Origin of the sequence: Mycobacterium sp. SA01 (assembly GCF_041287105.1) — a bacterium.
Lineage (GTDB): Bacteria > Actinomycetota > Actinomycetes > Mycobacteriales > Mycobacteriaceae > Mycobacterium.
The window spans coordinates 56,476-287,161 of the sequence record NZ_JBGGNO010000014.1 but is presented as its reverse complement, the minus strand read 5'-3'; the positions used below and the strand labels follow the sequence as shown (position 1 = coordinate 287,161).

Here is a 230,686-nt window from a genome sequence, read left to right as displayed (position 1 = left end):
AGCGCGCAGGGTGGCCCGTCGTCGGATCCGGTGGTCATCACCGACTATCGCGCCGAGTTCGTCGTCGATCGCGACGGCCGGCTGGACGCCACCGAGATCATCACCGGTGAGTTCCCCAGCGGACGGCACGGAATCTTCCGGTACTGGGACGTCGCCAACCTCAACAGCCCCAACGTCCGCCAGGAACCGCGGATCACCGAGATCCTTCTCGACGACCAGCCGGTGCCCTTCACGTTGCAGTGGGAGAGCGGAAAACGCTTCCGGGTGGCCAAGATCGGCGATCCGAACAGCTACCTCGACTACGGCACCCACGTCTACCGGATCCGCTACAGCATCGACGGCGTCCTCGACCCGGGCGACACCGGTGCGGACCGCAAGTTCGCGTCGTCGACCGGCGATCCCTCGGCGCAGTCGGCGTTCTTCTGGAACGTCGTCGCCCCGGCGTGGAACAACACCATCGACCACGCCGACATCTCGATCACCCTGCCCGGTGGGGTCAGCGGCGCCCAGTGCTCGGTCGGCTTTCGCCTCGGCCGCGCCTGCGACGACCTGACCGTCAGCGGCGATCGCGTGCACCTGTCGGCGAGCAATCTGGCTCCTCGCACACCGGTCACGGTGCGGGCCGGAGTCGAGGTACCCACCCCGCCCCGTGCCGAGCTGCCCTGGACCTTCGGCTGGGACCCGGTCCTCGGCCGGTCGCTGCCCGCCGCCCTGTGGCTGGTCGGCGCGTCAGTGGCGGCCGGCCTCGGCGCCTTCCTGTGGTGGCGCACGACGGTCGAGCCGCCACCCGGGTTTCCGCTGCAGTACGCGCCGCCGCCCGGCCTGGGACCGGCGCAATGCGAGTACATCCGCACCGAGAAGGTGCCGGCCAACGGTCTGACCGCGACACTGTTCTACCTCGCCGAACGCAAGCTGATCACGCTGCACCAGGTCAGCGGGAAGAAGTGGACCATCACCGGCAGCGCACCGTCGGCTGCGTGGGCCGACGTCGACCCGGTCAGCATCGCCGTCGGCGGGGCGCTCAAGGTGATCGGGCCGGACGCCCGCTTCGACGCCAACGGCACCGTGACCGCGGGCAAGAAGCTGTCCAGCGCCAAGGAGGACATGACCGCGGCGGTCAGGAAATGGGCGTTCGACGGCTTGATGGTCAAGCGCTCCAAGGAGCTCTGGCTGCGGTTCTTCAATTTCCTCGCCCTGGTGCTGGCCGGCTGCGCCTTCATCTGGTCCCCGGCCACCCTGTGGGGGTTGCCGTTCGCGCTGTTCTTCCTGTTCTCGGTCAGGTCCTGGACCGACGGCGTGGGCAGCAGGCGCACCGCCGCGGGGCGCGAACTGTGGTCGCAGGTCGGCGGTTTCCATCGGATGCTGGCCACCGACTCGGCCGAGTCGCGCTTCGACTTCGCCGCCCGCAAGGACCTCTACACCGCCTACATCCCGTTCGCCGTGGCCGGCGGGGTGGCCGCGCTGTGGGCACGCAAGTACCAGACCGCGACCGGACAAGTCGATCCGCAGCCCGACTGGTATCACTCGTCGTCGGGCACCGGTTGGCATACCGCGACCAGCGGGGGTGCTAGTTTCGACAGCTTCGAGTCGGCGTTGTCGTCGTCGATCGGCGCCTACACCGCCTCGCAGTCCTCGTCGTCGTCCAGCAGTGGCGGCGGTGGGGGCGGTGGCGGCGGAGGCGGCGGCGGTGGTGGCGGGGGAGGAGGCGGATCGTGGTGAGCTTCGTGCTGATCGTGGTGCTGGTGCTCGCGGTCCTGGTGCTGATCGGATTTGTGCTGGGCTACAACAAAGTTCGCGCCGCCGACGTCCGGGTCGACGAAGCGCTGGGCGGCATCGACGTTCAGCTCACCCGGCGGGCGTCGCTGATCCCCAGCCTGGTGCAGACCGTCCAGAGCTTCGCAGCGCACGAGAAGGCCATCCTGGACCACGTCGCCGACGCGCAGACCGCGCTGGCTGCTGCAACCACGGGGAAGTCTGTGGCGCAACGGAGTTCGGCCGAAAAGGAATTCGACAGCGCGGTCGGTCAGGTGCTGGCGCTGGGCCAGACCTACCCGCAACTGAATTCCTCGAACAACTTCCTCAACCTGCAGCAGAACCTCGCCGACACCGAGGACAAGCTGGCGTTCGCCCGGCAGTACTACAACGACGCGGTGGCGACGGTGAACCGGCTGATCACCACGATTCCGACGATGTTCGTGGCGCCGATGGCCGGGGTCTCGCAGCGCGAGTTCTACCAGGTGCCAAAGTAGAGGCATGCGAATCGTTTTCGCCGGCACACCAGAACCGGCCCTGCCGTCGCTGCAGCGGCTGATCGACTCACCGCGCCACGACGTGATCGCGGTGCTCACCCGTCCGGACGCGGCCGCCGGACGCCGCGGCAAACCCGCGCCGTCACCGGTTGCCCGCCTCGCGGGCGAGGCGGGGATCCCGGTGCTGCGCCCGGCGCGGCCGAACTCGCCGGAGTTCGTCGCCGAGCTGGCCGAGCTGGCTCCGGAGTGCTGCGCGGTGGTGGCCTACGGCGCGCTGCTGTCCGAGGCGTTGCTCGCCGTACCCCCGCACGGCTGGATCAACCTGCACTTCTCGCTGCTGCCCGCCTGGCGCGGCGCGGCGCCCGTGCAGGCCGCGATTGCGGCCGGCGACTCCGTCACCGGCGCAACGACTTTCCTGATCGAACCGAGTCTGGACTCCGGACCGGTCTACGGCGTGGTCACCGAGACCGTGCGACCTGCCGACACCTCCGGTGATCTGCTGGACCGGCTGGCCGTCTCCGGTGCCGGCCTGCTGGAGGCGACGCTGGACGGCATCGGCGACGGAACCCTGACGCCGGTGCCGCAACCCGCCGACGGGGTCAGCGTCGCGCCGAAGATCACCGTCGAGCAGGCGCGGATCTCCTGGGACCTGCCCGCTCACGTCGTCGACCGCCGGATCCGCGCGGTCACCCCCAATCCCGGTGCGTGGACGATGATCGGCAACCTGCGGGTCAAGGTCGGCCCGGTCAGCGTCGACGAGGCGGCGCCGGCGTTGGCGCCGGGGGAGATGACCGTGGATAGGTCCGGGGTCCGGGTGGGTACCGGGTCGCAGCCGGTACTCCTCGGTCAGGTGCAGCCACCCGGCAAGAAGCTCATGAACGCGGCGGATTGGGCCCGCGGTGCCCGGCTCGACGAGACGGTGCGGGCATCATGACGGAGCGACCGCAGCGGCCAGGACGCGGCAAACCGCAGGGCGGCAAGCGTTTTCAAAATGGCTCCGGCCAGAAGCGGGACCGCACCGGGGCACCGCCCGGACGGGATCGCACCCAGCAACGCCCGCCGCGCAGGCCGCGGCGCACCCCGCTGGACCCGGCCCGTCAGGCGGCCTTCGACGTGCTGCGCGCGGTATCGGAGCGGGACGCCTACGCGAACCTGGTGTTGCCGTCGATGCTGGCCGAGCGCGGCATCCACGGCCGCGACGCGGCATTCGCCACCGAACTCGCCTACGGCACCTGCCGCACCATGGGTCTGCTGGACGCCGTGATCGCGGCCGCCGCCGGCCGCCCCATCGAGCAGATCGACCCGGTGCTGCTGGACCTGCTGCGCCTGGGCAGCTATCAGCTGCTGCGCACCAACGTCGCCGAACATGCCGCGGTATCCACCACCGTCGAGCAGGCCGGCATCGAATTCGACAGTGTCCGAGCAGGTTTCGTCAACGGCGTATTGCGCACGATCTCCGGGCGCGACGAGGCCGGCTGGGTGGCCGAACTGGCCCCGGCCAAGGACACCGACCCGGTCGGCCACCTGGCGTTCGTCAACGCCCATCCACGCTGGATCGCCCAGTCGTTCGCCGATGCGCTCGGCGCCCACGCGGGCGAGCTGGACGCCGCCCTGGCCGCCGACAACGCCCGCCCCGGCGTGCACCTGGCCGCACGCCCCGGTGTGCTGACCGCCGACGAGCTGGCCACCGCGGTCGACGGGACGGTGGGCCGCTACTCGCCGTACGCGGTGTACCTCGGCAGCGGTGACCCGGGCCGGCTGGCCGCGGTGCGCGAGGACAAGGCGCTGGTGCAGGACGAGGGCAGCCAGCTGGTGGCCCGGGCGCTGACGCTGGCACCGCTGGTCGGCGGCGACGGTGGCCGCTGGCTGGACCTGTGCTCCGGCCCGGGCGGTAAGACCGCGCTGATCGCCGCGATCGCCGCACAGCAGGGTGGCACCGTCACCGCGATCGAGCCGGCCTCGCGCCGGGCCGAGCTGGTCGAGCAGAACACCCGTGGCCTGCCGGTCGAGGTGCTGCGCGTCGACGGCCGCGAGTCGTCGCTGCAGCCCGGCAGTTTCGACCGGGTACTCGTCGACGCGCCCTGCACCGGACTGGGGGCGTTGCGGCGCCGCCCGGAGGCCCGCTGGCGCCGCACCCCGGCCGACGTCCCGGTGCTGGCCAAGCTGCAGCGCGAACTGCTGGCCGCCGCGATCGCCCTGGTCCGCCCCGGCGGCGTGGTGCTCTACGCCACCTGTTCCCCGCACCTGGCCGAGACCGTCGGAGTGGTCTCCGATGCGCTGCGCCGCCATCCCGTCACCGCGCTGGACACCCGCCCGTTGTTCGCCCCGGCCGATCAACTCGGTGACGGCCCGCACGTGCAGCTGTGGCCGCACCGGCACGGCACCGACGCCATGTTCGCGGCCGCTCTGCAGAAGACTGTTTAATGGCTGCCATGCGACCCCTGATCGCCCCGTCGATCCTGTCCGCCGACTTCGCCCGCCTGGCCGAGGAGGCCGCCGCGGTCGAGGGCGCCGACTGGCTGCACGTCGACGTGATGGACGGCCACTTCGTCCCCAACCTCACGTTGGGCCTGCCGGTGGTGGAGAGCCTGCTCAAGGCAACCGACATCCCGATGGACTGCCATCTGATGATCGACGACCCCGACCGCTGGGCGCCCGGCTACGCCGAGGCAGGCGCGTACAACGTGACGTTCCACGCCGAGGCGACCGACAACCCGGTCGCGGTGGCCCGCGACATCCGCGCCGCGGGCGCCAAGGCCGGACTGTCGGTCAAGCCGGGCACCCCGCTGGAGCCGTACCTGGACATCCTGCGCGACTTCGACACGCTGCTGGTGATGTCGGTCGAGCCGGGCTTCGGCGGCCAGAGCTTCATCGCCGAGGTGCTGTCCAAGGTCGCGACCGCCCGCCGGCTGGTCGACTCGGGCGATCTGACGATCCTGGTGGAGATCGATGGCGGCATCAACGCGGACACCATCGAGCAGGCCGCCGAGGCCGGCGTCGACTGCTTCGTCGCCGGCTCGGCGGTCTACGGGGCCGGTGACCCGGCCGCGGCGGTCGAGGCGCTGCGCAGGCAGGCCGCCTCCGCGTCGCAGCATCTGCGCATATGACGGCACCCACGCCGGCGGAGGTCGACGCCGCGATGCGGCTGGGCATCGACCGGGCGCAGCGGGTCAAAGGCTCGACATACCCGAATCCGCCTGTGGGAGCGGTCATTCTGAGTGCGGAGGGCGAAGTCGTCGGCGTCGGTGGCACTGCGCCCACCGGCGGCCCGCATGCCGAGGTGATGGCACTGAGGGAGGCGGGGGAGCGGGCGGCCGGCGGTATCGCCGTCGTCACGCTAGAACCGTGCAACCACCATGGGCGCACCCCGCCGTGCGTCGATGCCCTGATCCAGGCCCGGGTGGCGTCCGTGGTGTACGCCGTCGCCGATCCCAATCCGGTGGCGTCCGGGGGTGCTGATCGCCTGCGCGCCGCCGGAATCGACGTTGTCGCCGGAGTGTGCGCCGAGGAGGTGGCCGCCGGTCCGCTGCGCGAGTGGCTGCACAAGCAGCGGGCCGGACGCCCGCACGTCACCTGGAAATTCGCCACCAGTGTCGACGGCCGCAGCGCGGCCGCGGACGGATCCTCGCAGTGGATAACCAGTGCGGCCGCCCGCGCCGACCTGCACATCCGCCGCGCCGCATGCGATGCGATCGTCGTCGGCACCGGCACGGTGGACATCGACGACCCGACGCTGACGGCCCGGTTGCCCGGCGGCGGGCTTGCCGAGCGACAGCCACTGCGTGTGGTGGTCGGCATGCGGGAGATCTCGCCGGAAGCCAATGTGCTCAATGAGGATTCGCACACGATGGTGATCCGCACCCACGATCCGCACGAGGTGATCCAGGCGTTGTCCGATCGCACCGATGTGCTGCTCGAGGGCGGGCCGACCCTGGCCGGCGCGTTCCTGCGGGCCGGTGTCATCGACCGAATCCTGGCGTACGTCGGGCCGATCCTGCTCGGCGGTCCGGTCACCGCCGTCGACGACGTCGGCGTGCCCAGCATTGCGCGGGCGTTGCGCTGGCGCTACGACGGCGTCGACCGGATCGGGCCGGACCTGCTGCTGAGCCTGGTGCCCGGCTAGCCGGCGAACGTTTCGACCAGTTGTCCGCAGAACGCGGGCAGATCGTCGGGCTTGCGGCTGGAGATCAGGGTGTTCGGGCCGCCGGTGCACACCACGACCTCCTGGTCGACCCACTCGGCCCCGGCGTTGCGCAGATCGGTCTGCACGCTGGGCCACGAGGTGATCTGACGGCCCTCGACCACATCGGCCTCGATCAGGGTCCACGGCCCGTGGCAGATCACGCCGACCGGCTTGCCCGCGTCGAAGAAGCCCTTGATGAAGTCGACCGCCGACGAGTTGGTGCGCAGCAGATCGGGGTTGGCCACCCCGCCGGGCAGCACCAGACCGTCGTAGTCGGACGCCGAGACGGCGTCGGCCGCCTTGTCTGCCTCGAAGGTGTCGGCCGGGGTGAGGTGGTTGAACGCCTGGACCTTGCCGACCTCGGTCGATACCAGCTCCGGGGTGCCGCCGGCCTTCTCGACGGCTTCCCACGGCTTGGTCAACTCGACCTGCTCGGTGCCCTCGGGGGCGACCAGGAATGCGATCTTCTTGCCAGAGAGTTCGTTGCTCATGACCAGTCGGGTACCCGCCGACCGCTTGGTCAATACACCGGGTTGGTCAACGGTGCGACCGACCAGTTGGACAACTCCGAGGGCCCAAGGATGCGGTGGCGGGTCTGGCCCGCGGTGTAGAACGTGAATTTCGTGGCGCGGTAGCACTGTTCGAAGCAGTCGAAGGCCTGCCCGTCGGCGTCGAAGCTGACCCCGCGCACTCGGACGATCGGGTCGCCCGCCGGGATGTCCAGGTGTTCGGCCTCCCAGCTGTTGGGGGTGTCGACTTCGAACGCCTGCTCGGTGTACTCATCGGTGAGCTGGTAGCGCTCCGCGATGAAGCGATACAGCGAGCCGCCCTCGGCCAGGAGATCGTGGTCGATCGCGGGGACTCTGTCCAACGGCAACACGGCGCGCTCGAGGATCTTGTCGGAGCTGCCGATGCTGCGTTTACGCCAGATCTCCCACACCGGTTGGCCGGGATCGACCCCCAACGCGGTGGCAATCGTCGTACTCGGAAGTCCGACACCGATGGAGATCAACGCGGTGCTGACCGCGGGGAGTCCGCGCTCGTTGTCGAGCAGGGTGTGTAGCAGTTCGCCGGGGCGCGTCGGGTCGCTCGCGATACGCGGCTCGGCGACGAATGTCCCCAGGCCCTGCCGCCGGGTGATCTTGCCGGCCCGCTCGAGTTCGTCGAGGGCGCGCCGCACGCTGATGCCGCTGACTCCGGCGATCTCGGCGAGCTCTGTTGTCGAGGGCAGGCGATCGCCGGGCTGGAGGCCGCGCTCGGCCATGATCCCGAGCACGAGGTCGTAGACGTGCTGGTACCGCAGCTTGCGGTCAGCGGGCGCCGCCGTGGTCTCGGCGCGCTTGGCCGTCGGCATCGTGGTGTTCTCCCTCCCCGCACCAACAGGTTAGTGCACTCAGTATGCAGATACCCGGTATTGCGGTGATCATGCTTGTGAACTGAGAGTTTTCCCGAATAACCTGAAAACTTTCCGAAACAAACACGCAATCGGCCGGCAATCAACGACACTCATACTACTCTGTATACAGAGTGTGGCTCAGAAGGGATTGCCATGGCATCAGCGATAGATCGTCGGACGTTTCTGCGGACCTCGGCGGTGGTTGCCGCCGCCGTGGGCGGAGCGGCGGCGCTCGCGTCCTGCGCACCGCAGACGGCGAGCAGCACCGTGTTGCGAGTCGGCTCCACCACCGATATCGACTCGTTGAATCCGTTCACCGCGGACTCCACCCAGTCCGACGACGTTCTGCAACTGGTCTACGACCGGTTGATGGGCTATGACGCGCAACTCAACATCGGGCCCTCGCTGGCCACCGACGTGCAGGTCACCGACGGCGGCAAGACCTTCACCTACAGCCTGCGGTCCGGGGTGAAGTGGCACGACGGCAAGGACTTCAGCGCCGACGACGTCGTCTTCACCTTCCTGATGGTGCGCGACAACGACTACGGCACCTATGGGGCCTACGTGAAGGACCTCACCGATGCGGTCAAAGTCGGCGACAACCAGGTTCGGCTGACGTACTCGCAGCCGCAGACGCTGCAGCCCGGCGTCATCATGCCCATCGCCCCAAAGCACCTGTGGGAGAGCGTCGCAAAGGACGATCTGCCCAAGTATGCCAACGACAAGCCGGTCGGAACCGGACCGTTCAGCTTCGTCTCCTGGGACAAGGGCAGTGTTGCCACCGTCACCCGAAACGATGCGTGGTGGGGTGCCAAACCGGCAGCCCAGAAAGTCACCTGGACCAAATTCGGCTCCGACGACGTGGTCACCCAGGCGCTGCGGAGCGGCGACATCGACATCGTCCCGGAGGTGCCGCCCACGATCTACACCGGTCTGCAGAACGCCTCCAACGTCAAAACGACTGCGATGGAATCGTTCTCGTTCCACATGATCGGCTTCAACTGTTCGACCGCCCCCGGCTCAAAGGGCAACCCCATTCTGCGTGATCCGGTGGTGCGCCAGGCGCTGTCCTGCGCGGTCGACCGCAGGCAGCTGGTCGAGCTGGCGCTGGCCGGCTATGGAGAACCCGGTACCGATCTGCTGCCACCGGCCTTCGGCGACTTCCACTTCGTGCCCGCACCCGACGCGGTGTTGGACAACAATCCGGCCAAGGCCAAGGAGCTGCTCGACAAGGCCGGCTACACCGACCGCAACGGCGATGGCATCCGCGAATCCAAAGACGGTGCGCCACTGGAGTTCCGCCTGCTGGTCATCGCCGACACCACGGTGGATATGAAGGCCGCCGACCTGTTTGTCACCGCGGCCAAAGCCGTCGGGGTGAACCTCAAGCTGTCCAGCACCGACGCCGACAGCATGGGCGCGACGGTCTACAACGCCGACACCCCGGACTGGGACGTGATGATCTGGGGGTGGGATTCCTCGTTCTACGACCCGTCGTACCTCCTGGGCATCGCCACCACCGACCAAATCGGCGGCAACAACGACACGTTCTGGACCGACCCCCGCTATGACGAGCTCTATCAACAGCAATCGACCACAGTCGACCGCGCTGCCCGGGTCGCGCTGGTCCAGGAGATGCAGGCCATTCACTACGCCGCCTGCCCCTACATCGTGATGTGGTATCAGAAGAAGCTCACCGGTACCCGGACCAATACCTGGACCGGTTGGCAGCCGATGAACGGCGGCATGATCCTGAACTTCCCACGGGTGAACTACCTCGACGTGAAGCCGGCCTGAGACTCGATGCTGAGGTACCTCGGGCAAAAGGTTTCTTACCTGGTGCTCACTCTGCTGGCGGTGGTGGCGACGAATTTCGTTCTCTTCCATCTGATGCCGGGCGATCCGGTGACACACATCGCGCGCGGCCAGCACCTGGACGCCGAAGCGATCGCCCGGCTGCGCACCTATTATGGGCTCGACGAGCCGATGGCGTCCCAGTTCGTCACGTATCTGCACAACCTGATCACGGGCGACCTCGGGTTCTCCTACACCTATCAGGCCGCTGTGGGACCGATCGTGGTGAAAGCCCTTGGCAACACGTTGATCCTGGTGACCATCTCCACCCTGCTGGTGATCATCCTCGGCGTGCTGATCGGGGTGTTCGCCGCATCCCGGCGCGGTACGCGTACCGACTCCGGCCTGGTGATCGGATCGCTGGTGTTCTGGAGCCTGCCGACGTTCTGGGTGGGCATGCTGCTGATCTTCGTCTTCGCCGTCTCGCTCGGGTGGTTCCCGATCGCGGGCATGTACACGGCCGACGCACTGTACCCGACGGTGTTCACCCGAATCGCCGATCTGGCACGGCATCTCGTGTTGCCCACGATCGCGATGGTGCTGGTCGACATCGCCCAATTCGTCCTGATCACCCGCAGTTCGCTGCTGGCGACCCTGTCCGAGGATTACATGACCACTGCGCGGGCCAAGGGCCTGACTCCGCGACGGGTGCTCTGGCGCCACGGGGTGCGCAATGCGCTGCTACCGGTGGTGACGGCCACCACGCTGTACGCCAGTGCCACCGTCGGCGGCACCATCCAGGTGGAGACGGTGTTCTCCTGGCCCGGCATGGGCCAGTTGATCTACCTGTCGGTGATCCGGCGCGACTATCCGGTGATGGAAGCCTGCTTCCTGATCTTCGCGGTGGTGGTCGTGCTGGCCAACTTCGCCAGCGACGTCGTCTACCGGATGCTCGACCCGCGGGTGCGGCTGACGTGACCGGCCCGCTGCTCGACCCCAGCCTGGAACCCGAAGAGCCTGCCGCGGCACACGTGCCCGGCGGCTGGCGCGGTGTGCTGCGTCAACTTCTGGCCGACCCGATGGGCCGCATCGGCCTGCTGACCGTCGCCGCCGTCATGCTCGTGGCGATCCTCGGCCCGCTGCTGGCGCCATACGACCGCACCGATGTCGCCGAGTCGCGCACCGGAATCCTGTTGCCGCCCAGCGGCGCCCACTGGCTGGGCACCGATGAACTGGGCCGGGACATCCTGCGTCAGGTGCTGGCAGGCACGTCGGTGTCATTGGAGATCGGCCTGATCGCCACCCTGATCACGGTGCTGATCGGGACTCTGGTCGGCGTGCTGGCCGGCTGGTTCACCGGCTTCGTCGACGCCGTGCTGATGCGGATCACCGACTTCTTCCTGGTGCTGCCCAACCTGCCGCTGATGATCGCACTCGGCGCGATCATCGGGCAGAGCCTGCCGATGATCGTGCTCGTGATCGCGGTCACCAGCTGGCCAAGCACCGCGCGCATCGTCCGCTCCCAGGCGCTCGCGCTGCGCGAACGTGAAGTGGTGGCCCGCGCCAAAACAGTCGGACTGTCCTCGGTGGGCATCCTGTGGCGGCTGATCCTGCCCGGGGTCATGGCACTCGTGATCGCCAACGCGGTCTTGGTGATCGCCGGGTCGATCCTCGCCGAAGCCACGCTGTCGTTCCTCGGACTCGGCGACCCCACCCGCACCTCATGGGGGCAGATCCTGCACAACGCCTTCGCCGCCGGGGCGGTGGGCAACGGCTTCTGGTGGTATTTCCTGCCGCCCGGCGTCGGCATCGTGGCGGTGGTGCTCGCCTTCTCACTGGTCGGCCAGAGCCTGGAGCGGATCCTCAACCCCCGGCTGGCGGTGGCCGAATGACACTGCTCAGCATTCGCAATCTCACCGTCACCTACGGTGCCCGGGTACGGGCGGTCGACGGGGTCGACCTGGACGTCTCAGCCGGTGAGGTGGTCGGGCTGGCCGGGGAATCCGGTTGCGGCAAAAGCACGTTGGCGCTCGCGGTGGCACGACTGCTGCCGCGCGGCGCCGTCGCGACCGCCGACGAGCTGAGCTTCGCGGGAACCGATCTGCGCACCGTCGCCGATGCCGAACTGCGGGCTATCCGGTGGCGGCGGTTGTCACTGGTGTTCCAGGGCGCGATGAACGGATTCAACCCGGTGATGACGGTCGGCGATCAGATCCGCGAGGCGATCCGGGCGCACGAACCCGCCGCCGATCGAAAAGCTCTGCGGCACAGAGTCGCAGAGCTGCTGACCCAGGTCGGGATCCCGGCGGGACGCGCCGCCGACTATCCGCATCAACTCTCCGGCGGGATGAAGCAGCGTGCGATGATCGCGATGGCACTGGCGTGTCGGCCCGATCTGGTGATCGCCGACGAACCCACGACGGCACTCGATGTCATGACCCAGGCGCAGATCCTCGAGTTGATCCGCGGCCTGGCCGACGAACTCGGGCTGGCGATGCTGATCATCTCCCACGACCTGACCGTGCTCGCCGAACTGTGCGACCGGGTCGCGGTCATGTACGCCGGGCGGATCGCCGAGCGTGGGCCGGCCGAGGAGATCTTGACCTCCGGGACCAGGCCCGCGCATCCCTACACTCGCCGATTGCTGGACTGCTATCCGCGGCTGGACTCCGGACAGGCGTCGATCAGCGGGATCCCGGGCAGCCCGCCCGATCTGGCACACCCGCCCGCGGGGTGCCGGTTCCACGACCGCTGCGCCGAGCGATTGGCCCGCTGCGCGACCGACGATCCGGCGTTGCGGCCGGTGCCCGGTGGCGTCGACCATGTCGCGGCATGCCACCTGGTGGGGGTGCCCGCATGACCAAGCCGGTGGTCGCCGAGGTACGCGACCTACACGTGCACTTCCCGGTGCGACACGGCCGTCGACGGTTGATCGCCCGGGCGGTCGACGGTGTCGATTTGTGTGTCCGCGAGGGCGAAATCGTGGCTCTGGTCGGTGAATCGGGTTGCGGCAAAACCACCGTCGCGCGCACGATCATGCGACTCGTCGAGGCCAGCTCGGGATCGGTGTCGGTAGGCGGGGTCGACATCACCCACGCCCGGGGTGCCGCGCTGCGCAGGCAGCGCCGTGATTTCCAGATGATCTTCCAGGACCCGTTCGAGAGCCTGCCCAGCGACGCCACCGCGATCGGCGTCGTCAGCGAGGGCCTCGCCATCCACCGCGGCGACCTGGATGCGGCGGGCCGGCGCCGGGTTGCTCTGGCGGCGCTGGAGATGTGCGGGTTGACCCCGGCGGCGGCGATCGCGCAGCGCCGCATCTTCCAACTCTCCGGCGGCCAGCGCCAGCGGGTGGCCATCGCGGCCGCGCTCGCGCTGGAACCCCGGCTGCTGGTGGCCGACGAACCGGTGTCGATGCTCGACGTGTCGCTGCGCGCCGGGGTCGTCAGGGTCTTGCTGGACATGCGCGAACGCCTCGGGGTGGCCATCCTGTTCATCACCCACGACCTCGCGTTGGCCGGCGTGTTCGCCGACCGGGTGGCGGTCCTGTACCTGGGCCGGGTGGTCGAGCAAGGCCCCGCCGCCGACGTGATCGGCACGCCCCGGCACCCCTACACCCGTGCGCTGGTCGACGTCATGCCGAAGGCCGGTGAGGGCAGACGGGCGGCTCGCACGCTGCTGAGCGGTGAGCCGCCCAACGCCACCGCCACCCCGCCGGGCTGCAGTTTCGCGCCGCGCTGTCCGCTCTACCGGCAGCTCGGCCAGCCCGAACGCTGCCGCACTGACCAGCCCACACTGGCCGCTGCAACATCGGAACATGTTGTGGCATGCCATTTTTCGGACCTCGAAGAATCACCAACACCGAAGGAGAACACGACATGACCGTCACTCGTGACGAAGCGATCGAGCTGCTCGAGGCGATGGTTCGAATCGACTCCGTGACGCCCTGGCTGATCCCGGGCGGCGCCGGAGAGGGTGAGGTCGCCCGGTTCATGCGCGACTGGCTGGCCGATCTGGGCCTGGACGTGACGCTGGAGGAGGTGGAACCCGGCCGGCCCAACGTGCTGGCCTGGCTGCGGGGCAGCGCACCCGGCCCGACGATCTGCCTGTCCGCGCACAGCGACACCGTCGGCTATGCGAACTGGGCCGACACCGCCCTGCAGCCGGTGATCGACGGCGACCGGATGATCGGGCTCGGGGTGGCCGACGACAAGGGCGGCTGCGCCGCCGCGATGCTGGCGGTGCGCGAATTGGTTCGCTCGGGAACGGAATTGGCCGGCAATGTGCTGGTCGCGCTGGTGATCGACGAGGAGGGCATCAGCATCGGCACCGAGCATCTGGTGGCCCACCATGCCGACGAGATCGACCTGGCCATCAACCTCGAGCCCGACGGTTCGCACACCATCTACGGCGAGCACCAGGGATTCGGCTGGATCGACATCGTGGTGCACGGTGAGCCGGCCCACGGATCGGCACCCGACAAGGGCGTCGACGCGATCGTGCACATGGCCGAGGTGGTGACCCGCCTGCACCAACTCGACGAGACCCGCTGGAAGCCGAACCCCGACCCCAAGAACGGCCGCACGGTGTTCCACACCGGGACGATCCGCGGCGGCACCGACTACGCCACCTACCCCAATCAGGCCGTGCTGGGCATCGAGATCGGCACCCAGCCGGGTGAGACGCTGGCCGACCGGGTCGCCGAGATCGAGGCGATCTTTGCAGAGGTCACGAAGTCCGAGCCGCGCTTCCGCGGTGAGGTGATCGTCCGACTGGACCGCGATCCCTTCACCGGTGAGGGTAACGAGGCGCTGCTGAGCGCACTGGGCGACGCGACGGAAGCCGTCAACGGGGTGCGCTCACCGGTGACCGGCCTCAACGCCTGGACCGACGCCGCCCTGTTCCAGAGCGCAGGCATCCCCACGGTTTTGTTCGGGCCGGAGGGCGGCAACTATCACGCCGCCCAGGAGTGGGTCTCCATCCCGGACACGATCGCCACCACCGAAATCCTCCACCGCACGCTGGTGACCCTGCTGGGCACCTCCGTCTCTGCTTCCCAGTGATGACAACGACTGCAACGAAAGAGAATCCGATGTCGTTCGCCGACGCGTACGCCGCCCGCACCGCCACCACCTCGACCATGTACGAACGGGCCAAGCGCACGATCCCCGGCGGGGCGGGCTCGACGGCCCGGCTGCCGCGCAACGGGTGGAAGCCCTATCCCATCTTCATGGCGCAGGGCAGTGGGTCGCGGCTGACGGATGTGGACGGAAACACCTACATCGACTATCTGCTGGGGCTGGGTCCGATGATCCTGGGACATCGCCATCCGGTGGTGACCAACGCGGTCACCGAGGCGGTGCGTGATCTGGGCACGTGCTTCGGGCTGCCCTACGAGCTGGAGATCGAGGCCGCCGAGAAGGTGGTGGCGGCCGTGCCCGGGATCGAGCAGGTGCGCTTCACCAACTCCGGATCCGAAGCGGTGGGCACGGCGGTCCGGCTGGCCCGGGCGACCACCGGCCGTCGCATCGTGGTCCGGTTCGAAGGGCACTACCACGGCTGGCAGGACACCGTGTACTGGTCCAACCACGTCGACCCGGAGCTGGCCGGGCCGGCCGACCATCCCCGGCCGGTCGCGATGGGCCCGGGGGTGCCCGCCGAACTGGAGGACACCTTGGTCGTGCTGACCTGGAACGATCCGGACAGTTTCGTCGACCTGATGAACCGGCGCGGCGACGAGATCGCCGCCGTGCTCACCGAACCCGCGGTGTTCAACACCGGGTGCATCCTGCCCGAACCCGGCTATCTGGAACTGCTGCGCAGTGAAACCCGCAAGCACGGTGCCCTGCTGATCTTCGACGAGGTGATCACCGGTTTCCGCTTCGCCCGCGGCGGTGCCCAGGAATGGTTCGGGGTCACCCCGGATCTCACGACGCTGGCCAAGGGACTCGGCGGCGGGTTCCCGGTGGCCGCGGTCGGCGGCTCCACGGAGGCCATGCGCCTGGTGGCCGAGGGCGTCTACTCCCATTCGGGCACCTACAACGCCAATGTCGTGCAGTGCGCGGCGGTGTCGGCCACGATGGATTTGCTGGCCGAACCGGGGCTCTACGAGCGGCAGCGGGCGCTCGGTCACCGGCTGGCCGCGGGTCTCGGCGAGCTCGCCGCCGAGCGCGGTCTGGACGCCTACTGTGAGGGTCTGGGCACGGTGTTCCAGTTGTGGTTCGCCGACGGCCCGATCCACAATTGGCGCGATGCGGTGGCGCGGGCCGACGAGCCCCTGTTCACCCGGTGGTACGAGGAGATGGTCATTCGCGGGGTGCTGTTCCATCCGCTGCAGTTCGAGAACCTGTTCGTGTCGCTGGTTCATGACGACCGCGACATCGACGAGACACTGCAGGCGGCCGCCGACGCGCTGACCGTCGTCGCCCGCACGCGGACGCCTGCTTCCCGGTCGTGACCGGACCGGTAGTCATCGGCGTCGACCTCGGCACGTCGGCGGTCAAGATCGTCGCGGTCGATCACCACGGCAGGCCCGTTGCGTCGGCCCGGGTCGATTATCCGACTAGACGGCCGGAAGCCGAAGCGGCCGAACAGGATCCACGCGACTGGTGGCAGGCGCTCGGTGCCGCCGGAGACATTGTCTCGGGCCGGGTGGCGCCACAGCGCTGGCATGCGATCGGTCTGACCGCGATGTTGCCCACGCTGGTCGAGCTCGACGGGGCACTCGAACCGGTGGGCGCGGCGATCACGTGGGAGGACGGCAGGGCCGAGCGGAATGCCGACGAGCTGCGTGCGCGGGTCGGTGACGCGGTGCTGTACCGGATCACCGGACAACGGGTCGACGGCCGGTACCTGGCGCCGATGCACGCCAGGCTCCAGGGGCTCGGCCGCGCGGGCACGACGGTAGCCGGCGCCAAAGATGTCCTGTTCCACCAGCTGACCGGGGCGTTGCTCACCGACCCCAGCACCGCCGCGGGTAGCGCCGCCTTTGACATCGAATCCGGTTGCTGGAGTGCCGAACTGGTTGAGTCGACGGGTCTGCCGCAGTTACCAGAGGTCGCTTCCGCAGCCACGGCGCTGCCGCTGACCGCGCGGTGGCGGCAGCGCTGGGGGGTGCCCGGGGAGCTGCCCGTGGTACTGGGTGCGGCCGACTCCGCGCTCGGTGCGCGGGGGGTGGGCGCGTTGGCTCACGGTGATGTCGGGGTGATCGCCGGCACCAGCGCGGTCGTCCTGGGTATCTCCGATCAGCCGACCAGAGATCCGGCCATGCGCTACCTGGTGACTCCGCTCGCCGGTACCGGCTGGGGGCTCGAAATGGATTTGTTGGCAATGGGTTCGGCGTTCGACGGTGTCGCGGCGCTGTTCGGCCTGGCCGGGCCGGCGGATCTGCTCGAGGCGGCGGCCACGGTGGCCCATGCCGACGCGCCGTTGTTCCTGCCGTACCTGTCACCGGGTGAGCAGGGCGCGCTGTGGGACCCGAGCCTGACGGGCAGTCTGCAGGGTCTGCGGCTGGGCATGGGTGTCGGGCACATCGGCCGGGCGTTGCTCACCGGGATCGTCGTCGAACTGCGCCGTTGTATCGACGTGCTGGCGGCGACAACGGGCCGTTCGGGCCCGGTCCGGCTCGGCGGCGGCAGCGCGGTCAGCCCGTTGATGTGGCAGGACATCGCGGATGCGACCGGACGCGAGGTGTGGGTGGATCCGACGGTGACCGACCACTCGGCGATCGGTGCGGCGCTGTTCGCCGCAGATGTGACCGGCCGTCCGATCATCCGGAACGACGCGCCGCAGATCATCGCCCCGCGACCTGAATGGCATGCCTGGTGGACCGATTGCGTTGCCCGCCATGACCGAGCCCGGGTGGCAGCGGGCGGGAGGATGAACTGATGCGGGTGACCGTGGTCGACGACGAGATGTTCGCCAGCACCGCCGCAACGGCGGTGCTGGAAGCTCTGCCGTCGAGTGCGCCCACACTCGGCGTGGCCACCGGCGAGACCCCGATGCGGGTCTACGCCGAGTTGGGCTGCCGCAGCCGCCGAGGGGACGTCGACCTCTCCGGTGCCCGGGTGATCGCGTTGGACGAGTATGTCGGCCTCGACGCCGATGATCCCCGCAGCTATGCGGCGTATGTGCGCACACGCATCGCCGATCCGCTGGGCATCGCGGCCGCCAATGTTCATGTGCCACAAGGTGACAGTGATGATCCCGGCACGGCAGCGAAGGAATTCGAGCGGCAGCTCACCGAGGTGGGTGGAGTCGACGTTCAGATCGCCGGGATCGGCTCCAATGGGCACCTGGCGTTCAACGAGCCCGGCTCGGCGCTCGACTCCACGACGCGGGTGGTGGAGCTGTCCGCGCAGACCCGGCGCGACAACGCCCGGTTCTTCGGTGGCCGGGTCGACGACGTCCCACGGCGGGCGATCACTCAGGGGCTGGCGACGATCAGCCGGGCCCGTTCGATCCTGCTGCTCGCCGCGGGCCGGGCGAAGGCGGACGCGTTGGCGGCGGCACTGCGCGGACCGGTCGTCTCCGATGTGCCGGCGTCAGTGTTGCAGCGGCACGGCGACGTGACAGTGATCGCGGATCGGGCGGCATGGAGCAGGATGACATAGATGAGTGATCCGGACGTGCTCGACCTGTTCCCACCCGGCTCCCGGATGGCCGACGGCGTGCTGACCGTCGGGGGCTGCCGCCTCGATGACCTGGCTGCCGAATTCGGCACCCCGGTCATGGTGGTCGCCGAGGATGCGGTGCGGCAGCGGGCCAGGGACTATCTCACGGCGTTTCGCAGCCGGTGGGCCCGAGCGGATGTGGCGTTCGCGTCGAAAGCATTCCCCTGCACCGCGATTCAGCGACTGGCCCGCGAGGAAGGGCTGCTGCTCGACGTCGCCGGTGGGGGAGAGATCGCCACCGCCTTGGCTGCCGGAGCCGACCCGGCGCGGATGCTGTTGCACGGCAACGCCAAGACCGACGAAGAAATCGGTATGGCCGTCAGCAATGGCGTCGGCCTGATCGTTGTCGACAACTTCGACGACATCGACCGGCTGGAACGCATCGTCGAGCCGGGCACCAGGCAGGCCTGCCTGGTGCGCGTCGTGCCCGGTATCGAAGCCGACACCCATTCCGCGGTGGCGACGGGGCATGCCGGCTCGAAATTCGGTCTGCTGCCGGCGGACGCGCGAGTGGCGATCGAGAGGATCCGCCGCAGCCGGGTGTTGCGCTGCGACGGGGTGCACACTCACGTCGGCTCGCAGCTGCTCGACGCCGAACAGCTCGCCGCCGCCGTGGCCCCGGTCGCCGAGCTGGGCAGCTTCGACGTGTACGACTTCGGGGGCGGGCTCGGGGTGCGCTACACCTACGCCGATCACCCGCCGACGGTGGACGCCTACGCCGACACCATGATCGAGAAGGCCCGCAGCCTGGTTCCCGCCGAGGCCCGCATGATCGTCGAGCCGGGCCGGTCGATGACCGCGTCGGCGGCCTGCACGGTCTACCGGGTGACCACCGTCAAACACGGGGTGGTCACCCACGTCGCGGTCGATGGCGGGATGGGCGACAACCTCGAGGTCTCGCTGTACGGACAACGGTTCGAGGCGACCCTCGTCGACCGGATCGGTGGGGGAACCGACGTCACCGTCGTCGGCAGGCACTGCGAATCCGGCGACCAGCTGATCGATGGTGTCCCGCTTGATAATCCGGTGGTCGGGGATCTGTTGGCCGTCCCGGTCACCGGGGCGTACTGCTACACGATGTCCAACCAGTACAACGGGGCGCGCCGCATCCCGGTGGTGTTCGCCGCGAACGGCGACGCCAGGCTCGTGGTACGCCGCGACACCTGGGCCGATCTGTTGGCCCGCGACGTGTGAGCTAAGCGGCCACCGTCTGCTCGGCCTCGGTCTCGTCGGCGTGCGCCTGCCTGCCCCCGATGAACAGGGCCAGAACGGCGCCGACCAGGCAGACGATCACGGTGACGAAGAAGATCGAGCCGTACTGCATCGCGAAGGCGGTGCGGTAGCGCTCGGCCTCGCCGGCGATCTTGGCGGCCAGGCTGTTGCCGCCCGGGCTCGGCAGTGTGGCCAGGATCTGGTTGAACCGGTACAGGCCCCACGCGGAGAGCGCCGCGACGCCGATCAGCATGCCGGTCATGCGGGCCACCACGACGAGTGAGGAAGCGATGCCGTGCTGAGCAGGCGGCACCACCCGCAGTGCGGCTGAGGTGAGCGGGCCGATCACCAGACCCAGCCCGAAGCCGGCCAGCGCCAGGTCGGTGTCGATCACCGGCAGGGACACGAACCCGAAATCGTGGCGGGCGCCGGCCACATTGGTGCCCCAGTGTGACACCAGCAGGTATGCGCCCGAGGAGATCAGCATTCCGACGACGGCGACGATCCGGTCGCCGATCCGGGTGGCGACCCAGCCGCCGATGAGCGCTCCGACCGGCAGCGCGATCAGGAAGTGCAGCAGCAGGAACGCGGCCTGCGTCTGGTCCTTGCCGAGCACACCCTGGCCGAACAGTTCGACGTTGACCAACGTCACCATCAACGCCGCTCCTGCGCACAGTGAGGTGCCCAACGAAGCCAGGAACGGCACGAACCGCACGCCCGCCGGTTCGATCAACCGGGTGCGGGCGAACCGCTCCCAGACGAAGAATGCGATGGCTGCGATGACAGCGCCGATCACGAGGATCAGGCCGTGCGGCGGGAGCAGCGTCTTGCCGTCGGGGTTCGGGTTGTACAGCCCGATCACGGCCAAGCCCAATGCGATCGCGAGCAGGATGCCGCCGATCAGATCGACCTTTTCGGGGTTCTCGCTGCGGTCATGGGAGGGCAGGCTGACGTGGATCGCCACCATCGCGACCACGGTGAGCGGCACGTTGATCCAGAACACGTCCTGCCACTTGCCCAGCAGCAACACCACACCGATGCCATAGAGCGGGCCGAGCACGCTGCCCAGCTCCTGGGCGGCGCCGATGCCGCCGAGCACCGCGGCGCGGCTGCGGGCAGCCCACAGGTCGGCCGCGAGTGCGAGCGTCACGGGCAGCAGGGCGCCTGCGGCGATGCCCTGGACGAGACGCCCGATCACCAGCATCGTCAGGTCGGTGGACAGCGCGGTCACCACCGAGCCGGCCGCGAACGTGACCAGCGACAGCTGCAGCATCAGCTTGCGCCCGAAGCGGTCGGACAGCCGGCCCAGCAGCGGCATCGCCGCGATGTAGCCCAGCATGTACCAGGTGATGATCGGGGTGACTTGCTGGAGCTTGTTCACCGGGATGCCGACCGTCGACATGATGTCGACCATGATCGTGACCACGACATACGTGTCGAGCGCCCCGAGCAGAACGGCGAGGCTACCCGCGCTGATCACGATCCGGCGGCTGCGGCCGGAGGTTCCAGCCCGGTGGGCGGCGGTGTCCAGAGACTCAGCCATCACCCGGCCCGTCAGACGGCGGGCTTGGTGACGGTGACCGGCTTGTCCCACTCCGACAGCGTGATCTGGATGCTGCTGCCGTTACCGGTGTCGGCCTTGGCCTGGACCAGCTGATGCGGATCGGCCTTCTGGATCCAGACGGTGGCGGGCAGTGGGCTGGTTGCCTTGAGCGGGATCAGCTTGTTCATGGCGTCGGCGCTGACCTTGCCGGTGATGCGGATGGTGTCCACACCGTTGATGGTCTCGCTGGCCTCCGATTTGGCGTCGGTGATGGAGGCGAGCCAGTTGGCCAGCCCGTTGTCCGGGTTGAGGACCACCGAGGGGTCGTAGATGTCCTTGGCCGGGCCCATGTCGAGCCAGTTGTTGGGGGTCAGCGCGGCGTAGAGGGTGCCGTCGAGCACGACCAGCTGGATGTCGACGTCCGAGCCGCCCATCGAGATGGTCGAGTTCCCGGACACCGCGGTGGCGGGCACGTTGGTCAGGTCGCCGGACAGCTTCTTGACGGGCAGACCCTCGATCTTGCCGCCGACGGTGATGTCGAGGTGGGCGCTCTTGAGGGCTTTGGTGACCTGGATGGACTGCTGCAGCAGCCCGGCGGCCTCCGGTAGCGGCTCGGAGGGCTTCGACGAGGACGAGCAGCCCGCGACGAACAGGGCTGCTGTTGCGAGGAGGGCGGCGAGGACGGCGAACATTCGGCGGCGCGTCTGCATAGGAGCATCGTAGAGGGTCGGGGTGACCAGACCTGCGGCGCCGGGCTGAACCCGGTCCGCGTTATGCGCTGTGAACTGCAGATTTAGTGGACCTAAGCGAGTGTCGTCACGGCCGGGCTAGATTGGGCGCGTGTTCACCGGAATCGTCGAGGAACTGGGTGAGATCGTCGGCAAGGATGAGCTGGCCGACTCGGCGCGGTTCGTGATCCGCGGCCCGGTCGTGACTGCGGATGCCCGGCACGGCGACTCGATCGCCGTGAACGGTGTCTGCCTGACAGTCGTCGAGGTGCTGCCCGGCGGGCAGTTCAGTGCCGACGTGATGGCCGAGACGCTCAACCGGTCCAGCCTGGCCGCCGTCGACGTCGGAAGTGCGGTGAACCTGGAACGCGCCGCTGCGGTCAACAGCCGGCTCGGCGGCCATATCGTCCAGGGCCACGTCGACGGGACCGGCCGCGTCGTCTCTCGCGCACCGTCCGAGCACTGGGAGATCGTGCGGATCGCGCTGCCGCCGGAGCTGTCGCGGTATGTGGTGGAAAAGGGCTCGATCACCGTCGACGGCATCTCCCTGACGGTGTCCGGCTTGGGTGACGACTGGTTCGAGGTATCCCTGATCCCCACCACGCTGGCGCTCACCACACTCGGTCGCGCGGCGGTCGACACGCCGGTGAACCTCGAAGTCGATGTCATCGCGAAATACGTGGAGCGTTTGCTCGCCGATCGCGAGCGCTGACACCGTGGTGTGACTAATCAATTGATCAGTACGGACATTTGCTGCGCAATTAGACACAACTGAGAAAAAACCACCCCTGATCTATCGAATTCGCTGATCAGCCCCTATTCAATCCCAGGGGCCAAATTGTCCTTGGCGAAAATGCCGGGCGATGTTAGGTTGCGGGAAGCGGGTATCGCTGCGTCTCTCCCAAGCAATGTGTGTGAGCCGCCTCACGCAAGTGTCGGCACGCCTGGATGGGTCGGAGGATCGGTGAGTTCTCACAAGCGCGTCGGTCGCCACCGAAAGCGGGCGGCCCGCCATCGCAAACAGGTCGCTCGCAATCGGCAGCGCGCGGCTCGCAATGGACTCCTCGCAGCAGCGGTGGGGGTCGGGCTGGCGGTCGCGACGGGTCAGGGAGTGGCATCGGCCGCCACCGATGGCGGCTCCCCGGATTCCGGATCCAAGGCCAGTTCAGCGAGCAATGCGGGACCTTCTTCGACATCGACGCGCGCCACCACAACCGCCCGATCTGCGCGCACGCGTCCCTCGGCCAAACAATCGTCAGCCACTCCCAAACCTTCGTCTGCCGCAACCGGCGCAACGACGACCACAACCCCGGCGACCACAACCCCGGCGACCACAGCCACGACGGCCACAGCCACGACGGTCACCCCCGCGACCGGCGACCAGTCGGCCGCAGATAGTTCGTCTATCCCGACCACCCCGACCGCGGCTGTGGTGAAAACCCCTGCGGCCGTCGAAACCGCTGCCGTCCCGGCGCGACTGGAGAAGTCCACGACGGCCGCCGTCAAACCGGCAGTCGCCGCCGCGTCACCGTCGGACGCTGTCACGTCTTTCATGGCTGTCCTGAGCAGGGCTGTCAATCGGCTCGCCGGCTGGCCTGGGTCGCCGCACAACTTCGTGACGGTGACCAACTATCTGACCGACCAGACCCTGGACGCCCTCGACAATCAACTCGACGCCTTGGTTGCCACCGCGGTCGCAGGCAGTCCGGCGCGGTGGGTTCCCGATCTGGGCAGCATCCTGGGCCTTTTCGTCAAGCCCGCGATCCCCAGCTATACGTTCTCGGACACGCTCAACGCGTGGGGCGACTTCCTCAATCGGATCGTGCCCCCGTTCAACATCTCGCCAGGGGCGGGCACCTTCGGCATCATCACGCAGTACAAGATCATGGGCGCAGCCGTGGTCGGCACAGCAACGGTCTTGACGGACATGCTCAACGGTGTCTACGACCCGGCCCAGTGGGAAATCGATGTCATCAAGTCGACCACCGGCGCCACCGTCACCAGGGCTGACCTCACGAACTCGACCAGTCTCGAAACCAAAATCGCTGCGGCGCAGGCCGCGGCCATCGCGACTTTCGGCCTCAGCGACGGCGGCGCGTACTACGACCCGACCCGGGCCTGGAACATCACGCTGCCCACGTGGACTGCGGCCCAGGTCAATCCGTTCACGGTCGTGGTCTACGTCGCGTTGGTCGCGATATACAAGCGGTTCCAGGAAATGGCGGTCCTGACACCGTTCACGACGAGCACGACCTACGACAGTTGGCTCTACACACTGAGTTTGGGCGGAGACAGCTCGCGCTCCGAATACGCGGCAGGCACGTTCCATGCGGTGGATCCCGACGGTAGATCGGTGGACTTCGGGACGTCGCTGCTCGGTACGTTCACCTCAGCAGGTGGCGGGCTGGTCACCATCAACACCAGCGACGGTGGATTCACCTACACGAACACGCTTCCCGGCAAGGCGTTCTTCCACCGCGCAACGTCGGACAACCCGGCCGACAGATACGACACCGTAAACATCCCGGTGACATCCGCGGACGGCGTCAAATACACGGTGAGCTTCAAGATCCAGATCATCGACGGATCGAACAGCCCGCCGACTTCGTCTCCGACAATGGGTGCCGCCGACGGCCTCGGCGTGGTGCGTGGCAGCGTCGGCGGTAGTGACTCTGACGGCGACACCCTGACGTACTCCCTGGTGGGCTCCTCGGTGAACGGGCTGAGCAACAATTCCGGCTACACCAAGAACGGCTCCGGGAACGGCGGCATCGTCACGCTGAACTCGACCACCGGCGCCTTCACCTATGTCTCGTCGGCGAATGCCGGTGCGACGCAGAGCTTCCAGGTGCAGATGACCGATGGCCACGGTGGCACCACCGTCTCGACGGTCACGGTGGCCAACACCACGACGATCACCCCGGGCAACCTCAATACCTCGACGCCGTACGTCGTGACGGGTTCGGTGCCTGTCCCGAGCGGTGATGCCGGCATCTTCACCAGCTACGCCCTTGGTGCCAGCCCGGCGAAGGGCACGGTGACGTCCTTCAATCCCGCCACCGGCGCCTTCACCTACACCTCCAGCGTGGGCCGTACCACGGCGAACAGCGATGTGGTCACCGTGATCGCCACCGACGCCAGCGGCCGTACCGTGACCCTGAGTATGGCTGTCAAGCCGACGGTGACCAACACGGCGCCGACGCCCGGTGCGACCACGGTCGGGACCTCTAACCTGCAGGACAACCGCATCCTCGGAATCGGCACACTGAGGCAAACCACCACTGGCACACTGCATGCCAGCGATGCCGAGGGCGACCCGCTCACCTACACCGCGGGCACGTATACGACCGTCAATGGCGGCACGGTGGTCATCAACGCCAACGGAACGTTCAGCTACAGCATCGACAAGGGGTATTCGTACTACCACGGTGCGGCCAAGGTCGGGGCCACCGGCAGCGCGGTCGGCGACAGCTTCACCGCGACGGTCAGCGACCCCTTCGGTGGTACCACGACATACACGGCGGTCGTGCCGATCTATGCGGCCAATTCCAACCCGGGAACCACCTCGGGCGGCACCCGGTGGGGCAATTACTGGACCGGGGTCGGCAACGCGAGCGATGGCGACAGTGACGACCTGACGTATGTCGTCACCTCCACGCAGGGCACCGCGACGTATGACTCGTTCTGGCTGACGCTGTCCACCAGCGGGGCCAGTAGTGGCACCGTCGTCACGATCACCGTCTATGACGGCTACTACGTGGTGACGGGTGGCGTCGTGACGGGCGTCCTGTCGAGTAACTCGAGGACGTACACGGTCGCCTGAGCGTCTTCTCGCGGACGTTCATCGCCCTGTGCACCGCCTAGTGCCAATACCAAATCAGCACTTGCGCGTGTGCAAATTTGCTGAAATTTCCCTGCTGTGCGAATGCTCAGCGCGACACGGCGACACAACCGGCGAAATTTCTGCCTAAAAGGCCAGCTAAGAGCTTTTCGTCCAAATTTGACTGAGACAACCTTTGGCAAAAACCTGTAAGCAATGTTACGTTGCGGACCAGTCAAAGTGGCGTACGTCTCCCACGCAGTGATGTGCGAGCACCGTCACGTAGGACACCCGTCGGGAGATTTCTTGAGTTCCAAGAAGCACGCGGCTCGCCACCGGAAGCTGGCGGGCCGTCATCGGAAGCGTGCCACCGGCAATGGCAAGCGTGCGGCCCGCAACGGAATTCTGGCCGCCGCGGTAGGCCTCGGCCTGGCGGTGAGCGTCGGAAACGGTATGGCCGCGGCGTCCACGGGCGGCGGCTCGGATTCCGGATCCGCATCGGCGAGCAACTCCGGCAGCAACTCCAGTCACTCCTCGAACTCGACCCGCGGACCCAAGAACGCCGGACCCGCGCGCACCCGCACGTCTGCCAAGCAGCCGACGTCGTCGGGCTCCAACGGCGGCTCCTCGGTGGCTATCCGGCCGTCGACGACCGGCCGGACCCCGTCCCCGGACAGTGCCGTCGAGGCGACCGTCACGACGACCGCGCAGCCCGAGTCGTCCACCACCACAGCATCGCCGCGCGACACAGTGACCACGCCGACGGCGCCCCCCACCGCCACCGTCGACTCCGCGACCGCCACCGTCGACCCCGCGACCGCGACCGGGACCGCCGCGCCGACCGAGGCGACCCCGCCGGCCGCGTCCTCAACGCCCGCACCCGTCACCGCGCGCAAGTCCACCACCGCCAGGGCCGCCGTCGCCCCGTCGGCGGCCGCCTATTCGATGACCGGCGACCTGACCGCCGTCCAGGACGGTGCGGGTCCGATCACCACGCCCGCGCACTATGACATCCAGACCACGCTCGACGCGTGGGCGGCGCAACTCGACGCGCTGATGGCGGCTCCGCTCACGCCCAGCAACGGCTGGCTCAAGTTCCCGGTCACGTTCTTGGACGCGTTCTTCAAGCCCTCGATCGTGGTCGACCGGCTGTCCTATGGGCTCAACGGCCTGGCCACTCTGATGGACCAATTCGTGCCGCCGTTCAAGATGGTCGACGGCGCACCATCCACCATCACGCAGGCATCGGTGACGGCTGCGGTCCTCGCGGGCGCCATCGTGCTGTTCAACACCTCGCAGACCGTCGACATCCCGCACTGGATCGACGAGGCGGTGAGCCTCGCCGGGGCGTTGCAGGATATCGCCGCGAACCCGGTCGTCAACGGGCTCATTGCGAACGACCTGGACGGTGTGGTCGCGGCGGCACGAGGGGCCTTCCTGTCGCCGAAGACCGTTCTCGACATGGACATCACGCTCGGTAAGGCTCCGAATCCGGTGTCGCTGGCGATGTATGTCGTCGTCGTCGCGATCTTCCGGCGCTTCGCGGACGTGGCGACTGATCACCAGCCCGTCGTGACCGACATGCAGCAGACCAGTCAGCATCTGCCGAACGCCAGCGGCACCACCGTCTCGGGATACGTGCAGTTCTACGACGCCGACGGTGACCCGATCACCTCATACGGTTTCACCGAGCCCAACGACAGTCGGTTCACCGTCACTGTGGTCGACGGAACCAACGGGCGGATGAACTGGACGGTGTGGGACTGGAATCCCTTGTCCAGCGACAAGTCTCCGAAGACCTTGACGTTCACGATGACCGTTCTCGCCCAGGGCGATGGTCAGATCAGCGTGTCCAAGCCGTACATGCCCAACGGCAATGAGACGCAGAAGACCGTCACTGTCACCGTCTACTACAACCAGGCCGTCGGATCGTTGACCAACACTGTCGGCAGCACCTCACCGATGGGCGTGGTTCGCGGCGTCGTCTCGGCGCCGCAGAATGCCGACAACCCGATGACGTACTCGCTCAACGGCGCGAGCGGGGGATCGGCGTACACCGCCAACGGCGGCATCATCAAGCTCAATTCGACCACCGGGGCCTACACCTACGTCCCGAACCGGTCGTCGGGTGCGACGTCGGACTCCTTCCAGATGACGAGCACCGACAGCTTCGGTTACAGCTACACGACGACCGTGACCGTGCCGGTGAGTTCGGCGTCGCCGGTGACGACCACGAACCCGACGACAGGTACGGTCACCGGCAGTCTGAACAATGGAGGCGACGCCGGGCTGCTGACCTACAGCATTGGCACCGCGCCAAATGCGTTGCGGGGCAACGTGGTGCTCAATGCCGACGGTACGTTCACCTACACCCGGACGGCGGCGGGTCACACCCAGCCGACGCAGGATTCGTTCACCATTCTCGGCACCGACAGCACCGGAAAGACGACGACCGTTGCAGTGGTCAACGTCAACCCGACGGTGACCAACAGCGCGCCGGTGGGTAACGGTGTGACAGTGGCCAGTTCGGCGCTGTCGCGCATCGTCGGTCCGTATGACCGGCAGGATACGTCCGGCACCCTGAAGGCGACCGATGCCGAGGGCGACGCGCTCACCTGGGCAGCCGGTACCTACAGCACCGCCCAGGGCGGGACCATCACGGTCAACGCCAACGGCACGTTCAGCTACACCAACCAGAAGTACGCGTGGTTCGGAGTGTCGGACAGCTACTGGCACGACCACGCTGTCACGGGTGACCCGGGCGATACGTTCACCATCAACGTCAGTGATGCCTTCGGCGGTACCACAGCGGTGACATATGGCATTCCGATCGAAAAGCAAAACGCCGCACCGACTTTGAGCGGTGGCGTAAGCAGTTCGAACACCAGCGGCCTTGGCGTCGTGCGGGGCACCATCTCGGGTGGCTCCGACGGCGACGGTGACGGTCTGACCTACAGCTTGGTCGGTGCGACAGGTGGTTCGGTCTACGGCTCCAACGGCGGCATCATCACGATGAGCGGCACCTCGTTCACGTACATCCCGAAGTCGGGGGTCACCACGGATTCGTTCCAGGTGCAGGTGAGCGACAACCACGGTGGTGTCACCACGGCGACGGTTACTCTCAACGGCCTGACGACCCCGTCGCCGCAGACGAACACCAACACGACTGCCGGTGTCACGACCGGTTCGCTGAACGTTCCGGCCGGCGATACCGGGCTGGGGCTGACCTACAGCCTGGGCAGCGGCCCGTCAAAGGGCAGCGTCACCGTCAACGCGAACGGCACGTACACCTACACCCGGACCGCGGGCCTGGGTCACAGCACTACAACCGACGATTCGTTCACCATCAAGGCCACCGATGCCACCGGCAAGTCGGTGATCATCGCCACGATCAACGTCGCCCCCTCGGTGAGCAACAATGCGCCCACGGCGACGGTCAACGGAAGCTCCGGGACGGTCACGGTGGCCGGTCCGGGATCCAAGACCAACCCCAACGCGGCCGGAGTCCAGACGATCACCGGCCTGACATTCGCCGCCAGCGACGCCGACTCCGACGCACTGCTGATCAACAACAAGTTCGATGGCACGGGCACGACCTTCGCCCTGGCCAGCGGCGGCACCATCACCACCGCCAACGGCGGCACTGTGACCGTCAACTCCAACGGCACCATGTCGTACTCGATCAGCCAGAGCGCGGCCTACTTCCACGCCGCGGCCAAGATGGGGGCTACCGCAGCGCAAAAGACGGACTGGTTCAACTTCACCGTCACCGACGGCTACGGCGGCACCAGCACCGTCACGGTGGTCGTCCCGATCTACGCCGAAAACAGGGACCCGGTTACGAGCGCGGTCAAGGTCGGCAATAGCTGGACGTCCATCAAAGCGACCGATCCCGATGGTGAAACGATCTCGACCACGAAACTCAGCGCCCCGCCCACTGACGCCAACCCCGGCTCGGGGTACATCATTTCCTCCGGGTATTCCTTCAGCAGCGGCAGCCTCAGCGCCGGTACCGCCACCATCACCAAGCTCAGCTCCTTCACCATCGTCGTCTACGACGGGTACTGGAGGACCTCCAACGGCGTGGTGACCAGCACGCCGGGCCAGAAGCAGGTCTGACAGGTCCGCGATCCGATCGGCTGGATCGGTCGCGGCGGTACGAGTGCTGCGCGGCGTCCTCGGCCTTGCGGTAGGCCCACCGCAGCAGCGCGTTGCAGAACGCCGCGTGATAGACCAGCTGATCGCCGCGGCGGCCGTCCTGTCGCCCATGTCACACCACGCCCTGGCCAGCACATATCGGGATCCGGAACCGCCCGCCCCGGAGTGAGCGGACCGCTGAACAGGACGGGCAATAATCACGCGCCACAGGTGGTTCATACTGTCTGGTAGCAGCAACATTGGACAGGGGTAGGCGGCAAGGATGACGAGGCTGGACACCGTCGAACGGGCGGTCGCCGATATCGCGGCCGGCAAGGCCGTCGTCGTCATCGATGACGAGGACCGCGAGAACGAGGGTGACCTGATCTTCGCCGCCGAGAAGGCGACGCCGGAGCTGGTCGCGTTCATGGTCCGCTACACCTCGGGCTACCTGTGTGTGCCGCTGTCCGGCGAGATCTGCGACAAGCTTGGGCTGCTGCCCATGTACGCGGTCAACCAGGACAAGCACGGCACCGCCTACACCGTCACCGTCGACGCCAAACATGGTGTGGGAACCGGTATTTCGGCCGCCGATCGGGCGACGACGATGCGGTTGCTTGCCGACCCGGGCAGTGTCTCGGAGGACTTCACCAAGCCTGGTCACGTGGTTCCGTTGCGCGCCAAGGATGGCGGCGTGCTGCGGCGTCCCGGTCACACCGAAGCCGCGGTCGACCTGGCCCGGTTGGCGGGTCTGCAGCCTGCCGGTGCGATCTGCGAGATCGTCAGCCAGAAGGACGACGGTTCGATGGCCCAGACCGACGAGTTGCGGGTGTTCGCCGACGAGCACGACCTGGCCCTGATCTCCATCGCCGATCTGATCGAGTGGCGGCGCAAGCACGAAAAGCACATCGAGCGCATCGCCGAGGCCCGGATCCCCACCCGCCATGGTGAGTTCCGCGCGGTCGGCTACTCCAGCATGTACGAAGAGGTGGAGCATGTCGCCCTGGTCAAGGGTGACATCAGCGGTCCGGAGAATGACGGCCACGACGTACTGGTGCGAGTCCACTCCGAGTGCCTGACCGGTGACGTGTTCGGTTCGCGGCGCTGTGACTGCGGCCCCCAGCTGGACGCCGCGCTGGCGATGGTCGCGCGCGAGGGTCGCGGCATCGTGCTCTACATGCGCGGCCACGAGGGCCGGGGCATCGGTCTGATGCACAAGCTGCAGGCCTACCAGCTGCAGGACGCCGGCGCCGACACCGTCGACGCCAACCTGGAGCTCGGCTTGCCCGCCGACGCCCGCGACTACGGGATCGGCGCGCAGATCTTGGTGGACCTCGGTGTGCGCTCGATGCGGCTGCTGACCAACAACCCGGCCAAGCGGGTCGGCTTGGACGGCTATGGGCTGCACATCATCGAGCGGGTGCCACTGCCGGTGCGGGCCAACGCCGAGAACATTCGCTACCTGATGACCAAGCGTGACCGGATGGGTCACGACCTGACCGGTCTCGACGACTACGACGAGGTCGTTCCCGGTGACTTGGGCGGAGCCCTGTGAGCGGAGGCGCCGGCGTCCCGGAGCTTCCGGAGATGGACGCCTCGGAGTTGTCACTGGCCATCGTGGCCAGCACCTGGCACTCGAAAATCTGCAACGCGCTGCTCGACGGTGCCCGCCGGGTGGCCGACGACTCCGGCGTGCCCAGCCCGACCGTCGTCCGCGTCCTGGGGGCCATCGAAATCCCGGTCGTAGCACAGGAACTCGCGCGCACCCATGACGCCGTCGTCGCGCTGGGCGTCGTGATCCGCGGGCAGACACCGCATTTCGATTATGTCTGCGATGCCGTCACCCAGGGCCTGACCCGGGTGTCGCTGGACGAGTCGACGCCGGTGGCCAACGGGGTGCTGACCGTCAACACCGAGGAGCAGGCGCTCGACCGCGCCGGTCTGCCCGATTCCGCCGAGGACAAGGGTGCGCAGGCCGCCGCCGCCGCGTTGTCGACCGCGTTGACGCTGCGTCACCTCCGCGGGGCATGACCGACACCACCAGCCGCTGGGATGTCGTGCTTCGGCCGCGCCTGACGCCGTATGTCGCGTATGCGGCCGCGTTCGTGGTCGCGACCTCCGGGATCGTCGTCGGTGTCCTGCTGAAGATCCGCTACACCGGGGCGATCCTGCAGACCGCCGATCAGGTGGCGATGGGCGTGCTGGGGCTGATCCTGGCGGCCGCGATCCTGCTGCTGGCCACGCCGCGACTGCGGATCGGGCCGGCCGGGCTCGGTGTTCGCAACATCCTGCTCGAGCGGGTGATCCCGTGGAGTGACGTGGTGGGGGTGTCGTTCCCGCAGGGCTCGCGGTGGGCCCGGGTCGATCTGGAGGACTACGAATACACCGCGGTGCTGGCCATCCAGGCGATAGACGGCGAACGCGCGGTGCACGCGATGGACACTCTCCGGACGCAGCTCGCCAAGTACCGGCCTGATCTCACGGGATCGTGAGTCTCATCACCACTTCGCCGGTGGCCCCGCAATTCGGCACCTCGGTGAACCCCAGGCTCTCGTAGACCGTTCGGGCGGCCGCGTTGTCGGGCGCCATCCGCAGAGTCGCGGTGCGTGCCCCGCGCCGTCGGGCCCAGTCCACCGCGGCCGCCACCAGCCTGCGGGCCAGCCCGTGCCCGCGTGCCGCGGGCTCGAGCCACAGGGAGTACACGTACGCCGCCTGAGCGCTCTCCTGATAGGCCGCCACCATGCCGACCGGCCTGCCATCCAGCATCGCCACGAACTGCGCATGGTCGCGCAGCCGCCGGCGCCAGTCGGGCGCGGTGAACCGGGCCTCGACGAGGTACTGCGTGTCGGTCGTCCCGAACGTTTCGGTGAGCGCGCGCAGCCTCAGCTCGGCGAACTGTTCCCAGTCCGACTCGGTGAGACGAGTGATGGGCGCTGCTGGCACGCCCACGACGGTAGTGCCTGTCGGCGCTCGGACTAACCTTGTGGACGTGCCCGACCCGTCGACGTACCGCCCGGCGCCCGGGTCCATTCCGGTGGAACCGGGTGTTTACCGATTCCGAGATCCGCATGGCCGGGTGATCTACGTCGGCAAGGCCAAAAGCCTGCGGCCTCGGCTGACGTCGTACTTCCAGGACATCTCCGCCCTGCATCCACGCACCCGCCAGATGGTGACCACCGCGGCCAAGGTCGAGTGGACGGTGGTCAACACCGAGGTCGAAGCTCTGCAGTTGGAATACAACTGGATCAAGGAGTTCGATCCGCGGTTCAACGTCCGGTACCGCGACGACAAGTCCTACCCGGTGCTGGCCGTCACCCTCAACGAGGAGTATCCGCGGCTGTCGGTCTACCGCGGTCCGCGCCGCAAGGGTGTGCGCTATTTCGGCCCGTATTCGCATGCCTGGGCCATCCGCGAAACGCTCGACCTGCTCACCCGGGTCTTTCCGGCCCGCACCTGTTCGGCTGGAGTGTTCAAGCGGCACAGCCAGATCGAGCGTCCGTGCCTACTGGGCTACATCGACAAATGCTCGGCGCCGTGCGTCGGAAGGGTCAGCGCTGAGGAACACCGCAAGATCGTTCTGGATTTCTGCGACTTCCTCTCCGGCAAGACCGACCGCTTCGCCCGCGAACTCGAACTGGAGATGAACGCGGCGTCCGCCGAATTGAACTTCGAGCGCGCCGCCCGGCTCCGCGATGACATCGCCGCGCTCAAGCGTGCGCTGGAGAAGCAGGCCGTGGTGCTCGGGGACGGTACCGACGCCGATGTGGTCGCGTTTGCCGACGACGATCTGGAAGCCGCCGTGCAGGTCTTCCACGTCCGGGGCGGGCGGGTGCGTGGCCAGCGCGGCTGGGTCGTCGAAAAACCTTCCGACCCCGGCGAATCAGCCGAAGGACGGCTGGTGGAGCAGTTCCTCACCCAGTTCTATGGCGCTGAAGCCGAATTGGGCGGCCCGCCCGGGGCCGAATTGGGTGGTGCCGCAGACGAATCCACCAATCCGGTGCCGCGCGAGGTGCTGGTGCCCTGCCTGCCGCCCAACGCCGATGAGCTGGCCGACTGGCTGTCCGGGTTGCGTGGGTCGCGGGTGGCGCTGCGGGTGCCGCGGCGCGGCGACAAGAAGGCGCTGGCCGAGACGGTGCACCGCAACGCCAAAGAGGCGCTGCAGCAGCACAAGCTCAAGCGGGCCGGCGATTTCACCGCGAGATCGGCTGCGCTGCAGAACATTCAGGAATCACTCGGACTGGCCGATGCGCCGCTGCGCATCGAGTGCGTCGACATCAGTCATGTGCAGGGCACCGATGTGGTGGCCTCCATGGTGGTGTTCGAGGACGGTCTGCCGCGCAAATCGGACTACCGGCACTTCGCCATCCGGGAGGCCGCGGGCGAGGGCCGCTCCGACGACGTCGCCTCGATCGCCGAGGTGACGCGACGCCGGTTCGCCCGCCATGTCCATGAGCAGCAGCAGCCCCTCGACGAGTTGGCGCCGGAGGGCAAGTCGCGCAAGTTCGCCTACCCGCCCAACCTCTACGTCGTCGACGGGGGCGCTCCCCAGGTCAACGCCGCCCAAGCGGTGCTCGACGACCTCGGCGTCACCGATGTCGCCGTGATCGGTCTGGCCAAGCGCCTCGAGGAGGTGTGGGTCCCCGCCGAAGCGGAACCGCTCATCCTCCCGCGGAACAGTGAAGGGCTCTACCTGCTGCAGCGGGTTCGCGACGAAGCCCACCGCTTCGCCATCGCGTATCACCGCAGTAAGCGCTCCAAGCGGATGACGGCGTCGGCGCTGGACTCGGTGCCGGGGCTCGGGGAGATCCGGCGCAAGGCGCTGGTGAGCCACTTCGGGTCGCTGGCCCGACTGCGTCAGGCCAGTGTCGAGGAGATCACCACGGTGCCGGGGATCGGCACCGCGACCGCCGCCGCGGTACTGGAAGCGCTAGGCGTGACGGTGGATTCGCCGGTATCGGCTGCAGCGGAAGATCCGGTCGGCAAAGATCAGTCTGCTGAACAGGCGACCCGATGACAGAGCACAGCACAGGCGAAGAGATGCACACCGGCCACACCGGCGAGGATTCAGGTATCGACGTGGTGTTGGTGACGGGGCTGTCCGGGGCAGGCCGGGGAACCGCGGCCAAGGTGCTCGAAGACCTGGGCTGGTACGTCGCCGACAATCTGCCGCCCGAACTCATCGCCAGGATGGTGGACTTCGGCCTGACCGCCGGCTCGCGGATCACCCAACTGGCGGTGGTGATGGACGTCCGGTCCCGCGGGTTCACCGGGGATCTGGACTGGGTACGCAACGAGCTGGTGACCCGCGGCATCCATCCGCGGGTGTTGTTCATGGAGGCTTCCGACGACATCCTGGTCCGCCGCTACGAAAGCAACCGGCGCAGTCATCCGCTGCAGGGCAATCAGACCCTGGCCGAAGGTATTGCCGCCGAGCGGGCCATGCTGGCCCCGGTGCGGGCGTCGGCGGATCTGGTCATCGACACCTCGACGCTGTCGGTGCACGGCCTGCGCGAGAGCATCGAACGGGCATTCGCGGGGCAGACCGTCGCGCAGATCAGCGTCACGGTCGAGTCGTTCGGGTTCAAGTACGGGCTGCCGATGGACTCCGACATGGTGATGGACGTCCGCTTCCTGCCGAACCCGCACTGGGTGGACGAATTGCGGGCGCACTCGGGCCAGCACCCGGCAGTCCGCGACTACGTCCTCGGCCAACCCGGTGCCGCGGAGTTCCTGCAGACCTACCATCAGCTGCTGAGGCTGGTCGTCGATGGCTACAGCCGGGAGGGGAAGCGCTACATGACCGTGGCCATCGGCTGCACCGGCGGTAAGCACCGCAGTGTGGCGATGGCCGAGGCGCTCGCCGGATTGCTGGGGAACCACGAGCACCTGACCGTTCGCGTTCTGCACCGCGATCTGGGTCGCGAATGACACGCATCGTCGCCCTCGGTGGTGGCCACGGTTTGTACGCGACCCTGTCCGCGGCACGCCGGCTCACGCCGCACGTCACCGCGGTGGTCACGGTCGCCGACGACGGGGGTTCCTCCGGGCGGCTGCGCAGCGAACTTGACATCATCCCGCCTGGCGATCTGCGAATGGCGTTGGCGGCGTTGGCATCTGACAGCCCGCATGGCCGGCTGTGGGCCACCATCATCCAGCACCGGTTCGGCGGCAGCGGCGCGCTGGCCGGGCATCCGATCGGCAACCTGATGCTGGCCGGCCTCAACGAGTTGCTGGCCGATCCGGTGGCCGCGCTCGACGAGTTGGGCCGGATCCTCGGCGTCAAGGGCAGGGTGCTGCCGATGTGCCCGATCGCGCTGCAGATCGAGGCCGACGTCGCCGGGCTGGAAGGCGATCCCCGGATGAGCCGGGTGATCCGCGGTCAGGTGGCCGTCGCGACAACACCGGGCAAGGTTCGTCGGGTGCGGCTGCTGCCGGGTGACCCGCCGGCCACCCGCCAGGCCGTCGACGCGATCATGCACGCCGATCTGGTGGTGCTCGGGCCGGGCTCCTGGTTCACCAGTGTGATCCCGCACGTGCTGGTGCCGGAGCTGGCCGCTGCGCTGAAGGAGACCACCGCCCGCCGCGCGCTGGTGCTGAACCTGGCCGCCGAGCCGGGGGAGACGGCCGGTTTCTCCGCCGAGCGGCATCTGCACGTCCTCGCGCAGCATGCGCCGGGCTTCTCGGTGCATGAGATCGTGGTCGACGCCACCCGCGTCCCATCTGACCGGGAGCGTGACCAACTGCGGCGTACCGCAAGCCTGCTGGAAGCTTCAGTTCAGTTTGCCGACGTGACCAGACCTGGTACACCTTTACATGACCCGGCCAAGCTGGCTGCAGCGCTTGACGGTGTGCGCACCCGAAATTCGGTGACCGCGCCGCCTTCCCCTCCACCTGCTGCATCCGTGCAGGCCGGCGGAGGGCGACAGGGGGACGGGGTGCAGGACCCGACTGGCAACGGACCGAGAGGTGACGACCTGTGGCGATGACTGCCGAGGTGAAGGACGAACTCAGCCGGCTGGCCGTCAATTCTGTGAGCGCACGCCGGGCCGAGGTGGCCTCGCTGTTGCGATTCGCCGGTGGCCTGCACATCGTGTCGGGCCGAGTCGTGGTCGAAGCCGAGGTGGACCTGGGCATCATCGCCCGGCGGCTGCGCAAGGACATCTACGACCTGTACGGCTATAACGCGGTGGTGCATGTGCTGTCGGCCAGCGGCATCCGCAAGAGCACCCGGTATCTGGTGCGGGTCGCCAAGGACGGTGAGGCGCTGGCCCGTCAGACGGGTCTGCTGGACATGCGCGGCCGGCCGGTGCGCGGACTGCCCGCTCAGGTGGTCGGCGGCAGTGTCGGCGACGCGGAGGCGGCATGGCGGGGTGCGTTCCTCGCGCACGGCTCGCTGACCGAGCCGGGGCGGTCCTCAGCGCTCGAAGTCAGTTGTCCCGGACCGGAAGCCGCGCTGGCGCTGGTGGGTGCCGCCCGGCGGCTCGGGGTCAGCGCGAAGGCACGGGAGGTGCGGGGCACCGACCGGGTGGTGGTGCGCGATGGCGAGGCCATCGGTGCACTGCTGACCCGGATGGGCGCCCAGGACACCCGGCTCACCTGGGAGGAGCGGCGGATGCGCCGGGAGGTGCGCGCCACCGCCAACCGGCTGGCCAACTTCGACGACGCGAACCTGCGCCGCTCGGCCCGGGCCGCGGTCGCCGCCGCGGCCCGGGTGGAGCGGGCGTTGGAGATCCTGGCCGACACGGTGCCCGACCATCTGGCCGCGGCGGGCAAGCTTCGGGTCGAACACCGGCAGGCGTCGCTGGAGGAACTGGGCCGCCTCGCCGACCCGCCGATGACCAAAGATGCTGTGGCCGGGCGTATTCGGCGGCTGTTGTCGATGGCGGATCGCAAAGCCAAGCAGGACGGCATCCCGGACACCGAGTCGGCCGTCACGCCCGACCTGCTGGAAGACGCCTAGATCGACTTGGCCACCCGGTCGGCGACAAAGGCCTTGAGTTCGTCGGACAGCGCGTCGGCGGCCCGCAGCCGGGGGAGCAGGCTGGGGTCTGTCATCCGCGCGCGGAACACCAGGGCGATCGTCACATCGTGATCGGGCTTGTCCTCGACGACGATCTCGTCTCCCGCGCGCACCGGGCCGGGGGAGATGACCCGTAGGTAGGCCCCGGGCTTGCCGGCGTCGGTGAACGTCTTGATCCAGCCGGCGATGTCGAGGAACGCCGCGAACGTGCGGCACGGGGTGCGGGGCGCCGAGACTTCGAGCAGCAGACCGCCGGTGCCCACCCGCCAGCGTTCGCCGATCAGCGCTCCTGTCACGTCGACGCCGGAGGTGGTGAGGTTCTCGCCGAACATCCCGTCGGTCAGCGGCCGTTCGAGGCGGGCGGCCCACTCGTCGAGGTCTTCGCGGGAGTAGACGTAGACGGCTTGGTCATCGCCCCCGTGCAGCTTCTGGTTGCCGATCGTGTCCCCGACCAGACCGCTGCCCAGACCGCCGCGCATCGGCCCCGGAGCGCGCACCATCACCGCGTCGGGCGTCGCCGCCTTGTCGATGCCGGTGCGTCTCGCCGGCTTGTCGGGATTCGCGCGGACGCGGGCCAGATTGACCGACAACACACTTGCCACCACCACAGGGTAATGGCGGTGCTTCGGCGGTGCTCGTCCAGTCCGATCGCACCCGAGGAAAGACTGCTCGCCAATGACGAGCCGGGCGATGCGAGCGTCGAAATGCTCTGTGCCGATGAGTTTTTCGCGATAGTGCCGGTCGATCGGGGCGGTGCTCCTGGGGCTGGGCGGCGTTCCTCGGCGGCGAGCACATATGGGCGCGCCGGACAGGGGGCTAGCGTTCATGCCATGGCCGAGGTGTTGCGAGTCGGGGCGGCCTTACCCGACCCACCGTTCAACGACGCCGGGCCAACAGGCTCCGGCCTCGACGTCGAGCTCATGGCCGCCATCGGCGAGCGGCTCGGCGCGTCGGTGGAGTTCGCGCGCTACCAGGGCCGCGACTTCAACGGCATCTTCGACGCACTGGACTCCGGCGAGTTCGACTGCGTCGCCTCCGGCACCACGATCACCGGATCCCGCGCGTTGAAGGCCGCGTTCTGCGATCCGTACCTGATCTCCGGCCAGGCGCTCGCCGTCGACGCCACCCGGCTGCCCGACGTCACATCGACAGACGATCTCGAGGGGCTGACCCTCGGCGTGCAGCAGGGCAACACCAGCCAGCCGATCGCCAACCGGCTGCTTGCCGACGGCAAGGTCGCGCGGGTGCGGGTGTACGACTACGGCAACATCCGGACCGCGCTGCGAGATCTGTCCAGCGGTCGCTGCGATGCGTTGATGAAACTCGACCCGGTGCTGACCCGGCTGGCCGCGGCGGCGCCGGGCGTGACCGTCGTTCAGCGCGGCATCACCACCGAGAAGATCGCGATCGCGGTACCGACCACCGATACCGCGTTGCTGGGCCGGATCAACGTCGCGCAGGCCGCTCTCGAGCAGGACGGGACGTTGCCGGCGATCCGGGAGCGGTGGACCGGCTCACCACGCGCCGACCAGAGCGGGCCCCGGATCTCCTGAGGTTCCAGGCGGTCGCGCATGCCGGTGAGCAGGCCACTAGGCTGGGCGGGTACTGAGAAGCTACTAGAGGAGACAACGTGACCATCCGGGTTGGCGTTAACGGCTTCGGCCGCATCGGACGCAACTTCTTCCGGGCTCTCGACGCGCAGAAGGCGCAGGGCAAGAACGCGGATATCGAGATCATCGCGGTCAACGATCTGACCGACAACGCGGCGCTCGCGCACCTGCTGAAATTCGACTCGATCCTTGGCCGGTTGCCGTACGACGTGAGCCTCGAGGGTGAGGACACCATCGTCGTCGGCGACACCAAGATCAAGGCGCTCGAGGTCAAGGCCGGCCCGGCTGAACTGCCGTGGGGCGACCTCGGCGTCGACATCGTCGTCGAATCCACCGGCATCTTCACCAAGCGCGACAAGGCGCAGGGTCACCTCGATGCCGGTGCCAAGAAGGTCATCATCTCCGCGCCGGCCACCGACGAGGACATCACGATCGTGCTGGGCGTCAACGACGACAAGTACGACGGTAGCCAGAACATCATCTCCAACGCGTCGTGCACCACGAACTGCCTCGGTCCGCTGGCCAAGGTCCTCAACGACGAGTTCGGCATCGTCAAGGGTCTGATGACGACGATCCACGCCTACACCCAGGATCAGAACCTGCAGGACGGCCCGCACAGCGATCTGCGCCGCGCCCGGGCGGCCGCGCTGAACATCGTGCCGACCTCGACCGGTGCCGCCAAGGCGATCGGCCTGGTGCTGCCGGAGCTCAAGGGCAAGCTGGACGGCTACGCGCTGCGGGTGCCGATCCCCACCGGGTCGGTGACCGACCTGACCGCCGAGCTGAGCAAGTCGGCGAGCGCTGCCGACATCAACGCCGCCATGAAGGCCGCCGCCGACGGCAAGCTCAAGGGCATCCTCAAGTACTACGACGCGCCGATCGTGTCCTCCGACATCGTCACCGACCCGCACAGCTCGATCTTCGACTCGGGTCTGACCAAGGTCATCGACAACCAGGCCAAGGTCGTGTCGTGGTACGACAACGAGTGGGGCTACTCGAACCGTCTGGTGGACCTGGTCGCGCTGGTCGGTAAGTCGCTGTAGCAGCAATGGCCGTCCAGACACTCGACGACCTGCTGGCCGAGGGTGTTTCGGGTCGGGGCGTTCTCGTACGCTCCGACCTGAACGTCCCGCTCGACGGTGGGAAGATCACTGATCCGGGCCGCATCATCGCGTCGGTCCCGACGCTGAAGGCGCTGGCCGACGCCGGGGCGAAGGTCATCGTGACCGCTCACCTCGGCCGCCCCAAAGGTGGTGTGGATCCGGCGTTCTCGCTGGCGCCGGTGGCCACTGCGCTGTCCGAGCGGCTGGGCAGGCACGTCCAGCTGGCCGGCGACGTGGTCGGCACTGACGCACTCGCCCGCGCCGAGGGGCTCACCGACGGCGACGTCCTGTTGCTGGAGAACATCCGGTTCGACCCGCGTGAGACCAGCAAGGACGACAGCGAACGGTTGGCGCTGGCCAAGGCGCTCGTCGAATTGGTCGGCGAGGACGGCGCTTTCGTCTCCGACGGATTCGGTGTGGTGCACCGCAAGCAGGCGTCGGTGTACGACGTGGCCACACTGCTGCCGCACTACGCGGGAACGCTGGTGGCCGCCGAGGTCAAGGTGCTCCAACAGCTGACCAGCTCCAGTGAGCGGCCGTATGCCGTGGTGCTCGGCGGGTCGAAGGTGTCGGACAAGCTCGCCGTCATCGAGAATCTGGCGACCAAGGCGGACAGCATCGTCATCGGCGGTGGTATGTGCTTCACCTTCCTTGCCGCGCAAGGTGTTTCGGTGGGTACCTCGCTTTTGCAGGAGGAGATGATCGAGACCTGCCGTCAGCTGCTGGAGACCTACGGCGATGTCATCCACCTGCCGGTGGACATCGTGGTCGCGGAGAAGTTCGCGGCCGACTCGCCGGCGGAAACCGTGTGGGCGGACAGCATCCCGGCCGACAAGATGGGCCTGGACATCGGCCCGGAGTCGGTGAAACGGTTCACCAAGCTGCTGTCCAACGCGCGCACCATCTTCTGGAACGGACCGATGGGTGTGTTCGAGTTCCCGGCGTTCGCCGCGGGGACCAAAGGGGTGGCCGAGGCGATCGTCGCCGCGACCGGCAAGGGCGCGTTCAGTGTCGTCGGTGGTGGCGATTCGGCGGCCGCGGTGCGCCAGCTGGGTCTGCCGGAGGACGGTTTCTCGCACATTTCGACCGGCGGCGGTGCATCGCTGGAATACCTTGAGGGCAAAACACTGCCCGGCATCGAAGTATTGAACTAGGAGTCCTGTGTCCCGTAAACCGCTGATCGCGGGCAACTGGAAGATGAACCTCAACCACTTCGAGGCCATCGCTCTGGTCCAGAAGATCGCGTTCTCGTTGCCCGACAAGTACTTCGACAAGGTCGACGTGACGGTGATCCCGCCGTTCACCGATCTGCGCAGTGTGCAGACCCTGGTCGATGGCGACAAGCTGCGGCTGACCTACGGCGCGCAGGACCTGTCGCAGCACGACTCGGGCGCCTACACCGGCGACATCAGCGGTGCGTTCCTGGCCAAGCTGGGGTGCACATTCGTGGTGGTCGGGCACTCCGAGCGGCGCACGTATCACCACGAGGACGACGCGGTGGTCGCCGAGAAGGCGGCTGCGGCGTTCCGGCATGGACTGACGCCGATCGTGTGCATCGGCGAGCAGCTCGAGATCCGCGAGGCCGGCGACCACGTCGAGTTCTGCGTGAACTCGTTGCGCGGGTCGCTGGCCGGGCTCACCAAGGAGCAGCTGACCGATGTGGTGATCGCCTACGAGCCGGTGTGGGCGATCGGCACCGGGCGGGTGGCCAGTGCGGCCGACGCGCAGGAGGTGTGCGCCGCGATCCGGGCCGAGCTCGGCAACATCGCGACGCGGGAGATCGCCGACGGTGTCCGGGTGCTCTACGGCGGCTCGGTGAACGCCAAGAACGTCGGGGAGATCGTCGCTCAGCAGGACGTCGACGGCGCGCTGGTCGGCGGGGCGTCGCTGGACGGGGAGCAGTTCGCCACTCTGTCGGCGATCGCCGCGGGTGGACCCCTGCCGTGACCCCTCCCGTGACCGATGCCGTGATGACGGCCCCGACCAGGTAGTCTGGTCGCCATGGTTTTGACTCTGCAGATCATCCTGGTCACCACCAGCGTTCTGGTGGTGCTCTTGGTGCTCCTGCACCGCGCCAAGGGTGGCGGCCTGTCGACGCTGTTCGGCGGCGGTGTGCAGTCCAGCCTGTCCGGGTCGACCGTGGTCGAGAAGAACCTCGACCGCCTCACGCTGTTCGTCACCGGTATCTGGGTGGTGTCCATCATCGGCATGGCCCTCCAGATCAAGTACAGCTAGTCCGTTTCAGGGCGTGAAGACGATCCGCTGACCGTTCTCGGGCTGCGGCCACGCCTGTTCGACCTCCGCCAGCGGGACCGCGCGCGGCTGCGTTCGCAGGGTGCCGTTGGAGATTTCGGCCGCCAATTCCGGCAGCTCCGCCACGATGTCGGCGACCGGCACCGACCCGATACCGCTGCCGACGATCTGCATCGGCATGGATCGCAGAGCCGCCGATGGGATGCCGGCGTCGGCGCCGGCCATCGAACCGATCTGAATCCATGTCAGCGGCTGTGCTGAGTCGTGGCGGCCGCGCGCCAGGCCGGCCATGATGTCGGCCGCGGGCGGTCCCCACAGGTAGTCGAGCACAATGTCGGCCGCGGTGATCCGGTCGATGCTCGTGGTGATCTCGTCGAGTGCGACCACGTCGTCGGCGCCGAGGTCGGGCAGCATTGCCAGCTGCCTGCGGTCTCGGCCGATGCCGATCACCGCCCCAGCGCCGAGATAGTTGGCGACCTGCACTGCCAGACGCCCCGCGGTTCCGGTCGCGCCCAGAATCACGACGGTCTGTCCTCGCTGCATCAGGGTGCGGCGGCGTAACGCCACCCACGACGACATGGCGGGGTTCATCGCCGCGGCTATCGCGACCGGATCGGCGTCGTCGGGGAGCACGACACTGCGGCGCACGTCGACGACGGTCTGTTGGGCCATCGCACCGAGGTCGGTGGACACGACGAAGTAGCGCAACGTGCCGTCGGAGGCGCGGCCGACACCGTCGATCCCGGGCACCAGGGGCAGGACGCCGGTGCTGGTGTAGTGCGTTCCGCTGGCGCGGGACCGCACCAGCGGATGCAGACCTGCCGCAAGGACGTCGACGACGATGTCGGTGTTCCCGGTCGCGATTGCCTGCGGAACTTCCTGATAGGCAGGCGGTTTCGTGAAGTCTGTGACGACTGCTGCGTACACGGCACCCTCCAAAATAGATGGTATTACGAACTAAAGTTTGATGGTAATACGAACTAATGCGGTACGCTAGTGCGATGCCGGGCGATATCTCAGAAGCGCTGCTGGAAGACCTGGTGCGCACCTCGTTCGCGGTGACCGCGGTGTTGAACCGGGTCGCCGCCGACAACGACCTGTCCCTGACGCAGCTGCGCGCGCTCGCCATCCTGCGCGACCGCGAACCCACCATGGCGCAGCTGGCCGAATACCTCGGCTTGGAGCGATCGTCGGTGAGCGGGTTGATGGACCGCGCGGTGCGCCGCGGTCTGGTCAAACGGGCCACCAGCCGCGAGGACGGCCGCTCGGTGCACGTCACCCTGACCGCCGCCGGGCAGCGGCTCGGCGCCGATCTCGCCGACACGGTCGCCGGCCTGCTGACACCGATGACCAGCCGGCTCAGCGCCGCCGAGCAGAAGCGACTGACCGCGCTGCTGTCGGGAATGCTCGACCCCGCGCCGCCCGTCACCCCGACTCCCCGTCGTCCTCGCGGAGCAACCGATCCGGGTGGTGCGCGTCGTTGACCCGTGGGGGACCGTTGCCGTCGCTCCACGCGATCCGGCCGTCCTCGGTGACAGTCGTCGTGTACGTGCCCTCGGTCGCCATCGCGTGGTCGCACGGGCAGCCGAAGTACAGGTTGTCGGCATCGGTCGGGCCGCCGGCGCTCCACTCCAGCGCATGATGCACTTCGGAGTGGTAGCCGGGCTCGAAACAGTCCGGCTTGGTGCACCCGCGGTCGCGGGCATGGCAGATGATCCGATGGTCGGCAGTCGCAAGCCGTTTCGCGCGGCCTAGGTACAGCGGGCGTGCCGAGTGATCCTCGAAGACCGCCAGGTAGTGCACCGCTTCGCCGGCCATCCGGATGACGTCGCGCATCGGGAGCCGGCCGGTTCCGCCGGTACGGGCCCAGCCCGCCGCCTGCTCCAGCTCGCCCAGCGTCGTCGTCACGATCACGGTCACCGGCAGTCCGCGATGCTGCCCCAACGCCCCCGATGACAGAGCCGCCTTGAGGCCGAGCGTGATTCCGTCGTGGCAGCGTTGTTCCGGGCTTCGGTTGTCGCGTCCCCCGGTGCCGTCGGGGAGATGGCGCCCCGGCCGGACTGCGGCCGTCACCGCTTCGATGTAGGCGCGGCTCTCTGGATCCACCCAGCCGGAAAGCCGGCTCATCCCGTCCGGACCCTGCTGGCCCAGCCGCAACCCGCGCCGTCGTGCCCGATCCTCGTCGGTGAACGTGCCCTCGGGATTCAGGCAGTTTGCGATCTCGAGACCGATCGCCGCGACGAACTTCGAATCCTGTTCGCGCGCCCGGCGAACCAGTGCGCGTTCCGCTGCCTCCCGGTTGGCCGGCGTGACGAACGACGGCAGCCGGTCGAGTGCAGTGCACACTGCCGCGATGTGGTCCTCGCCGACCTCCCCGGCCTCGACCGCGGCCGCCAACACCGGCAATTCCGGCGGTAGCGGCGGGCCGGTCAGAGATCGACGCGGCCGCAGTCGATTCGCCAGCGCGAACCGACGCTTGACCTCCCCGGCCGTCAGGCGTAACCGGCTGGCCAGGACGTCACGGACCTTCGCTCCGGCAGGCGATGACGAGCCGTCGACCGGTTCGGCGATCTCGCCGAACATCCGGTAGGACAGCCCGCGGTTCACTCGGGTCTGGTCCTCCAGGCGCTCGGCCGCCTCGATGCGAAACATGTTGCCGGCCAGATCAGTACAGATCGACCGGAGCCGGCTGTACGCGGCATCGACGGCATCGAGCTCGGCGCGAACCCGGTCATGCACCGCGTGGGCGGTCAGGGGTTCGGCGGACATGACACCACGGTATCGAACAATTGTTCGAGCACCGGGGACGAAACCGCAACCTGTGGACGAAGTCGGCTCTGTGGACAACGCCACGACCCCACGCCCTGCACGGCATAGCGGACACCGGAATACTTGGGGGATGGCTGAAGCTCCGGATGTGTCGCTGGAACCGATCGGCGCGGTACAGCGCACCCAGGTCGGGCGGGAGGCCACCGAGCCGATGCGGGAGGACATCCGGCTGCTGGGGGCGATCCTCGGTGACACCGTGCGCGAGCAGAACGGCGACGAGGTGTTCGACCTCGTCGAAAAAGCCCGCGTCGAATCGTTCCGGGTGCGCCGATCCGAGATCGACCGGTCCGAGCTGGCCCAGCTGTTCGACGGCATCGACGTCCACCAGGCCATCCCGGTGATCCGCGCGTTCAGCCACTTCGCCCTGCTGGCCAACGTCGCCGAGGACATCCACCGCGAACGGCGCCGCGCGATACACGTCGCCGCAGGCGAGCCGCCGCAGACCAGCACCCTCGCCGCCACCTACGACAAGCTCGATGCCGCGCAGCTGGACGCGGCAACGGTTCAGGAAGCGCTCACCGGGGCATTGGTGGCGCCGGTCATCACCGCCCACCCCACCGAGACCCGCAGGCGCACCGTCTTCGACACCCAGCACCGGATCACCCAGCTGATGCGGGTACGGCTGCACGGTCAGGACGAAACCGAGGACGGTCGGCCGGTCGAGACCGAACTGCGCAGGCAGATCCTGACGCTGTGGCAGACCGCACTGATCCGGTTGTCCCGCTTGAAGATCCAGGACGAGATCGAAGTCGGCCTGCGGTACTACCCGGCGGCGTTCTTCGAGGTGATCCCGAAGGTCAATGCCGAGGTTCGCGACGCGCTGCGAACGCGCTGGCCCGACGCCGACCTGCTGCCCGAGCCGATCCTGCGGCCGGGCTCCTGGATCGGTGGCGACCGCGACGGAAACCCGAACGTCACCGCCGACGTGGTCCGGTTGGCCACCGGCAGCGCCGCCTACACCGCCCTGGGACATTACTTCGCCGAGCTCAACAAGCTCGAACAGGAATTGTCGATGTCGGCCCGGCTGGTGAAGACCACCGACGCTCTCGTCGCCCTGGCTGACGCCTGCCACGAGCCGGCCCGGATGGACGAGCCCTACCGGCGGGCACTGCGGGTGGTGCACGCCCGGCTCACCGCGACCGGGCAGAAGATCCTCGATCGCGAACCGGCGCACACCCTCGATCTCGGCCTCGAACCGTACGACACACCCGACGAGCTGCTCGCCGACCTGAACACCATCGACGCGTCATTGCGCGCCAACGGCAGCACCCTGCTGGCCGACGACCGGCTTGCCCGGTTGCGGGAAGCCGTGGACGTCTTCGGTTTTCACCTGAGCAGCCTGGACATGCGGCAGAACTCCGAGGTACACGAACAGGTCATCGCCGAACTGCTGTCCTGGGCCGGGGTCCATCCGGACTATGCGTCGCTGTCCGAGCCGGAGCGGGTCGAGGTGCTGGCCGCCGAGCTGAAGACCCGCCGGCCGCTGGTGCGCGACGACTCCGAGCTCTCCGAGCTGGCTCGCAAAGAACTCGACATTGTGTTCGCCGCCGCCCGTGCGGTCACGGTGTTCGGCCCCGAAGCGGTGCCCAACTACATCATCTCGATGTGCCAGTCGGTCTCGGACATGCTGGAAGCCGCGATCCTGCTCAAAGAGGCTGGACTGCTTGGTGTTTCGAGTGACGACGTCTACGCGCCCGTCGGCATCGTGCCCCTGTTCGAAACGATCGACGACCTGCAGCACGGCGCCTCGATCCTCGAGTCTGCGCTGGACCTGCCGCTCTACCGCGCGATGGTGCATGCCCGCGGCGAGAGCCAGGAGGTGATGCTCGGCTATTCCGACTCCAACAAGGACGGCGGATATCTGGCCGCGAACTGGGCGCTCTACCGGGCTGAGCTGGATCTGGTGGAATCGGCCCGCAAGACCGGAATTCGGTTGCGGCTCTTCCACGGTCGGGGCGGCACCGTCGGCCGCGGTGGCGGCCCGAGCTACGATGCGATTTTGGCCCAGCCGCCAGGCGCGGTGAACGGTTCGCTCCGGCTGACCGAACAGGGCGAGGTGATCGCCGCCAAGTACGCCGAGCCGCGGATCGCGCACCGCAACCTGGAGACCTTGCTCGCCGCCACGCTGGAGTCGACGCTGCTCGACACCGAGGGCCTCGGCGACCTTGCCGAGCAGGCGTACGAGGTGCTCGACGACCTGGCCGCTCGCGCCCAGCGCGCCTACGCCGAATTGGTGCACGAGACACCGGGTTTCGTCGACTACTTCAAGGCCTCGACACCGGTCAGTGAGATCGGTTCGCTCAACATCGGCAGCAGGCCGACGTCGCGCAAACCCACCACGTCTATCTCCGATCTGCGGGCCATCCCGTGGGTGCTGGCCTGGAGCCAGTCGCGCGTGATGCTGCCCGGCTGGTACGGCACCGGCACCGCGGTCGAGGAGTGGATCGCCGCCGGTCCGGAATCGCCCGAGGCCCGGCTCGAAGTGCTGCAGGAGCTGTACAAGCACTGGCCGTTCTTCGCCACCGTCCTCTCCAACATGGCGCAGGTGCTGGCCAAGGCCGACATGGGCTTGGCTGCCCGGTATTCCGAGCTCGTCGAGGACGATGAACTGCGCGCCCGGGTGTTCGACAAGATCGTCGCCGAGTACGGCCGCACGCTGCGGATCCATCAGCTGATCACCGGCCAGGACGACCTGCTCGCCGACAACCCGGCGCTGGCCAGGTCGGTGTTCAACCGTTTTCCATACCTGGAGCCGCTCAACCACTTACAGGTCGAGCTGCTGCGCCGCTACCGGTCCGGAGACGACGACGAGCTGGTCCAGCGCGGCATCCTGCTCACCATGAGTGGGTTGGCGTCGGCACTGCGCAACAGCGGTTAGCCGATGGCTCGCGACCGCGACGAGTCCGGCCGGCCCCGCAATGCCAGGGCCCGCGACGCGCTCGGCCGGCCGCTGCCGCCGGGCGCGCAGGGGGAACCCCGCATTCCCGACGACCTGAGTCTCCCGCCGGCCGAAACCCTGGCCTACGCGCAAGATCTGCTCAGCCGGGGGCGAGCGTTTCACGCTCACGAAGTCTTCGAGGCGGCCTGGAAGAACGGACCCGATGACGAGCGACCGCTGTGGCAGGGGCTGGCCCAGTTCGCGGTCGGTGTCACGCACATCCAGCGCGGCAATCGCACGGGTGCTGCCGCACTGCTGCGCCGGGCATCAACGCTGCTTGCCGAGATCCCAGGAGCGCCCTACGGCATCGACATCGTCGGTCTGGCCGCCACCGGGGCCGCGCTGGCAGACGATCTCTCCGCAGGCGTCGAGATCGATGCGGAGCGGATGCGGCCGCACTTGACCCCGTGATGGAACCGACAGCCGGCCGATAGCGTCAAAACGGTTATGACACAACCCGACTGCTCTCTGGAGAACACCGCCGAACTGCTCGGACCGCTTCCGCAGACCGCGGCACAGGTGCTGGGCGAGTGGTCAGGCACCGATCCCGGCGACGACTGGTGGTGACGCGCTAGCGGCCGGCACCTGAGGAAGCGGCTCCCAGGCTGACAGGTAGGCGTTTTACTCCGCGCAGCAACGTGCTGTCGTTGAGCGTCGGTTCGCCGTCCAGCCCGAGTTCTGGAAAGCGCCGAAACAGAGCTTCCAGGCCGATGTTCAGTTCCAGGCGGGCGAGTGCTGCGCCGATACAGACGTGAATACCGGAACTGAAGCTGAGGTGGTCGCGGGCGTTGGCGCGTGTGGTGTCGAATTCGAGAGGGCGCTCGAAGATCGCCGGATCGCGGTTGGCTCCGGCGATGAGCACGAACACCGCCTGCCCTTCGTCGATGGCGCAGCCCTCGATCTGCACCGGCTTTGTCGCCACCCGCAGCCCGATCTGGGCCACCGAGTCGTAGCGGAGCGACTCTTCGACTGCATTGGGCCAGCCTTCGGGATGCGCCTGCAGATGCGCCAGCTGTTCCGGATGGCGCAGAAGCGCGACCACCGCGTTGCCGAATGCGTGTGTGGTGGTGATGAATCCGGCACCGAGGAGCAGGCCGGCGAACATCCTGACCTCGTCTTCGGTGAGGTGGTCGTCGTGGAGTACGGCTGACAGGATGCTGTTGTCCGCGTCGTTGAGCCGGAGTCGCTGGATATGTGCGGCGATGTAGCCTTCGAAATCGCGCAAGGCCACCGAGGCGGTGTAAAAGTCGTTCCAGGCAGGAACGGTTGTGGTCAGTAGCTTGGCGGCAGGGTCGGCGAAGGCGTGCAGCGCCGGTATCTCCTCGCGGGGGAGTCCCAGCATCTCGGCGATGACCTCGATGGGGATCCGGGCCGCGAAGGCGGGGATCAGATCGCAGTGCGACTGGCCCTCGAGATCGTCGAGCACCCTGTCGGTGATCTCGTGAATGCGATCGCGCAGCCCCTCGATCGCTCGAGGTGTGAAAGCACGCGATACCAGGCGACGCAACCGGGTGTGCACCGGCGGATCCACCACGAGGAGCGAGGGCGGCTCGACGGGATTCATCATGTCCGGGGCCGTCTTGGCGGCCAGCCACCGGACCGCACGAACAGGAAATCGATCCTGCGGTTTGACGGTCCGGAATCGGTCGTCGCGCAGAACGTTTCGGACGATCTGCGCGTCAGCGGTGACCCAACCGCCGCCGATCCCGGGAGACATTCGACCCCGCCGGCGGACCTCCTCGATGAGGCGATAGGTGTTCTCGGGTCTCCCGCTGTCGATGACCAGTCGGGCGAACGGGTCTCCGCGATGAGCGAGCAGCGTGAGCACCGAACGGGAAAGCCCGTAATCCAACAACCAGTGCACCCGGGTTTTGACGTGCAGGTCCATGGTGACGCGCTAGCGGCCCTGGCGACGGATCGCGTTGACCACCCCGCGGATGGCCGACTCCGTGGCGGCCAGCGGTGAGATCACCGCTTCGCCGACACCCACGATGCGTTCGACGCGCTCGACGATCCCTTCCATACGGGCGACCACCGCATCGAGCCGGGGCGCCAGCTCGTCGATGCGGCTCAGCGTGGAGTTGAACACGACCAGCGTCTCCTCGAAGTACTCGAGGGTGCCTTTCATGCCGCTCATGGTCTTGTTCAGATCGGTGAGCGCATCGCTCATCCCGGACAGGATGGTGTCGAGCTGGTCGACGGTGACGTCGGCGTTGAGTGCCGCCTGGGCCAGGGTCTTGATCCGGTCCCGGCCAGACCGTGGCGGGGGCGGCTTGTCAACCATGGGCTCAGTGTGGCAGCTTGCCGGCCGCCTCGGTGTCGAGAAGCCAAACCGTGGCGTCGCGGCCTTTCGCGCCGGCAGCCGGCCAGTCGGCGGCCTTGGCGCCGCCGACGGCCTCGGCGACCGCCTCGGCCTTGCCCTCACCGGATACCACCAGCCACACCTCGCGCGACCGATTGACGGCGGGCAGGGTCAGCGTGATCCGCCGGGGCGGCGGTTTGGGGGAGTCCTCGACGCCGACCACCAGCCGCTTGGTCTCCGCGACCGCCGGGGTGTGCGGGAACAGCGAGTTGATGTGGCCTTCCGGCCCCATCCCCAGCAGGTGCACGTCGAATACCGGTGTCGGTTCGCCTGGCCCGGCGTTGGCGGCGAGCACACTCTCGTAGGCCAGGGCCGCAGCGTCCAGGTCGTCGCCGAACTCGCCGTCACTGGCCGCCATCGGGTGCACGTTGCTGTCCGGGATGTCGATGTGGTCGAGCAGCGCCTCGCGGGCCTGCTTGTCGTTGCGCTCGTCGTCATCGGCGGGGACGTAGCGTTCGTCGCCCCAGAAGATGTGCACCTTCGACCAGTCGATCGCGCCGTCGTGGGCGCCGACATGCTTGAGCAGGTTGATTCCCGTTCCGCCGCCGGTCAGTACGACGAACGCCTGCCCGCGCGCGGTGATGGCGGCGGTGATCGCCCCGACCAGCCGGTCGCCGACGGCGGCCACCAGCGCTGAGGTATCCGGATAGGTCTCGACTATCTGGTTCACATCGCGACCTTTCGACTCGGTTCGACTAGACGTACTGCACCTTTTCAATACCCGCCAACGCCTCGTGGTAAATCTCGTCGGCGTCGAGCCGGCGAAGATCCTCGGCAAGGCATTCCCGGGTCTCCCGCCGCGGCAACGGCAACAGCGCCTCCGGACGGTCGGTGCGGGTCAGGGTGGCGGTCACGCCCTCCTGTGGGCGGGCCAGTGTCACGGTCTCGGAGGCGCGCACCAGCTCGACCTTCAACTCGCCGACGGAACGGGTCACGGTGCCGTCGATCCGGCTGGCCAGCCAGCCCGCCAGGATGTCGAGGGCCGGCTCGTCCTTCAGGCCGGACACCGACGCCGACGTCAGGGGCTCGTACGGCGCCTGGTCCACCGCCGACGCGAGGAGTGCGCGCCAGTAGGTGATCCGGCTCCACGCCAGATCGGTGTCGCCGTCGGTGTAACCCTTCAGCCGGCTCTTGATCGCCGCCAGCGGGTCTTCGGTTCCGGTGGCATCAGTGATCCGGCGAATCGCCAAGCGCCCCAACGGGTCCTCGGCGGGGTTGGCCGGCGCGACGCCCGGCCACCACGCCACCACCGGGGTGTCGGGCAGCAGGAAGGGCAACACCACACTGCTGGCGTGGTTGGACAGCGGACCGGAGATCCGCAGCACCACCACCTCGCCCGCACCTGCGTCGGCGCCCACGCGGAGCTGACCGTCCAGCCGCGCTTCGTTGGCCAGTCGGTCAGCCGGGACCACCACGATGATGCGGCAGGGATGTTCGCGGCTCGCCGCCACCGCCGCCTCGATCGAGTCCTCGACCCGGGCCTCGGTGTCGGGTGCGACGACCAGGGTCAGCACCCGACCCAGCGTGATCGCCCCGCCCTCTTCACGCAGCGCGGTGATCTTCTTGTTGAGCACGTTGGTCGTCGTATCGGGCAGGTCGACAATCACTAGGGACGCCTCCATTCACGACCGGATCGCTGCAGCACTTCGAATGCCGAGTCGGGTCCCCAGGTGCCCGACTCGTAGGGATCAGGCTTACCGTGGGAAGCCCAGTAATCCAGCACGGGATCGAGTATCTCCCAAGACAATTCGACTTCGGCGTTGCCGGGGAACAGCGACGGCTCGCCGAGCAGTACGTCGAGGATCAGCCGTTCGTAGGCTTCCGGTGAATCCTCGGCGAATGCCGACCCGTAGGAGAAGTCCATGTTGACGTCGCGGACCTCCATGGCACTGCCGGGCACCTTCGACCCGAAGCGCAGCGTGATGCCCTCATCCGGCTGGACGCGGATCACCAACGCGTTCTTGCCCAATTCCTCGGTCATCGTCGCGTCGAACGGCAGGTGAGGAGCTCGCCGGAACACCAGCGCCACCTCGGTCACCCTGCGGCCCAACCGCTTTCCGGTCCGCAGATAGAACGGCACACCGGCCCAGCGCCGGGTATCGACGTCGAGGGTGATCGCGGCGAACGTCTCGGTGGTGGACTCCTTCGAGAAGCCCTCCTCGTCGAGCAGCCCGACGACCTTCTCGCCACCCTGCCATCCCGCGGTGTACTGGCCCCGTGAGGAGGTGGCATCCAGCGGCTGCGCCAGCGAAGTCGCCGAAAGCACCTTGATCTTCTCGGCTTTCACCTCGTCCGGGTGAAAACTGACGGGCTCTTCCATCGCAGTGAGCGCCAGCAGCTGCAGCAGATGGTTCTGGATGACGTCGCGCGCCGCCCCGATCCCGTCGTAGTAGCCGCCGCGACCACCCAAGCCGATGTCCTCGGCCATCGTGATCTGCACACTGTCGACGTAATGGTTGTTCCAGATCGGCTCGAACAACTCGTTGGCGAAGCGCAGCGCCAGGATGTTCTGCACCGTCTCCTTGCCGAGATAGTGGTCGATGCGGAACACCGACTCCTCGGGGAACACACTGTTGACCACCTGGTTGAGCTCGATCGCGCTCTGCAGGTCATGGCCGAACGGCTTCTCGATGACCACCCGGCTCCAGCGGCCCTCCTGCTGGCGGGCCAGCCCGGACTTCTTCAGCTGCTCGCACACCACCGGGAAGGCTTTCGGTGGAATCGACAGGTAGAAGGCGTGATTGCCGCCGGTGCCGCGTTCCACATCGAGCTTTTCCAGCGTTTCGGCCAGCCGGCCGAACGAGGCCTCATCGTCGAAGGAGCCCTGGACGAACCGGAAGCCTTCGGCCAGCCGGTCCCACACCTCTTGGCGAAACGGGGTGCGGGCGTGCTGGCAGACCGCGTCGTGCACGATGGCGCCGAAATCCTCGTCGGCCCAGTCCCGCCGGGCGAAACCGACCAGCGAGAACGACGGCGGCAACAGGCCGCGGTTGGCCAGGTCGTAGATCGCCGGCATCAGCTTCTTGCGGGCCAGATCGCCGGTGACACCGAAGATCACCACCCCGCAGGGGCCGGCGATCATCGGCATCCGCTTGTCCCGCTTGTCGCGCAGCGGGTTGTGCCAGCTGGTCGGAGCGGGCGCTACCACCCCGGGTACGGGACGGTCCGTCATTTGGCCGCGGCGTTGAGCTGGTCCTGGGTCGCGTCGATCAGTTCCTGCCACGACTTCTCGAACTTCTCGACGCCCTCGTTCTCCAGGACCAGGAACACGTCACGCAGGTCGATGCCGATGGCGTCGAGCTTGTCGAACACCTCCTGCGCCGCGCCCGCAGTGCCGGTGATTGTGTCGCCGGTGACAACCCCGTGGTCGGCCACTGCGTCCATCGTCTTCTCCGGCATGGTGTTCACCGTGTTGGGGGCGACCAGCTCGGTGACGTAGAGAGTGTCGGAGTAGTCCGGATTCTTGACACCCGTGGACGCCCACAACGGACGCTGCACGCGGGCGCCGGCATCGGCCAGTGCGCTGAAGCGGTCGCCACCGAGGAACACCTCTTCGTAGGCCGCGTACGCCAAGCGCGCGTTGGCAACCCCGGCCTGGCCGCGCAGCGCCAACGCTGAGTCATTTACGGAGTCGGACGCTATCTGTTCCAGCCGCTTGTCGATCTCGGTGTCCACCCGGGACACGAAGAACGAAGCGACGGAATGGATCTTCGAGATGTCGTGGCCGGCTTCCTTGGCCTTCTCCAGGCCCTGCAGGTAGGCGTCCATCACCAGCCGGTAGCGCTCCACGGAGAAGATCAGGGTCACGTTGACCGAGATGCCCTCGGCCAGCACCGACGCGATGGCGGGCACGCCCGCCTCGGTGGCCGGGATCTTGATCAGCAGGTTGGGCCGGTCGACGATCTTCCACAGCTCGATGGCCTGCAGGATGGTCTTGTCGGTCTCGTGGGCCAGGCGCGGGTCGACCTCGATCGAGACCCGGCCGTCGACGCCGTCGGAGGCCTCCCACTGCGGTCGCAGTACGTCGCAGGCCTCCCGGACGTCGTCGGTGGTGACGGTGCGGATCGTCGCGTCGACGTCGGCGCCACGCTCGGCGAGCTCGGAAACCTGTGCGTCGTAGGCATTTCCGTTGGACAGGGCGGCCTGGAAGATCGACGGGTTGGTGGTGACCCCGACCACGCTGTGCGTGTCGATCAGCTCCTGCAGGTTGCCCGACCGCAACCGGTCCCGGGACAGGTCGTCGAGCCAGACGGACACACCGGCCGCCGACAGTGCGGCGAGGTTCGGATTCTGTGCCATGACGTTCCCTTCAGTTGGTCGTGCGGGTTAGTTGTCGATCACACGTTCCGCGGCGTCGGCGACAGCTTCGGCGGTGAACCCGAACTCGCGGAACAAGGTTTTGTCGTCGGCGGATTCGCCGTAGTGCTCGATGGAGATGATCTCGCCGGTGTCGCCGACGAACCGGTACCAGCTCTGCGCCACTCCGGCTTCCACCGCGACCCGGGCCGACACGTCGGGCGGCAGAACGCTGTCGCGGTATTCCTGCGGCTGCGAGTTGAACCACTCGACGCACGGCATAGACACCACGTAGGCGTTGATGTCCTTGGCCGCCAACAACTTCTGCGCGTCGACTGCCAGCTGCAGCTCGGATCCGGTGGCGATGATGATCACGTCGGCGTCATCGGCCGGGTTGCCACCACCGAGGACATAGCCACCGCGTTCGACGCCCTCGGCGCTGGTGCCCTCCAGCACCGGAATGCCCTGGCGGGTCAGGATGAAACCGACCGGCCCGGCACCGTTGCCGCGGGCGATGATGCTGCGCCAGGCGTAGGCGGTCTCGTTCGGATCGCCGGGACGCACCACCGACAGCTTCGGGATCGCCCGGAGCGCGGCCAGGTGCTCGATCGGCTGATGGGTGGGGCCGTCCTCGCCAAGACCGATCGAGTCGTGCGTCCAGATGTAGATGGTGTCGATGTCCATCAGCGACGCCAGCCGCACCGAGGCCCGCATGTAGTCGGAGAACTGCAGGAACGTACCGCCGAAGGCGCGGGTCGGCCCGTGCAGCACGATGCCGGACAGGATCGCACCCATCGCGTGCTCGCGGATCCCGAAGTGCAGCACCCGGCCGTACCAGTCGGCGGTGAAGTCCTCGGTGGAGATCGACGGCGGCCCGAACGACTTGACGCCCTTGATGGTGGTGTTGTTGCTACCGGCCAGATCGGCTGAGCCACCCCACAATTCGGGCAGCTTCGGTGCGACGTCGTTGAGCACCTGGCCGAAGGCGGCGCGGGTGGCGACCGCCTTGGAACCCGGTTCCCAGTAGGTGATGTCGGAGTCCCAGCCGTCGGGCAGTTCCTGCGCCAGCAGCCGGTCCAGCAGCGCCTTGCGCTCCGGTTCGCGCTGCGCCCAGGCGTCGAAGTCGCCCTGCCACTTCTCGTGCGCCTCGCGACCGCGGTCGACAAGCTTGCGGGTGTGCGCGATGACCTCGTCGTGCACCTCGAACTTCTTGTCCGGGTCGAAACCGAGGACCTTCTTGGTGGCGGCCACCTCGTCGTCGCCGAGCGCGGCGCCGTGCACCCCACCGGTGTTCATCTTGGTGGGCGCCGGATAACCGATGATCGTCCGGACCGCGATGAACGACGGCTTGTCGGTCACCTTCTTGGCCTCGGCGATGGCTTCTTCGATGCCGACGACGTTCTCGCCGCCCTCGACTTCCTGGACGTGCCAGCCGTACGCGCGGTAGCGGGCCGGGACATCCTCGGACAGCGCGATGTCGGTGTCGTGCTCGATCGAGATCTTGTTGTGGTCGTAGAACACGATGAGGTTGCCCAGCTGCTGGGTGCCCGCCAGGGACGACGCCTCGCTGGTGATGCCCTCTTCGATGTCGCCGTCCGAGGCGATCACGTAGATGTGGTGGTCGAACGGGCTGGTGCCGGCCGGGGCGTCGGGGTCGAACAGGCCGCGCTCGTAGCGTGCGGCCATCGCCATACCGACCGCGGATGCCAGGCCCTGACCCAGCGGGCCGGTGGTGATCTCCACGCCAAGGGTGTGCCGGAACTCCGGGTGGCCGGGGGTCTTGGAACCCCAGGTGCGCAGCGACTCGATGTCGGAGAGCTCCAGGCCGAACCCGCCCAAGTACAGCTGCAGATACAGCGTCAGGCTGCTGTGGCCGCAGGACAGGATGAACCGGTCGCGACCCAGCCAGTGGGTGTCGCTCGGATCGTGCCGCATCACCCGCTGGAACAGCGTGTAGGCCAGCGGCGCCAGGCTCATGGCGGTTCCCGGGTGGCCGTTGCCGACCTTCTGCACGGCGTCGGCGGCCAGCACCCGGACCGTGTCGACGGCCTTCGAATCGACTGGCGTCCAATCGTCCGGATGGTGGGGCTGGGTCAGCGTGGCGATCTCTTCGACAGTGGTCACAAACTCGCTCCTGGCTTAGTCAAAACGCGGCAAGCTGGGGTGGTCCTCTTCACCCTAGTGCTGCTCGGTGCTCGGCTGCATAGTGCTGCTACCAGCGTTACCCGCGGGTGAAGCTCTACAGGAGGAACTGTGTCATCACGGTGGAATCGCCGTGAATCGACCCGTCGGTGTCAGGGACGGTCCGCGGCCGACTACCATCCTCTGTAGTAGATCGTCGGGTCAGGAGTCAGTTGCGTGAGAGTTCGCGAAGTGCACCTCGTTGACGGGGCGCCCGTTCGGTTCCGCGACAGGCTGCTGGGATACCTCGCCCTGACCAAGCCGCGGGTCATCGAGCTGCTGCTCGTCACCACCATTCCGGCCATGCTGTTGGCCGGCCGCGGCACCGTCGATCTGCCGCTGATCCTCAACACCCTGTTCGGCGGTCTGCTGGCCGCGGCAGGCGCCAACACGCTCAACTGTGTGGCCGACGCCGACATCGACAAGGTGATGAAGCGCACCGAACGGCGGCCGCTGGCCCGGGCCACCGTGCCCCGCAGCCATGCCCTGGTGTTCGGGCTGACGCTCTCGGTCGGATCGTTCTTCTGGCTGTGGTGGACCACCAACCTGCTGTCGGCGCACCTGGCCGCGGCCACGATCGCGTTCTACGTGCTCGTCTACACCCTGCTGCTCAAGCGCCGCACCTCACAGAACGTGGTGTGGGGCGGTGCGGCCGGCTGCATGCCGGTGATGATCGGCTGGTCGGCCGTCACCGACACGATCGGCTGGCAGGCGCTGGTGATGTTCGCGATCATCTTCTTCTGGACGCCGCCGCACACCTGGGCGCTGGCCATGAAGTACAAGGACGACTACCGCGCCGCGGGCGTGCCCATGCTGCCGGTGGTGGCCACCGAATTGCAGGTCACCAAGCAGATCCTGATCTACACCTGGCTGACCGTGATCGCCACGCTGGCGCTCGCGCCGGCGGCCGGCTGGCTGTACGGCTCGGTGGCCGCACTGGCCGGGGCCTGGTTCCTGATCATGGCGCATCGCCTGCATGCCGGCGTACGTCGCGGCAACCCGGTGAAGCCGCTGCGACTGTTCCTGCAGTCGAACAACTACCTGGCGCTGGTGTTCGTCGCGCTCGCCGTCGACTCGGCGCTGGCGCTGCCGACACTGTTCAGCTAGTCGCCGGCAGCAGCACGATCGAGCCGGTGGTCTTGCGGCCCTGGAGATCCCGGTGCGCCTGCGCGGCTTCGGCCAAGGGGTAGTGGCCGCCGACCGTGATGGTGATCGCACCGGAGGCGATCGCATCGAGTAGTTCACCCGCGCGCCACGCGAATTCGTCCGGGGTACGGGTGAAGTGGGCGAGGTTGGGCCGGGTCAGGAACACCGACCCGGCGGCGTTGAGCCGCTGCGGGTCCACCGGCGGGACGGGTCCGCTGGACGCGCCGAACAGTGCCAGGGTGCCGCGGATCGCCAGGCTCGCGAGGCTGGCGTCGAACGTGGTCTTGCCGACGCCGTCGTAGACGGCGGCGACACCGTGACCGTTGGTGAGGTCGCGGATCGCGGCGGCGAAGTCGGCGGGGTCCTCGGGGTAGTCCAGTACCTCGATCGCGCCCGCCTGGCGGGACAGCTCTGCCTTCTGCGGGCTGGAGGCGGTGGTGATCACCCGGGCGCCCAGGCTGGTCGCCCACTGGGTCAGGATCAGTCCGACGCCGCCGGCCCCGGCGTGCACGAGCACGAAATCGCGGGCCTGCACCGCATACACCGACTTGATCAGGTAGTGCGCGGTCATCCCCTTGAGCAGCGCCGAGGCGATGGCGTCCGATGGCACCGAATCAGGCACGTAGGCGACGAAATCAGCTGGCGCGGTGCAGAACTCGGCATAGGCTCCGGATGCCACCGCGGTGACAACCCGATCGCCGGGCGCGATCGCCGCGACGTCGTCGCCGACCGCGACGATCGTTCCGCACACCTCGGTGCCCACCACGAAGGGCAGCTCCCGCGGATACAGACCGGACCGGAAGTAGGTGTCGATGTAGTTGACGCCGATCGCATCCGCCTGGATGAGCACCTCGGCCGGCCCGGGTGTGGGCTGCGGCTTCTCGACGTAGTTCAGGACCTCGGGACCGCCCGTCTCGGCGACTTCGATTGCGTGCATGTCACTATCATCCCTGCTGTGAGCGCCCGCCCGAATCTGGCACGTCCCGACGTCTTCCATCCGAGCATCGTGCTGGCCGGCTGCCCGCAGCTCGTTTCCGGTGACGGTGACGACGACGGCCTGATCGCCGCTCTGCGGACCCGCGGGCTGCACGCCCGCTGGCTGTCCTGGGACGACCCGCAGACCGAGACCGCCGACCTGGTGATCCTGCGCGCCGCCTGGGATTACGCCGAACGTCGCGAGGAGTTCCTGGCCTGGACCCGCCGGGTGCGCCACCTGCTCAACGCTCCGGACGTGGTGGCGTGGAACAGCGACAAGCACTATTTGCAGGATCTGGCCGACGCGGGCGTACCGACCGTCCCGTCGGATTTCTTCGCACCGGGGGACAGGGTGCACCTGCCCACGGGCGAGGTGGTGATCAAGCCCGCGATCGGCGCAGGCTCGATCGACACCGGCCGGTTCGTCGACCGGGCCGCCGCACGCGCACACGTCGCCGCGCTGCAGGACAGCGGGCGTACGGCGCTGGTGCAGCCCTACGACGCCCGCGTGGAGCAGGGGGAGACCGCGCTGGTGTTCCTCGGGGGCCGGCAGTCCCACGCGTTCACCAAAGGCCCGATGCTGCCGCCCGAAGGGGAGTCGCCGACGCTGCACGAGTCCGGCACCTACGTGGAGGAGTCGCTGGCCTCGGCCGATCCGGACTTCGAGATGTGGGATGTCGGCGTGGCCGCGCTGGCTGCCGCCAGTCGCCATCTGGGTATCGAGGCCAGTGAATTGCTCTATGCCCGAGTCGATCTCATCGGCGGCGCCGACGATCCGCTGGTGCTGGAGCTCGAGGTGATCGAGCCCGGGCTCGGCTGGCGCCAGCTCGACGAGCGGACCCGCGACCTGCAGCAGCGTGCGTTCGCACTCGAGGTGGAGTCAGCGTGTGAGCGTCTTGGGCTCGGCCCGCTGTCGCATCGACGCCCATAGCGCCGCGGTGGCCGCGGTGCAGGCCGCCGCGCCCGCGACGTGCACGGCCACCAGTGCGGCAGGCACGCCGGTGAAGAACTGCACCGCGCCGACTAGTCCTTGGGCCAGCACCAAACCCACCAGCACCGCCAACCGCTTCATGATGAACCGCGGTGCGAACACCGCCTGCAATCCGGCGGCCAGCCCGATCAGCAGCGCCAGGTAGGCGATCAGCAGCGTCGCGTGCATGTGCACCAGCGTGAGGATCTCGACCTCGAGCCGCGGCACCGGGCGCTGCGGACTCTTGTCGCCGGCGTGCGGGCCTGCGGCGGTCACGAGGGTTCCGGTGGTCAGCGTCGCGGCCAGGGTCAGTGCGCCCAGCACGGTCAGATGCCGAAGCGGTTTGGGCACCAGCGCCGTCGAGATACCGTCGTCGGGTTCGCCGATCTTGACGTAGAGCAGGGTGGCCAGCCACACCATCGCCATCGACGCCAGTAGGTGGATCGCGACCGTCCACCACGCCAGCCCGGCCAGCACGGTGATACCGCCGAGCACCGCCTGCACCACCGTCGACGCGGGCATCAGCCAGGCGTAGATCAGCACCTCCCGACGGCGGCGGGCGCGGGTGACGGCCAGGACGGCCAGGATCGCAGTGATCACGACGAGGAAGGTGATCATCCGGTTGCCGAACTCGACGGCCTGGTGGATGCCGGGGACCGCGGCGTGCGGGACCGGGACGAAGCTGCCGGGGAAGCATTGCGGCCAGGTGGGGCAGCCGAGGCCGGATGCGGTGACCCGCACGATCGCGCCGGTGACGGCGATACCGCCCTGGGTCAGGATGACCGCGGCGGCGATGATGCGCTGGACGCGCAGGCTCGGCAGTGGCAGCAGGTCCACCAGCCGCAGGAAAAACCGTCCGACGGGCACGGCCTGATCGTAGAGGACGTCTAACTACGCCCTGTAGTAGGGATCGGCGTAGTAGGGATCTGGCTCAGGTGAACCGGAACCAGCGCAGCGCCGCCAGCGCCGACACCACGCCCCACGCCCCGAGCACCGCGATGCCGAACCAGTCGACGGACAGCGACATCGCCCGGGTCAGTGCTTCGGTGAGCGCCCCGGACGGCGTCAGCCGCGCCACCCAGGCCACCCCACGCGGAATCGCGCCGGTCTCCAAGGTCAGCGCCCCCAGCCCGGCGAACACGAACCACAGCAGGTTGGCGACGGCCAGCACGATCTCGGCGCGCAGCGTTCCGCCCAGCAGCAGACCCATCGCCGCGAACCCCGCCGTGCCCAGCGCGATCACCAGCGCGCCGAGCAGCAGGCCCGCCGGGTGCGGGCGCCAACCCAGGGCCAAACCGATGCCGCCGAGCAGCAACGCCTGCAGGAACACCACGGTCACCACGGCCAGCGATTTGCCGGCGATGATGCCCCACACCGGAAGTGCGGTGGCGCCCAACCGTTTCAGTGCCCCGTAGCGGCGGTCGAACGCGACGGCGATGGCCTGGCCGGTGAACGCCGTGGAGATCACCGCCAGCGCCATGATCGCCGGGACGAACACCGCGACCCGGTGCGTGCCGAACGACCCGAGTGGCAACAGGGTGAGCCCGATCAACAGCGTGATGGGGATGAACATCGTCAGCAGCAGCTGTTCACCGTTGCGCAGCAACAGTTTCAGTTCGAGTCCGTACTGCGCGGCCAGCATCCGCGGCACGGTGCTGGGCCGTGGGTCGGGCGCGAAGGTGCCCGGGGGAAAGAGCTCGCTCGTCATGACCGCAACTCCCTACCGGTCAACTCCAGGAACACGTCTTCGAGGCTGCGCTGCTCGACCCGCACATCGGTGGCCAGCACGTCGAGCCGTGCGCACCAGGCTGTGACCGTTGCCAGCACCTGCGGGTCGATCTTGCCTTCCACCAGGTATTCGCCGGGCGAAACCTCTTTGGCCGCATAGCCTTCCGGTAGCGCCGCGATCAACAGCGACAGGTCGAGCTGGCGGGGCGCGGAGAATCGCAACTGTCCTTCGGCGCCGGAGTTCATCAGCTCCGCGGGTGTGCCCGATGCGACGGCCGAGCCATGATCGATGATCACGATCCGGTCGGCGAGCTCCTCGGCCTCCTTGAGCTGGTGGGTGGTCAACACCACCGTCACGCCGTCGCGGCGCAGCGCGTCGATGAGCTCCCACACCACCAGCCGCGCGTGCGCATCCATGCCTGCGGTGGGCTCGTCGAGGAAGACCAGCTCGGGCCTGCCGACCAGGGCGCACGCCAGCGCCAGCCGCTGCTGCTGGCCACCGGAGAGCCTGCGGTAGGTGGTGCGGGCGGCGTCGGTCAGCCCCAGGGTGTCCAGCAGCCAGGCCGGGTCGAGCGGATTGGCGGCGTAGGAGGCCACCAGATTCAGCATCTCGCCGGCCCGGGCCGCGGGGTAGCCGCCGCCGCCCTGCAGCATGACGCCGATCCGCTCGCGCACCCGCGCGTTGTCGGCGACCGGGTCCAGGCCCAGCACCTCGATGGTGCCGCCGTCGGGCCGGGTGAAGCCCTCGCACATCTCGACCGTCGTGGTCTTGCCTGCCCCGTTCGGGCCCAGCAGGGCCAGCACTTCGGCGGCGTGCACCTCGAGATCGAGATTCGCCACGGCCGTCGTCGACCCGTAATGCTTGGACACCCCGCGCAGTCGCACGGGGATTTCGCGGCCGGAACTCACGGTGACTCAGCGTATGCGCCGGGCGCCGGGCGCGGCGTCGGTGGTTCGGTGGCGGGCTCCGCGGACTCCGGTGTGGCCGGGGTGTCGGGCTCCTGACCGCTGAACGTTTCGTTGGTTCCGGGCACCTTGCGCCAGGGCAGCCGGTGGAACGTCACCGCGATCAGCATCAGCACGATCACCGTGCTGGCCAGGGTGGCGTCGACGATCTGGAACAGGGCGAAGCGGTCGCCGTTGGCGGTTGGCCCGAAGATCCCGACGACGAGCGACACCGCGATGGTCGCGATGCGGAAGCCCGGGCGGGTGGCCCAGGCTGCCAGCGGGATGATCGCCCACAGCAGGTACCACGGCTGCACGACGGGAAACAGCAGGACTGTCGCGCCCAGCGCCACACCCAGACCGCCGACCGGATGCAACTTGCCCCGCATCACGGCCAGGAGCAGCCAGGTGACGGTGATCATGATGATCAGCACGCCCATGGCGCGGGTCAGCGACAGCACGGCGGTGGTGTGGTCACCCAGCCCGAGCAGGATCCCGACCTGGCCGGTGCCCAGCGCCAGCAGCGTCGGAGGTGACATCCAGCTGCGCACCACGTTGGCGGTGCCGAGGGTGAACAGCCAGCCGAAGCCCAGGCCGCTGGCCCAGCCGATGATCGCCATGACCACCAGCGACAGCGATGTCATGAACGCGCTCGCCAGCACGAACGCCTTGACGGTCGACCCCCAGCGGTACGCCAGGGCCATGCCCACGAAGCCCAGCGCCAACAGCCCCGGGAGTTTCACCTGCGAGGACATCGTGATCAGCACGGAACCCAACACCAGCATCGCGGGCGGCATCCACTGGGCCCACTGGTCGCGCCCGTGCGGCCAGTGCATCGGACGCGGCCACAGCGGCTTGGCGGAGTCGATGCCGCGCAGCGCGAACTCCGTTCCGGTGAGCATCAGGCCCAGCATCAACGCCTCGTTGTGGATACCGGCGACCAGATGCATCAGGAGCAGGGGATTGGCCGCACCCAGCCACAGCGCGCTGACCTCGGCGACGCCGCACCGGCGGGCCAGCCGCGGTACCGCCCACACGATCATCCCGACGCCGAGCAGCACCACCACGCGATGACTGAGCACGGCGGCGACGATGTTCTCTCCGGTCAGCGCCGAGATTCCGCGTCCCACCCACAGGAACAGCGGGCCGTACGGCGCGGGCGTCTCGCGCCACAGGCTGGGCACCGAGAGGGTGAAGACGTGGTCCAAACCCAGCCCCGGGGCGGGCCCGACCTTGTAGGGATTGAGCCCGTTCGCCGAGATCTGGCTCTGCGCCAGATAGGAGTAGACGTCCTTGCTGTACATCGGCGGAGCGATCAGCAGCGGAACGATCCACAGCAGCAGAGTGTGATCAAGCTGACTGCGCGACATCCGCCGGTTGCCGAGGGCGAAGCGGCCCAGCATCAGCCAGGCCAGCGCCATCATCACCGCGCCCGTGGTGGTCATCGTCAGCGACACCGTCTGGATGCGCGACGGGAGGTTCAGCAGCCGCACGCCGAAGGTGGGGTCCTGGACCACGGGTCGGGCGCCGGCACCCAGCGCACCGATTGCCATCAGCACTGTTCCGGTGGCGCCGAACAACCGGGTGCGGCGCATGGCACGGAATTCGGCGTCGTTGAGAGGCGCGCCTACAGTGCGTTCATCGCCGTGCAGGCGGGCGATTGACGAACTCAGCGAAAGCTGGCGGGCTGCCACCACAGCACTCTAACCGGCGGCTTTTTCGCCCTCAGCTTGCTAAGGGTGCCCTTGCTAGACCTGTTCGGGCAATTGCGTAACACTGGTGTTGTGAAATTCCCGTCCGATGCTGACGCTGTGCCCGTGGTGGGCACCGTCGTGCACGACGGGCAGACCCGCCGGGCAATTGTGCAGCTCCTGCTTGAGTCGGGATCGATCACCGCCGCCGAGATCGGCCAGCGGCTGGGCATCTCCGCGGCGGGCGTGCGCCGGCACCTCGACGCGCTGATCGAGGCGGGCGACGCCCAGGCCAACGCCGCGGCGGCGTGGCAGCAAGCAGGCCGCGGCAGGCCCGCCAAGCGTTACCGGCTCACCGCGGCCGGACGGGCCAAGCTGGAGCACACCTACGACGACCTGGCTTCCGCCGCGATCCGCCAACTCCGCGAAATCGGCGGCGACCAGGCGGTGCAGACGTTCGCCCGGCGCCGTATCGACGCCATCCTCGCGGGAGTGGCGCAGGGCCCCGACGACGTCGAGTCCACGGCCGAGCGGGTCGCCGACGCGATGACCAAGGCCGGTTACGCGGCGACGACGACGCGGGTCGGCGGCCCGATGCAGGGCATTCAGATCTGCCAGCACCACTGCCCGGTCTCGCATGTCGCCGAAGAGTTTCCGGAATTGTGCGAAGCCGAGAAGGAGGCGATGTCCGAGATCCTCGGCACCCACGTCCAGCGACTGGCCACCATCGCCAACGGCGACTGCGCCTGCACCACCCACGTGCCGCTCACACCGGCACACCACTAGACCAGAAGGAGCGTCGCCATGACACTCACCCCGGAAGCCAAGCCGGCAGAGCCGATGACCCAGGAAGAGGCCATCGCCTCACTGGGCCGTTACGGCTACGGCTGGTCGGACTCCGACGCCGCGGGCGCCAGCGCGCAGCGCGGCCTGTCCGAAGCGGTGGTGCGCGACATCTCGGCCAAGAAGAGCGAGCCCGAGTGGATGCTCGACATCCGGCTCAAGGCGCTGCGCACGTTCGACAAGAAGCCGATGCCGAACTGGGGCTCCAACCTCGAGGGCATCGACTTCGACAACATCAAGTACTTCGTGCGCTCGAGCGAGAAGCAGGCCGCCACGTGGGATGACCTGCCCGCCGACATCAAGAACACCTACGACCGGCTCGGTATCCCGGAGGCCGAGAAGCAGCGCCTGGTGTCGGGTGTGGCCGCACAGTACGAGTCCGAGGTGGTCTACCACTCGATCCGTGAGGACCTCGAGGCCCAGGGCGTGATCTTCCTGGACACCGACTCGGGCCTGCGCGAGCACCCGGAGCTCTTCAAGCAGTACTTCGGCACCGTGATCCCGGCCGGGGACAACAAGTTCTCCGCGCTCAACACCGCGGTTTGGTCGGGTGGTTCGTTCATCTACGTCCCGAAGGGCGTGCACGTCGACATCCCGCTGCAGGCCTACTTCCGGATCAACACCGAGAACATGGGCCAGTTCGAGCGGACGCTGATCATCGTCGACGAAGACGCCTACGTGCACTACGTCGAGGGTTGTACCGCGCCGATCTACAAGAGCGACTCGCTGCACTCGGCAGTCGTCGAGATCATCGTGAAGCCCGGTGGCCGTTGCCGTTACACGACCATCCAGAACTGGTCGAACAACGTCTACAACCTGGTGACCAAGCGGGCCCGCGCCGAGGCCGGCGCCACCATGGAGTGGGTCGACGGCAACATCGGCTCGAAGGTCACGATGAAGTACCCGGCGGTGTGGATGACCGGTGAGCACGCCAAGGGTGAGGTGCTGTCGGTGGCGTTCGCCGGCGAAGGCCAGCACCAGGACACCGGCGCCAAGATGCTGCACCTGGCTCCGTACACGTCGAGCAACATCGTGTCCAAGTCGGTTGCCCGCGGTGGCGGCCGGGCGTCCTACCGGGGCCTGGTCCAGGTCAACAAGGGTGCGCACGGATCGCGGTCGAGCGTGAAATGCGATGCGCTGCTTGTCGATACGGTCAGCCGCAGTGACACCTACCCCTATGTCGACATCCGCGAGGACGACGTCACGATGGGCCACGAGGCCACCGTGTCGAAGGTCAGCGAAGATCAACTGTTCTACCTGATGAGCCGCGGCATGACCGAGGACGAGGCAATGGCGATGGTCGTGCGCGGCTTCGTCGAGCCGATCGCCAAGGAACTGCCCATGGAATACGCCCTGGAGCTGAACCGGCTGATCGAGCTGCAAATGGAAGGTGCTGTCGGTTAAGTGAGCAATCTCTCGAAGGCAGTGGAGGGTTCGCACCTCACTGCCATCAACAAGGGCGAGCAATTCAGCTCGTTCGACGTCGACGCCTTCGAGGTGCCCGGCGGCCGCGACGAGTTGTGGCGGTTCACCCCGCTCAAGCGGCTGCGCGGCCTGCACGACGGCTCGGCCGTCGCCAACGGCACCGCGGCGATCACGGTGACCGAGCGCCCCGGCGTCACGGTCGAGACCGTGCGGCGCGGTGACGAGCGACTCGGAAAGGGTGGGGTGCCCAGCGATCGGGTTGCCGCGCAGGCGTTCTCGTCGTTCAACTCGGCGACGGTGGTGACCGTCGCACGGGACACCGAGGTCGCCGAGCCCATCGAGATCACCGTCGACGGCCCCGGTGCGGGCGGGGTGGCCTACGGTCACCTGCAGATCCGGGTCGAAGAACTCGCCCGGGCGATCGTCGTCGTCGACCTGCGCGGCAGCGGTACCTATGCCGACAACGTCGAGATCATCGTCGGCGACTCGGCCGGTCTCGGCGTCATCTGGATCGCGGACTTCGCCGACGACATGGTGCACGTCAGTGCGCACCACGCCAAGCTCGGCAAGGACTCGGTTCTCGGGCACGTCAACGTCACCCTCGGCGGTGACGTGGTGCGTACCTCGACCACCGTGCGGTTCACCGGTCCGGGCGGGGACGCCAAGCTGCTCGGCACCTACTTCGCCGACGCCGGCCAGTTCTTCGAGTCCCGACTGCTGGTCGACCACGCGCAACCGAACTGCAAGTCGGACGTGCTGTACAAGGGTGCGCTGCAAGGGGATCCGGATTCGGCCAAGCCCGACGCGCACACCGTGTGGGTGGGCGATGTGCTGATCCGGGCCGAGGCCACCGGCACCGACACCTTCGAGGTCAACCGCAACCTGGTGCTCACCGACGGCGCCCGCGCCGACTCGGTGCCCAACCTGGAGATCGAGACCGGCGAGATCGTCGGCGCCGGGCACGCCAGTGCCACCGGCCGTTTCGACGACGAGCAGTTGTTCTATCTGCGTGCCCGCGGCATCCCGGAGGCGCAAGCCCGCCGGCTGGTGGTGCGCGGCTTCTTCAACGAGATCATCGCCAAAATCGCGGTCCCCGAGGTGCGCGAGCGCCTGACCGATGCCATCGAACGAGAACTTGCCATCACTGAGTCGAAAGCCACACAGCCATGAGCACTTTGGAAATAAAGGATCTGCACGTCAGCGTCGCCAACGAGGACGGTACCGAGAAGGAGATCCTCAAGGGCGTCAACCTGACGGTGAAGTCGGGGGAGACCCACGCGGTCATGGGCCCCAACGGTTCAGGTAAGTCCACGCTGTCGTATTCGATTGCGGGCCATCCCAAGTACCACGTCACCTCGGGGTCGATCACCCTCGACGGGCAGGACGTGCTGGCGATGAGCGTCGACGAACGCGCCCGCGCCGGCCTGTTCCTGGCCATGCAGTACCCGGTCGAGGTGCCCGGTGTGTCGATGTCGAACTTCCTGCGCACCGCGGCGACCGCGGTCCGTGGCGAGGCCCCGAAGCTGCGGCACTGGGTCAAGGAAGTCAAGGCGGCGATGACCGATCTGGAGATCGACCCGCAGTTCGCCGAACGCAGTGTGAACGAAGGCTTTTCCGGCGGCGAGAAGAAGCGCCACGAGATTCTGCAGCTGGGTCTGCTGAAGCCGAAGATCGCGATCCTCGACGAGACCGACTCCGGCCTGGACGTCGACGCCCTGCGGGTGGTCTCCGAAGGCGTCAACCGCTATGCCGAGGCCGAGAACGCCGGGGTCCTGCTGATCACGCACTACACCCGGATCCTGCGCTACATCCGTCCGCAGTTCGTGCACGTCTTCGTCGACGGCCGGATCGTCGAGTCGGGCGGCGCGGAACTGGCCGACGAACTCGAGGAGAACGGCTACGTGCGCTTCACCCAGGCGGCGGCAGGAGCCTGACATGACCGCGTCGGTGGATCTGGATGTCGTGGGTATCCGCGCGGATTTCCCGATCCTCACGCGGGTGATGCGGGGCGGACATCAGCTGGCCTACTTGGATTCCGGGGCGACGTCGCAGAAACCGCTGCAGGTTCTCGATGCCGAACGGGAGTTCCTGACCACGTCCAACGGTGCGGTGCATCGCGGGGCGCACCAGCTGATGGAGGAGTCCACCGACGCCTACGAGCAGGGTCGTGCCGATATCGCGTCCTTCGTCGGTGCCGACACCGACGAGCTGGTGTTCACCAAGAACGCCACCGAGTCGCTGAACTTGGTGTCGTATGTGTTGGGCGACAAGCGGTTCGAGAAGGCCCTCGGCCCCGGCGACGTCATCGTCACCACCGAGCTGGAGCACCACGCCAACCTGATTCCCTGGCAGGAGCTGGCCCGCCGCACCGGGGCGACCCTGCGCTGGTACGGCGTGACCGAGGACGGCCGCATCGACCTCGATTCGCTGCAGCTCGACGAACGAGTGAAAGTCGTCGCCTTCAGCCATCATTCGAATGTCACCGGCGCGATTGCACCAGTCGCGGAGATGGTCCGGCGGGCCAAGTCTGTCGGCGCGCTGACCGTGCTGGACGCCTGCCAGTCGGTGCCGCATCAGCCGGTGGACTTCCACGGCCTCGACGTCGACTACGCCGCGTTCTCCGGTCACAAGATGCTGGGCCCCACCGGTATCGGCGTGCTGTACGGGCGGCGCGAGCTGCTCGACGCGATGCCACCGTTCCTCACCGGCGGGTCGATGATCGAGACCGTCACCATGGAGGCCGCCACTTATGCCCCCGCACCGCAGCGGTTCGAGGCGGGCACGCCGATGACCTCGCAGGTGGTTGGATTGGGCGCGGCCGCGCGGTATTTGGACAGGATCGGGATGGCCGCGGTCGAGGCGCGCGAGAACGAACTGGTCGCCGCCGCGCTCGACGGCTTGGCCGCACTGCCGCAGGTACGCATCATCGGGCCGGCCACCCTGGAACACCGCGGTTCGCCGGTGAGCTTCGTCGTTGACGGTGTGCATGCCCACGACGTGGGTCAGGTGCTCGACGACGACGGTGTGGCCGTGCGGGTCGGGCACCACTGCGCGTGGCCGCTGCACCGCCGGTTCGGCATCGCCGCGACCGCCCGGGCGTCATTCGCCGTCTACAACACCCTCGACGAGGTGGATCGACTGGTGGCTGGCGTCACGCGCGCGGTGGAGTTCTTCTCGTGAAACTCGAGCAGATGTACCAGGAAGTGATCCTGGACCACTACAAGCACCCGCACCACCGCGGGCTGCGTGAGCCGTTCGGCGCCGAGGTGCATCACGTCAATCCGACGTGCGGCGACGAGGTGACGCTGCGGGTGGCGCTGTCCGCCGACGGCGAACAGGTCACCGACATCTCCTACGACGGCCAGGGCTGCTCGATCAGCCAGGCCGCCACCTCGGTGCTCACCGATCAGGTGATCGGGCTGACCGTCGGCGACGCGTTGAAGACCGTGGCGGCGTTCACCGAGATGGTGTCGTCGCGGGGCACCGTCGAGGGCGACGAGGACGTGCTCGGCGACGGGGTGGCCTTCGCCGGTGTGGCGAAGTATCCGGCTCGGGTGAAGTGCGCGCTGCTGGGCTGGCTGGCGTTCAAAGACGCCGTGGCCCAGGCATCACATCGAAAAGACTTGGAGGACAAGCGATGACGGAGCCAAATCTGCTCGACGACATCGAGGAGGCCATGCGCGACGTGGTGGATCCCGAACTGGGGATCAACGTCGTCGACCTCGGTCTGGTCTACGACCTCAACGTGGAGAAGGGCGACGCCGGAACGGTGGCGCTCATCGACATGACGCTGACCTCGGCGGCCTGCCCGTTGACCGACGTCATCGAAGACCAGACCCTCACCGCGCTGGTCGGTGCCGGGCTGGTCAACGAGGCCAAGATCAACTGGGTGTGGAACCCGCCGTGGGGCCCGGACAAGATCACCGAGGACGGCCGCGAACAGCTCCGCGCGCTGGGGTTCACTGTCTAATCTGAGCTGATGCTGACCGTCCCCGCCTTCGTGTGGCGCGGCGGCGCGCTCATGCGGGCCGTCACGGTCGGGGTGGGTGCGGGCGTCGTCATCGGCCTGCTGGCGTGGCTGGACTCCGGACTGTGGTTCGCCGCCCTGCTGGCCGCCGCCGTCATCACGGTGGTCTACGGGATCTGGCTGGGCGTGCGGATGGTCAAGTACTGGCCCGGCGCCACGGCACTGAGCGGTGAACAACGTGTGCGCGTCGCCGGGGTCACCCGATGGGGCGGCCGCATCGGCGACCCGGCCCTGGCGCAACCGGTGGTCGACTACGCCGACGGGTTGCACACATCCGCCGAGACCGGGCGCCCCTTCCGGTGGGTGCTGCCCCTGATCCTCGTCGTCGCGATCGGAACCGCGGGCTGGGATGCGGTATTCGGCTCCACCCGCGACGCCATCGCATCCTGCGTGTACCTGGTGCTGCTGGGCTTCGAGCTGTTCTGGTGGCCCGGCCGTCGAGAACAATTGCTGGTCAACGCCGATCGCGCCCGCGAGCGTGCGGTGGCGCTCATCGAGCGCACCCGGGGAGCGGCCGGGTGATGGCCCAATCCACGGTGGTGGCCACCCGCCGCCAACTGCACGGCGTCGCCGAGAGCTTCCTCGCCGGGCCGCAGTACCGGGCGACGGGGACGATTCGGCTGGCCGTCCGTCCGGACGGCTTCACCGCCACCACACTGGCGATCGCGGTGCACGGGACCACGCTGGCGTGGCCGGACGGCAGCATCTCGCTGGCCGGACCGGTGCGTGACCTGGCCGAGGCCACCGGGCTCGATGTGGGTCCGCCGCCTGCCACGGTGTATCACTCCGTCGCCGAATTACGGCCCGACACCGTTCTCGACATCGACACCGACGCCGCCGACGCCATCTACCGCAGCCTCTACGCCGGCGGCTTCGCGATCAAAGCCGTTCTGCCAGAAGCGCATCCGGTGCTCTGGCCAGAGCATCTCGACGTCGCGGCCACGGTCGAAGAGGTCAACTACGGGGTTTCTGCGGGCGACGACTTCCACGAACTGCCGTACGCCTACGTCGGCCCGTGGGACTTCACCACCGCGCCGCGCACCGGGCCACTGTGGAACGCGCCGTTCGGCGCCGTGCGCGCACTGGATCTCGACGCCGACGTCGACACCCTGGCCGCCGACATCACCGATTTCTTCCGGCGAGGAATCAACGCCGTCGACGGCGGTGTTGCAACACGTCATGGATGATGCACGCCTGGAGGAGCTGTTCACCCCGGTGACCGTCGGGTCGCTGACCGTCCCCAACCGGTTCGCGATGGCACCGATGACCCGCGCCGCCTCGCCGGACGGTATCCCGGGAGCCGACGTGGCCGCCTATTACGGTCGCCGGGCGGCCGGCGGCACCGGACTGATCATCACTGAGGGCGTTCGGATTCCGCACCCCGCCGCAGGCTGGCCGGACCGGATCCCCAACCTCGACGGCGACGCGGTGCTGGCCGGCTGGCGCGCAGTCACCCACTCCGTGCACGCCGAGGGCGCCACGATTGCCGCCCAGCTCTGGCACCAGGGCGTCGCGCGCGGTGTCCACGACGGTGACCGCCCCGACCAAACGCCGGTCAGCCCGTCGGGCATCGGGATCGACGGCAGCGCCACCGGTCGCGCACTGGACACCGAGGAGCTGCCGGAGCTCGCGCAGGCGTATGCCGTGGCCGCGGCCAACGCTCAGGCGGCCGGCTTCGACGCCGTCGAGATCCACGGCGCCCACGGCTACCTGTTGGACCAATTCCTCTGGGGGCACACCAATCACCGCACCGATCGCTACGGCGGGTCGCTCGCCGCGCGCACCCGGTTCCCGGCCGAGGTGGTCGCCGCGGTGCGTGCCGCTGTCGGTCCCGGCTTCCCGATCATCTACCGGTTTTCGCAGTGGAAGATGAACCGCTACGACGCGCAGGTCGCCGGCAGCGCAGCAGAACTCGAGCAACTCCTGGCCCCGCTGGTCGAAGCCGGTGTGGATGTACTGCACCCCTCGACGCGGCGGCACTACCTGCCCGGCTTCCCCGGCGAAGATCCCCAACTGAGTCTGGCCGGCTGGACCAAGAAGATGACCGGTCTGCCCGTCATCGCCGTCGGGTCGGTGGGCCTGGAGACCGAGTTCAATCCCGGCGCGGGAAGCGGACCGATCCCGCCGTCGCCCATCGACCGGGTGCTCGACCAGTTCGAGGCCGGCGAATTCGACATCGTCGCGGTCGGGCGTGCCCTGCTCGCCGACCCGGCGTGGGTCAACCACCTGCGCGACGGCAAGCTCGATGAGTTCGGCGGTTTCGATGCGGCCAGTGCGCTGGCCCGTTTGTATTGACAGCTACAGGGAACACACAGGGACAACAAGACGTTAGGACTGACGTGGCTACCCAAGACCTGACCGCACAGAACTTCAACGACACCATCACCGGCAACGACATCGTGCTGGTCGACTTCTGGGCGTCTTGGTGTGGGCCGTGCCGGGCCTTCGCCCCGACCTTCACCAAGTCATCCGAACAGCACCCGGACGTCGTCTACGGCAAGGTCGACACCGAAGCCGAGCAGGAACTGGCGGCCGCCGCCGAGATCCGCTCCATCCCGACGCTGATGGCCTTCAAGAAGGGCAAGCTGATCTTCAATCAGGCCGGCGCGCTGCCGCCCGCGGCGCTGGAGGATCTCATCCGCCAGGTCAAGGAGTTCGACGTCGACTCGGCGATCGCATCCCAGTCCGAGGACGCCTGACGCGCTAGGCGAGTTACCGTGCACGGGTGATTCGTGACACAGGTTTCGTTCTCGTCGAAAAACCGCAGCCCAATATCGCTCTGGTCACTCTGAACCGACCCGAGCGGATGAACTCCATGGCGTTCGACGTCATGTTGCCGTTGCGGGAAGTCCTCACCGAGCTCAAGCATGACAACGACGTGCGCGCGGTCGTGCTGACCGGAGCGGGCCGGGGCTTCTCCTCGGGCGCCGACCACAAGTCCGCCGGCTCGGTGCCGCACGTCGCCGGGCTGACGCGCCCGTCGTTCGGGCTGCGGTCGATGGACGTGCTCGACGATGTGATTCTCGCCATGCGCAAGCTGCACCAGCCGATCATCGCCGCGGTGAACGGCGCGGCCATCGGCGGCGGCCTGTGTCTTGCGCTGGCCGCCGACATCCGGGTGGCCGCCAGCGGCGCATACTTCCGCGCAGCCGGCATCAACAACGGGCTCACGGCCAGTGAACTGGGCCTGAGCTACCTGCTGCCACGGGCGATCGGCTCGTCGCGGGCCTTCGAGATCATGCTCACCGGGCGGGACGTCGACGCGCAGGAGGCGGAACGGATCGGCCTGGTGTCCCGCCAGGTGCCCGACGAGGACCTGCTGCCGGTCGCCTTCGAGATCGCTGCCCGTATCGCGGCGTTCTCCCGGCCCGGAACCGAGTTGACCAAGCGGACGCTGTGGAGTGGACTGGACGCCGGTAGCCTGGAAGGGCATATGCAGGCCGAGGGCCTCGGGCAGCTTTATGTGCGCCTGCTCACCGCCAACTTCGAAGAGGCGGTCGCTGCGCGCGCCGAGAATCGCGCCCCGGTCTTCACCGACGACAAGTAATGAAGGAGTAGTGCGCGCGTGATCACCGCAACGGACCTGGAGGTCCGCGCCGGCGCGCGCACTCTGCTCCTCGCCGAAGGCCCCGCGCTGCGTATCCAGCCCGGTGACCGCATCGGTCTGGTGGGCCGCAACGGCGCAGGCAAGACGACGACCATGCGGATCCTGGCGGGGGAGGGCGAGCCCTACGCGGGCACCGTCGTGCGCACCGGTGACGTCGGGTACCTGCCGCAGGATCCACGTGAAGGCGATCTCGACGTGCTGGCCCGTGACCGGGTGCTGTCGGCGCGCGGCTTGGACACGCTGCTGTCGGATCTGGAGAAGCAGCAGGTGTTGATGGCCGAGGTGGTCGACGAGGCCGCCCGCGACAAGGCGGTGCGCCGCTACGGCCAACTCGAGGAGCGCTTCGCCGCACTCGGCGGATACGCCGCTGAGAGCGAAGCGGGCCGTATCTGCGCGAGCCTCGGTCTGCCCGACCGGGTGCTCACCCAGCCGCTGCGCACGCTGTCCGGGGGGCAACGCAGGCGTGTCGAGCTGTCTCGGATCCTGTTCGCCGCCAGCGACACTGGATCGGGTTCGGCCACCACCCTGCTGCTCGACGAGCCCACCAACCACCTCGATGCCGACTCGATCGGCTGGCTGCGTGGCTTCCTGCAGAACCACACCGGTGGGCTCGTCGTGATCAGCCACGACGTCGACCTGCTCGCCGACGTGGTCAACCGGGTGTGGTTCCTCGACGCCGTGCGCGGCGAGGCCGATGTCTACAACATGGGCTGGCAGAAGTACCTCGACGCCCGCGCCACCGACGAGCAGCGCAGGCGCCGCGAACGCGCCAATGCCGAGAAGAAGGCCAGCGCGCTGCGGACCCAGGCCGCCAAGATGGGCGCCAAGGCCACCAAAGCCGTTGCCGCACAGAACATGTTGCGCCGTGCCGAGCGGATGATGGCCGAACTGGACGCCGAGCGGGTGGCCGACAAGGTGGCCAGGATCAAGTTCCCGACGCCGGCGCCGTGCGGCAAGACACCGCTGGTCGTCAAGGGCCTGACCAAGAACTACGGCTCACTCGAGGTGTTCACCGGTGTCGACCTGGCGATCGACCGTGGCTCACGCGTCGTGGTGCTGGGCCTCAACGGCGCGGGCAAGACCACGCTGCTCCGGTTGATCGCCGGCACCGAGACTCCGGACGCCGGCGGGCTGGAACCCGGCCACGGACTCAAGATCGGTTATTTCGCACAGGAACACGACACGCTCGACAACAACGCGACGGTGTGGGAGAACATCCGCCACGCCGCCCCGGACACCGGCGAACAGGATCTGCGCGGCCTGCTCGGCGCGTTCATGTTCACCGGCCCGCAGCTCGAGCAGCCGGCCGGCACCCTGTCCGGCGGCGAGAAGACCCGGCTGGCGTTGGCGGGTCTGGTGGCTTCGACGGCGAACGTGCTGCTGCTCGACGAGCCGACCAACAACCTCGATCCCGCGTCCCGCGAACAGGTTCTGGACGCGCTGCGCAGCTACCAGGGTGCAGTCGTGCTGGTGACCCACGATCCGGGTGCCGCCGAAGCGCTCGACCCGCAACGGGTGGTGCTACTTCCGGACGGCACCGAGGACTTCTGGTCCGATGAGTACCGGGACCTCATCGAGCTCGCCTGACAACTGGCATAAACGATTTCGGTCATTCCCCCCAACGCGCCGACCCACGCTTCTACTCTCATGGCTATCGGCGCGGATCCACCGGGGAGGGTGATCATGAGGAAGCCCAACGAAGCTCGAGACCAGTTGCTGGACACTCTGCGAAACGCTTACGAGGGCGGCGCGAGCATTCGCACCCTGGTGGCGTCGACGGGCCGTTCGTACGGCTCGATCCACGCGCTGCTGCGCGAGTCGGGGACCACCATGCGCAGCCGCGGTGGCCCCAACCACGTCACGCGTCGGTAGCCCGCACCGAATCCTCCACCAGATCCAGCACTGCCGAAAGTCGCTGGGGATCCTCGCCCGTCGCCAGCCGCGCGACCAGTCCGTCGAGCACCAGGTCCAGGTAGCACTGCAACACGTCGGGCGCCACGTCGTCGCGCAGCCGGCCTGCCTGTTTCTGCTGACGCAGCCGCTCCGAGGTCGCCGACGCCAATTCCGCTGAGCGCTCCAGCCAGCCCTGATGGAACACCGGGTCGTTGCGCAGCTTGCGGGCGATCTCCAATCGTGTGGCCAGCCAATCGAATTGATCGGGCGCGGCCAGCATGTCCCGCATCACCTGGATGAGGCCCTCGCGGGCCGCGACGTCGGCCATCCGCGCGGCGTCCTCGCGGGCGAGCGCGAAGAACAAGGTGTCCTTGTCGCGGTAGTGATGGAAGATCGCACCGCGCGACAGGCCGATGGTCTGCTCCAGCCGGCGCACGGTCGCCTGCTCATAGCCGTACTCGGCGAAGCAGCGCCGTGCGCCGTCGAGGATCTGGCGGCGGCGGGCCGCCAGATGGTCCTCGCTGACCCTGGGCACCTGCGGCTAGCCGGTCCGCAGCATGTTGCGCAACACGTACTGCAGGATGCCGCCGTTGCGGTAGTAGTCGGCCTCGCCGGGGGTGTCGATGCGCACCACGGCGTCGAACTCCACCGCGGACCCGTCGGACTTGGTGGCCTTGACGTGCACGGTCTTCGGCGTCTTACCGTTGTTCAGTTCCTCGATCCCGGTGATGTCGAAGACCTCGGTGCCGTCCAGCTTCAGCGACGCCGCCGACTCCCCGGCCGGGAACTGCAGCGGGATCACACCCATGCCGATCAGGTTCGACCGGTGGATGCGCTCGAAGGACTCGGTGATCACCGCGCGCACACCCAGCAGGCTGGTGCCCTTGGCCGCCCAGTCGCGCGACGAGCCGGAGCCGTACTCCTTGCCGCCCAGCACCACCAGCGGAATGTTCTGCGCCGCATAGTTTTGCGCGGCGTCGTAGATGAACGCCTGCGGCCCGTCCGGCTGGGTGAAGTCGCGGGTGTAACCGCCGGAGACATCGTCCAACAGCTGGTTGCGCAGCCGGATGTTGGCGAACGTCCCGCGGATCATCACCTCATGATTTCCGCGGCGGGACCCGTAGGAGTTGTAGTCCAGCTTGCCCACGCCGTTGCTGTCCAGGTACTGCGCCGCCGGGGTGCCCGCCTTGATGTTGCCGGCGGGGCTGATGTGGTCGGTGGTGACCGAATCGCCCAGCAGTGCAAGCACTCTGGCCCCGGTGATGTCACTGACCGGCTGCGGCTCGGCGGGCATGCCGTCGAAGTACGGAGGCTTACGCACGTAGGTGGAGTCGGGATCCCAGTCGAAGGTCTTGCCCGACGGCGTCGGCAGGTTCTGCCAGCGCTCGTCGCCCTTGAACACGTCGGCGTAATTTTTCTTGAACATGTCCTGGTTGATCGCCGAGGCGATGGTGTCGGAGATGTCCTTCGACGACGGCCAGATGTCCTTCAAATAGACATCATTGCCATCTTTATCTTGCCCAAGCGGGTCATGCTCGAAGTCGAAGTCCATGGTGCCTGCCAGTGCGTAGGCGATCACCAGCGGCGGAGACGCCAGGTAGTTCATCTTGACGTCGGGGGAGATGCGGCCCTCGAAGTTGCGGTTGCCGGACAGCACCGCGGTGACCGTCAGGTCGTTGTCGTTGATGGCCTTCGAGATCTCCTCGGGCAGCGGGCCGCTGTTCCCGATACACGTGGTGCAGCCGTAGCCGACAAGATAGAAGCCCAGCTTCTCCAGGTACGGCCACAGGCCGGCCTTGTCGTAGTAGTCGCTGACGACCTGCGATCCGGGGGCCATCGACGTCTTCACCCACGGCTTGGCGGTCAGGCCCTTGTCGACGGCGTTCTTCGCCAGAAGTGCTGCGCCGAGCATCACCGACGGGTTGGAGGTGTTGGTGCACGAGGTGATCGACGCGATCGCGACGGCGCCGTGATCGAGCACGAACTGCCCACGATCCTCGACGCTGACCTTGACCGGCTTGGTGGGCCGGCCTTCGGCGCCGGCGGCCGCGGAGTGCAGCGGCTCCGAGCCGTTGTCTGCGAAGGACAGCACCGCGGGGTCGCTGGCGGGGAACGACTCTTCGACGGCCTCGTCCAGCTTCGTCTGCGGGGCGGGGTTGCCGTTCTCGACGTAGTTGTGAATGTCCTTGCGGAACGCCGACTTCGCGTCGGACAGCTCGATGCGGTCCTGCGGGCGCTTGGGCCCGGCGATCGACGGCACGACGGTGGACAGGTCGAGCTCGAGGTACTCGGAGTAGGTGGCCTCGTGCTCCGGGTTGTGCCACATGCCCTGCGCCTTGGCGTATGCCTCGACCAGCGCCAGCTCCTCGTCGCTGCGCCCGGTCAGCCGCAGATAGTCGATGGTCACGTCGTCGATCGGGAAAATGGCTGCCGTCGAACCGAATTCGGGGCTCATGTTGCCCAGGGTGGCGCGGTTGGCCAGCGGCACCTCGGCAACACCGTTGCCATAGAACTCGACGAACTTGCCCACCACGCCGTGCTTGCGCAGCATCTCGGTGACGGTGAGGACGACGTCGGTCGCGGTCACGCCGGGCTGGATCTCGCCGCTGAGCTTGAAGCCGACGACGCGGGGGATCAGCATCGACACCGGCTGGCCCAGCATCGCGGCCTCGGCCTCGATGCCGCCGACGCCCCAGCCCAGGACGCCCAGACCGTTGACCATCGTGGTGTGGCTGTCGGTGCCGACGCAGGTGTCCGGGTAGGCGACCCCATCGCGAACCATCGTGACGCGAGCCAGGTATTCGATGTTGACCTGGTGGACGATGCCGGTGCCCGGGGGCACCACCTTGAAGTCGTCGAATGCGCCTTGGCCCCAGCGCAGGAACTGGTAACGCTCGCCGTTGCGCGAGTACTCGATCTCGACGTTGCGCTCGAAGGCGTCCGCACTGCCGAACACGTCGATGATCACCGAGTGGTCGATGACCAGTTCGGCGGGGGCCAGCGGGTTCACCTGATCGGGGTTGCCGCCCAGATCGCCGACGGCCTCACGCATGGTGGCGAGGTCGACGATGCAGGGGACACCGGTGAAGTCCTGCATGATCACGCGCGCGGGGGTGAACTGGATCTCGATGCTGGGATCGGCTGACGGATCCCAGTTCGCGATCGCGTTGATGTGGTCTTTGGTGATGTTGGCGCCGTCTTCGGTGCGCAGCAGGTTCTCGGCCAGCACCTTGAGGCTGTAGGGGAGTTTCTCGGTGCCGGCGACCGCGTCGAGGCGGTAGATCTCGTAGCTGTTGTCGCCGACCTTCAAGGTGTCGCGCGCTTCGAACGTGTTCAGGGACGAATTCGACGAATTTTCGCTGCTCACATCAACTCCCGGCGTTGTCCTCGATGCCGACGGGCTGTGTCGACACCGGCCTCCATACTAACAGTACGGTTGTCCTGCTAAGCGGGCGGATAGGTATCCGCGACTGTCAGCGGGCCAACCCCCAGTCTTGTCTTCTCCGGCGCGTGGTGCCACCCCGGGGTGGGGCCGCGCGGTACCGTTTCCGATCGTGACGATTCCGCACGCGCCGACGTTCATCCCGGTGGAGGTGTGCAGCAGTGCCGGGCTGGACCCGTCGACTCCGATCGACCAGTGTCTGGCCGCGGTCAAGGCCGACGTGGCCGCCGACGGTGTCGCAGCGCCGGCCGCCGATGTCGCCGCCCTGCAGAACGTGGTGGCCTCGGCCAAGGAGCACGGCATCGATCTCAAGGTCGTCGTGATGGACAAGAGCCCGGCGATCGACACTCCGCTACGCGATATCGCCACCGAGATCGGACAGAACAATCCCGGCTCGACGGTGCTCGTCCTCAGCCCCGGGTGGGCGGGGACCTACAGCACCACCTACGACCGGGTCATCCTCGAAGCGGGGCAGGACGTGGCCAAGACGGCACCCAATCCCGTGGTCGGTACGCAGGCATTTGTCGACCAATTACAAACCCCCGACTTTCCCTGGATGGGATTAACGATCACGCTTGTGATCGGGGTGGCTGTAGCGGCTGTTTTGACCCGAGTTCTGCAGCTTCGAGCTCGCCGTTCGCAACCAAGCGATATGGCATCTGAACAGGGAAAATAGCCATCCCTGGCAAATCAATAAGATTACTTTTCGGCAACATCCCGTAAATGACAAACATGTAATTCTTGCCGGAAGTTTCCTCTGCGACAAATGTGACGTACGGTGCAACTGTCGCCATTGTTAATGATGTGACTCATGTGACATCTGTGGCTGGCGTGACTGCACGTGTGAAGCAGAGGAGACCCGGGTCGAATGAGACGTTCCCTTCGCGGCTCTGTTGTCCGGCCGGCCATTCGGATCGCCCGGCCGATGGGCCCGCTGGCGCTCAGCGTCGCCATGACGTTCACGATGCCCGGACTGGCCCAGGCCGAGCCCGGTGCCGCACCCACCACCATCGCCGGGTTGATCGCCGATGTGGCCGACGCCAACCAGCGGCTGCAGGACATCGGCGCCAAGGTGCAAGCCGAGCAGGAAAGCGTCAACAAAGCGCTCGTCGACGTCCAGACCGCGCGTGACGCGGCGGCCGCGGCCCAGGAGAAGGTCGACGCCAGCGCGCAGGGCGTCAAGGACGCCAACGCCGCAATTGCCGACGCCCAGAAGCGATTCGACACGTTCGCCGCCGCGACCTACATCAACGGGCCGTCGGCGTCGCTGGTCATGGCGACCAACCCCGAGGACATTCTGTCCACCGCCTCGGCCGGTCAGACCCTGGCCGTCAGCTCGCAGCAGGTGATGACCGACTTGCAGCGGGCCCGCACCGAACAGATCAACCAGGAGTCCGCGGCCCGGCTGGCCAAGGACAACGCCGACAAGGCCCTCGCCGACGCCGAGGCCAGCCAGCAGTCCGCGGTCGACGCGCTGACCGCGGCCAAGCAGACGTTCACCGACCAGCAGGCCGAGATCAACCGGCTGGCGGCCGAACGCAAGACCGCCCAGGACAAGCTCGACGCCGCCCGGCAGTGGTCGGCGCCCGCGAGTTCGCCTGCGGCGGTTCCACAATCGGCGGCGACCGGCCCGGCGACCCCGGGGGATCGCTGGGACCCGGCCGCCCCCGGCTCGCCGAAGGCGCCGGGCGGCGGGACGATCCCGCCCTACGGCAGTGCCTCTGAGTGGGACACCACCCTGCCGATGGTGCCCAGCGCCTTCGTCTCCGGCGACCCGATCCAGATCATCAACGCGGTCCTGCAGATCTCGTCGTCGTCGCTGAACGCGACCAAACAGATGGGCAAGACCTTCCTGCAGAAGCTCGGCATCCTGAAGCCCGACGACACCGGAATCACCAACGGCGCGATTCCCTACGTGTACGGCGCCCAGGCGTCGGAGTACGTCATCAAGCGCGCGATGTCCCAGATGGGCGTGCCGTACTCCTGGGGTGGCGGCACCGCCACCGGGCCCAGCAACGGCATCGACAGCGGCGCGGGCACGGTCGGGTTCGACTGCTCCGGGCTGATCCTCTACGCGTTCGCGGGCGTCGGCATCAAGCTGCCGCACTACTCGGGTTCGCAATACAACATGGGCCGCAAGATCCCGTCGTCGCAGATGCGGCGCGGTGACGTGATCTTCTACGGCCCCGGCGGTAGCCAGCACGTGACGCTCTACCTAGGCCAAGGCCAGATGCTCGAGGCTCCCTACACCGGCTCGAGCGTCAAGATCTCACCGGTGCGCACCAGCGGCATGACACCGTTCGTCATCCGTTACATCGAATACTGACGGAGTTTTCCCCATGTCTCGCAACACTTCTCGACGGCTCTTCGTCGGGACGATCCTGACGGCACTCGCGTTGGGGTTGGGCATCGCCGGCCCGGCCAATGCCGATCCGGGCGAGTGGGATCCGACGCTGCCCAAGATCCTGAGTGCCGGAGCGCCCGGCGATCCGGTCGCGATGGCCAACGCCTCGCTGCAGGTCACTCAGCAGGCCGCCCAGGCGACCATGGACCTGGGGCGCAGGTTCCTGTCTGGTCTGGGCTTCGGCGGCGCGCCGTCGGCGCTGGCCGGCGGGCGGGTACGCGGACCGCAGGCAATCGAGTACGTCATCGCCCGGGGCGCGTCGCAGCAGGGCGTGCCGTACTCCTGGGGTGGCGGCGCGATCAACGGGCCCAGTGCCGGCGTGGAGGAAGACGCCGGCAAGGTGGGCTACGACTGCTCGGGCTTCACCCGCTACGCCTTCGCCGGCGTCGGGGTGCAGCTTCCCAAGTACTCCGGCGACCAGTACAACGCGGGCCGGCACATCCCGCCGTCGCAGGCAAAGCGCGGCGATCTGATCTTCTACGGCCCGAACGGCACCCAGCACGTCACCATCTACCTGGGCAACGGGCAGATGCTCGAGGCGTCGTCGGCGGCCGGTCACGTGACCGTCAGCCCCGTCCGCACCGCGGGTATGACGCCGTACCTGACGCGCATCATCGAGACTTGAGAGTCCGTGCGGGCCGTGCCGATCTGACGCGCCAGCGAATGGGGCACGTCGACGGATCTCAGAACGCCTGGAATAGTTGTGGCAGGGCACGGCGTGCCCGCCAAAACCAACAGCTCGTGGAGGAAGTCGATGACGTCACCAGGTGGGTCGCCCGCAGGCCCCGGATCGTTTGCCGGGCCGAGCGGAGCCCCGGCCGCCCCACCATCGGGCGGTAATGGTCTCGCCGGCGAGGTGAACACCCTGGAACGGGCGATCTTCGAGGTCAAGCGCATCATCGTCGGCCAGGACCAACTGGTCGAGCGGATCCTGGTCGGCCTGCTTGCCAAGGGACACGTGCTGCTCGAAGGTGTGCCGGGCGTCGCCAAGACGCTGGCGGTCGAGACCTTCGCCAAGGTGGTCGGCGGCACCTTCGCCCGCATCCAGTTCACCCCCGACCTGGTACCCACCGACATCATCGGTACCCGCATCTACCGCCAGGGCCGGGAAGAGTTCGACATCGAACTCGGCCCCGTCGTGGTGAACTTCCTGCTGGCCGACGAGATCAACCGCGCCCCGGCAAAGGTGCAGTCGGCGCTGCTGGAGGTCATGGCCGAGCGCAAGATCTCCATCGGCGGCAAGACCTACGAGCTGCCCAAGCCGTTCCTGGTGATGGCGACCCAGAACCCGATCGAGAACGAGGGTGTCTACCCGCTGCCGGAAGCCCAGCGCGACCGCTTCCTGTTCAAGATCAACGTGGACTACCCGTCGCCGGAAGAAGAGCGCGAGATCATCTACCGGATGGGTGTCACCCCGCCGGAGCCCAAGCAGATCCTCGAGACCGGCGACCTGCTGCGCCTGCAGAACGTCGCGGCCAACAACTTCGTCCACCACGCGCTGGTCGACTACGTGGTTCGGGTCGTCACGGCGACGCGGCGGCCCGAGCAGTTCGGTCTGGCCGACGTCAAGGCCTGGGTGGCGTTCGGCGCCTCGCCGCGTGCGTCGCTGGGCATCATCGCCGCCGCCCGCGCGCTGGCGCTGGTCCGCGGCCGGGACTACGTCATCCCGCAGGACGTCATCGACGTCATCCCCGACGTGCTGCGCCACCGGTTGGTGCTCACCTACGACGCGTTGGCCGACGACATCAAGGCCGAGACGGTGATCAACCGCATCCTGCAGACCGTCGCGCTGCCTCAGGTGAATGCCGTTCCGCAGCAAGGGCATTCGGCGCCGCCGGTGGTTCCCGCCGGGGCGGGTGCCAACGGTCGGTGAGCGACTCCGAAACCGTCCACCCGCCCTCCTTTCAGCGCGGTGAGATCGGTGACGCCAAGCTCTCGGCGGCGCTGCGCACCCTCGAGCTCACGGTCAAACGCAAGCTCGACGGCGTGCTGCACGGTGACCATCTCGGCTTGATCCCCGGCCCGGGCTCCGAGCCCGGCGAGTCGCGGATGTACCAGCCCGGCGACGATGTGCGCCGGATGGACTGGTCGGTCACCGCCCGCACCACCCACCCACACGTTCGGCAGATGATCGCCGATCGGGAGCTCGAGACCTGGCTGGTGGTCGATATGTCGGCCAGCCTGGATTTCGGCACCACCGGCTGCGAGAAGCGCGACCTGGCGGTGGCCGCCGCGGCGGCGATCACCTACCTCAACAGCGGTGGCGGCAACCGGATCGGTGCGATCATCGCCAACGGCGACAAGATCACCCGTGTGCCCGCGCTGTCCGGCCGGATGCACGAGCAGACTCTGTTGCGCACGATCGCCACGATGCCGCAGGCCCCGGCCGGGGTGCGCGGCGATCTGGCCGCGGCCATCGATGCGCTGCGCAGGCCCGAACGCCGACGCGGGATGGCCGTGGTGGTCAGCGACTTCCTCGGCCCGATCACCTGGATGCGGCCGCTACGCGCGATCGCCGCGCGCCACGAGGTACTCGGCATCGAGGTGCTCGACCCGCGTGACGTCGAACTGCCCCCGGTCGGCGATGTGATCCTGCAGGACACCGAATCCGGGGTCACCCGCGAATTCACCATCGACGAGCAACTGCGCGCCGACTTCGCCCGCGCCGCCGCGGTGCACCGCGAGGAAGTGGCGCGCACCCTGCGCCGCTGCGGCGCACCGCTGATGACTCTGCGCACCGACCGCGACTGGATCGCCGACATCGTGCGGTTCGTCGCCTCCCGTCGCCGCGGTGCACTGGCGGGCAGCCAATGACCCTGCCGTTGCTCGGGCCGATGACGCTTGGCGGCTTCGAACACCCGTGGTTCTTCCTGTTCCTGCTCGTCATCGCCGGACTGGTCGGGCTCTACGTCGTCGTGCAGTTCGCCCGCCAGAAGCGGTTCCTGCGCTTCGCCAACATGGAACTGCTGGAAAGTGTTGCGCCCAAACGGCCCAACAAGTGGCGGCATCTGTCGGCGATCCTGCTGATCGCCTCGCTGGTGCTGCTGACGATCGCGATGGCCGGACCGACACACGACGTGCGGATCCCGCGCAACCGCGCGGTGGTGATGTTGACCATCGACGTCTCGCAGTCGATGCGCGCCACCGACGTCGAGCCCAGCCGGCTGGCCGCCGCGCAGGAGGCCGCCAAGCAGTTCGCCGACCAGCTGACCCCGGGCATCAACCTGGGCCTGATCGCCTATGCCGGCACCGCGACCGTGCTGGTGTCGCCGACCACCAACCGGGAAGCCACCAAGAACGCGATCGACAAGTTGCAGTTGGCCGACCGCACCGCCACCGGCGAGGCGATCTTCACCTCGCTGCAGGCGATCGCCACCGTCGGCGCCGTCATCGGCGGCGGTGACACCCCGCCGCCGGCGCGCATCGTGCTGATGTCCGACGGCAAGGAAACCGTGCCGTCCAACCCGGACAACCCCAAGGGCGCGTTCACCGCCGCCCGCACGGCCAAGGATCAGGGCGTGCCGATCTCCACGGTGTCGTTCGGCACCCCGTACGGCTACGTGGAGATCAACGATCAGCGCCAGCCGGTCCCGGTCGACGACGACATGCTCAAGAAGATCGCCGAGCTCTCCGGTGGCAACGCCTACACCGCATCGAGCCTGCAGCAGCTCAAGGAGGTCTTCACCTCACTGCAGGATCAGATCGGCTACGAGACCACCAAGGGTGACGCCAGCACGGGCTGGTTGCGGCTGGGTGCGTTGGTCCTGGCCCTCGCGGCGCTGGCCGCACTGCTGGTCAACCGGCGCCTGCCGGGTTGATGTCGGTGAAATCGCCGGTGGCGGATTTCGGTCCGGCCGACGGCAGGCATTAAGTTGACTCCCATGTCCGAAACCGCCGCCGCAGAATCGGCCGACGCCGCACCGGCCGTCAAACCGCCGTTTGTCTCCCGTTCCGTCCTGGTCACCGGTGGAAACCGGGGTATCGGCCTGGCGATCGCGAAGCGACTGGCCGCCGACGGACACAAGGTCGCCGTCACCCACCGCGGCTCCGGGGCGCCCGAGGGGTTGTTCGGCGTCGAGTGTGACGTCACCGACACCGCGGCCATCGACCGGGCGTTCACCGAAGTCGAGGAGCACCAGGGACCGGTCGAGGTGCTGGTGTCCAACGCGGGCATCTCCAAAGACGCGTTCCTGATGCGGATGACCGAAGAACGCTTCCACGAGGTCATCAACGCCAACCTCACCGGCGCGTTCCGGGTGACGCAGCGGGCGTCGCGCAGCATGCAGCGCAAGCGTTTTGGGCGGATCATCTACATCGGCTCGGTATCGGGCATGTGGGGGATCGGCAACCAGGCCAACTATGCGGCCGCCAAGGCCGGCCTGATCGGTATGGCGCGGTCGATCTCCCGCGAACTGTCCAAGGCCGGCGTGACCGCCAATGTGGTGGCGCCGGGCTATATCGACACCGAGATGACCCGCGCGCTCGATGAGCGTATCCAGGCCGGCGCGCTGGACTTCATCCCCGCCAAGCGGGTCGGCACCGCCGAGGATGTGGCCGGCGCGGTCAGCTTCCTGGCATCGGAGGACGCCGGCTACATCGCCGGCGCGGTGATCCCGGTCGACGGCGGCATGGGCATGGGCCACTAGTAAGTCATAAGGAAGGGCTTCACATGACACTTCTGCAAGGCAAGCGGATCCTCGTCACGGGGATCATCACCGACTCGTCCATCGCATTCCACATCGCCAAGGTGGCGCAGGAAGCCGGCGCCGAACTGGTGCTCACCGGCTTCGACCGGATGAAGCTGATCCAGCGGATCGCCGACCGGCTGCCGAACCCGGCGCCGCTGCTCGAACTCGACGTGCAGAACCAGGAGCACCTGGATTCGCTGGCCGGCCGGATCACCGAGGTGATCGGCGACGGCAACAAGATCGACGGCGTGGTGCACTCCATCGGGTTCATGCCGCAGACCGGCATGGGTGTCAACCCGTTCTTCGACGCCCCGTACGAGGACGTCGCCAAGGGCATTCACATCTCGGCGTATTCGTACGCCTCGCTGGCCAAAGCTGTTCTGCCGGTGATGAATCCGGGCGGTGGGATCGTCGGCATGGACTTCGACCCCACCCGCGCGATGCCGGCCTACAACTGGATGACGGTGGCCAAGAGCGCGCTGGAGTCGGTCAACCGGTTCGTCGCCCGCGAGGCGGGCAAGGTCGGTGTGCGCTCCAATCTCGTTGCGGCAGGCCCGATCCGCACCCTGGCGATGAGTGCCATCGTCGGTGGCGCGCTCGGCGAGGAGGCCGGCGCGCAGATGCAGCTGCTGGAGGAGGGCTGGGATCAGCGTGCCCCGCTCGGCTGGAACATGAAGGACCCGACGCCGGTCGCCAAGACGGTGTGCGCGCTGCTGTCCGACTGGCTGCCCGCGACCACCGGAACCATCATCTTCGCCGACGGCGGCGCCAGCACCCAGCTGCTCTAACTCCGCCACCGTGCCCACCACATTCGATGCACTGCTGATCCTGTCGTTCGGTGGCCCGGAAGGGCCGGAACAGGTGATGCCGTTCCTGGAGAACGTCACCCGCGGCCGGGGGATACCGCCGGAGCGGCTGACCGCAGTGGCCGAGCACTACCTGCATTTCGGCGGGGTCTCACCGATCAACGGGATCAACCGCGCGCTGATCGAGGAGATCCGCGCCGAACTCGCCGAGCGCGGTGAACAGCTGCCGGTGTACTTCGGCAACCGCAACTGGCATCCCATGGTCGAAGACACCGTTGCCGCAATGGCTTCCGACGGTGTGCGGCGAGCCGCGGTGTTCTCCACCTCGGCGTGGGGCGGGTACTCCGGGTGCACGCAGTACCAGGAGGACATCGCCCGGGCCCGTGCGGCGGTCGGTGACGGCGCCCCGGAACTGGTCAAGATGCGCCAGTTCTTCGACCATCCACTACTGGTGGCGATGTTCGCCGACGCCGTCGCGGCAGCGGCCGCGACGCTGCCCGACCCGGTGCGGGACGGTGCCCGGCTGGTGTTCACCGCGCATTCGATACCGGTGCGGGCCGCCGATCGGTGCGGTCCCGACCTGTATGCCCGCCAGGTCCGCTATGCCGCCTCCCTGGTGGCGGCCGCGGCCGGGTACGACGACTACGACGTGGTCTGGCAGTCCCGATCCGGGCCGCCGCAAGTGCCGTGGCTGGAACCCGATGTGGGAGATCACCTCTCAGTGCTGGCCGAAGCGGGTACCAAGGCCGTGGTGGTCTGCCCGGTGGGCTTCGTCGCCGACCACATCGAGGTGGTGTGGGACCTGGACAGCGAACTGCGCGAGCAGGCCGAGGGCCTCGGCGTCGCGTTGGCGCGGGCCTCGACACCCAATGCCCAGCGCCGGTTCGCGAAGCTGGTCCTCGACCTCGTCGACGAAGTACGGGACGGCGGCGAACCCGCGAGAGTGGTTGGAGATCAACCTGTTCCGGGGTACGGCTGCAGCGTCAACGGCGCGTTCTGCACGCCCGCGTGTGAGCTCAGTGCCAGGCCGAGTGCAGGATCGCGGTGACCGCGGCGATCCGCGCCGAGCGCACGACCGCCGCCAGCGGTCGCAGTGCGTCGCTGGCGATCTGAGCCTCCGACGCGCTCTGCGTGCCGATCGGCATGAGTCCCGAACTGACCGTGATGATCGCGTCGACGTGCGCGGCGTTCTCGAGCACCCGCAGCGCCCGCGTCGGAGCGTGATCAGGCGCGCGGTGGTGGCGACCGGTCTCCAGCACCTGCTCGACCAGCCCGCGCGGATCGTCGATACCGTCCGCGGCCTCTAGCTGCAGCGCGCCCAGCGCCTCGGCGGCCGAACGCACCGCCGAACGCAGACCGTATTCCGCCTCGCCGAGGTCGAGGTGATCGACGACGGGGCGCGACGGTAGTGAGTACACCGTCCAGGACAGCGCGCACAATTCGGGATGCCGATCACAGTCCGGCAGTTCGTCGTCGGTGTCGTCGTACTCGAAATCGGGGACCAGGCCGACGGTGTCGCCGACCGGGCTTGTGACGATGATCGCCTCACCGGCCGACAGGGCATCGCTCTGGAACTGGGTGCCGGCCGCCAGGCCGCGGACATCGCCGGGCACCGGCAGCGCCACGCTGATCGCGGGCGGCCCGGCTTCGAGCGCACGACCGGCGACGGTACGCAGCGTCTGCAGTAGCGACACCGCACCCGCATCGTCGACATCGGGCCACGGCAGGCCGGTATGACCGGCCGCCACCGAATCGTAGGCGATCACCGAATGCGTTGGCGCCCAGGCTGATAGAGCGTCAAGGACGTCGTCGGGTGCGGCCTTGCCGGCGAGCCAGGCATTGGCCCAGACGGAGAGCGAAACACTTGGGCACCACATGATGCTCGCAGTGTAGTGGTTCGGCACCGAACCGGCTTTCCGCAACTGCGGGATCACCCGCCGCGTACCCTGGCAGTATGCCCGCGGCGCTGATCTGGCTCGTGTTCGCGCTGGGCCTTGCCGGTGCCGAAGCGCTGACCGGTGACATGTTCCTGCTGATGCTGTCCGGCGGGGCATTGGCCGCCGCCGGGTCCAGCTGGCTGCTCGACTGGCCGGTGTGGGCCGACGGCGCGGTGTTCCTGGTGGTCTCGGTGGTACTTCTGGCACTCGTCCGCCCGGCGCTACGCCGAAAGTTCACCGCCGGAAAAGGGCTGCCCGAACCGGTCAAGGCGCTGGAAGGCAAGAGCGCGCTTGTGCTCGACCGGGTCGCGCGCCATGAAGGCCAGGTGAAACTCGACGGCGAAATCTGGACGGCGCGGCCCTTCAACGACAACGATGTCTACGAGCCGGGCGACCACGTCACTGTCATGCACATCGACGGTGCCACCGCGGTCGTCTGGAAGAACGAGTAAGGAGAACTCGTCATGGACGGTGCCATAGCCGGTTTGGTTCTGCTGGCGGTGTTGGTGGTGTTCGCCATCATCGTCGTCGCCAAGTCTGTCGCCCTGATCCCGCAGGCGGAGGCGGCCGTGATCGAGCGGCTGGGGCGCTACAGCAAGACAGTCTCGGGGCAGCTCACACTTCTGATCCCGTTCATCGACAAGGTCCGCGCCCGCGTCGACCTGCGCGAGCGGGTGGTCTCCTTCCCGCCGCAGCCGGTGATCACCGAGGACAACCTGACCGTCAACATCGACACCGTCGTCTACTTCCAGGTCACCAACCCGCAGGCGGCGGTGTACCAGATCAGCAACTACATCGTCGGCGTCGAGCAGCTGACCACCACCACGCTGCGCAACGTCGTCGGCGGCATGACCCTCGAGCAGACGCTGACCAGCCGCGACCAGATCAACGGGCAGCTGCGCGGTGTGCTCGACGAGGCCACCGGACGCTGGGGTCTTCGGGTGGCCCGGGTCGAGCTGCGCAGCATCGACCCGCCGCCGTCCATCCAGGATTCGATGGAGAAGCAGATGCGTGCCGACCGGGAGAAGCGCGCGATGATCCTCACCGCGGAAGGCAGCCGGGAGGCGTCGATCAAGCAGGCCGAGGGTCAGAAGCAGGCCCAGATCCTGGCGGCCGAAGGTGCCAAGCAAGCCGCGATCCTGGCCGCTGAGGCCGAGCGGCAGTCCCGCATCCTGCGGGCTCAGGGTGAGCGAGCAGCGTCCTACCTGCAGGCGCAGGGCCAGGCCAAGGCAATCGAGAAGACATTCGCCGCGATCAAGGCCGGCCGGCCCACGCCGGAGATGCTGGCCTACCAATACCTGCAGACGCTGCCGCAGATGGCCAAGGGCGAGGCCAACAAGGTGTGGCTGGTGCCCAGCGACTTCGGCTCGGCGCTGCAGGGCTTCACCAAGATGCTCGGCGCACCCGGAGAGGACGGGGTGTTCCGGTACACGCCGTCCCCGGTTGACGACCATCCGGTCAAATCCGACGAGGAGGACGCAGCCGAGGTCGCCGACTGGTTCGACACGCAGACCGATCCGGCGATCGCCCAGGCGGTGGCGAAGGCCGAGGCCGAAGCTCGCGCGACCGTGCCCCCGGTGGGTGCCGCCCCGATTCCGCCGCCGCCGCAGATCACCGCACCGGCGGTGTCGTATCCGCCGCTGTCCGAGCAGCAGGCACCACCGGCCGATCCGCAGTACGCCCCGCGGCACGGTTCCGAACCGCAGTAGACCCGGAGCTGGCGGCCGCACCGCTGTCAGTTTGCTGTGAGTCTGGCCGGGCCACCCCCGGGTGGCTGGCCCCCTAGCGTCGTTTGCTGATATCCAGAAGCGTCCACGTCTGATGGGGGATGTGATGTCGCTTCAGGTGAATATCGGTGATGTTGCGGCCTCGGCTGCCGCGGTGGTCGGACACGGCGAGGATGTTGCGACCGCGCATGAGGCCGCGGCGAGCCGAATCGATGCGGCGTTGATTGGCTGGCACGGCGCTTCGGCGCTGGCGATGAGTGCCCTCTCCGACCAATGGCTGACCACCACGGCCGCGTTGTTGAACAAGATCAGCGATCACGCTCAGGGGCTGCATGCCAGTGCTGAGGGTTTTGCCGAGATGGAACAGCGACACAGCGAGGCGTTGGCGGCGCCGGCTCAGGCTGCAAACGTGCTTATCGGCCGGACCGACGGGTGAGCTACCGGTGGCGCTGACGGTTGCCGACATCGAGCGCTGGAATGCGGACGACGTATGGGAGGTATTCCACGCTGCGAGCAGTCGCGCCCAGGCCAGTTTCGATGCAGCGGCTGGGCTGGCGAGCTTGCCCGCTTTCCAGAGTTGGGGCGGACAGGCGGCGGATGCGGCCAAGGCGGCGATCGGCCAGACCCGCAAAGATCTCGACGCGCATGGCAACGAGGCGTCGGGGGTGGCCGATGCGGCGGCTAGCGCGGCGGACAACATCGAGCGCATCAAGTGCGAGCTGGCGAGCCTGAAAGCCGATGCTGAGTCGTTGGACATGGAGATCGACCCGATCTCCGACATCGTGCTGCCCGGCCCGAAGGTTCGCGACCCGATGGAGGCCGAATTGAAGCAGGCGCAACTGCAACCCCGGCTCGACAAGATCGTGGCCGAAGCCAACCTGGTCGACATGGCGCTGGCCAATGCCATCAACATGGCAGCAGGGAAGACGCCGATTCCGTCCGGTGTACCGACCAGTACCGCGGGTAGTCCGCCGCGCTCGCTCAGCGACATGTTGCTACCGACCTCCTCGGAGGGCGTCGAGTCGGCTGGGGAAAACGGCAACCATTGGGTCCCGTCGAAGACCGATCTGTTGATCGGCGGTGCCGGCGCAATCGCAGGCGGAACGGCGGACGGGGTACGTCAGGCGGCGCTGAACTTGATCAACGAGTCGCCCGGTACCGGTCCGGGCAAGGCCGACCCGGGCTTGCTGAAGTGGTTGGAGGACATGAAGATCGGCGGCGTCGAGCTGCGGGGAATCTCGCGCGTCGGCGGAGTGGTGGGCGCGGCCAGCGCCATACCGGCGGTGATGTCCGACATCCACGACGGCAACTCCGTCCCCGAGGCGGTCACCCGCGAGGCGGCAGGTACTGGGGCTGCACTAGTTGCTGGCGGCGCAGCTGGCGGCTTTCTCGCCGATGTCGTCGCGGGTGGGGCGATTGGATCGGTCATCCCGGGCGCCGGGACGGCGGTGGGCCTGGTCGTCGGCGCCGGCGTAGGGGCGTTCGCCGCGCTTGGAGCCTCGAAGGCGGTTGAGTGGTTGTGGGAGTGACGATTAGGACGCTTGCTGCTTCGCGGGGCTCTGTTTCTGGTGGCGGCGATGCGGTTCGATGAGTTTGTTATCCAGCAAGCTATCGAGGTGATCCCCGTCGATCAGTATCCCGATTGCGCGGTTCAAGTGGCATTGCCTCCAGGCTGGGAACCGTACGAATCTGCTGCCGGGTTAGCCGTCTGGGTATGTCGCAGTGATCCACGTGCGGACGAGTTCTGCCCCAATGCGGTACTGACAATGCATCGCGTCGAGGCCGTGCTGGACTGCGGGGAGGTGTTCATGATGTTGGCTGAGCAGCAGTTGCAGTCGGTACCGGGATGTCACGAACGAAGCCGAGAGCTCACGGCGGCGGTAGAGGGGTCAGGTATCGCGGGGACACTGGCAATGGAATTCGCTCACGAATTCGGCCCCCTCGACAGTATCTGCCGGTCCCGAATCGTCGCGTCGGAAGATAAGACGTTGATAGTGCAACTGACTACAAGCGCGCTACGGGATTCGCCGGTGGTCCGTGAGCCGATTCGACTGACCGTTCGTACCAGTCTGACGGAAATGGAACCGGAGGCAGACGATGGCAGTCGGTAGCGGGACTAATCGGCGGTGGCCGGGGGTGCTTCGGGTCGGCTTCAGCGTCGCGCTCGGACTCCTGACCGTGTTGGCATTTCTGAAAGGGATGGCGTGGTACTGGGCTGTACTTGGTCTCTGCGCCGCGAGTTTCGGTGTCGTGGGCAAACGCCGCATAATGCGCGCGGGTGTCACTCGAACGTCCGACGACATTGTCTGCCGGTACCTTCCTTGGTATGAGGCAAGCGCCTATCTGTTGAACTTCGCGCTTCCGTTGATGGGGATCGCCGGCATTTATGCGGGGTATGTGCCTGGCAATCCAGTGTGGCTTCGATTCGTCGGCATACTCCTTCTCCTCTCGACGCTCCTCGCGACCTATGCCACTTTCCGCATGTGGAACAGATGCTCATTGCGCTTCACACCGTCGACGTTGACCATCAGGGTCGCCGACCCCAAGATCCGGCCCGGCGAGCTCACCCGGGATCAGGTCGAGGCGATCACGCCTAAATGGATCGCGAACTCGGTCAACGGAGCCAAGGCTTTGCAGGTCGAGATCGCCTACCGCCACGGCGATTCGACCACCGACGCTCCCCAGACAGTGCTGCTCGGTTTACAACTGACCGTGGAGCCGATCAACCTGTACGGCGCCCTCGTGACGTGGCACGACGGCGCCGGTGCCGATCCGACCCAGTTGTTGGATCGGATCGAGCAGCTGCTTCGCGGGCACCCGGCCGCCGTGCCCCGCTAGTTGGCATGGCTTCGCCGATGCGTCCGGACCTCGTACACCAGGCCCGCGATACCGACGGCCGCCGTGCACACCGACACCAACACCAGCAGCGGGCTGACGTTGCCGGTGAGGGCATCGCCGAGGAACACCACCGCGGTGGTGCCCGGGATCAGGCCGGCCAACGTCGCCCAGAGGTACGGCATCACCCGCACGGCCGATGCGCCGGCGGCATAGTTCAGCACCGAGAACGGTACGGCGGGGATCATCCGCAGCGAGAAAATCGCCTGCCAGCCGCGCGCGCGCAGCCGGGCATCCACCGACTCGAGGGCCGGGTGGCTGACCAGCTTGCTGAACTGCCAGCCCAAGGCGCGCACCAGCAGTAGTGCGAGCAGCGCGCTGAGCGCACTGGCCACCACCGCGATCCCCACGCCCAACGCGGGACCGAACAACAGGCCGGCGGCCAGGGTGAACGCGGTGCGCGGGAACGGGAACACCGTGACGACGATGTGGGCGGCGAAAAAGGCCAGCGGGAACCAGACGCCGAGCGACGTTGCCCAGTCCCGCAGCTGCACCGCGGTCGGCAGCGGCACCAGCACCACCACTGCGACGAGGATCACAGCGGCGACCGCGGTGACGACGAGGCGCGTCCGGGATACCTGGCGCGCCGTGGAGATCACCGCTGAGCGCACACTGCGCCACGTGCTGCGGGTCTTCGACGTCACGTTCACCAAGGTTACGGCCCCCGGGTGAGAACGCGCCGGGTGCGACGCCGGTTACCGACGGGTAGCCGTAGTCGGCCACGTCACGGCTGGAGTGATCATTTAGCCTGATGGTCTGATGGCTGGTCCCGCGACGGGCTGCCCCATGCTGCGACAACAGGAGTTGCCGGTGTCAGTAGAGGTTGAGGAAGGCCGCGCCCGCTGGCGGACCGCGGTGGCCGGCGTGCTGGCCAAGAGCAGCCGGAAGGACCCGGCGGATCTGCCCGCCGAGCCCGAAAGTCTGCTGGACTCACCCACTTACGAGGGCTTTGCGATCCGGCCCCTCTACACCGCACTCGATGCGCTGCCCGAATCCCCGTTGCCCGGCACTTGGCCCTTCGTCCGCGGCGGCGACGCCCACCGCGATGTGGTCTCAGGCTGGAAGGTCGCCGAAGTGTTCGGCGGACCAGGCGTTTCCGGCACGGTCGCCGACGGCAACGCCGCGGTGCTCGGTGCCCTCGGCGACGGTGTCAGCGCGCTGGTGCTGCGCGTCGGTGACACCGGCGTCGCCCCCGCCGATTTGGACCGCCTGCTGGAGGGGGTCTTCCTGGAGCTCGCTCCGGTGATCCTGGACGCCGGGGCGCAGTTCGCCGCCGCCGCCGAGGCGGTGCTGACCCTGATCGCCGGCGCCGACGACGCCCAACGCGCCACGATGTCGATCGACCTGGGTGCCGACCCACTGACCGCGCCGCTCAGCGGCGCCGAGGCCCCGGCCCTCGATGAGGTCACCCGCGTCGCCGCGAACGTGGCCGGCAGCCCCGGCGTGCGCGCGATCACCGTCGACGGGCCGGCGTTCCACAACCGCGGCGCCAACGCTGCGTGGGAACTCGCCGGTGCGCTGGGGGCCGCGGTCGAGTACGTGCGGGCCCTGGCCGACGCGGGCGTCGAGGTTTCCGACGCGCTGCGCCAGATCAGCTTTCGGCTGGTGGCCGACGACGACCAGTTCCTGACGATCGCGAAATTCCGTGCGGCCCGCCAACTCTGGGCCCGGATCGCCGACGTCCTCGGCCACCCGGACAGCGGAGCCGCCACCGTGCATGCGGTCACCTCGCTGCCGATGATGACCCAGCGCGACCCGTGGGTGAACATGCTCCGCACCACGCTGGCGGCCTTCGGCGCCGGGGTCGGGGGCGCGGACACCGTCACGGTGCTGCCGTTCGACGTCGCGATCCCCAGCGGTTTCCCCGGGATCAGCGCCGGCTTCGCCCGCCGTATCGCCCGCAACACCCAGCTGTTGCTGCTGGAGGAGTCCCATGTCGGGCGGGTCCTCGATCCGGCCGGCGGTTCCTGGTATGTCGAGGACCTCACCGGAAATCTTGCCGCACAAGCCTGGTCGCACTTCCAGGACATCGAGTCCCGGGGCGGATTCACCGCGGCGGTCGACCATGTCGCCGAGCAGATCGAGCAGGTACGGGCGCGCCGGGCCGACGACATCGCCCACCGACGGACACCGGTGACTGGAATCAATGAGTTCCCGAATCTCGCCGAACCGCCGCTGCCGCACTACAACTCGTCGGACACCGTCCGGCGCTACGCGGCCGGGTTCGAGGAGCTGCGGGACCGCTCCGACGCCTTCCTCGACCGCACGGGCGCTCGCCCCCAGGTGCTGTTGCTGCCGCTGGGCCCGCTGGCCGAGAACAACATCCGTGCGACGTTCGCGGCCAATCTGCTGGCCTCCGGCGGGATCGAAACCGTCAACCCAGGCACCGTCGATGCCGTGACTGTCGGCGCCGCCGTCACCGACAGCGGCGCCTCGGTCGGGGTGCTCTGTGGCACCGACGCCCGCTACGGCACCGACGTCTCCGATGTGGTGGCGGCCGCGCGGGCCGCGGGTCTGACCCAGATCTACCTGGCCGGCCCGGAGAAGGCGGTCTCCGACGTGCCTGCCGCCGCTCGTCCCGACGGCTACCTGACCGCGAAAATCGATGCGATCGAAGCGCTTTCGTCCCTGCTCACCCGATTGGGGGCCTGATCCATGACCGCGTCAACCACGGGCACCGTACCGAGTTTCGCCGACGTACCGCTGCACGGCGACCGGCCCGCACCGGCGCCCTCCGAGGCCGCCGTCGCCGACCACGTCGCCGCTGCCGCATCGGCGCACGGCTACACCGCTGAGCAGCTGGAGTGGCAGACCCCGGAAGGCATCGCCGTCAAACCGGTCTACGTCGGCGCCGACCGCGACGCCGTCGTCGCCGCGGGATATCCGCTGGACAGCTTCCCCGGCGAACCGCCGTTCATCCGCGGGCCGTACCCGACCATGTACGTCAACCAGCCGTGGACCATCCGGCAGTACGCCGGGTTCTCCACCGCCGCGGAATCGAATGCCTTCTACCGGCGCAATCTGGCCGCCGGTCAGAAAGGTCTGTCGGTGGCCTTCGACCTGGCCACCCACCGCGGCTACGACTCCGACCATCCGCGCGTCGCCGGTGACGTCGGGATGGCCGGCGTCGCCATCGACTCGATCCTCGACATGCGCCAATTGTTCGACGGCATCGACCTTTCCGCGGTGAGCGTGTCGATGACCATGAACGGCGCGGTACTGCCGATCCTCGCGCTCTACGTGGTGGCCGCCGAGGAACAGGGGGTGTCGCCGGACAAGCTGGCCGGGACCATCCAGAACGACATCCTCAAAGAGTTCATGGTCCGCAACACCTACATCTATCCGCCGAAGCCTTCGATGCGGATCATCTCCGACATCTTCGCCTACACCAGCGCCAAGATGCCGAAGTTCAACTCCATCTCGATCTCGGGATATCACATCCAGGAAGCCGGGGCCACAGCCGATCTCGAGCTGGCCTACACGCTGGCCGACGGTGTGGAATACCTCAAGGCCGGCCGCGACGCCGGGCTGGACGTCGACAAGTTCGCGCCGCGGCTGTCGTTCTTCTGGGGTATCGGGATGAACTTCTTCATGGAGGTCGCCAAGCTCCGGGCGGGTCGGCTGCTGTGGAGTGAGCTCGTTGCCGAGTTCGGCGCCACGAATCCCAAATCGCTCTCGCTGCGCACGCATTCGCAGACCTCCGGGTGGTCGCTGACCGCCCAGGACGCGTTCAACAATGTCGCGCGGACCTGCGTCGAGGCGATGGCCGCGACTCAGGGACACACCCAGTCGCTGCACACCAACGCCCTCGACGAGGCGCTGGCGCTGCCCACCGACTTCTCTGCGCGTATCGCGCGCAACACCCAGTTGCTGCTGCAGCAGGAGTCGGGCACCACGCGGCCGATCGATCCGTGGGCCGGCTCCTATTACGTGGAGTGGTTGACCTACCAGCTGGCGGAGAAGGCCCGGGCGCACATCGCGGAGGTCGCCGAGCACGGCGGTATGGCGCAGGCGATCAACGAGGGCATCCCGAAGTTGCGCATCGAGGAGGCCGCCGCGCGCACGCAGGCGCGCATCGATTCGGGTGCTCAGCCGCTGATCGGCGTCAACAAGTACCAGGTCGACGAGGACCAGGACATCGAGGTCCTCAAGGTCGAGAACAGCCGGGTGCGCGCCGAGCAGATCGCCAAGCTGGCGCAGTTGCGCAGTGAGCGCGATGAGCACGCGACGCAGGCCGCGCTGGATGACCTGTCCCGTGCCGCGGCTGCCTCGGGTCCGGCCGGGGAGGACGGCTTGGGCAACAACCTGCTGGCCCTGGCGATCAATGCCGCCCGCGCCAAGGCCACCCTCGGCGAGATCTCCGACGCCCTGGAGAAGGTGTACGGCCGGCATCAGGCCGAGATCCGCACCATCGCCGGGGTGTACCGCGACGAGGTCGGGAAGGCCCAGAACGTGAGCACCGCAACCGAATTGGTGGAGAAGTTCGCCGAGGCCGACGGTCGCCGGCCACGGATCCTGGTCGCCAAGATGGGCCAGGACGGCCACGACCGCGGCCAGAAGGTCATTGCCACCGCGTTCGCCGACATCGGCTTCGACGTCGACGTCGGCTCGCTGTTCTCCACCCCGGAGGAAGTCGCGCGCCAGGCCGCCGACAACGACGTGCACGTGGTCGGGGTGTCGTCGCTGGCCGCCGGTCATCTGACGCTGGTGCCTGCGCTGCGCGACGCACTGGCCGAGGTGGGCCGACCCGACATCATGGTGGTCGTCGGCGGTGTCATCCCGCCCGGCGATTTCGACGAGCTCTATGCCGCCGGCGCGACGGCGATCTTCCCGCCCGGCACGGTGATCGCCGACGCCGCGGTCGATCTGCTGCACAAGCTCGCCGAGCGGCTCGGCTACAGCCTGTCCTGATGCCCGACATCCCCGGACTGGCCGAGGCGATCCGCGGCGGCGATCGTGCAGCGCTGTCGCGGGCCATCACGCTGGTCGAGTCGACCCGCGCCGATCACCGCGATCAGGCCCAGCAGCTGCTCCTGGAGCTGATGCCCGATGCGGGGAAGGCGCTTCACGTAGGGATCACCGGCGTCCCCGGGGTGGGCAAGTCGACCACCATCGAGGCGCTGGGGATGTACCTCATCGAGCAGGGGCACCGGGTCGCGGTGCTGGCCGTCGACCCCTCGTCCACGCGCACCGGCGGCTCGATTCTGGGCGACAAGACCCGGATGGCGAAGCTCGCCGTGCACCCGGACGCCTACATCCGGCCGTCGCCCACCTCGGGGACGCTGGGCGGGGTGGCCAAGGCGACCCGGGAGACGGTGGTGCTCGTCGAGGCCGCCGGATTCGACGTGATCCTGGTCGAAACCGTCGGCGTCGGGCAGTCCGAGGTGGCCGTCGCCAACATGGTGGACACCTTCGTCTTCCTGACCCTGGCCCGCACCGGCGACCAGCTTCAGGGCATCAAGAAGGGTGTGCTGGAACTCGCCGACATCGTCGTGGTCAACAAGGCCGACGGGAAGCACGCGACCGAGGCCAAGGCGGCCGCTCGTGAGCTGACCGCCGCGATACGGTTGATCTATCCCCGTGAAACACTCTGGCGCCCACCAGTTTTGACGATGAGCGCGGTGGAGGGTACCGGGCTGCGGGAGATGTGGGACACGGTGTGCCAACACCGCGACGTGTTGACCAAGGCGGGCGAGTTCGACGCCCGCCGGCGCGCGCAGCAGGTGGACTGGACGTGGTCGATGGTGCGCGACGCGGTCCTCGACCGGGTGCTGAACCATCCGGCCGTGCGGGCGCAGCGCGCCGAGATCGAGCGTCAGGTGCGCGACGGTGAGTTGACCCCCGCGCTGGCCGCGCAGCGAATCCTCAGCGCGGCCGACCAGTCAAACTGACGCCCCGCGCGCCAAGCTAACAAAATGGCAACAATTTGTTACAGGTGTGCTTAGACCGATTAAATTCTCAGCTGTGACTCAGGCGATTCTCGGACACGACGCACTGCCCCACGGGCTGCAGGGCGCCGCGGATCCGCACTTCGCCTGGGCGTTGCGCAATTTCTCCGCGATGTTCCCGCATCCCCGGTTCGGGGGCGGCGCGCTGGCGGTCTACCTCGATGGGCAGCCGGTGGTCGACGTCTGGACCGGTTGGTCGGACCGGCGGGGACGGCAGCGCTGGTCGGCCGACACCGGCGCGATGGTGTTCTCGGCGACCAAGGGTGTGGCCTCGACCGTCATCCACCGACTCGTCGACCGCGGCCTCATCGACTACGACGCACCCGTGGCCGAGTACTGGCCGGAGTTCGGCGCCAACGGCAAGTCCGCGATCACCGTGCGCGACATGATGCAGCACCGCGCCGGTCTGGCACATCTGCGAGGAGTGCGCAGGCGCGACCTGCTCGACCATGTGGTCATGGAGGAGCGCATCGCGGCGGCGCCGGTCGGCCGGAATTTCGGCAAGCCCGCGTACCACGCGCTCACCTACGGCTGGCTGCTGTCCGGGCTGGCGCGTGCGGTCACCGGGATCGGGATGCGTGAGCTGATCCGCACCGAGGTGGCCGCACCGCTCGACACCGACGGGATCCACCTGGGCCGCCCGCCGGCGGGCGCACCGACGAAAGCGGCGTCGATCATCGGGCCGCAGATGAACATCCCGAACCCGTTCTTCAACAGCGTCGCGCCCAGGATCGCGGCCTTCGAGCTGTCTGCCATCTTCGGCTCCATGTACTTCCCCGGCATGCGGTCGACGGTCCAGGGCGCCATGCCGTTGCTGGACAGCGAGCTGCCGGCGGCCAACGGGGTCGCGACGGCACGCAGCCTGGCCCGTATGTACGGCGCCATCGCCAACGGCGGCGAGATCGACGGCAAGCGCTTCCTGTCCGCGGAATTGGTGGCCGGCCTGACGGGCCGGCGCAATCTCACCCCGGATCGCAATTTGATCCTGCCGCTGGCATTCCACCTCGGCTATCACGCACTGCCCATTCCGGGCGTGCTGCCCGGCTTCGGTCATGTCGGACTCGGCGGGTCGCTCGGCTGGGCAATTCCGGAGGCGGGGTTGTCATTCAGTTTCGTACACAACCGGCTGCTGACCCCCTTCGTGCTGGCTGACCAGGCTGGCTTCGTGACAACGGCCGCACTGATCCGGCGCGGCGCCGCGTCGGCTCGCAAGCACGGCTTCGTGCCGGTCGCCGAGTTCGGTGCTCGCTTCCCGCGGCCGATGTCGGGGGTCGTCGCGGGTTAGCTCCGCGTCACATCACCGTTCTGAGCCCTTGCTGTGAAACCCCGATGTTCGGGAAGTTGCCTGGTCGGAGGGTTCCACGGCACCGACGCCGGCCTCGCCAAACGTCCCCGGTCGGGGCTCCAGCTAACTTTCACAGGGAGTTCACAAGACGCCCTTAAACGGGTGATAAATGTCACCGGGTAGCGGCTGAACCGCGCTAAAGATTCTGTTCTGGGAAAAGTTCGCCAATTATCTGCGAATAGCCGGTCATTTATCCAGAACCGTTTGCTGCCTCGCGCTGTGAAATATCAGGGAAGGTGGAATTGACACCTACGCTGACGAGTAAATGTGGCCTGAATCACGTTTTCCCGGTTTCTGATATCGAAATCTCAGCCTACTCTCAGGTTAGTAGCCATCTCCTGTGTAACGGAACGGTAACTGCAGGCTAGAGGGTTTTCTGATGCTGAGGCGCGGTAGCGGAAACTCTCAGGGACGCTACGCTATCACGCAGCTGCAGGGCACGGCTGAGTGCGACGTACGGCATTATTGAATGGTGGTTGGCAGGCAATTCGGATTCGGCGTGGAGGCTTTTCCGGTGACCCCATATCCTAAATTTGCTATAACGCCTCCGATGCCAAATTGTGACTGTATTGCGATAGTAAACACCCTGCAACTTCGCGCTTGGCCCTCAGAACGGGGTTGTCGGCGGTGCGTGAGGGTTTGCCCAGATGGCAAAGAGTTTGCAAAGTTGCAGGTAGAGCCGATTTTTAGAATCTCTCGATAAAGCGCTGCAGCTGTCTCGTCGGGTGCCGCGAGGGAATGGACAGCAATCAGATATGCGCCGGACCAGCCAACCCCTTAGGGCCAAAGGTCACTTTGCCCAAACCCTAATCAAAAACTCGAAACATTTGTCGCGCACTTAACGAAAAACAGCTAGGCTACCGAGGACATTGGCAACTTTGACGTGGCGCGCGGAGCTACAAGGTCGGGTTGGGTTGCCTTGGCAAGTGCCAAGAGAGGTGTGAGCGGACGTGCGTCAGACATCTGTCACCCCCATTGCCGTAGTCGGCATGGCGTGCCGGTTGCCCGGTGGTATCGACTCTCCTCACAAGCTGTGGGAAGCGTTGCTCGACGGCGCCGATCTGGTCACTGAAGTTCCGGCCGACCGGTGGGATGCTGACGACCTCTACGACCCGGAGCCCGGCGTGCCCGGCCGGTCGGTGTCGAAGTGGGGTGCCTTCATCGACGACGTCACCGGTTTCGATCCCGACTTCTTCGGCATCAACGAGCGCGAGGCCACCGCGATGGATCCGCAGCACCGCGTGCTGCTGGAGACCAGCTGGGAGGCCGTCGAGCAGGCGGGCTTCACCCCGTCCTCGCTGTCCGGCACGTCCACCGGTGTCTTCATCGGAATGTCCCACGACGACTACGCCATGGTGACCAGCGACGCCGGCGCCTTCGATCAGGCCTATGCCTTCACCGGCAACCCGTTCAGCATGGCCTCGGGCCGCATCTCGCACGCGCTCGGGCTGCACGGCCCGGCGCTGACCACCGACACCGCCTGCTCCTCGAGTCTGGTCGCGGTGCATCAGGCCTGCCGCAGCCTGCACGAGGGCGAAAGCGACATGGCCTTGGCCGGCGGCGTGATGCTGATGCTGGATCAGCGCCTCTACGCCTCGTCGTCGGGGCAGGGCATGCTGTCGCCCACCGGACGCTGCCACTCCTTCGACGTCGCCGCCGACGGATTCGTCCGCTCCGAGGGCTGCGGGATCGTCGTCCTCAAGCGCCTCGACGACGCCCAGCGTGACGGCGATCGGGTGCTGGCTGTCATCAAGAGCACCGCCTCCAATCAGGACGGCCGCACCGAGAACATCCTGACCCCATCCCGCGACGCGCAGGTCTCCGTATTCCAGGCCGCACTGGACGCAGCCGGCGTCGACCCCACCACCGTCGGCATGGTCGAGGCGCACGGCACCGGCACACCGGTCGGGGACACCATCGAGTTCAACAGCGTCTCCACCGTCTACGGCACCGACGGTCCCTGTGCGCTGACGTCGGTCAAGAGCAACTTCGGCCACGCCGAGTCCGCGGCGGGCGTCCTGGGTCTGATGAAGGCTGTGCTGGCCGTCCATCACGGCGTCGTGCCGCAAAACGTGCACTTCACCCAGCTGTCGGAGAAGAACGCCAAGGTCAAGACGGGCATGTTCGTCCCGACCGAGAACATCCCCTGGCCCAAGGACGGTGGACCGCGCCGCGCAGGCGTCTCGTCCTACGGCATGTCGGGCACCAACGTGCACGTGATTCTCGAGCAGGCCCCCGAGGCCCCCGTGGTCGTCGAGTCGGCCAAGCCCGACGCCGCGAAGGAGCTGCTGGTCTTCCCGGTGTGCTCGAGCTCGGTGGAGGAGCTGCGCAACACCGCGGCGCGCCTTGCCGATTGGGTCGAGAGCGCAGGCGAGGACCTATCGCTGCGGGACCTGGGCTACACGCTGGCCCGACGTCGCGGACACCGCCCGCTGCGCACCTCGGTCATCGCCGACGATCGCGCCGAGCTGATCGCCGGCCTGCGCCACGTCGCCGAGGGCGACGACCCGTTCCAGCCCGCCGTCGGTCAGGACGACCGCGGCCCGGTGTGGATCTTCTCCGGGCAGGGCTCGCAGTGGGCGTCGATGGGCACCGGTCTGCTGGCCACCGAACCGGTCTTCGCCGCGAAGATCGCCGAGATCGAGCCACTGATCGCCGCCGAATCCGACTTCTCGGTCACCGAGGCGATGACCGCTCCCGAGACCGTCGAGGGCATCCATCGAGTCCAGCCCACGATCTTCGCGGTCCAGGTTGCGATGGCCGCCACGATGCGCTCCTACGGGTTCCAGCCCGGAGCGGTGATCGGCCACTCACTGGGTGAGGTCGCCGCCGCCGTCGTCTCCGGCGCGCTGTCCCTGGAGGACGGCGTCAAGGTCATCTGCCGTCGATCGCTGCTGTGCCTGCGACTGGCCGGCGGGGGAGCGATGGCGTCGGTCGAGATGCCCGCGCAGCAGGTCCGTGAAGAACTCGAACAGCAGGGCATCGAGGACGTGGTGGTCGCCGTCGTCGCGTCGCCCAAGTCGACGGTGATCGGTGGCGACACCGAGACCGTCCGCCGGATCGTGGCGGGCTGGGAAGCCCGCGAGATCATGGCCCGCGAGGTCAACGTCGACGTGGCGTCGCATTCGCCGCAGGTCGACCCCATCCTCGACGAGCTGTCCGAGATGCTCGACGACATCAGCCCGATGGCCCCCGAGGTGCCCTATTACTCGGCGACCTCGTTCGACCCGCGCGAGCAGCCGTACTGCGACGCCGACTACTGGGTGGACAACCTGCGCCACACGGTCCGGTTCTCGGCCGCCGTGCAGACCGCGCTGGAAGACGGGTTCCGGGTGTTCGGAGAGCTGTCCCCGCACCCGCTGCTGATCCGCGCGATCGACCAGACCGCTGCCACGCTGGACATCTCCGTCGCCGCGCTGGCAGGCATGCGACGCGGCCAGGACGTGCCGCACGGCATGGGCGAGTTCCTCGGTGACCTGTACTCCGCCGGAGCGCGGGTCGACTTCTCGGTGCTCTACCCTGTCGGCCGCCTCGTCGATGCCCCGCTGCCCACCTGGGCCCACCGCAACCTGGTGCTGATTCCGGACGGCGGGGAGAACCAGACCCGCGGAGCCCACCTGGTCGCGGCCCACCCGCTGCTGGGGTCGCATGTCCGCCTGCTGGAGGAGCCCGAGCGCCACGCCTGGGCGGCCGAGGTCGGCACCGGCGCGCACCCGTGGCTGGTCGATCACCAGATCAACAACGTCGCTGCGCTGCCAGGCGCGGCCTACTGCGAGATGGCACTGGCCGCCGCGCGCACCGTTTTCGGTGACGACGCCGAGGTCCGCGACGTGACGTTCGACGCGATGCTGCTGCTCAAGGACCTGACCCCGGTCAGCGCCACCGCCTCGGCGGAAAGCCCCGGCGTCCTGCAGTTCACCGTGGAGACCGACATCGACGGCGAGCGTGAGCAACGCGCCAGCGCGGTACTGACCGCGCGCGAGGCCGACGTGCAGCCGCAGCCCTACGACATGGATGCGCTGCAGAGCGCCCATCCCACCCGCGCCGACGGCGATGGGGTTCGCCAGTGGTTCGACGGCCGCGGCGTCCAGTTCGGCCCGGCGTTCACCGCGCTACAGGCTGTCAACGCCGCCGACGAGAACGCGGACACGGTGCTGGCCGAGATCGGCTTGCCGACCTCGATCCGCAACCAGCAGACCTCGTACGGCGTCCACCCGGCACTGCTGGACGCCTGCTTCCAGTCGGTTGCGGCCCACCCGGGTGTACAGGCCTCCGGCACGGGCGCGCTGCTGCTGCCGCTCGGCGTGGACCGGTTGCGCGTGCACGGCGCGGTGCGCAACGCCCGCTACTGCCTGACCCGCGTGACCTCACTCGACGGCTCCACTGTCCAGGCCGACATCGACCTGCTCGACGACTACGGCACGGTGCTGTTCACCGTCGAGGGTCTGCGCATGGGCAGCGGCATGTCGGAGAGCAACGAGGGCGATCGGGTGCTCAACGAGCGCCTGCTCGGCATCGAGTGGCGCCGGCATCAGCTCGCCGAGGTCACCCAGAACAACTCGGCGACCTGGCTGCTGGTCAGCACCTCCGACACCGTTGACCTGTTGGCCTCGGCCCTCACCGATGCGCTCAAGCTCAACGACGCCGACGTCACCACCATGTCCTGGCCGCAGCAGGCCGACCACGTCGGCAACGCCGAGCGGCTCGCGTCGTACTTCGCGGAGGGCGGGTTCGACAACGTCGTCGTGGTGTCCCCGGCGCGCATCGCAGGCTGCCCGGAAGAGCAGATGCCGCTACGCGGCGGGGAGCAGGTGCGCCACCTGGTCCGGATCGCCCGCGAGCTCGCCGACACCGCAGGCGAGCCGCCGCGGTTGCATGTCGTCACCCGTAACGCCCAGACGGTGCTGGCCGACGACCGGCCCAACCTCGAGCAAGCCGGCCTGCGGGGTCTGCTGCGCGTGATCGGCGCCGAATACCCGCAGCTGCGGCCCAGCCAGATCGACGTCGACGACGACGTCGACGCCAAGCTGGTCGCCCGCGCACTGCTCACCGGTTCGGAGGAGGACGAGACCGCCTTCCGCGCCGGCGAGTGGTACTCCGCGCACCTGTTCCCGAGCCCCCTGCAGCCGGACGAGCGCTACACCACCGTCGTCGACCACTCCCGCGACGGCATGCGTCTGGAGATCCGCGTCCCGGGTGACATGCAGACCCTGGAGCTGGCAGCGTTCGACCGGATCCCGCCGGGACCGGGCCAGATCGAGGTCGCGGTCACCGCGTCCAGCCTCAACTTCGCCGACGTGCTGCTGGCCTTCGGCCGTTACCCGAGTTTCGAGGGTCTGCACCCGCAGCTGGGTATCGACTTCGCCGGTGTGGTCACCGCGGTCGGTCCCGACGTCACCTCGCACCGGGTCGGCGATCACGTGGGCGGTATGTCGCCCAACGGCTGCTGGGGCACATTCGTGACCTGCGACGCCGACGTGGCCGTCACGCTGCCGTCCGGACTGCGCGACGATCAGGCCGCGGCGGTGTCCACCGCCTCGGCCACCGCCTGGTACAGCCTGGTCGACCTGGCCAAGATCAAGGCCGGCGACAAGGTGCTGATCCACTCCGCGACCGGCGGTGTGGGTCAGGCCGCGATCGCGATCGCCCGCCACTTCGGCGCGGACATCTTCGCCACCGCCGGCACCGAGGAGCGCCGCGACATCCTGCGCGGCATGGGCATCACCAATGTCTACGACTCACGCAGCGCCGCCTTCGGTGAGGAGATCCGCCGGGACACCGACGGCTACGGCGTGGACATCGTGCTGAACTCGCTGACCGGTGCCTCCCAGCGGGCCGGCGTCGACCTGCTGGCCTTCGGCGGACGGTTCGTAGAGATCGGCAAGAAGGACATCTACGGTGACACCCGCCTCGGGCTGTTCCCGTTCCGCAAGAACCTGTCCTTCTACGGCGTCGACCTGGCGCTGATGGCCACCACGCATCCCGCGCAGATCCGCGAGCTGCTGAACACCGTCTACCGGATGACCGCCGAAGGTGTGCTGCCGCAGCCCGAGACCACGCACTACCCGCTGGCCGACGCCGCCACCGCCATCCGCGTGATGGGTGCGGCCGAGCACACCGGCAAGCTGCTGCTGTCGGTGCCGAAGGTGGGCCACAGCAGTGTGGTGGTGCCGCCGGAGCAGGCCAAGGTGTTCCGCCGCGACGGCTCGTACATCATCACCGGCGGCCTCGGCGGGCTTGGTTTGTTCCTCGCCTCGAAGATGGCCGACGCCGGCTGCGGCCGGATTGTGCTGAACTCGCGGTCGGAGCCGAAGCCGGAGGCGCTCGTCGAGATCGAGCGCATGCGGGCCGCCGGAACGCAGGTCGAGGTCGTCAGCGGCGACATCGCGCTGTCGGAGACGGTCGACCGCCTGGTGACGGTGGCCACCGCGACCGGTATGGCGGTGCGTGGTGTGCTGCACGCGGCCGCCGTCGTCGAGGACGCCATCCTGCCCAACATCACCGACGAGCTGATCGACCGGGACTGGGCTCCGAAGGTCTACGGTGCCTGGCACCTGCATCGGGCCACCACGGCACAGCCGCTGGACTGGTTCTGCTCGTTCTCCTCGGCGGCTGCCCTGATGGGCTCGCCGGGACAGGGCGCGTACGCCGCGGCCAACAGCTGGCTCGACGGGTTCACCCACTGGCGTCGTTCGCAGGGGCTGCCTGCCACGGCGATCGCGTGGGCGGCGTGGGACCAGATCGGTGCGGGCAAGCACCTGGCTGCCTCCGGCGACACCACGATGATCAGCCCCGACGAGGGTGCTCGCGCTTTCGAGGCGCTGCTGCGCCACGACCGCGCCTACAGCGGGTACGCGCCGATGATCGGGACGCCGTGGCTGACCGATCTGGCCGCCCGCAGCCCGTTCGCCGAGGCTTTCAAGGCCAGCGGCGACCGTCCTGCGGACACCAGCACGTTCCGCGCGGAGTTGCACGAGCTGCCGGTCGAGGAATGGCCGACTCGGGTGCGTCGTCTGGTATCCGAGCAGCTCAGCCTGATTTTGCGTCGCTCGATTGATCCTGACCGGCCGATTTCCGAATACGGTCTGGACTCACTGGGCAACCTGGAACTGAGAACGCGTATTGAAACTGAAACGGGAATACGTGTCCGATCGATGGACATAACGACTGTCCGGTCGTTGGCCGAGAGCCTGTGCGAAACACTGGCCGGCGTCATCACGTCAGCTGCATCCCGCTAACTGGGTCGAAGGGGTATTTAGGGTGGTTGCACTTACCGCAATCCATGACTGGGTGGACGCGCCAGGCAAGGTCGTGTCGTGGAGCCCGTCACCGGCGTGCCTGAAGAAGGTTCAGGACGCGCCGGTCAGCGATGTGCCTGCGAGCTACCAGCAGGGTCAGCACATTCGGAGCTACCGCAATCACACGGCCAACGGCCTGGAGATGGCGCGGCTGCTGATCCCGGCGTGGAACATGCCGGGGAAGTGTGACGTGCGCGCGATGACCTTCGTCATCAACGCCTACCTGCGTCGGCATGACACGTTCCACAGCTGGTTCGAGTTCGTCGCCGATGACAGCGGCACCGACCGGCTGGTCCGGCACACCGTCGAGAACCCGAACGACATCCAGTTCGTGGCCACCAAGCACGGCGAGATGAATTCCGCGCAGTGGAAGAAGCACGTGCTCGACACCCCGAGCCCGCTGGAGTGGGACTGCTTCCGGTTCGGCGTGATCCAGCGGGACGATCACTTCACGTTCTACGTCAGCGTCGACCACCTGCACGCCGACGCGATGCTGATGATGGCGCTGTTCGTGGAAATGCACATGAACTACGAGGCCCTGGCCGGCGGCGGAGCACCGCTGCGCCTGCCCGATGCCGGCAGCTACCAGGACTACTGCGCGCGTCAGCACGAGTACACCGAGCAGCTGACCATGGATTCGCCCGATGTCCGCGGCTGGCTGGACTTCCTGGAGAGCAACGGCGGCACCATGCCGACGTTCCCGCTGCCGCTGGGCGATCCGTCGGTGCACTGCAGCGGTGACCTGCTCACCGTGCAGCTCATGGACGAGCACGAGTCGGACCGCTTCGAGTCGGCCTGCACCGCGGCCGGCGCCCGGTTCATCGGCGGTGTGTTCGCCGCCGCGGCGCTCGCCCACCGGCAGCTGACCGGCGACGACGACTACTACGTCATCACCCCGACCACCACCCGCAGCACCCCAGCGGAGTTCATGACCACGGGCTGGTTCACCGGCGTGGTTCCGCTGTCGGTGCCGGTCGCCGCGCGCAATTTCGCCGAGGTCGCCCGGGCCGCCCAGGAGTCCTTCGACTCGGGGATGCCGCTGGCCAACGTGCCGATCGAGCGGGTCTATGAGCTCGCTGACACCGAGGACACACCGCGCATCCGGCCTGCTGGTCCCGGCGTCCCGATGCTGTCCTACCTCGATGTGGGTCTGCCGCCGCTGAACCCGGTCATCATGTCGCAGTGGTACGCCCAGAACGGGCACATCTACACCGATCTGGGCGCTGCCAATCAGGTCGGCATGTGGGTGAACCGTCGTACCGAGGGCACGATCATCACCGTCGCCTACCCGGACAACCCGATCGCCCGCGAATCGGTCGCCGAGTTCGTCGAGCTGATGAAGTGCATTTATCTCCGGGTGGCCGACGGCCGTTCCGAGCTGGTCTCGTCGTCTCGCGTGTCCATCGCGACGGTCTGACCCGGTGGGGAAGCCCAAACCTGACAACGTAGTGCCGTACGCCGATCAGGCGTTGTTGTTGGCGCTGCGTGGCGCCGGCCAAGAGGCCGTCATGCAGCTCATCTGGATCTACGAGCATCCCGTCGACCTGGACGGTGTTCGGCGATTTCACCAGAACTTCGGCCGCGGGCTCGTCGGCCGGTTGGTCGAGACCTCACCGCTGCCGTTCGGCCGGCACCGGTGGGTGTCGGTGGCCGGGCCGCAGGCGCCGCTGGAGATCGCCGAGCAGCCGCGTCCCCGTGAGGAGTTGTGGGACTGGGCGCATGAGCAGGTGGAGCTGCCGCTCGACCCCGAATATTCGCCGGCCTGGCGGATTGGCGTCCAGTCGTTCACCGACGGGAACACCGCGGTGAGCCTGGTCGTGTCGCACACCGTCGTCGACGGCGGCGGCGTGGTGGCGTCGGTCATCGCCGCGGTCCACGGCGCCGGCACGGATCTCGGTTATCCGCCGCGGAATTCCCGCACCCGCTCACGCGCGGTGTTGGAGGATCTTCGTCAGCTCGGATCCGACCTGCCGGAGATCGGGCGGACCCTGGTCAAGGCGGCCAAAGTCGCAACCCGTCGCAAGGCCGAGCTGGTGCGCCCGAGCGAGCCGGTGTCGGCGCCCGCTCATGGTGCTGGGCAGCCCGTCATGATTGCGTTCACGACCGCCGTCATCGACAAAGAACTGTGGGATCAGCGCGCGAGCGACCTTGGTGGGAACCATTTTTCACTGGTAGCCGGATTTGCCGGCAAGCTGGCGCAGAACCTGGGCCGCACCCGAGCCAGTGACGGTGCGGCGACGCTGATGATTCCGGTCAGCGAGCGCGACAGCCCCGGTGACACCGGCGGCAATGTCGTGACGATCGCCAACGTGACATTCGACCCGGGCCCGGTCGCCAAGGATCTGTCCGGCGCACGTTCGGCGATCAAGAAGGGTTTGATCACCGCGCGCGAGAAGCCCGACGAGATGGTCGAGCTGCTCCCGCTGATCCCGTTCCTGCCCAAGCGGGCGATGGGCCGGATGGCCGACATGGCCTTCAACTTCTCCGCCGACGTGCCGGTGTCCTGTTCGAACATGGGGGACGTCCCCGACGATCTGCTGCAACTCGACGGGACACCGTGCGAGCGCTTCTACTTCGGCGGCGTCGACCGCAACCTCACCCTCGACGTCCTCGAACGGCGGCGCGGCCTGATGACGGTGGCGTCGGCGCGCGTCGGCGGTATGGTCATCGTTCCCGTGATGAGTTACCAGCCGGGCGCCGACAACTCACGTCACCGCCTGCGTGAGGTGATCGCCCAGACCCTGGCAGAGTTCGAACTGTCCGGCATCGTCGAGTGAGGTTGCGCAGTGAGTGCTGAGTCGCAAGAACATCGGCTCGAGTTCTTCGATCAGACGGCCTTCGAGCTGATGCGTGCCACCGGGCGCGGGCAGCTCATGCAAGCCGTGTGGGTGTACGAACATCCCATCGACGTCGAGGGGCTGCGACGATTCCACCGCAACATCGCCGACTCGCTGGGCGGCAGGCGGATCGAGCGTTCGCCGCTGCCGTTCGGCAGGCCGCGGTGGGTCCAACCCCGCGAGGCGCCGTCGGAGATCCAGTTCAACGAGACGCCGCGTCCGCGTGACGAACTCATGGACTGGGCCGACGAGCTCGCGACGCTCCCGATCGACCCCGAACACGGACCCACCTGGTACCTGGTGGTCCAGCCGCTGACCGACGGCGCCACCGCTGTCAGCATCGTGGCGTCGCATGTGATCGGCGACGGCACCGCCGCCGGGCTGGCGATCTTCGAGGCCGTCACCGGCAATGTCCGCGACGGTGGGTATGGCCGCCCCGGCTCGCGGCCCCGGCGCCAGGCGCTGACCGCCGACGCACGGCAGGCGCTGCGGGACCTGCCCGAGACGCGTCGGGCGCTGGCCATCGGAGCGAAGCTGCTGTGGAGCAAGCGGCGCGACGTGATCCAGTCCCGCCGCAGGCGCGTCGATCAATCCGGCCTGGACGAGATCGTCCACGTGCCCTCGGTGGCCGCGTTCGTCGACCTCCCCGAGTGGGATGCCCGTGCGGAAAGCCTTGGCGGCAACGGTTATTCGCTGCTCGTCGGCGTCACCGCGAAGGTCGCCGAGCGGATGGGCCGGCGCCGTAAGTCCGACGGCGCGGTGTCGCTGGTGATCGCGATCAACCTGCGCGAGAGCCTTGAGGACGACCGCGCGCTGGCAATGGCTTTCGCCAACGCCACCGTCGACCCGGAGAAGGTGACCGTCGACCTCACCGAGTCGCGTGCCGTCGTGCGTGAGTCACGGCAGCTGGCCAAGGAACAGACCGACCCGGCGATGCAACTCTTCCCGTTGATGCCATGGCTTCCTCAGGTCGCCGTCAAGGGAGTGGCCGAGCTGTTGTTCTCCTACTCCGAGGACCTCCCGGTGTCCTGCTCGAACCTCGGGGATCTGCCTCCGCAGATCGCCCAGGTCGACGGCACCACCGCGGAGAAGGTCGTCCTGAGGGCCCTCGACCAGAACGTGACGCGGCGGGAGATCGAACGTTCACACGGTCAGCTTGTCGTGGTGTCCGCGCGGATCAACGGCAAGGTCGTGATCTCGATCGAGGCCTACGAGATCGGCGCCGAGAACACCAAGCAGCGGCTGCGGGGCCTGGTGGATCAGACACTGACCGAATTCGGGCTCAACGCCGTCATCGAGTGACTCGCGGGGTCACAGGCCGTGCAGGCCGACCCCGACCAGGATCACTCCGACCACCGTGACGAACATGCCCGCATGCCTGCGGGTGCGGGTGCGGATCCAGTCGTTGAAGCGCTGCACCCACACTCGGGTCTTGGCCGGTGCGACCATGAAGCTGAGCAGCGGGATGACGGCCGCCCAACTGGCCAGCAGCAGGAAGGTGACCAGGGCCGCGGCCTGCTCGGCCGGCGGGGTCTTCGACGCGATGATCAGCGCCAGCAGGGCCATGTAGTCGACGCTCGGCATCGCCAGGGCGGCGCCGATGGACCCGGAGAACCAGGACGATTCGCCCTGCACGAACGCGCGCACCCTGGTGGTCAGTCGCTTGAACCGGCCCGGTGCCAGTTCTTGCTCGACTTCCAGGACGGTTTCGTTGGCGCCGCCGGCCGGCACCTCGGCCATCTCCTTGCGGGAGAACTGGCGCAGCGGAATCTTCGACATCAAGAGGGCGCCGAGAAGCACGGCGACGACGCCGATGCCGATCTGGATGAGGGCCGGATTGAGATCGCCCTTGCTCAGGAAGCTGTGATGGAAGATGAACAGCACCGTGAAGCCGACGCTGAGGCTCATCGCCAGGCCGGTGCAGAGGAAGACCGCCAAGTGACGCGCGGGCCGGGGCCGGGTCAGCAGCAGTGCGATCAGTGCGATGCGTGCGGGCTCGATGCTCACCGCGAGGCCGAGTAGCACCACGGTTGTCCACACAACGCCGAACTCTACCTTGCCGGGATGCGGCGGGCAGAGTGGACGTCACCCCGCGTGGCGGTTGCGGGCGGCCTTCTCCAGAAGGTCGGCCGCCGTTGCGACACTCTCTGACGGCGTACTCATCCGCGCGGCGAGCAAACCAGCCCGGTGTGCCATTTCCGGAGCCAGCACGGCTTGCAGGTCGGTTAGTAGCGAACCGCGCGTGGTCGCGGCGAACCGCCGGGTCGCGCCGATGCCGAGCCGTGCGACCTGTTTGCCCCAGAGCGGCTGTTCGGCCGCTACCCACAGCACCAGGGTGGGAACCCCGGCACGAATGCCGGCCGCGGTGGTCCCGGCGCCGCCGTGATGCACCACCGCGCGGCAGGCCGGGAACACCGCGGCGTGGTTCACCGACGGCACGATTTTGACGTGCGGCGCCGTGCCGGTGGTGTCGAAGTCGGAGAACCCCGCGCCGATCAGCGCGCGCTCGCCGAGTTCGTCGCACACGTCGCTGATCAGCCGGACCGCGTCGGCGGGGGAGTCCAGCGGCATGCTGCCGAAGCCGAAGTAGATGGGCGGCGTGCCCGCGGCGATCCAGGAGCTCACCTCGTCGTCGACCTCGGTGGGCATTTGCAGTGTCAGGGACCCGATGAGCGGTCGCCGGTCACCCCATTCGCCGGCCAGCCCCGGAAAGAACACCTGGTCATACGCCTGGATCTCCAGGCTGCCCGCGCTGACGATGCGGCCGACCGGTCGGGTCCTGGTCGCCGGCAGGCCCAGGGCGCGGCGCTGCCGGGTCTCCGCGGGTTTCAGCAGCTGCCAGTGCATCCATTCGCCTGCCGCATAGGCGGCCCTGACCATCGGCGCAGGCAGCCGCAGCGGCAGGACCTGGGTGTTGGCCCGGACGGGGAAGTAGTGCACTTCGGCCAGCGGGATACCGCGGCACTCCGCGACGTTGGCGGCGATCTCCTGATAGGCCGTCCCGCTGATGATCAGATCAGCGCCCTCGGTCATGCCCAGCAGCGTGTCGGCCATCTCGTCCCAGCCGCGGATGGCTGCGGCCCTGGCCCTGCGCACCGCTGTCAGCGGGTTGCCCAGCCGCACCCAGTCGGCCGGGCCCGCGGCGGTCAGGGCATCCGGCCGCTCGAAGACGTCGCCCTGCAGCTGTTGTTGCGAGTCGGGTCCGTAGGGGGTGGCCGACAGGCCGGCGGAACGGGTGAACGCGACGAGATTCGGGGGCACCGCCAGGTGGACGTCGTGGCCGCGGCGCTGTAACTCGAGTCCTACGGCCGCACAGGGTTCGACGTCACCACGGGTCCCGTGGATTGTCACCGCGAATTTCATCGATCACCATTATCGGGCCCGCGGGTTGCGGGCGTGCCATCAGCTGGGCGTGTGGGTGAACCATCGAGTCTTGATGCGCCACGAATGTGCCGACGTCAACGCGAAGCCGGCCCCGCAGAAGCAGGCGAAGAACCAGACCAGCGTGCCGCCTTCGATCTCCTGCAGGGCGGGGACGTAGGCGGTGACGATGCGGATCGTGCAGGCCAGGATGCCGCTGGCCGACGACACCAGATAGATGTTGGCGATGCGGCGCGACCGTGGGTCCTGGCGCAGGACGAACAGCGCCCGCGCGCCGTAGCCGAGCAGATAGATCAGCGTTCCGCACAGCACCAGCCAGTATGCCGAGAGCCAGAAGTCGGTCGGCACCGTGAAGAAGTCGGAGCGATAAATTCTCGCGCCGTTGCCCATCGAAAAGGTTGCCAAAAGCAAGGGAATGCACAGCGTCGCCGGACGCTCGACATATTGCTTGAAAGCTGCCTGTGTCGCATTGTCGTCCTGCAGTCGGCCCAGGGCGTTGTAGACGATCGCGGAGGCGGCCACCACGTAGCAGTCGTGGCCGATGTAGTCCTCGAGGTTCCACACTCCGGTCAGTGAGTGCAACAGCTGACCGATGGTTTCAGACGCGAACGGAGACATCAGGAACACCGCCGCACCCTGCAGTGCGATGTTCAAGGTGGCCGCCACTTCCCAGCGGCAGGACCACGTGAGTCGCCTGATCCACAGGCTCCACGCCAGGCACGCAAGCGTGATCGCGATCAGTGCCCCAAGACCCATGCCTTCGTCGCCTTACGCCCCCGAATAACTTCAGCAAATACTACAGCGGAGGAGCGTCGAGTCGAGGCTTCAATTCTGAGAATTTCACGGGATTACGCGTCACAGTAGCGGTAACAATTGTCGCAAACGTAAATGGAGAAGAATCGACATATTGTTGGACTTCTTCGCGACTCATAAGTCCAAATCGCACTTGCAAATCGGGATAACTGAGCCCGAATCGAGAGGCGACCAGGCGCAGTTCCTCGGCGTTCGGGTAGTCGTGCTCCTTCACCCGCCGGTAATAAGTGCTGCTGGAGGTGCCTAGCGCGTCGTAGATGTCGCGGGCCTCGATGTCCCCGTCGAGGAGGTAGTCGAGCAGGGTTTTGAGCTGGCGTCCGTTCTCATCGGTCCTGGGCACGCCTCACAATAACCCGAACTCCCGGTATTGGGTACCGCTGCCTACATACGACAAATTGATAACTTAATTGACACCGCCGTCACACTTCTGGGATAGGACTCCCATTTATGGGACACGCCCGCTACGGTGATCCCATGGTTGCTCCTGTGACCTACCCGTCTAGCAATGTGCGGGTAGTCGATGATGAGATCCCCGGCCGGCCTCGACCAGAAGATTTGGTTCGATTGTCGGCGCCCCTGTCCCACGAATTGACCGCCGAACTGGACGGAGCCGTTGAGGCTGTGCAGGTCGGGATCGAGGTAGTGCTGCTGGCCGCTCTGGGCCGGGCGATCGCCCGAACCATCGGGGTCGGCTTCGTGACGGTCAGTGGCTTGACCGCCGTGCAGCCCGTTCGGCTGTGCTGCGCCGATGAACGCGGCATGGACGCCAACGACCTGCTGGCCGAGGTTCGCGAAGCGCTGACGCCAGCCCGGCTCAGCACATCGCCGGCCGACGTCGCGTTCTCCTTCCTCGGCCTGCCGCCGGAGCCGTCGCTCGGGCCGCTGCAGATGGCCGACGGCCCCGCGCTGGGCGTGCTCGCCTACCGCGGCGACGGCGAGGTGCAGATGGACTGGTGGTACGACTCGCGCCGGCTGGACCACTGCACGGTCGAAGAACTGGCCAACCAGTTCCGGCTGGGCCTGATCAGCGTGACGTCCGAGGCCACCCCGGTATACGGCACCGTCTAACGGCTAGAATTCCTCCAACGGCACCGATCCGGCCATCACCGGGGAGCCTTCGGAAGAAAGGCCCGCGCCGCGGCGCGGCGACGACCGAGTAGAACCGAACGGGTGGGCCCGTCACAGCCTGTCAAGAGCGACGCACGTCGACGTGCGTAAGCGGGGTGGTACCGCGGCGCTCGCGCACTCCGCGCGTCGTCGTCCCCGTGTCCAGACACCTGGCACAGGAGACGAACGCACCCGTGACCGAGAATGGCTACCCGAAGCCGGCTGGTGGTTCACCCAGCTTCCCGGCCCTCGAACTCGATGTCCTCGACTACTGGGCGTCCGACGACACCTTCCGGGCCAGCATCGCCCAGCGCGACGGCGCCGAGGAATACGTCTTCTACGACGGTCCGCCGTTCGCCAACGGCCTGCCACACTACGGCCACCTACTGACCGGCTACGTCAAAGACATCGTGCCGCGCTATCGCACGATGCGCGGCTACAAAGTGGAGCGCCGGTTCGGCTGGGACACCCACGGGCTGCCCGCCGAACTCGAGGTGCAGCGTCAGCTCGGCATCACCGACAAAGCCCAGATCGAAGAGATGGGCATCGGGAAGTTCAACGACGCCTGCCGCGCCTCGGTGCTCAAGTACACCAGTGAGTGGCGCGACTACGTCACTCGTCAGGCGCGCTGGGTCGACTTCGACAACGACTACAAGACCCTGGACCTGTCGTTCATGGAGTCGGTCATCTGGGCGTTCAAGCAGTTGTGGGACAAGGGGCTGGCCTATGAGGGCGTGCGGGTGCTGCCGTACTGCTGGAACGACGAGACCCCGCTGTCGTCGCACGAGCTGCGCATGGACGACGACGTCTACCAGAGCAGGCAGGACCCGGCGATCACCGTCGGGTTCCGGATCAACCAGGCCGACTCCGATCTGGACGGCGCCTACCTGCTGATCTGGACCACCACGCCCTGGACGCTGCCGTCGAACCAGGCCGTCGCGGTCAATCCCGACGTCACCTACGTGGTGGTGCAGGTCGACGGCCGGCGTCTGGTGCTCGCTCAGGCCCGGCTCGCCGCCTATGCCCGCGAGCTGGGGGAGGAGCCCGAGGTGCTCGCCACCGTCACCGGTGAACAACTCCTCGGGCTGCACTACCTGCCGCCGTTCCCGTATTTCCTGAACTCCGCCAACGCTTTTCAGGTGCTTCGCGGTGACTTCGTCACCACCGAGGACGGCACCGGTGTGGTGCACATGGCGCCCGCGTACGGCGAGGACGACAAGGCCACCACCGACACCGTCGGCATCGTGCCGGTGACGCCGGTGGACTCCAAGGGCCGCTTCGACGCCAGCGTGCCCGACTATCAGGGCCAGCACGTGTTCGACGCCAACCCGCAGATCATCCGGGACCTGAAGAACGGCACCGGATCCGCCGCGGTCAACGCCCCGGTGCTGGTCCGCCAGGAAACCTACGACCACTCGTATCCACACTGCTGGCGGTGCCGCAACCCGCTGATCTACCGGGCAGTGTCGTCGTGGTTCGTCAAGGTCACCGAATTCCGGGACCGGATGGTCGAACTCAACCAGCAGATCACCTGGTATCCCGATCACGTCAAGGACGGCCAGTTCGGCAAGTGGCTGTCCGGGGCCAGGGACTGGTCGATCTCGCGAAACCGCTACTGGGGCACACCGATTCCGGTGTGGGTCTCCGATGACCCGGCGTACCCGCGGATCGACGTCTACGGCAGTCTGGACGAACTCGAACGCGACTTCGGGGTGCGCCCGGACAATCTGCACCGGCCGTACATCGATGAGTTGACGCGGCCCAATCCCGATGACCCGTCCGGCACCGCGACGATGCGCCGCATCGAGGACGTCTTCGACGTGTGGTTCGACTCCGGGTCGATGCCGTACGCGCAGGTGCACTATCCGTTCGAGAACGAGGACTGGTTCGGCACGCATAATCCCGGTGACTTCATCGTGGAGTACATCGGGCAGACCCGCGGCTGGTTCTACACCCTGCATGTGCTGGCCACCGCACTCTTCGACCGGCCGGCCTTCAAAACGTGTGTGTCACATGGGATCGTGCTCGGCAACGACGGTGCGAAGATGAGCAAGTCGCTGCGCAACTATCCCGATGTCAACGAGGTGTTCGACCGGGATGGCTCCGACGCGATGCGCTGGTTCCTGATGGCGTCGCCGATTCTGCGGGGCGGCAACCTGATCGTCACCGAGCAGGGTATCCGCGAAGGTGTCCGCCAGGTGTTGCTCCCGCTGTGGAACGCCTACAGCTTCCTCACCCTGTACGCGCCGAAAGTCGGTACCTGGCGCACGAATTCGACCCACGTGCTGGACCGCTACATCCTGGCCAAGCTCGCCGAGTTGCGCGACCAGCTGACCGAGGCGATGGACGTCTGCGACATCTCGGGTGCCTGCGAGCAGCTGCGCCAGTTCACCGAAGCATTGACGAACTGGTATGTGCGCCGGTCGCGTTCGCGCTTCTGGGAGGAGGATGCCGACGCTATCGACACTTTGCACACCGTGCTGGAGGTGACCACCCGGCTGGCGGCCCCGCTGCTGCCGATGGCCACCGAGGTGATCTGGCGCGGTCTGACCGGCGAGCGCTCGGTGCATCTGACCGACTGGCCGCAGGCGGGCGTGGTCCCGGCTGACCCGGCGCTGGTGGCCGCCATGGACCAGGTGCGCGACGTCTGCTCGACGGCGTCCTCGTTGCGCAAGGCCAAGAAGCTTCGAGTACGGCTTCCGCTGCCGAAACTGACTGTGGCGGTGGATAATCCGCAGAGTCTCGAACCGTTCGCGGATCTGATCGCCGACGAGCTCAACGTCAAGGCCGTCGAGCTCACCGACGATGTGCCCGCCTACGGCCGGTTCGAGCTGGCGGTGAACGCCCGCGCCGCAGGCCCGCGTATCGGCAAGGACGTCCAGGCGGCGATCAAGGCCGTCAAGGCTGGCGAATATGTGCTCAACGCCGACGGGACGCTCACCGCGGGCCCGGCCGTGCTGCTTCCGGAGGAGTTCACCGCCAAGCTGGTGGCCGCCGATCCGGAGTGGACGGCCGCGCTGCCCGACGGTGCCGGCCTGGTGGTGCTGGACGGCGCCGTCACCCCGGAGTTGGAGGCCGAGGGCTGGGCCAAGGACCGGATCCGTGAACTGCAGGATCTGCGCAAGTCCAGCGGCCTGGACGTCAGTGACCGCATTCGGGTGGTCATGTCGGTGCCGGCCGAACGTGCGGATTGGGCTGCGGCGCATACCGATCTGATCGCCGGTGAGATCTTGGCGACGAGCTTCGACTTCGGTGAGCCCGATGGTGCCGTGGAGATCGGTGACGGGGTGCGGGTAGCGATCACCAAGGCCTGAGACTCACCCGGCGACGGTGGCATTCCCGGACGGGGCGGCGGGCTGGGCGCTCGGCGTCTGGGACAGAATCCCGCCCAACACGAAGAAGCCCAGGAGAACGAACTGCACCATCACCAGATAGGCGGTGTTCACCGCCAGTTGGATCGCCGTCACCATTCGCCCGAGCGGTGTGAGTGCGAACGCCTCGAGGTCCAAGCCCCACGGAGCCCCGGCGATATGTGTGGTCGCCGCGCCGGTCGACGTGTCGAGGTTCGCGCTGACCCCCGCGAATGTCCGGAACCCGACGTGGTGCCCGTCGGCGCTCACTTGCGGTAGGGCGGCGGGGGTTCCGGTGAGCCGGGTGGTGACGCCCACCTGGTTGCCGGTGGCGGTGTCGATCACCGCGATGCGGGTGCTGCTGCCGTGGGCGTGCGTGGCGGGGACCCTGGTGTAGATCGTGGTGTGGTGTCCGTCGTCGCTCACGATCGGCATCCCCGGCTCGCCCGGCAGCACGAGGCCGGTGCCGGTCTGGGTACCTGTGGCGATGTCGATCAGCACCAGATGCGTCTCATCGGCGTCGTCGAGGATGAACAGGGCATGGGTGCCGTCGGCGGCCGTCGATGGGTATGGCCAGCCGGTCAGTGCACCGGAGAAGCTCAGCGGGGCCCCCACTCGTTGCCCGTTCGCGGAGTCGAACGACGTGAACCGCGTGGAGCCGCCGACGCTCGTGACAACCAGAACGTGGGTCTGGTCGGCGTCGACGAGCGCATAGCTCATCGTCCCCTCGACGTCGACGGCCGCACCGGTCTGTTCGCCGGTTCTGCTGTCCAGCACCATCACTTCGGTGGAGTTACCGGTGCTCGACGCGAACAGAGCGTGGATACCGTCGCTGTTGACCAGCGGACCCCGCACCTGGCCGACGAGGACGACAGGGGTCCCGGTGCGTTCGCCGGTCACGGTGTCGAGCACCGCCACCTCGGTCGAGTCCGCGGTGCTCGCGGTCACGAGTGCATGCACGCCGTCGGCGCTCAGCAGGGGGCGCTCCAGTCGGCCGGTCATGGCGAGGGGAACGCCGGCCTGGTCGCCGGTCGTCGTGTCGACCACCGCGATGCGGGTGGTGTAGCCGTCGTCCGCCGTGATCAGAACGTGGATGCCGTCGGCGGCGGTGACGACGTAACCGGCAGTGCCCTGGAGGTCGACAGTAGTTCCGGACTGTTCACCGGCCGCGGTGTCGATGACCGCGGCATGGGTTGCCCCGCCGATGCTCGCGGTCAGAAGGACGTGGACACCGTCTTCGCTCAGAGTGGGGTCACCCCATGGCGCGCCGTCCAGGCTCACCGGATGGCCGACCTGGCTGCCGGTGGCGGTGTCCAACACCGCTGCGCTGACCGTCGCCGTCCCCGCCCAATAGTTCTGATTGACGGACATGACCAGCAGGCGAGCGTTCCCCACCCGGACGGCCGGTGTGTTCCACAGGCCGCCGTCCAACGTGAGTCCTTCACCGACCGTGGTGCCGGAGGCGGTGTCGAGGACCGTGAAATCAGTGGCACCGCCGGTGGTCGCGTCATAGCGGACGGTGCGGATCAGGGCGAGGCCGTCGTCGACCAGTGACACGGCGGGAGAGCCGGTGAAGTCGAGTGTGGTGCCGGTCTGGGTTCCCGCCTGAGTGTCGAACACCGCGACCTGGCTCACGTACTCGTTGGAGGCTTCCCAGCTCGTCGCGATCACGGCTCGGCCGCGAGCGACGTCTAGCAGCGGGGGCTGTGCGACGCGGCCGGTGAGTACGAGAGTGGTTCCGGTCTGGGTGCCGGTGGCGTTGTCCCGCAACGAGATCCGAGTGATGACACCGTCGCTGTCGATGACGAGGTTGTTGCTGTCGTCGATGGCGACCGCGTCGGCAGGCGGCGTGGTGGATGTCGCCTTCCGCCTCGACTCTGCCGCACCGGACGCCGCCATCAGAAGAGTCACCGACGATGCAGGCGCGTCGGCGGTGCGTTTCGGCGCGGACTTCTTCGAGGCGACGGCGGTCGCGCGCTGCGGCGCCCTCGCCGACTTCGCGGTGCCCGGGGAAGCGCCGTGCGACGACGACCCCGCCGCGGTATCGGCGGACGCCGTCGGCGCACTCACCATCACTGCCGCCCCGACGCCCAGCGCCATCGCCAGCCCACCGACGTAACCGACGAGATACCCAGTACCCATGGCAGTGATCGTGCGCTGCTCTCGACTGCGCGGATTCAGTAGCCGCCTACTGCTTTCGGCCCAGCCAATAGCATCGGGAGTCGTGGAGCGCTGGGTCTTGCATTTCGACATGGATGCGTTCTTCGCGTCGGTCGAACAGCTGACCCGCCCGACGCTGCGTGGCCGCCCCGTCCTGGTCGGCGGGCTCGGCGGCCGCGGTGTGGTGGCCGGCGCCAGCTATGAGGCGCGGGTGTTCGGCGCCCGGTCGGCGATGCCGATGCACCAGGCGCGGCGGATGGTCGGCGCCGCAGCGGTGGTGCTGCCGCCCCGAGGCGTGGTCTACGGGGTGGCCAGTCGACGGGTGCTGGACACGGTGCGCGCGATGGTTCCCGTCCTCGAGCAGCTGTCGTTCGACGAGGCGTTCGGTGAGCCGATCGAACTGGCCGGGGCCAGCGCCGCGGACGTCGAGGAGTTCGCCGTGTTGCTGCGCCGCCGGGTCCGCGAAGAGACCGGCCTGGTGGCCTCGGTCGGGGCCGGGTCGGGGAAGCAGATCGCCAAGATCGCCTCGGACCTGGCCAAGCCCGACGGGTTTCGCGTGGTCCGCCGCGATGAGGAACGCACGCTGCTCGACGGCTTGCCGGTACGCCGGTTGTGGGGGATTGGCCCGGTCGCCGAGGACAAGCTGCATCGGCTGGGCATCGACACGATCGGCCAGCTGGCCGCGCTGACCGACGCCGAGGCCGCCAGCATCCTCGGAGCCACCGTCGGTCCCGCGCTGCACCGCCTGGCCCGCGGCATCGACGACCGCCCGGTGGCCGAACGCGCCGAGGCCAAGCAGATCAGCGCCGAGTCGACCTTCCCGGCCGACCTCACCACCATCGAGCAGCTGCGCGACGCCATCGCCCCGATCGCCGAGCACGCCCACCAGCGGCTGCAGCGCGACGGTCGCGGCGCCCGCACGGTCACGGTCAAGCTCAAGCGGTCCGACATGAGCACTCTCACCCGATCGGCAACACTGCCGTACGCCACCGGCAACCTCGGCACGCTGACCGCCACCGCGTACCGGCTACTCCTCGATCCCCGGGAGGTCGGTCCCATTCGTCTTCTGGGCGTGGGCTTTTCGGGCCTGTCCGACGTCCACCAGGAGTCGCTGTTCCCCGATCTCGAGCAGGTGGAGGCCGAGGTCGCCGAGGCACCGGACACCCACGCGCCAATGGCGGTGCCGGTGCCGGAAGCCGGGGGCTGGCGCATCGGTGACGACGTCGGTCATCCCGAGCTCGGGCACGGCTGGGTACAGGGCGCCGGCCACGGCGTGGTCAGCGTTCGCTTCGAAACGCGCGGCAGCGGGCCCGGGGTGATGCGGACGTTCGCCATCGACGAACCGGACCTGGTCAAAGCCAACCCGGTCGACAGCCTGGACTGGGCGGAGTACGTCGGCGGTCTGGAGAGCCGGGCTTCAGCCCCAGCGGGCGATGACGTCGGCCACGGGTAGCCCCGCGCTCAACGCGGCCATCATCAGCACCCGGGCCTGGCTGCTGCGCAACTGCGGAACCAGCACAGCTCCGGCGCCCACCAGGTCGTGGCCCGGCCCGTAGGCCGCCGCTGTCGGCGCCCCGGGCACGCGGGTGGTGACCGCCACGGCCACGCCGCGGGCACAGGCCCGGCGCACCGCCTCGATGATCGGGGTTCCGGCGTTGCCAGCCCCCATCGCCTCGATCACTAGACCCGCGGCGCCCGCGTCGATGAACGCGTCGATCGCGGTGCTGTCGGCGCCGGGATAGGCAGCCACGATGTCGACTCGGGCCGCCCCGGCGGCCTCGCCGAGGTAGGCCCGCCGCGCATCGCCGGTCCATTCGACTGTCCCGTCGCGGACCCGGCCCGCCGGCGCGGCGCCGCCGAACAGATCGGGGCCGCCCACCTTGGTGGTGCCCAGCGCCGGGCGCACCCATCCGGCGAAGCAGATCAGCACGCCCCGCCCGCGGGCGCGCGGGCTGGCCGCCACCGCGAGGGCGTCGCGCAGGTTGGCCGGTCCGTCGGCGTCCGGGGCGTCGGCCGACCGGGCGGCCCCGGTGACGACCACCGGCGCGTCACCGGCGTAGGTCAGCTCCAGCCACAGGGCGGTCTCTTCCATCGAATCGGTGCCATGCGTGACGACGACGCCGTCGGCCCCGGCGGCGGCCGCGGTGACGGCGTCTGAAATCCGCCGCCACTCGGCCGGCGCCAGCTGCGAACTGTCCAGCGTGAACAGGTCGATCACCCGCGCATCGTGCCCGGCGACCAGCTCGGCGCCGCCATGCACCGGCCGCAGGACGCCCTCATCGTCTGCGCTGGTGGCGATCGTCCCGCCGGTGGTAACGACGACGAGTCGGGGCATGCCCAACAGACTAGGGAATGATGGGGGTGTGACCGACGAATCCAAGGACAGTGCCAAGGCGCCACGTCGGCTGCGGCTGCTGCTGTCGGTGGCGGGTGTGGTGCTGGCGCTCGACGTGATCACCAAGGTGCTGGCCGTCCGGTGGCTGACGCCGGGCCAGCCGGTGTCGATCATCGGCGACACCGTCACCTGGACACTGGTGCGCAACTCGGGCGCGGCCTTCTCGATGGCCACCGGCTACACCTGGGTGTTGACGCTGGTCGCCACCGGTGTGGTGATCGGGATCTTCTGGATGGGCCGGCGGCTGGTGTCGCCGTGGTGGGCGGTTGGCCTCGGCATGATCCTGGGCGGCGCGCTGGGGAACCTGGTCGACCGGTTCTTCCGCTCGCCCGGCCCGCTGCGCGGGCACGTCGTCGACTTCCTCTCCATCGGCTGGTGGCCGGTGTTCAACGTGGCCGATCCGGCGGTGGTCGGCGGGGCCATCCTGCTGGTCGGTCTGTCGCTGTTCGGCTATGACTTCGACACCGCGGGTCGCCGCACGTCCGAGCCGGCCGCCAGCGACGACAAGGCCGAGACGGCCTGATGGCCGAACGATCCATGCCGGTTCCCGAGGGGCTGGCCGGCATGCGCGTCGACGCGGGCCTGGCCCGGCTGCTGGGGCTGTCCCGGACCGCCGCGGCGGCGATCGCCGAGGACGGCGGCGTCGAGCTCGACGGCGCGCGGGCAGGGAAGTCCGACCGTCTCGAGGCCGGCGCGTGGCTGCACGTGCAGATCCCCGAGGAAGCGCCGCCGCCGGAGAACACGCCCGAAGAGATCGAGGGCATGACGATCCTGTACTCCGACGCCGACATCGTCGCCGTCGACAAACCGCCGGGGGTGGCCGCCCACGCCACCGTCGGCTGGCACGGACCGACCGTGCTGGGCGGTCTCGCCGCGGCCGGATTCCGGATCAGCACGTCGGGCATCCACGAGCGGCAGGGCATCGTGCACCGGCTCGACGTCGGCACCTCGGGTGTCATGGTGGTCGCGCTGTCCGAGCGGGCCTACACGCTGCTCAAGCGGGCGTTCAAGCAGCGCACCGTTGACAAGCGTTATCACGCTGTGGTGCAGGGACATCCGGATCCGTCGAGCGGAACAATCGACGCACCGATCGGCAGGCACCGCGGTCACGACTGGAAGTTCGCCGTCACCGAGACCGGCCGGCACAGCATCACCCACTACGACACCGTCGAAATGTTCCGGGCCGCAAGTCTTCTCGACATTCACCTGGAAACCGGTCGTACGCACCAGATCCGGGTGCACTTCGCCGCGCTGCACCACCCGTGCGCCGGTGATCTGACCTACGGCGCCGACCCGGTGCTGGCCAAACGGCTCGGCCTGGAACGGCAATGGCTGCACGCGCGTTCGCTGGCGTTCGCCCATCCCGCCGACGGCAGGCACTTCGAGGTCACCGCCCCGTACCCGGCCGACCTGCAGCACGCATTGGATGTGCTGCGCGGCGAGTCGTGACGAGCCCCAAACAGGACACCAAGACCGGCGGTCTGCTCTACGGCATCGGTGCCTACGGGTCCTGGGGCTTGTTCCCGGCGTTCTTCCCGCTGCTGAAACCGGCTGGGGCACTGGAGGTTCTGGCGCACAGGGTGGTCTGGACGCTGGTTCTGATGGCCGGTGTGGTGGTCGCCATGCGCAAGCTGTCCGACCTGCGGTCTATCACCGGACGTACCTGGCTGCTGCTGCTCTGCGCCTCGGCACTGGTGTCGGCCAACTGGGTGATCTTCATCTTCGCGGTCAGCAACGGCCATGTGGTCGATGCCGCGCTCGGTTACTTCATAAATCCACTGATCAGCGTGCTGCTCGGGGTGCTGATCTTCCGCGAACGGCTCAACCGAGCTCAGCTGGTGGCGGTGCTGATCGCGCTGGCCGCGGTGATCCTGCTCGGCATCGAGGTCGGTGGGCCGCCGATCATCGCGCTCGGGCTGGCCTCGACGTTCGGCCTCTACGGTGTGGTCAAGAAGGTGGTTCCCACAGACCCGCGGGTCAGCGTGGGCGTGGAGGCCGCGATCGCGGCGCCGTTCGCCATCGCGTACATCGTAGTGCTGCAGGTCAGTGGGCACGGCCAGTTCGCCAGCAACGGGCCCGGCCACCTGGCGCTGATGATGCTCTCGGGGCCGATCACCGCGATCCCGCTGCTGCTGTTCGCCGCCGCCGCCCAGCGCCTGCCCCTGGTCACCCTCGGGTTGCTGATGTATCTGAATCCGGCCATGCAGATGACGTGGGGTGTGCTGGTGGCGCACGAGCCGATGCCGCCGGCCCGCTGGGCGGGTTTCGCGCTGATCTGGCTGGCGCTGCTGGTGTTCAGCGGTGACGCACTGCGGCGGGCCCGTCAGGCGCCCGCGACGCCGAGCTGATGGCGCAGCGCGTTGTACTCGGCGTCCAGCTGCTTGCGAAGCCGGTCCACGGCGGCTCGCTTACCAGCCCGAATGGCCCGCGAATCGGCCAGTGACTCCAGGACCCGGTCGACGACGGCGGCGCCGGTCACCTCGTCGGTGCGGATCAGGGATGCTGCATCGTCGATGGACAACGCGAAATCGCGGCATTTCGGTTGGTATTCAAGGGAAACCACCGGGGTGTCGGATAGCGCGGCCAAGATGCCGGCGTGTAGCCGGCAGACGATGGCCGCCGAGCACCGGGCGAACTCCCGCGCTGCGGCCTCGGCGTCGGGTGGTAGCAGGATGTCGGCGGACACGTCCCGCAACGCCACCTCCAGCCACTTGCGGTCGCCGGGATTCATCAGAATGCCGACGAACCGATGGCCTCGGCCGGCCAGTTCTCGCACCGCGATCGCGACCTGCTCAGCGACTCCGGCCGGGTCATGTCCCCACAGGTCGTCGCCGTAGCCGAGGTTGACCCCGATCAGCCCGTCCTCGACCGGCACCTCGGGCCGCGGCAGGATCAGTGCCGGGTCGCCGGTCATTTGCGCCGTCACGCCGATCTCGGCCAGCAGCTCCACGCTGCGGGGCCCGCGCACGGATATGGAGTCGAAATCGGCCAGGATCGGTTTCCACTTGGTGAGCTCGTCGTTGCCCGAACCGCTGCCGCGGCCGGTATAGCCGGGGTCCTGAACACCGACACCGATCGCGTACTTACCGGTGTTCTTGGTCACCGCCAGGCCGAGCTTGGCCAGCATTCGGAAATACCGCACACCCACCAGCGTCCCGCCGCCCATCACCAGCGTGCTGGGACGGCGCGCCCTTTGCAGGGCGGGAACGGGGGGGAAGGCGAACTCGTGCGGCAGGCGTGGGATGTCGTCGAAGACGACCCCGGGGAGCTGGGATCTGACGGCATCATAAATCGCGTCGTCGCCGAGATTGTCCTTCTCGTGGAAGCCCAGATAGGCCACCGTCGCGGCTTTGCTCACTAAACCAACCCTATACGTATCCGATGTCCAGCGCCGTGCTCGACACCGGACGCAAGCGTGGCTACTTCGTCACATACACGGTGCTTCCGGCGCTTGCGTTCACAGGACTTCCCCAGTCGGCGCCGATCTATTCCTCAGGCTCGACGGTGTACCCGTTCGCAGTTCGACCATTTCGGCATTTGCTGGCGTCTGTCGGGCACTTCCGGTTGCAACGATATTGACGTTTGCGAGAACGGCGCATTGCGCAGCTGCCTGCGGCCCTCGGCGCATCGCTACGGGGCTTCTTGCTGGATATCCGGCCGGGTTACCGCCGCGCCGACGGCATGGTATTTGCAACACGGAAATTTGCTGGTTTGATGGAGGCGATCGACTGCGCCGAACCGCTAACTGCTTTTCGGCTGACGTACAGGGGGAATCGTGATCTACACGGAGCGACTCGGATTCGCGAGGCACATCGGTCGGGTGGGGGCGCTCGCGGTTGCGCTCGGTATCGGGGGAGCCGTAGCTGCGGTGCCCCCGATCGCCTGGGCCGACGAGTCGGGCTCGACATCGGTGGGTGGCGGCGGCAAGAACACGACCCGGTCGGCGCCAGCCGCGTCAGGCACCGCTGCGGCCGGTAGCGGCGCGCAGAACACCGGTAGATCTCGCATCAGGGCGGCGGGCACGCCGGTGAAACGTCCGTCCGCGACGCTGGGCCGGCCGGCCCAGCCCCGGTCGGCCGCACCGCGGCCACGGTCCGGGGCGGGCGGCCCGAGCACACCCGAGTCGGCCACCGCGGCGCCGGCATCTCCGGCGAAACCGGTCAGCGCGGCCGCGGTGCCCACGATGGCACCTGTGGGGGTCACCCCGGTGGCCGTCGAGTCCGCCATCAGTACCGCCATCACCCGGATCAGCGGTGCCCTCGCATCCGCGCTCGGGTCCGGGCCGGCGGCACCGGTCGATTCGCCGGCGTTATGGGCTCTGTTCGCCTGGGCCCGCCGCGAGTTCGGCGGCCCGGCCCAGATGACCGCCGCCGCGGCGACCGGAGCCACGACCGCACGGTCGACTGTGGCGCGCTCAGCACTCGCGCGCTCGACCGCGGCGCCGTCGGCCGACGCTGATCACGAAGATGAATCAGGCCTGCCATCCGACCTCGAGCGCACCACCTTGGTGAGCGGACTCGACGAGCCGACCGACTTCCGTTTCCTGCCTGACGGCACGATTCTCATCGCCGAGAAGAGCGGGGCCATCAAGGTCTATCAAAACGGCCAGCTCAAGGACACCCCGCTGATCACGCTCAGTGCGCAGAGCGATGTCGAGCGAGGGGTTGCCGGCATCGGGATCGATCCCGACTTCGACACCAACCACTACATCTACATCTCCTACACCGGAGCCGACAACCATGAGAGGCTGTCGCGGCTCACCGTGAGCGGTTATTCCGGTGATCCGACCACCGAAACCCTTTCCGCCGGTGCGGAAAACGTGCTGTATCGAGTGACCGATGAAGCAGCGAACTATCACCAGGGCGGCGGTATTCAGTTCGGTCCGGATGGCAAGCTGTACTGGTCGCTCGGTGACAACTTCGACTTCTCCAACTCCCAGAGTCTGGACAACCCGCACGGCAAGATCCTGCGGCTCGACGTACGCAATCTCAATCCCGACGGCACGGCGACGGCGCCGGCCGACAATCCATTCGTCAACACCCCGGGGGCCCTTCCGGAGATCTACGCCTATGGGTTGCGCAATCCGTTCCGTTTCGTGTTCACCCCGACGGGCCAGATTCTGGAGGCCGATGTGGGCGGCGCGGCCTGGGAAGAGATCAACGTCATCACCGCGGGCGCCAATTATGGCTGGCCGCTGGCCGAAGGCAATTGCAGCGGTTGCGCTTTCGTCAACCCGCTGTACACCTACGCGCACACCGGACCGCCGTTGTACGCGGGGGCGATCTCCTCGATCCTGGTCTATACCGGCGACGCCCTCGGGCCCGAATACACCAATAAGGTCTTCATCGCCGATTATGCGCAGCAATGGATGAAGGACCTCAGCTTCGACTCGCAGTACTCGAGCTTCATCGGCGAGAACATGTTCGACGACCTCGCCGGCACCACCGTGCAGCTGTTGCAGGGACCGGACGGCAAGATCTACCAACTGTCCATCTATCCGGGCGTGTTGTCGGTCATCGGACCCGCAGGTGGCAACCGGGCGCCGACGGCCACGTTGACTGCGACCCCACCGTACGGCTATTCGCCACTGACAGTTGGTTTTTCGTCAAGTGGCTCGTTCGATCCGGACGGCACACCACTGACCTACTCGTGGGACTTCGGTGACCCGAACAGTTCCACCGACGTTTCCACGGATGCCAATCCGACGTGGAACTACACCGCCAACGGCAGTTACACGGTCACGTTGACCGTCAGTGACGGCGAGAAGACCAATCAAGTCACTCAGAAGATCGTCGTCGGCAGCACCGCGCCCACCGTGACCATCACCTCACCGGTCAACGAGTCCAAGTACGACGCCGGCGACAAGATCTCGTTCAGCGGAACAGCCACCGATGCCGAGGACGGCACACTGCCGGACAGCGCCTACAAGTGGACCGTCGAGTTCCACCACGCCGACCACATCCATCCGTTCGCCGACAACATCATCGGCCGCAGCGGGTCGATCACGATTCCCACCGACGAGAGCAACGTCAACACCACCTGGTACCGCGTCATCTTGACCGTCACCGACAGCAGCGGCTTGTCCAGTTCGACGTTTGTCGACGTCAAACCGAATCTGGTGAATCTGACCTTCAACTCGACGGACCCGGAGGCCGTCTACACGGTCGACGGAATCCCCCACAAGGGCACCTATACCGAGCAGGCTGTGGTCGGCGTCAAGCGGATTCTCAATGTGCTTTCTCCGCAGACCACAAGCGACGGACCCATCGTCTTCGGCGATTGGTCCGACGGCGGTGCGCAAAGCCATACGATCACCACGCCGGGGACCGACAGCACGTACACCGTTGTGTTCGACGACGCGAGTCCGCATCCGGTACCCGACCCCTTCTCCGTCGTGCGGCGGCTGGTCAACAACGAGCTGGACAGTCTGGTGCGGCTGGCACATGCGATGAACAAGGCGTCCTCTCCGCTGGTCGACACCGTGGCCGGACTGCCGACCGCAGTGCTGGGTGCCATCAGTGAGGCGGTTGCGAATCCGCAGGACGCCGAGGCCATCCTGAACGGGCTGACCCACGACGTGGTGGCGGGTCTGGCGCAGGCGGCGGCGCCTGTCGTCAACGCGCTCACCGACGTCGTGGCGACGACGGTTCTGCGCGCCGCCGGTGTCGGTGCCGCGATCACCGCAAACCTCATTCCGGTCACCATGGCGGTGGTGAACGCTCCGGTGGGGATGGCGACCGCGGCGCTCGACAGTGCGGCGCTGGTCTTCAAGTACCTGCTGACGGTGGACAAGTTGGGCGTCGAGTCGGCGCTGAAGTACGTCCCGGTGGCGCTGGGCGCCGCTGCTGCGTCCCAGGCCGCCGAGTTGGAGACCGCGGTGAACGACGCGCGGTACGGCTTGCTCACCGCGTTGTCGATCACCCTTCCCGACGAGGCGCCGGATTCTCCGGTATCGGACGCCGACCCCCTGTCACCGCTGACGGCCGCGTTGGCCAGAACCGCCGAGATCGCCGGAATGGTGGGCACCTCGGCCGGTACCATCGGGAACGCCACAGCCGGCGGACTCCAGTCGACGTTCAATGCGGCGGCATCGGGTCTGCAGAACTTCGTCCTCGCATCGTTGTCGGGTCGGGACATCCGTTCGGCGGGCATCGTGGCGTGGCGCGGGGTTGAGCGGAAGGCTGGTGTCGGGCGGCGTGGGGTGCAAGACGCGATCGAGGCCGTCCAAGACGCGCTCTAGAGTTCCGGCCACATCCGGGTTCGGCGATGAGTGAGACGAGCAGGCGCGGCTTCTTCATCACGTTCACGGCGCTGCTGGTGTTCTGGGCGGCAGTGCTTCTGACGCTTGCGATCACAGTGGTCCCCGACGGCTATTGGTATTCCTACTTCGCCATCGACTACTCGGTGGGTTTCATCCGGCGCGGACTTGCCGGCGAGATGCTGGGCCTGTTCGGCGCCGCGCACTACTTCGGTGGGCTGGCGGTGCTGCGCTGGATTCCGACGGTGGCCTTCGTTCTCGGTCTCGCCGCGGTGGCCTGGTCGATTGCGGTCAGGTCGGGTCGGTCGCAGCGACGGCGGCTGATCGCTCTGCTGATCCCGGTGTTGCCGTTCGGGTTCGCGTTCGCGTTGTTCTCGGCACGCACCGATCTGCTGGGTGGCGCCGGGCTGGCCCTGTTCGCCGTTGTGCTGACCAGGTTCGCCACCACTCGTGCGACCGTAATCGCCAGTGCTGTCTTTGGTTTGACGCTTGGCGTGTTGACGTTGATCCATGAGGCGACGCCGTTCCTGTTCGGGCTCGGCGTGCTGTCGGCGCTGACGGTGCTGGCGCGGCATCTGGACGCCAAGGCGTTCTGGACCAGTGTGGTGGCCGCGCTCGGGCCGCCGGTGTTGGTCGCCCTGGCGTTGGCCGCATTCGGCAGGCAGAAGGTGTCCCCGCAGCTGTGTCAGCTGGTGCAGCACGGGCCGATGAACCATCCACTTGCCGGCAAACCGACCATCGGCCAGCTGCTGAGCGGCTTCCACTATTACGTCGACTACCACGATTGGTTCTGCCGGGCTTTCCTGCCGTTGTTCGACATGACCTTCAGTGAAGGCATGCGCTTCGTCGGCAGCATCGGTGTGGTGGCGCTGACCGGCTCGACGGTCTATGGGCTGGCCACGCTGGCCGTCGCCATGCTGGCGATCAGCCACGTCGCCGGTGTTCCGATGCGCCGGTTCACCTCGATCCTGCGCGGCAGGCCGCTGGCCATGCTCATCGGGATCGTGCTGATTGTGCCGGTGTTCGCGACCGGGGTGGACTGGGTCCGGTGGTGGGTGATCATCGCCTTCGACCTCGGGGTGGTCTTTCTGCTGTTCACCCGCAACCAGCCCGAACTCGATGAACCGCCGACCCGCCGCACCCTGATCGTGTTCGCTGTGGGGGCGATCCTGCTTGCAGTGATCCCGATTGGGATCATCCCCGGCTTCGGTGCCCCGGTTCCGATGTAAGCCAATGACATTCAGATCGAGGAGCGCATGACGGACAAGTCCCCCCGCAACCGGCGGATCATGATCGCCGTGGTGGCGGCGCTGGCCGCGGCGGCGATCGTGGTGCCCGTTCTCGGGGTGCTGCTCACCCCGGGTGTCCTGACCAAGCAGCAGGACGCCGTCGGCATGACGACCACCACCACCACGCCACCGCCGCTGACCATCAAGCCGCTGTCGCTGCGGCCGGTGACCGGGGGGCCGTTCGTGATCCGGCCCGGGGACTGCGACCCGCCGCCGCCGACGCCGCCCGAGGCGCCGCTGCGCATCTGCGACATCGTCAAGTCCGCGGTGTACGAGCTGGGACCGCAGGCGTTGACGGTTCAGCTCACCGACGTCGACTCGTTCCTGAACCCGCTGACCGCCAAGCAGATGGTGCAGGTCACGATGACTCCGGAATCGGCGCGGGCGTTCGGCGATTTCACCGCGTCCCATATCGATCAGCAGGTCGCGTTCGTGCGGTCGAACCTGGTCGTGTGGGCGCCGAAGATCACCGAGCGGATCGACGGCGAGGTGTTGCAGCTCTCCGGTGACGTGACCGAGGAACAGGCCCGCGAGATAGCCCGCATGCTCAAAGACGAGGCTTAGAGGCGGCTGTACTCGACCAGCATCGCCGCGCCCACCCCGGCGACGAGCACCAGCATGACCGCGGTGGCGCCGGGGATGAGGTAGCGCGAGAGCGGGGTCTGCCCGGCCAGCACCGCGGCGCGGACCCGTTGGTAGCGCTGCCGGACCAGGACCAGACTGACGAGCGCGGCTGCCGTGGTGAGCACGATGCCCGGCCACAGCGCGAACCGTTCGACCACGCTCCAGCGCACCAGCAGGGCACCGATCGCCAGCACGCCGATGGAGGTGCGCTGCCACGCCAGCGCCGTGCGCTCGGCCACCGCCGTGACGTCCGAATTCTCGGTCACCGGCCGAACTCGGCGAGGTAGACCAGCACCGCGGCGGCCACGATGATGATCGCCGCGCCGGAGACGATGATCCGGGGCAGCGGATCGGTCGGTAGCGGCCGTTTCTCCCGCATGGCCCGCTCGGCGCGATCCCACCGGACGTAGGCGCCCGCGGTGACCACCAGCGACAGCACGAGCAGCAGCCCCGTGATGACGATCCGGAACGGACGCGGCCCGAAATCGTGGACCAGGCTGGCCAGCGCCACCGCTCCGGCCAGCAGTGCCAGACCGGTCCGCAACCAGGCCAGGAAGGTCCGCTCGTTGGCCAGTGTGAAGCGGTAGTCGGGGTCGCTGCCCACACTGCGCAGCGGGGGCTTGGACGCGAACATAGGGTTCTGCCTATCAGGAGTGACGGGCCCGCGCGAAGCGAATCGACACGAGCCGCCAGACACGTACGCGACACGCCGAAGGCTGTCGGTCCGCGGCCCTAGACTGACGGGCCTATGGGTACTGGAACGTCAGCCGGCTCTTTTGTGCACCTGCACAACCACACCGAGTACTCGATGCTCGACGGTGCGGCGAAGATCACCCCCATGCTCGCCGAGGCGCAGCGCCTCGAGATGCCGGCCATCGGCATGACCGACCACGGAAACATGTTCGGGGCCAGCGAGTTCTACAACGCGGCCACCAAGGTCGGCATCAAGCCGATCATCGGTGTCGAGGCCTACATTGCGCCCGCTTCCCGATTTGATACCCGCCGCATCCTGTGGGGAGATCCCGGCCAGAAGAGTGACGACGTGTCGGGCAGCGGCTCCTACACGCACATGACGATGGTCGCCGAGAACGCCACCGGTCTGCGCAATCTGTTCAAGCTGTCGACGCTCGCCTCGTTCGAGGGTCAGCTCGGCAAGTGGTCCCGGATGGATGCCGAGATCATCGCCGAGCACGCTGCGGGGATCATCGCCACCACCGGTTGCCCGTCGGGTGAGGTGCAGACCCGGCTGCGGCTGGGCCACGAGAAGGAGGCCCTGGAGGCCGCCGCCAAGTGGCGGGAGATCTTCGGGCCGGAGAACTACTTCCTGGAGCTGATGGACCACGGGCTCTCGATCGAGCGCCGGGTCCGCGAGGGCCTGCTGGACGTCGGCCGCAAGCTCGGGATTCCGGCCTTGGCGACCAACGACTGCCACTACGTCACCCGCGACGCGTCACACAACCACGAGGCGCTGCTGTGCATCCAGACCGGCAAGACGCTGTCGGACCCCAACCGGTTCAAGTTCGACGGCGACGGTTACTTCCTCAAGTCGGCGGCGGAGATGCGCGCGCTGTGGGACGCGGAGGTTCCCGAGGCCTGCGATTCGACGCTGCTGATCGCCGAGCGGGTGCAGTCCTACGCCGACGTGTGGGCGCCCACCGACCGGATGCCGATCTTCCCGGTGCCGGACGGCCATGACCAGGGCAGCTGGTTGCGTCACGAGGTCGCGGCCGGTCTGCGGCGGCGTTTTCCGGACGCGGTGCCGCCGGAGTACACCGAGCGGGCCAGCTACGAGATCGACGTCATCTGTGGCAAGGGTTTCCCGTCGTACTTCCTGATCGTGGCCGACCTGATCAACTACGCGAAGTCGATCGACATCCGGGTCGGGCCGGGCCGTGGTTCGGCGGCCGGTTCGCTGGTGGCCTACGCGCTGGGCATCACCAATATCGACCCGATCCCGCACGGGCTGCTGTTCGAGCGATTCCTCAACCCGGAGCGCCCGTCGGCACCTGATATCGATATCGACTTCGACGATCGTCGCCGCGGTGAGATGGTGCGCTATGCCGCCGAGAAGTGGGGTAGTGACCGGGTCGCCCAGGTCATCACGTTCGGCACCATCAAAACCAAGGCGGCGCTGAAGGATTCGGCCCGGGTCCACTACGGCCAGCCGGGCTTCGCGATCGCCGACCGGATCACCAAGGCGCTGCCGCCGCCGATCATGGCCAAGGACATCTCGGTGGCGGGGATCACCGACCCGAACCACGAGCGGTACAAGGAGGCCGCCGAGGTCCGGGCCTTGATCGACACCGATCCCGACGTGCGCACCATCTACGAGACGGCGCGTGGCCTGGAGGGTCTGGTCCGCAACGCCGGGGTGCACGCGTGCGCGGTGATCATGAGCTCGCAGCCGCTGATCGAGGCGATCCCGCTGTGGAAGCGGCCGCAGGACGGCGCGATCATCACCGGCTGGGACTACCCGTCGTGTGAGGCCATCGGCCTGCTGAAGATGGACTTCCTCGGCCTGCGGAACCTGACGATCATCGGCGACTGCATCGAGAACATCAAAGCCAACCGCGGTATCGACGTGGACCTGGAATCGCTTCCGCTGGACGATCCCAAGGCCTACGAACTGTTGGGCAAGGGCGACACCCTGGGGGTGTTCCAGCTCGACGGTGGGCCGATGCGGGACCTGCTGCGGCGTATGCAGCCCACCGAGTTCAACGACATCGTCGCCGTGCTGGCGCTGTATCGCCCCGGCCCGATGGGCATGAACGCCCACAACGACTACGCCGACCGCAAGAACAACCGGCAGGCGATCAAGCCGATCCACCCGGAGCTCGAAGAGCCGCTCAAGGAGATCCTGTCCGAGACGTACGGTCTGATCGTCTACCAAGAGCAGATCATGTTCATCGCGCAGAAGGTCGCCTCCTACTCGATGGGTAAGGCCGATGCGCTGCGAAAGGCCATGGGCAAGAAGAAGCTCGAGGTGCTCGAGGCGGAGTATCAGGGCTTCAAGGAGGGGATGACCGCCAACGGGTTCTCCGAGAAGGCGGTGAAAGCGCTGTGGGACACCATCCTTCCGTTCGCCGGGTACGCGTTCAACAAATCGCATGCCGCCGGCTATGGATTGGTGTCCTACTGGACCGCCTACCTCAAGGCCAATTTCCCGGCCGAGTACATGGCCGGGCTGCTCACCTCCGTCGGTGACGACAAGGACAAGGCGGCGGTCTACCTCGCCGACTGCCGCCGGCTGGGCATCACGGTCCTGCCGCCCGACGTCAACGAGTCGGTGCAGAACTTCGCCTCGGTGGAGGACGACATCCGGTTCGGGCTCGGCGCGATCCGCAACGTCGGCGCCAATGTTGTCAGCTCGCTCATCGCGACCAGGACCGCCAAGGGTAAGTTCACCGACTTCTCCGACTACCTGAACAAGATCGACATCGCGGCCTGCAACAAGAAGGTCACCGAATCCCTGATCAAGGCCGGGGCTTTCGATTCGCTGAAGCATCCGCGCAAGGGCTTGTTCCTGGTGCACACCGATGCCGTCGACTCGGTGCTGGGCACCAAGAAAGCGGAAGCGATCGGACAGTTCGATCTGTTCGGTGGGGGAGACGGTGACGGCGCCGACAGCGGCGACTCGGCGTTCACCATCCGCGTGCCCGACGAGGAGTGGGACGACAAGCACAAACTGGCCCTCGAGCGGGAGATGCTCGGGCTGTACGTTTCCGGGCATCCGCTCAACGGGGTGGCGCACCTGCTGAACGCCCAGGTCGATACTCAGATCCCGGCCATCCTCGGCGGCGACGTCGCCAACGACACGCAGGTTCGGGTCGGCGGCATTCTGGCCGGTGTCAACCGGCGGGTCAACAAAAACGGAATGCCCTGGGCCTCAGCGCAGTTGGAGGATCTCACCGGTGGCATCGAGGTGATGTTCTTCCCGCAGACCTACTCGCTGTTCGGTGCCGAGATCGCCGACGACGCGGTGGTGCTCGTCGGCGGCAAGGTGCGCATCCAGGATGACCGGATCTCGTTGATCGCCAACGAGCTTGTGGTACCGGACTTCTCGGGCGCACAGGCGAATCGGCCCCTTGCGGTGAGCCTGCCCACCAGGCAGTGCACGATGGACAAGGTCAGCGCACTCAAGCAGGTACTGGCTCGCCACCCGGGTACCGCACAGGTGCACCTGCGGTTGATCAGTGGCGACCGGATCACCACGCTGGAACTCGACCAGTCGCTGCGGGTGACGCCGTCGTCGGCGCTGATGGGCGATCTCAAGGCCCTGCTGGGGCCGGGCTGCCTCGGCGGCTAGGCCCACCGATCAGTTCAAGGCCACCAGGTCGTGCACCGAGTCGAGCGGCAACATGCCGTCGACGACCGCGGTGACCTCCATGCTGTTGAGCGTGATCGCGCCGTTGTGGTTGTCCAGAAACGCGGTGTCCGCGGCATCGCGGCCGGTGGAGATCCGCACCATCGATTGACGTGGCGCCAGGCAGGTTGCGTCGACGACCTGCCAGGCGCCGTCGACGAACGCCTCGGCGACGGCGTGAAAGTCCATCGGGTCACAGCCCGGCGCATAGACCGCGACCAGTCGCGCCGGGACGTTCACCGCGCGCAGCAGCGCGATCACCAGATGTGCGTAATCGCGGCAGACACCGGCGCCCGCGAGCAGGGTGTCCGCGGCGCCGTCGGTCGGATCACTGGATCCAGGAACGTAATCCAGCCGTGTCCCCACCCACGAGGACACCTTCTCCAGCACCGTGACGGAGTTCGCGTACTGGCCGAATTCGGTGGCGGCGTAGCCGAAGAACTTGTCGGCTTCGGCGTAGCGACTCGGCCGCAGGTAGGTCGAGAGATCGATATCGCGCACGGGTGGCGGATCGGTCCGCCCCTCGATGGTGGCCCGATAGGAGGCGGTCACCGAACCCTCCCCGGCATCGAAGCGGTGAATGCGGGTGCCGTGGTCGCCGATGATCTCGTCAGGACTGATGAGTTTTCCGTTGACGCGGTATTCCAGCGATTCGGTGAGGCGTGCCCCGGGAACCGGGGCGACCGCGATCTGGAACTCCAAAGTCGTTGGCGCAGTGATTGTCACGTCGATCTCGGCACCCACGTCGCGTTTGAGCACTTGCGCGCACCACCTTCGCTTGCGACCGTGTGCCGCTGACTTTCCACCCTAACGGCCCGCGATGGTTGTCGCTCAGCGGAGGCGGCCGGCCAGCTCGACCCGCACGATCGCGCTGCCCGGCCAGACGGTTCGGGTGCGGACCCGCTGCCACTTCTCCCGCCACGGCAGACCGGCGTCGACGTTGTTGACGCCGGGCAGCGGTAACAGCGGGACGAGGTTGTATTGCCAGCCGTAGCGCGCGTGCAGCTGCCGGTTGGCCCGGTCTGCCTCGGCGCCCGACAGCAGGCTCGCGCGCCCGTCGTACGCGGGAGCGGAGTCGGGCACGCGGCCCTTGTAGTCGCACACGCGCAGCTGCACCCGCGGGTCGTTGACGATCCGCGTGGTCTTGGGTCCCACCTTGGTGCGGAACACCAGGGTGGAGCCGTCGAGGTGGAACCAGATGGGGGTGTCGACTCCGCTGCCGTCCCGGCGGTAGGTCCGCAGCCGGGCGTAGCGGCTGGCGCGCAAGGTATCCATGGCAGCCAGTAAAGGACTTAGAGTTGGCTCCAAGTCAAGCAGTCGGGGAAGGTGCCCATGACCACTGCGCTCACGATCGGCGACGTCGCTCGCCGCACCGACGTCGCGGCGACCACGCTGCGCTACTACGAGAGGATCGGGCTGCTGCCCGTGCCGTCGCGTGCCGGCGGGCAGCGCCGCTACGACGGCACGGTGCTGACCAGGCTCGAGGTCATCGGGCTGTGCAAGGCCGCAGGGTTCAGCCTCGACGAGATCGCGGTGTTGCTGCAGGACGAGGCGCCCGGGCGCCCGGCCAGCCGCGCACTGGCCGAGGCGAAGCTGGCCGATATCGACGCGCAGCTGGCGACGCTGGCACGGGCTCGCGGCATCATCGAGTGGGCGATGGCCTGCACCTGTCCGTCGATCGACACCTGCACGTGCGGGATTCACTGCAACGGGGAAAACCATGACCGATGACACCGCGAACGAGTCCCGGCACATCAGCGCCTGGATCAACAGGTCGGCGCTCGACGTCTACCGCTACGCGTCCGATCCGGCTCACCTGCCGCAGTGGGCAGCCGGCCTCGCGACGAGCGAGCTGACCCGGGTCGGCGACACCTGGGTTGCGCAGTCACCGATGGGGGAGATCACGATCGAGTTCACCCCGGCCAACGATCTCGGCGTGCTCGACCATGTGGTGAATCTGCCGTCGGGTGAGCCGGTGTTCAATCCGTTGCGCGTGGTGCCCGCCGGCGACCAGTGGTGCGAGGTGGTGTTCACGTTGCGGCGCAGGCCGGAGATGTCGGACGACGACTACGCCGCCGATGCGGCTGCGGTGTCGGCCGACCTGGCGACCCTGAAACGGGTCCTGGAGCGTTAGCGCCTGCGGCGCAGCCCGAACACCAGCCACACCGCGGTCGAGGTGCCGGCGGCCAGCAGCACAGCGGGGGCAGCGCTCATCGTGACGACCCCGACGACGGCAAAGACGATCAGGCCGAGCACCAGCGCGACGAGCTTGTAGCGCGGCCACGGAACGCCCGCGATCTGCACCAGATCCATGCTCGTCATGGCTCGACTATACCGCGTTTTCGGTCACCCGAAACCTAAGATTCGGCAACCGTCGTTTTCGGGTGTGCCGGCAGCACTGCCAGCACGAATACCGCTCCGGCCAGGCAGACCCCGGCGGCGGTGAGACACCCGGCCTGCAGGCCGGCGAGGAACGCAGTGTCAACTGCGCCCCGTACCGCGCCGGCGAACGGCGCCGGCGCCTGGCCCGCGACCGCGAGCCCCTGGGCCAACCCTTCACGCGCGGTCGACTGCGCGGCCGGCGGCAGTGCGCTCACCGTCGGGCTGTCGGCCAGGTGCCGGATGTAGAGGGTGGAGAAGATGCTGCCGATGACTGCGACCCCGAGGGTGCCGCCGATCTGGCGGGTGGCGTCGTTGACCGCCGACCCCGCGCCGGCCTGTTCGGGCCGCACCACCCCCATGATCGAGTCGGTGGCCGGTGCGGTGGTCAACCCCAGCCCGCCGCCCAGGAGCACCATCTGAACGGCCATCGTCGGGTAGGTGATTGCGAGGTCACTCGCGGCAATCCACCCGAATGCGGCCGCCAGCAGTAGAAGGCCCACGAAGACAACGAGTTTGGTGCCGATCCGCGTCACCGCCAACCGGGTGCCGAGGATCGAGCCGACGGCGATGGACAGGGCGACGGGAAGGATGCGGACGCCGGTTTCCAGCGGGCTGTTGCCCTGCACCAGCTGCATGAACTGGGTGATCAGGAAGATGAAACCGAACAGGGCGAAGAACGCGACGGTCACCGCGCCGCTGGCGGCACTGAATCGCAGATTGGCGAACAGGCTGATGTCGATCAGGGGATCGGATTGGCGGCGTTCCCACCAGGCGAAGCCCACCGCGGTGATCAGCGCGACGGCGAATCCTGCCAGCGTGGGCGCGCTGGTCCACCCGCGGTCGGGCGCCTCGATGATCGTGTAGACCACAGCGCCGAGCATGACGACCGACAGCACGAGCCCGCCGCGATCCAGCCGATGCTGCCTGCCGGGCGCGGAGGCCGGGATGACGATCGGGGCGGCCAGTGCGGCGGCCACCGCGATCGGTGCCAGCGCGAGAAACAAGCTGCCCCACCAGAACACCTCGAGCAGGGCGCCGCCCAGGATCGGCCCGATGGCAACGCCCAGTCCCGTCACCGCACCCCAGATTCCGATCGCCGCCGCTCGGTGCCGGGGATCGCGGAAGGTGTCGGTGATGATGGCCAGCGTCGTCGGGTAGATCAGCGCCGAGGCCACGCCCATGACCAGCCGCATGCCGATCAGCGGTCCGGTCGACGTGCACAGGGCGGCGCCGATGCTGCCCGCGGCGAACAGGGTCAGGCCGGCGATCAGGGTGCCCCGCCTGCCGAACCGGTCACCGATGGTTCCGCCGGCCAGAACCAGCGCCGCGAAGGCCAGGTTGTAGGCGTCGACGATCCATTGCAGCGCCCGGGTGGAGGCGCCGAGGGCCGAATTCAGCGTTGGCAGAGCAACATTGACGATGGTTGTCTCGACGTTGATGGCCAAGGCGGCGACCAGCACGACGGCGAGGATCGCCACCGGCCGGGCTCGACGCGGGGCGCCGGTCAGGGCCGCGGAGGTCGAAGTGTCGATGGCCATGGGCGCGCCCCTTTATGTTGACGGCGATAACATCTCGGAGCATGCCAGGCGAAGTTAACGCTGTCAACATTGGCTAGCGCAGGCTGTCGCCGATCGCGTCGAGCAAGCGTTCGGTGATCAGGTGTTGGCGCTCGGTTCCCGCCATGCCGAGCGGGCCGTCCAGGAACAACGTCGCAGCACCGTGGACCGCCGCCCACGCTGCCTCGTCGAATCCGTCCCGTCGGGTCGACGCGAGCATGCCCGCGGCCACCAGGTCGTCGACGCAGCCGCGCAGGATCTGGAACGGATGTAGCCCGGCCGGCACCGTCTCTTCGCTGGGTTCGGTGCCGTCCGGGGCGAACGCGGTGCGAAACAGCCCCGGTTCGGTCACGGCGAAGTCGATGTACGCCTCGCCGGTGGCACGGAACCGGGCCAACGCGCGGTCGGTGGCCGGACCGTCGTCGGCGACGTGGTCGATCGCCTCGACCATCGCTGCACCGAGCCGAGCCATCACGGTCGCTTTCACTGCCGCCAGCAGCGCCCGTCGATCGGCATAGTGCCGATAGGCGGCCGAGTTGCTCACCCCGGCCAGGCGCTGGACGTCGCGCAGTACCACGGCGTCCGGCCCACCCGCCCGGGCCAGTTCGACGCCGTGGTCGAGCAGAGCCTGTCGCAGGTTGCCGTGGTGGTAAGAGGCGGTTGCCATGTTGACAAGTGTTACATCGCCCGGCGAGTTCTCACACTAGCGTCGCCGACGATGTGAGCGCGGTTTATCGTCGCGATAACGCGCCTCGGCGCCGCCCGTAATGTCCGCCCGGCACTGTTGCGCCGTGGATTCCGGGAGAGGCTGCGCCGACCACATCCGTACTGCCTGCTCATATTGCGGCGTCGGATGTGGCATCGAGGTACGCACCACACCCGGTCCAGGAGGTCCGGTCATCGCCAGTGTTGTCGGTGACCGGCTTCACCCCACCAACTCGGGTCGCCTGTGCACGAAAGGCGCCACGCACGCCGAATTGATGGGAAGCACGGACGGCCGCGCGATGAGTGCCCTGATCCGGCCCGCCCGTGGTGAGGAATTCGAAGCCGCCTCCGTCGATGATGCCGTCGCAACCGTCGGCGCCCGACTGGCGGACATCGTGGCGCGCCACGGCCCGGACTCGATCGCCCTCTATGTTTCCGGTCAGATGTCGCTCGAGGCGCAGTATCTCGCCACCAAACTGGCCAAGGGCTTCATCCGCACAGTCAACATCGAGTCCAATTCGCGCTTGTGCATGGCCAGTGCCGCGACAGGCTACAAGCAGTCACTCGGAGCCGACGGGCCGCCCGGCTCCTACACCGACATCGACTGTGCCGATCTGTTTTTCGTCATCGGCGCCAATATGGCCGACTGCCATCCGATTCTGTTCCTCCGGATGGCCGATCGGCTGCGGGCCGGGGCCAAGCTGATCGTGGTCGACCCGCGGCGCACCGCCACCGCGGACAAGGCCGACCTGTTCCTTCAGATCCAGCCCGGCACCGACCTCGCCTTGCTCAACGGGTTGCTACACCTGCTGGTGGAATCCGGCGCCATCGACCGGCATTTCATCGCCGCACACACCGAGGGCTGGGCGGCGATGCCCGAATTCCTGGCCGACTATCCACCGAACAGGGTTGCCGAGCTCACCGGCCTGTCCGAAGCCGACATCCACTGTGCGGCAACGATGATCGCTCAAGCCGGCGCGTGGATGTCACTGTGGACCATGGGGCTCAACCAGAGCACCCACGGAACAGCGAACACGAACGCGATCTGCAACCTGCATCTGGCCACCGGCGCGATCTGCCGCCCCGGCAGCGGTCCGCTGTCACTGACCGGTCAGCCCAACGCGATGGGCGGCCGCGAAATGGGCTATATGGGGCCGGGATTGCCCGGTCAGCGCTCGGTGGCCTCCGCCGAGGACAGGTCATTCGTCGAGGCGATGTGGGGTCTCGAACCCGCGACGATCCGCGCCGAGGTGAACCGGGGGACCATCGACATGTTCGAGCGGATGGCCGCCGGTGACATCAAGGCCTGCTGGATCATCTGCACCAACCCGGTGGCCAGCGTCCCCAACCGCGCCGCCGTGATCGACGGTCTGCGGGCCGCCGAACTCGTCGTCACCCAGGATGCCTACGCCGACACCGCGACCAACCGCTACGCCGACGTGGTGCTGCCCGCAGCGCTGTGGGCCGAGTCCGACGCCGTGATGGTCAACTCCGAACGCAACCTCACCCTTGTCCGGCAATGTGTTTCGCCGGTAGGCCAGGCCAGGCCCGACTGGCAGCTGATCTGCCAGGTCGCCGCCGCGATGGGATTCGGTGCGCACTTCGCCTACCAGTCCAGTGAACAGATCTTCGACGAGATCCGCGGCTTCGCCAATCACCAGACCGGCTATGACATCCGGGGCGTCAGCTATGAGCGACTGCGGGCAACGCCGGTGCAATGGCCGAGCCCGCCCGGCGACACCGACGACCGGCACCCGATCCGCTACCTCGCCGACGGAGTGCTGACCTTCCCCACCCCGACCGGCCGCGCCGTCTTCCACACCCGGCCGCACCTGGAACCGCACGAATGCCCCGACGATGCATTTCCGTTGCTGCTCAACACCGGCCGCCTGCCGCACCAGTGGCACACCATGACCAAGACCGGCCGGGTGGCCACGCTCAGCCGTCTCGACAACGGGCCCTTCGTCGAGGTCCATCCCGCCGACGCCGCCGCTCTCGACATTCTCGACGGCCAGCCCGTGGAGGTGTCGTCGAGGCGCGGCCGTGCGGTACTTCCCGCCGTCGTCACCGACCGGGTACGGCCGGGGAACTGCTTCGCGCCGTTCCACTGGAACGACGAACACGGCGACGATGTCACGGTCAACGCGGTGACCACCGATGCAGTCGATCCGCAGTCGTTGCAGCCGGAACTGAAGGTGTGCGCGGTACGCCTGCAGCCGGTTGGTGCGCCCCCGGTTCAGGCGCAGCCCGACCGAACGCGACTGGCGGGCACCGGACCGGTGGTGCTGTGGGCCTCGCAGACCGGCAACGCCGAGGACCTCGCCACCCGGCTGGTGGATGAGTGTGCGGCACAGGGCATTGAGGCCGAACTGGCGGCCATGGCCGACGTCGACCCGGGACGGCTGGCCGGCGTCCGGAAGGTATTCGTCGTGACGAGCACGTTCGGTGACGGCGGCCCACCGGACAACGGTGCAGATTTCTGGGACCGACTCGGCGCGCCGGATGTGCCCGATTTGGACGGGCTGGAATTCGCCGTCCTGGGCATCGGTGACCGCTCCTACGCCCAGTTCTGCGGACACGCTCGTGCGCTGGACGCCCGGCTGGCCGAACTCGGTGGCCGCCGACTTCTGGCCCGCTGCGATACCGAGATCCACGACGACGACACCGTCGGCGCCTGGATTCGGCGCATTGTCACGCTCATCAATCCTGCTGCGGTGCAGTCCATCCCGACAGTCTCCGCGCCGAAGCGGTTCACCCGGCCCAATCCCATCCATGCGAAGCTCAGCCGCAACCTCCGGCTCACGCCCCGTTCGGCGGCCAAAGAGGTTCGGGAATTCGGCTTCGACATCTCCGAGCACGACGTCGGCTACTCGGTCGGCGACTCACTGGGAGTGCTGCCCATCAACGATGACGACGACGTGGCGGAATGGCTGTCCGTCACCGGCTTGTCCGGTGACGACGTCGTCGAGGTCGACGGGGCGCAGTGCTCACTGCGCGAGGCGCTGACCACCAGCTACGACATCTGCCGGCTGACGCCGAACCTGGTGACATTCCTCGCCGACACCGCCACCGACAAGGCGGTGGCCAAGCACCTGCGGTCCGCGCTCGCCGATCTGGAGTCATGGCGCTTGGGACGCAACGGAATCGACGCCATCCGCGCGTTCGGACCACGGGCTGACGCGCGGCAGTGGCAGGACGCGCTGGTGCGGTTGACACCGCGGTTCTACTCGATCTCGTCGAGCCCGCTCATCAGCCCGCACGAGGTGCAGCTGACGGTGTCGGTGGTGCGCTACGCCGGACCGGACGGCGCTCGGCGCGGGGGAGTGTGTTCGACCTACCTTGCCGACCGGGCGGCTGACACGGCCACTCCGATCTTCCTGCAGCGCTCACCGCATTTCCGCCCGCCGCAGGACCGTTGCGCCCCGATCGTGATGATCGGTGCCGGCACCGGCATCGCGCCGTTCCGCGGGTTCCTGCAGGAGCGCCGGGCGCTCGGCCACACCGGGCGCAACTGGTTGTTCTTCGGCGATCAGCACCGGGCCGAGAACTTCTATTACCGTGACGATCTCACCGAGATGGTCTCCGACGGTTTTCTCAGCAGGCTCGACCTCGCGTTCTCGCGTGACCAGGCCAAGCGAATCTACGTGCAGAACAGGATGATTGACAACGGGGCGCTGCTGTGGGGTTGGCTACAGGACGGGGCGCACCTGTACGTGTGCGGTGACGCCAACGGCATGGCCACCGGCGTGGACGCGGCGCTGAGCACGATCATCGCCACCCACGGCCGCCTGGATGCCGAAGCGGCCCACGATTACAAGCGTGAACTCGTAGCCACCAAGCGCTATCTGCGCGACGTGTACTGACCTCACCGCGGCGCCGCCGGGAAAGTGAGCGAGTTGTGACATCCGGATCACCGCGCAGGTGCGAAGGCGCAACAAAGAATTCCTACCGTGAGGGCATGCAGAATTCCTCCACTCGCAGTGGCTACGACATCGACGACTGGGACGCCGAAGACGTCGAGGCCTGGAATGACGGCGGCTCGAAAATCGCACGCCGCAACCTGATTTGGTCGATCTTCGCCGAACATGTCGGATTCTCGGTGTGGTCGATCTGGTCGGTGATGGTGTTGTTCATGCCGCAGAACGTCTACCACATCGATGCGGCAGGCAAGTTTTTCCTGGTGGCGGTGCCCACACTGGTGGGTGCGGTCCTGCGGATCCCCTATACGTTCGCCACCGCCCACTTCGGGGGTCGTAACTGGACGATCTTCTCGGCCCTGGCGCTGCTGATCCCGACGGCGCTGACGCTGTATTTCATGGCGCACCCGGGCACGTCGTACACCACGTTCCTGGTGGTGGCCGCCTTCGCCGGGCTGGGTGGCGGCAACTTCGCCTCCTCGATGACGAACATCAACGCCTTCTACCCACAGCGATACAAGGGCTGGGCGCTCGGCCTCAACGCCGGCGGTGGCAACATCGGTGTTGCCGTCATCCAGCTCGTCGGGCTGCTGGTCATCGCGACCGTCGGCAATCGATCGCCACATCTGGTCTGCGCCACCTACCTGGTGTTGATCGCAGCGGCGGCGGTCGGCGCATCGTTTTTCATGAACAACCTGACCAACCAACGCAGCGACGCCCGATCGCTGATAGATGTTCTGGCGCATCGTGATTCGTGGCTGATCTCACTGCTCTACATCGGCACATTCGGATCGTTCATCGGATTCGGCTTCGCGTTCGGCCAGGTGCTGCAGATCAACTTCCTGGCCGGACTGGCGCACGGCGGCCCCGTCACCCCGGCGATGACCGCGCAGGCCTCCCTGCACGCTGCCCAGATTGCTTTCATCGGACCGGTTCTCGGCTCCCTGTCGCGCCCACTGGGCGGCTGGTTGTCGGATCGCTTCGGCGGTGGCAAGGTCACGCTGTACACGTTCTACGCCATGATCGCGGCCGCCGGCTGGTTGGTCGCCGCCGGTGAGATCGACGACGCGGCCCCGGGACCCGCAACCGGTGCCACGATGGCCGCGTTCATCGCGGGATTCATCGCGCTGTTCATCCTGTCCGGCATGGGAAACGGCTCGGTCTACAAGATGATCCCGTCGATCTTCGAGGCCAAGTCCCGTGGCATGCACCAGCTCGGTGCACCGGAACGCAGTGCGTGGTCACTGCGGATGTCGGGTGCGCTGATCGGGATCGCCGGCGCGATCGGAGGTCTCGGAGGGGTCGGAGTCAACATCGCTCTGCGGGCGTCCTACCTGTCCCCGGCGAAATCCGCCACCATGGCCTTCTGGGTGTTCCTCGGCTTCTACATCCTGTGCGCCGTGATCACCTGGGTGGCCTACGTGCGGAGGCCAAAGACGGCCGGCGTCCTCGGAACCGACACCCCCGCGGTCAGCAGCGCCGCCGCCGCCGCATGACCGCCCCCGGCCGGACCGTCGTGGTCATCGGGCACGGTATGGTCGGCCACCGGTTCGTCGAGGCACTGCGCGATCGCGACCGCGACGGAAGCTGGCAGGTGGTGGTGCTCTGTGAGGAGCCGACCGCGGCCTACGACCGGGTCGGGTTGTCCTCCTACATCGACGGCTGGGACCGCGCCAGCTTGGCGCTGTCCGGAAATGACTACGCCGGAGACACATTGGTCGATCTGCGGGTCGGGGAACCTGCCGCCGCGATCGACCGGGACGCCCGCGAGGTCGTCACCTCGACGGGGGAGCGGATCGGCTACGACGCGGTGGTGTTGGCCACCGGCTCGTATCCCTTCGTGCCGCCCATTCCCGGCAGCGATTTGGACCGGTGCTTCGTCTACCGGACGCTCGAAGACCTCGATGCGATCCGCACGGCCGCATCGGCGACCCTGCCCGGGGCGACCGGCATCGTCGTCGGCGGCGGCCTGCTGGGGCTGGAAGCGGCCAACGCGCTGCGCATGTTGGGGCTGACTCCGCATGTGCTGGAACGGTCCCCGCGGCTGATGCCCATCCAGGTCGACGACGGTGGCGGGGCACTCCTGAACCGGCTGATCACCGACCTCGGCATCGTCGTGCACACCGACGTGGCGTCCACCGACATCGTCGACACCGGTGACGGCATCACGGTGTCACTGTCCAACGGCGAACAGCTCGACGCCGCGGTGCTGGTCTTCTCTGCCGGCGTGCGCCCACGTGACGAGTTGGCCCGGGATTGTGGTCTGCCGATCGCCGAGCGTGGCGGAGTGCTGACCGACATCAGTTGCGCCACCGGCGATCCCCGGGTGTACGCCATCGGTGAGGTGGCCGCGGTCGACGGCCGCTGTTACGGCCTGGTCGCGCCCGGCTACACGATGGCCGAGGTGGTGGCCGACCGGCTGGTCGGCGGTACCGCCGAGTTCCCGGGTGCCGATCTGTCCACCAAGCTCAAGCTGCTCGGCGTCGACGTCGCGAGCTTCGGTGACGCGCATGCCAGCACACCGGGCGCGCTGGAGGTCGTCCTCAACGATGCCGTCAACCAGACCTACGCCAAACTCGTTGTCTCCGATGATGTGTCGACCCTGCTGGGTGGCATCCTGGTCGGCGACGCGAGCGCCTACTCAACGCTGCGCCCGTTGGTGGGCCGTCCGCTTCCGGCCGACCCGGCGACGTTGATCTCGCCGGCCGGAGCCGAGGTCGGGGTCGGCGCGCTGCCCGACGACGCGCAGATCTGCTCGTGCAACGCGGTGTCCAAACACAGCATCTGCGGCGCCATCGCGGACGGCGCCCATGACGTGCCGGCGATCAAATGCGCGACCGCCGCCGGAACGTCCTGCGGCAGTTGTATTCCGATGCTCAAGCGGCTCCTCGAATCGCAGGGCGTGGCGATGTCGAAGGCGCTGTGCGAACACTTCGCGCAGTCCCGCGCGGAGCTGTTCCAAATCGTCGCATCGACCGGTATCCGAACCTTCTCGGCGCTGATCGCCGGGTATGGGACCGGTACCGGCTGTGACATCTGCAAGCCGGTGGTCGCGTCGATCCTGGCATCCACGTCGTCGGATCACATCCTCGACGACGAGACGGCCGCATTGCAGGACACCAACGACCATTTCCTGGCCAACATTCAGCGCAACGGCACGTACTCGGTGGTGCCGCGGCTGCCCGGCGGTGAGGTCACACCCGAGCAGCTGATGGTGATCGCCCAGGTGGCACAGGATTTCGGCCTGTACACCAAGATCACCGGCGGGCAGCGTATCGACCTGTTCGGTGCCCGCGTCGAGCAGCTGCCGCAGATCTGGAAGCGGTTGGTCGACGCGGGGATGGAATCCGGGCACGCGTACGGCAAATCGCTGCGCACGGTGAAGAGCTGCGTCGGGTCGTCCTGGTGCCGCTACGGCGTTCAGGACTCGGTCGCGATGGCCGTCGCGCTCGAATTGCGGTATCGGGGGCTGCGTTCGCCGCACAAGATCAAGATGGGCGTGTCGGGCTGCCAACGCGAATGCGCTGAGGCCCGCGGCAAGGACGTCGGGGTGATCGCCACCGAGAAGGGGTGGAACCTCTATGTCGGTGGCAATGGCGGCGCCAACCCCAAGCACGCGCAGCTACTGGCCGGTGACCTCGATTCCGATTCCCTGGTCCGCTACATCGACCGATACCTGATGTTCTACATCCGTACCGCAGACCGCTTGCAGCGCACCGCGGTGTGGCAGGAGACCATCGACGGTGGGCTCGATCACATCCGGGACGTGGTGTGTGCGGATTCGTTGGGGATCGCCGCGGACCTCGACGACGCGATGGGGCGCCACGTTGATGGCTACTCCGATGAATGGGCGGGCGTGTTGAACGACCAGGACAAACTGGCTCGCTTCGTGTCGTTCGTCAACGCCCCCGACGAGGCGGACCCGACGGTCGCGTTCGACGAGAGCGGCCCGCGCAAAGTGCCGTTGCTGCTCGGTATGCCCGGCAGCGTCAACGCGGCGGAAAGCCGCGCGTAACAGCGGCGAAACACGACCCCTCTATCAAGGTCTTGGAGGCTTGACACGATGACAGTTCTTGCAGATACCCGCCTGGGGCTCGACCTCGATGTGTGGACGCCCGCCTGCCCGCGCAGCGCGCTGCTGGCCGGGCGCGGCGTCGCGGTGTTGCTGCCCGGCGGTGAGCAGGCGGCATTGTTCTTGCTGGCCGACGGCACGCTGGCCGCGGTCGGCAACATCGACCCGTTCGGCCGTGCCGCGGTCATGTCGCGTGGCCTGGTCGGGGACCGGCGCGGTGAGCCGACGGTGGCCTCACCGCTGCTCAAGCAGGTGTTCTCCCTGGTCGACGGTCGCTGCCTCGACGACGAGTCATACGCACTGCCGGTCTACGACGTCAGGGTGGTCGATGGATTCGTCGAGATCAGAAGTCGCTGACCCGCTGGCCGGTTTCACCGTCGGGGTGACCGCCGCGCGCCGGGCCGAAGAGTTCATCACGCTGCTGGAGCGGCGCGGTGCCGCGGTGGTGCACGCCCCGACGATCCGGATCGTGCCGCTGGTCGACGACGTCGAATTGCACCGGGTGACCGAGCATCTCATCGCCGAGCCGCCCGATCTGGTCGTCGTGACCACCGGGATCGGCTTCCGGGGCTGGGTCGAGGCCGCCCACGGCTGGGACGTTCACGACGGTCTGCTCGCCGCACTGGGATCGACGCGCATCCTGGCCCGCGGGCCCAAGGCGCGTGGCGCCGTGCGGCAGGCCGGACTGTGTGAAGAGTGGAGCCCGGAGTCGGAGTCGTCGGTCGAGGTGCTGGAGCGGCTGCTCTCCGAAGGGGTGGACCAGCTGCGGATCGCGGTGCAGTTGCACGGCGCGGCAAGCGAATGGGAGCCCGACACCGACATCTGCGATGCGCTGACCCGGGCCGGCGCCCAGGTGGTGAAGGTGCCGGTGTATCGCTGGGAACAGCCCGAGGACACCCGGCGCATCGACCAGCTGATCGGAATGATCGTCAATTCCGACGTCGACGCGGTGAGTTTCACCAGCGCGCCCGCCGTCGCATCTCTGCTGGAGCGCGCGAAAGCCATTGGCGCACTGGACTGTCTGATCACCGCGTTGCGCAACAACGTCGCGGTGTTCTGTGTCGGTCCGGTGACCGCGACCCCACTGGCCCGGCTGGGTATCGAGCCGCGCTCCCCGCAGCGCTATCGCCTCGGCGCGCTGGCGCGGCTCATCACCGACGAATTGCCATGCCTGGCACAGCAATACAGTGCAGGAGGGCACCGAATCAGCGTGCGTAGCGCCAGCGTCGAGGTGGACGGCCAGCTCAAGGTGCTGCCGCCGGCCGGGATGGCGCTGTTACGGCGGCTGCTGGTGGCACCCGGTCTGGTGGTGTCCCGCGAGGAGTTGCTCGCCGAACTGCCCGGCGGTGGCGGCGACACCCACGCGGTGGAGACCGCGATGGCGCGGTTGCGTTCGGCGCTGGCCGCCCCGCGGGTGGTCCAGACCGTAGTGAAACGCGGCTACCGGCTCGCCGTGGACGTGGAGGCGAGGTGACACCCGAGCTGATCCTGGTCGCCCACGGCACCCGAAGTCCGCAGGGGCTGGCCACCGTCACCGAGATCGCGTCGGCCGTCGCCGAGCACGTGGGCCCGGTGCGTACCGCGTTCGTCGATGTCCTCGGCCCCAATCCCCGCGAGCTGCTGGCCGAGTCGACCAGGCCTGCGATCGTGGTGCCCGCGTTCCTGGCGTCGGGCTACCACGTCAACACCGACCTGCCGGCGCGGATCGCGGAGAGCGGACACGTCACCGTCACCGTCACCGCGGCGCTGGGACCCGACCCGGTGCTGGCCGCGATCATGCGCAGCAGGCTGCTCGACGTGGGCTGGGCACCCGGTGACGCAGTTGTGATGGCGGCCGCGGGGTCCTCCGATCCGGCGGCCCGGCGCGAACTGGTGCGGGCCGCGGCCCTGCTGGGCGACCTGGTGGGTGAGGTGCACCTCGGATTCGTTGCCACCGGCGCCCCGACGGTCGCCGACTTGGTGGGCCGGATCCGAGCGGCCGGGCGGCGAGTGTTCATCGCCTCCTACCTGCTGGCACCGGGGGTGTTCCACACCCGGCTGGCCGGTTGCGGTGCGCACGGAGTGACCGATCCGCTGGGCGCCCACCCGGAACTCGTGGCGCTGTTGGCCCGCCGGTTCGCGCTCACCCCGATTCCCGCATTCGGCCCTGGTGGTGGCACCATTGATCGGTGTCCGCTGAACTGACTCAGGATTCTCGAAGGACGCCGCTGACCCCCCCTATCTCAGCGGCAGACATCGATGAGGCCGGTCAGCGAATTTCCGACGTGGTCAGCCAGAGCCCGCTGCAGTACAGCGACCGGCTCTCGCAGGCCACCGGCGCCGAGGTCTACCTCAAACGCGAGGATCTGCAGAGCGTGCGGTCCTACAAGGTCCGCGGTGCCTACAACCTGCTCAAACAGCTTTCCGACGCCGAAATCGCCGCCGGGGTGGTGTGCTCGTCGGCCGGTAATCACGCGCAGGGCTTCGCGTTGGCCTGCCGGTCGATGGGCGTACACGGGCGGGTCTACGTGCCTGCCAAGACCCCGAAGCAGAAGCGCGACCGCATCCGTTATCACGGTGGGGAGTTCATCGACCTGATCGTCGGCGGGGCGACCTACGACATGGCGGCGCAGGCGGCTCTCGACGATGTCGCCCGCACCGGCGCCACCCTGGTCCCGCCGTTCGACGATCTGCGCACGATGGCCGGCCAGGGCACGATCGCCGTGGAGATCCTCGCCCAGCTCGACACCGAACCGGACCTGGTGGTCGTCCCGATCGGCGGCGGCGGCTGCATCGCGGGAATCACCACCTACCTGGCCGAGCGGACATCCAACACCGCGGTACTCGGCGTCGAACCCGCGGGCGCGGCCTCGATGATCGCGGCCCTGGCCGCCGGCGGCCCGGTCGAACTGGACCACGTCGACCAGTTCGTCGACGGCGCGGCGGTCAAGCAGATCGGTGCGCTGCCGTATCAGGCGCTGGCCGCGGCGGGCGACATGGTGTCGGTGACGACGGTCGACGAGGGTGCGGTCTGCACGGCGATGCTCGACCTGTACCAGAACGAGGGCATCATCGCCGAGCCCGCCGGGGCGCTGTCGGTGGCCGGGCTGCTGGAGGCCGGTGTGCAGCCGGGGTCGACGGTGGTGTGCCTGATCTCCGGCGGCAACAACGACGTATCCCGCTACGGCGAGGTGCTCGAACGGTCGCTGGTGCACCTGGGGCTCAAGCACTACTTCCTGGTCGACTTCCCTCAGGAGCCGGGCGCGTTGCGCCGGTTCCTCGACGAGATCCTCGGACCGAACGACGACATCACCCTGTTCGAGTACGTCAAGCGCAACAACCGCGAAACCGGTGAGGCGCTGGTGGGTATCGAACTCGGCTCGGCCGCCGGGCTGGACGGGCTGCGGGCCCGGATGGATGCCTCCGGCCTGCACGTCGAGGCGCTGGAACCCGGCTCGCCGGCCTACCGGTACCTGACCTAGCCGGAGCGCGTCACCGCCACCGAGTGGCCGGGCAACTCGGTGCCGTGCGCGCCCGCCGTGGGCTCACCCCACCCCAACACCATGTCGCCGCCGACAGGCACGCTGACCGACTGCTCGCCCAGGTTGCAGGCGATCGCAATGTGCCCGCGCCGCATCACGATCCAGCGTTCGTCCTCGTCGAAATCGACCACCAGATGCTGCAGCCACGGGTCGGCCATGTCGGGGTCGGTGCGGCGCAACGCGATCAGGCCGCGGTAGAAGTCCAGCAGCTCGGCGTGCCTGCCCTCGTTGACCTCGTCCCAGTTCAGCTTCGAACGCAGGAACGTCTGCGGGTCCTGCGGGTCCGGGATGTCGTCGGCGTCCCAGCCGTGGTCGGCGAACTCCGCCTTGCGGCCCTCCGCCGTCGCCTTGGCCAGCTCGGGTTCGGGGTGCGAGCTGAAGAACTGGAACGGGGTCGACGCCGCCCATTCCTCGCCCATGAAAAGCATTGCGGTGTAGGGCGATCCGAGTGCGAGCGCGGCCTTGATGGCGAGCTGGCCGTAGTCGAGGTTCTGTGACGGCCGATCGCCGGTCGCGCGGTTGCCGACCTGATCGTGGGTGCAGGTGTAGGCCGTGAGCCGGGTGGCCGGGATCAGCGTCTTGTCCAGCGGCCTGCCGTGTCTGCGGTGCCGGAACGACGAGTAGGTGCCGGCGTGGAAGTAGCCGTTCTGCAGCGTGCTGGCCAGTGCCGACATGGAGCCGAAATCGGCGTAGTAGCCCTGCCGTTCGCCGGACACCGCGGTGTGGATGGCGTGATGGATGTCGTCGTCCCACTGCGCGGTCAGGCCGTATCCGCCGCGATCGCGGGGCGTGATCAGCCGCGGATCGTTGAGGTCGCTCTCGGCGATCAGCGACAGCGGCCGGCCCACAACGGCTGACAGCGCGTCGGTCTCCGCGGTCATCTCTTCGAGGATGTGGATCGCGGTGTTGTCGACCAGCGCGTGCACCGCGTCGAGCCGCAGGCCGTCGGCGTGGAAGTCGCGCATCCAGCGCAGCGCGCAGTCCAGAATGTAGCGGCGCACCTCGTCGGCGTCGGGTCCGGTCAGGTTGACGCCTTCACCCCATGGGTTACTCACCGACGACAGGTACGGCCCGTACTTGGGCAGGTAGTTGCCGGACGGGCCCAGGTGGTTGAACACCGCGTCGATCAGGACGCCGAGTCCGCGAGCATGCGCGGCGTCGATCAGGCGCACCAAACCGTCTGGGCCGCCGTAGGGTTCGTGCACCGCGTACCACAACACACCGTCGTAGCCCCACCCGTGGTCGCCGCTGAAGGCGTTGACGGGCATCAGCTGGACGAAGTCGACGCCGAGGTCCACCAGATAATCCAGCTTCGCGATGGCGGCGTCGAACGTGCCTTCCGGGGTGAATGTTCCGGTGTGCAGCTCGTAGATCACCGCCCCCTCGATGGAGCGGCCGGCCCACTGCGCATCCGACCACTGCGCGGAGGAGGGGTTCCAGAGTTGGGATCGCTGGTGCACCCCGTCGGGCTGGCGGGCGGAGCGCGGATCCGGCAGCACCGTCGGGTCGTCGTCGAGGACGAAGCCGTAGCGGGCGTCCGGGGCGGCGTCGACGTCGGCGCGCCACCAGCCGCCGTCGTCGACGGTCATGTCATGCAGCTGCCCGTCGACGTCGAGGCGCACCTGCTTGGGCAGCGGTGCCCACACGGCGAATTCAGGCATGAGATCTCTCCAAGAGGACGACGGGCAGCTCGGCGAACAAGTCATCGGCCCGAGTCGGACCGGTCCACCGGTTGCCGGTCAGACGGTCGGTCCACGTGCCGTCCGGTAACGGCAGGGTCGTGTCGCCCCAGCCGTCGTGGTGTAGCCGCACGGTCCAGCGGCTGACGGCGACCAGCACGTCGACGCCGCGCTGGAACGCGACGATGTGAGGCGCGGCCGTACCCTCGGCGAGCACGGGACGGTAGTCACCGGACAGGAACGCCTCGGGATGGTCGCGGCGGGCATGCAATGCCGCTCGTACCACCCGAATCTTGCTGTGCAACAGCCGGTCCAGCTCCACGCGACGCTCCGGATAGTCGACCGGCCTGCGATTGTCGGGGTCGACGAGGCTGTCCTCCCACACCTCGGTGCCCTGATAGACGTCCGGGATGCCGGGGACGGTGAGCGCCAGCAGCTTCTGGCCGAGCGCGTCGCTGTGGGCATGCGGTTCGAGTTGCACCACCACTCCGGTGAGTTCGGTGGCGACCGGGCCGTCCAGGATCGCGTCGACCCAGGCGTGCACCGCATCCTCGAACTCGGTGTCCGGGTCATTCCACGACGTGTGCCACATGGCTTCCCGGATGGCCTTCTCGGTGTAGGCGTGCAGGCGCTCGCGCAGCTCGTCGGTGACCTGTCCGTCGGCAGGCCATACGCCGAAGATGTTCTGCAGCAGGAACAATCCGGTCGCGGCGTCCGGCGCGGGGGTGGTGGTCTGCCAACTGCCAACGAACTCGGCCCACAGCGACGGCACCTGCGACAGCACGCCGATGCGTGCCCGCACATCCTCGCCGCGCTTGGTGTCATGGGTGGACAGCGTGGTCATCGACTTCGGCCACAGGCGGCCCCGGACCGCGGAGCTGCGATGGAATTCTGCGGCACTGACGCCGAATCGGTGTGGCTCGCCGCCGACCTCGTTCAGCGACACCAGCCGGGCGTCGCGGTAGAAGTAGCAATCCTCCACCGACTTCGCCGTCATCGCGCCGCACAGCTGCTGCAGCCGTGCGCCAGGCTCGCTGGAGTCACTGGCCAGGGCGGCCGACACCAGCTGCAGCGGGACGGCCAGCTCGGGCCGGGCGGCCACCGTGTGTGCGATGGCGGTGGACAGCACCGCCGACAAGGTGAGGTAATCCGACCGGTACACACCGACTTCGGTCAGCAGCGCCGCCACCGCATCGGGCAACTGCGGATGATCGGCGCCGACGGCCGCCACGATCGCGCGGCGCAGGCGAGCCAGTTCGCTCGACAATGTGTCGGTGGCGGCCCGAATTTTCAGCTCGCGCAACATCTCCGGGGCGGCAGCGTAGTCGAAACCTTCCGCATCGACCAGTTCGGTAAGTGCCTCGGCGCCGGTGGGGTCGACGAAGATGCCGCCCACCTCGCGCAGTACGTCATAGCCCGTGGTGCCGTCGATCGGCAGCGTCGGGTCCAGTGCCTCGTCCACGCCGAGGATCTTCTCGATCACGATCCACGCCTGCGGGCCGGTCAGCTCGCGCAACCACCCCAGGTATCCGGTCGGATCGGTCAGGCCGTCGGGATGGTCGATGCGCACCCCGTCGACCAGGCCCTCGCTGAACCAGCGGGCCACTTCGGCGTGCGAGCTGTCGAAGACCTCCCGGTCTTCCTGACGCAGACCCGCCAGTGAGGTGATCGAGAAGAATCGGCGATAGCCGCACACCCCGTTGCGCCACCCGATCAGCTTGTAGTGCTGCTGATCGTGCACCTCGGGGCCCGGTCCGTCGCCGGTTCCGGGCGCGATGGGGAACGCGAGGTCGCCGAGTCGCAACAGGTCACCGTCGACCGTCAGATCTGCGACGTCGCTGTCAGATCCCAAGACCGGCAACAGGATTCGCCCCTCCGGGTCGACGGACCAGTCGATGTCGAAGTATGTCGCGTACGGCGACTGCCTGCCGTGCTGCAGAACGTCCCACCACCAGGGGTTGCGCTGCGGCTGATCGACCCCGACGTGATTGGGGACGATGTCGACGACCAGACCGAGGCTGCGTGCCTTGGCCGCCTCGGCAAGGCGCGCCAGGCCGTCGGCGCCACCCAGTTCCTCGGACACCGTGGTCGGATCCGTGACGTCGTAGCCATGGGTGGAACCCGGCGCCGCGGTCAGGATGGGGGAGAGGTAGAGGTGGGAGACGCCGAGATCGTCGAGATAGGAGATGAGTTTCTCGGCGTCGGCGAAGGTGAACGCGTCGCCCGCCGAAGCGCCGCGCAGTTGCAGGCGGTAGGTGGACAGCACCGGGTAAGCCATAGCTGAGCCTGTTCCCGCTAGGCAGTCTTTTGAAGCACCAATACCGAGCGAGATGGAACACTTATCGTTTCGCCCGCTTTCACGACAGCATCGGTGGCGCCGGTGGCCTCCGAGGTATCCAGAACTGCGCTCCACTCCTGCGCGTATTCGCCCTCGGGAACGGTGAACTCGATCGGCTTCTTGTGAGCGTTGAAACACAGCAGGAACGAATCGTCGACCACCCGCTCGCCGCGGGAATTCGGCTCCGGGATCGCATCGCCGTTGAGGAAGACACCCACGAACTTGAAGCCGGAGTTCCAGTCGTCATGGGACATCTCCTGGCCGGCGGTGGTGAGCCAGGCGATGTCGCGCACCTGATCGCCGGTGCGCAGCGGTTCGCCGTCGAAGAACCGGCGCCGCCGAAAGACCGGGTGCGCCTTGCGCAGTGCGGTCGCCCGGGTGGTGAACTCCAGCAGCTCGGCGTTGGTTTCCTTGAACGTCCAGTCCATCCACGACAGCGGTGAGTCCTGGCAGTAGACATTGTTGTTGCCCTGCTGGGTGCGGCCGATCTCATCGCCGTGGGCGATCATCGGGGTGCCCTGCGACAGAATCAGGGTGGCCAGGATGTTGCGCATCTGCTGATGGCGCAGCGCCATGATCGCCGGATCGTCGGTCGGACCCTCCACACCGCAGTTCCACGACCGGTTGTGGCTTTCGCCGTCCCGGTTGTCCTCGCCGTTGGCCTCGTTGTGCTTCTCGTTGTAGGACACCAGGTCGGCGAGGGTGAAGCCGTCGTGACAGGTGACGAAGTTGATGCTCGCGCTGGGCCGCCGGCCGGTCGCCTCGTAGAGGTCCGACGAGCCGGTCAGCCGGGAGGCGAACTCGCCAAGGGTCGCCGGCTCGCCGCGCCAGTAGTCGCGGACGGTGTCGCGGTACTTGCCGTTCCACTCGGTCCACAGACCTGGGAAGTTGCCGACCTGATAGCCGCCCTCGCCGACATCCCACGGCTCGGCGATGAGCTTGACCTGGCTGATCACCGGATCCTGTTGCACCAGGTCGAAGAACGCGCTCAATCGGTCGACGTCGTAGAACTCCCGCGCCAGTGTCGACGCCAGGTCGAAGCGGAATCCGTCGACGTGCATTTCCAGCACCCAGTACCGCAGCGAGTCCATGATCAGCTGCAGCGTGTGCGGATGCCGGGCGTTGAGGCTGTTGCCGGTGCCGGTGAAATCCTTGTAGAACCGTTTGTCGTCGTCGAGCAGCCGGTAGTAGGCGGCGTTGTCGATACCGCGGAAGTTGATCGTCGGGCCCAGATGGTTGCCCTCGGCGGTGTGGTTGTAGACCACATCGAGGATCACCTCGATCCCGGCCTCGTGGAACGAGCGGACCATGGTCTTGAATTCGGCCACCGCGCCACCGGCGTGCTGGGTCGACGAGTATTGGTAGTGCGGCGCGAAGAAACCGAAAGTGTTGTAGCCCCAATAGTTTCGCAGTCCCAGGTCCAGCAGACGGTGGTCGTGCATGAACTGGTGCACCGGCATCAACTCGATCGCCGTCACGTTCAGGCTCTTGAGATGGTCGATGACCGCCGGGTGGCCCAGCCCGGCATAGGTGCCGCGAAGCTCGTCGGGGATCCCGGGATGGGTTTGGGTCATCCCCTTGACGTGCGCCTCGTAGATGATCGTCTCGTGGTACGGCGTGCGCGGCGGATGGTCGGAGCCCCACTGGAAGAACGGGTTGATCACCACGCTGGTCATGGTGTGGCCCAACGAGTCGACCATCGGCGGGGTGCCGCCGGACGCCAGGTCCTCGGCGTCGAGGTCATAGGAGTACAGCGCCTGGCCGAATTCGAAGTCGCCGTGGAACGACTTGCCGTACGGGTCGAGGAGAAGCTTGCTGGGATCGCACCGGTGGCCGGCCGCCGGATCCCACGGACCGTGCACCCGGAAGCCGTAGCGCTGTCCCGGAGTGACCGTGGGCAGGTAGGTGTGCCAGACGAATCCGTCGACCTCGTCGAGGTTGATGCGGGTCTCGGTGCCGTCTTTGGCGATCAAGCAGAGTTCGACGGAGTCGGCGACCTCGGAGAACACCGAAAAATTCGTGCCGGCGCCGTCATAGGTGGCCCCGAGCGGGTACGGGGTACCCGGCCACCTGGTGACCAGCGCGGGTTCGCTCGATGCCATCGTTAGACCTTATCGACGTGGCGCGCGTGATGCGCAAGTTGTCACCACCACCGGGTGGCAGCCCCCAGTTGCCTGCCCAGCTCAGGGATCAACGTGCGCATATACGTCGCGGAGATGTGATGAGAATCGTGGTAGATCAGGACATTTCCCTCGACGGCGCGGCACACGTCCGGTCGGCACACCGCGTCGCTGAGGTCGAGGATCCGCATCTGCGGGAACTGCGCCAGGAAATCCAGGGTCTGATTGCGGTCGGAGAGCACCTCGGAGCGCTTGATCCCGCATGATTCCGCGTCGCCGCCCTTGGCCAGGCAATCGGTCGGGAAGAACGGTTCGCCGTTACGCACCAGCCACGGGGTGTCACGCATTGCCAGGATCGAAATGTTGTTGTCCGACAAGGTCTTCCAGATCCCGATGTAGGTCGCCGGCATCACGTCGCCGGGTTTGATGTTCCACGGCCGGGTCGATGTGGTGAAGACGAAGCTCGGGCGGTCACTGATCAGTTTGTCCATCACCCGTTCGTTCCACTCGTGGCACTTCGGGTATGGCCGGTTGTCGCCCATGACCAGCGGTTCCTGCTCGGTGGTCAGCGGGCAGCCCATCTTCAGGTACGTGACGATCTTGAAGTGGTGCATCTTGGCCAGCGCGTCCAGGGCGGTGATCCAGTGCTCGGCATGCGATCCGCCCGCCAGCGCGATGGTCCGGGTCGCCGACAGGTCGCCGTAGGTGCAGTTGATGATCCCGACATTGTCGAAGTCACTGATGCAGCCGTCGTTGGTGGATTCGGGGAGGTCGTTCTTGGCCTCGAGCACGGTGGGCCGCATCGGCAGCTTCGGCACCCGGGCGTTTTCGGTCAGGGCCCGCGCTCCCGGGTAACCCGTGGAAGAAAGCGTCACCAGTTCCTTGCCGTGCGAGCGCTGCACGATGACGTGCTCGCGCCACGTGAACGACGTCGCCGTCAGCGCCACCCCGAGGAGTCCCACGGTGGTGCCCAGCGCGATCGTGGGCCGGCGCAGGCGGGTGCGCCACGGAATCGTGGGCTGTGGCGTCACCTGCGCCGCGTCGCCGCGCCGGAACCGCAGCGGCTCCTCGACGAATCGCATGGTGAGGTAGGCCAGCACGCCGGAGATCGCGAGGATGATTGCGCCGTCGACGAAGCCGGCCCGGCTGCCGTCGGTGTAGGCGAGCCAGAAGATCAACAGCGGCCAGTGCCATAGATACAGCGAGTAGGCCATCGCGCCCAGGGTCATCAGCGGGGCGGCCGACAACAGCCGGTTGGGTAGCGGCAGGCGGGCACTGGTCGACGGCCGGGACTGGCGGTTCGCCGCCGCGAGAATCATCAGCACGGTCGCGCCGACCGGCACGAGCGCCCACGGGCCGGGGAACTCGCGGACCCCGTCGATCAACGCACCGCACGACACGATCGCGGCCAGCCCGACTGCGGCCGCCACCGTGCGCAGCCACATCGGCCAGCGGATGTACGGCACCATCGCACCCACCAGGACGCCCAGGAGCAGTTCCCAGGCGCGCGCGAAGCTGTTGTAGTACGCGGCCGTCTGGTCGTTGACGTGGAGCACGACGGCAAAGCTGAATGACGCGACGGTGAGGCCGGCCAGCAAAGCAACGAACATCGGGCGCAATCGTCTGCCCAGTGGGCGCCTCAGCAAATAGGCGAACGCGAAAATAAGGACAAGGAACGACAGGTAGAACTGGCCCTGAACGGACATCGACCAGATGTGCTGCAGCGGGCTGACCGCTTCGCCCGCCCGTAGGTAGTTGGACTCGGTCGCCGAGAGCTCCCAGTTCTGGTAGTACGCCAGGCTGGACAGACTCTGGTCAGCAAAGGTTTCCCAGCGGGTCTGAGGCTGGATGAGGACGGTCAAAACGGCGCCCGCGGCAAGCACCACGACCAGTGCCGGCAGCAGTCTGCGGACAAGTCGGCGAATCTCTGGCCAGGGCGACAGCGAAGAGTCGGGATCCAGCGCGGTGCGCAACAGGGACCCGCCGAAGAAAAACCCGGAGAGCACCAGGAAGACGTCCACCCCGCCCGAGACGCGCCCGAACCACACGTGGAACACCGCGACGAGGGCGATCGCCAACCCGCGCAGACCGTCCAGATCGTGACGGTAGAAGCCCGATTTCCGCGAACCCATCGCCGCGCCGGGAGGGGAGTCCGCCGGCGTCACTGTTGACGGGCGGGGCGGGCTGAGGGTGAACATGATCGGGGCTCAATCTACCCAACCCCGGTAGTCTTCTCATCCGCAGCGAAGGGCGCGTCGAAGCTACGGAATCCGTTGAGCAAACGCGCTCGGGGGCTGATGTCGACCTCGGCTAGGCTCACACAGCGTGTCGGCGTTGACCCCCCAGCAGATCAGTGAGATCGACGCCGCGCATATCTGGCACCCGTACAGCACGATCGGCGCCGAGGCGATGGCGCCGGTGGTGGCCACCGGCGCCCAGGGGGCGTGGCTCACCCTGGTTCGCGACGACACCGAGATCAGGGTGCTCGATGCGATGGCGTCCTGGTGGACGGCGGTGCACGGTCACGGCCACCCGGTGCTCGACGCGGCCCTGAGCCGCCAGTTGTCGACGATGAATCACGTCATGTTCGGCGGGTTGACCCACGAGCCCGCCGCGCGTCTCGCGCAGCTGCTGGTCGACATCACACCGGCCGGGCTGGAAACCGTGTTCTTCTCCGACTCCGGCTCGGTGGCCGTGGAGGTCGCAGTCAAGATGGCGCTGCAGTATTGGCGCAGCGCGGGCCGCTTCGGCAAGTCCAAGCTGATGACGTGGCGTGGCGGATATCACGGCGACACCTTCACCCCGATGAGCGTCTGCGACCCGGACGGCGGGATGCATTCGCTGTGGAGCGACGTGCTGTCCCCGCAGGTGTTCGCGCCCCCGGTGCCGGGGGACTACGACCCGGCCTACGTCGCGGCGTTCGCGGAGCAGTTGCTCGAGCATGCCGATTCACTCGCCGCGGTGATCGTCGAGCCGGTCGTGCAGGGCGCGGGCGGGATGCGATTCCACGACCCGCGCTACCTGAGCGACCTGCGCGCGCTGTGCGACCGCGCCGGAGTGCTGCTGATCTTCGACGAGATCGCCACCGGGTTCGGGCGCACCGGGGAGCTGTTCGCCGCCGACCATGCCGGGGTCAGTCCGGACATCATGTGCGTCGGCAAGGCGTTGACCGGCGGTTACGTGACGCTGGCGGCCACCCTGTGCACGCTGGAGATTGCCCGGACGATCAGTGGTAGCGAGGCCGGTGCGTTGATGCACGGGCCCACGTTCATGGCCAATGCGCTGGCATGCGCGGTGTCGGTGGCCGCGGTCGAACTGTTGCTCGCGCAGGACTGGCGCGGCCGGGTGGCCGAGATCGGCGCCGGGCTGGCCGAAGGGCTCGAGCCGGCCCGCGCGCTGTCGTCGGTGGCCGATGTCCGGGTGCTCGGTGCGATCGGAGTGATCGAGACGCGGCAGCCGGTCGACCTGACCGTCGCCACCCCGGTCGCCCTGGACAACGGCGTCTGGCTGCGGCCCTTCCGCAACCTGATCTACGCGATGCCGCCGTTCATCTGCACGCCGGCCGAGGTGGATCAGATCACCTCGGCGATGGTCGCCGTGGCCCGTGCTCTAACCTGAACGGTGTTCAAGTAGCGTCGGAGGAGTGCCTGTGACCCGCGTCGGTCTGTCCCCACTGGCCTGGCTCGACACCGTCGAGCAGCAGCGCCGCAACGCCGGCCTGCGTCGATCGCTGCGCACCCGGCCCGCGGTGGCCACCGAACTGGACCTGGCCTCCAACGATTATCTGGGCCTGTCCCAGCATCCCGCCGTCATCGACGGTGGGGTCGCCGCGTTGCGCACCTGGGGTGCGGGCTCGACCGGCTCGCGGCTGGTCACCGGGAACACCGAACTGCACGAGGAATTCGAGCGGGCGCTGGCCGATTTCGCCGGCGCCGAGGCGGCGCTGGTGTTCTCCTCGGGCTACACCGCCAACATCGGCGCCACCGTGGCGCTGTCCGGCCCCGGTTCGCTGATCGTGTCCGACGCGCTGTCGCACGCCTCGCTGGTCGACGCCTGCCGACTGTCGCGGGCGCGGGTCGTCGTGGCCCCGCACCTTGATGTCGACGCGGTCGAGGCCGCGCTGGCCGGGCGCGACGAGGAGCGGGCGCTGGTCATCACCGAATCGGTGTTCAGCACCGACGGCGCGCTGGCACCGCTGCGCAGGCTGCACGAGGTCTGCCGCAAGCACGATGCGCTGCTGCTGGTCGACGAGGCCCATGGTCTCGGGGTCCGCGGCGCCGGCGGGCGCGGCCTGATCCACGAGGCCGGATTGGCCGGGGCGCCCGACGTGATCATGACGACCACGATGTCGAAGTCGCTGGGCAGCCAGGGCGGCGCGGTGCTCGGCCCCGCCGCGGTGCGCGACCACCTCATCGACGCCGCGCGCACGATGATCTTCGACACCGGGCTGGCTCCGGCGCCGGTCGGCGCCGCGCTGGCCGCGCTCACCGTGCTGACCGCCGAACCGCAGCGGGCCACGGCGGTGATCGACCGGGCCCGGGAGTTGGCCGAGCTGTGCGACGTCCCCGACAATCCCGAATCTGCCGTCGTATCTGTCATTCTCGGCGACCCGGAGATCGCGGTGGCCGCGGCGAGCGCATGCCTGGAGGCCGGGGTGCGGGTCGGTTGTTTCCGGCCGCCGACGGTTCCTGCCGGCACCTCGCGGCTGCGACTGACCGCGCGGGCATCGTTGACCGACGACGAGATGGACACCGCGCGCGACGTCTTGACCTCGGTATTGGCGGCGCACCCCCGATGAGCGTGCTGGTCGTCACCGGCACCGGGACCGGGGTGGGAAAAACCGTTGTGACCGCGGCGCTGGCCTGCCACGCGCGGGTGGCCGAGCGGGATGTGGCGGTGTGCAAGCCGGTGCAGACCGGCACCGCCGACGGCGACGACGACCTCGCGGAAGTGGGCAGGCTGTCCGGCGTCACCGAACTGTTCGGGGTCGCCCGGTATCCGGATCCGCTGGCGCCGGTGGCAGCGGCCGACAGCGCCGGCCTGCCGCTGCCCAGCACCGGCGAGCTGCTGAGCGTCATCCGCGACGTCGACAGGGCCGGGCGGCTGACGCTGGTCGAGGGGGCCGGTGGCCTGCTGGTGGAACTGACAGCCGACGGCGCGACGCTGCGCGATCTCGCGGTCGAACTCGCCGCGCCGGTGCTCGTCGTCGTCGAACCGGGTCTGGGTACGCTGAACCACACCTCCTTGACGTTGGAAGGGCTTGGCGCCAAGGGCCTTTCGTGTGCCGGTCTGGTGATCGGCGCCTGGCCCGCCCAGCCCGGCCCGGCGGAGAAATCCAACCGTGAGGCGTTGGCCAAACTGGCTCCGGTCCGCGCGGCGCTGCCGGCGGGGGTGGCCGCGGTGTCGCCGAATGACTTCGCGCTGTTCAGCGCTCGGGCGTTCGACCCGGACTGGGTCGCCGGCCTGATCTGAGATGGCGCACTCGATCGAACTGCTCCTCGACCAGCGTGCCGACAACGCGGTGCGGCACACGTGGCAGGCGCTGGCCGATGCCGGTCTGCCCAGCCAACTGCGGGTCACCTCCGATACCAACCGCCCGCACATCACGCTGATCGCCGCCGAGCAGATCTCACCCGACGTCGACGAGCGCCTGGCCGCACTGGCGGACCGGTTACCGCTTCGTGCGGTCCTGGGCGCGCCGCTGATCTTCGGCGTCGGGCGGATGACGCTGGCGCGGTTGGTGGTTCCCTCCGCAGGACTACTGGCTCTGCACGAACACATCTACGACGTGTGCCTGCCGTCGGTGACCAATGTCTTCGCACACAGCGTGCCGGGCCGGTGGACGCCGCACGTCACGTTGGGGCGCCGGTTCACCCCGGCTCAGGCCGGCGACGCCCTCGGATTGGTCGACGGGATCACCACCGACATCCGGGCCGGCATCGTGGGGCTACGACGTTGGGACAGTGATGCGCGGACCGATCGCGTGCTGATCAGTTAATCTGCGCGGTCACACCGGCAGGCTGCGCCGCGCCGCGATGCCGTCGACCAGCAGCTGCACCCCGAAGCCGAACCGGCGGCTGGCGTCGGCGCCGAGCACGGATTGTTCGTCGGGGAGGTCGGCGCCGGCGGCGTCCCATTGCAGACGGGACTGCTCGTCAGCGGTGAAGCCCAGCACGTAATAGAGGACAGTGCGGCCGGCGGTCCCGGCGTGCGCGGCATCGACGCCCGCGGAGATCGCCGCGTCGGCCAGCCAGTCCAGGATCTGCGTCATCGCCTCCGACTGGCCTGCGGCGAAACTGGCGGACACCAGCTCGGCGCCGTCGGTGTGGGACAGCAGGGCGTCGCGCAACTGGGCGCAGATCGCCTCGACGCGGACGCGCCAGTCCGCAGACACATCGTGGACACTTCGCAGGATTCGGTCAGCGACCGCGCCGAGTAGTTGCTGCTTGTTGGCGAAATGCCAGTACAGCGCGCCGGGGGAGACCGCGAGCTCGCGGGCCAGCCGCCGCATGGACAGGTCGGCCATGCCGTAGTTGTCCAGCAGTGTCGTCGCCGCGTCGACCACGTCGCGTTTGTGGAGCTGCACACGGGTAGCCTAGCCTGAACACTGTTCAAGTTGGCGAACGCAGGAGGACGAGCCGGTGACGCAGGCAGCGACGGACGTATTGGCACTGGCGCGCGAGCAGGTGCTCGAGCGCGGCGAGGGGCTATCCCGCGATCAGGTGCTCGAGGTCCTGCAGCTGTCCGACGATCACCTCGAAGAACTCCTGGCCCTCGCCCACGAGGTCCGGATGAAGTGGTGCGGCCCCGAGGTCGAGGTCGAGGGCATCATCAGCCTGAAAACCGGTGGCTGCCCGGAGGATTGCCACTTCTGTTCGCAGTCCGGCCTGTTCGCCTCGCCGGTGCGCAGCGCCTGGCTGGACATCCCGAGCCTGGTCGAGGCCGCCAAGCAGACCGCGAAGTCCGGCGCCACCGAGTTCTGCATCGTGGCCGCCGTGCGCGGACCCGACGAGCGGCTGCTGGCCCAGGTGGCCGCCGGAATCGAGGCGATTCGCAACGAGGTCGACATTCAGATCGCCTGCTCGCTGGGGATGCTCACCCAGGAGCAGGTGGACCGCCTCAAGGAGATGGGCGTCCACCGCTACAACCACAACCTCGAGACCGCGCAGTCCTACTTCCCGAACGTCGTCACCACCCACTCGTGGGAGGAGCGGTGGGGAACGCTGGAGATGGTGCGCGAGGCCGGCATGGAGGTGTGCTGTGGCGGCATCCTCGGTATGGGGGAGACGCTCGAGCAGCGCGCCGAGTTCGCCGCGAACCTGGCCGAACTCGATCCGCACGAGGTGCCGCTGAACTTCCTGAACCCGCGGCCGGGCACCCCGTTCGGTGATCTGGAGGTGTTGCCGGCGTCCGAGGCCCTCAAGGCCGTCGCCGCGTTCCGCCTGGCACTGCCGCGCACGATGCTCCGGTTCGCCGGTGGCCGGGAGATCACGCTCGGCGACCTCGGCGCCAAACAGGGCATCCTGGGTGGCATCAACGCCGTGATCGTCGGAAACTACCTGACGACGCTGGGTCGCCCGGCTGAGGCCGATCTCGAGCTGCTCGAGGATCTGCAGATGCCGATCAAGGCTCTGAACGCCAGCCTGTAGTGGCGATGGTCGGACAGCTGCCCGCTCCGGTGAGTGCCGGGGTCTACAACGTCTACACCGGTGAGCCCGCCGGCAGCGTGGTGCCCACCGCCGCACAGCTCGGACTCGAGCCGCCTCGCTTCTGCGCGGAGTGCGGACGCCGGATGGTGGTCCAGGTTCGCCCGGACGGCTGGTGGGCCAAGTGCTCGCGCCACGGGCGGGTCGACTCCCACGATCTGGAGGACCAGCGGTGAATCCTGAATCACAACAACGCTTTTCGCGGCTCCGCGCGGCAATCGTGGTGGTCGTCGGGTTGACCGTGACGGGTGCGGTGATCGGCGCCGTGTGGTCGGTCCTGGCGCCCTCTGCGCACGGCGTGGTGGCGCTGACCCGATCCGGTCAGCGGGTGCAGACCTACCTCGGCAGCGAATCCGACCACCTGTTCGTGGCGGCGGCACTGCTCATCGGGTTGCTGACGTCGATGGCGATCGTCGCGGCGGTGCTGGTGTGGCAGTGGCGCGCCCATCGCGGGCCGCTGCTGGCGACCGCGCTGTGGGTCGGTTCGATAACCGCGGCCGCAGCGGCCGCGGGCGTCGGTGCGCTGCTGGTGCGCTGGCATTATGGGCCGGTCCCGTTCGACACGGCTCCGGTCACCCCGGAGAACCGGATCTTCTACTACTCCGAGGCGCCGCCGGTGTTCTTCGCGCACGGGCCGTTGCAGATCGCGACGACGCTGCTGTTCCCGGCTGCGATTGCGGCGCTGACATATGCCTTGATGGCGGTGGCCACACCGCGTGACGATCTCGGTGCCGTGCCGCCGATGGACCGCGCTGCCGCCTAGAGCCGGGTCCCTAGAGTGGCCGAAACGGCACCCGACCGCCGGACACCACGCGCGCGACGATCCCGCCGAGGCGCAACATTCCCGCGTAGGTCATGGGATTGAGCAGTGTCGGCCACTTCGTGCGCACGATGTGCTCGTCGATCGGGCGCTGGGCGAACCGGTCGGTCAGCCAGCGCAGCGTCATCGGCGCCGACATCGGATGCAGCAGCATGTGCTCGCTGAACATGTCGCGGTGGTAGGTCACCCGCGCCCCGCCGGCGGAGTAGGTGTGCACCAGGTCGTCGATGTCGTCGACGTCGATCACCGAGTCGTGGACGGCCTGCACGATCAGCACCGGAAGGTCGGGAACCGCCTTGCCGAGCTTGATGTTGTCGAAGACGTACTGGACTTCCGGTGTCGCCAGGATCTCTTCCAGCGGCGGGTGGACCAGGTCGTCGAAGTCGGTGCGGAACAACCGGATGACGGCCTCCGCGGTTGTCATGTTCTCGAGCCGACGTAGCAGGGCCAGCCCGTCCTCGGTGGCGTTCTGTTCGATCACCCGGTTCAGATCGGGATAGGTCTTGGCCAGCGCGGCCACCACGAGCGCGGGAAGTGCGGCGAGGTAGGAGCCGTTGAGCCGGCGGAACGTGTGGCCCAGGTCGCCGACCGGCGAACCCAGGACGGCGCCGACGATGTTCAGTTCGGGGGCGTAGTCCTCGTGCACCTCGGCCGCCCACGCGGTGGCGAGCCCGCCGCCGGAGTAGCCCCACAACCCGATCTGGCTGTCCGCGGCGAGACCGAACGCCTCAAACCCGAGTGCTGCGCGCACCCCGTCCAGGACGGCGTAGCCGGGTTCGTAGGGGGCGCCCCAGATGCCGGCCGGGCCCTCGTGGTCGGGGACCGAAACCACCCAGCCCTCGGCGAGGGCGGCAGCGACGAGCAGGTACTCCAGCTGGGGCAGCGAGCCGACGGCTTTGGCGTGTCTGCGCATCGCGTAGGAGGGGAAGCAGCGCGAGGCCACCGCGTCGATGGCGCACTGATACGAGACGACGTTGCGGACCTGGTCGGGGGTGTGGCCGGTCGGGATGAGCACCGTGGTGACGGTCGCCTGCGGTAACCCGTTGTGGTCGGTGCTGCGGTACAGCAGCTGGGTGGCCCGCACCCGCTGCGGGATCAGTCCCAGAAAACCCAGTTGGACGTCGCGGGAGCGCAGCACCGTGCCGGGCTCGGCATGTTCGAAACCGGCGGGCGGCTCGTAGAACGGATCCTCGTCCGGGAGCAGCGGATGCGCACCGCGCTCGAGCTCCTCGTGCGGGGCGCGGCCGATCCATTCGGGGCTCGGCGCCCCGGTGCTCACCGGATGCATTCCACCCTTTCTACCTTAAGAAGGGTCTAAGAAGCCAGCCGACTCACCCGGGTGGTCGCAACGCGGCAAACTCGTCGGTCACCCTCAACTGCGAGTCGGTGAAGCGGTACAGCGCCGCCGGGCGGCCGCCGCTGCGGCCGGGATGGGCGGTCGTCCCGGTCGGTGTGATGACGCCGCGGCGCGCCAGCACGCGTTGCAAATTGGTGGCGTCGACCTGGTATCCGAGGGCGGCGCCGTAGATGTCACGCAACGTCGAGAGTGCGAATTCCCTTGGCGTCAAGGCGAATCCGATATTGGTATAGGACAACTTCGCGACCAGCCTGGTGCGGGCGTACTCCACCATCGGGGCGTGATCGAACGCCATCTCCGGTAGGGCGCTGACCGGATGCCAGCGGGTGTCCGGCGGCAGTTCCGGGGTGGCGACCGAGGGCACCAGTCCGAGGAATGTCGAGGCGATCGTGCGAACACCGGGCACGCGGCCCGGGTCGGAGAAGACCGCGAGCTGTTCCAGGTGGGCGATCTCGCGGACGTCGACCTTCTCGGCCAGCTGGCGGCGCACCGAACTGGTCAGGTCTTCGTCGGCGCGCAGCCTGCCGCCGGGCAGTGACCACTTGCCCCGCTCGGGATCCAGGCCGCGCTGCCATAACAGCACGTTAAGGGCCGGTGTACGGGACTCGACGTCGCCAACCTGGAATACGACGGCGAGTACTTCGTGTTCGGTGCTAGTATGGGGCACGTTTTCGATTATAAGTCGAAAACCTCGGAAGCAAGACAGGAGGCGGAAATGACCGTCTTGGACCGTGCCGGCGCCGTGGGGACCGGCCTTGTCGCTCGCATCACCGACGGACCCGGTGGTTACACCGGCGTGAACGCCGACGAGGAATGGGCCGCCGAGATTCGCCGGCTGGCCACCCTGCGGAACGCGACCATCCTGGCGCACAACTACCAGCTGCCGGCCATTCAGGACGTCGCCGATCATGTCGGTGACTCGCTGGCGCTGTCCCGGATCGCCGCCGAGGCCGCCGAAGAGACGATCGTGTTCTGCGGCGTGCATTTCATGGCCGAGACCGCCAAGATCCTCAGCCCCGAGAAAACGGTGCTGATCCCGGACCAGCGCGCAGGTTGCTCGCTGGCCGACTCGATCACCGCCGAGGAGTTGCAGGCCTGGAAGGACGAGCACCCGGGTGCGGTCGTCGTCTCCTACGTCAACACCACCGCCGCCGTGAAGGCGCTCACCGACATCTGCTGCACCTCGTCCAACGCCGTCGAGGTGGTGGCGTCCATCCCGGCCGACCGCGAGGTGCTGTTCTGCCCCGACCAGTTCCTCGGCGCCCACGTCCGCCGGATGACCGGCCGGGCCAACCTGCACGTCTGGGCAGGCGAGTGCCACGTGCACGCGGGTATCAACGGCGACGAACTGGCCGACCAGGCTCGTAGCCACCCGGACGCCGAGCTGTTCGTCCATCCTGAATGCGGTTGTGCCACATCGGCGTTGTATCTGGCCGGTGAAGGCGCCTTCCCGTCGGACCGGGTCAAGATCCTGTCCACCGGCGGCATGCTGGACGCCGCGAAGGCCTCTCATGCCAAGCAGGTTCTGGTCGCCACCGAGGTCGGGATGCTGCACCAACTGCGCCGCGCCGCACCGGGAATCGATTTCCAGGCCGTCAACGACCGGGCGTCGTGCAAGTACATGAAGATGATCACCCCGGCCGCGTTGCTGCGCTGCCTGGTGGACGGCGCCGACGAGGTCGACGTCGATCTCGAGACCGCCCGGCTGGCCCGCGCGAGCGTGCAGCGGATGATCGAGATCGGTCAGCCCGGCGGCGGCGAATGACGCGCTCGTTCGCCTGCGGCGCCAACACCGCGGGCGTGGACTGGCAGCAGCGCGCCGACGTCGTGGTGATCGGCACCGGGGTGGCCGGTTTGGCCGCGGCCCTGGCCGCGCACCGAAAAGGCTGTCGCACAGTCATTCTGAGCAAGGCACCTGATACCGCGACGTTTTACGCCCAGGGCGGGATCGCGGTGGTGCTGCCGCACACCGACGACTCGGTGCAAGCGCACGTGCGCGACACCCTGGCGGCGGGTGCCGGGTTGTGCGACCCGGAGGCGGTCCGGTCGATCGTCGCCGACGGATACCGTGCGGTGGCCGATCTGGTCGATGACGGCGCCCGGTTCGACGAGAGCGCGCCCGGGCAGTGGGCGCTGACCCGTGAGGGCGGCCACTCCCGCAGGCGCATCATCCACGCCGGGGGTGACGCCACCGGTGCCGAAGTGCAGCGTGCACTCGACCATGCCGCCGCCACCCTGGACATCCGGCGCAATCATGTTGCGCTGCAGATCCTCAGCGATGGCACGGCGGTCAGCGGGGTGCTGGTCCGCAACGCCGACGGGCTCGGTATCGTGCACGCCCCGTCGGTCATCCTCGCCACCGGTGGACTGGGCCACCTGTATCGGGCGACCACCAACCCGGAGGGCTCCACCGGCGACGGCATCGCCCTGGCGCTGTGGGCCGGTGTCGGGGTCACCGACATCGAATTCGTCCAGTTCCACCCGACCATGCTGTTCGACCGCAACGCCGCCGGACGCCGTCCGCTGATCACCGAGGCGCTGCGCGGCGAGGGCGCGGTGCTGCGCGACGCCCGCGGCGAGTCGATGACCGCACACCACCCCATGGGTGATCTCGCCCCGCGCGACGTCGTCGCCGCGGCAATCGAGGCCCGACTGCGCGAAACCGGCGACGAGTGCGTGTACCTCGACGCGCGCTCCATCGACCAGTTCGCGCAACGCTTCCCGACGGTCACCGCCGCCTGCCGTGCGGCGGGCATCGACCCCACCCGGCAGCTGATCCCGGTCGTGCCGGGCGCGCATTACAGCTGCGGCGGGGTGACCACCGACGTGTCCGGCCGGACCGAGCTGCCCGGCCTGTTCGCCGCCGGCGAGGTGGCCCGAACCGGCATGCACGGCGCCAACCGGCTGGCCTCCAACAGCCTGCTCGAAGGCCTGGTGGTCGGCGGCCGCGCCGGGCGGGCCGCCGTCGAGCACGCCCGTGACTCCGGTGCCCCGGTGGCCAAAGCCGAAGAGCAGCAACGCGATGCGCTCGACCGCACCCAACTACAAGCCGCCATGACCCAGTGGGCTTCCGTAGTAAGGGACGCTACCGGCCTGCATCAACTCACCGAGATCCTGGCCGAGGCGACACCAACGCGGATGACCACCCGCGCCGCGGTCGAGGACGTCGCGCTCACCACCACCGCACGCGCGGTCACCGCAGCGGCGTTGGCACGCACCGAGTCTCGTGGCTGCCACCACCGCGGCGATCACCCCGACACCGATCCGGCGCAAGCGTTCAGCCGCACCCTGCACGGCGAAAACGCGGCGGCATGCCTGCGATGAAACTCACCGACGACGAGCTGACCGAAGCTCGCATCACGATTCGTCGCGGCCTGGACGAGGACCTGCGCTACGGTCCCGACATCACGACGCTGGCCACCGTGCCCGAGGACGCGACCACGTTGGCGTCGCTGGTATCGCGCGAATCCGGCGTCGCCGCCGGAATCGACGTCGCACTACTCGTTCTCGACGAGGTGCTCGGCCAAGACGGCTACCAGGTCGTCGATCGGGTGGACGACGGCACCAGGCTGGACGCCGGCACCGCCCTGCTCCAGCTGAAGGGCCCTACCCGAGGTCTGCTGACCGCCGAGCGGACCCTGCTCAATCTCGTCTGCCACCTATCGGGCATCGCCACCGCCACCGCGGCATGGGTCGACGCCGTCGACGGCACCAAAGCCAAGATCCGCGACACCCGCAAGACCCTCCCGGGGCTGCGGGCCCTGCAGAAGTACGCGGTGCGGGTCGGCGGCGGTGTCAACCACCGGATGGGCTTGGGCGACGCCGCGCTGATCAAGGACAACCACGTCGCGGCAGCCGGTTCGGTGGTCGCCGCGCTGCGGGCGGTGCGTGCCGCCTCGCCGGATCTGCCGTGCGAGGTCGAGGTGGACACCCTCGAGCAACTCGACGAGGTGCTCGCCGAGGATGTGCAGCTCGTTCTGCTGGACAACTTCCCGGTGTGGCAGACCCAGATCGCGGTACAGCGGCGCGATGCCAACGCCCCCGGCGTGCTGCTGGAATCCTCGGGCGGACTCAGCCTGGAGTCCGCCGCCGACTATGCCGGGACCGGGGTCGATTTCCTCGCCGTCGGGGCGTTGACCCACTCGGTACGGGTCCTCGACGTCGGTCTGGACCTCTAGGCGATATCGGCGACGAACGCGCCGACGCCGCGCTTGACGCCGCGGCGGGCAACCCCGGGAAGCGACGGATCGTCGGTGCCCGCGGGCACCACCCGCGGGTTGACCAGGTGCAGGGTCTTGCGACCGTGCCGGATGTCGGCCTCGCCGGCGGCCAGGATGTTCTTGACCCAGTTGGTCTTGCCGTGGCCGAGCATCACGGCGAGGGTGTCACCCTTGCGGAAGGCCGAGACCACGGTCTCGTACTGCTTGCCCGAGGTGCGGCCGCGATGCGAGATGACCGACATGCCCGGCATGAACTTGGCCAGCGGCTTCACTGCCGGATTGAAGTACTTGATCTGGAAGTTCTCGAACCAGACCGGGAACTTCATCGGCACGCCGGGCGCGTTGTTCGGGTGATCCTTGGTCGACATGGCGCTCACGTTAGGCGGCCGCGCCCCTGCGCACCAGGGACAGCACCACGGCCGCAGCGGCGAACAGGCCGGAGAACGTCCGGTTCATGGCCCTCTGCTGGCGTGGTGTGCGCAGCCACCGCAACAAGCGGGATGCCAGCCCGGTGTAGGCGCCCATCACCACCAGATCGACGACCACCATCGTCGCCCCGATGGCGAGGTACTGCGGCAGCAGCGGTGCGGTCGGCACGACGAACTGGGGGAGTACCGCCAGCAGGAACACCAGCCCCTTGGGGTTGGTGACGTTGACCAGGCAGCCACGCACCAGCAGGGTCCACCGCCCGCCACCGGCTGAGGTGTCAAGCTGTTCGCCCAGGTCGAAGGGCTTGCTGCGCCATTGGCGGACCGCGAGATAGACCAGGTAGACCACGCCGATCCATTTGATCACCGTGAACGCGACGATCGACTGCGCGACGGCCGCGCCGAGGCCGACCGCCACCGCCACGAGCTGCAGCATCAGGCCGATCTCGAGCCCCGTGATGCTCCAGTAGCCGCGACGCAGACCGTGCGCCAGACCGGTCGCCATGGACTGGATCGCACCGGCCCCGGGGGACACACTGATGGCGATCGCGGCGCCGATGAAGGCCAGCCACAGCTCGAATTGCATACCCGCAGTATCCGGGCCGCCGGCGGCCGCGCTCAATCGATTTTTATTCGGGTGCACCGATCGGGGACAATTGATCCGATGACCAGCTTCGCGATGAACCGGATCGACCTGCGCGGCCGCGCGCTGACCGCCGCCTCGCTGCGCGCGGCGCTTCCGCGCGGCGGCGTGGATGTCGACGCCGTGGTCCCGAAGGTCCGGCCGATCGTCGACGACGTCGCCGAGCGCGGTGCCGTCGCGGCACTGGAGTACGGCGAGAAATTCGACGGGGTACGCCCCGCGACCGTGCGGGTTCCCGTCGCCGCGCTGGGTGAGGCGCTGGCCGCACTGCCTGGCGAGGTACGCGCCGCGCTCGAGGTGGCGATCGATCGCACCCGCGCCGTGCATGCCGATCAACGGCGCACCGACACCACCACGCTGTTCGACTCCGGCGCGTCGGTCACCGAGCGCTGGGTGCCGGTGGAGCGGGTCGGTCTGTACGTGCCCGGCGGCAATGCCGTCTACCCCTCCAGTGTGGTGATGAACGTCGTGCCCGCGCAGACCGCCGGCGTCGACTCGTTGGTGATCGCCAGCCCGCCGCAGGCCGGCCATGGTGGTCTGCCGCACCCGACGATCCTGGCGGCGGCCGCGCTGCTCGGTGTCGAAGAGGTGTGGGCGGTCGGCGGCGCGCAGGCGGTGGCCCTGATGGCCTACGGCGGCACCGACATCGACGGCGCCGAGCTGGCACCGGTTGACATGGTCACCGGACCGGGCAACATCTATGTGACCGCCGCCAAGCGAATCTGCCGCTCGCAGATCGGTATCGACGCCGAGGCCGGGCCCACCGAGATCGCGATCCTCGCCGACCACACCGCCGACCCGGTGCATGTCGCTGCCGATCTGATCAGCCAGGCCGAGCATGACGTGATGGCCGCCAGCGTGCTGGTGACCGACAGCACCGAGCTGGCGCAGGCCACCGAAGCCGAGTTGGCCGTGCAGCTCGAGACCACCAAGCACCGGGAGCGGGTCACCGAGGCGCTGCGCGGGCGCCAGTCGGGCATTGTGCTGGTCGACGACGTCGACACCGGAATTCGGGTCGTCAACGCTTATGCCGCAGAGCATTTGGAGATCCAGACCGTGAACGCCAACGAGGTGGCCAGCCGTATCCGCGCGGCCGGTGCGATCTTCGTGGGGCCGTGGTCGCCGGTCAGCCTTGGTGACTACTGCGCCGGGTCCAATCACGTACTGCCCACCGCGGGCTGCGCCAGGCACTCCAGCGGCTTGTCGGTGCAAACCTTCCTGCGGGGCATCCACGTCGTCGACTACACCGAGGCGGCGCTCAAAGATGTGTCCGGGCATGTGATCACACTGGCCAAGGCCGAGGATCTGCCGGCTCACGGTGAGGCGGTCCGCCGGAGGTTCGAGCGGTGAGCCCCATTCCCGGAGCCGGCGTGACGCTGGCCGATCTGCCGCTGCGCGACGATCTGCGCGGGAAATCTCCCTACGGCGCACCGCAACTCGATGTGCCGGTGCGGCTCAATACCAATGAGAACCCGCACCCGCCGAGTGCGGCACTGGTCGAGGACGTCACGCGTTCGGTGCAGGCGGCCGCCGCCGAACTGCACCGCTATCCCGATCGCGACGCCGTCGCCCTGCGCGCAGACCTGGCCGCCTACCTCCGCGACCAGACCGGCGTCGAGGTCGCGGAGGAAAACGTCTGGGCGGCAAACGGATCCAACGAGATCCTGCAGCAACTCCTGCAGGCGTTCGGCGGACCGGGCCGCAGCGCGATCGGTTTCGTGCCGTCGTATTCGATGCACCCGATCATCTCGAACGGGACGCAGACCGAGTGGGTGGAGTCGGTGCGCGCGGCCGATTTCAGCCTCGACGTCGACACGGCAGCGACCGTCATCGCCGCCCGCGACCCCGACGTCGTGTTCGTCGCGAGCCCCAACAACCCGTCGGGCCAGAGCGTTCCGCTCGACGATCTGCGACGGCTGCTGGACGCCATGCACCACGGCATCCTGATCGTCGACGAGGCCTACGGTGAGTTTTCCAGCCAGCCCAGCGCGATCGCGCTGATCGAGGAGTATCCGTCCCGGTTGATCGTCAGCCGCACCATGAGCAAGGCGTTCGCGTTCGCCGGCGGCCGGCTGGGGTACCTGATCGCCGCCCCGGCGATCATCGACGCGGTGTTGCTGGTCCGGCTGCCCTATCACCTCTCGGTGGTCACCCAGGCCGCCGCCCGTGCCGCGCTTCGGCACGCCGACGACACCCTGGGCAGCGTCGCGACGCTGATCGCCGAACGGGAGCGGGTCAGCGCCGCGCTGACCGACTACGGTTTCCGGGTCATTCCCAGCGACGCCAACTTCGTCCTGTTCGGCGAATTCGCCGACGCCGGCGCGGCCTGGCAGCGCTACCTCGACGAAGGCGTGCTGATCCGCGATGTCGGCATCCCCGGATATCTGCGCACCACCATCGGATTGGCCGACGAGAACGACGCCTTCCTCGCCGCCAGCGCCAAAATAGGAGCACCATGACTCGCATCGCCAAGGTCGAACGCAAGACCCGCGAATCCGACATCGTCGTCGAGCTGAATCTCGACGGCACCGGACAGGTCAGCGTGCACACCGGGGTGCCGTTCTTCGACCACATGCTGACCGCGCTGGGCACTCACGCGAGTTTCGACCTGTCGATCTCCGCCAAGGGCGATGTCGACATCGAGGGCCACCACACCATCGAGGACACCGCGATCGTGCTCGGCACCGCGCTCGGGCAAGCGCTCGGCGACAAGAAGGGCATCCGCCGCTTCGGCGACGCCTTCATCCCGATGGACGAAACGCTGGCCCATGCCGCCGTCGACGTCTCCGGTCGCCCCTACTTCGTGCACACCGGTGAACCCGACTACATGGTCGACTTCACCATCGCCGGCTCCAGCGTGCCCTACCACACGGTCGTCAACCGGCACGTGTTCGAGTCGCTGGCATTCAACGCCCGCATCTCGCTGCACGTGCGCACGCTGTACGGCCGCGACCCGCACCACATCACCGAGGCGGAATACAAGGCGGTGGCACGCGCGCTGCGACAGGCCGTCGAGCCCGATCCGCGGGTCTCCGGCGTGCCGTCCACCAAAGGCTCACTGTGACAGCTAGATCCGTTGTCGTCCTGGACTACGGCTCGGGCAACCTACGCTCGGCGCAGCGGGCGCTGGAGCGCACCGGGGCCGACGTCGAGGTGACCGCCGACGCGCATCGCGCGCTGAATGCCGACGGCCTGGTGGTGCCCGGGGTCGGCGCGTTCGAGGCGTGCATGGTCGGCCTGCGCGGCATCGGGGGCGACCGGATAATCGCCGAGCGGGTGGCCGCGGGCCGCCCGGTGCTCGGTGTGTGCGTGGGCATGCAGATCCTGTTCGCCCGCGGCGTGGAGTTCGGGGTCGAGTCGAAGGGCTGCGGGCAGTGGCCGGGCTCGGTCACCCGGCTCGATGCGCCGGTGATCCCGCACATGGGGTGGAACGTCGTCGACGCCGCGCCGGACAGTGTGCTGTTCAAGGGATTCGACCCCGACACCCGGTTCTACTTCGTGCATTCCTATGCGGCGCAGAAGTGGGAGGGCGCACCCGAGGCGAAGCTGACCTGGGCCAGCCATCATGTACGGTTCCTGGCCGCGGTCGAGGACGGTCCGCTGTCGGCGACACAATTTCATCCGGAGAAAAGCGGTGACGCCGGTGCGGCGTTGCTCACCAATTGGGTTGAGGGGCTGTAAGAGTGCCACTGATTTTGTTGCCTGCCGTCGACGTGGTCGAGGGCAAGGCGGTCCGTCTGGTGCAGGGTAAGGCCGGCAGCGAGACCGAGTACGGTTCGGCGCTGGACGCCGCACTGACCTGGCAGCGCGACGGCGCCGAATGGATCCACCTGGTGGACCTCGACGCCGCATTCGGTCGCGGCTCCAACCGTGAACTGCTGGCCGAGGTCGTCGGGCAGCTCGACGTGAACGTCGAACTGTCCGGCGGGATCCGCGACGACGAGTCGCTCAAGGCTGCGCTGGCCACCGGCTGCACCCGGGTCAACATCGGCACCGCGGCGCTGGAGAATCCACTGTGGTGCGCGGCTGCGATCGCCGAATACGGCGACCGGGTCGCCGTCGGCCTGGACGTGCAGATCGTCGAGGGGGAGCACCGGCTGCGCGGCCGCGGCTGGGAGACCGACGGCGGGGATCTGTGGCATGTGCTGGAGCGCCTTGACAGCGAAGGCTGCTCGCGGTTCGTCGTCACCGATGTCACCAAGGACGGCACGCTCACCGGACCCAACCTCGACCTGCTCGAAGGCGTGGCCGAGTGCACCGACGCGCCGGTCATCGCGTCGGGAGGCGTGTCCAGCCTGGACGATCTGCGCGCGATCGCGACGCTGGTCGACAGCGGTGTGGAAGGCGCGATCGTCGGAAAGGCGCTCTACGCCGGCCGATTCACGCTGCCGGACGCGCTTGCCGCGGTGAGCCGGTAGTGGACCTCGACACCCTGGTGGCCCAGGCGGCGGTGATTCTGGACGAGGCGTCCACACCGTTCATCGCCGGGCATCGGGCCGACTCGGCCGTGCAGAAGAAGGGCAACGACTTCGCCACCGAGGTGGACCTGGCCATCGAACGCCAGGTGGTCCAGGCCTTGGAGGCGACCACGGGCATCGGCGTGCACGGCGAGGAATTCGGCGGCGCCCCGATCGACTCCCCGCTGGTCTGGGTGCTCGACCCGATCGACGGGACTTTCAACTACGCCGCCGGCTCCCCGATGGCCGCGATCCTGCTGGGTCTGCTGCGGGACGGCGAGCCCGTCGCCGGGCTGACCTGGCTGCCGTTCACCGACCAGCGCTACAGCACGGTGTTGGGCGGCCCGGTGTACTACAACGGGAAAGCGCAGCCGCCGATCGGACACGGCGAGATCGGCCAGTGCGTGATCGGCATCGGAACGTTCAACGTCGACTGGCGGGGGCGCTTTCCCGGTCGCTACCGCCTGGCTGTGCTGGAGAATCTGAGCCGCGTCTGTTCGAAGCTGCGCATGCACGGCGCCACCGGCGTCGACTTCGCGTATGTATCGTCCGGAATCATGGGTGCGGCAATCAGTTTCGGTGATCACATCTGGGATCACGCTGCCGGAGTCGCGCTGGTGCGGTCGGCGGGCGGAGTCGTCACCGACCTGTCCGGCGAACACTGGACGCCGTCGTCGCGCGCTGCGCTGGCCGCGGCCCCCGGCGTGCACGAGCGCGTCATGGAGATCCTCGACCGGGTCGGTCCGCCGGAGAATTACCTCTGATGGACGTCGCGGTGCGTGTGATTCCCTGCCTGGACGTCGATGCCGGCCGGGTGGTCAAGGGTGTGAACTTCGAAAACCTCCGGGATGCAGGCGATCCCGTCGAGCTGGCCGCAGTCTATGACGCCGAGGGTGCCGACGAGCTGACCTTCCTGGACGTCACGGCGTCCTCGTCGGGCCGCGCGACGATGCTCGATGTGGTGCGCCGCACCGCCGAGCAGGTGTTCATTCCGCTCACCGTCGGCGGTGGCGTGCGATCGGTCGAGGATGTCGACGTGCTGCTGCGGGCCGGGGCCGACAAGGTCTCGGTGAACACCGCCGCGATCGCCCGCCCTGAACTGCTGGCCGAGTTGTCCCGGCAGTTCGGCTCGCAGTGCATCGTGCTGTCGGTGGATGCCCGCACGGTGCCGGCCGGGTCGGCGCCCACCCCGTCGGGCTGGGAGGTCACCACGCACGGTGGCCGGCAGGGGACCGGTATCGACGCGGTCGAATGGGCCCGGCGCGGAGCCGAATTGGGTGTCGGCGAGATCCTGCTGAACTCGATGGACGCCGACGGCACGAAAGCCGGATTCGATCTGGCGATGCTGCGTGCGGTCCGCAAGGCGGTCACGGTCCCGGTGATCGCCAGCGGCGGCGCCGGAGCGGTCGGCGACTTCGCGCCCGCGGTGGAGGCTGGTGCTGATGCGGTGTTGGCGGCCAGCGTCTTCCATTTCGGCGAGCTGACGATCGGTGAGGTGAAGGCAGCGATGGCAGGCGAGGGGATAGTGGTGCGATGAGCCTCGACCCGGATATCGCCAAGCGGCTCAAGCGCGACGCCAATGGGCTGTTCGCCGCGATCGCACAGGAGCGGGGCAGCGGCGATGTGCTGATGGTCGCCTGGATGGACGACGAGGCGCTGGCCCGCACGCTGGAAACCCGCGAAGCGACCTATTTTTCGCGATCGCGCGGCGAGTACTGGGTGAAGGGTGCGACCTCCGGGCACACCCAGCACGTGCACTCGGTGCGGCTGGACTGCGACGGCGACGCCGTGCTGCTCGAGGTCGACCAGGTCGGCGGAGCCTGCCACACCGGTGACCACAGCTGCTTCGACGCCGACCAGATCCTGGCGCCGGACACCTAGACGTCGATCGCCGTGGCCTTGGCGCGCGCGGTCCAGCGGCCCTCCTGGTAGCCGACCGCGATCGGGTGCGAGAAGGCGGCGGTGACGTTATCGGTCGAGATCGTCTCGCGCGCAGGCCCGCTCGCCACTGTGCGGCCGTCGGCGATCAGCAGCGCGTGGGTGGTGGTGGTTGGCAGCTCTTCGAGATGATGGGTCACCAGGATCGAGGCCACCTCGGGATGCGTCCGGTCCAAGTTGTCGATCGTCTCGAGCAGTTGCTCGCGGGCGGCGACGTCCAGCCCGGTCGTCGGCTCGTCGAGCAGCAGCAGCTCGGGCTCCGAAACCAGCGCTCGCGCAATGAGAGCGCGGCCCCGTTCGCCTTGTGACAGCGTGGGCCAGACATCGCCGGCCTTACCGGTCATACCCACCGCGGCGATCATCGCGTCGGCGTGCTCGGCCTGTTCCGGGCTCGGTGCCCAGCGCATCGGCAGGTCGATGGTGGCGGTGATGCCGGTCAGCACCACCTCCCGGACCGTCAGCGAATACTGAAGCCGGTGACGGGGATTCACGTGCCCGATCGAACGGCGCAGCGTCGCCAAATCGGTGCGCCCCATCTGACTGCCGAGGATGGTCACGCGACCGGTCGTGGGGAACGTCACCGCGGCGCAGAAACCGAGCAAGGTGCTCTTGCCTGCACCGTTGGGCCCCAACAGCGCCCAGTGTTCGCCAGGCTGAACGGTCAGCGAGATTCCGTCGATGATCTGCTTGTTGTCGCGGCGGAATGTCACCTCGTCGAGTTCGAGAACGGGTGTCACGCGTAAGACTCCTTCAACGCACTCAAATGCGACCTGCTGGCTGTGGCGGCCGCGATGGGATCGCGGGCGGCGATCGCGTCGGCGAGCTCCCGGTGCGCGACGTGGTCGGCCTGGCCGGGGACTGGCCTGATCTTGAGCATGTCGATCATCGCCAGGCGTAACCGAGGCAGGAACGCGTCGAACAACTGCGTCAGCACGTCGTTGTGTGCGGCCGCCACGACCGCCCGGTGGAACGCGGCGTCGGCGTCGACGTGGTCGGGAATGGACTGGCCTTCGACACCACGGGCGGCCAGCGTGCGGCGGATCGCTCGCAGATCGGCTGGGGTGCGCCGGGTGGCGGCCAACGCGGCGGCCTCGGCTTCGATCGCGATGCGTGCCTCGATCACTGCGGCGATCGTGGTACGCCGCAAGATGGTGTCCCAGTCCTCGCTCGCCTCGAGGGCGATCACGAAAACGCCTGCACCCTGGCGACTGTCGAGAACCCCTTTGCCGGCGAGTTCACGGATCGCCTCGCGCAGCGTCGAGCGGCCGACGCCGAGCTGGGCGGCGAGTGTGGTCTCGCCGGGCAATCGGTGACCCAGAGGCCACTCGCCGTTGCGGATCCGTGAAAGCAGTAGATGGGCCGTCTGGGCTGCAAGGGGGTGGCGCTGCACTTGGACGACAGGTGAATCCACAACCAAACCTCTCTACTTGTCTGAGGAGTAGTGTACAGTCTGGACGCCATGACATGTGCACTCGTGCTTAGTCGCCGCGGCGGGGCCTGAACGACCGGTTCCCCGCCGTGGGGCGTTGTCGTGCCGGTCGGAATCCAGTAGCACCCCGATCAGGAAGCGACCACGAAATGTTTGCATGGAATCGTCAACAACCCTCACCGATGCCGTCGTACCGCTATGCCAGCGTCTACGACCGTGTGGAAGTGCCACTCGCAGAACGTCATTGGCCGAACGCCCAGATTTCCCACGCACCCCTGTGGGTGCCCGTCGACCTGCGTGACGGCAACCAGGCGCTGCCCGACCCGATGGATCCCGCCCGCAAGCGACGATTCTTCGAACTTCTGGTAGCGATGGGGTACAAGGAGATTGAGGTCGGTTACCCGTCTGCGTCGCAGGCCGACTATAACTTCGTCCGGCTACTGGCCGAATCCGATATCGTGCCCGCGGACGTGACGATAGTCGTCTTCACGCCGGCCCGGCGGGACCTGATCGAGCGGACCGTCGACTCGGTGCGGGGGATCCCGGGTGACGTCGTCGTTCACATGTACACCGCGACGGCGCCGGCGTGGCGGGATGTGGTGCTGGGGAGAGACGGTGCCGAGCTGCGCGGGCTGGTCCTGGCCGGGGGTCGCGACGTGCTCGAATTCACCGGCGACGCAGGCAATATCAGGTTCGAGTTCTCGCCGGAGGTCTTCAATCTGACCGAGCCCGACTACGTGCTGGGCCTGTGCGACGACATGACAAGACTGTGGGACGCCACCCCGGAGCGGCCGGTGATCCTGAACCTGCCCGCCACCGTCGAGGTGGCCACGCCCAACGTGTATGCCGACCAGATCGAGTACATGCATCGCAATCTGGCGCGACGCGACAGTGTGATCCTGTCGGTTCATCCACACAACGACAGGGGCACCGGTGTGGCCTGTGCGGAGTTGGCCATCCTGGCCGGGGCGCAACGCGTGGAGGGTTGTGTGTTCGGAAACGGCGAGCGCACCGGCAATGTCGACATCGCGACGCTGGCGTTGAACATGCACGCCCAAGGCATCGACCCGATGATCGACTTCTCTGATATCGACGAGATCGCCCGCACGGTCGAATACTGCACCCGGATGCCGATCCACGAACGTCATCCCTACGTCGGGGCTCTGGTGCACACCGCGTTCTCGGGAACTCATCAGGACGCGATCAAGAAGGGGCTCGCCGAACACCGGGAACGCGCACTGCGAACGGGGCGCTCAGAGCGTGAAATCGATTGGCGGGTACCGTATCTGCCCATTGATCCAGCCGATATCGGACGCGCATATGACGCCGTGATCCGGGTCAACTCGCAGTCGGGAAAGGGCGGCTTCGCCTACGTGCTGCTCACCGAATACGGACTGGACCTGCCGCGCGAGATGCAGATCGACTTCGCCCGGCGCGCGCAGGCGCTCGCCGACGAACGGGGAGTCGAGATCAAGCCCGCCGAGTTGTACGACCTGTTCGTGGCCACCTACGGCAAGGGTGCGCTCAACGCGTCTTGAGCACCTCCAGCGCCTTGTCCGCATGGGCATCCATGTTGACCTCGCTGGAGATGACCTCGAGCACCGTGCGATCGGTGTCGATGACGAACGTCGTGCGCTTCACCGGGATCAGCTTGCCCAGCAGTCCGCGCTTCACGCCGAACGCGGTGGCGATCGCGCCGTCGGCGTCGGACAGCAACGGGTAGTCGAAATTCTGGGAGTCGGCGAACCGGGCCTGCTTGTCCACCGGGTCGGTGCTGATGCCCACCCGGCTGGCCCCGAGTGCGGCGAACTCCGAGCCGAGGTCGCGGAAATGACACGCTTCCTTGGTGCAGCCCGGCGTCATCGCGGCGGGGTAGAAGAACAGCACAATCGGCCCGTCGGCCAGCAATTCGGTCAGTGAGCGCACGGTGCCGGTCTGGTCCGGCAGTTCGAAGTCCGCAACCCGGTCTCCACGTTTCATGGGTGCAGGCTACGCCGGTCAATGCGGCCCGACGGGTCTGGGAGGATGTACCCGTGCAATCCAACCTCGCCGCCATCACCACACGTGAGGAGTTCCGTGCGCTGGCCGCCGAACACCGCGTGGTGCCGGTGATCCGCAAGGTGCTCGCCGACAGCGAGACACCGCTGTCGGCGTACCGGAAACTGGCCGCCAACCGGCCCGGAACATTCCTGCTCGAGTCCGCTGAGAACGGCCGGTCGTGGTCACGCTGGTCGTTCATCGGGGCGGGTGCGCCCTCGGCGCTGACCGTGTGTGACGGCGAGGCCGTGTGGCTGGGCGCCACCCCGCAGGACGCCCCGACCGGTGGCGATCCGCTACAGGCCCTGCACGAGACGATGGCGTTGCTGTCCACGGAATCGCTGGCCGGTGTGCCACCGCTGTCGGGCGGGATGGTCGGGTTCTTCGCCTACGACTTCGTCCGCCGACTCGAGCGGCTGCCCGAGATTGTCACCGACGACCTCGGCCTGCCCGACATGCTCCTGCTGCTGGCCACCGATCTGGCCGCCGTCGACCATCACGAAGGCACGATCACTTTGATCGCAAACGCGGTGAACTGGAACGGCACCGACGAGCGGGTGGACGAGGCCTACGATGACGCCGTCGCGCGCCTCGACGTGATGACCCGGGCGCTCGGGCAGCCCTTGTCGTCGACCGTGGCGACCTACTCCCGCCCCCAGTCCCGGCACCGCTCCCAGCGCACCATGGAGGAGTACAGCGAGATCGTCGAGCGCCTGGTCAAGGAGATCGAGGCCGGCGAGGCTTTCCAGGTGGTGCCCTCGCAGCGCTTCGAGATCGACACCACCGTCGACCCGATCGACGTGTACCGGATGCTGCGCGTCACCAATCCCAGCCCGTACATGTATCTCATGCACGTGCCGGATGACGCTGGGGGAACGGCGTTTTCGATCGTCGGCTCCAGCCCGGAGTCGTTGGTGACGGTGAAGGACGGCTGGGCCACAACGCATCCGATCGCCGGGACCCGGTGGCGCGGCCAGACCGAGGAGGAAGACCAGCTGCTCGAGAAGGAGTTGCTGGCCGACGAGAAGGAACGCTCCGAGCATCTGATGCTGGTCGACCTCGGACGCAACGACCTCGGCCGGGTGTGTGTCCCGGGCACCGTGCGCGTCGAGGACTACAGCCACATCGAGCGCTACAGCCACGTCATGCACATCGTGTCGACGGTCACCGGGCTGCTCGCCGACGGTCGCACGGCCCTGGACGCGGTGACGGCCTGCTTCCCGGCCGGCACGCTGACCGGTGCGCCGAAGGTGCGGGCCATGGAGCTCATCGAAGGGGTGGAGAAGACCCGCCGCGGCCTCTACGGCGGTGTCGTCGGCTATCTGGACTTCGCCGGGAACGCCGACTTCGCCATCGCCATCCGCACGGCGCTGATGAGCAAGGGCACCGCCTATGTGCAGGCCGGCGGCGGCGTGGTGGCCGACTCCAACGGTCCCTACGAATACAACGAGTCCGCCAACAAGGCCAAGGCGGTACTGAACGCGATCGCCGCCGCCGAGACGCTGAGCGCCCCATGATCCGGATCGGACAGGTGCTGCTGGTCGTCGCGGCAGTGCTGCTGTGGGTGGCCTCCCGGCTCACCTGGGTGTCGGTGACGTCGTTCGACGGTCTCGGCCAGCCCAAAACGGTGACGCTGACGGGCGCCGGCTGGTCCAACGCCCTGCTGCCGTTGGCCGTGCTGCTGCTGGCCGCCGCGGTGGCCGGTCTGGCGGTCCGGGGATGGGGTCTGCGCGCGGTCGCGGTGCTGCTGGCGGTGGTGACGCTGCTGCTGGGTTACCTCGGTGTCAGCTTGATCCGCACCCCGGACGTCGGTCCGCGCGCCGCCGAACTCGCCCAGATCCCGGTGCACACGCTGGTCGCCAGCGGCCGGCAGTACCTTGGCGCCGGGCTGACCATCGGCGCGGCGGCATGTGCGCTGGTCGCCGCGGTGCTGTTGATGCGCTCGGCAGCGTCCGGACGCCAGGCCACCGCCAAATACGCGGCACCGGCTGTTCGCCGCAGCGCCGCGCGTAGCGAGGACACGGATACCGACGTTTCGGAGCGGGGCATGTGGGATGCGCTCGACGAAGGTGTCGATCCCACCGATCGTGGTACCGACACCGAGGGTCGGTGACGGATGCGCGGCTCGATACGACTACCCTTCACTGGACGACGCAAGCGAGATCGCCAGGGCGTGAGAAGGGATCCGGCAGCCATGAGTTCGGCAAGCGTGCTCGACTCGATCATCGAGGGAGTGCGCGCCGACGTTGCCGCCCGCGAGGCGATCATCAGTCTGGCCGAGGTCAAGGCCGCTGCGGAGGCCGCACCGGCGCCGCTGAACGTACTGGCCGCGCTGCGCGCGCCCGGCATCGCCGTCATCGCCGAAGTGAAGCGCGCCAGCCCTTCCCGCGGCCAGCTGGCCAACATCGCCGACCCCGCCGAGCTGGCTCGGGCCTATGAGAGCGGCGGCGCGCGGGTGATCAGCGTGCTCACCGAGGAACGCCGTTTCCACGGGTCGCTGGCCGACCTCGACGCGGTGCGTTCCGCCGTGCGAATCCCGGTGCTACGCAAAGACTTCATCGTCCGGCCGTATCAGATTCACGAGGCCAGGGCGCACGGCGCGGACATGCTGCTGCTGATCGTCGCCGCGCTCGAGCAGCCGGCCCTGGAGTCGCTGCTGGAGCGCACCGAGTCCCTCGGCATGACCGCGCTGGTCGAGGTGCACACCGAGGAAGAAGCCGACCGGGCGCTGCAGGCCGGAGCCAAGGTCATCGGCGTCAACGCCCGCGACCTCAAGACGTTGGAGGTGGACCGGGACTGCTTCGCGCGGATCGCACCGGGGCTGCCGTCCGACATCATCCGGGTCGCCGAATCCGGTGTCCGGGGCACCGGTGACCTGCTGGCGTACGCCGGCGCCGGAGCCGATGCGGTGTTGGTCGGTGAAGGTCTGGTCACCAGCGGGGACCCGCGCAGCGCCGTCGCAGACCTGGTGACCGCGGGAGCACATCCGTCCTGCCCGAAACCCGCTCGCTGAGTCGTGGCTGATATCTCCACTCCGAACGTGCCGCGCATGAGCGCGGCCGTGGCCGAGCAGACGTTGCACGAACCCGATGCCCGGGGGCACTTCGGTGCGTACGGCGGGCGGTATGTGGCCGAGGCGCTGATGGCCGTCATCGAAGAGGTGACGGCCGCCTACGAAAAGGCCCGCACGGACCAGGAATTCCTGGATCGCCTCGACAATCTGCAGACCCACTACGCGGGGCGTCCGTCGCCGCTGTACGAGGCGGTCCGGCTGAGCGAACACCTCGGTGGGGCGCGGATCTTCCTCAAGCGCGAGGACCTCAACCACACCGGCTCGCACAAGATCAACAACGTGCTCGGCCAGGCGTTGCTGGCCAAGCAGATGGGCAAGACCAGGGTGATCGCCGAGACCGGCGCCGGCCAGCACGGCGTGGCGACCGCGACCGCGTGTGCGCTGCTGGGTCTGGAGTGCGTGATCTACATGGGTGCGGTGGACACCGCCCGCCAGGCGCTCAACGTCGCGCGGATGCGGCTGCTGGGCGCCGAGGTGGTGTCGGTGGAGTCCGGCTCCAAGACGCTCAAGGACGCCATCAACGACGCCTTCCGCGACTGGGTCACCAACGCCGACAGCACCTACTACTGCTTCGGGACCGCCGCCGGGCCGCACCCGTTCCCGATGATGGTGCGCGACTTCCAGCGCATCATCGGTCTCGAGGCGCGGGCGCAGATGCTGGCGCAGGCTGGCCGGCTACCCGACGCGGTGGCCGCCTGCGTGGGTGGCGGATCCAATGCGATCGGCATCTTCCACCCGTTCATCGACGACGTGGGTGTGCGGCTGATCGGTTATGAGGCGGCCGGTGACGGCGTCGAAACCGGAAGGCATGCAGCGACTTTCGCTGGTGGGACACCGGGGGCGTTCCAGGGGTCCTACTCGTATCTGCTGCAGAACGAGGACGGTCAGACCATCGAGTCGCACTCGATCTCGGCAGGTCTGGACTATCCGGGCGTCGGCCCGGAGCACGCGTTCCTCAAGGACATCGGGCGCACCGAATACCAGCCGATCACCGACACCGAGGCCATGGACGCGTTCCGGCTGCTGTGCCGGCTGGAGGGCATCATCCCGGCCATCGAGTCGGCGCACGCGGTGGCCGGTGTGGTGAAGCTGGCGGCCGAGTTGGGCCCCGGTTCGATCATCTTGGTCAACCTGTCCGGCCGCGGTGACAAGGACGTGGAGACGGCGGCCAAGTGGTTCGGGCTGTTCGACCAGTCCGGCCCGGGAGCCTCATGACCGTCCAGCACGCCCAGGCCGGACGGCTGGGCTCGGTGTTCGCGGCGTGCCACGACGAGGGCCGCGCCGCCCTGATCGGGTATCTGCCGACCGGTTATCCGTCCGTCGACGTGTCCATCGACGCTCTGGTGGCTCTGGTCGAATCCGGTTGTGACATCGTCGAAGTCGGCGTTCCGTACTCCGATCCGGGGATGGACGGGCCGGTGATCGCGACGGCGACCGAGGCCGCACTGCAGGGCGGTGTCCGGGTTCGCGACACCCTGCGCGCGGTGGAGGCCATCAGCGCTGCCGGCGGTCACGCGGTCGTGATGACGTACTGGAATCTCATGCTGCACTACGGAATCGACGCGTGGTCGCGTGACCTGGCCGCCGCCGGGGGACTGGGCATGATCACGCCGGACCTGATTCCCGACGAGGCCGACGAGTGGCTCGCCGCCGCCGAGGCACATGATCTGGACCGGATCTTCCTGGTCGCACCGTCGTCGACCCCGGAACGGCTGGCCAAAACGGTGCAGGCCTCGCGGGGTTTCGTCTACGCGGCATCGACCATGGGTGTAACCGGCGCGCGGGACGCGGTGTCGAGCGCCGCGCCGGAGCTCGTGCGGCGGGTCAAAGAGGTTTCCGACATCCCGGTGGGGGTCGGTCTTGGTGTGCGCTCCCGTGAGCAGGCCGCCGAGATCGCGGCTTTCGCCGACGGGGTGATCGTGGGTTCGGCTCTGGTGTCGGCATTGACCGACGGGTTGGCGGCAGTGCGGACGCTGACCGAGGAGTTGGCCGTGGGTGTGCGACAGAAGGTGTCCGCTTCGTGACGACGACCGTCTTGGCTTATTTCCCGAGTCCTCCGCAGGGCGTCTGGCATCTGGGCCCGGTACCGATTCGGGCGTATGCGCTGTGCATCATCGCCGGCATCATCGCGGCGCTGATGATCGGTGATCGCCGTTGGGCGGCCCGTGGTGGCGAGCGGGGCGTCATCTATGACATTGCCCTGTGGGCGGTGCCGTTCGGCTTGGTCGGTGGGCGTCTCTATCACCTGATGACCGACTGGCGAACGTATTTCGCCGAGGGCGGCGCCGGTGTCGGTGCTGCGTTGCGGATCTGGGATGGCGGCCTCGGCATCTGGGGCGCGGTCGCCCTCGGCGGTGTCGGTGCGTGGATTGCGTGCCGGCGCCGAGGGATTCCGCTGCCCGCGTTCGGCGATGCGATCGCGCCGGGAATTGTGTTGGCGCAGGCGATCGGCCGGCTCGGAAACTACTTCAACCAGGAGCTGTACGGTCGCGAGACCACCGTGCCGTGGGGGATGGAGATCTTCTACCGGCGGGACTCGTCCGGGATGGTTGATGTGCATTCCCTGGACGGGGTGTCGACGGGGCAGGTCGCTGCGGTGGTTCAGCCGACGTTCCTGTACGAGCTGGTGTGGAACGTGCTGGTGTTCGCCTTCCTGATCTGGATCGACCGGCGGTTCAAGATCGGCCACGGCCGGCTGTTTGCGGCCTATGTGGCGGCATACTGCATCGGCCGGTTCTGGGTGGAGTTGCTGCGCGATGACACCGCCACCCATATCGCGGGCATCCGGGTGAACTCGTTCACGTCGGTGTTCGTATTCATCGGCGCGATCGTGTACATCCTGCTGGCGCCCAAGGGCCGCGAAGATCCGGCCTCGCTGGGCGGTGAGCAGCCGACGGCGGAGCCCGAGGAGGAGTCGCCCGCCGAGCGGATGGCCGAGGACTTGGTGGCCGTCGCCACGGGCGGGGGTATTACCGCCGCCGCGACCGTGGCAGCCGAGCACGACTCCGAAGATGCCGCCGCCGTTGGCGATACGGAGGATGCTGAGCCTGAGCCTGCGCCTGAACCGGAGGCCGCAGCCGAGCCCGAACCCGAGCCCGAGCTAGCGGCCGCAGCCGAGCCCGACGCTGAACCTGAGCCCGAGGCGGAAGCTGAAGCCGAGCCCGAACCTGAGCCCGAGGCGGAAGCTGAAGCCGAGCCCGAACCTGAGCCCGAGCCGGAGGCCGCAGCCGAGCCCGAACCTGAGCCCGAGCCGGAACCTGAAGCCGAGCCCGAACCTGAACCGGAGCCCGAGCCGGAACCTGAAGCCGAGCCAGAGGCCGCAGCCGAGCCCGAACCTGAACCCGAGCCCGAGCCGGAACCTGAAGCCGAGCCCACACCCACTTCGCAGCCTCGCGGATTCCGCACAGTCGTACGCCGCGTGCTCTGGGGAGTCGAAGTCCATCGCGACTGAAGCGCGACTCACGAAATCGACTGACCGTCGCTGAACTCATTTGTGTCGTAGCCGTCTGGCATACTCGAACACATGTTCGATGAATGGCCAGGCAAGTTGTTCGAGCCGGTGGACACCGACGCCTCGCGAGCCCTGGTCTACAGGCTGACGAACGCGGCGCGGCTGGAGAATCAGGCGGCCGCAATTCGACTGCGCGCGATCGCCGACCTTTTCGAACTGCGCCGCCTCGACCACGGCGAGCGGGAAGATTGGGCGGTGGACACCTGGGCCACTGTGGGCGCCGAAGTCGCCGCAGCGCTGCGGCTCAGCCTGACCAAGGCCAACAGCTACATGAACTACGCGCTGGCCATGCTGCGGCTGCCTGCTGTCGCTGCGGTCTTCGAGGCCGGCGATATCGACTGCAGGCTGTATCAAACGATCGTCTTCCGTACCCACCTCGTCACCGACGCCGACACCATGGCTGAGCTCGATGCAGACCTGGCCGCCCGAGTTGCCCGCTGGCCGTCCATGAGTCGGGGAAAGCTCGCCAGTGAGATCGACGACCTCGTGGTCCGGCACGACCCTGACGCGGTTCGGCGGATGAGAGATCGCGGCAGTGACCGTGACGTCACCTTTTGGGAGTCCTGTGACGGTTATGTCGATTTGACGGCACGGCTGTCCGCCGCCCACGCGGCAGCGCTGGAAAAGCGGCTCAACTCTTTTGCGAAGTCCGTGTGCGAGAACGACCCGCGCACGGTGGGACAGCGTCGCGCCGACGCGTTGGGTGCGCTGGGTATCGGCATTGACCGACTTCCCTGTGACTGCGGCGAAGCCGATTGCACCGCAACGGAAAAGCCAGCAGGGTCAGTCGTTATTCATGTCGTTGCCGAGCAGTCCACACTCGACGGCACATCCAACAAACCTGCCTACGTGCTCGACAGCGGCGAGTTGATCGCGCCAGAACAGTTGGCCGAGTTGAAGGCCGCGGCGCGTCTGCGTCCGGTGACCATTCCCGTGGACATGCTGTCCGATTGTGACTACCACCCCTCGCGTGCGCTTGCCGATTTCGTGCGAGCACGGGACCTCACCTGCCGCGCGCCCGGCTGCGACCGGCCGGCCATCCGTTGCGACATCGACCACACCGTTCCCTGGCCGCACGGCGCGACGCACGCCTCCAACCTCAAATGCCTATGCCGAGAACATCACATCCTCAAGACTTTTTGGGGCTGGAAGGATCAGCAGCTGCCCGACGGCACGGTGATCTGGACGCTGCCCGATGGCGAGACCTACGTGACGACACCCGGAAGCGTTCTGCTGTTTCCGGGGTTGATGACGCCGACGGGTCCGCCGCAGATCCCGCAGCCCGCGGTCCATCGCTGTGGTGACCGCTCGGTGATGATGCCGAGGCGGCGGACAACCCGACGACAGAATCGCGCACACCAGATCGCGGCCGAGCGTGCCCGCAATCGGGCGGAACGCACACCTTCGACCGCGGGACCACCGGTATCACCCCGTTCGGACGACGACGACGTACCACCGTTTTAGGTGGCCGCGCAGAACCCCTCTGACGCCCGCCCGGCGAGCAGCTGCCGCGTCACCATGGCGACTCGCCGGCCGAGGTGTTCGCAGGTGCGGATGTCGGCGTCGTGCACTGCCGTCGGCTCGGCGTCGACGTCGGTCGAGGCACCGGCGCCCAGCCAGAAGCCCAACCGATTGAGATCGAATTCGCTTGCGGCGCTGGTATTCCAGCCTGCGGTCAGGCCGAGGTTGACCCAATGCATGTGATGCTGGGCGGCGAACACCGCCAACGCGCTGAGGGTCTGCAGCTTGTCACCGGCCTTGGACCCGGAGTTGGTGAAACCGGCACCCACCTTGTCGCGCCAGGTGCCCGCCATGCAGCGCCGCCCGGTGCGCTCGGCGAACGCCTGAAAACCGGCCGACACATTGCCCATATAGGTCGGGCAACCGAAGATGATTGCGTCAGCGGCATCGAGCACCGCCCAGTCATCGTCACCGACCGTGTCGACCGCGATCAGCTGAACCTGTGCCGAAGCGGCTACAGCCCCGCCCGCCACGGCCTGCGCCAACGTTGCGGTGTGCCCGAAGCCGGAGTGATAGGCCACCACCATGTGCGGTGTCACCATGCTTGTCCTCCATACGCGCTCTCGGCCACCTCGCGGTAGCGCTGCTGCCAATCGGGTATCTCGGCCCGAAACAGATACGCCTCGAGGCGGTCCAGGTAGGCGTGCGTCCCGGGCCGAAAACCGTTGGCGTTGCGCACACCTAGCCCGCGGTGACTGAATCTCAGCAGGGTCCCGTCCCCGTCCGGGACCAACTCATAACGGACGACGCCGGGTTCGACGATCCGCTGGTTCCATTCGTGCTCGAAGACATGCGGTGGGTCCCACACCAGGATTCGGCCCGCCATCCGCTTCTGGTCGGCCGGGATCGGCGGTGCGGCCGGGATCATGTCGATCGTCCCGCCCTCGCGGGCGTCGATAGTGGTGTCGCCCATCCATTGGCCGCGCTCTTCCGGATCGGTGATGGCCTTCCATACTCGCTCGACGGGGTGGGGGAGTCGCCGCTCGAAAGTCAGTGTTGCCCGGTCATTGTCGATGCTGAGACGGCCCTCGCGGGAGGTCATGAGTTCTCCTCTGTCTTGTCCAGGTGGCGTTCGAGGGCGTCGAGGTGACCGGACCAGAACTGACGGTATTGCTCGATCCAGCTGTCGATCGCGACCAGTCCGTCGGCGCGCAGCGCATAGATCCGGCGTTGCGCGTCGGGGCGAACCTCCACAAGTCCGACTTCCCGCAGGATGCGCAGATGCCGCGACACCGAGGGCTGGGTCAGATCTGGCAGTGCCGCAACGAGTTCCCCGGCGGTGCGATCACCGGCGGCCAAGGTATCCAACAGCACCCGGCGATTCGGTTCGGCGACTGCCTCGAAGACGTCCACGTCTCCGAGTATTGCACTACGTCTATATAGACGCAAGCGGATATACGGGGACTACCGTCGTTGTACCAATAGCGTCTGCGCCGAAGTCCCGATGAACCCGTCGCGGTCGAACAACTCTGCGGTGGTCACCCCGATCCCGTCCGGCCCGATCGACCCGCGAGCGCGCACGCCGAAATCCCTACCCGCCGGCGCGCGATGCAGATGTACCGCGGTGTCGGTGTTCATGTAGATGAACTTCTCCGGATCAATCGCTGCGCCAATGCCATTCGCGGAGTCGACCACCATCGCGAGCCGCTCGAGCGCTGTGGTGGGCTCGTCGTCCACCAGATTGGAGATGGGCGACATCCAGTACACCGTGCCGCTGTCGGACCCGTCGTACTGCGGCCGCCATTCCACCGACTCGATGTATCCCCGCGCGTTCTTCCAGTGCAGCTCCAGCGGTGCGGTCGGTCCCTCGATCAGCGGCGGATAGCGGTCGGTTGCGGCGTCAGCGGTATCTGAGGTCGCCAGCGCCCATGCCGTCACCCGGGCCACGGCGCGCGGCGGTCCGTCGGGGCGCTCCGCAGACATCTCGGCCGACAACATCGCGATGCGGCTGCCCGGCCGGTCGACCCGTGCCTGCACCCGCATCTCGGTGATCGGTATTGCCCCCAGAATGTCCAGGGTCAACCGGCCGATCCGCATACCGTCGGACAGCTTCGCCTCGATCGCCTTGGTCAGCAACGCCAACGGCGGCGACCCATGCTGGATGTCGAAATTCCAGTTGCTGCGGGTGTCGTCGGTGGACGCGAAAAGCTCTGCGTCGCCGTCGGTTCCGAGGCGCCGAAAGTAACAGCCGATCATGCGGCCGGCTCACCGCCGATCTGTCCGGGCCAGCCCGGGTACGGCGGCGGTGTGCCGCCGTACGCCGGACAGAGCGCCTGATGGCTGCACCAGTTGCACAGGCGCGAGGGATTGGGTCGGAAATCGCCTGTCACACCGGCAGATTGGATGGCGCGCCAGATCGCCATCAACGTCTTCTCGAAGCGCAGCAGCTCGTCGAGCGCAGGGGAGTAGTCGAGCACCTGACCGTCGGCGAGATAGATCAGCCGCAACCGGCTGGCCAGCACCTCGCGTGAACGCAACAGCGCGACGGCGTAGAACTTCATCTGGAACAGCGCCTTGAACTCCGCCAGCGCCCTGGCCTCCGGGGGTGCTTTCCCGGTCTTGTAGTCCACGACCCGGAGTTCACCGGTGCCGGCAACGTCGATCCGGTCGACGAAACCCCGAAGCAGTGTCCCGTCGGCCAGTTCGACCTCGATCCGCTGCTCGCAGCTCTGCGGGTCGAACCGGGTCGGGTCCTCGAGCCGGTAGTAGCCCATCAGCAGGGCGCGCGCCTCCGCGACGAGTTGGGTGCGCTGCTCGTCGGTGACATCGCCGGCGAAGTCCGGGTGTTCGGACAACACCCGCTCCCAAGCCGGGTCGACCAACGACAACGCCGTGTCCGCGCCCCGCTCGGCGGCCGGCAAACCGTAGAGCTGCTCCAGGGCGGCGTGCACCACCGAACCGCGCAACTGAGCGGTCGACGGCGGCTCGGGCAGCCGGTCAACGGCCCGGAAGCGGTACAGCAGCGGGCACTGCTTGAAGTCGGCGGCCCGCGACGGCGACAACGCGGGACGCGACGCCTGCAGCACCTGATCAGACATAACTGCAGCCTAGGACGGTGTGCCGACAAGGTGACGGTATGCGCTGCGGCGAGTCCGCTGTGGCAGGCTGAACGGCTGTGACCGACGATCCCGCTCCGCGCCGCACCGGCCCCTTTGTCGTCGGAGACCGTGTCCAGCTCACCGACGCCAAGGGCCGGCACTACACGATGGTCCTCAACCCGGGCAGTGAGTTCCACACCCACCGGGGGGCTGTCGAGCACGACGCGGTGATCGGCCTGCCCGAGGGCAGTGTGGTCAAGTCGACCAACGGCGACGCGTTCCTGGTGCTGCGCCCGCTGCTCATCGATTACGTGCTCTCGATGCCCCGCGGCGCCCAGGTCATCTACCCCAAGGACGCCGCCCAGATCGTCCACGAGGGCGACATCTTCCCGGGCGCCCGGGTCCTGGAGGCCGGCGCCGGTTCCGGCGCGCTGACGTGCTCCCTGCTGCGTGCCGTCGGCCCCGACGGCGAGGTGATCTCCTATGAGGTGCGTGACGACCACGCCGTGCACGCTCGGCGCAATGTGGCCACGTTCTTCGGGAAGGATCCGGACAACTGGCGGCTGATCATCGGCGACATCGTCGATTCCGACCTGGCCGAGGCGTCAGTCGATCGCGTGGTGCTGGACATGCTGGCGCCCTGGGACGTACTCGACACCGTGGCCCGGCTGCTGATCCCCGGTGGGGTGCTGATGGTGTACGTGGCGACCGTGACCCAGCTGTCCAAAACCGTCGAGCTGCTGCGCGAACAGCAGTGCTGGACCGAACCCCGGGCCTGGGAATCGTTGCAACGCGGGTGGAACGTCGTCGGTTTGGCGGTGCGCCCGCAGCACAACATGCGCGGTCACACCGCGTTCCTGATCTCGGCTCGGCGGCTGGCCCCCGGCACGGTCACTCCGACCCCGTTGCGCCGCAAGAAGCTCGCGCCTTAGTCGTCGTCGCTGCGGTGCAGCCCGCGTCGCACCGACAGCAGGTCGATTTCGGGGCGTGACGCCACCAACCGTTCCGCAGCGTCGAGGACGTCGACGACGTGTGCCCGTTCCCCGGCGACCACGGAAACTCCGATGCCGGCCCTGCGATGCAGATCCGCCGAACCCGTCTCAGCCGCCGCCACCGTGAAGCGGCGCCGCAGTTCGGCGACGATCGGCCGCACCACGGCCCGCTTCTCCTTCAGCGAGTGGACATCACCGAGCAGGACGTCGAATTCCAGCCAGCCGATCCACATTCAGGGCGTCGGTGTGGGGGTCACCGGGCTCGCGCCGCCACGGGCATTGCCGAATGCCAGCAGCATGTCAGCGGTCTCGCGAGAAAGCTGCCAGTTGCCCTGGTCCAGGCGGAATTCCATCGGGAACGTGAAGTTTCCCGGGTTGGCCGGGTTCGAGGTCGTCACGTTGATCGATGCCAGCGCATCCCCGGGACGGCGATCGGACCACCGGATCTCGGAGGCGGTGAACGTCAGCGGGGTGAACCCGCCGTCGCGCAATGCCGCCGCGAACTTGTCGATGGTCGCGGCGTCCGCCGGCGTCGTGGACTCGACCAGCTGGAGCTTGTCGGACCCCTTGACCGCCGGATCGGCCAGCCGATACAGCACATCGGTCAGCGCGTCGGGCGCCGGCAGCGGAGCCGCGTCGTGCTCAACTGGCGCCAGCGGCGTCGACGACTGCTCGAACGGGCTCTGCGCCGACTTCGGCTCGACGTGGTCGGAACACCCCGAGAGGCTGAGCGCCGCCACGATCGTGACGGCGCTCAGACCTACGAGAAACGGGTGTCGCATCCCGCGGTGGCTCAGCCGGCTCCTTGCATCAGCGATAGCGCCGATTGCTTGGTCAGCTGCCAGCCGCTGGGGCTGGGCCCTTCCACAAACTGGATGCTCTGGGTCGCGGTCTGACCGTTGGGCGCGGTCGCGGTGACATTCGCCGTCGCGGTCGGGCCTTCCTGGTCGATGTCGGCGACGTTGAAGCTCAGCGGGAGCAGGCCCTTGGCCGACGCGTTGTTGAACGCGCGGTCTGCGGCGATGCCCTCGAAGCGGCCGAGGCCGAACTGGATGTAGGAGGCCTTGGAGCCGGAGAACGATCCGCCGCCCTGCAGGCCGTTCAGGGTCTCGACAAGCTGGCTCTGGAGCTCCGGCGCCGGCGTCTGCGGCATCGGTGCGCCGAAGACGACGGGCTGCACGGCCGGTGCGGGCACCGGCGAGCTGAATGCAACCGAAGTCACACCTGCGGCAACGCCGCCGATGATCGCTGCGGCGGCAACGCCCGTGGCTAGGACTTTCAGGGTCACGGCTGTCCTCTCGATCTGCCCGACTCATTAGAGAGATTAACAGTGTTGCCAGTGTGTCGAAATTCCCCGTACGCACATGATCGAGGTTGGGCCGGTAGCGTTGAGGTATCCACCGCGCCAACTCTCGGTGTGGGAAAGGAGCGCAACATGAGCGAGGCACAAGAACCCCAGCTGTCCGGCGAAGACGCCGCCGAACTAGAAGAGCTGCGCCGCGAGGCGTCAGCACTGCGCGATCAGCTGGAGAACGCCATGAGTGCACAGGGCGGCGCCCGCAGTGCCCGTGATGTGCATCAGCTCGAGGCACGCATCGACTCCCTGGCGTCGCGCAACGCCAAGCTGATGGACACCCTCAAGGAAGCCCGTCAGCAGTTGCTCGCTCTGCGTGAAGAGGTCGACCGACTCGGTCAGCCGCCGAGTGGATACGGCGTGCTGTTGGGATCCCACGAGGACGACACCGTCGACGTGTTCACCTCTGGTCGCAAGATGCGACTCACCTGCTCGCCCAACATCGACGTCAAGTCGCTCAAGCAGGGCCAGACGGTCCGCCTCAACGAGGCGCTCACCGTCGTGGAGGCCGGCAATTACGAGTCGGTTGGTGAGATCAGCACGCTGCGCGAGATTCTCGCCGACGGTCATCGGGCGCTCGTCGTCGGGCACGCCGACGAGGAGCGGATCGTGTGGCTGGCAGAACCGCTGGTCGCCATCGAGGATCTGCCCGCCGACGTGGCCGAGGAACTCGACGACGACGATCTGCGTCCGCGCAAGCTGCGCCCGGGCGACTCGCTGCTGGTCGACACCAAGGCCGGGTATGCCTTCGAGCGGATTCCCAAGGCCGAGGTCGAGGATCTGGTTCTCGAAGAGGTGCCCGACGTCGCCTATAGCGACATCGGCGGCCTGACCCGCCAGATCGAACAGATCCGCGACGCCGTCGAATTGCCGTTCCTGCACAAAGAGCTCTACCGCGAATACGCGCTGCGTCCGCCCAAAGGTGTGCTGCTCTACGGCCCGCCCGGGTGCGGTAAGACGCTGATCGCCAAGGCCGTGGCCAATTCGCTGGCGAAGAAGATGGCTGAGGTTCGTGGCGATGATGCCCGCGAGGCGAAGTCGTACTTCCTCAACATCAAAGGCCCCGAACTGCTGAACAAGTTCGTCGGCGAGACCGAACGGCATATCCGGCTGATTTTCCAGCGGGCGCGCGAAAAGGCTTCCGAGGGAACGCCGGTCATCGTGTTCTTCGACGAGATGGACTCGATCTTCCGTACCCGTGGCACCGGCGTGAGCTCCGATGTCGAGACGACGGTCGTGCCCCAGCTGCTCTCGGAGATCGACGGTGTGGAGGGGCTGGAGAACGTCATCGTGATCGGCGCCTCCAACCGCGAGGACATGATCGACCCGGCGATCCTGCGGCCCGGCCGCCTCGACGTCAAGATCAAGATCGAACGGCCGGATGCCGAAGCGGCACTGGACATCTTCAGCAAGTACCTCACCGAGGACCTGCCGGTCAACGCCGACGATCTTGCCGAGTTCGGCGGCGACCGCGGACTGTGCATCCGGGCCATGATCGAGAAGGTCGTCGACCGGATGTACGCGGAGATCGACGACAACCGATTCCTCGAAGTCACCTACGCCAACGGTGACAAAGAGGTCATGTACTTCAAGGACTTCAACTCCGGCGCGATGATCCAGAACGTCGTCGACCGGGCCAAGAAGTACGCGATCAAGTCGGTCCTGGAGACCGGGCAGAAGGGGCTGCGGATCCAGCACCTGCTCGACTCGATCGTCGACGAGTTCGCCGAGAACGAGGACCTGCCCAACACCACGAATCCCGATGACTGGGCCCGGATCTCGGGCAAGAAGGGCGAGCGGATCGTCTACATCCGCACGCTGGTCACCGGCAAGAGCAGCAGTGCCAGCCGGGCCATCGACACCGAGTCGAACCTGGGCCAGTACCTGTAGGAGTACCGGCCCAGGCTCGCGTCGTCAGTGCCCGCAGAGCTGGGTGGCGGCGGCGCTGTAGAAGAAGGCCGCATCCTTCGGCTCGACGCCGTCAGTGGTGTTGTCCGAGATGGTCTGCAACGTGGTCGCCTGCGGAACGCCGGTGGCGATGTCGCTGCAGATGTGCTGTCCCAGCGCGACCGCGGTCTCGACCGGTCCATGCCAGCCGTCGTTGGCCAGCGTCGTGACGAAGGAATCCTCGTCCGCGTGCGCCGGTGAGGCGAGGCCCAAACCGAGTCCCACCGCGGCGATGCCGGTGATCACGAGTTTCTTCATGGTGTGTCCTTTCGCCCCGATACCGCACAGCTTCGCCGACGTCGGCAGCGCACGATGGCGGCAGTGTATGACGCAGGTGAGCCTTACTGCAGCGTTATCGTCGCCACCGTCAGTTTGCGACGGCGCCTCAAAACTCCAGGCTGTAGCTGTTGCCGAGGCTGTCCTGGGTTACGTGGGCGTCGCGAGTGGTGGTGTCGACGCTCAGTCGCTCGGTGAGGGTGCGCGTCTCGTAACGCCATCCCTCGGGCAGATCCAGCCGGGCGGCCAACTCCGGCAGGCCTGCCAGGTCGAGGTTGCGGTCCACCGCCTTGCTGTAGGTCTGCATGACCCAGCGCTGCCCCTGCGGGTCGACGAGTTCGAAAACCGGTCGGCCGGCGTCGAAGTTGAACACGGTTCGGCGGTCGACATGGTTGACGGTGTACGGCGCGGGGTTCATCGATGACAGCTTGACCGTGGCTTGCTTGATCATGTCGATCCCGCCGAAGGTCTCGATCTCCTGGCGCTCTGGCGCCACCTTGTCGATGGTGCTCATCAGCCAGTGCCGCGGTCCGTTGAGCAGTGCGGCGATCGCGCCGTGCTCCTTGGCGATGGCCTCGGCGTCGAGCTTGTCCCACAGCTCGGCCGGGCAGTCGTTGAGTGGAAAGCTGTTGTAGACGGCCGCTTCCGGTCCGTCGGCACCGGCCGTAACCAGCAGCACCTCCCCGTACCGCTTGTCGAAAACGTCATCGCGCTCGGTCATCGCTTGCCTCCATCTCCAGATATGCGTCGCGGCCGGCGAGACTGACGGCGACGTCTGCGACCAACGGATCGAAGAACCGCTGCCGGTACAGCGGGTCAACGCTCGTGCTGACGGTGAAGTACAGCCCGGACAGTACCGCCACGAACAACGAAGTGTGCACCACGGTCTGGGGTATCGGCACATGGATGCCGAACCATGTTCCGGCGCAGGGGGGTTGGCCCGCTGGGCAGGACTGCTCGGCAGACCACAGCACCGTGACATCGTCGGGAATCGCGATGGTGCCCAGCGCGAGGAAGAACGCGAACAGTCCGGTGGTGAAGAACACCACCTGGATCGCCTGGGCGACCACCATGACGGCGACGACATTCACCTGTTCGGCCGGCGACAACGGCGTGCGCATCGGGTCGGTCCGGGTGGCCAGAGGTGTGCCGGCCAGCAACGCCGCGGTGTCGCGCGGACCCGAGCGGTCCTCACGCAGCGCCGACACCTCGTCGCGAATGGTCACCACCATGAACACCAGTGCCACCAGGGCCAGGAAACCGATTGTCTGCCAAAGGCGTTCACGTGTCATGCGGGCCGACAGCTGCCACAACTCGCCGGTGAAATACACCACCACGGTCAGCATCAGAAGCGGTAGCGCGCGACTCATCAGCGTTCCGAGCGCCCCGAACTGCAGCCACGCGAATCGGAACGCCCACAGGACAATCGACCCGATACCCAGATAGGTCAGCCAGATGGCGACAAGCGCGATCACCCCGAACCCGGCCACTTCGGCGGCGGTCAGCCCGGTCCAGCCCTGGTCCACCAGCGGAAAGCCGATCACGAACAACGCCATCACCAACAGGGCGGCGCTGCGCCGACCCGTCTCGCTGCGGGTGGTGCCCGCGCGGTGCAGCAGGTACAGCACGAACGGTGCCGCCGTCAGCACGACGGCCATGATTCCCAGCCGCACAACGGATCCGATCTCCACCTGACCGTCGCTGACATCGGCGGTCAATGCCGTCACCGCGATCAGCGCTCCGATACCGCTGACGACCGGCGCCGACCGGGCGATCAGCCGTCGCGAACGCACCCGTCGCGTCAGGACCAGTGGCAGGCCGCGGGCCAGGAACCACTCGTGAACATCGCGGCCGGCGGCCGTCGCCATCTCAGCGTCCCCGCCGCGACGAGCGGTAGCGATCCCGCGCCACCAGGGTGAGCCGGAGCTCGGCCAGCAGCGGGTCGAGGAACTGAGCGCGGTACTCCTTGTCGGTGACGGCCTTGGCCGCCAGGTACATGAACGTGATCGCGGTCAGCATCATGGTCGTCTGGATCAGCGGGTCGGGAACCGGCAGCGTCATGCCGAGGATGTGGCCGTCAGTGCGCCCGCTGTCACGCGTCCAGGACGCCAGCAGCGGCGGGCTGAGCACGATCAGTCCGAGTACGAAGAAAATCGTTCCGGTGGCCAGCGCGACCGTCAGCACCTGGCCGACCTGCGAGGCCGCCACCACGAACACCACGTTGGCCCGCTCGGTGCGCGACAGGGGATCGACGCCGGGCTCGTCGGCGATGCCCTCGAACGGCGTGCCGGCCAGCCGGTCTGCGTCCTCGGGGGCGGCGGCCGTCTCGCCGAGGATCGGGCGGACCCGCTCCAGGGTGCTCGACACCAGGAACGCGGCGGCGATCGCGAACAGGAATCCGATGGCCAGCCACAGTCGTTCGCGGCTCACGATCGCCGCCATCAGCCACACATAGGTGTTGAAGAAGACCAGGAACGTCAGCAGCACGACCGGCAGTGCGCGGACGAACATGCCGCTGGCGAGCGCCAGGTTCGACATGGTGTCCCGGGCAGCCCAGCCGGCGATCGAGCCGACACCCGATGCGGTCGCCACGACGATCACGGCGATCGAGATCCCCACCAGCAGGAGGTTCACCATGATGCGCGGACTCGGGCCGCCGAAGACGCACCCGAGGAGCGCGACCGCCACCGAGATGTCGGCGGCCACGACTCGTGCCAGCGGGCTTTCGATCCGCGATACCAGCCAGCCCACCAGGCCTGCCACCGGCAGCACCAGCACGATCAGGGCCAGCAGGAATCCCTCGGCGACCGTCGGCCTGCCGTCGATGTCGATGGTGTGCTTGCCCGACAGCGTCACCACCAGAATGGAGTTGGCGGCGAAGACGGCGACTCCGGCCAGCGCCGGTGCCGATCGGCCCCAGATCCGCCGCAGCAGTGCGCCGCGCCGCACCACCGCCGGAAGACCGCGAACGAGAAACCAGCGTTCTTCGGCGTAGCGGTCCGGAGATGTCATCGTTGCGCGGCTCCGATGTGGGCTTTCGGGTCAGGTCACCCTAGCCGGAAGTGGCACCGTCCACGCGTCAGGCGCGCAACACCGGCCGCTAGGCTGGCGGCCATGCAAAGGATCATCGGAACCGAGGTGGAGTACGGCATCTCCTCGCCCTCCGATCCGACCGCCAACCCGATCCTGACCTCGACCCAGGCGGTGCTCGCGTACGCCGCGGCCGCCGGCATCCAGCGTGCCAAGCGCACGCGGTGGGACTACGAGGTGGAGTCGCCGCTGCGTGACGCCCGCGGATTCGACCTGAGCCGCTCGTCGGGGCCGCCGCCGATCGTCGACGCCGACGAGGTGGGGGCGGCGAACATGATCCTCACCAACGGCGCCCGGCTCTACGTCGATCACGCGCACCCGGAGTACTCGGCTCCCGAGGTCACCGACCCGATGGATGCCGTGATCTGGGACAAGGCCGGAGAACGGGTGATGGAGGCCGCGGCCCGGCATGTGGCCAGCGTGCCCGGCGCGGCCAAACTGCAGCTGTACAAGAACAACGTCGACGGCAAGGGCGCGTCCTACGGGTCGCACGAGAACTACCTGATGAGCCGCCAGACGCCGTTCTCGGCGGTGATCTCCGGCCTGACGCCGTTCATGGTGTCCCGGCAGGTGGTGACCGGTTCCGGCCGCGTCGGGATAGGGCCGTCCGGGGACGAACCGGGCTTTCAGCTGTCCCAGCGCGCCGACTACATCGAGGTCGAGGTCGGCCTGGAGACCACCCTCAAGCGCGGCATCATCAACACCCGCGACGAGCCGCACGCCGACGCCGACAAGTACCGCCGGCTGCACGTCATCATCGGCGACGCGAACCTGGCCGAGACCTCGACGTATCTGAAGGTGGGAACGACCTCGCTGGTCCTGGACCTGATCGAGGAAGGGCCGCGATACGGCCTCGACCTGTCGGATCTGGCGCTGGCCAGGCCGGTGCACGCGGTCCACGTGGTGAGCCGGGACCCGTCGCTGCGGGCCACCGTGGCGCTGGCCGACGGCCGGGAACTGACCGCGCTGGCCATTCAGCGGATCTACCTGGACCGGGTGGCCAAGCTGGTCGACGCGCGCGACCCCGATCCGCAGGCCACGCAGGTCGTCGAAACCTGGGCGCACATCCTTGACCTGCTGGAACGGGATCCCATGGAGTGCGCCGAGCTGCTGGACTGGCCGGCCAAGCTGCGGCTGCTGGAGGGCTTCCGGCAGCGGGAGAACCTCGGCTGGTCGGCCCCGCGTCTGCATCTGGTGGACCTGCAGTACTCCGATGTCCGGCTGGACAAGGGTTTGTACAACCGGCTGGTGGCGCGCGGCTCGATGAAGCGTCTGGTCACCGAGCAGGAAGTGATCGACGCCGTCGACAACCCGCCGACCGACACCCGGGCGTACTTCCGGGGTGAATGCCTGCGCCGCTTCGGCGCCGACATCGCGGCGGCGAGCTGGGACTCGGTGATCTTCGACCTGGGCGGTGATTCGCTGGTGCGGATTCCGACCCTGGAGCCGCTGCGCGGGAGCAAAGCCCATGTGGGGGCGCTTCTCGATTCGGTCGACAGCGCAGTGCAACTCGTGGAACAACTGACGACCTGACGTTCGTTAGACGGAGCAATATCGGTCTCGACCGGTAGGGTAGAAGAACGCATCACGAGCAGGAGGCAGCGATGGCTCAAGAGCAGACCAAGCGTGGCGGCGGTGGCGGCGAGGATGACGACCTCGGCAGCACCGGTGCCGGCGGGCAAGAGCGTCGCGACAAGCTCGCTGAGGAGACCGATGATCTGCTGGACGAGATCGATGACGTCCTGGAAGAGAACGCTGAGGACTTCGTGCGTGCATACGTGCAAAAGGGCGGACAGTGACCTGGCCGTTCTCTGATCGCCTTGCCACCAGTTCACCTCTGACCGATCTCTCCTCGTTTTCCGACCATCTCCGGCGGGAAGCACCTCAGCTATTGCCCACCAGCACCGGCGCGAGCGGTGCGCTGCCCGGTGACGCGCTGCCGCATGGCACCACGATCGTCGCGCTGAGGTATCCGGGCGGTGTGCTGATCGCCGGCGATCGCCGCGCCACCCAGGGCAACATGATCGCCAGCCGGGATGTGCAGAAGGTGTACATCACCGACGACTACACGGCCACCGGTATCGCCGGCACCGCCGCGATCGCCGTCGAGTTCGCCCGGCTGTATGCCGTGGAGCTGGAGCACTACGAAAAGGTCGAAGGCGTCCCGCTGACGTTCCCCGGCAAGGTGAATCGTCTCTCGACGATGGTGCGCGGCAATCTCGGTGCGGCACTGCAGGGCTTCGTCGCGCTGCCGCTGCTGGTGGGCTACGACCTCGATGACCCGAATCCGGAAGCGGCAGGACGGATCGTGTCGTTCGACGCGGCCGGTGGCTGGAATATCGAGCAAGAGGGCTACCAGTCGGTGGGGTCCGGTTCGCTGTTCGCGAAGTCGTCGATCAAGAAGCTCTATCCCGGTGTCACCGACGCGGATTCGGCGCTGCGGGCCGCTGTGGAGGCGCTCTACGACGCCGCCGACGACGACTCGGCAACCGGCGGTCCGGACCTGGTGCGCGGTATCTACCCGACGGCCGTCACGATCGAGGCCGAGGGTGCCGTCGATGTCTCCGAGGAGCGGATCTCCGCGCTTGCGCGCGAGGTGATCGAAAAGCGTGCCACGACAAACACATTCGGGCCCGGCACGGGACCCAGCAACGAAGCACCGCGGGTGGACTAAGTGAGCTTCCCATACTTCATCTCGCCCGAGCAGGCGATGCGCGAGCGTTCCGAGCTTGCGCGCAAAGGCATTTCCCGGGGCCGCAGCGTGGTTGTGCTGGCCTACGACTCCGGGGTGCTGTTCGTTGCGGAGAACCCATCGCGGTCGCTGCAGAAGATCAGTGAGCTCTACGACCGCGTCGGCTTCGCCGCCGTGGGCCGGTTCAACGAGTTCGACAACCTGCGCCGCGGCGGCATCCAATTCGCCGACACCCGCGGGTACGCCTACGACCGTCGCGACGTGACGGGCCGCCAGCTCGCCAATGTCTACGCGCAGACCCTCGGAACGATCTTCACCGAGCAGGCCAAACCCTACGAGGTGGAGCTGTGTGTGGCCGAGGTGGCCCACTACGGCGAAACGAAACCCCCTGAGCTGTACCGGATCACCTACGATGGCTCGATCGCCGACGAACCACACTTCGTCGTCATGGGTGGTACCACGGAGCCGATCATCACCGCGCTCAAGGAGTCCTACTCCGAGAATGCGCCGCTGAAGGATGCGGTCGGTATCGCCGTCGAAGCGTTGCGGGCCGGTATCAACGGCACCGGCGCAAGCGGGAGCAGCACGCCGCCGGCCGAGCCGCGGGTGCTGGGCCCGGCCACCCTGGAGGTGGCCATCCTGGACGCCAACCGGCCGCGACGGGCATTCCGGCGGATCACCGGTTCGGCGTTGGAGGCGTTGCTGCCCGCAGAGGCCACCTCCTGAGCCCACGCGCCGTCATCTCCGGTGCGGGAATCGCCGGACCTGCACTGGCCGACCAACTCACCACGCGCGGCTGGCGGACCACGGTGATCGAGCGCTACCCCCAGCGGCGGGACGAGGGCCAGAACGTCGACATCCGCGGCGCCGCACGGGAAGTCGTGCGCAGGATGGGCATCGAAGACGAGGTGCGCCGGGCCAACACCGGTGAGGTCGGAACCCGCTTCGTCACCGCTGCCGGCACGGCGGCGGCCTCCTTTCCGGTCGGCGCGCCAGGCAGCCCCGACGGCCCGACCGCGGAACTGGAGATCCTGCGCGGTGAACTGTCGCGGATTCTCATCGAACGCACGCACGGTCAGACCGACTACCGCTTCGGCACCCAGATCACCGACGTCACCGACCACGGCGACCACGTCACCACCGTGCTCGACGACGGCAGTGTGCTCGACTCCGACGTCCTGATCGTCGCCGAAGGCCTGCGCTCCCGCTCCCGCCGGTTCGTCAGCTCCGTCGAGGTCACCGATCTGGGAATGTATTTCGCGTACGCCACCATCCCTCGGTCCGACAGCGACGACCAGTGGTGGAACTGGCAGCACGCAACTCGATCCCGTGGTGTGCACCTGCGCCCGGACAACCTGGGCACCACCAGAGCCATCCTGACGTTCATCTCCGATGTCCGCGGTATCGAGGATCTCGATCCGGGTGACCAGATCACGATCCTGCGCAAGACTTTCGCCGACGTCGGCGGTGCCGCTCCGCGGATTCTGCGCGAGCTCGAAGCCGGTGCACCGATGTACTTCTCGGTCGCCGGCCAGGTTCATGTGCCCTCATGGAGCAAGGGCCGTATCGGCCTGCTCGGCGACTGCGCGTTCTGCAACGCCACGTTCGGCGGTGCGGGCACCAGCCTGGCGCTGATCGGTGCCTACATCCTTGCCGGCGAACTGGCCGCCACCTCCGACCATGCGGCGGCCCTGGACCGATACCAACACCGCATGAAGCCGTTCGCGGCCTCGGCGCCTGTCGTCCGTCCCGGAGTGCTACGAATTGCCAACCCGCGCAGCCGGATCGGTATCGCGGCGTTGCATGGCGTCGCGCGTGCCGCGGCGAGTCCGCCGGCCACGGCCCTGGCATCGGTTGCGTCACGGTCCGCCGGCGCCGGCCCACGCAAACCGGTACTGCCGGACTACCCGGTGGCGTAGCCGGCTCAGCCGAGCCGAATATGTTCCCGGTCGCCGGTGATGACCGCCAGGATGTTGTGCCACGCGTCGGAGGGCTCGTTGAGAACATCGCTGTGCGACGACAGTCCGCCCATCGGCCCGCCGGTCAGGTTGCGGCCGGCGGCCAGCGGGATCACACCCGGCAACCGGTCGGGGTCGGCCCCGTGCGGCCCGAGCGGGATGCCCTGGACCAAGCCGATCGGATCGCCGGGCGCGGTCAGGGAGAACCGCAGCACGTCGGGGTTGCGGTTATGCCAGTCCGACGGATCATGAACGCCCACACCGGCGCCCGCGGCCTCCACATAGATCACCCGGTCGGCGGTCAGTCCGAAGTGTTCGGCCGTGCCCAGGATCGACCCGCCGTACGAATGGCCCAGGTAGGTCACCGGCATCGACCCGGCGCGCCGTTCGACGTCTTCGCTGAACGCCACCAGTCGTGGCGCCATCTTCAGCGCATAACGCGGATCGACGGCGTCGGCCACCCCGGCGAGCAGCTGACCGGTTGGGAACGGGCCACCCAGATAGGTGATCATCGCGACGTCGCCCGCGGATCCGGCAACGAAGCGCCGCGCCGTCGCGACGTCGTCGGCTGCGCCGTCGAAGGTGGTGTTGAGCCCGGGCACCAGCACCGCGAGTGCGTGCGCGCGGGTCAGATCGCCGGACAACTCGATGAAGCTCTCGCGCCGGGGGTCGAAGGCCAGGATCTGGCGGGGCACCCGCCGGTTACGGTCCACCGGGTCGGGAACGTCGGCGAGCAGGCTCTCGTAGTAGGTGATGCGGCTGCGCGCGTCGTGGTCGTAGGCGTCGATCGCCGCGGCGCGCATTCTCGGGTCTGCGTGCAACGCAGCCCAAAGTCGTTCGGCGTCAGCCGCTTCCAGCGTCGGTGCGACGGCGGCGCGCAACTTCACCTCGTCGGGCACCTCGATGCGGCGGCGTTGGTCGAGGATCGCATCGGCGATGTTGATCCGGTTGGCGGCGATCCTGGTCTCCCACGGAACACCATCGGTGTTGCCCACTTCGTGAGGCCTGGACTCGATCAGCCGCTGCCGGTCGGTGTCGGACATCCCCGCGACCGCCGCGGAGATCGCGTCCTGGCTCAGGTGCGGCCAGTCGGCCACCGGATTGCCTGCGGCCGCTGCCGGCCGAACCGGTGCCGGCTCGGCCGGGGTGGCATCGAACGCCGCGTCGATCGCGGTGGCCGCCGCGGCATCGGCGGCGCCGAGCGCCGACAATGCCCCCTGAAGAACGCGAGTCAGCTCGGCCGCCCGGACGTCCAGCATCGTGCGCGCCACCCCATCGGAACCACCGCTGCACGCCACCAGAAGCTGTGACGGTGCCGTCGGGGGAGCCACCATTCCGTCGTCGCGCACCTCGTGTCCGCCGTCCCGGGCATCCGCCACCACCTCGAGCACCCGGTCGCGACAGCGGGTGATGACCTCGGCGGCGTCCCGAGCCTGCGCGGCGGCCAGGATCAGCGCCCGGCACACCCCGCGCAGACCCGCGGTGGTCGGACCGATCGCCTCGCGGGCCGCGCCCGCGGCCGAACCGGTGAACACGCCGGCGCTGCCGGCCACCTGGTCGTCGACGGCGTCCGCCTGGGCCTGAAGCCGGCCCGCGGCGTCGTCCCATGCGCCGGCCAGTTCGATGAGCGCCTGCGGTCGCCAGGCGAGCACCTGCGCCACGGTCGGCGGGCTCACCGGGGCGGGAGACGCCGTGCCGTCGCGTCGTCGGCGGCGCCGAGTTCGTCCACCGATCGGCGCACCGAGCAAACCCAATCCTGCAGAGCCGCGCCGAGTCGGTGCACCTCAGCCGCGACGCGTTCCGGTGCAACCAAACCGTCCAGCGCAGAACCGGGTAGCTCCGCGACACCGGGGATCGCAACACCCGCGAGGTGACCTGCGCTGCGGGTCAGGGTGTCCGTCAGGGCCCCTAACGTGGCGGTATCGACGACGACGCGCTCGGGCACGGCTCATGCTGGCATGTCCCGCGGCCGCGGCTTTTCCGTAATCCACAGGGACTCTGAACGCGTTTCGCGCCCCGCTTGCCCACCGCTAGTGCACAGCAACCAGTAGGCTCGGTGTCGTGCAGCGGAGAATCATGGGCATCGAAACCGAATTCGGTGTCACCTGCACGTTCCACGGCCATCGTCGGCTCAGTCCGGACGAGGTCGCCCGGTACCTGTTCCGCCGGGTGGTGTCGTGGGGCCGCAGCTCGAACGTGTTCCTGCGCAACGGCGCGCGCCTGTACCTCGACGTGGGCAGCCACCCCGAGTACGCCACCGCCGAGTGCGACAACCTGACGCAGTTGGTCACTCATGACCGCGCCGGTGAGCGGGTGCTGGAAGACCTCCTCATCGACGCCGAACAGCGCCTTGCCGACGAAGGCATCGGCGGGGACATCTACCTGTTCAAGAACAACACCGATTCGGCCGGAAACTCCTACGGCTGCCACGAGAACTACCTGATCGTGCGGGCCGGCGAGTTCTCCCGGATCTCCGATGTGCTGCTGCCGTTCCTGGTCACCCGCCAGTTGATCTGCGGCGCAGGCAAGGTGTTGCAGACCCCGAAGGCGGCCACGTTCTGCCTGAGCCAGCGCGCCGAACACATCTGGGAAGGCGTCTCGAGCGCCACCACCCGGTCGCGCCCGATCATCAACACGCGCGACGAACCGCACGCCGACGCCGAGAAATACCGCCGGTTGCACGTGATCGTCGGGGACTCCAACATGTGCGAGTCCACCACGATGCTCAAGGTTGGCACCGCCTCGCTGGTGCTGGAGATGATCGAGGCCGGAGTTGCGTTCCGCGACTTCTCACTGGACAACCCGATCCGGGCGATCCGCGAGGTCAGCCACGACCTCACCGGTCGCCGGCCGGTGCGCCTGGCCGGTGGACGGCAGGCCAGCGCACTGGACATCCAGCGCGAGTACTACGCCCGCGCGGTCGAATACCTGCAGACCCGCGAGCCCAACACCCAGATCGACCAGGTGGTCGACCTGTGGGGCCGCCAGCTCGACGCCGTCGAGAGCCAGGACTTCGCCAAGGTCGACACCGAGATCGACTGGGTGATCAAGCGCAAGCTGTTCCAGCGCTATCAGGACCGCTACAGCATGGAGCTGTCCGATCCGAAGATCAGCCAGCTGGACCTGGCCTACCACGACATCAAACGTGGCCGCGGCGTGTTCGACCTGTTGCAGCGCAAAGGCCTGGCGACCCGGATCACCACGGACGAGGAGATCGACGCCGCCGTCGACACCCCGCCGCAGACCACCCGGGCCAAGTTGCGCGGCGAGTTCATCAGCGCCGCCCAGGAGGCGGGCCGCGATTTCACCGTCGACTGGGTGCATCTCAAGCTCAACGACCAGGCGCAGCGCACGGTGCTGTGCAAGGACCCGTTCCGCTCGGTCGACGAGCGGGTGAAGCGACTCATCGCCAGCATGTGACGAGCGCGCCGCAGGGGCGGCGCACCGTTTCCCGCTAAGGTTTTCCGAGTGGCGACATCCAAAGTAGAGCGGTTGATGAACCTCGTCATCGCGCTGCTGTCCACGCACGGCTACATCACCGCCGATCGCATCCGCGCCAGCGTGGCCGGCTACGCCGAGAGCCCCAGCGATGAGGCGTTCTCCCGGATGTTCGAGCGCGACAAGAACGAGCTGCGCGATCTGGGCATCCCCTTGGAGACCGGCCGGGTGTCGTCGTTCGACCCCACCGAGGGCTACCGGATCAACCGCGATGCCTACGCGCTGCCCGACATCGAACTCACCGACGAGGAGGCGGGCGCCGTCGCGATCGCCACCAAGCTCTGGGAATCGCCGGAACTGATCACCGCGACCCAGGGTGCGCTGCTGAAACTGCGGGCGGCCGGCGTCGACGTCGATCCCGACGCGGCCGTCGCGATCACCACCGCGTCGGGGCAGCCCGGGTTGCGCGGATCCGAAGACGTGCTGGGAAACCTGTTGTCGGCCATCGACTCCGGTCGACCGGTGCAGTTCCGCCACCGGTCGTTGCCGACCGACCCCTACACCGTGCGCACCGTGGAACCGTGGGGGGTGATCACCGACCGGGGCCGCTGGTATCTCGTCGGGCATGACCGGGACCGCAACGCCACCAGAACATTTCGGCTCTCCCGCATCGGTGCCGACATCACATGCGTCGGCCCACCCGGATCTGTCGTCAGACCCGCCGGTGTCGACCTGCGGGCCATCGTCGACCGGGCGATCGGCGAAGCCCCCAGCGGCGTGCAGGCATCGGTGTGGGTTGCCGACGGTAAGGCGATGTCGTTGCGCCGCAACGGGAAATCCGCCGGAGCGCGCAGTATCGGCGGGCGCTCGGGCGAGGTGATCGAACTCGACATCGGCACCCGCGACCGGCTCGCCCGCGAAGTCGCGGGCTACGGGGCCGATGCGCTGGTTCTGGAACCGGCCGCGTTGCGCGACGACGTGGTCGCCCGGTTGCGCGCGCAGGCGGGGGAGCCCGCATGACCCCTGTCTCGACGCGACTGGTGCGGCTGCTCAACATGGTGCCGTACCTCAAGGCCAACCCCAGCATCACCTACGACGAGGCCGCCGCCGATCTCGGCGTGACCCGCAAGCAACTCGAGCAGGACCTCGACCAGCTCTGGATGTGCGGTCTGCCCGGGTATGGGCCCGGCGACCTGATCGACTTCGAGTTCTCCGGCGACTCGATCAAGGTGACGTTCTCGGCGGGCATGGACGAACCGCTGCGGCTGACGTCGCCGGAGGCCACCGGCCTGCTGGTGGCGCTGCGGGCGCTGGTCGACATCCCCGGAGTCGTCGACCCGCAGGCCGCGCTGAGCGCCATCGCCAAGATCGAATCGGCGGCCGGCACCGTCGGCCACGACCACACCCATGCCGTCGCCGCCGTGGACGAGCGAGCGCCGATCGAAAGCGACACCGCCGCCGCGGTGCGCGCCGCCGTTCGTGATGGTCGCGCGCTGAACATCGAGTACTACTCGGCGTCCCGGGACACCTTGACCAGCCGGGTCGTCGACCCGATCCGGGTGGTGCTGGTCGGCGACCACAGTTATCTGCAGGCCTGGGCGCGCGACGCCGAGGGAGTGCGGCTATTCCGGTTCGACCGCATCGTCTCCGCGACCGTGCTCGACCAGGCCGCCGTCCCGCCCGAGCCGGCCAAGCAGGCACCGCCGGACACCTCGCTGTTCGACGCCGATCCGGCGCTGCCCGCCGCGACCCTGCTGCTGGCACCGACCGCGACCTGGATGCTCGAGTACTACCCGATGCGGATCCTCGAGGAACTGCCCGACCGCTACCACAAGGCGTCGATGACCTACGCCTCCGAGGAATGGATGTGCCGGGCGCTGCTGGGATTCGGCGCCGATGTCCGAGTTCTCGAACCGGAGTCGCTGGTGAGCCGGGTGCGCCACAGTGCGTCGGCCGCGTTGGCCGCGTACGCCGACCTGGACCTGGGGTAGCATCGAGGCAACTTCTGGAGGTGACCAAATTGGGTGCTCTACAACCGTGGCACTGGCTGATTCTCATCGCGGTGGTCGTGCTGCTCTTCGGGTCGAAGAGGTTGCCTGATGCCGCCCGCTCACTGGGCAAGTCGATGCGCATCTTCAAGTCAGAGGTCAAGGAGCTGCAGAACGAGCACAAGGCGGACACTCCTGTCACGCCCGCGCAGCCTCCCACCCAGGTGCAGTCCGAGCGCGTCGAGGCCCCGGTGACCCCGCCGGCCCAGAGCCCCACCGACGCCAAACCGGCCTGAACCGACGACAACCGGGCGCTCCGACGCCCGTAGTCTGCCGCTGCCGTGCGCACACCTAAACTCCTGTCGCGGCTGGACCCCCGTCAACGCCGCAGCCGCGTCAATCCGGACGGGACCATGTCCCTCGTCGACCACATCCGGGAGCTGCGGTACCGCCTGCTGATCGCGATGGGCGCCGTCGCGCTGACCACGATCATCGGTTTCCTCTGGTACAGCCACGGGTTCATGGGGGTGGAGAGCCTGGGTGAATGGCTACGCGAGCCGTACTGCTCGCTGCCGCAGTCGGCCCGCGCCGACATCAGTGCCGACGGAGGCTGCCGCCTGCTGGCGACAGCGCCGTTCGACCAGTTCATGCTGCGGCTCAAGGTCGGTCTGACGGCGGGCATCGTGATGGCCTGCCCGGTGTGGCTCTACCAGTTGTGGGCCTTCATCACCCCCGGGCTGTACCGCAATGAGCGCCGCTTCGCGTCGGTGTTCGTCTTCTTCGCCGCGCTGCTGTTCGTGTCGGGCACCGTGCTGGCCTACTTCGTCCTGTCGAAGGCCCTGCACTTCCTCCTGACAGTCGGCAGTGATGTCCAGGTGACCGCACTGTCCGGTGACCAGTACTTCGGATTCCTGATCAACCTGCTGCTGATCTTCGGCGTGAGTTTCGAGTTCCCGCTGCTGATCATCATGCTGAATCTGATTGGTGTGCTGTCCTACGAGAAGCTCAAATCGTGGCGCCGCGGCCTGATCTTCGGGGTGTTCGTCTTCGCCGCGTTCGCCACGCCCGGCTCGGACCCGTTCTCGATGTTGGCGCTGGGGCTCGCGCTCACGCTGCTCCTGGAATTCGCCATCCAGATCGCCCGGATCAATGACCGACGCAAGGCCAAGCGCGAGGCGCAGGCCGAGATTCCCGACGAGCAGGCCGCACCCATCGAGGCGCCGGAACCGGTGGCCACACCGGCGACGTATGCGGCACAGCATGACGACATCACCTGAGCCGTCCCAGCTTTCCGGCGGGCAGGAGCGTAGCGACCCGGGGAAGCAGCTTGAGCAGTTCACCGAGCTGCTGACGTTCACCCTTGATCCGTTCCAGCGCAAGGCGTGTGAGGCGCTCGAACGCGGCCACGGTGTGCTGGTGTGCGCACCGACCGGCGCGGGCAAGACGGTGGTCGGCGAGTTCGCGGTACACCTGGCGCTCACCGCAGGCCGAAAGTGCTTCTACACCACGCCGATCAAGGCGCTGAGCAATCAGAAGCACAACGACCTGGTGCGCCGGTACGGCGCGGAGAACATCGGCCTGCTGACCGGTGATCAGTCGGTCAACGGCGACGCGCCGGTGGTGGTGATGACCACCGAGGTGCTGCGCAACATGTTGTACGTCGGTAGCGAAACGTTGCGTGCGTTGTCCTTTGTGGTGATGGACGAGGTCCATTTCCTCGCCGACCGGATGCGCGGTGCGGTGTGGGAAGAAGTGATCCTGCATCTGCCCGACGACGTGCGGCTGGTCAGCCTGTCGGCGACGGTCAGCAACGCCGAGGAGTTCGGCGGGTGGATCCAGACCGTGCGCGGCGACACCACCGTCGTGGTCGACGAGCACCGGCCGGTTCCGTTGTGGCAGCACGTATTGGTGGGCAAGCGGCTGTTCGACCTGTTCGACTACGACCGCGAGGGCAAGCAGCACCTCGTCGATCCGGACCTCATCCGCCACATCGCGCACCGCCGCGAGGCCGAACGGTTGACGGACTGGGAGCCGCGCCGCCGCGGGCCGGGCCGTCCTGGTGGCAGGTCGGGCCTGCACCGCCCGCCGTCGCGGCCTGATGTGATCGCCTCGCTGGACCGCGAAGGTCTGCTGCCCGCGATCACCTTCATCTTCTCCCGCGCCGGCTGCGACGCCGCCGTCAAGCAATGCCTGCGCAGCCCGCTGCGGCTGACCGACGACGAGGACCGCAAGCGGATCGCGCAGGTGATCGACCGGCGCTGCGGCGATCTCGCCGACACCGACCTGGCGGTGCTCGACTACTACGAGTGGCGTGAGGGGCTGCTGCGCGGCCTGGCCGCCCACCACGCCGGCATGCTTCCGGTCTTCCGGCACACCGTCGAGGAGCTGTTCACCGCCGGACTGGTCAAGGCCGTGTTCGCCACCGAGACACTGGCGCTGGGCATCAATATGCCGGCCCGCACCGTCGTGCTGGAGAAGCTGGTCAAATTCAACGGCGAGCAGCATCTGCCGCTGACGCCGGGGGAGTACACCCAGCTGACCGGGCGTGCCGGACGGCGCGGGATCGACGTCGAGGGTCACGCCGTCGTGCTGTGGACTCCCGATGTGGAACCGGCCGAGGTGGCCGGGCTGGCGTCCACCCGGACCTTCCCGCTGCGGAGCTCGTTCGCGCCGTCGTACAACATGACGATCAATCTGGTGAACCAGATGGGACCCGAGCAGGCCCACCAGCTGCTGGAGCGGTCGTTCGCGCAGTTCCAGGCCGACCGGTCGGTGGTGGGGCTGGTCCGAGGTGTCGAACGCGGCGAGAAGATGCTCGACGACATCGCCGCCGAACTGGGCTGGGACCGTCGCACGCAGCCGGACTCCGAGCCGGCGATCCTCGACTACGTGCGGCTGCGCGCGAAGATCAGCGAGCGCGAGCGGGCGCAGTCGCGGGCCTCGCGGCTGCAACGCAGGCAGGCGACCACCGACACGCTGGCGGCGCTGCGCCGCGGCGACATCATCAACATCACGCAGGGCCGGCGTGGCGGCTTGGCCGTGGTGCTGGAGGCGGCCAACGAGTCGACCGATCCCCGGCCGCTGGTGTTGACCGAAAACCGTTGGGCGGGAAGGGTTTCCTCGGCCGACTTCGCCGGTGTCGCGACGGCGATCGGATCGATGACCCTACCCAAGCGGGTGGAGCACCGGCAGCCACGGGTACGCCGCGACCTGGCCTCAGCGCTGCTGTCGGCGGCGTCCGGTCTGCGGGTGCCGCCGACCAGGAAACGCCGCGGCGACGCCGAGGACGCACCCGACATCGATCCCGAGCTGCTCGCGTTGCGGGAGTCGATGCGCAGGCACTCGGTGCACGACATGGCAGGCCGGGAGGCCCAGGTTCGGATCGGCGAGCGTTATCTGCGGGTCGAACGCGACAACGAGCAGATCCGCACAAAGGTCAGCGCGGCGACGAACTCGCTGGCCCGCACGTTCGACCGGATCGTGGGGTTGCTGACCGAGCGCGGCTTCATCGAACAGCGCGACGACGAGTACGCCGTCACCGCCGACGGCAAGCTGCTGACGCGGATCTACAACGAAAGCGATCTGCTGGTCGCCGAATGCCTGCGCAAGGGTGTCTGGAAGGGGCTCGCGCCCGCCGAGCTGGCCGCCGCACTGTCCGCGGTGGTGTTCGAGACCCGCGGCAGCGACGGCCCCACCCCGTCGCATGCCGTCGAGATGCCGACAGCCAACGTGCGGCGCGCGCTGGTCGAGATGCGGCGGATGTCCGGGCAACTGCGCGCCGACGAGAACCGGCACCGGATCAGCCCGACACGCGAGCCGGACGAAGGATTCGTCGCCGCCATCTATCGGTGGGCGACGACCGGCGACCTGGCGGCCGCTCTGGCGGCCTCCGATGTCGCCGGTGCCGGGACCCCGCTGCCGGCTGGCGATTTCGTGCGGTGGTGCCGACAAGTGCTCGATCTGCTCGACCAGGTCCGCAACGCCGGGCCGGAAGCCGGGCTCCGTAAGACGGCAAACCGTGCCATCGACGACATCCGGCGCGGCGTCGTCGCTGTTGATGGCGGGTAGGCTCATGCAAGCCGCTACGGTGGGAGCGGCGAATCGCTACCAGATCAAGGAGAGACGATGAGCGGACCGCAGGGATCAGAACCTAATCCCTGGCAGGCTCAACCCGGGCAAGGTCAGGATCAGCCTGCCTCCGGCTCCGAGCAGCAGCCCAGCGGCAGCGAAGCCCCGGCCTGGCAGCAGCCGTCCGGTGAGCCGCCGGCCTGGCAGCCGCCCGCCTACACCCCGCAGCAATATCCGCAGTACGGCCAACAGCCCGGTCAGCAGTACCCGCAGCAGCCGTACCAGCAGCCGACCGAGTACAACCCGGGCACCTACGCGCAGCCGGGTCAGCAGTATCCGCAGTACGGGCAGCCGCCGTACGGCCAGTACCCGCAGCAGCCGGGTCAGTACCCGCAGCAGCCGGGTCAATACCCGCAGCAGCCGGGCCAGTACCCGCAGCCCGGCGACGAGGGCGCCAAGAAGTCCTCGACAGTGCTGTTCGCTGTCATCGGAGTGCTGGCCGCGATCGTCGTCGCCGTCGTGCTGGTTCTGGGCTTCTGGAAGCCCGGCTTCTTCGTGACCACCAAGCTCGATATCGGCAAGGCCCAGCAGGGCGTGCAGAACATCCTCACCGACGAGACCAACGGCTACGGCGCCAAGAACGTCAAAGACGTCAAGTGCAACAACGGCCAGAACCCGACGGTCAAGAAGGGTGACACCTTCACCTGCGAGGTGAGCATCGACGGCACGAAGCGTCAGGTGACGGTCACCTTCCAGGACGACAAGGGCACCTACGAGGTCGGCCGGCCGAAGTAGCCGCTCGGCGGCGTCATGTGCCGAAGTAGCCGCTAATCGAGGGCGTCCAGCGCTTTCTGCAGGCGGCCGATCGACGATCCGACGCCGTAGGCGTTGGCCAGTTCCGCGACGCGTGATGGGTCGGCGGCCGCCAGCGGTAGCCGGTCGTGATCGGTGCTGAATTCCACCGGTGCGTCGCGGGCCACCTGCACCACCGGTCCGGCCGCCTCGATGTAGTCGGTCGCCGCCAGAATCTTGCTGCGAAAAGCCTTGGACAGTCTCGATTTCGGGTCGTGCGCGGCGGCCAGGATGTCCTCCAGCGATCCGTACTGGGACAGCAGTGTGGCCGCCGTCTTCTCCCCGACGCCCGGCACCCCGGGCAGGCCGTCGGACGGATCTCCGCGCAGCAGCGCCAGTTCGGCATAGGCGGCGCCGGCCCGATGTGCGGGCACCCCGTACTTTTCGGCAACCTCGGCAGGTCCGAACATCGTGGCGTTCGACAACCCGCGGCCCAGATAGAGGACCCGCACCGCGACGGGATCGTCACCCACCAACTGCAACAGGTCGCGGTCGCCGCTGACGACCACCACAGGATCGCGCGTCTCGGCGGTGGCCAGCGTGCCCAGCACGTCGTCGGCTTCGTAGCCTTCCGCTCCCGCGGTGGCGATCCCGAACGCGTCGAGCAGCTCCATGATCATCTCGACCTGATGACTGAGCTCGTCGGGGACCTCTTCCAAATCCGTTTCCCCGCTTGGCTTTTCTTCCGCAACGCGGTGCGACTTGTACGACGGGATCGCATCGACCCGGAATTGTGGGCGCCAGTCCAGATCGAGGCACACCACCAGGCGGCCCGGGCGTTCGCGGGTGATCAGCGTCGCCACACTATCCAGGAAGCCGCGCACGGCGTTGACCTGTCGGCCGTCGGGTGCGGTGATCGACGAGGGCACCCCGAAGAACGAACGAAACCACATGCTCGCGCCGTCGAGCAGCAACACCGGTGCAGACATGCGAGCCATCCTGCCAGTCTGGCTACCCGCCGTAGCGGAACAGATACGAACCGGTGGTGATCGCCTTGTCGCCGGCGCCCTCGTCATGCAGCGTGACGCGCACCGCGACGGTGCCGCCGGGCCCGAGAATCGGCTCGGCGTCGGCCTGAAACGGCCCGATCTTGCCGCGCGCCAGGAACATCACGTGCGAGCTGACTCCCTGCAGGCGGTCGGTGCCCACCACGGCGGCCGCGGCGTCGAGCGCGGCCGTCTCCAGGATCACGAATTGGGGGCCGACGTGCAGCGCGGCGTCCGGCGACGCCACCTCCACCGAGAGCTCCGGCATCGCCCACGCCCCGCCGGCGCGCCGGACTGCGCCGAAGACCTGCCACAGTGGCGGCAGGTCGGGGGAGTCGACGACCTCGATCGGGTTGAGTTCCATCTTGCCCAGTCCGTCCGGTGGGACACCGATGCTCACGCCCTGGCCCTCGTTGAGCGCCAGCACCCGAGAAGGGTTGTCCGCGTCGACGATCCGCGATCGGCTGTACGCCATCTGCCTGCCGCGCTTGATGTTCTCGGACCGGATCTCGATGCGGCGTACGCCGTGGCCGGGATCGACCACCTGGATGGAGTGGATTACCGGGTTGGGCACCGCCTCGAGGTCGGAGACCAGTCCGCTGTCCGGGGACACGATGCCCAGCACCGCCAGGTAGAGGCCGCCTGCCGGGTTGCGCATGTCGTGACGGATCGCGACGGTGTCCTGGGCGTCGACGTCCATCGACGAGTAGCTGCGGCCCAGATAGCGATAGCTGAGTAGCCCACCCCAACGCCGGTTGAGCTCGGCGGCGTAGGCCGCGGGGTCGCCGGCGAGCTCACGGATGTCGCGGAGCATCGCGTCATCGTATGCCTGCGGCTAGCCTGGCTGGCATGACCGACCGTTTCAGTAGCGACGTCTATGCCCGCCGGCTCGCCGCCGCAGCAGCCGCGGCCTCCGCTGCCGGGGTGGCCGGGCTGGTGATCACCCCGGGATACGACCTGCGCTATCTGGTCGGCTCGGCGGCGCAGACGTTCGAGCGGCTGACCGCGTTGGTGGTACCGGCGACCGGCGCGCCGACCGTGGTGGTGCCGCGGCTGGAACTGGCGTCGCTCAAGGATTCCGCGATCCTCGAACTCGGCCTGAGCGTGCAGGATTGGGTCGACGGCGACGACCCGTACGAGCTGGTGTCGGCCGCCCTGGGGGGACATGCCCGGATCGCGGTGACCGACTCGATGCCGGCGCTGCACCTGTTGCCGCTGGCCGAACGGCTCGGCGCGGTGCCGGTGCTCGCCACCGAGGTGTTGCGGTCACTGCGGATGATCAAGGACCCGGCAGAGATCGACGCCCTGCGCAAGGCGGGCGCCGCGATCGACCGGGTGCACGCCCGGGTGCCCGAGTTCCTCAGACCCGGCCGCACGGAAGCCGAGGTCGCCGCAGACATCGCCGAAGCCATTGTGGCCGAAGGGCATTCAGCGGTGGCGTTCATCATCGTCGGGTCCGGCCCGCACGGCGCCGACCCGCACCACGAACAGTCCGACCGGGTCCTGGAGGCCGGCGACATCGTCGTCGTCGACATCGGCGGCCCGTACGCGCCCGGCTACAACTCCGACTGCACCCGCACCTACAGCCTGGGCGAGCCCGGCGCCGACATCGCGCACCAGTACGCGGTGCTGCAGACCGCGCAGGCCGCCGCGGTCGAGGCGGTGCGGCCAGGGGTGACGGCCGAGCAGGTCGACGCCGCCGCCCGCGACGTGCTCGCCGAAGCGGGGCTCGCCGAGTATTTCGTGCACCGCACGGGGCACGGCATCGGACTTTCGGTCCACGAGGAGCCCTACATCGTCGCGGGCAACGACCTGCCGCTGGCGGAGGGGATGGCGTTCTCGGTCGAGCCGGGAATCTACTTTCCCGGGCAGTGGGGTGCCCGCATCGAGGACATCGTGATCGTCACCGCCGACGGCGCTGAAGCGGTGAACACCGGCCCGCACGGGCTGACGGTGGTCCCGGTTTAAGCCTTCGTGTGGTCCAGCAGACCCGACGAGCCCAGCACCCGCGTGATGTGCACCTCGATGACGACGCGCTTGGGATTGACCCGCGGCGTGCGATAGCGCTGGGCGTACCGAAGCTCGGCGTCGCGGACCGCGGCGGGGTCCCGGTTGACGCTGGCCTGGCCTTCGAGGGACAGCCAGCGGGCACCGTCGACCTGCGACAGCACGCCGACGCCGGAGCGCTCGGCGTTGATCGCCTTCTGCGAGCCGTCGCTGGTGATGACCCGGGCGATGTGGGTCTTGGGATCAAAGGTGAAGCCGACCGCCACCACGTGCGGCGAGTTGTCGGCGCGCAGTGTCGTCAGCATCGCGAGGTGGCGTTCGGTGAGGAATGCCAGCGCATCGCTGGTCAGCCGGGTCGTTGAGTTCGCCATCAACGCCCACGGTAGCGCAGTGAATAATCTCGAGGTGTGAGTGACACGGGGGCCGGTCCGGTCGTGATCTTCGGCGGCCGCAGCGAGATCGGCGTCGAGCTCGCGCAGCGGTTGGCGCCCGGCGCCACCGTGGTGCTGGCGGCGCGGCGTGCCGAACAGCTGGAGGAGCAGGTCAGCGCGGTGCGCGCAGCCGGCGCCGTGGCGGTGCACACCGTCGAGTTCGACGCCGACAACGTCGCGGCCCATGGTCCGCTGCTGGAGCGTCTGGCGGCCGAGCACGGACCGATCGGCACGGCCGTCCTGGCGTTCGGGATCCTGGGCGATCAGGCCCGTGCCGAAGCCGACGCTGCGCACGCGGTGGCGGTGGTGCACACCGACTACGTGGCGCAGGTCAGCCTGCTGACGCACCTGGCCGCGGCGATGCGCACGGCAGGCCGGGGAGCGATCGTGGTGTTCTCGTCGATCGCCGGGGTGCGGGCTCGTCGCGCCAACTATGTCTACGGCTCGGCCAAGGCCGGACTGGACGCCTTCGCATCCGGGCTGTCCGACGCGCTGCACGGCAGCGGTGTGCAGCTGCTACTTGTCCGGCCGGGCTTCGTGATCGGCCGGATGACCGAGGGCATGGACCCCGCGCCGCTGTCCACCACGCCCGCCAAGGTGGCCGACGCGAGCGCCCGGGCACTGCGCGGCGGGCGTCGCGAGGTGTGGGTGCCGACACCACTTCGCCTGCTGGCGTTCGCGTTTCGGATGACGCCCCGCGCCGTGTGGCGGAGGATGCCCCGATGATCTTCGTGGTGGGGATCGGTGCGGACGGCATGGCCGGTCTGGCGCCGACATCCAGTGCCGAATTGCGCAGGGCCACCGTGATATTCGGAGCGAAACGTCAGTTGGATCTGTTGGACGAGTCGGTCATCGCCGAGCGGCGGGAATGGGGCAAGCCCTTCCTGGACGCGTTGTGCGCGGTCCGGGACTTCGACGGTGACGTGCATGTGGTGGCCAGTGGCGATCCGATGCTGCACGGTGTCGGGGCCTCGCTGATCCGGCTGTGCGAGGCCGACCGGGTGCGGGTGTTGCCGCATGTGTCGAGTGTGACCCTGGCCTGTGCCCGGCTCGGCTGGTCGGTTCAGGACACCGAGGTGATCAGCCTGATGCTGGACGTTCCGGCAGCGGCTGTGCGCCGAGGGGGCCGCGCGATCGTGCTGACCCGTGACGGTCAGGGCCCGGCGCAGCTGGCGCGCCTACTGACCGAAACCGGGCGGGGTCACTCGGAATTCACTGTCCTGGAGCAACTCGGCGGTCCCGGAGAACGTTGCCGCACCCGTACCGCGCGCGATTGGGCCGACGAACCGCCTGAGGGCGTCGACGATCTCAATGTCGTCGCGGTGCACTACCTGCCCGATGAGCGGCAGTCGTCCGTCCTTCCGGATGCTGCTTTCGCGCATGACGGGCAGATCACCAAGCAGGCGATGCGTGCGGTCACCATCGCCGCGCTGGCACCGCGGCCAGGTGAGTCGCTGTGGGATGTCGGATCCGGTTCGGGCAGTATCGCCATCGAGTGGTGCCGCAGCGGGCCGGGTTGTCGCGCAACGGCCTTCGAGCGCGTCGCCGAGCGTCGCGAACGAATCGAGGCCAACGTACGGGCGTTCGGTGTGCGAGTCGAGGTGACCTTCGACGCTCCCGAGATGTTCGACACAGTGCCGACGCCGGACGTGATCTTCATCGGTGGCGGGGTCAGCCAGCCGGGCTTGATGGATGAGTGCTGGAAATACCTGCCGGTCGGCGGGCGACTGGTCGCCAATGCCGTCACCGTCGAATCGGAAGCACTTCTCGCTCAGTGGCATTTGAAGGTGGGCGGCGAACTCCGGAAGTTTCAGCATTACACGGGCGAACCTGTCGGTGGCTTCACCGGCTGGCGACCGGCCATGCCCGTCACTCAGTGGGTGGTGACCAAGCAGTGACGGTGTACTTCATCGGTGCCGGTCCGGGTGCGGCCGACCTCATCACCGTGCGGGGGCAGCGGCTGCTGCAACAGTGCCCGGTCTGCCTCTACGCCGGCTCGATCATGCCCGACGATCTGCTGGCGCTGTGCCCCGCCGACGCCACAGTGGTCGACACCGGACCGCTGACGCTGGAGCAGATCATCGCCGAGTTGGCCGAAGCCGACGCTGCCGGGCTCGACGTGGCGCGGCTGCACTCCGGTGACCCGGCGATCTACAGCGCGCTGGCCGAACAGTGCCGTCACCTCGACGCGCTCGGTATCGGCTACGAAATCGTGCCCGGCGTACCGGCATTCGCCGCCGCAGCCGCGGCGCTCGGCCGAGAGCTCACCGTGCCCGGGGTGGCCCAGACCGTGACGCTGAGCCGGGTGTCCACCCTGTCGACCGCGATGCCGGAGGGTGAGGACCTGGTCACCCTCAGCAAGCCCGGAGCGACGCTGGTACTGCACCTGGCCGCACACCGGATCGACGCGATCGTGCCGGAACTGCTCGACGGTGGCTACCGCCCGGACACCCCGGTCGCTGTCGTCGCGTTCGCCAGCTGGCCGAAGGAGACGGTGCTGCGCGGCACGCTTGCCGACATCGCCGCCAAGATGCACGACGCGCAGATCACCAAGACCGCGGTGATCATCGTCGGGGATGTACTTGCCGCCGAGGGCTTCACCGACAGCTACCTGTACTCCTCGGGCCGCACTCGCGGCAGCAGGCATTGATGCGGATCCTGTTGCTGGGCGGTACCGGCGAGGCGCGGGCGCTGGCGGCTCGGCTGCACCCGGACTGCGACTTCGTCAGCTCGCTGGCCGGCCGGGTGCCGGATCCGGCGCTGCCGGTCGGCCCGGTCCGCATCGGCGGATTCGGCGGAGTGGACGGTCTACGACAGTGGCTGCGTGCCAACGACATCGGGGCCGTTGTCGACGCCACGCACCCGTTCGCCGCCACCATGACCGCGCACGCGGCACAAGCCTGCGCCGAACTGGGCGTGCCGTACCTGGTGCTGTCCCGCCCGGCGTGGGACCCGGCCGGCACGGTACAGGTGGCCTCCGACGTCGAAGCGGCTGATCACATTGCCGAACAAGGCTTTTCGCGGGTGTTCCTCACCACTGGCCGGTCCGGGGTGAGGCCGTTCACCGGCAGCGATGCGTGGTTCCTGATCCGGGTGGTGACACCGCCGGATGCCGAAGTGCTCCCGCGCAACCACGAGGTGGTGCTGTCGCGCGGGCCGTACGGCTACGACGACGAGTGCGCACTGCTGCGGGACAACCGGATCGACGTGCTGGTCACCAAGAACAGCGGGGGAGCGCTGACCGAGGCCAAACTCGCCGCCGCCAGAGACCTCGGCGTCACCGTGGTGATGATCGACCGGCCGCCGCTGCCCGCGGGTGTCACGGCTGTCGGCACCGTGGACGAGGCCGCAGCTTGGGTGGAGCGTCTCTAGCAGAGCAGCACTTCGGGGTGGTGATACAGGTTGATCCGCGTCTGACCTCGGTCGAGATGCGGCGGCGGAATCCATTCGGTTTTGTTGTCCCGTCTGCGTTTTCGGGTGGTCCAGCCGGTGGGTCCGGTGTGGACCATGCGGTTGTCACAGCCACAGGCCAGGGTGAGTTCGTTGATGTCGGTGTTGCCGCCGAGGGCAAAGTCGTGGACGGCATGATGGACTTGGCTGTGGTACGCGGGTGCGGTGCAGCCCGGTTTGGTGCACCCCCTCTCGATCGCGTAGAGGGCGAGGCGTTGCCCGGGACTGGCGGTTCGGCGGGTGCGCCCGTAATAGAGCTTGATCTCTCGTGGTGATTCGAACACGGTCAGATAAGGGTGCGCGCGGGCAGCCAACCGGATGACCGTCGACATGGGCAGATAGGTGCCGCCGCCGGTGTGGGCCAGCCCGGCGGCCGAGGTCAGCTGTTCCAGCGTGGTGGTGGCGACGATGGTGACCGGCAGGCCATTGTGTTGACCCAGCTGTCCAGACGAGAGCATCGCCATGCACACGGTCTTGAGTGCGTCATGGGTACGCTGGGCGCCCGATCGCATGTCACCGGTGATCTGTCGTTCGCTGGGTGTGCCGTCGACACAGGGTGTTTCGTCGTCGGGATTGCAGTAACCCGGGGCCGCGAGCTTCGCGTTGGTGGCGTCCAGAGCCGCTCGCAATTCCGGATCCGCCCAGCCGGAAATCCTGCTCATACCGTCGACTTGTTGTGGACCGACGACGATCCCGCGTTTGCGGGCCTGGTCGCGCTCGTCGTCGAGGATGCCGTCCTGGTTGATCATCGCCATCAGCTGGTGGGCGAGTTTGCGCAGTGCCTCCGGAGTGAGCCCGCCGGCCAGTCCGCCTAGTTGGGCTTCGGCGTGCTCGCGGGTTGCCCCGTCGACCGCTGCGGGTAAGTGATCCATGAAAGACCGGATCACTGATACGTGGTCGGCGCCTATCTCTCCCCGGCCTTGGGCGGCCGCGGTCGCAGGTAGAGCCGGTGGAAGTGCTTCTCCGGTTAGCGATTGTCGCGGTCCAAGTTCAGCGGCGTCACTCAGTCGGCGGGTGGCATCGGCGCTGCTGATGCCGAGGCGGTGTGTCAACACTGCGCGCCAGGACTTGGCGCCTATATCGACAGCCGAGGTCTGTGACTGGAGCTGGGTCAGGACGGTGTGTTCCATCGCGGGCAGTAGTCGGCGTAACCGCTCGACGCGTTCGAGCACGGCCAACAATTCGGGTGCTGGTATGTCCGTCGCCGATTGCGCCGCCGCCTTGTCCCAGGCGATTAGCACGTCGTCCAGCAGCTCCAGCACTCTTCGAACATTAGTTCGACGCTATGACGAATCTCGTCCGATTGTGACGGCTGTGGTCGATGAGCCTAAAGAAATTACTGAGGATAGCGCCGCGGCGTGAACACCGTGTCGCCGTACCACTGCGTCTGCGACGAGCCCACGATCAGCAGGCACCGCATGTCGACGTCGGCGGGGTCCAGATCGCCGAGCCGCACGACCTTCACCGACTCGTGCGGTCCGGCCACGTCGCGGCCGATCACCACGGGCGTGCCCGGTTCGCGGTGCTCCAACAGCAGATCCCGCATCGCCGCGACCTGCCAGGTGCGGCTCTTGGAGGCCGGGTTGTAGATCGCCAGCGCCAGGTCCGCCTCGGCGGCCGCCGAGAGCCGGGCGGCAATGATGTCCCACGGCTTGAGTCGGTCGGACAGCGAGATCACCGCGTAGTCATGCCCCAGCGGAGCACCGACCCGGCTGGCGACAGCCTGCGCGGCCGTCATCGCCGGGATGACCCGAACGGCGACGTTCGGCCACTGCTTGGCCTCTTCGAGCACCGCGGAGGCCATCGCGAAGACGCCGGGATCACCGGAGGACACCACCGCGACGGCATGTCCCCGCTCGGCCAGCTCGCACGCCAGGCGGGCCCGCGCCGGTTCGTCGGTGTTGTCGCTGGGGTGGCGCCGCTGCCCGGTGTGCGCCGGGACGCGATCCAGGTAGGGGCCGTAGCCGATCAGATCGGTGGCCGTCGCGAGCTCGTGCCGACTCTGCGGCGTCATCCAGTCGATGTCACCGGGGCCGAGACCCACCACGGTGACGCCGCCGGTGACCGGCTTGGCCCGCGCTCCGCCCGGCAAGATGGCCAGCGAGAAGTAGGGCACCGATTGGGCCTCGACCTCGCCGGCAGGCAGCACGCGTTGCGAGTCGGTGCTGGCCCGCTCGACGTAGAACGCCTCATCGAGGCGTCCTGCCATCGAAAGTGCTTCCCGCACTTGGGGATACGTCCGTCCCAGCTTCATCACCACCGCTGCGTCGGCGTCGGCGAGGCGGCGGGCGAGCTCACGCACCGGCATGGTGCCGGGCAGCACCGAGAGCACTTCGTCGCCGGTCACCAGGGGAGTGGCTATCGCCGCGGAGGCTGCGCTCACCGATGTCACGCCCGGGATGATCACCGCGCTGAACCGCTCGGTCAGCCGGGTGTGCATGTGCATGTACGAGCTGTAGAACAGTGGATCGCCCTCCGCGAGCAGCGCGACATCGCGCCCGGCGTCGAGGTGGGCGGCGATCCGCTCGGCCGCCTCGCGATAGAAGTCCTCCATCGCGCCGGCATAGCCGCCGGGGTGCTCGGTGGTCTCGGTGGTCACCGGGTAGACCAGGTGCTCTTCGAGCTGGCCGTCGCGCAGGTAGGGCTCGGCGATGCGCCGTGCGATGCTGCGGCCGTGCCGCGCGCTGTGATAGGCCACCACGTCGGCGGCGCCGATGATCCGGGCGGCCTTGACCGTCACCAGCTCCGGATCACCCGGGCCGAGGCCGACGCCGTAGAGAGTGCCCGTGCCGGTCATTCGCGCTCACTCGCGATCGCGTTCACCGCGGCGGCGGCCATCGCGCTGCCCCCGCGCCGGCCCTGCACCACCAGGTACTCCATGCCCCGCGGCCGGTCGATCAGCTCCTGCTTGGACTGCGCCGAGCCGACGAATCCGACCGGTCCGCCCAGCACCGACACCGGGGCGGGCACGCCGTCGTCGATGAGCTCCAGCAGCCGGAACAGCGCCGTCGGCGCATTCCCGATGGCGACGACGGCGCCGGCCATCCGGTCGGCCCACAGCTCGACACCGGCGGCCGAGCGGGTGTTTCCGGTGCGCTGGGCCAGCTCGGGCGCCCGCGGATCGGCCACCAGCGACACCACCTCGTTGCCCGCGGGCAGACGGGCCGCAGTGATCCCGGCCGCGACCATCGATGAGTCGCACAGGATCGGCGCCCCGGCCAATAGGGCGGCGTGCGTCGCGCTGACCACGCCCGGGCTGAACGCCACATGCTCGGCCACGTCGACCTGACCGCAGGTGTGGATCAACCGGACGACGACTCGCGCCACATCCCCGGGAAACGCGGTCAGATCGGCCTCGGCACGAATCGTCGCGAACGACTGCCGATAGATCTCGGCGGCGTCGCGAATGTAGTCGAGCACGCGATCACCCTACGGCCTACCGAGATGCGGGCCGGAACCCCTCCGACGTCGCCACGAACACCTGACCAGCCGGGGGACTGCCGCACGCCCGCTCGCATCCCACATAGTGAACGTGGCCGCTGCGCAGGCGCGCATCCTCGTCGAGCGCCACCCGGGTGGCCTCTGCGCGCACGTCGGCCCGCGACTTCTCACAGCCCGGGCTGCCCACGCAGGCGCTGACGTCCAGCCACGGCGAGTTCTCGTCGAAGACCAACCCCATCGGCGCCAGCACCCGCAACGCCGTGTCGGCCACTGGCTCGTCCAGGTCGCAGACCAGCACCGAGCGCCACGGCGTGATGATCACCGGCGCGTCGATCGCCGCGACGAACTCGGCCTGGCGGGATTGCAGAACACCGAGCGGGATCGCTGCGCCCAGCGCCACCCGGCCGTCGTCCTGCGCGATCCAGCCGACCGGCGGCCGTAACACGGGCGGATATTCGGCTCCGGGTGCCGCTGTCGTCGGGAAACCCGCCAACAGCGTCGACGGATCATCCAATTCGGCCACCCGCCAAGCGGTTCCGCGGATCTCGACGAACCGTCGCGCAATCGTGATCAACGCCGACACCACGTCACCCGGAGCCACCCGGACC

The 230,686-nt window shown here is 67.8% G+C and carries 209 protein-coding genes and 1 pseudogene (2 of these 210 running past the window's edge); 137 read left to right on the top strand and 73 right to left on the bottom strand.

Going from position 1 to position 230,686, the window contains the following annotated elements:
- The 6 genes in view from AB4879_RS05865 to ribD are tightly spaced (at most 4 nt apart) and all read left to right on the top strand, a layout consistent with a single transcriptional unit that may run on beyond the window.
- Window positions 1-1,719, top strand: partial view of a DUF2207 domain-containing protein gene (locus AB4879_RS05865; RefSeq protein WP_370506826.1) — the 3' portion only. Its footprint begins 87 nt before the window's first position; only the last 1,719 of its 1,806 coding nucleotides appear in the window; the start codon falls outside the window, past its left edge; it ends in the stop codon at window positions 1,717-1,719.
- Window positions 1,713-2,249, top strand: coding sequence for a LemA family protein (locus tag AB4879_RS05860; RefSeq protein ID WP_102807956.1), 537 nt, complete (start codon window positions 1,713-1,715; stop codon window positions 2,247-2,249). The genes AB4879_RS05865 and AB4879_RS05860 overlap by 7 nt, the downstream gene beginning before the upstream one ends.
- Before the next feature lie 4 nt (window positions 2,250-2,253).
- The gene (gene fmt, locus AB4879_RS05855; protein ID WP_370506825.1) at window positions 2,254-3,183 is read left to right on the top strand and encodes a methionyl-tRNA formyltransferase; all 930 of its coding nucleotides are present in this window, start codon (window positions 2,254-2,256) and stop codon (window positions 3,181-3,183) included.
- Complete coding sequence (locus AB4879_RS05850) at window positions 3,180-4,673, top strand: RsmB/NOP family class I SAM-dependent RNA methyltransferase (protein ID WP_370506824.1); 1,494 nt, start codon at window positions 3,180-3,182, stop codon at window positions 4,671-4,673. The genes fmt and AB4879_RS05850 overlap by 4 nt, the downstream gene beginning before the upstream one ends.
- A complete protein-coding gene (gene rpe, locus AB4879_RS05845) occupies window positions 4,673-5,356 on the top strand; it encodes a ribulose-phosphate 3-epimerase (protein WP_199189917.1) in 684 nt (227 codons plus the stop codon). Before AB4879_RS05850 ends, rpe begins: the two co-directional genes overlap by 1 nt.
- Complete coding sequence (gene ribD / locus AB4879_RS05840) at window positions 5,353-6,372, top strand: bifunctional diaminohydroxyphosphoribosylaminopyrimidine deaminase/5-amino-6-(5-phosphoribosylamino)uracil reductase RibD (protein ID WP_102807958.1); 1,020 nt, start codon at window positions 5,353-5,355, stop codon at window positions 6,370-6,372. Before rpe ends, ribD begins: the two co-directional genes overlap by 4 nt.
- Here the strand turns inward: ribD and AB4879_RS05835 are convergent.
- Window positions 6,369-6,923 (bottom strand): type 1 glutamine amidotransferase domain-containing protein, encoded by a 555-nt coding sequence (locus AB4879_RS05835; RefSeq protein WP_370506823.1) that lies wholly within the window; start codon window positions 6,921-6,923, stop codon window positions 6,369-6,371. The genes ribD and AB4879_RS05835 overlap by 4 nt on opposite strands.
- Before the next feature lie 29 nt (window positions 6,924-6,952).
- Window positions 6,953-7,786 (bottom strand): GntR family transcriptional regulator, encoded by an 834-nt coding sequence (locus tag AB4879_RS05830; protein ID WP_102807959.1) that lies wholly within the window; start codon window positions 7,784-7,786, stop codon window positions 6,953-6,955.
- 195 nt (window positions 7,787-7,981) lie between these two features.
- Between AB4879_RS05830 and AB4879_RS05825 the strand changes: the two genes are divergently transcribed.
- From AB4879_RS05825 to lysA, 10 genes are read left to right on the top strand one after another with little or no spacing between them, the layout of a single operon-like run.
- On the top strand, window positions 7,982-9,625 hold the full coding sequence (locus AB4879_RS05825) for an ABC transporter substrate-binding protein (RefSeq protein ID WP_370506822.1): 1,644 nt from the start codon (window positions 7,982-7,984) through the stop codon (window positions 9,623-9,625).
- Window positions 9,626-9,631: 6 nt separating this feature from the next.
- The gene (locus AB4879_RS05820; RefSeq protein ID WP_370506821.1) at window positions 9,632-10,600 is read left to right on the top strand and encodes an ABC transporter permease; all 969 of its coding nucleotides are present in this window, start codon (window positions 9,632-9,634) and stop codon (window positions 10,598-10,600) included.
- Window positions 10,597-11,514: an ABC transporter permease gene (locus AB4879_RS05815; protein ID WP_370506820.1), complete on the top strand. Its 918-nt coding sequence runs from the start codon at window positions 10,597-10,599 to the stop codon at window positions 11,512-11,514. Before AB4879_RS05820 ends, AB4879_RS05815 begins: the two co-directional genes overlap by 4 nt.
- Entirely contained in the window at window positions 11,511-12,482 is a 972-nt protein-coding gene (locus AB4879_RS05810; protein WP_370506819.1) for an ABC transporter ATP-binding protein, read from the top strand. The genes AB4879_RS05815 and AB4879_RS05810 overlap by 4 nt, the downstream gene beginning before the upstream one ends.
- On the top strand, window positions 12,479-13,501 hold the full coding sequence (locus AB4879_RS05805) for an ABC transporter ATP-binding protein (RefSeq protein ID WP_370506818.1): 1,023 nt from the start codon (window positions 12,479-12,481) through the stop codon (window positions 13,499-13,501). The genes AB4879_RS05810 and AB4879_RS05805 overlap by 4 nt, the downstream gene beginning before the upstream one ends.
- Complete coding sequence (locus AB4879_RS05800; protein ID WP_370506817.1) at window positions 13,498-14,682, top strand: M20 family metallopeptidase; 1,185 nt, start codon at window positions 13,498-13,500, stop codon at window positions 14,680-14,682. Before AB4879_RS05805 ends, AB4879_RS05800 begins: the two co-directional genes overlap by 4 nt.
- 29 nt (window positions 14,683-14,711) lie before the next feature.
- The gene (locus tag AB4879_RS05795) at window positions 14,712-16,076 is read left to right on the top strand and encodes an aspartate aminotransferase family protein (RefSeq protein ID WP_370506816.1); all 1,365 of its coding nucleotides are present in this window, start codon (window positions 14,712-14,714) and stop codon (window positions 16,074-16,076) included.
- The gene (locus AB4879_RS05790) at window positions 16,073-17,506 is read left to right on the top strand and encodes an FGGY-family carbohydrate kinase (RefSeq protein WP_370506815.1); all 1,434 of its coding nucleotides are present in this window, start codon (window positions 16,073-16,075) and stop codon (window positions 17,504-17,506) included. Before AB4879_RS05795 ends, AB4879_RS05790 begins: the two co-directional genes overlap by 4 nt.
- Window positions 17,506-18,231 (top strand): glucosamine-6-phosphate deaminase, encoded by a 726-nt coding sequence (locus tag AB4879_RS05785; RefSeq protein ID WP_370506814.1) that lies wholly within the window; start codon window positions 17,506-17,508, stop codon window positions 18,229-18,231. Before AB4879_RS05790 ends, AB4879_RS05785 begins: the two co-directional genes overlap by 1 nt.
- The gene (gene lysA, locus AB4879_RS05780; protein WP_370506813.1) at window positions 18,232-19,485 is read left to right on the top strand and encodes a diaminopimelate decarboxylase; all 1,254 of its coding nucleotides are present in this window, start codon (window positions 18,232-18,234) and stop codon (window positions 19,483-19,485) included.
- Window position 19,486: 1 nt separating this feature from the next.
- Here the strand turns inward: lysA and AB4879_RS05775 are convergent, their stop codons facing one another.
- Together AB4879_RS05775 and AB4879_RS05770 are read right to left on the bottom strand one after the other, a co-directional pair.
- A complete protein-coding gene (locus AB4879_RS05775) occupies window positions 19,487-21,046 on the bottom strand; it encodes an MFS transporter (RefSeq protein ID WP_370506812.1) in 1,560 nt (519 codons plus the stop codon).
- A gap of 11 nt (window positions 21,047-21,057) precedes the next feature.
- Window positions 21,058-21,756 carry an LppX_LprAFG lipoprotein gene (locus AB4879_RS05770; RefSeq protein ID WP_199189918.1) on the bottom strand — a complete coding sequence of 233 codons (699 nt, stop codon included), beginning with the start codon at window positions 21,754-21,756 and terminating at the stop codon, window positions 21,058-21,060.
- Window positions 21,757-21,886: 130 nt separating this feature from the next.
- Between AB4879_RS05770 and AB4879_RS05765 the strand changes: the two genes are divergently transcribed.
- Window positions 21,887-22,486 carry a riboflavin synthase gene (locus AB4879_RS05765; RefSeq protein ID WP_370506811.1) on the top strand — a complete coding sequence of 200 codons (600 nt, stop codon included), beginning with the start codon at window positions 21,887-21,889 and terminating at the stop codon, window positions 22,484-22,486.
- A gap of 392 nt (window positions 22,487-22,878) precedes the next feature.
- Here the strand turns inward: AB4879_RS05765 and AB4879_RS05760 are convergent, their stop codons facing one another.
- Window positions 22,879-23,385: a hypothetical protein gene (locus AB4879_RS05760; RefSeq protein WP_370506810.1), complete on the bottom strand. Its 507-nt coding sequence runs from the start codon at window positions 23,383-23,385 to the stop codon at window positions 22,879-22,881.
- Window positions 23,386-23,395: 10 nt separating this feature from the next.
- On the opposite strand from AB4879_RS05760, the gene AB4879_RS05755 reads away from it, so the two are divergent.
- The 5 genes from AB4879_RS05755 (at window position 23,396) to AB4879_RS05735 (ending at window position 32,223) form a co-directional block, all read left to right on the top strand.
- Window positions 23,396-25,597 carry a beta strand repeat-containing protein gene (locus AB4879_RS05755; protein ID WP_370506809.1) on the top strand — a complete coding sequence of 734 codons (2,202 nt, stop codon included), beginning with the start codon at window positions 23,396-23,398 and terminating at the stop codon, window positions 25,595-25,597.
- 303 nt (window positions 25,598-25,900) lie between these two features.
- A complete protein-coding gene (locus AB4879_RS05750; protein ID WP_370506808.1) occupies window positions 25,901-29,713 on the top strand; it encodes a beta strand repeat-containing protein in 3,813 nt (1,270 codons plus the stop codon).
- 301 nt (window positions 29,714-30,014) lie between these two features.
- Window positions 30,015-31,286 carry a bifunctional 3,4-dihydroxy-2-butanone-4-phosphate synthase/GTP cyclohydrolase II gene (locus tag AB4879_RS05745; RefSeq protein ID WP_370506807.1) on the top strand — a complete coding sequence of 424 codons (1,272 nt, stop codon included), beginning with the start codon at window positions 30,015-30,017 and terminating at the stop codon, window positions 31,284-31,286.
- Window positions 31,283-31,762, top strand: a complete 480-nt coding sequence (gene ribH / locus AB4879_RS05740; protein ID WP_370506806.1) for a 6,7-dimethyl-8-ribityllumazine synthase — start codon at window positions 31,283-31,285, stop codon at window positions 31,760-31,762. Before AB4879_RS05745 ends, ribH begins: the two co-directional genes overlap by 4 nt.
- The gene (locus AB4879_RS05735) at window positions 31,759-32,223 is read left to right on the top strand and encodes a PH domain-containing protein (protein WP_370506805.1); all 465 of its coding nucleotides are present in this window, start codon (window positions 31,759-31,761) and stop codon (window positions 32,221-32,223) included. Before ribH ends, AB4879_RS05735 begins: the two co-directional genes overlap by 4 nt.
- Here the strand turns inward: AB4879_RS05735 and AB4879_RS05730 are convergent.
- Window positions 32,210-32,674, bottom strand: a complete 465-nt coding sequence (locus AB4879_RS05730; protein ID WP_370506804.1) for an N-acetyltransferase family protein — start codon at window positions 32,672-32,674, stop codon at window positions 32,210-32,212. The genes AB4879_RS05735 and AB4879_RS05730 overlap by 14 nt on opposite strands.
- A 46-nt stretch (window positions 32,675-32,720) precedes the next feature.
- Between AB4879_RS05730 and uvrC the strand changes: the two genes are divergently transcribed.
- The 4 genes from uvrC to whiA are packed head-to-tail and all read left to right on the top strand — an operon-like array spanning window position 32,721 to window position 37,691.
- Complete coding sequence (uvrC, locus tag AB4879_RS05725; RefSeq protein ID WP_370506803.1) at window positions 32,721-34,745, top strand: excinuclease ABC subunit UvrC; 2,025 nt, start codon at window positions 32,721-32,723, stop codon at window positions 34,743-34,745.
- Between the two features lie 23 nt (window positions 34,746-34,768).
- The gene (rapZ, locus tag AB4879_RS05720; RefSeq protein ID WP_370506929.1) at window positions 34,769-35,659 is read left to right on the top strand and encodes an RNase adapter RapZ; all 891 of its coding nucleotides are present in this window, start codon (window positions 34,769-34,771) and stop codon (window positions 35,657-35,659) included.
- Window positions 35,656-36,717 (top strand): uridine diphosphate-N-acetylglucosamine-binding protein YvcK, encoded by a 1,062-nt coding sequence (gene yvcK / locus AB4879_RS05715; protein ID WP_102807981.1) that lies wholly within the window; start codon window positions 35,656-35,658, stop codon window positions 36,715-36,717. Before rapZ ends, yvcK begins: the two co-directional genes overlap by 4 nt.
- Complete coding sequence (gene whiA, locus AB4879_RS05710) at window positions 36,714-37,691, top strand: DNA-binding protein WhiA (protein ID WP_102808025.1); 978 nt, start codon at window positions 36,714-36,716, stop codon at window positions 37,689-37,691. The genes yvcK and whiA overlap by 4 nt, the downstream gene beginning before the upstream one ends.
- On the opposite strand, the gene AB4879_RS05705 is transcribed toward whiA, so the two are convergent.
- On the bottom strand, window positions 37,688-38,353 hold the full coding sequence (locus AB4879_RS05705) for an MOSC domain-containing protein (protein ID WP_370506802.1): 666 nt from the start codon (window positions 38,351-38,353) through the stop codon (window positions 37,688-37,690). The genes whiA and AB4879_RS05705 overlap by 4 nt on opposite strands.
- 228 nt (window positions 38,354-38,581) lie before the next feature.
- Here AB4879_RS05705 and AB4879_RS05700 point away from each other — a divergent pair, with 228 nt between their 5' ends.
- From AB4879_RS05700 to secG, 5 genes are all read left to right on the top strand, one after another.
- On the top strand, window positions 38,582-39,304 hold the full coding sequence (locus AB4879_RS05700) for an ABC transporter substrate-binding protein (RefSeq protein ID WP_370506801.1): 723 nt from the start codon (window positions 38,582-38,584) through the stop codon (window positions 39,302-39,304).
- A gap of 77 nt (window positions 39,305-39,381) precedes the next feature.
- Window positions 39,382-40,404, top strand: coding sequence for a type I glyceraldehyde-3-phosphate dehydrogenase (gap, locus tag AB4879_RS05695; RefSeq protein ID WP_102807983.1), 1,023 nt, complete (start codon window positions 39,382-39,384; stop codon window positions 40,402-40,404).
- 5 nt (window positions 40,405-40,409) lie between these two features.
- On the top strand, window positions 40,410-41,618 hold the full coding sequence (pgk, locus tag AB4879_RS05690) for a phosphoglycerate kinase (RefSeq protein ID WP_102807984.1): 1,209 nt from the start codon (window positions 40,410-40,412) through the stop codon (window positions 41,616-41,618).
- A 7-nt stretch (window positions 41,619-41,625) separates the two neighbouring features.
- Window positions 41,626-42,411 (top strand): triose-phosphate isomerase, encoded by a 786-nt coding sequence (gene tpiA, locus AB4879_RS05685; protein WP_370506800.1) that lies wholly within the window; start codon window positions 41,626-41,628, stop codon window positions 42,409-42,411.
- A gap of 54 nt (window positions 42,412-42,465) precedes the next feature.
- Complete coding sequence (gene secG / locus AB4879_RS05680; protein WP_036337899.1) at window positions 42,466-42,699, top strand: preprotein translocase subunit SecG; 234 nt, start codon at window positions 42,466-42,468, stop codon at window positions 42,697-42,699.
- A 6-nt stretch (window positions 42,700-42,705) separates the two neighbouring features.
- On the opposite strand, the gene AB4879_RS05675 is transcribed toward secG, so the two are convergent.
- Complete coding sequence (locus AB4879_RS05675) at window positions 42,706-43,644, bottom strand: zinc-binding alcohol dehydrogenase family protein (protein ID WP_370506799.1); 939 nt, start codon at window positions 43,642-43,644, stop codon at window positions 42,706-42,708.
- 74 nt (window positions 43,645-43,718) lie between these two features.
- Here AB4879_RS05675 and AB4879_RS05670 point away from each other — a divergent pair, with 74 nt between their 5' ends.
- On the top strand, window positions 43,719-44,201 hold the full coding sequence (locus tag AB4879_RS05670) for a MarR family winged helix-turn-helix transcriptional regulator (protein ID WP_370506798.1): 483 nt from the start codon (window positions 43,719-43,721) through the stop codon (window positions 44,199-44,201).
- Here the strand turns inward: AB4879_RS05670 and AB4879_RS05665 are convergent.
- Entirely contained in the window at window positions 44,143-45,486 is a 1,344-nt protein-coding gene (locus AB4879_RS05665; RefSeq protein ID WP_370506797.1) for an HNH endonuclease signature motif containing protein, read from the bottom strand. The genes AB4879_RS05670 and AB4879_RS05665 overlap by 59 nt on opposite strands.
- A gap of 130 nt (window positions 45,487-45,616) precedes the next feature.
- Between AB4879_RS05665 and ppc the strand changes: the two genes are divergently transcribed.
- Window positions 45,617-48,424, top strand: a complete 2,808-nt coding sequence (ppc, locus tag AB4879_RS05660; protein WP_370506796.1) for a phosphoenolpyruvate carboxylase — start codon at window positions 45,617-45,619, stop codon at window positions 48,422-48,424.
- Between the two features lie 3 nt (window positions 48,425-48,427).
- Window positions 48,428-48,895 carry a DUF309 domain-containing protein gene (locus AB4879_RS05655; protein ID WP_370506795.1) on the top strand — a complete coding sequence of 156 codons (468 nt, stop codon included), beginning with the start codon at window positions 48,428-48,430 and terminating at the stop codon, window positions 48,893-48,895.
- A gap of 160 nt (window positions 48,896-49,055) precedes the next feature.
- On the opposite strand, the gene AB4879_RS05650 is transcribed toward AB4879_RS05655, so the two are convergent.
- The 7 genes from AB4879_RS05650 to tkt are packed head-to-tail and all read right to left on the bottom strand — an operon-like array spanning window position 49,056 to window position 57,266.
- The gene (locus AB4879_RS05650; protein ID WP_370506794.1) at window positions 49,056-50,372 is read right to left on the bottom strand and encodes a cytochrome P450; all 1,317 of its coding nucleotides are present in this window, start codon (window positions 50,370-50,372) and stop codon (window positions 49,056-49,058) included.
- 9 nt (window positions 50,373-50,381) lie between these two features.
- A complete protein-coding gene (locus AB4879_RS05645; RefSeq protein ID WP_370506793.1) occupies window positions 50,382-50,768 on the bottom strand; it encodes an ATPase in 387 nt (128 codons plus the stop codon).
- 4 nt (window positions 50,769-50,772) lie between these two features.
- Window positions 50,773-51,516: a 6-phosphogluconolactonase gene (gene pgl, locus AB4879_RS05640; RefSeq protein WP_370506792.1), complete on the bottom strand. Its 744-nt coding sequence runs from the start codon at window positions 51,514-51,516 to the stop codon at window positions 50,773-50,775.
- Between the two features lie 25 nt (window positions 51,517-51,541).
- Window positions 51,542-52,453 carry a glucose-6-phosphate dehydrogenase assembly protein OpcA gene (opcA, locus tag AB4879_RS05635; protein WP_370506791.1) on the bottom strand — a complete coding sequence of 304 codons (912 nt, stop codon included), beginning with the start codon at window positions 52,451-52,453 and terminating at the stop codon, window positions 51,542-51,544.
- Window positions 52,453-54,018, bottom strand: a complete 1,566-nt coding sequence (gene zwf / locus AB4879_RS05630; RefSeq protein ID WP_370506790.1) for a glucose-6-phosphate dehydrogenase — start codon at window positions 54,016-54,018, stop codon at window positions 52,453-52,455. The genes opcA and zwf overlap by 1 nt, the downstream gene beginning before the upstream one ends.
- The gene (gene tal, locus AB4879_RS05625) at window positions 54,015-55,145 is read right to left on the bottom strand and encodes a transaldolase (protein WP_370506789.1); all 1,131 of its coding nucleotides are present in this window, start codon (window positions 55,143-55,145) and stop codon (window positions 54,015-54,017) included. The genes zwf and tal overlap by 4 nt, the downstream gene beginning before the upstream one ends.
- Window positions 55,146-55,172: 27 nt before the next feature.
- Entirely contained in the window at window positions 55,173-57,266 is a 2,094-nt protein-coding gene (tkt, locus tag AB4879_RS05620) for a transketolase (protein WP_102807997.1), read from the bottom strand.
- A gap of 234 nt (window positions 57,267-57,500) precedes the next feature.
- Between tkt and AB4879_RS05615 the strand changes: the two genes are divergently transcribed.
- Window positions 57,501-58,430, top strand: a complete 930-nt coding sequence (locus AB4879_RS05615) for a heme o synthase (protein ID WP_370506788.1) — start codon at window positions 57,501-57,503, stop codon at window positions 58,428-58,430.
- On the opposite strand, the gene AB4879_RS05610 is transcribed toward AB4879_RS05615, so the two are convergent.
- Window positions 58,423-59,406, bottom strand: a complete 984-nt coding sequence (locus AB4879_RS05610; RefSeq protein ID WP_370506787.1) for a quinone oxidoreductase — start codon at window positions 59,404-59,406, stop codon at window positions 58,423-58,425. The two genes, AB4879_RS05615 and AB4879_RS05610, sit on opposite strands and share 8 nt — an antisense overlap.
- An 18-nt stretch (window positions 59,407-59,424) precedes the next feature.
- Between AB4879_RS05610 and AB4879_RS05605 the strand changes: the two genes are divergently transcribed.
- Window positions 59,425-60,375: a RimK family alpha-L-glutamate ligase gene (locus AB4879_RS05605; protein WP_370506786.1), complete on the top strand. Its 951-nt coding sequence runs from the start codon at window positions 59,425-59,427 to the stop codon at window positions 60,373-60,375.
- On the opposite strand, the gene AB4879_RS05600 is transcribed toward AB4879_RS05605, so the two are convergent.
- The 4 genes from AB4879_RS05600 to mptB all read right to left on the bottom strand — a co-directional run bounded on the left by AB4879_RS05600 (window position 60,325) and on the right by mptB (window position 64,781).
- A complete protein-coding gene (locus AB4879_RS05600; RefSeq protein ID WP_199189924.1) occupies window positions 60,325-61,254 on the bottom strand; it encodes a heme A synthase in 930 nt (309 codons plus the stop codon). The two genes, AB4879_RS05605 and AB4879_RS05600, sit on opposite strands and share 51 nt — an antisense overlap.
- Window positions 61,255-61,345: 91 nt before the next feature.
- Window positions 61,346-62,122, bottom strand: coding sequence for an ABC transporter permease (locus AB4879_RS05595; protein WP_370506785.1), 777 nt, complete (start codon window positions 62,120-62,122; stop codon window positions 61,346-61,348).
- Window positions 62,119-63,051, bottom strand: coding sequence for an ABC transporter ATP-binding protein (locus AB4879_RS05590; RefSeq protein ID WP_036337866.1), 933 nt, complete (start codon window positions 63,049-63,051; stop codon window positions 62,119-62,121). Before AB4879_RS05590 ends, AB4879_RS05595 begins: the two co-directional genes overlap by 4 nt.
- Window positions 63,048-64,781, bottom strand: a complete 1,734-nt coding sequence (gene mptB / locus AB4879_RS05585) for a polyprenol phosphomannose-dependent alpha 1,6 mannosyltransferase MptB (protein WP_370506784.1) — start codon at window positions 64,779-64,781, stop codon at window positions 63,048-63,050. The genes AB4879_RS05590 and mptB overlap by 4 nt, the downstream gene beginning before the upstream one ends.
- Window positions 64,782-64,817: 36 nt before the next feature.
- On the opposite strand from mptB, the gene AB4879_RS05580 reads away from it, so the two are divergent.
- From AB4879_RS05580 to AB4879_RS05515, 14 genes are all read left to right on the top strand, one after another.
- Window positions 64,818-65,564 carry a metalloregulator ArsR/SmtB family transcription factor gene (locus tag AB4879_RS05580; protein WP_102808005.1) on the top strand — a complete coding sequence of 249 codons (747 nt, stop codon included), beginning with the start codon at window positions 64,818-64,820 and terminating at the stop codon, window positions 65,562-65,564.
- An 18-nt stretch (window positions 65,565-65,582) separates the two neighbouring features.
- Entirely contained in the window at window positions 65,583-67,025 is a 1,443-nt protein-coding gene (sufB, locus tag AB4879_RS05575) for a Fe-S cluster assembly protein SufB (RefSeq protein WP_083120353.1), read from the top strand.
- On the top strand, window positions 67,026-68,216 hold the full coding sequence (gene sufD, locus AB4879_RS05570; RefSeq protein ID WP_370506783.1) for a Fe-S cluster assembly protein SufD: 1,191 nt from the start codon (window positions 67,026-67,028) through the stop codon (window positions 68,214-68,216).
- The gene (sufC, locus tag AB4879_RS05565; RefSeq protein ID WP_102808008.1) at window positions 68,213-68,980 is read left to right on the top strand and encodes a Fe-S cluster assembly ATPase SufC; all 768 of its coding nucleotides are present in this window, start codon (window positions 68,213-68,215) and stop codon (window positions 68,978-68,980) included. Before sufD ends, sufC begins: the two co-directional genes overlap by 4 nt.
- Window position 68,981: 1 nt before the next feature.
- Entirely contained in the window at window positions 68,982-70,226 is a 1,245-nt protein-coding gene (locus AB4879_RS05560; RefSeq protein ID WP_370506782.1) for a cysteine desulfurase, read from the top strand.
- Between the two features lie 11 nt (window positions 70,227-70,237).
- The gene (gene sufU, locus AB4879_RS05555) at window positions 70,238-70,687 is read left to right on the top strand and encodes a Fe-S cluster assembly sulfur transfer protein SufU (protein WP_370506928.1); all 450 of its coding nucleotides are present in this window, start codon (window positions 70,238-70,240) and stop codon (window positions 70,685-70,687) included.
- Window positions 70,684-71,016 carry a metal-sulfur cluster assembly factor gene (locus tag AB4879_RS05550; RefSeq protein WP_036337853.1) on the top strand — a complete coding sequence of 111 codons (333 nt, stop codon included), beginning with the start codon at window positions 70,684-70,686 and terminating at the stop codon, window positions 71,014-71,016. Before sufU ends, AB4879_RS05550 begins: the two co-directional genes overlap by 4 nt.
- 9 nt (window positions 71,017-71,025) lie before the next feature.
- Window positions 71,026-71,595 (top strand): hypothetical protein, encoded by a 570-nt coding sequence (locus tag AB4879_RS05545; RefSeq protein WP_370506781.1) that lies wholly within the window; start codon window positions 71,026-71,028, stop codon window positions 71,593-71,595.
- The gene (locus AB4879_RS05540) at window positions 71,595-72,260 is read left to right on the top strand and encodes a hypothetical protein (protein ID WP_370506780.1); all 666 of its coding nucleotides are present in this window, start codon (window positions 71,595-71,597) and stop codon (window positions 72,258-72,260) included. The genes AB4879_RS05545 and AB4879_RS05540 overlap by 1 nt, the downstream gene beginning before the upstream one ends.
- Window positions 72,253-73,368 (top strand): 12-oxophytodienoate reductase, encoded by a 1,116-nt coding sequence (locus tag AB4879_RS05535; protein ID WP_370506779.1) that lies wholly within the window; start codon window positions 72,253-72,255, stop codon window positions 73,366-73,368. Before AB4879_RS05540 ends, AB4879_RS05535 begins: the two co-directional genes overlap by 8 nt.
- 44 nt (window positions 73,369-73,412) lie before the next feature.
- A complete protein-coding gene (trxA, locus tag AB4879_RS05530; RefSeq protein WP_370506778.1) occupies window positions 73,413-73,772 on the top strand; it encodes a thioredoxin in 360 nt (119 codons plus the stop codon).
- A gap of 26 nt (window positions 73,773-73,798) precedes the next feature.
- A complete protein-coding gene (locus AB4879_RS05525; protein ID WP_370506777.1) occupies window positions 73,799-74,620 on the top strand; it encodes an enoyl-CoA hydratase in 822 nt (273 codons plus the stop codon).
- Between the two features lie 18 nt (window positions 74,621-74,638).
- Window positions 74,639-76,267, top strand: coding sequence for an ABC-F family ATP-binding cassette domain-containing protein (locus AB4879_RS05520; RefSeq protein WP_370506776.1), 1,629 nt, complete (start codon window positions 74,639-74,641; stop codon window positions 76,265-76,267).
- Between the two features lie 96 nt (window positions 76,268-76,363).
- Window positions 76,364-76,552, top strand: coding sequence for a helix-turn-helix domain-containing protein (locus tag AB4879_RS05515; RefSeq protein ID WP_036345465.1), 189 nt, complete (start codon window positions 76,364-76,366; stop codon window positions 76,550-76,552).
- Here the strand turns inward: AB4879_RS05515 and AB4879_RS05510 are convergent.
- Window positions 76,539-77,108 (bottom strand): TetR/AcrR family transcriptional regulator, encoded by a 570-nt coding sequence (locus AB4879_RS05510; RefSeq protein WP_370506775.1) that lies wholly within the window; start codon window positions 77,106-77,108, stop codon window positions 76,539-76,541. The two genes, AB4879_RS05515 and AB4879_RS05510, sit on opposite strands and share 14 nt — an antisense overlap.
- 6 nt (window positions 77,109-77,114) lie before the next feature.
- On the bottom strand, window positions 77,115-79,940 hold the full coding sequence (gene acnA / locus AB4879_RS05505) for an aconitate hydratase AcnA (RefSeq protein ID WP_370506774.1): 2,826 nt from the start codon (window positions 79,938-79,940) through the stop codon (window positions 77,115-77,117).
- 187 nt (window positions 79,941-80,127) lie between these two features.
- Here acnA and AB4879_RS05500 point away from each other — a divergent pair, with 187 nt between their 5' ends.
- The 9 genes from AB4879_RS05500 (at window position 80,128) to AB4879_RS05460 (ending at window position 88,961) form a co-directional block, all read left to right on the top strand.
- Complete coding sequence (locus AB4879_RS05500; RefSeq protein WP_370506773.1) at window positions 80,128-80,691, top strand: DUF6676 family protein; 564 nt, start codon at window positions 80,128-80,130, stop codon at window positions 80,689-80,691.
- A 192-nt stretch (window positions 80,692-80,883) separates the two neighbouring features.
- Window positions 80,884-82,341: an NlpC/P60 family peptidoglycan endopeptidase RipA gene (ripA, locus tag AB4879_RS05495; RefSeq protein ID WP_370506772.1), complete on the top strand. Its 1,458-nt coding sequence runs from the start codon at window positions 80,884-80,886 to the stop codon at window positions 82,339-82,341.
- A 13-nt stretch (window positions 82,342-82,354) separates the two neighbouring features.
- A complete protein-coding gene (gene ripB, locus AB4879_RS05490; protein ID WP_370506771.1) occupies window positions 82,355-83,044 on the top strand; it encodes an NlpC/P60 family peptidoglycan endopeptidase RipB in 690 nt (229 codons plus the stop codon).
- 129 nt (window positions 83,045-83,173) lie between these two features.
- Complete coding sequence (locus tag AB4879_RS05485; RefSeq protein ID WP_102807770.1) at window positions 83,174-84,292, top strand: MoxR family ATPase; 1,119 nt, start codon at window positions 83,174-83,176, stop codon at window positions 84,290-84,292.
- Window positions 84,289-85,233 (top strand): DUF58 domain-containing protein, encoded by a 945-nt coding sequence (locus tag AB4879_RS05480; protein ID WP_102807738.1) that lies wholly within the window; start codon window positions 84,289-84,291, stop codon window positions 85,231-85,233. Before AB4879_RS05485 ends, AB4879_RS05480 begins: the two co-directional genes overlap by 4 nt.
- Window positions 85,230-86,237, top strand: coding sequence for a VWA domain-containing protein (locus AB4879_RS05475; protein ID WP_102807737.1), 1,008 nt, complete (start codon window positions 85,230-85,232; stop codon window positions 86,235-86,237). Before AB4879_RS05480 ends, AB4879_RS05475 begins: the two co-directional genes overlap by 4 nt.
- A 63-nt stretch (window positions 86,238-86,300) precedes the next feature.
- Window positions 86,301-87,065 (top strand): 3-oxoacyl-ACP reductase FabG1, encoded by a 765-nt coding sequence (gene fabG1, locus AB4879_RS05470; protein ID WP_370506770.1) that lies wholly within the window; start codon window positions 86,301-86,303, stop codon window positions 87,063-87,065.
- A gap of 23 nt (window positions 87,066-87,088) precedes the next feature.
- Window positions 87,089-87,895 (top strand): NADH-dependent enoyl-ACP reductase InhA, encoded by an 807-nt coding sequence (inhA, locus tag AB4879_RS05465; protein ID WP_102807735.1) that lies wholly within the window; start codon window positions 87,089-87,091, stop codon window positions 87,893-87,895.
- A gap of 10 nt (window positions 87,896-87,905) precedes the next feature.
- On the top strand, window positions 87,906-88,961 hold the full coding sequence (locus AB4879_RS05460) for a ferrochelatase (protein ID WP_370506769.1): 1,056 nt from the start codon (window positions 87,906-87,908) through the stop codon (window positions 88,959-88,961).
- Here AB4879_RS05460 and AB4879_RS05455 read toward each other — a convergent pair.
- Window positions 88,930-89,790 carry a hypothetical protein gene (locus tag AB4879_RS05455; RefSeq protein ID WP_370506768.1) on the bottom strand — a complete coding sequence of 287 codons (861 nt, stop codon included), beginning with the start codon at window positions 89,788-89,790 and terminating at the stop codon, window positions 88,930-88,932. The genes AB4879_RS05460 and AB4879_RS05455 overlap by 32 nt on opposite strands.
- Before the next feature lie 77 nt (window positions 89,791-89,867).
- Between AB4879_RS05455 and AB4879_RS05450 the strand changes: the two genes are divergently transcribed.
- The 6 genes from AB4879_RS05450 to AB4879_RS05425 all read left to right on the top strand — a co-directional run bounded on the left by AB4879_RS05450 (window position 89,868) and on the right by AB4879_RS05425 (window position 94,415).
- Window positions 89,868-90,302 (top strand): NfeD family protein, encoded by a 435-nt coding sequence (locus AB4879_RS05450; RefSeq protein WP_102807733.1) that lies wholly within the window; start codon window positions 89,868-89,870, stop codon window positions 90,300-90,302.
- Window positions 90,303-90,314: 12 nt separating this feature from the next.
- A complete protein-coding gene (locus AB4879_RS05445) occupies window positions 90,315-91,559 on the top strand; it encodes an SPFH domain-containing protein (protein ID WP_370506767.1) in 1,245 nt (414 codons plus the stop codon).
- A 124-nt stretch (window positions 91,560-91,683) separates the two neighbouring features.
- Entirely contained in the window at window positions 91,684-92,013 is a 330-nt protein-coding gene (locus tag AB4879_RS05440) for a WXG100 family type VII secretion target (RefSeq protein ID WP_158249021.1), read from the top strand.
- A 7-nt stretch (window positions 92,014-92,020) separates the two neighbouring features.
- Entirely contained in the window at window positions 92,021-93,106 is a 1,086-nt protein-coding gene (locus tag AB4879_RS05435) for a hypothetical protein (RefSeq protein ID WP_370506766.1), read from the top strand.
- Window positions 93,107-93,118: 12 nt separating this feature from the next.
- Window positions 93,119-93,688 carry an LpqN/LpqT family lipoprotein gene (locus AB4879_RS05430; protein ID WP_233209330.1) on the top strand — a complete coding sequence of 190 codons (570 nt, stop codon included), beginning with the start codon at window positions 93,119-93,121 and terminating at the stop codon, window positions 93,686-93,688.
- Between the two features lie 25 nt (window positions 93,689-93,713).
- Window positions 93,714-94,415, top strand: coding sequence for a hypothetical protein (locus AB4879_RS05425; RefSeq protein ID WP_370506765.1), 702 nt, complete (start codon window positions 93,714-93,716; stop codon window positions 94,413-94,415).
- Here AB4879_RS05425 and AB4879_RS05420 read toward each other — a convergent pair.
- A complete protein-coding gene (locus tag AB4879_RS05420; protein WP_370506764.1) occupies window positions 94,412-95,116 on the bottom strand; it encodes a TVP38/TMEM64 family protein in 705 nt (234 codons plus the stop codon). The genes AB4879_RS05425 and AB4879_RS05420 overlap by 4 nt on opposite strands.
- A 142-nt stretch (window positions 95,117-95,258) precedes the next feature.
- Between AB4879_RS05420 and mutA the strand changes: the two genes are divergently transcribed.
- The 8 genes from mutA to AB4879_RS05380 all read left to right on the top strand — a co-directional run bounded on the left by mutA (window position 95,259) and on the right by AB4879_RS05380 (window position 113,202).
- Window positions 95,259-97,124: a methylmalonyl-CoA mutase small subunit gene (gene mutA / locus AB4879_RS05415; RefSeq protein ID WP_370506927.1), complete on the top strand. Its 1,866-nt coding sequence runs from the start codon at window positions 95,259-95,261 to the stop codon at window positions 97,122-97,124.
- A gap of 3 nt (window positions 97,125-97,127) precedes the next feature.
- Window positions 97,128-99,383 (top strand): methylmalonyl-CoA mutase, encoded by a 2,256-nt coding sequence (gene scpA / locus AB4879_RS05410; RefSeq protein ID WP_370506763.1) that lies wholly within the window; start codon window positions 97,128-97,130, stop codon window positions 99,381-99,383.
- The gene (meaB, locus tag AB4879_RS05405) at window positions 99,383-100,363 is read left to right on the top strand and encodes a methylmalonyl Co-A mutase-associated GTPase MeaB (RefSeq protein WP_370506762.1); all 981 of its coding nucleotides are present in this window, start codon (window positions 99,383-99,385) and stop codon (window positions 100,361-100,363) included. Before scpA ends, meaB begins: the two co-directional genes overlap by 1 nt.
- Window positions 100,364-100,436: 73 nt before the next feature.
- Window positions 100,437-101,705, top strand: a complete 1,269-nt coding sequence (locus AB4879_RS05400) for a serine hydrolase domain-containing protein (protein ID WP_199189904.1) — start codon at window positions 100,437-100,439, stop codon at window positions 101,703-101,705.
- Window positions 101,706-102,715: 1,010 nt separating this feature from the next.
- On the top strand, window positions 102,716-109,003 hold the full coding sequence (gene pks2 / locus AB4879_RS05395) for a sulfolipid-1 biosynthesis phthioceranic/hydroxyphthioceranic acid synthase (protein WP_370506761.1): 6,288 nt from the start codon (window positions 102,716-102,718) through the stop codon (window positions 109,001-109,003).
- Window positions 109,004-109,025: 22 nt separating this feature from the next.
- Window positions 109,026-110,480: a condensation domain-containing protein gene (locus AB4879_RS05390; protein ID WP_370506760.1), complete on the top strand. Its 1,455-nt coding sequence runs from the start codon at window positions 109,026-109,028 to the stop codon at window positions 110,478-110,480.
- Between the two features lie 4 nt (window positions 110,481-110,484).
- Window positions 110,485-111,840: a hypothetical protein gene (locus tag AB4879_RS05385; protein ID WP_370506759.1), complete on the top strand. Its 1,356-nt coding sequence runs from the start codon at window positions 110,485-110,487 to the stop codon at window positions 111,838-111,840.
- A gap of 9 nt (window positions 111,841-111,849) precedes the next feature.
- Window positions 111,850-113,202: a hypothetical protein gene (locus AB4879_RS05380; RefSeq protein ID WP_370506758.1), complete on the top strand. Its 1,353-nt coding sequence runs from the start codon at window positions 111,850-111,852 to the stop codon at window positions 113,200-113,202.
- A 9-nt stretch (window positions 113,203-113,211) separates the two neighbouring features.
- Here AB4879_RS05380 and AB4879_RS05375 read toward each other — a convergent pair whose 3' ends face one another.
- From AB4879_RS05375 to AB4879_RS05360, 4 genes are read right to left on the bottom strand one after another with little or no spacing between them, the layout of a single operon-like run.
- Complete coding sequence (locus tag AB4879_RS05375) at window positions 113,212-113,940, bottom strand: GAP family protein (protein WP_370506757.1); 729 nt, start codon at window positions 113,938-113,940, stop codon at window positions 113,212-113,214.
- 45 nt (window positions 113,941-113,985) lie between these two features.
- Window positions 113,986-115,263 (bottom strand): glycosyltransferase, encoded by a 1,278-nt coding sequence (locus AB4879_RS05370; protein WP_370506756.1) that lies wholly within the window; start codon window positions 115,261-115,263, stop codon window positions 113,986-113,988.
- 39 nt (window positions 115,264-115,302) lie between these two features.
- The gene (locus AB4879_RS05365) at window positions 115,303-116,037 is read right to left on the bottom strand and encodes a hypothetical protein (RefSeq protein WP_370506755.1); all 735 of its coding nucleotides are present in this window, start codon (window positions 116,035-116,037) and stop codon (window positions 115,303-115,305) included.
- 40 nt (window positions 116,038-116,077) lie between these two features.
- Window positions 116,078-116,434: an XRE family transcriptional regulator gene (locus tag AB4879_RS05360; protein ID WP_370506754.1), complete on the bottom strand. Its 357-nt coding sequence runs from the start codon at window positions 116,432-116,434 to the stop codon at window positions 116,078-116,080.
- A gap of 224 nt (window positions 116,435-116,658) precedes the next feature.
- Between AB4879_RS05360 and AB4879_RS05355 the strand changes: the two genes are divergently transcribed.
- Both AB4879_RS05355 and ileS read left to right on the top strand, forming a co-directional pair.
- Window positions 116,659-117,162: a hypothetical protein gene (locus AB4879_RS05355; protein ID WP_370506753.1), complete on the top strand. Its 504-nt coding sequence runs from the start codon at window positions 116,659-116,661 to the stop codon at window positions 117,160-117,162.
- 233 nt (window positions 117,163-117,395) lie between these two features.
- Entirely contained in the window at window positions 117,396-120,515 is a 3,120-nt protein-coding gene (gene ileS, locus AB4879_RS05350; protein WP_370506752.1) for an isoleucine--tRNA ligase, read from the top strand.
- 3 nt (window positions 120,516-120,518) lie between these two features.
- Here the strand turns inward: ileS and AB4879_RS05345 are convergent, their stop codons facing one another.
- A complete protein-coding gene (locus AB4879_RS05345; RefSeq protein ID WP_370506751.1) occupies window positions 120,519-122,693 on the bottom strand; it encodes a hypothetical protein in 2,175 nt (724 codons plus the stop codon).
- Between the two features lie 109 nt (window positions 122,694-122,802).
- Here AB4879_RS05345 and AB4879_RS05340 point away from each other — a divergent pair, with 109 nt between their 5' ends.
- The gene (locus tag AB4879_RS05340) at window positions 122,803-124,164 is read left to right on the top strand and encodes a DNA polymerase IV (RefSeq protein ID WP_370506926.1); all 1,362 of its coding nucleotides are present in this window, start codon (window positions 122,803-122,805) and stop codon (window positions 124,162-124,164) included.
- Here the strand turns inward: AB4879_RS05340 and AB4879_RS05335 are convergent.
- Entirely contained in the window at window positions 124,129-125,046 is a 918-nt protein-coding gene (locus tag AB4879_RS05335; protein WP_370506750.1) for an asparaginase, read from the bottom strand. The genes AB4879_RS05340 and AB4879_RS05335 overlap by 36 nt on opposite strands.
- Here AB4879_RS05335 and lspA point away from each other — a divergent pair.
- The 3 genes from lspA to rarD are packed head-to-tail and all read left to right on the top strand — an operon-like array spanning window position 125,045 to window position 127,454.
- Window positions 125,045-125,629, top strand: a complete 585-nt coding sequence (lspA, locus tag AB4879_RS05330) for a signal peptidase II (protein ID WP_233209328.1) — start codon at window positions 125,045-125,047, stop codon at window positions 125,627-125,629. The two genes, AB4879_RS05335 and lspA, sit on opposite strands and share 2 nt — an antisense overlap.
- The gene (locus AB4879_RS05325) at window positions 125,629-126,555 is read left to right on the top strand and encodes an RluA family pseudouridine synthase (protein WP_047330386.1); all 927 of its coding nucleotides are present in this window, start codon (window positions 125,629-125,631) and stop codon (window positions 126,553-126,555) included. The genes lspA and AB4879_RS05325 overlap by 1 nt, the downstream gene beginning before the upstream one ends.
- Window positions 126,552-127,454, top strand: a complete 903-nt coding sequence (gene rarD, locus AB4879_RS05320; RefSeq protein ID WP_370506749.1) for an EamA family transporter RarD — start codon at window positions 126,552-126,554, stop codon at window positions 127,452-127,454. The genes AB4879_RS05325 and rarD overlap by 4 nt, the downstream gene beginning before the upstream one ends.
- Here rarD and AB4879_RS05315 read toward each other — a convergent pair.
- Both AB4879_RS05315 and AB4879_RS05310 read right to left on the bottom strand, forming a co-directional pair.
- Complete coding sequence (locus AB4879_RS05315) at window positions 127,430-128,464, bottom strand: polysaccharide pyruvyl transferase family protein (RefSeq protein WP_370506748.1); 1,035 nt, start codon at window positions 128,462-128,464, stop codon at window positions 127,430-127,432. The two genes, rarD and AB4879_RS05315, sit on opposite strands and share 25 nt — an antisense overlap.
- A gap of 422 nt (window positions 128,465-128,886) precedes the next feature.
- Window positions 128,887-129,333, bottom strand: coding sequence for a hypothetical protein (locus tag AB4879_RS05310; protein WP_370506747.1), 447 nt, complete (start codon window positions 129,331-129,333; stop codon window positions 128,887-128,889).
- Between AB4879_RS05310 and AB4879_RS05305 the strand changes: the two genes are divergently transcribed.
- From AB4879_RS05305 to AB4879_RS05295, 3 genes are read left to right on the top strand one after another with little or no spacing between them, the layout of a single operon-like run.
- Window positions 129,299-132,346, top strand: a complete 3,048-nt coding sequence (locus AB4879_RS05305; protein ID WP_370506746.1) for a PQQ-dependent sugar dehydrogenase — start codon at window positions 129,299-129,301, stop codon at window positions 132,344-132,346. The two genes, AB4879_RS05310 and AB4879_RS05305, sit on opposite strands and share 35 nt — an antisense overlap.
- A 26-nt stretch (window positions 132,347-132,372) precedes the next feature.
- Complete coding sequence (locus tag AB4879_RS05300) at window positions 132,373-133,593, top strand: hypothetical protein (protein ID WP_370506745.1); 1,221 nt, start codon at window positions 132,373-132,375, stop codon at window positions 133,591-133,593.
- A 27-nt stretch (window positions 133,594-133,620) separates the two neighbouring features.
- Window positions 133,621-134,217 (top strand): hypothetical protein, encoded by a 597-nt coding sequence (locus AB4879_RS05295; protein WP_036337770.1) that lies wholly within the window; start codon window positions 133,621-133,623, stop codon window positions 134,215-134,217.
- Here AB4879_RS05295 and AB4879_RS05290 read toward each other — a convergent pair.
- Both AB4879_RS05290 and AB4879_RS05285 read right to left on the bottom strand, forming a co-directional pair.
- The gene (locus AB4879_RS05290; protein WP_370506744.1) at window positions 134,214-134,543 is read right to left on the bottom strand and encodes a DUF202 domain-containing protein; all 330 of its coding nucleotides are present in this window, start codon (window positions 134,541-134,543) and stop codon (window positions 134,214-134,216) included. The genes AB4879_RS05295 and AB4879_RS05290 overlap by 4 nt on opposite strands.
- Window positions 134,540-134,911 (bottom strand): YidH family protein, encoded by a 372-nt coding sequence (locus AB4879_RS05285; protein ID WP_036337766.1) that lies wholly within the window; start codon window positions 134,909-134,911, stop codon window positions 134,540-134,542. Before AB4879_RS05285 ends, AB4879_RS05290 begins: the two co-directional genes overlap by 4 nt.
- A 114-nt stretch (window positions 134,912-135,025) precedes the next feature.
- Between AB4879_RS05285 and dnaE the strand changes: the two genes are divergently transcribed.
- Window positions 135,026-138,583, top strand: coding sequence for a DNA polymerase III subunit alpha (gene dnaE, locus AB4879_RS05280; RefSeq protein ID WP_370506743.1), 3,558 nt, complete (start codon window positions 135,026-135,028; stop codon window positions 138,581-138,583).
- Between the two features lie 9 nt (window positions 138,584-138,592).
- Here the strand turns inward: dnaE and AB4879_RS05275 are convergent, their stop codons facing one another.
- Both AB4879_RS05275 and AB4879_RS05270 read right to left on the bottom strand, forming a co-directional pair.
- Complete coding sequence (locus AB4879_RS05275; RefSeq protein WP_370506742.1) at window positions 138,593-139,399, bottom strand: transglutaminase family protein; 807 nt, start codon at window positions 139,397-139,399, stop codon at window positions 138,593-138,595.
- Between the two features lie 72 nt (window positions 139,400-139,471).
- Entirely contained in the window at window positions 139,472-139,915 is a 444-nt protein-coding gene (locus AB4879_RS05270) for a PPOX class F420-dependent oxidoreductase (RefSeq protein ID WP_370506741.1), read from the bottom strand.
- Between the two features lie 57 nt (window positions 139,916-139,972).
- Here AB4879_RS05270 and AB4879_RS05265 point away from each other — a divergent pair, with 57 nt between their 5' ends.
- Window positions 139,973-140,371, top strand: a complete 399-nt coding sequence (locus AB4879_RS05265; RefSeq protein WP_370506740.1) for a MerR family transcriptional regulator — start codon at window positions 139,973-139,975, stop codon at window positions 140,369-140,371.
- A complete protein-coding gene (locus AB4879_RS05260) occupies window positions 140,361-140,774 on the top strand; it encodes an SRPBCC family protein (protein WP_102807702.1) in 414 nt (137 codons plus the stop codon). The genes AB4879_RS05265 and AB4879_RS05260 overlap by 11 nt, the downstream gene beginning before the upstream one ends.
- Here AB4879_RS05260 and AB4879_RS05255 read toward each other — a convergent pair.
- The 3 genes from AB4879_RS05255 to AB4879_RS05245 form a co-directional block, all read right to left on the bottom strand.
- Window positions 140,771-140,962 (bottom strand): hypothetical protein, encoded by a 192-nt coding sequence (locus AB4879_RS05255; protein WP_370506739.1) that lies wholly within the window; start codon window positions 140,960-140,962, stop codon window positions 140,771-140,773. The two genes, AB4879_RS05260 and AB4879_RS05255, sit on opposite strands and share 4 nt — an antisense overlap.
- A gap of 35 nt (window positions 140,963-140,997) precedes the next feature.
- Window positions 140,998-142,560 (bottom strand): MFS transporter, encoded by a 1,563-nt coding sequence (locus tag AB4879_RS05250; protein ID WP_370506738.1) that lies wholly within the window; start codon window positions 142,558-142,560, stop codon window positions 140,998-141,000.
- Window positions 142,561-142,633: 73 nt separating this feature from the next.
- A complete protein-coding gene (locus AB4879_RS05245) occupies window positions 142,634-143,245 on the bottom strand; it encodes a TetR/AcrR family transcriptional regulator (protein WP_370506737.1) in 612 nt (203 codons plus the stop codon).
- 100 nt (window positions 143,246-143,345) lie between these two features.
- On the opposite strand from AB4879_RS05245, the gene AB4879_RS05240 reads away from it, so the two are divergent.
- The 7 genes from AB4879_RS05240 to ilvA all read left to right on the top strand — a co-directional run bounded on the left by AB4879_RS05240 (window position 143,346) and on the right by ilvA (window position 154,733).
- Window positions 143,346-147,146 carry a molybdopterin-dependent oxidoreductase gene (locus AB4879_RS05240; protein WP_370506736.1) on the top strand — a complete coding sequence of 1,267 codons (3,801 nt, stop codon included), beginning with the start codon at window positions 143,346-143,348 and terminating at the stop codon, window positions 147,144-147,146.
- Between the two features lie 95 nt (window positions 147,147-147,241).
- Window positions 147,242-148,696 (top strand): MFS transporter, encoded by a 1,455-nt coding sequence (locus AB4879_RS05235; RefSeq protein WP_370506735.1) that lies wholly within the window; start codon window positions 147,242-147,244, stop codon window positions 148,694-148,696.
- Window positions 148,693-151,215: a nitrite reductase large subunit NirB gene (nirB, locus tag AB4879_RS05230; RefSeq protein ID WP_370506734.1), complete on the top strand. Its 2,523-nt coding sequence runs from the start codon at window positions 148,693-148,695 to the stop codon at window positions 151,213-151,215. The genes AB4879_RS05235 and nirB overlap by 4 nt, the downstream gene beginning before the upstream one ends.
- Before the next feature lie 48 nt (window positions 151,216-151,263).
- On the top strand, window positions 151,264-151,629 hold the full coding sequence (gene nirD, locus AB4879_RS05225) for a nitrite reductase small subunit NirD (RefSeq protein WP_102807696.1): 366 nt from the start codon (window positions 151,264-151,266) through the stop codon (window positions 151,627-151,629).
- On the top strand, window positions 151,601-152,746 hold the full coding sequence (locus AB4879_RS05220) for a uroporphyrinogen-III synthase (RefSeq protein ID WP_370506733.1): 1,146 nt from the start codon (window positions 151,601-151,603) through the stop codon (window positions 152,744-152,746). The genes nirD and AB4879_RS05220 overlap by 29 nt, the downstream gene beginning before the upstream one ends.
- Window positions 152,743-153,456 (top strand): sirohydrochlorin chelatase, encoded by a 714-nt coding sequence (locus AB4879_RS05215; protein ID WP_370506732.1) that lies wholly within the window; start codon window positions 152,743-152,745, stop codon window positions 153,454-153,456. Before AB4879_RS05220 ends, AB4879_RS05215 begins: the two co-directional genes overlap by 4 nt.
- Complete coding sequence (ilvA, locus tag AB4879_RS05210) at window positions 153,441-154,733, top strand: threonine ammonia-lyase IlvA (RefSeq protein WP_370506731.1); 1,293 nt, start codon at window positions 153,441-153,443, stop codon at window positions 154,731-154,733. Before AB4879_RS05215 ends, ilvA begins: the two co-directional genes overlap by 16 nt.
- On the opposite strand, the gene treZ is transcribed toward ilvA, so the two are convergent.
- From treZ to AB4879_RS05190, 4 genes are read right to left on the bottom strand one after another with little or no spacing between them, the layout of a single operon-like run.
- The gene (gene treZ / locus AB4879_RS05205; protein ID WP_370506730.1) at window positions 154,730-156,454 is read right to left on the bottom strand and encodes a malto-oligosyltrehalose trehalohydrolase; all 1,725 of its coding nucleotides are present in this window, start codon (window positions 156,452-156,454) and stop codon (window positions 154,730-154,732) included. The genes ilvA and treZ overlap by 4 nt on opposite strands.
- Window positions 156,447-158,750 carry a malto-oligosyltrehalose synthase gene (gene treY, locus AB4879_RS05200; protein WP_370506729.1) on the bottom strand — a complete coding sequence of 768 codons (2,304 nt, stop codon included), beginning with the start codon at window positions 158,748-158,750 and terminating at the stop codon, window positions 156,447-156,449. The genes treZ and treY overlap by 8 nt, the downstream gene beginning before the upstream one ends.
- A 17-nt stretch (window positions 158,751-158,767) precedes the next feature.
- On the bottom strand, window positions 158,768-160,912 hold the full coding sequence (gene glgX, locus AB4879_RS05195) for a glycogen debranching protein GlgX (RefSeq protein ID WP_102807690.1): 2,145 nt from the start codon (window positions 160,910-160,912) through the stop codon (window positions 158,768-158,770).
- A 41-nt stretch (window positions 160,913-160,953) separates the two neighbouring features.
- Window positions 160,954-163,128: an acyltransferase family protein gene (locus AB4879_RS05190; protein ID WP_370506728.1), complete on the bottom strand. Its 2,175-nt coding sequence runs from the start codon at window positions 163,126-163,128 to the stop codon at window positions 160,954-160,956.
- A gap of 127 nt (window positions 163,129-163,255) precedes the next feature.
- Between AB4879_RS05190 and AB4879_RS05185 the strand changes: the two genes are divergently transcribed.
- The 4 genes from AB4879_RS05185 to AB4879_RS05170 are packed head-to-tail and all read left to right on the top strand — an operon-like array spanning window position 163,256 to window position 166,928.
- Complete coding sequence (locus AB4879_RS05185; RefSeq protein WP_370506727.1) at window positions 163,256-164,548, top strand: adenosylmethionine--8-amino-7-oxononanoate transaminase; 1,293 nt, start codon at window positions 163,256-163,258, stop codon at window positions 164,546-164,548.
- A 31-nt stretch (window positions 164,549-164,579) separates the two neighbouring features.
- Window positions 164,580-165,728, top strand: a complete 1,149-nt coding sequence (locus tag AB4879_RS05180) for an 8-amino-7-oxononanoate synthase (protein WP_370506726.1) — start codon at window positions 164,580-164,582, stop codon at window positions 165,726-165,728.
- Window positions 165,725-166,402 (top strand): dethiobiotin synthase, encoded by a 678-nt coding sequence (gene bioD, locus AB4879_RS05175; protein WP_370506725.1) that lies wholly within the window; start codon window positions 165,725-165,727, stop codon window positions 166,400-166,402. The genes AB4879_RS05180 and bioD overlap by 4 nt, the downstream gene beginning before the upstream one ends.
- Before the next feature lies 1 nt (window position 166,403).
- Complete coding sequence (locus tag AB4879_RS05170; protein ID WP_370506724.1) at window positions 166,404-166,928, top strand: 2'-5' RNA ligase family protein; 525 nt, start codon at window positions 166,404-166,406, stop codon at window positions 166,926-166,928.
- A 9-nt stretch (window positions 166,929-166,937) separates the two neighbouring features.
- Here the strand turns inward: AB4879_RS05170 and AB4879_RS05165 are convergent, their stop codons facing one another.
- Window positions 166,938-167,516, bottom strand: a complete 579-nt coding sequence (locus AB4879_RS05165) for a TetR family transcriptional regulator (RefSeq protein ID WP_370506723.1) — start codon at window positions 167,514-167,516, stop codon at window positions 166,938-166,940.
- A gap of 55 nt (window positions 167,517-167,571) precedes the next feature.
- Between AB4879_RS05165 and bioB the strand changes: the two genes are divergently transcribed.
- The 3 genes from bioB to AB4879_RS05150 are packed head-to-tail and all read left to right on the top strand — an operon-like array spanning window position 167,572 to window position 169,399.
- Window positions 167,572-168,579 carry a biotin synthase BioB gene (gene bioB / locus AB4879_RS05160; RefSeq protein WP_370506722.1) on the top strand — a complete coding sequence of 336 codons (1,008 nt, stop codon included), beginning with the start codon at window positions 167,572-167,574 and terminating at the stop codon, window positions 168,577-168,579.
- Window positions 168,580-168,584: 5 nt separating this feature from the next.
- Window positions 168,585-168,812 (top strand): hypothetical protein, encoded by a 228-nt coding sequence (locus AB4879_RS05155; RefSeq protein WP_102807762.1) that lies wholly within the window; start codon window positions 168,585-168,587, stop codon window positions 168,810-168,812.
- Window positions 168,809-169,399, top strand: coding sequence for a DUF2567 domain-containing protein (locus AB4879_RS05150; protein WP_370506721.1), 591 nt, complete (start codon window positions 168,809-168,811; stop codon window positions 169,397-169,399). The genes AB4879_RS05155 and AB4879_RS05150 overlap by 4 nt, the downstream gene beginning before the upstream one ends.
- Window positions 169,400-169,409: 10 nt before the next feature.
- Here the strand turns inward: AB4879_RS05150 and AB4879_RS05145 are convergent, their stop codons facing one another.
- Together AB4879_RS05145 and AB4879_RS05140 are read right to left on the bottom strand one after the other, a co-directional pair.
- Complete coding sequence (locus AB4879_RS05145; protein ID WP_370506720.1) at window positions 169,410-170,744, bottom strand: lipase family protein; 1,335 nt, start codon at window positions 170,742-170,744, stop codon at window positions 169,410-169,412.
- A gap of 43 nt (window positions 170,745-170,787) precedes the next feature.
- Window positions 170,788-171,480, bottom strand: coding sequence for an NUDIX domain-containing protein (locus tag AB4879_RS05140; RefSeq protein WP_370506719.1), 693 nt, complete (start codon window positions 171,478-171,480; stop codon window positions 170,788-170,790).
- A 48-nt stretch (window positions 171,481-171,528) separates the two neighbouring features.
- On the opposite strand from AB4879_RS05140, the gene nadA reads away from it, so the two are divergent.
- From nadA to nadC, 3 genes are read left to right on the top strand one after another with little or no spacing between them, the layout of a single operon-like run.
- Complete coding sequence (gene nadA, locus AB4879_RS05135; protein ID WP_370506718.1) at window positions 171,529-172,578, top strand: quinolinate synthase NadA; 1,050 nt, start codon at window positions 171,529-171,531, stop codon at window positions 172,576-172,578.
- Complete coding sequence (locus AB4879_RS05130) at window positions 172,575-174,137, top strand: L-aspartate oxidase (protein WP_370506717.1); 1,563 nt, start codon at window positions 172,575-172,577, stop codon at window positions 174,135-174,137. The genes nadA and AB4879_RS05130 overlap by 4 nt, the downstream gene beginning before the upstream one ends.
- Window positions 174,134-174,991: a carboxylating nicotinate-nucleotide diphosphorylase gene (gene nadC, locus AB4879_RS05125; RefSeq protein WP_370506716.1), complete on the top strand. Its 858-nt coding sequence runs from the start codon at window positions 174,134-174,136 to the stop codon at window positions 174,989-174,991. The genes AB4879_RS05130 and nadC overlap by 4 nt, the downstream gene beginning before the upstream one ends.
- Here nadC and AB4879_RS05120 read toward each other — a convergent pair.
- On the bottom strand, window positions 174,988-175,401 hold the full coding sequence (locus AB4879_RS05120; RefSeq protein ID WP_083120525.1) for a nitroreductase family deazaflavin-dependent oxidoreductase: 414 nt from the start codon (window positions 175,399-175,401) through the stop codon (window positions 174,988-174,990). The genes nadC and AB4879_RS05120 overlap by 4 nt on opposite strands.
- A 10-nt stretch (window positions 175,402-175,411) precedes the next feature.
- On the bottom strand, window positions 175,412-176,047 hold the full coding sequence (gene rhtB, locus AB4879_RS05115; RefSeq protein WP_370506715.1) for a homoserine/homoserine lactone efflux protein: 636 nt from the start codon (window positions 176,045-176,047) through the stop codon (window positions 175,412-175,414).
- A gap of 78 nt (window positions 176,048-176,125) precedes the next feature.
- Between rhtB and hisD the strand changes: the two genes are divergently transcribed.
- The 8 genes from hisD to hisI are packed head-to-tail and all read left to right on the top strand — an operon-like array spanning window position 176,126 to window position 182,442.
- The gene (gene hisD, locus AB4879_RS05110; protein WP_370506714.1) at window positions 176,126-177,454 is read left to right on the top strand and encodes a histidinol dehydrogenase; all 1,329 of its coding nucleotides are present in this window, start codon (window positions 176,126-176,128) and stop codon (window positions 177,452-177,454) included.
- 5 nt (window positions 177,455-177,459) lie between these two features.
- Window positions 177,460-178,563: a histidinol-phosphate transaminase gene (locus tag AB4879_RS05105; protein ID WP_370506925.1), complete on the top strand. Its 1,104-nt coding sequence runs from the start codon at window positions 177,460-177,462 to the stop codon at window positions 178,561-178,563.
- Window positions 178,560-179,168 (top strand): imidazoleglycerol-phosphate dehydratase HisB, encoded by a 609-nt coding sequence (gene hisB, locus AB4879_RS05100; protein WP_102807675.1) that lies wholly within the window; start codon window positions 178,560-178,562, stop codon window positions 179,166-179,168. Before AB4879_RS05105 ends, hisB begins: the two co-directional genes overlap by 4 nt.
- Window positions 179,165-179,785 carry an imidazole glycerol phosphate synthase subunit HisH gene (hisH, locus tag AB4879_RS05095; protein ID WP_370506713.1) on the top strand — a complete coding sequence of 207 codons (621 nt, stop codon included), beginning with the start codon at window positions 179,165-179,167 and terminating at the stop codon, window positions 179,783-179,785. The genes hisB and hisH overlap by 4 nt, the downstream gene beginning before the upstream one ends.
- 2 nt (window positions 179,786-179,787) lie before the next feature.
- A complete protein-coding gene (gene priA / locus AB4879_RS05090; protein ID WP_370506712.1) occupies window positions 179,788-180,522 on the top strand; it encodes a bifunctional 1-(5-phosphoribosyl)-5-((5-phosphoribosylamino)methylideneamino)imidazole-4-carboxamide isomerase/phosphoribosylanthranilate isomerase PriA in 735 nt (244 codons plus the stop codon).
- Entirely contained in the window at window positions 180,522-181,325 is an 804-nt protein-coding gene (locus tag AB4879_RS05085) for an inositol monophosphatase (protein ID WP_102807672.1), read from the top strand. The genes priA and AB4879_RS05085 overlap by 1 nt, the downstream gene beginning before the upstream one ends.
- A complete protein-coding gene (gene hisF, locus AB4879_RS05080; protein WP_102807671.1) occupies window positions 181,325-182,098 on the top strand; it encodes an imidazole glycerol phosphate synthase subunit HisF in 774 nt (257 codons plus the stop codon). Before AB4879_RS05085 ends, hisF begins: the two co-directional genes overlap by 1 nt.
- Window positions 182,095-182,442, top strand: coding sequence for a phosphoribosyl-AMP cyclohydrolase (hisI, locus tag AB4879_RS05075; protein ID WP_102807670.1), 348 nt, complete (start codon window positions 182,095-182,097; stop codon window positions 182,440-182,442). The genes hisF and hisI overlap by 4 nt, the downstream gene beginning before the upstream one ends.
- Here the strand turns inward: hisI and AB4879_RS05070 are convergent.
- Together AB4879_RS05070 and AB4879_RS05065 are read right to left on the bottom strand one after the other, a co-directional pair.
- On the bottom strand, window positions 182,439-183,236 hold the full coding sequence (locus AB4879_RS05070; RefSeq protein ID WP_370506711.1) for an ABC transporter ATP-binding protein: 798 nt from the start codon (window positions 183,234-183,236) through the stop codon (window positions 182,439-182,441). The two genes, hisI and AB4879_RS05070, sit on opposite strands and share 4 nt — an antisense overlap.
- On the bottom strand, window positions 183,233-183,910 hold the full coding sequence (locus AB4879_RS05065) for a FadR/GntR family transcriptional regulator (RefSeq protein WP_370506710.1): 678 nt from the start codon (window positions 183,908-183,910) through the stop codon (window positions 183,233-183,235). The genes AB4879_RS05070 and AB4879_RS05065 overlap by 4 nt, the downstream gene beginning before the upstream one ends.
- A 200-nt stretch (window positions 183,911-184,110) precedes the next feature.
- On the opposite strand from AB4879_RS05065, the pseudogene AB4879_RS05060 reads away from it, so the two are divergent.
- Window positions 184,111-185,439, top strand: a pseudogene (locus AB4879_RS05060) (2-isopropylmalate synthase); the annotation flags it as partial.
- A 13-nt stretch (window positions 185,440-185,452) separates the two neighbouring features.
- Here the strand turns inward: AB4879_RS05060 and AB4879_RS05055 are convergent.
- A complete protein-coding gene (locus AB4879_RS05055) occupies window positions 185,453-185,908 on the bottom strand; it encodes a peroxiredoxin (RefSeq protein WP_102807666.1) in 456 nt (151 codons plus the stop codon).
- A 53-nt stretch (window positions 185,909-185,961) separates the two neighbouring features.
- Between AB4879_RS05055 and AB4879_RS05050 the strand changes: the two genes are divergently transcribed.
- The 7 genes from AB4879_RS05050 (at window position 185,962) to AB4879_RS05020 (ending at window position 194,013) form a co-directional block, all read left to right on the top strand.
- On the top strand, window positions 185,962-187,482 hold the full coding sequence (locus AB4879_RS05050; RefSeq protein WP_370506709.1) for an anthranilate synthase component I: 1,521 nt from the start codon (window positions 185,962-185,964) through the stop codon (window positions 187,480-187,482).
- The gene (locus tag AB4879_RS05045) at window positions 187,479-188,078 is read left to right on the top strand and encodes a TIGR02234 family membrane protein (protein WP_370506708.1); all 600 of its coding nucleotides are present in this window, start codon (window positions 187,479-187,481) and stop codon (window positions 188,076-188,078) included. The genes AB4879_RS05050 and AB4879_RS05045 overlap by 4 nt, the downstream gene beginning before the upstream one ends.
- Window positions 188,079-188,159: 81 nt before the next feature.
- Entirely contained in the window at window positions 188,160-188,978 is an 819-nt protein-coding gene (trpC, locus tag AB4879_RS05040; protein WP_102807664.1) for an indole-3-glycerol phosphate synthase TrpC, read from the top strand.
- A 36-nt stretch (window positions 188,979-189,014) separates the two neighbouring features.
- Window positions 189,015-190,253, top strand: a complete 1,239-nt coding sequence (gene trpB / locus AB4879_RS05035; protein ID WP_370506707.1) for a tryptophan synthase subunit beta — start codon at window positions 189,015-189,017, stop codon at window positions 190,251-190,253.
- Complete coding sequence (gene trpA, locus AB4879_RS05030; protein ID WP_102807662.1) at window positions 190,250-191,062, top strand: tryptophan synthase subunit alpha; 813 nt, start codon at window positions 190,250-190,252, stop codon at window positions 191,060-191,062. The genes trpB and trpA overlap by 4 nt, the downstream gene beginning before the upstream one ends.
- Complete coding sequence (locus AB4879_RS05025) at window positions 191,059-192,489, top strand: prolipoprotein diacylglyceryl transferase (protein WP_370506706.1); 1,431 nt, start codon at window positions 191,059-191,061, stop codon at window positions 192,487-192,489. The genes trpA and AB4879_RS05025 overlap by 4 nt, the downstream gene beginning before the upstream one ends.
- 72 nt (window positions 192,490-192,561) lie before the next feature.
- Window positions 192,562-194,013: an HNH endonuclease signature motif containing protein gene (locus AB4879_RS05020; RefSeq protein WP_370506705.1), complete on the top strand. Its 1,452-nt coding sequence runs from the start codon at window positions 192,562-192,564 to the stop codon at window positions 194,011-194,013.
- Here the strand turns inward: AB4879_RS05020 and AB4879_RS05015 are convergent.
- From AB4879_RS05015 to AB4879_RS04995, 5 genes are read right to left on the bottom strand one after another with little or no spacing between them, the layout of a single operon-like run.
- Window positions 194,010-194,612: a flavodoxin family protein gene (locus AB4879_RS05015; protein ID WP_370506704.1), complete on the bottom strand. Its 603-nt coding sequence runs from the start codon at window positions 194,610-194,612 to the stop codon at window positions 194,010-194,012. The two genes, AB4879_RS05020 and AB4879_RS05015, sit on opposite strands and share 4 nt — an antisense overlap.
- A complete protein-coding gene (locus tag AB4879_RS05010) occupies window positions 194,606-195,112 on the bottom strand; it encodes an SRPBCC family protein (protein ID WP_370506703.1) in 507 nt (168 codons plus the stop codon). The genes AB4879_RS05015 and AB4879_RS05010 overlap by 7 nt, the downstream gene beginning before the upstream one ends.
- Window positions 195,109-195,423, bottom strand: coding sequence for an ArsR/SmtB family transcription factor (locus AB4879_RS05005; protein WP_370506702.1), 315 nt, complete (start codon window positions 195,421-195,423; stop codon window positions 195,109-195,111). The genes AB4879_RS05010 and AB4879_RS05005 overlap by 4 nt, the downstream gene beginning before the upstream one ends.
- A gap of 51 nt (window positions 195,424-195,474) precedes the next feature.
- Window positions 195,475-196,266 (bottom strand): thioesterase family protein, encoded by a 792-nt coding sequence (locus tag AB4879_RS05000; protein ID WP_370506701.1) that lies wholly within the window; start codon window positions 196,264-196,266, stop codon window positions 195,475-195,477.
- The gene (locus AB4879_RS04995) at window positions 196,263-197,108 is read right to left on the bottom strand and encodes a RecB family exonuclease (protein WP_102807655.1); all 846 of its coding nucleotides are present in this window, start codon (window positions 197,106-197,108) and stop codon (window positions 196,263-196,265) included. The genes AB4879_RS05000 and AB4879_RS04995 overlap by 4 nt, the downstream gene beginning before the upstream one ends.
- A gap of 77 nt (window positions 197,109-197,185) precedes the next feature.
- Between AB4879_RS04995 and AB4879_RS04990 the strand changes: the two genes are divergently transcribed.
- Complete coding sequence (locus tag AB4879_RS04990; protein ID WP_102807654.1) at window positions 197,186-198,040, top strand: tRNA (adenine-N1)-methyltransferase; 855 nt, start codon at window positions 197,186-197,188, stop codon at window positions 198,038-198,040.
- On the opposite strand, the gene AB4879_RS04985 is transcribed toward AB4879_RS04990, so the two are convergent.
- Genes AB4879_RS04985 through AB4879_RS04975 form a run of 3 tightly spaced genes read right to left on the bottom strand, consistent with a single transcriptional unit; the run spans window position 198,037 to window position 199,388 of the window.
- Window positions 198,037-198,333: a DUF503 domain-containing protein gene (locus tag AB4879_RS04985; RefSeq protein ID WP_102807653.1), complete on the bottom strand. Its 297-nt coding sequence runs from the start codon at window positions 198,331-198,333 to the stop codon at window positions 198,037-198,039. The two genes, AB4879_RS04990 and AB4879_RS04985, sit on opposite strands and share 4 nt — an antisense overlap.
- A complete protein-coding gene (locus tag AB4879_RS04980) occupies window positions 198,334-198,882 on the bottom strand; it encodes a hypothetical protein (protein WP_370506700.1) in 549 nt (182 codons plus the stop codon).
- An 11-nt stretch (window positions 198,883-198,893) separates the two neighbouring features.
- The gene (locus AB4879_RS04975) at window positions 198,894-199,388 is read right to left on the bottom strand and encodes a hypothetical protein (RefSeq protein WP_102807651.1); all 495 of its coding nucleotides are present in this window, start codon (window positions 199,386-199,388) and stop codon (window positions 198,894-198,896) included.
- A 147-nt stretch (window positions 199,389-199,535) separates the two neighbouring features.
- Here AB4879_RS04975 and arc point away from each other — a divergent pair, with 147 nt between their 5' ends.
- Window positions 199,536-201,344, top strand: a complete 1,809-nt coding sequence (gene arc / locus AB4879_RS04970; protein WP_199189901.1) for a proteasome ATPase — start codon at window positions 199,536-199,538, stop codon at window positions 201,342-201,344.
- 24 nt (window positions 201,345-201,368) lie between these two features.
- On the opposite strand, the gene AB4879_RS04965 is transcribed toward arc, so the two are convergent.
- From AB4879_RS04965 to AB4879_RS04950, 4 genes are all read right to left on the bottom strand, one after another.
- A complete protein-coding gene (locus AB4879_RS04965) occupies window positions 201,369-201,659 on the bottom strand; it encodes a DUF732 domain-containing protein (RefSeq protein ID WP_370506699.1) in 291 nt (96 codons plus the stop codon).
- A gap of 127 nt (window positions 201,660-201,786) precedes the next feature.
- The gene (locus tag AB4879_RS04960) at window positions 201,787-202,398 is read right to left on the bottom strand and encodes a hypothetical protein (protein WP_370506698.1); all 612 of its coding nucleotides are present in this window, start codon (window positions 202,396-202,398) and stop codon (window positions 201,787-201,789) included.
- Window positions 202,382-203,545, bottom strand: a complete 1,164-nt coding sequence (locus AB4879_RS04955) for a hypothetical protein (RefSeq protein WP_370506697.1) — start codon at window positions 203,543-203,545, stop codon at window positions 202,382-202,384. The genes AB4879_RS04960 and AB4879_RS04955 overlap by 17 nt, the downstream gene beginning before the upstream one ends.
- Before the next feature lies 1 nt (window position 203,546).
- The gene (locus tag AB4879_RS04950; RefSeq protein WP_370506696.1) at window positions 203,547-204,689 is read right to left on the bottom strand and encodes a hypothetical protein; all 1,143 of its coding nucleotides are present in this window, start codon (window positions 204,687-204,689) and stop codon (window positions 203,547-203,549) included.
- A 102-nt stretch (window positions 204,690-204,791) separates the two neighbouring features.
- Between AB4879_RS04950 and dop the strand changes: the two genes are divergently transcribed.
- The 5 genes from dop (at window position 204,792) to AB4879_RS04925 (ending at window position 209,378) form a co-directional block, all read left to right on the top strand.
- Window positions 204,792-206,300 carry a depupylase/deamidase Dop gene (dop, locus tag AB4879_RS04945; RefSeq protein ID WP_102807646.1) on the top strand — a complete coding sequence of 503 codons (1,509 nt, stop codon included), beginning with the start codon at window positions 204,792-204,794 and terminating at the stop codon, window positions 206,298-206,300.
- Window positions 206,301-206,371: 71 nt separating this feature from the next.
- Window positions 206,372-206,566, top strand: coding sequence for a ubiquitin-like protein Pup (locus AB4879_RS04940; protein ID WP_036337615.1), 195 nt, complete (start codon window positions 206,372-206,374; stop codon window positions 206,564-206,566).
- Window positions 206,563-207,441 (top strand): proteasome subunit beta, encoded by an 879-nt coding sequence (prcB, locus tag AB4879_RS04935; RefSeq protein ID WP_370506695.1) that lies wholly within the window; start codon window positions 206,563-206,565, stop codon window positions 207,439-207,441. The genes AB4879_RS04940 and prcB overlap by 4 nt, the downstream gene beginning before the upstream one ends.
- The gene (prcA, locus tag AB4879_RS04930) at window positions 207,442-208,185 is read left to right on the top strand and encodes a proteasome subunit alpha (RefSeq protein WP_102807644.1); all 744 of its coding nucleotides are present in this window, start codon (window positions 207,442-207,444) and stop codon (window positions 208,183-208,185) included.
- Window positions 208,125-209,378, top strand: a complete 1,254-nt coding sequence (locus AB4879_RS04925; protein ID WP_370506924.1) for an FAD-dependent monooxygenase — start codon at window positions 208,125-208,127, stop codon at window positions 209,376-209,378. The genes prcA and AB4879_RS04925 overlap by 61 nt, the downstream gene beginning before the upstream one ends.
- Window positions 209,379-209,383: 5 nt before the next feature.
- On the opposite strand, the gene AB4879_RS04920 is transcribed toward AB4879_RS04925, so the two are convergent.
- The gene (locus AB4879_RS04920; RefSeq protein WP_370506693.1) at window positions 209,384-211,093 is read right to left on the bottom strand and encodes an alpha/beta hydrolase; all 1,710 of its coding nucleotides are present in this window, start codon (window positions 211,091-211,093) and stop codon (window positions 209,384-209,386) included.
- On the bottom strand, window positions 211,090-211,362 hold the full coding sequence (locus AB4879_RS04915; protein WP_370506692.1) for a hypothetical protein: 273 nt from the start codon (window positions 211,360-211,362) through the stop codon (window positions 211,090-211,092). The genes AB4879_RS04920 and AB4879_RS04915 overlap by 4 nt, the downstream gene beginning before the upstream one ends.
- Before the next feature lie 116 nt (window positions 211,363-211,478).
- Here AB4879_RS04915 and pafA point away from each other — a divergent pair, with 116 nt between their 5' ends.
- From pafA to AB4879_RS04880, 7 genes are read left to right on the top strand one after another with little or no spacing between them, the layout of a single operon-like run.
- Window positions 211,479-212,837 (top strand): Pup--protein ligase, encoded by a 1,359-nt coding sequence (pafA, locus tag AB4879_RS04910; protein ID WP_102807641.1) that lies wholly within the window; start codon window positions 211,479-211,481, stop codon window positions 212,835-212,837.
- Window positions 212,838-212,885: 48 nt separating this feature from the next.
- Window positions 212,886-213,875 carry a helix-turn-helix transcriptional regulator gene (locus AB4879_RS04905; RefSeq protein ID WP_370506691.1) on the top strand — a complete coding sequence of 330 codons (990 nt, stop codon included), beginning with the start codon at window positions 212,886-212,888 and terminating at the stop codon, window positions 213,873-213,875.
- Window positions 213,872-214,846: a helix-turn-helix transcriptional regulator gene (locus AB4879_RS04900; protein WP_370506690.1), complete on the top strand. Its 975-nt coding sequence runs from the start codon at window positions 213,872-213,874 to the stop codon at window positions 214,844-214,846. Before AB4879_RS04905 ends, AB4879_RS04900 begins: the two co-directional genes overlap by 4 nt.
- Before the next feature lie 29 nt (window positions 214,847-214,875).
- Window positions 214,876-215,139, top strand: a complete 264-nt coding sequence (gene tatA, locus AB4879_RS04895) for a Sec-independent protein translocase subunit TatA (RefSeq protein ID WP_102807757.1) — start codon at window positions 214,876-214,878, stop codon at window positions 215,137-215,139.
- 45 nt (window positions 215,140-215,184) lie between these two features.
- Complete coding sequence (gene tatC / locus AB4879_RS04890) at window positions 215,185-216,120, top strand: twin-arginine translocase subunit TatC (RefSeq protein WP_370506689.1); 936 nt, start codon at window positions 215,185-215,187, stop codon at window positions 216,118-216,120.
- Window positions 216,104-218,911 (top strand): DEAD/DEAH box helicase, encoded by a 2,808-nt coding sequence (locus AB4879_RS04885; protein WP_370506688.1) that lies wholly within the window; start codon window positions 216,104-216,106, stop codon window positions 218,909-218,911. Before tatC ends, AB4879_RS04885 begins: the two co-directional genes overlap by 17 nt.
- 57 nt (window positions 218,912-218,968) lie before the next feature.
- On the top strand, window positions 218,969-219,706 hold the full coding sequence (locus tag AB4879_RS04880; protein ID WP_102807637.1) for a DUF4333 domain-containing protein: 738 nt from the start codon (window positions 218,969-218,971) through the stop codon (window positions 219,704-219,706).
- Between the two features lie 32 nt (window positions 219,707-219,738).
- On the opposite strand, the gene AB4879_RS04875 is transcribed toward AB4879_RS04880, so the two are convergent.
- Together AB4879_RS04875 and AB4879_RS04870 are read right to left on the bottom strand one after the other, a co-directional pair.
- On the bottom strand, window positions 219,739-220,692 hold the full coding sequence (locus tag AB4879_RS04875; protein WP_102807636.1) for a 5'-3' exonuclease: 954 nt from the start codon (window positions 220,690-220,692) through the stop codon (window positions 219,739-219,741).
- Window positions 220,693-220,714: 22 nt separating this feature from the next.
- A complete protein-coding gene (locus AB4879_RS04870; protein ID WP_370506687.1) occupies window positions 220,715-221,563 on the bottom strand; it encodes a hypothetical protein in 849 nt (282 codons plus the stop codon).
- A 35-nt stretch (window positions 221,564-221,598) separates the two neighbouring features.
- Here AB4879_RS04870 and AB4879_RS04865 point away from each other — a divergent pair, with 35 nt between their 5' ends.
- Complete coding sequence (locus AB4879_RS04865; RefSeq protein WP_370506686.1) at window positions 221,599-222,717, top strand: M24 family metallopeptidase; 1,119 nt, start codon at window positions 221,599-221,601, stop codon at window positions 222,715-222,717.
- On the opposite strand, the gene AB4879_RS04860 is transcribed toward AB4879_RS04865, so the two are convergent.
- Window positions 222,714-223,127, bottom strand: coding sequence for a F420-dependent biliverdin reductase (locus AB4879_RS04860; RefSeq protein ID WP_036337572.1), 414 nt, complete (start codon window positions 223,125-223,127; stop codon window positions 222,714-222,716). The two genes, AB4879_RS04865 and AB4879_RS04860, sit on opposite strands and share 4 nt — an antisense overlap.
- A 36-nt stretch (window positions 223,128-223,163) precedes the next feature.
- On the opposite strand from AB4879_RS04860, the gene AB4879_RS04855 reads away from it, so the two are divergent.
- Genes AB4879_RS04855 through AB4879_RS04840 form a run of 4 tightly spaced genes read left to right on the top strand, consistent with a single transcriptional unit; the run spans window position 223,164 to window position 226,559 of the window.
- Window positions 223,164-223,913, top strand: coding sequence for an SDR family NAD(P)-dependent oxidoreductase (locus AB4879_RS04855; RefSeq protein ID WP_370506685.1), 750 nt, complete (start codon window positions 223,164-223,166; stop codon window positions 223,911-223,913).
- The gene (cbiE, locus tag AB4879_RS04850; RefSeq protein ID WP_370506684.1) at window positions 223,910-225,085 is read left to right on the top strand and encodes a precorrin-6y C5,15-methyltransferase (decarboxylating) subunit CbiE; all 1,176 of its coding nucleotides are present in this window, start codon (window positions 223,910-223,912) and stop codon (window positions 225,083-225,085) included. The genes AB4879_RS04855 and cbiE overlap by 4 nt, the downstream gene beginning before the upstream one ends.
- Entirely contained in the window at window positions 225,082-225,837 is a 756-nt protein-coding gene (gene cobM / locus AB4879_RS04845) for a precorrin-4 C(11)-methyltransferase (RefSeq protein ID WP_370506683.1), read from the top strand. Before cbiE ends, cobM begins: the two co-directional genes overlap by 4 nt.
- A complete protein-coding gene (locus tag AB4879_RS04840; protein ID WP_370506682.1) occupies window positions 225,837-226,559 on the top strand; it encodes a cobalt-precorrin-6A reductase in 723 nt (240 codons plus the stop codon). Before cobM ends, AB4879_RS04840 begins: the two co-directional genes overlap by 1 nt.
- On the opposite strand, the gene AB4879_RS04835 is transcribed toward AB4879_RS04840, so the two are convergent.
- The 4 genes from AB4879_RS04835 to cobG form a co-directional block, all read right to left on the bottom strand.
- Entirely contained in the window at window positions 226,556-227,899 is a 1,344-nt protein-coding gene (locus tag AB4879_RS04835; protein ID WP_370506681.1) for an HNH endonuclease signature motif containing protein, read from the bottom strand. The two genes, AB4879_RS04840 and AB4879_RS04835, sit on opposite strands and share 4 nt — an antisense overlap.
- A gap of 74 nt (window positions 227,900-227,973) precedes the next feature.
- Entirely contained in the window at window positions 227,974-229,434 is a 1,461-nt protein-coding gene (locus AB4879_RS04830; protein ID WP_370506679.1) for a precorrin-2 C(20)-methyltransferase, read from the bottom strand.
- Window positions 229,431-230,057, bottom strand: a complete 627-nt coding sequence (locus tag AB4879_RS04825) for a precorrin-8X methylmutase (RefSeq protein WP_370506678.1) — start codon at window positions 230,055-230,057, stop codon at window positions 229,431-229,433. Before AB4879_RS04825 ends, AB4879_RS04830 begins: the two co-directional genes overlap by 4 nt.
- A 16-nt stretch (window positions 230,058-230,073) precedes the next feature.
- Window positions 230,074-230,686, bottom strand: partial view of a precorrin-3B synthase gene (cobG, locus tag AB4879_RS04820; RefSeq protein WP_370506677.1) — the 3' portion only. 509 nt of this gene lie beyond the right edge of the window; only the last 613 of its 1,122 coding nucleotides appear in the window; the start codon falls outside the window, past its right edge; the stop codon is at window positions 230,074-230,076.

Coding starts and splice junctions, on each gene's coding strand:
- fmt (WP_370506825.1), top strand. CDS start 2,254: ATGCGAATCGTTTTCGCCGGCACACCAGAACCGGCCCTGCCGTCGCTG.
- AB4879_RS05850 (WP_370506824.1), top strand. CDS start 3,180: ATGACGGAGCGACCGCAGCGGCCAGGACGCGGCAAACCGCAGGGCGGC.
- rpe (WP_199189917.1), top strand. CDS start 4,673: ATGGCTGCCATGCGACCCCTGATCGCCCCGTCGATCCTGTCCGCCGAC.
- ribD (WP_102807958.1), top strand. CDS start 5,353: ATGACGGCACCCACGCCGGCGGAGGTCGACGCCGCGATGCGGCTGGGC.
- AB4879_RS05835 (WP_370506823.1), bottom strand. CDS start 6,923: ATGAGCAACGAACTCTCTGGCAAGAAGATCGCATTCCTGGTCGCCCCC.
- AB4879_RS05830 (WP_102807959.1), bottom strand. CDS start 7,786: ATGCCGACGGCCAAGCGCGCCGAGACCACGGCGGCGCCCGCTGACCGC.
- AB4879_RS05825 (WP_370506822.1), top strand. CDS start 7,982: ATGGCATCAGCGATAGATCGTCGGACGTTTCTGCGGACCTCGGCGGTG.
- AB4879_RS05820 (WP_370506821.1), top strand. CDS start 9,632: ATGCTGAGGTACCTCGGGCAAAAGGTTTCTTACCTGGTGCTCACTCTG.
- AB4879_RS05810 (WP_370506819.1), top strand. CDS start 11,511: ATGACACTGCTCAGCATTCGCAATCTCACCGTCACCTACGGTGCCCGG.
- AB4879_RS05805 (WP_370506818.1), top strand. CDS start 12,479: ATGACCAAGCCGGTGGTCGCCGAGGTACGCGACCTACACGTGCACTTC.
- AB4879_RS05800 (WP_370506817.1), top strand. CDS start 13,498: ATGACCGTCACTCGTGACGAAGCGATCGAGCTGCTCGAGGCGATGGTT.
- AB4879_RS05795 (WP_370506816.1), top strand. CDS start 14,712: ATGTCGTTCGCCGACGCGTACGCCGCCCGCACCGCCACCACCTCGACC.
- AB4879_RS05785 (WP_370506814.1), top strand. CDS start 17,506: ATGCGGGTGACCGTGGTCGACGACGAGATGTTCGCCAGCACCGCCGCA.
- lysA (WP_370506813.1), top strand. CDS start 18,232: ATGAGTGATCCGGACGTGCTCGACCTGTTCCCACCCGGCTCCCGGATG.
- AB4879_RS05775 (WP_370506812.1), bottom strand. CDS start 21,046: ATGGCTGAGTCTCTGGACACCGCCGCCCACCGGGCTGGAACCTCCGGC.
- AB4879_RS05770 (WP_199189918.1), bottom strand. CDS start 21,756: ATGCAGACGCGCCGCCGAATGTTCGCCGTCCTCGCCGCCCTCCTCGCA.
- AB4879_RS05745 (WP_370506807.1), top strand. CDS start 30,015: ATGACGAGGCTGGACACCGTCGAACGGGCGGTCGCCGATATCGCGGCC.
- AB4879_RS05735 (WP_370506805.1), top strand. CDS start 31,759: ATGACCGACACCACCAGCCGCTGGGATGTCGTGCTTCGGCCGCGCCTG.
- rapZ (WP_370506929.1), top strand. CDS start 34,769: ATGCACACCGGCCACACCGGCGAGGATTCAGGTATCGACGTGGTGTTG.
- yvcK (WP_102807981.1), top strand. CDS start 35,656: ATGACACGCATCGTCGCCCTCGGTGGTGGCCACGGTTTGTACGCGACC.
- whiA (WP_102808025.1), top strand. CDS start 36,714: ATGACTGCCGAGGTGAAGGACGAACTCAGCCGGCTGGCCGTCAATTCT.
- AB4879_RS05700 (WP_370506801.1), top strand. CDS start 38,582: ATGGCCGAGGTGTTGCGAGTCGGGGCGGCCTTACCCGACCCACCGTTC.
- pgk (WP_102807984.1), top strand. CDS start 40,410: ATGGCCGTCCAGACACTCGACGACCTGCTGGCCGAGGGTGTTTCGGGT.
- secG (WP_036337899.1), top strand. CDS start 42,466: ATGGTTTTGACTCTGCAGATCATCCTGGTCACCACCAGCGTTCTGGTG.
- AB4879_RS05670 (WP_370506798.1), top strand. CDS start 43,719: ATGCCGGGCGATATCTCAGAAGCGCTGCTGGAAGACCTGGTGCGCACC.
- AB4879_RS05665 (WP_370506797.1), bottom strand. CDS start 45,486: ATGTCCGCCGAACCCCTGACCGCCCACGCGGTGCATGACCGGGTTCGC.
- ppc (WP_370506796.1), top strand. CDS start 45,617: ATGGCTGAAGCTCCGGATGTGTCGCTGGAACCGATCGGCGCGGTACAG.
- AB4879_RS05655 (WP_370506795.1), top strand. CDS start 48,428: ATGGCTCGCGACCGCGACGAGTCCGGCCGGCCCCGCAATGCCAGGGCC.
- AB4879_RS05650 (WP_370506794.1), bottom strand. CDS start 50,372: ATGGACCTGCACGTCAAAACCCGGGTGCACTGGTTGTTGGATTACGGG.
- AB4879_RS05645 (WP_370506793.1), bottom strand. CDS start 50,768: ATGGTTGACAAGCCGCCCCCGCCACGGTCTGGCCGGGACCGGATCAAG.
- zwf (WP_370506790.1), bottom strand. CDS start 54,018: ATGACGGACCGTCCCGTACCCGGGGTGGTAGCGCCCGCTCCGACCAGC.
- tal (WP_370506789.1), bottom strand. CDS start 55,145: ATGGCACAGAATCCGAACCTCGCCGCACTGTCGGCGGCCGGTGTGTCC.
- AB4879_RS05610 (WP_370506787.1), bottom strand. CDS start 59,406: ATGCACGCAATCGAAGTCGCCGAGACGGGCGGTCCCGAGGTCCTGAAC.
- AB4879_RS05595 (WP_370506785.1), bottom strand. CDS start 62,122: ATGACGAGCGAGCTCTTTCCCCCGGGCACCTTCGCGCCCGACCCACGG.
- sufB (WP_083120353.1), top strand. CDS start 65,583: ATGACACTCACCCCGGAAGCCAAGCCGGCAGAGCCGATGACCCAGGAA.
- sufC (WP_102808008.1), top strand. CDS start 68,213: ATGAGCACTTTGGAAATAAAGGATCTGCACGTCAGCGTCGCCAACGAG.
- AB4879_RS05560 (WP_370506782.1), top strand. CDS start 68,982: ATGACCGCGTCGGTGGATCTGGATGTCGTGGGTATCCGCGCGGATTTC.
- sufU (WP_370506928.1), top strand. CDS start 70,238: ATGTACCAGGAAGTGATCCTGGACCACTACAAGCACCCGCACCACCGC.
- AB4879_RS05550 (WP_036337853.1), top strand. CDS start 70,684: ATGACGGAGCCAAATCTGCTCGACGACATCGAGGAGGCCATGCGCGAC.
- AB4879_RS05545 (WP_370506781.1), top strand. CDS start 71,026: ATGCTGACCGTCCCCGCCTTCGTGTGGCGCGGCGGCGCGCTCATGCGG.
- AB4879_RS05540 (WP_370506780.1), top strand. CDS start 71,595: ATGGCCCAATCCACGGTGGTGGCCACCCGCCGCCAACTGCACGGCGTC.
- AB4879_RS05535 (WP_370506779.1), top strand. CDS start 72,253: ATGGATGATGCACGCCTGGAGGAGCTGTTCACCCCGGTGACCGTCGGG.
- AB4879_RS05515 (WP_036345465.1), top strand. CDS start 76,364: ATGAGGAAGCCCAACGAAGCTCGAGACCAGTTGCTGGACACTCTGCGA.
- ripA (WP_370506772.1), top strand. CDS start 80,884: ATGAGACGTTCCCTTCGCGGCTCTGTTGTCCGGCCGGCCATTCGGATC.
- ripB (WP_370506771.1), top strand. CDS start 82,355: ATGTCTCGCAACACTTCTCGACGGCTCTTCGTCGGGACGATCCTGACG.
- AB4879_RS05485 (WP_102807770.1), top strand. CDS start 83,174: ATGACGTCACCAGGTGGGTCGCCCGCAGGCCCCGGATCGTTTGCCGGG.
- AB4879_RS05475 (WP_102807737.1), top strand. CDS start 85,230: ATGACCCTGCCGTTGCTCGGGCCGATGACGCTTGGCGGCTTCGAACAC.
- fabG1 (WP_370506770.1), top strand. CDS start 86,301: ATGTCCGAAACCGCCGCCGCAGAATCGGCCGACGCCGCACCGGCCGTC.
- inhA (WP_102807735.1), top strand. CDS start 87,089: ATGACACTTCTGCAAGGCAAGCGGATCCTCGTCACGGGGATCATCACC.
- AB4879_RS05455 (WP_370506768.1), bottom strand. CDS start 89,790: ATGTGGTGCCCAAGTGTTTCGCTCTCCGTCTGGGCCAATGCCTGGCTC.
- AB4879_RS05450 (WP_102807733.1), top strand. CDS start 89,868: ATGCCCGCGGCGCTGATCTGGCTCGTGTTCGCGCTGGGCCTTGCCGGT.
- AB4879_RS05445 (WP_370506767.1), top strand. CDS start 90,315: ATGGACGGTGCCATAGCCGGTTTGGTTCTGCTGGCGGTGTTGGTGGTG.
- AB4879_RS05440 (WP_158249021.1), top strand. CDS start 91,684: ATGTCGCTTCAGGTGAATATCGGTGATGTTGCGGCCTCGGCTGCCGCG.
- mutA (WP_370506927.1), top strand. CDS start 95,259: ATGCTGCGACAACAGGAGTTGCCGGTGTCAGTAGAGGTTGAGGAAGGC.
- scpA (WP_370506763.1), top strand. CDS start 97,128: ATGACCGCGTCAACCACGGGCACCGTACCGAGTTTCGCCGACGTACCG.
- meaB (WP_370506762.1), top strand. CDS start 99,383: ATGCCCGACATCCCCGGACTGGCCGAGGCGATCCGCGGCGGCGATCGT.
- AB4879_RS05370 (WP_370506756.1), bottom strand. CDS start 115,263: ATGAAATTCGCGGTGACAATCCACGGGACCCGTGGTGACGTCGAACCC.
- AB4879_RS05365 (WP_370506755.1), bottom strand. CDS start 116,037: ATGGGTCTTGGGGCACTGATCGCGATCACGCTTGCGTGCCTGGCGTGG.
- AB4879_RS05345 (WP_370506751.1), bottom strand. CDS start 122,693: ATGGGTACTGGGTATCTCGTCGGTTACGTCGGTGGGCTGGCGATGGCG.
- AB4879_RS05340 (WP_370506926.1), top strand. CDS start 122,803: ATGGATGCGTTCTTCGCGTCGGTCGAACAGCTGACCCGCCCGACGCTG.
- lspA (WP_233209328.1), top strand. CDS start 125,045: ATGCCCAACAGACTAGGGAATGATGGGGGTGTGACCGACGAATCCAAG.
- AB4879_RS05335 (WP_370506750.1), bottom strand. CDS start 125,046: ATGCCCCGACTCGTCGTCGTTACCACCGGCGGGACGATCGCCACCAGC.
- AB4879_RS05325 (WP_047330386.1), top strand. CDS start 125,629: ATGGCCGAACGATCCATGCCGGTTCCCGAGGGGCTGGCCGGCATGCGC.
- AB4879_RS05310 (WP_370506747.1), bottom strand. CDS start 129,333: ATGGCGGACTCGACGGCCACCGGGGTGACCCCCACAGGTGCCATCGTG.
- AB4879_RS05300 (WP_370506745.1), top strand. CDS start 132,373: ATGAGTGAGACGAGCAGGCGCGGCTTCTTCATCACGTTCACGGCGCTG.
- AB4879_RS05295 (WP_036337770.1), top strand. CDS start 133,621: ATGACGGACAAGTCCCCCCGCAACCGGCGGATCATGATCGCCGTGGTG.
- AB4879_RS05285 (WP_036337766.1), bottom strand. CDS start 134,911: ATGTTCGCGTCCAAGCCCCCGCTGCGCAGTGTGGGCAGCGACCCCGAC.
- dnaE (WP_370506743.1), top strand. CDS start 135,026: ATGGGTACTGGAACGTCAGCCGGCTCTTTTGTGCACCTGCACAACCAC.
- AB4879_RS05270 (WP_370506741.1), bottom strand. CDS start 139,915: ATGGATACCTTGCGCGCCAGCCGCTACGCCCGGCTGCGGACCTACCGC.
- AB4879_RS05265 (WP_370506740.1), top strand. CDS start 139,973: ATGACCACTGCGCTCACGATCGGCGACGTCGCTCGCCGCACCGACGTC.
- AB4879_RS05260 (WP_102807702.1), top strand. CDS start 140,361: ATGACCGATGACACCGCGAACGAGTCCCGGCACATCAGCGCCTGGATC.
- AB4879_RS05255 (WP_370506739.1), bottom strand. CDS start 140,962: ATGACGAGCATGGATCTGGTGCAGATCGCGGGCGTTCCGTGGCCGCGC.
- AB4879_RS05250 (WP_370506738.1), bottom strand. CDS start 142,560: ATGGCCATCGACACTTCGACCTCCGCGGCCCTGACCGGCGCCCCGCGT.
- AB4879_RS05245 (WP_370506737.1), bottom strand. CDS start 143,245: ATGGCAACCGCCTCTTACCACCACGGCAACCTGCGACAGGCTCTGCTC.
- AB4879_RS05240 (WP_370506736.1), top strand. CDS start 143,346: ATGTCCGCCCGGCACTGTTGCGCCGTGGATTCCGGGAGAGGCTGCGCC.
- AB4879_RS05235 (WP_370506735.1), top strand. CDS start 147,242: ATGCAGAATTCCTCCACTCGCAGTGGCTACGACATCGACGACTGGGAC.
- nirB (WP_370506734.1), top strand. CDS start 148,693: ATGACCGCCCCCGGCCGGACCGTCGTGGTCATCGGGCACGGTATGGTC.
- nirD (WP_102807696.1), top strand. CDS start 151,264: ATGACAGTTCTTGCAGATACCCGCCTGGGGCTCGACCTCGATGTGTGG.
- AB4879_RS05220 (WP_370506733.1), top strand. CDS start 151,601: ATGGATTCGTCGAGATCAGAAGTCGCTGACCCGCTGGCCGGTTTCACC.
- treZ (WP_370506730.1), bottom strand. CDS start 156,454: ATGCCTGAATTCGCCGTGTGGGCACCGCTGCCCAAGCAGGTGCGCCTC.
- treY (WP_370506729.1), bottom strand. CDS start 158,750: ATGGCTTACCCGGTGCTGTCCACCTACCGCCTGCAACTGCGCGGCGCT.
- glgX (WP_102807690.1), bottom strand. CDS start 160,912: ATGGCATCGAGCGAACCCGCGCTGGTCACCAGGTGGCCGGGTACCCCG.
- AB4879_RS05190 (WP_370506728.1), bottom strand. CDS start 163,128: ATGTTCACCCTCAGCCCGCCCCGCCCGTCAACAGTGACGCCGGCGGAC.
- bioD (WP_370506725.1), top strand. CDS start 165,725: ATGAGCGTGCTGGTCGTCACCGGCACCGGGACCGGGGTGGGAAAAACC.
- AB4879_RS05170 (WP_370506724.1), top strand. CDS start 166,404: ATGGCGCACTCGATCGAACTGCTCCTCGACCAGCGTGCCGACAACGCG.
- AB4879_RS05155 (WP_102807762.1), top strand. CDS start 168,585: ATGGTCGGACAGCTGCCCGCTCCGGTGAGTGCCGGGGTCTACAACGTC.
- AB4879_RS05145 (WP_370506720.1), bottom strand. CDS start 170,744: ATGCATCCGGTGAGCACCGGGGCGCCGAGCCCCGAATGGATCGGCCGC.
- nadA (WP_370506718.1), top strand. CDS start 171,529: ATGACCGTCTTGGACCGTGCCGGCGCCGTGGGGACCGGCCTTGTCGCT.
- AB4879_RS05130 (WP_370506717.1), top strand. CDS start 172,575: ATGACGCGCTCGTTCGCCTGCGGCGCCAACACCGCGGGCGTGGACTGG.
- nadC (WP_370506716.1), top strand. CDS start 174,134: ATGAAACTCACCGACGACGAGCTGACCGAAGCTCGCATCACGATTCGT.
- AB4879_RS05120 (WP_083120525.1), bottom strand. CDS start 175,401: ATGTCGACCAAGGATCACCCGAACAACGCGCCCGGCGTGCCGATGAAG.
- rhtB (WP_370506715.1), bottom strand. CDS start 176,047: ATGCAATTCGAGCTGTGGCTGGCCTTCATCGGCGCCGCGATCGCCATC.
- hisD (WP_370506714.1), top strand. CDS start 176,126: ATGACCAGCTTCGCGATGAACCGGATCGACCTGCGCGGCCGCGCGCTG.
- hisB (WP_102807675.1), top strand. CDS start 178,560: ATGACTCGCATCGCCAAGGTCGAACGCAAGACCCGCGAATCCGACATC.
- hisF (WP_102807671.1), top strand. CDS start 181,325: ATGGACGTCGCGGTGCGTGTGATTCCCTGCCTGGACGTCGATGCCGGC.
- hisI (WP_102807670.1), top strand. CDS start 182,095: ATGAGCCTCGACCCGGATATCGCCAAGCGGCTCAAGCGCGACGCCAAT.
- AB4879_RS05055 (WP_102807666.1), bottom strand. CDS start 185,908: ATGAAACGTGGAGACCGGGTTGCGGACTTCGAACTGCCGGACCAGACC.
- AB4879_RS05045 (WP_370506708.1), top strand. CDS start 187,479: ATGATCCGGATCGGACAGGTGCTGCTGGTCGTCGCGGCAGTGCTGCTG.
- trpC (WP_102807664.1), top strand. CDS start 188,160: ATGAGTTCGGCAAGCGTGCTCGACTCGATCATCGAGGGAGTGCGCGCC.
- trpB (WP_370506707.1), top strand. CDS start 189,015: ATGAGCGCGGCCGTGGCCGAGCAGACGTTGCACGAACCCGATGCCCGG.
- trpA (WP_102807662.1), top strand. CDS start 190,250: ATGACCGTCCAGCACGCCCAGGCCGGACGGCTGGGCTCGGTGTTCGCG.
- AB4879_RS05020 (WP_370506705.1), top strand. CDS start 192,562: ATGTTCGATGAATGGCCAGGCAAGTTGTTCGAGCCGGTGGACACCGAC.
- AB4879_RS05015 (WP_370506704.1), bottom strand. CDS start 194,612: ATGGTGACACCGCACATGGTGGTGGCCTATCACTCCGGCTTCGGGCAC.
- AB4879_RS05010 (WP_370506703.1), bottom strand. CDS start 195,112: ATGACCTCCCGCGAGGGCCGTCTCAGCATCGACAATGACCGGGCAACA.
- AB4879_RS05000 (WP_370506701.1), bottom strand. CDS start 196,266: ATGATCGGCTGTTACTTTCGGCGCCTCGGAACCGACGGCGACGCAGAG.
- AB4879_RS04995 (WP_102807655.1), bottom strand. CDS start 197,108: ATGTCTGATCAGGTGCTGCAGGCGTCGCGTCCCGCGTTGTCGCCGTCG.
- AB4879_RS04985 (WP_102807653.1), bottom strand. CDS start 198,333: ATGTGGATCGGCTGGCTGGAATTCGACGTCCTGCTCGGTGATGTCCAC.
- AB4879_RS04980 (WP_370506700.1), bottom strand. CDS start 198,882: ATGCGACACCCGTTTCTCGTAGGTCTGAGCGCCGTCACGATCGTGGCG.
- arc (WP_199189901.1), top strand. CDS start 199,536: ATGAGCGAGGCACAAGAACCCCAGCTGTCCGGCGAAGACGCCGCCGAA.
- AB4879_RS04965 (WP_370506699.1), bottom strand. CDS start 201,659: ATGAAGAAACTCGTGATCACCGGCATCGCCGCGGTGGGACTCGGTTTG.
- AB4879_RS04960 (WP_370506698.1), bottom strand. CDS start 202,398: ATGACCGAGCGCGATGACGTTTTCGACAAGCGGTACGGGGAGGTGCTG.
- AB4879_RS04955 (WP_370506697.1), bottom strand. CDS start 203,545: ATGGCGACGGCCGCCGGCCGCGATGTTCACGAGTGGTTCCTGGCCCGC.
- AB4879_RS04950 (WP_370506696.1), bottom strand. CDS start 204,689: ATGACATCTCCGGACCGCTACGCCGAAGAACGCTGGTTTCTCGTTCGC.
- dop (WP_102807646.1), top strand. CDS start 204,792: ATGCAAAGGATCATCGGAACCGAGGTGGAGTACGGCATCTCCTCGCCC.
- AB4879_RS04940 (WP_036337615.1), top strand. CDS start 206,372: ATGGCTCAAGAGCAGACCAAGCGTGGCGGCGGTGGCGGCGAGGATGAC.
- AB4879_RS04900 (WP_370506690.1), top strand. CDS start 213,872: ATGACCCCTGTCTCGACGCGACTGGTGCGGCTGCTCAACATGGTGCCG.
- AB4879_RS04885 (WP_370506688.1), top strand. CDS start 216,104: ATGACGACATCACCTGAGCCGTCCCAGCTTTCCGGCGGGCAGGAGCGT.
- AB4879_RS04880 (WP_102807637.1), top strand. CDS start 218,969: ATGAGCGGACCGCAGGGATCAGAACCTAATCCCTGGCAGGCTCAACCC.
- AB4879_RS04875 (WP_102807636.1), bottom strand. CDS start 220,692: ATGTCTGCACCGGTGTTGCTGCTCGACGGCGCGAGCATGTGGTTTCGT.
- AB4879_RS04870 (WP_370506687.1), bottom strand. CDS start 221,563: ATGCTCCGCGACATCCGTGAGCTCGCCGGCGACCCCGCGGCCTACGCC.
- AB4879_RS04865 (WP_370506686.1), top strand. CDS start 221,599: ATGACCGACCGTTTCAGTAGCGACGTCTATGCCCGCCGGCTCGCCGCC.
- AB4879_RS04860 (WP_036337572.1), bottom strand. CDS start 223,127: ATGGCGAACTCAACGACCCGGCTGACCAGCGATGCGCTGGCATTCCTC.
- cbiE (WP_370506684.1), top strand. CDS start 223,910: ATGATCTTCGTGGTGGGGATCGGTGCGGACGGCATGGCCGGTCTGGCG.
- AB4879_RS04840 (WP_370506682.1), top strand. CDS start 225,837: ATGCGGATCCTGTTGCTGGGCGGTACCGGCGAGGCGCGGGCGCTGGCG.
- AB4879_RS04830 (WP_370506679.1), bottom strand. CDS start 229,434: ATGACCGGCACGGGCACTCTCTACGGCGTCGGCCTCGGCCCGGGTGAT.